Source organism: Bacillus sp. FSL K6-3312, assembly GCF_038007485.1.
GTDB lineage: Bacteria > Bacillota > Bacilli > Bacillales > Bacillaceae > Bacillus > Bacillus pumilus.
In genome coordinates this window covers 1,955,992-2,186,677 of the sequence record NZ_JBBOXI010000001.1, presented here as the reverse complement: position 1 = coordinate 2,186,677, position 230,686 = coordinate 1,955,992, and the positions used below count along the sequence as shown (strand labels likewise).

At 40.9% G+C, this 230,686-nt stretch carries 222 protein-coding genes and 3 pseudogenes (2 of these 225 running past the window's edge); 137 read left to right on the top strand and 88 right to left on the bottom strand.

Features of this window, described 5'->3' with window-relative positions:
- From infB to mutL, 45 genes are all read left to right on the top strand, one after another.
- On the top strand, window positions 1-2,068 hold the 3' portion of the coding sequence (gene infB, locus MHI11_RS11375) for a translation initiation factor IF-2 (protein ID WP_282060136.1). Its footprint begins 50 nt before the window's first position; 2,068 of the gene's 2,118 nt are visible here — the last part of the coding sequence; the start codon falls outside the window, past its left edge; the stop codon is at window positions 2,066-2,068.
- Entirely contained in the window at window positions 2,065-2,343 is a 279-nt protein-coding gene (locus MHI11_RS11370) for a DUF503 domain-containing protein (RefSeq protein WP_058013967.1), read from the top strand. The genes infB and MHI11_RS11370 overlap by 4 nt, the downstream gene beginning before the upstream one ends.
- A 17-nt stretch (window positions 2,344-2,360) precedes the next feature.
- Window positions 2,361-2,711 carry a 30S ribosome-binding factor RbfA gene (gene rbfA / locus MHI11_RS11365; RefSeq protein ID WP_003210803.1) on the top strand — a complete coding sequence of 117 codons (351 nt, stop codon included), beginning with the start codon at window positions 2,361-2,363 and terminating at the stop codon, window positions 2,709-2,711.
- Window positions 2,712-2,779: 68 nt separating this feature from the next.
- On the top strand, window positions 2,780-3,709 hold the full coding sequence (truB, locus tag MHI11_RS11360) for a tRNA pseudouridine(55) synthase TruB (protein ID WP_340961109.1): 930 nt from the start codon (window positions 2,780-2,782) through the stop codon (window positions 3,707-3,709).
- 18 nt (window positions 3,710-3,727) lie between these two features.
- The gene (ribF, locus tag MHI11_RS11355; RefSeq protein ID WP_340961108.1) at window positions 3,728-4,693 is read left to right on the top strand and encodes a bifunctional riboflavin kinase/FAD synthetase; all 966 of its coding nucleotides are present in this window, start codon (window positions 3,728-3,730) and stop codon (window positions 4,691-4,693) included.
- Between the two features lie 140 nt (window positions 4,694-4,833).
- A complete protein-coding gene (rpsO, locus tag MHI11_RS11350) occupies window positions 4,834-5,103 on the top strand; it encodes a 30S ribosomal protein S15 (protein WP_012009997.1) in 270 nt (89 codons plus the stop codon).
- A 181-nt stretch (window positions 5,104-5,284) separates the two neighbouring features.
- Window positions 5,285-7,402 (top strand): polyribonucleotide nucleotidyltransferase, encoded by a 2,118-nt coding sequence (pnp, locus tag MHI11_RS11345; RefSeq protein ID WP_340961107.1) that lies wholly within the window; start codon window positions 5,285-5,287, stop codon window positions 7,400-7,402.
- Window positions 7,403-7,576: 174 nt separating this feature from the next.
- Window positions 7,577-8,470: a polysaccharide deacetylase family protein gene (locus tag MHI11_RS11340; protein WP_223252865.1), complete on the top strand. Its 894-nt coding sequence runs from the start codon at window positions 7,577-7,579 to the stop codon at window positions 8,468-8,470.
- A 33-nt stretch (window positions 8,471-8,503) separates the two neighbouring features.
- The gene (locus MHI11_RS11335) at window positions 8,504-9,733 is read left to right on the top strand and encodes a M16 family metallopeptidase (protein ID WP_340961106.1); all 1,230 of its coding nucleotides are present in this window, start codon (window positions 8,504-8,506) and stop codon (window positions 9,731-9,733) included.
- 73 nt (window positions 9,734-9,806) lie between these two features.
- The gene (locus tag MHI11_RS11330; RefSeq protein WP_340961104.1) at window positions 9,807-10,730 is read left to right on the top strand and encodes an aminoglycoside phosphotransferase family protein; all 924 of its coding nucleotides are present in this window, start codon (window positions 9,807-9,809) and stop codon (window positions 10,728-10,730) included.
- 70 nt (window positions 10,731-10,800) lie between these two features.
- Entirely contained in the window at window positions 10,801-11,073 is a 273-nt protein-coding gene (locus MHI11_RS11325) for a YlmC/YmxH family sporulation protein (protein WP_012010001.1), read from the top strand.
- A gap of 123 nt (window positions 11,074-11,196) precedes the next feature.
- Entirely contained in the window at window positions 11,197-12,099 is a 903-nt protein-coding gene (gene dpaA / locus MHI11_RS11320) for a dipicolinic acid synthetase subunit A (protein WP_340961103.1), read from the top strand.
- Window positions 12,096-12,689, top strand: a complete 594-nt coding sequence (gene dpaB, locus MHI11_RS11315; protein ID WP_050945000.1) for a dipicolinate synthase subunit B — start codon at window positions 12,096-12,098, stop codon at window positions 12,687-12,689. The genes dpaA and dpaB overlap by 4 nt, the downstream gene beginning before the upstream one ends.
- A gap of 139 nt (window positions 12,690-12,828) precedes the next feature.
- Window positions 12,829-13,848: an aspartate-semialdehyde dehydrogenase gene (gene asd / locus MHI11_RS11310; RefSeq protein WP_340961102.1), complete on the top strand. Its 1,020-nt coding sequence runs from the start codon at window positions 12,829-12,831 to the stop codon at window positions 13,846-13,848.
- Window positions 13,849-13,940: 92 nt separating this feature from the next.
- Window positions 13,941-15,155, top strand: a complete 1,215-nt coding sequence (gene dapG / locus MHI11_RS11305) for an aspartate kinase (protein ID WP_340961100.1) — start codon at window positions 13,941-13,943, stop codon at window positions 15,153-15,155.
- 30 nt (window positions 15,156-15,185) lie between these two features.
- Window positions 15,186-16,052, top strand: coding sequence for a 4-hydroxy-tetrahydrodipicolinate synthase (gene dapA, locus MHI11_RS11300; RefSeq protein WP_340961098.1), 867 nt, complete (start codon window positions 15,186-15,188; stop codon window positions 16,050-16,052).
- Window positions 16,053-16,223: 171 nt separating this feature from the next.
- On the top strand, window positions 16,224-17,891 hold the full coding sequence (gene rnjB / locus MHI11_RS11295) for a ribonuclease J2 (protein ID WP_003212233.1): 1,668 nt from the start codon (window positions 16,224-16,226) through the stop codon (window positions 17,889-17,891).
- Between the two features lie 119 nt (window positions 17,892-18,010).
- A complete protein-coding gene (locus tag MHI11_RS11290) occupies window positions 18,011-18,739 on the top strand; it encodes a ClpP family protease (RefSeq protein WP_003212436.1) in 729 nt (242 codons plus the stop codon).
- A complete protein-coding gene (locus MHI11_RS11285; RefSeq protein WP_283924494.1) occupies window positions 18,736-18,972 on the top strand; it encodes a YlzJ-like family protein in 237 nt (78 codons plus the stop codon). The genes MHI11_RS11290 and MHI11_RS11285 overlap by 4 nt, the downstream gene beginning before the upstream one ends.
- Window positions 18,973-19,085: 113 nt before the next feature.
- Window positions 19,086-21,458 (top strand): FtsK/SpoIIIE family DNA translocase, encoded by a 2,373-nt coding sequence (locus MHI11_RS11280; RefSeq protein ID WP_121597750.1) that lies wholly within the window; start codon window positions 19,086-19,088, stop codon window positions 21,456-21,458.
- A 164-nt stretch (window positions 21,459-21,622) separates the two neighbouring features.
- The gene (locus MHI11_RS11275; protein ID WP_003211791.1) at window positions 21,623-22,348 is read left to right on the top strand and encodes a GntR family transcriptional regulator; all 726 of its coding nucleotides are present in this window, start codon (window positions 21,623-21,625) and stop codon (window positions 22,346-22,348) included.
- Between the two features lie 102 nt (window positions 22,349-22,450).
- The gene (locus MHI11_RS11270) at window positions 22,451-23,680 is read left to right on the top strand and encodes an MFS transporter (RefSeq protein ID WP_283924521.1); all 1,230 of its coding nucleotides are present in this window, start codon (window positions 22,451-22,453) and stop codon (window positions 23,678-23,680) included.
- A 317-nt stretch (window positions 23,681-23,997) separates the two neighbouring features.
- A complete protein-coding gene (locus MHI11_RS11265) occupies window positions 23,998-27,114 on the top strand; it encodes an MMPL family transporter (RefSeq protein WP_044141870.1) in 3,117 nt (1,038 codons plus the stop codon).
- A 145-nt stretch (window positions 27,115-27,259) separates the two neighbouring features.
- Window positions 27,260-28,540: an EF-P 5-aminopentanol modification-associated protein YfmF gene (gene yfmF, locus MHI11_RS11260; RefSeq protein ID WP_044141869.1), complete on the top strand. Its 1,281-nt coding sequence runs from the start codon at window positions 27,260-27,262 to the stop codon at window positions 28,538-28,540.
- Window positions 28,537-29,829, top strand: coding sequence for an EF-P 5-aminopentanol modification-associated protein YfmH (gene yfmH / locus MHI11_RS11255; protein ID WP_340961097.1), 1,293 nt, complete (start codon window positions 28,537-28,539; stop codon window positions 29,827-29,829). The genes yfmF and yfmH overlap by 4 nt, the downstream gene beginning before the upstream one ends.
- A gap of 152 nt (window positions 29,830-29,981) precedes the next feature.
- A complete protein-coding gene (locus MHI11_RS11250; RefSeq protein WP_044141867.1) occupies window positions 29,982-30,458 on the top strand; it encodes a MarR family winged helix-turn-helix transcriptional regulator in 477 nt (158 codons plus the stop codon).
- On the top strand, window positions 30,436-33,555 hold the full coding sequence (locus MHI11_RS11245) for an MMPL family transporter (RefSeq protein WP_340961096.1): 3,120 nt from the start codon (window positions 30,436-30,438) through the stop codon (window positions 33,553-33,555). Before MHI11_RS11250 ends, MHI11_RS11245 begins: the two co-directional genes overlap by 23 nt.
- Window positions 33,556-33,586: 31 nt before the next feature.
- Entirely contained in the window at window positions 33,587-34,315 is a 729-nt protein-coding gene (gene ymfI / locus MHI11_RS11240; protein ID WP_340961095.1) for an elongation factor P 5-aminopentanone reductase, read from the top strand.
- Between the two features lie 73 nt (window positions 34,316-34,388).
- Window positions 34,389-34,646: a DUF3243 domain-containing protein gene (locus tag MHI11_RS11235; protein WP_003211590.1), complete on the top strand. Its 258-nt coding sequence runs from the start codon at window positions 34,389-34,391 to the stop codon at window positions 34,644-34,646.
- A gap of 131 nt (window positions 34,647-34,777) precedes the next feature.
- A complete protein-coding gene (locus MHI11_RS11230) occupies window positions 34,778-35,569 on the top strand; it encodes a DUF3388 domain-containing protein (protein WP_003211480.1) in 792 nt (263 codons plus the stop codon).
- A gap of 23 nt (window positions 35,570-35,592) precedes the next feature.
- Complete coding sequence (locus MHI11_RS11225; protein ID WP_003212257.1) at window positions 35,593-36,504, top strand: helix-turn-helix domain-containing protein; 912 nt, start codon at window positions 35,593-35,595, stop codon at window positions 36,502-36,504.
- A gap of 75 nt (window positions 36,505-36,579) precedes the next feature.
- Window positions 36,580-37,161: a CDP-diacylglycerol--glycerol-3-phosphate 3-phosphatidyltransferase gene (gene pgsA, locus MHI11_RS11220; RefSeq protein ID WP_044141864.1), complete on the top strand. Its 582-nt coding sequence runs from the start codon at window positions 36,580-36,582 to the stop codon at window positions 37,159-37,161.
- A gap of 16 nt (window positions 37,162-37,177) precedes the next feature.
- Window positions 37,178-38,428 carry a competence/damage-inducible protein A gene (locus MHI11_RS11215; protein ID WP_044142093.1) on the top strand — a complete coding sequence of 417 codons (1,251 nt, stop codon included), beginning with the start codon at window positions 37,178-37,180 and terminating at the stop codon, window positions 38,426-38,428.
- 177 nt (window positions 38,429-38,605) lie between these two features.
- Entirely contained in the window at window positions 38,606-39,643 is a 1,038-nt protein-coding gene (gene recA, locus MHI11_RS11210) for a recombinase RecA (protein ID WP_044141863.1), read from the top strand.
- A 306-nt stretch (window positions 39,644-39,949) separates the two neighbouring features.
- Complete coding sequence (gene rny, locus MHI11_RS11205; RefSeq protein ID WP_003211958.1) at window positions 39,950-41,512, top strand: ribonuclease Y; 1,563 nt, start codon at window positions 39,950-39,952, stop codon at window positions 41,510-41,512.
- A gap of 88 nt (window positions 41,513-41,600) precedes the next feature.
- A complete protein-coding gene (locus MHI11_RS11200) occupies window positions 41,601-42,395 on the top strand; it encodes a TIGR00282 family metallophosphoesterase (RefSeq protein ID WP_003212177.1) in 795 nt (264 codons plus the stop codon).
- Between the two features lie 201 nt (window positions 42,396-42,596).
- The gene (spoVS, locus tag MHI11_RS11195) at window positions 42,597-42,857 is read left to right on the top strand and encodes a stage V sporulation protein SpoVS (RefSeq protein WP_029281188.1); all 261 of its coding nucleotides are present in this window, start codon (window positions 42,597-42,599) and stop codon (window positions 42,855-42,857) included.
- 202 nt (window positions 42,858-43,059) lie between these two features.
- The gene (locus MHI11_RS11190) at window positions 43,060-46,104 is read left to right on the top strand and encodes an efflux RND transporter permease subunit (RefSeq protein WP_340961094.1); all 3,045 of its coding nucleotides are present in this window, start codon (window positions 43,060-43,062) and stop codon (window positions 46,102-46,104) included.
- Window positions 46,105-46,279: 175 nt separating this feature from the next.
- Window positions 46,280-47,344, top strand: coding sequence for an L-threonine 3-dehydrogenase (gene tdh, locus MHI11_RS11185; RefSeq protein ID WP_340961091.1), 1,065 nt, complete (start codon window positions 46,280-46,282; stop codon window positions 47,342-47,344).
- Window positions 47,344-48,522 carry a glycine C-acetyltransferase gene (locus MHI11_RS11180; RefSeq protein WP_340961090.1) on the top strand — a complete coding sequence of 393 codons (1,179 nt, stop codon included), beginning with the start codon at window positions 47,344-47,346 and terminating at the stop codon, window positions 48,520-48,522. Before tdh ends, MHI11_RS11180 begins: the two co-directional genes overlap by 1 nt.
- A gap of 158 nt (window positions 48,523-48,680) precedes the next feature.
- Entirely contained in the window at window positions 48,681-50,207 is a 1,527-nt protein-coding gene (miaB, locus tag MHI11_RS11175) for a tRNA (N6-isopentenyl adenosine(37)-C2)-methylthiotransferase MiaB (RefSeq protein ID WP_044141857.1), read from the top strand.
- Between the two features lies 1 nt (window position 50,208).
- Entirely contained in the window at window positions 50,209-50,643 is a 435-nt protein-coding gene (locus MHI11_RS11170; protein ID WP_340961089.1) for a RicAFT regulatory complex protein RicA family protein, read from the top strand.
- A gap of 484 nt (window positions 50,644-51,127) precedes the next feature.
- A complete protein-coding gene (cotE, locus tag MHI11_RS11165; protein ID WP_003212450.1) occupies window positions 51,128-51,673 on the top strand; it encodes an outer spore coat protein CotE in 546 nt (181 codons plus the stop codon).
- Between the two features lie 124 nt (window positions 51,674-51,797).
- Entirely contained in the window at window positions 51,798-54,389 is a 2,592-nt protein-coding gene (gene mutS / locus MHI11_RS11160) for a DNA mismatch repair protein MutS (protein WP_340961088.1), read from the top strand.
- Between the two features lie 5 nt (window positions 54,390-54,394).
- Window positions 54,395-56,296 (top strand): DNA mismatch repair endonuclease MutL, encoded by a 1,902-nt coding sequence (mutL, locus tag MHI11_RS11155; RefSeq protein ID WP_106067495.1) that lies wholly within the window; start codon window positions 54,395-54,397, stop codon window positions 56,294-56,296.
- A gap of 177 nt (window positions 56,297-56,473) precedes the next feature.
- Here the strand turns inward: mutL and bslA are convergent, their stop codons facing one another.
- Window positions 56,474-57,007 carry a biofilm surface layer hydrophobin BslA gene (bslA, locus tag MHI11_RS11150; RefSeq protein ID WP_044141854.1) on the bottom strand — a complete coding sequence of 178 codons (534 nt, stop codon included), beginning with the start codon at window positions 57,005-57,007 and terminating at the stop codon, window positions 56,474-56,476.
- Window positions 57,008-57,132: 125 nt separating this feature from the next.
- Window positions 57,133-57,531, bottom strand: a complete 399-nt coding sequence (locus MHI11_RS11145) for a hypothetical protein (protein ID WP_340961087.1) — start codon at window positions 57,529-57,531, stop codon at window positions 57,133-57,135.
- 568 nt (window positions 57,532-58,099) lie between these two features.
- Here MHI11_RS11145 and MHI11_RS11140 point away from each other — a divergent pair.
- The 3 genes from MHI11_RS11140 to MHI11_RS11130 all read left to right on the top strand — a co-directional run bounded on the left by MHI11_RS11140 (window position 58,100) and on the right by MHI11_RS11130 (window position 60,949).
- Window positions 58,100-58,573: a CarD family transcriptional regulator gene (locus MHI11_RS11140; protein ID WP_044141851.1), complete on the top strand. Its 474-nt coding sequence runs from the start codon at window positions 58,100-58,102 to the stop codon at window positions 58,571-58,573.
- 312 nt (window positions 58,574-58,885) lie between these two features.
- Window positions 58,886-59,635, top strand: a complete 750-nt coding sequence (locus MHI11_RS11135) for a poly-gamma-glutamate hydrolase family protein (RefSeq protein ID WP_340961086.1) — start codon at window positions 58,886-58,888, stop codon at window positions 59,633-59,635.
- Between the two features lie 165 nt (window positions 59,636-59,800).
- The gene (locus MHI11_RS11130) at window positions 59,801-60,949 is read left to right on the top strand and encodes a Rap family tetratricopeptide repeat protein (RefSeq protein WP_044141849.1); all 1,149 of its coding nucleotides are present in this window, start codon (window positions 59,801-59,803) and stop codon (window positions 60,947-60,949) included.
- Between the two features lie 92 nt (window positions 60,950-61,041).
- Here the strand turns inward: MHI11_RS11130 and MHI11_RS11125 are convergent, their stop codons facing one another.
- On the bottom strand, window positions 61,042-62,367 hold the full coding sequence (locus MHI11_RS11125) for a S8 family peptidase (protein WP_340961085.1): 1,326 nt from the start codon (window positions 62,365-62,367) through the stop codon (window positions 61,042-61,044).
- A 585-nt stretch (window positions 62,368-62,952) separates the two neighbouring features.
- On the opposite strand from MHI11_RS11125, the gene MHI11_RS11120 reads away from it, so the two are divergent.
- Together MHI11_RS11120 and MHI11_RS11115 are read left to right on the top strand one after the other, a co-directional pair.
- Window positions 62,953-63,687: a poly-gamma-glutamate hydrolase family protein gene (locus tag MHI11_RS11120; protein ID WP_044141847.1), complete on the top strand. Its 735-nt coding sequence runs from the start codon at window positions 62,953-62,955 to the stop codon at window positions 63,685-63,687.
- Between the two features lie 77 nt (window positions 63,688-63,764).
- Window positions 63,765-64,214 carry an OsmC family protein gene (locus tag MHI11_RS11115; RefSeq protein WP_044141846.1) on the top strand — a complete coding sequence of 150 codons (450 nt, stop codon included), beginning with the start codon at window positions 63,765-63,767 and terminating at the stop codon, window positions 64,212-64,214.
- A 47-nt stretch (window positions 64,215-64,261) separates the two neighbouring features.
- Here the strand turns inward: MHI11_RS11115 and erbB are convergent, their stop codons facing one another.
- The 4 genes from erbB to MHI11_RS11095 form a co-directional block, all read right to left on the bottom strand.
- Window positions 64,262-64,630 carry an SMR family multidrug efflux transporter EbrB gene (gene erbB / locus MHI11_RS11110; RefSeq protein WP_340961084.1) on the bottom strand — a complete coding sequence of 123 codons (369 nt, stop codon included), beginning with the start codon at window positions 64,628-64,630 and terminating at the stop codon, window positions 64,262-64,264.
- Window positions 64,631-64,645: 15 nt separating this feature from the next.
- A complete protein-coding gene (gene erbA, locus MHI11_RS11105; RefSeq protein WP_044141844.1) occupies window positions 64,646-64,963 on the bottom strand; it encodes an SMR family multidrug efflux transporter EbrA in 318 nt (105 codons plus the stop codon).
- Window positions 64,963-65,508 carry a TetR/AcrR family transcriptional regulator gene (locus tag MHI11_RS11100; RefSeq protein ID WP_044141842.1) on the bottom strand — a complete coding sequence of 182 codons (546 nt, stop codon included), beginning with the start codon at window positions 65,506-65,508 and terminating at the stop codon, window positions 64,963-64,965. The genes erbA and MHI11_RS11100 overlap by 1 nt, the downstream gene beginning before the upstream one ends.
- A 112-nt stretch (window positions 65,509-65,620) precedes the next feature.
- Entirely contained in the window at window positions 65,621-65,881 is a 261-nt protein-coding gene (locus MHI11_RS11095; protein WP_003212477.1) for a hypothetical protein, read from the bottom strand.
- 104 nt (window positions 65,882-65,985) lie between these two features.
- Between MHI11_RS11095 and MHI11_RS11090 the strand changes: the two genes are divergently transcribed.
- The 9 genes from MHI11_RS11090 to MHI11_RS11050 all read left to right on the top strand — a co-directional run bounded on the left by MHI11_RS11090 (window position 65,986) and on the right by MHI11_RS11050 (window position 72,863).
- The gene (locus MHI11_RS11090) at window positions 65,986-66,387 is read left to right on the top strand and encodes a YmaF family protein (RefSeq protein WP_044141841.1); all 402 of its coding nucleotides are present in this window, start codon (window positions 65,986-65,988) and stop codon (window positions 66,385-66,387) included.
- A gap of 69 nt (window positions 66,388-66,456) precedes the next feature.
- The gene (gene miaA, locus MHI11_RS11085; protein WP_044141840.1) at window positions 66,457-67,413 is read left to right on the top strand and encodes a tRNA (adenosine(37)-N6)-dimethylallyltransferase MiaA; all 957 of its coding nucleotides are present in this window, start codon (window positions 66,457-66,459) and stop codon (window positions 67,411-67,413) included.
- Between the two features lie 25 nt (window positions 67,414-67,438).
- The gene (gene hfq, locus MHI11_RS11080; protein ID WP_003211269.1) at window positions 67,439-67,660 is read left to right on the top strand and encodes an RNA chaperone Hfq; all 222 of its coding nucleotides are present in this window, start codon (window positions 67,439-67,441) and stop codon (window positions 67,658-67,660) included.
- Window positions 67,661-67,821: 161 nt separating this feature from the next.
- The gene (locus MHI11_RS11075) at window positions 67,822-68,151 is read left to right on the top strand and encodes a YmzC family protein (RefSeq protein ID WP_113767695.1); all 330 of its coding nucleotides are present in this window, start codon (window positions 67,822-67,824) and stop codon (window positions 68,149-68,151) included.
- A 79-nt stretch (window positions 68,152-68,230) separates the two neighbouring features.
- Window positions 68,231-68,443 (top strand): hypothetical protein, encoded by a 213-nt coding sequence (locus MHI11_RS11070; protein WP_003212415.1) that lies wholly within the window; start codon window positions 68,231-68,233, stop codon window positions 68,441-68,443.
- A gap of 265 nt (window positions 68,444-68,708) precedes the next feature.
- Window positions 68,709-69,101 carry a class Ib ribonucleoside-diphosphate reductase assembly flavoprotein NrdI gene (gene nrdI, locus MHI11_RS11065; RefSeq protein WP_008360380.1) on the top strand — a complete coding sequence of 131 codons (393 nt, stop codon included), beginning with the start codon at window positions 68,709-68,711 and terminating at the stop codon, window positions 69,099-69,101.
- Complete coding sequence (gene nrdE / locus MHI11_RS11060) at window positions 69,061-71,163, top strand: class 1b ribonucleoside-diphosphate reductase subunit alpha (RefSeq protein ID WP_283924500.1); 2,103 nt, start codon at window positions 69,061-69,063, stop codon at window positions 71,161-71,163. The genes nrdI and nrdE overlap by 41 nt, the downstream gene beginning before the upstream one ends.
- Before the next feature lie 17 nt (window positions 71,164-71,180).
- The gene (gene nrdF / locus MHI11_RS11055; RefSeq protein ID WP_003212452.1) at window positions 71,181-72,161 is read left to right on the top strand and encodes a class 1b ribonucleoside-diphosphate reductase subunit beta; all 981 of its coding nucleotides are present in this window, start codon (window positions 71,181-71,183) and stop codon (window positions 72,159-72,161) included.
- A gap of 84 nt (window positions 72,162-72,245) precedes the next feature.
- On the top strand, window positions 72,246-72,863 hold the full coding sequence (locus MHI11_RS11050) for a hypothetical protein (RefSeq protein WP_340961081.1): 618 nt from the start codon (window positions 72,246-72,248) through the stop codon (window positions 72,861-72,863).
- 66 nt (window positions 72,864-72,929) lie between these two features.
- Here MHI11_RS11050 and MHI11_RS11045 read toward each other — a convergent pair whose 3' ends face one another.
- On the bottom strand, window positions 72,930-73,688 hold the full coding sequence (locus MHI11_RS11045) for an N-acetylmuramoyl-L-alanine amidase (RefSeq protein ID WP_044141836.1): 759 nt from the start codon (window positions 73,686-73,688) through the stop codon (window positions 72,930-72,932).
- Between the two features lie 320 nt (window positions 73,689-74,008).
- On the opposite strand from MHI11_RS11045, the gene spoVK reads away from it, so the two are divergent.
- The 14 genes and pseudogenes from spoVK to MHI11_RS10975 all read left to right on the top strand — a co-directional run bounded on the left by spoVK (window position 74,009) and on the right by MHI11_RS10975 (window position 87,396).
- Complete coding sequence (gene spoVK, locus MHI11_RS11040) at window positions 74,009-74,968, top strand: stage V sporulation protein K (RefSeq protein ID WP_340961080.1); 960 nt, start codon at window positions 74,009-74,011, stop codon at window positions 74,966-74,968.
- 121 nt (window positions 74,969-75,089) lie between these two features.
- Window positions 75,090-76,352 (top strand): GTPase HflX, encoded by a 1,263-nt coding sequence (gene hflX, locus MHI11_RS11035; RefSeq protein WP_050944939.1) that lies wholly within the window; start codon window positions 75,090-75,092, stop codon window positions 76,350-76,352.
- Window positions 76,353-76,370: 18 nt separating this feature from the next.
- On the top strand, window positions 76,371-77,651 hold the full coding sequence (locus MHI11_RS11030) for a methionine gamma-lyase family protein (protein ID WP_044141654.1): 1,281 nt from the start codon (window positions 76,371-76,373) through the stop codon (window positions 77,649-77,651).
- 91 nt (window positions 77,652-77,742) lie between these two features.
- Complete coding sequence (locus MHI11_RS11025) at window positions 77,743-78,153, top strand: MerR family transcriptional regulator (RefSeq protein ID WP_044141653.1); 411 nt, start codon at window positions 77,743-77,745, stop codon at window positions 78,151-78,153.
- Window positions 78,154-78,212: 59 nt separating this feature from the next.
- A complete protein-coding gene (gene glnA, locus MHI11_RS11020; RefSeq protein ID WP_003211015.1) occupies window positions 78,213-79,547 on the top strand; it encodes a type I glutamate--ammonia ligase in 1,335 nt (444 codons plus the stop codon).
- A gap of 143 nt (window positions 79,548-79,690) precedes the next feature.
- A pseudogene (locus MHI11_RS11015) lies at window positions 79,691-80,188 on the top strand (phage tail tape measure protein); the annotation flags it as partial.
- A gap of 98 nt (window positions 80,189-80,286) precedes the next feature.
- Complete coding sequence (locus tag MHI11_RS11010) at window positions 80,287-80,484, top strand: hypothetical protein (protein ID WP_034619884.1); 198 nt, start codon at window positions 80,287-80,289, stop codon at window positions 80,482-80,484.
- 452 nt (window positions 80,485-80,936) lie between these two features.
- Entirely contained in the window at window positions 80,937-81,560 is a 624-nt protein-coding gene (locus MHI11_RS11005; RefSeq protein WP_231953223.1) for a hypothetical protein, read from the top strand.
- A 228-nt stretch (window positions 81,561-81,788) separates the two neighbouring features.
- Entirely contained in the window at window positions 81,789-82,295 is a 507-nt protein-coding gene (locus MHI11_RS11000; RefSeq protein ID WP_003211709.1) for a hypothetical protein, read from the top strand.
- Window positions 82,296-82,344: 49 nt separating this feature from the next.
- Window positions 82,345-82,533: a hypothetical protein gene (locus MHI11_RS10995; RefSeq protein ID WP_003211444.1), complete on the top strand. Its 189-nt coding sequence runs from the start codon at window positions 82,345-82,347 to the stop codon at window positions 82,531-82,533.
- Window positions 82,534-83,631: 1,098 nt separating this feature from the next.
- Window positions 83,632-84,723 carry a Rap family tetratricopeptide repeat protein gene (locus MHI11_RS10990; RefSeq protein WP_340961078.1) on the top strand — a complete coding sequence of 364 codons (1,092 nt, stop codon included), beginning with the start codon at window positions 83,632-83,634 and terminating at the stop codon, window positions 84,721-84,723.
- Window positions 84,724-84,725: 2 nt separating this feature from the next.
- The gene (locus MHI11_RS10985; protein WP_257736826.1) at window positions 84,726-84,860 is read left to right on the top strand and encodes a hypothetical protein; all 135 of its coding nucleotides are present in this window, start codon (window positions 84,726-84,728) and stop codon (window positions 84,858-84,860) included.
- 127 nt (window positions 84,861-84,987) lie between these two features.
- Window positions 84,988-86,913: a T7SS effector LXG polymorphic toxin gene (locus MHI11_RS10980; RefSeq protein WP_340961076.1), complete on the top strand. Its 1,926-nt coding sequence runs from the start codon at window positions 84,988-84,990 to the stop codon at window positions 86,911-86,913.
- Between the two features lie 6 nt (window positions 86,914-86,919).
- Complete coding sequence (locus MHI11_RS10975) at window positions 86,920-87,396, top strand: immunity protein YezG family protein (RefSeq protein ID WP_340961075.1); 477 nt, start codon at window positions 86,920-86,922, stop codon at window positions 87,394-87,396.
- 80 nt (window positions 87,397-87,476) lie between these two features.
- Here MHI11_RS10975 and MHI11_RS10970 read toward each other — a convergent pair whose 3' ends face one another.
- Window positions 87,477-87,938, bottom strand: coding sequence for a macro domain-containing protein (locus MHI11_RS10970; protein ID WP_111911563.1), 462 nt, complete (start codon window positions 87,936-87,938; stop codon window positions 87,477-87,479).
- A gap of 200 nt (window positions 87,939-88,138) precedes the next feature.
- Here MHI11_RS10970 and MHI11_RS10965 point away from each other — a divergent pair, with 200 nt between their 5' ends.
- Together MHI11_RS10965 and MHI11_RS10960 are read left to right on the top strand one after the other, a co-directional pair.
- On the top strand, window positions 88,139-88,681 hold the full coding sequence (locus tag MHI11_RS10965; RefSeq protein WP_340961073.1) for a GNAT family N-acetyltransferase: 543 nt from the start codon (window positions 88,139-88,141) through the stop codon (window positions 88,679-88,681).
- 139 nt (window positions 88,682-88,820) lie between these two features.
- A complete protein-coding gene (locus tag MHI11_RS10960; protein WP_340961072.1) occupies window positions 88,821-89,402 on the top strand; it encodes an undecaprenyl-diphosphatase in 582 nt (193 codons plus the stop codon).
- Window positions 89,403-89,455: 53 nt separating this feature from the next.
- Here the strand turns inward: MHI11_RS10960 and MHI11_RS10955 are convergent, their stop codons facing one another.
- Window positions 89,456-89,827, bottom strand: a complete 372-nt coding sequence (locus MHI11_RS10955) for an iron chaperone (RefSeq protein WP_003212353.1) — start codon at window positions 89,825-89,827, stop codon at window positions 89,456-89,458.
- Between the two features lie 482 nt (window positions 89,828-90,309).
- Window positions 90,310-90,555, bottom strand: coding sequence for a hypothetical protein (locus MHI11_RS10950; RefSeq protein WP_034660753.1), 246 nt, complete (start codon window positions 90,553-90,555; stop codon window positions 90,310-90,312).
- Window positions 90,556-91,001: 446 nt separating this feature from the next.
- Between MHI11_RS10950 and MHI11_RS10945 the strand changes: the two genes are divergently transcribed.
- From MHI11_RS10945 to MHI11_RS10925, 5 genes are all read left to right on the top strand, one after another.
- Window positions 91,002-91,655: a CotZ-related putative spore coat protein gene (locus MHI11_RS10945; RefSeq protein WP_340961070.1), complete on the top strand. Its 654-nt coding sequence runs from the start codon at window positions 91,002-91,004 to the stop codon at window positions 91,653-91,655.
- A gap of 74 nt (window positions 91,656-91,729) precedes the next feature.
- Window positions 91,730-92,074, top strand: coding sequence for a DUF3992 domain-containing protein (locus MHI11_RS10940; protein WP_044141644.1), 345 nt, complete (start codon window positions 91,730-91,732; stop codon window positions 92,072-92,074).
- Window positions 92,075-92,118: 44 nt separating this feature from the next.
- Window positions 92,119-93,273, top strand: coding sequence for a BclA C-terminal domain-containing protein (locus tag MHI11_RS10935; protein WP_340961069.1), 1,155 nt, complete (start codon window positions 92,119-92,121; stop codon window positions 93,271-93,273).
- Window positions 93,274-93,529: 256 nt separating this feature from the next.
- Entirely contained in the window at window positions 93,530-94,642 is a 1,113-nt protein-coding gene (locus MHI11_RS10930) for a Rap family tetratricopeptide repeat protein (RefSeq protein WP_044141426.1), read from the top strand.
- 456 nt (window positions 94,643-95,098) lie between these two features.
- Window positions 95,099-95,317 carry a hypothetical protein gene (locus MHI11_RS10925; protein ID WP_044141425.1) on the top strand — a complete coding sequence of 73 codons (219 nt, stop codon included), beginning with the start codon at window positions 95,099-95,101 and terminating at the stop codon, window positions 95,315-95,317.
- A gap of 40 nt (window positions 95,318-95,357) precedes the next feature.
- On the opposite strand, the gene MHI11_RS10920 is transcribed toward MHI11_RS10925, so the two are convergent.
- Together MHI11_RS10920 and MHI11_RS10915 are read right to left on the bottom strand one after the other, a co-directional pair.
- A complete protein-coding gene (locus MHI11_RS10920; RefSeq protein ID WP_044141424.1) occupies window positions 95,358-96,053 on the bottom strand; it encodes a YoaK family protein in 696 nt (231 codons plus the stop codon).
- Window positions 96,054-96,087: 34 nt separating this feature from the next.
- Entirely contained in the window at window positions 96,088-97,953 is a 1,866-nt protein-coding gene (locus MHI11_RS10915; protein WP_340961068.1) for a DNA ligase D, read from the bottom strand.
- A gap of 116 nt (window positions 97,954-98,069) precedes the next feature.
- On the opposite strand from MHI11_RS10915, the gene ku reads away from it, so the two are divergent.
- Window positions 98,070-98,918: a non-homologous end joining protein Ku gene (gene ku, locus MHI11_RS10910; RefSeq protein ID WP_003211891.1), complete on the top strand. Its 849-nt coding sequence runs from the start codon at window positions 98,070-98,072 to the stop codon at window positions 98,916-98,918.
- 189 nt (window positions 98,919-99,107) lie between these two features.
- Here the strand turns inward: ku and MHI11_RS10905 are convergent, their stop codons facing one another.
- Window positions 99,108-99,521 carry a DUF2188 domain-containing protein gene (locus MHI11_RS10905; protein WP_340961067.1) on the bottom strand — a complete coding sequence of 138 codons (414 nt, stop codon included), beginning with the start codon at window positions 99,519-99,521 and terminating at the stop codon, window positions 99,108-99,110.
- Window positions 99,522-99,682: 161 nt separating this feature from the next.
- Here MHI11_RS10905 and MHI11_RS10900 point away from each other — a divergent pair, with 161 nt between their 5' ends.
- The 8 genes from MHI11_RS10900 (at window position 99,683) to MHI11_RS10865 (ending at window position 107,645) form a co-directional block, all read left to right on the top strand.
- A complete protein-coding gene (locus tag MHI11_RS10900; RefSeq protein ID WP_340961066.1) occupies window positions 99,683-100,156 on the top strand; it encodes a VOC family protein in 474 nt (157 codons plus the stop codon).
- 48 nt (window positions 100,157-100,204) lie between these two features.
- Window positions 100,205-100,618, top strand: coding sequence for an Rrf2 family transcriptional regulator (locus tag MHI11_RS10895; protein ID WP_065097348.1), 414 nt, complete (start codon window positions 100,205-100,207; stop codon window positions 100,616-100,618).
- 131 nt (window positions 100,619-100,749) lie between these two features.
- Complete coding sequence (locus tag MHI11_RS10890) at window positions 100,750-101,601, top strand: SDR family oxidoreductase (protein ID WP_335351321.1); 852 nt, start codon at window positions 100,750-100,752, stop codon at window positions 101,599-101,601.
- Window positions 101,602-101,875: 274 nt separating this feature from the next.
- Complete coding sequence (locus tag MHI11_RS10885) at window positions 101,876-103,471, top strand: M48 family metallopeptidase (RefSeq protein WP_340961065.1); 1,596 nt, start codon at window positions 101,876-101,878, stop codon at window positions 103,469-103,471.
- A gap of 240 nt (window positions 103,472-103,711) precedes the next feature.
- Entirely contained in the window at window positions 103,712-104,428 is a 717-nt protein-coding gene (locus tag MHI11_RS10880; RefSeq protein ID WP_044141435.1) for a (Fe-S)-binding protein, read from the top strand.
- A gap of 20 nt (window positions 104,429-104,448) precedes the next feature.
- Window positions 104,449-105,870: a LutB/LldF family L-lactate oxidation iron-sulfur protein gene (locus MHI11_RS10875; RefSeq protein ID WP_340961063.1), complete on the top strand. Its 1,422-nt coding sequence runs from the start codon at window positions 104,449-104,451 to the stop codon at window positions 105,868-105,870.
- Window positions 105,870-106,592, top strand: a complete 723-nt coding sequence (locus MHI11_RS10870; protein WP_044141419.1) for a LutC/YkgG family protein — start codon at window positions 105,870-105,872, stop codon at window positions 106,590-106,592. Before MHI11_RS10875 ends, MHI11_RS10870 begins: the two co-directional genes overlap by 1 nt.
- Before the next feature lie 144 nt (window positions 106,593-106,736).
- Window positions 106,737-107,645 (top strand): DMT family transporter, encoded by a 909-nt coding sequence (locus MHI11_RS10865; RefSeq protein WP_044141418.1) that lies wholly within the window; start codon window positions 106,737-106,739, stop codon window positions 107,643-107,645.
- Between the two features lie 11 nt (window positions 107,646-107,656).
- Here MHI11_RS10865 and MHI11_RS10860 read toward each other — a convergent pair whose 3' ends face one another.
- Window positions 107,657-107,848, bottom strand: a complete 192-nt coding sequence (locus MHI11_RS10860; protein WP_044141417.1) for a hypothetical protein — start codon at window positions 107,846-107,848, stop codon at window positions 107,657-107,659.
- A 110-nt stretch (window positions 107,849-107,958) separates the two neighbouring features.
- On the opposite strand from MHI11_RS10860, the gene MHI11_RS10855 reads away from it, so the two are divergent.
- The 8 genes from MHI11_RS10855 to MHI11_RS10820 all read left to right on the top strand — a co-directional run bounded on the left by MHI11_RS10855 (window position 107,959) and on the right by MHI11_RS10820 (window position 117,656).
- Window positions 107,959-109,659 (top strand): RNA ligase, encoded by a 1,701-nt coding sequence (locus MHI11_RS10855; RefSeq protein WP_340961062.1) that lies wholly within the window; start codon window positions 107,959-107,961, stop codon window positions 109,657-109,659.
- Entirely contained in the window at window positions 109,640-110,173 is a 534-nt protein-coding gene (locus tag MHI11_RS10850; protein ID WP_340961061.1) for a T4 RnlA family RNA ligase, read from the top strand. Before MHI11_RS10855 ends, MHI11_RS10850 begins: the two co-directional genes overlap by 20 nt.
- A 64-nt stretch (window positions 110,174-110,237) precedes the next feature.
- Window positions 110,238-110,948 (top strand): DUF421 domain-containing protein, encoded by a 711-nt coding sequence (locus MHI11_RS10845; protein WP_003210832.1) that lies wholly within the window; start codon window positions 110,238-110,240, stop codon window positions 110,946-110,948.
- Between the two features lie 256 nt (window positions 110,949-111,204).
- Window positions 111,205-111,750: a TetR/AcrR family transcriptional regulator gene (locus MHI11_RS10840; RefSeq protein WP_221450804.1), complete on the top strand. Its 546-nt coding sequence runs from the start codon at window positions 111,205-111,207 to the stop codon at window positions 111,748-111,750.
- A gap of 21 nt (window positions 111,751-111,771) precedes the next feature.
- Complete coding sequence (locus MHI11_RS10835; RefSeq protein ID WP_340961059.1) at window positions 111,772-114,915, top strand: bifunctional cytochrome P450/NADPH--P450 reductase; 3,144 nt, start codon at window positions 111,772-111,774, stop codon at window positions 114,913-114,915.
- 195 nt (window positions 114,916-115,110) lie between these two features.
- Complete coding sequence (locus MHI11_RS10830) at window positions 115,111-116,019, top strand: trypsin-like serine peptidase (RefSeq protein WP_044141413.1); 909 nt, start codon at window positions 115,111-115,113, stop codon at window positions 116,017-116,019.
- Window positions 116,020-116,281: 262 nt separating this feature from the next.
- The gene (locus MHI11_RS10825) at window positions 116,282-116,662 is read left to right on the top strand and encodes a NucA/NucB deoxyribonuclease domain-containing protein (RefSeq protein WP_223251181.1); all 381 of its coding nucleotides are present in this window, start codon (window positions 116,282-116,284) and stop codon (window positions 116,660-116,662) included.
- A gap of 145 nt (window positions 116,663-116,807) precedes the next feature.
- The gene (locus MHI11_RS10820) at window positions 116,808-117,656 is read left to right on the top strand and encodes an STAS domain-containing protein (protein ID WP_044141412.1); all 849 of its coding nucleotides are present in this window, start codon (window positions 116,808-116,810) and stop codon (window positions 117,654-117,656) included.
- A 33-nt stretch (window positions 117,657-117,689) separates the two neighbouring features.
- On the opposite strand, the gene MHI11_RS10815 is transcribed toward MHI11_RS10820, so the two are convergent.
- Window positions 117,690-118,232 (bottom strand): IseA DL-endopeptidase inhibitor family protein, encoded by a 543-nt coding sequence (locus tag MHI11_RS10815; protein ID WP_044141411.1) that lies wholly within the window; start codon window positions 118,230-118,232, stop codon window positions 117,690-117,692.
- Window positions 118,233-118,526: 294 nt separating this feature from the next.
- Between MHI11_RS10815 and MHI11_RS10810 the strand changes: the two genes are divergently transcribed.
- Window positions 118,527-118,961: a hypothetical protein gene (locus tag MHI11_RS10810; RefSeq protein ID WP_044141410.1), complete on the top strand. Its 435-nt coding sequence runs from the start codon at window positions 118,527-118,529 to the stop codon at window positions 118,959-118,961.
- 45 nt (window positions 118,962-119,006) lie between these two features.
- Here MHI11_RS10810 and lexA read toward each other — a convergent pair whose 3' ends face one another.
- Complete coding sequence (gene lexA / locus MHI11_RS10805) at window positions 119,007-119,627, bottom strand: transcriptional repressor LexA (RefSeq protein WP_003212311.1); 621 nt, start codon at window positions 119,625-119,627, stop codon at window positions 119,007-119,009.
- A gap of 159 nt (window positions 119,628-119,786) precedes the next feature.
- Between lexA and yneA the strand changes: the two genes are divergently transcribed.
- From yneA to MHI11_RS10775, 6 genes are all read left to right on the top strand, one after another.
- Window positions 119,787-120,098 (top strand): cell division suppressor protein YneA, encoded by a 312-nt coding sequence (yneA, locus tag MHI11_RS10800; protein ID WP_044141409.1) that lies wholly within the window; start codon window positions 119,787-119,789, stop codon window positions 120,096-120,098.
- 17 nt (window positions 120,099-120,115) lie between these two features.
- Entirely contained in the window at window positions 120,116-120,763 is a 648-nt protein-coding gene (locus MHI11_RS10795; protein ID WP_003211322.1) for a YneB family resolvase-like protein, read from the top strand.
- Between the two features lie 69 nt (window positions 120,764-120,832).
- The gene (locus MHI11_RS10790) at window positions 120,833-121,063 is read left to right on the top strand and encodes a DUF896 domain-containing protein (protein WP_003211509.1); all 231 of its coding nucleotides are present in this window, start codon (window positions 120,833-120,835) and stop codon (window positions 121,061-121,063) included.
- A gap of 187 nt (window positions 121,064-121,250) precedes the next feature.
- The gene (tkt, locus tag MHI11_RS10785; protein WP_106065350.1) at window positions 121,251-123,254 is read left to right on the top strand and encodes a transketolase; all 2,004 of its coding nucleotides are present in this window, start codon (window positions 121,251-121,253) and stop codon (window positions 123,252-123,254) included.
- Between the two features lie 197 nt (window positions 123,255-123,451).
- On the top strand, window positions 123,452-123,898 hold the full coding sequence (sirA, locus tag MHI11_RS10780; protein WP_003212113.1) for a sporulation inhibitor of replication protein SirA: 447 nt from the start codon (window positions 123,452-123,454) through the stop codon (window positions 123,896-123,898).
- Between the two features lie 84 nt (window positions 123,899-123,982).
- Complete coding sequence (locus MHI11_RS10775; protein WP_003212379.1) at window positions 123,983-124,201, top strand: YneF family protein; 219 nt, start codon at window positions 123,983-123,985, stop codon at window positions 124,199-124,201.
- 262 nt (window positions 124,202-124,463) lie between these two features.
- Here MHI11_RS10775 and MHI11_RS10770 read toward each other — a convergent pair whose 3' ends face one another.
- Complete coding sequence (locus MHI11_RS10770; RefSeq protein WP_371475009.1) at window positions 124,464-124,637, bottom strand: aspartyl-phosphate phosphatase Spo0E family protein; 174 nt, start codon at window positions 124,635-124,637, stop codon at window positions 124,464-124,466.
- 208 nt (window positions 124,638-124,845) lie between these two features.
- Between MHI11_RS10770 and MHI11_RS10765 the strand changes: the two genes are divergently transcribed.
- Together MHI11_RS10765 and MHI11_RS10760 are read left to right on the top strand one after the other, a co-directional pair.
- Entirely contained in the window at window positions 124,846-125,553 is a 708-nt protein-coding gene (locus MHI11_RS10765) for a cytochrome c biogenesis CcdA family protein (RefSeq protein ID WP_340961057.1), read from the top strand.
- A gap of 94 nt (window positions 125,554-125,647) precedes the next feature.
- Window positions 125,648-126,130 (top strand): CcdC family protein, encoded by a 483-nt coding sequence (locus tag MHI11_RS10760; RefSeq protein ID WP_044141406.1) that lies wholly within the window; start codon window positions 125,648-125,650, stop codon window positions 126,128-126,130.
- A gap of 20 nt (window positions 126,131-126,150) precedes the next feature.
- Here MHI11_RS10760 and MHI11_RS10755 read toward each other — a convergent pair whose 3' ends face one another.
- The 4 genes from MHI11_RS10755 to sspO form a co-directional block, all read right to left on the bottom strand.
- Window positions 126,151-126,579: a DUF2621 domain-containing protein gene (locus MHI11_RS10755; RefSeq protein ID WP_044141405.1), complete on the bottom strand. Its 429-nt coding sequence runs from the start codon at window positions 126,577-126,579 to the stop codon at window positions 126,151-126,153.
- A gap of 259 nt (window positions 126,580-126,838) precedes the next feature.
- Complete coding sequence (locus MHI11_RS10750; protein ID WP_044141404.1) at window positions 126,839-127,240, bottom strand: Hsp20/alpha crystallin family protein; 402 nt, start codon at window positions 127,238-127,240, stop codon at window positions 126,839-126,841.
- A gap of 102 nt (window positions 127,241-127,342) precedes the next feature.
- Window positions 127,343-127,489: a small acid-soluble spore protein P gene (locus MHI11_RS10745; protein ID WP_044141403.1), complete on the bottom strand. Its 147-nt coding sequence runs from the start codon at window positions 127,487-127,489 to the stop codon at window positions 127,343-127,345.
- A 16-nt stretch (window positions 127,490-127,505) separates the two neighbouring features.
- Complete coding sequence (gene sspO, locus MHI11_RS10740) at window positions 127,506-127,652, bottom strand: small acid-soluble spore protein O (RefSeq protein WP_034660777.1); 147 nt, start codon at window positions 127,650-127,652, stop codon at window positions 127,506-127,508.
- Window positions 127,653-127,872: 220 nt separating this feature from the next.
- Between sspO and acnA the strand changes: the two genes are divergently transcribed.
- From acnA to MHI11_RS10705, 7 genes are all read left to right on the top strand, one after another.
- On the top strand, window positions 127,873-130,602 hold the full coding sequence (acnA, locus tag MHI11_RS10735; RefSeq protein WP_340961056.1) for an aconitate hydratase AcnA: 2,730 nt from the start codon (window positions 127,873-127,875) through the stop codon (window positions 130,600-130,602).
- A gap of 72 nt (window positions 130,603-130,674) precedes the next feature.
- Window positions 130,675-131,178 (top strand): TlpA family protein disulfide reductase, encoded by a 504-nt coding sequence (locus MHI11_RS10730; protein WP_340961055.1) that lies wholly within the window; start codon window positions 130,675-130,677, stop codon window positions 131,176-131,178.
- Window positions 131,179-131,249: 71 nt separating this feature from the next.
- Window positions 131,250-131,375 carry an FbpB family small basic protein gene (locus MHI11_RS10725; protein ID WP_003211002.1) on the top strand — a complete coding sequence of 42 codons (126 nt, stop codon included), beginning with the start codon at window positions 131,250-131,252 and terminating at the stop codon, window positions 131,373-131,375.
- Between the two features lie 51 nt (window positions 131,376-131,426).
- Window positions 131,427-131,570 (top strand): acid-soluble spore protein N, encoded by a 144-nt coding sequence (locus tag MHI11_RS10720; RefSeq protein ID WP_008357830.1) that lies wholly within the window; start codon window positions 131,427-131,429, stop codon window positions 131,568-131,570.
- A 13-nt stretch (window positions 131,571-131,583) separates the two neighbouring features.
- On the top strand, window positions 131,584-131,826 hold the full coding sequence (tlp, locus tag MHI11_RS10715) for a small acid-soluble spore protein Tlp (RefSeq protein ID WP_340961054.1): 243 nt from the start codon (window positions 131,584-131,586) through the stop codon (window positions 131,824-131,826).
- Window positions 131,827-131,929: 103 nt separating this feature from the next.
- Complete coding sequence (locus MHI11_RS10710; RefSeq protein WP_003211985.1) at window positions 131,930-132,352, top strand: acyl-CoA thioesterase; 423 nt, start codon at window positions 131,930-131,932, stop codon at window positions 132,350-132,352.
- A gap of 3 nt (window positions 132,353-132,355) precedes the next feature.
- A complete protein-coding gene (locus tag MHI11_RS10705) occupies window positions 132,356-132,667 on the top strand; it encodes a hypothetical protein (protein WP_044141400.1) in 312 nt (103 codons plus the stop codon).
- 39 nt (window positions 132,668-132,706) lie between these two features.
- Here MHI11_RS10705 and MHI11_RS10700 read toward each other — a convergent pair whose 3' ends face one another.
- Both MHI11_RS10700 and plsY read right to left on the bottom strand, forming a co-directional pair.
- The gene (locus tag MHI11_RS10700; protein ID WP_003210876.1) at window positions 132,707-132,994 is read right to left on the bottom strand and encodes a HesB/YadR/YfhF family protein; all 288 of its coding nucleotides are present in this window, start codon (window positions 132,992-132,994) and stop codon (window positions 132,707-132,709) included.
- Window positions 132,995-133,094: 100 nt separating this feature from the next.
- On the bottom strand, window positions 133,095-133,676 hold the full coding sequence (gene plsY / locus MHI11_RS10695; protein WP_044141399.1) for a glycerol-3-phosphate 1-O-acyltransferase PlsY: 582 nt from the start codon (window positions 133,674-133,676) through the stop codon (window positions 133,095-133,097).
- A 154-nt stretch (window positions 133,677-133,830) separates the two neighbouring features.
- On the opposite strand from plsY, the gene MHI11_RS10690 reads away from it, so the two are divergent.
- The 3 genes from MHI11_RS10690 (at window position 133,831) to parC (ending at window position 139,066) form a co-directional block, all read left to right on the top strand.
- On the top strand, window positions 133,831-134,244 hold the full coding sequence (locus tag MHI11_RS10690) for a CoA-binding protein (RefSeq protein ID WP_065097374.1): 414 nt from the start codon (window positions 133,831-133,833) through the stop codon (window positions 134,242-134,244).
- Window positions 134,245-134,657: 413 nt separating this feature from the next.
- Window positions 134,658-136,625: a DNA topoisomerase IV subunit B gene (gene parE, locus MHI11_RS10685; protein ID WP_340961052.1), complete on the top strand. Its 1,968-nt coding sequence runs from the start codon at window positions 134,658-134,660 to the stop codon at window positions 136,623-136,625.
- Between the two features lie 2 nt (window positions 136,626-136,627).
- The gene (parC, locus tag MHI11_RS10680) at window positions 136,628-139,066 is read left to right on the top strand and encodes a DNA topoisomerase IV subunit A (protein ID WP_340910979.1); all 2,439 of its coding nucleotides are present in this window, start codon (window positions 136,628-136,630) and stop codon (window positions 139,064-139,066) included.
- A 53-nt stretch (window positions 139,067-139,119) separates the two neighbouring features.
- Here parC and MHI11_RS10675 read toward each other — a convergent pair whose 3' ends face one another.
- From MHI11_RS10675 to MHI11_RS10665, 3 genes are all read right to left on the bottom strand, one after another.
- Window positions 139,120-139,245 carry a hypothetical protein gene (locus MHI11_RS10675; protein WP_003210976.1) on the bottom strand — a complete coding sequence of 42 codons (126 nt, stop codon included), beginning with the start codon at window positions 139,243-139,245 and terminating at the stop codon, window positions 139,120-139,122.
- Between the two features lie 43 nt (window positions 139,246-139,288).
- Window positions 139,289-139,624: a hypothetical protein gene (locus MHI11_RS10670; RefSeq protein ID WP_003210975.1), complete on the bottom strand. Its 336-nt coding sequence runs from the start codon at window positions 139,622-139,624 to the stop codon at window positions 139,289-139,291.
- 194 nt (window positions 139,625-139,818) lie between these two features.
- A complete protein-coding gene (locus MHI11_RS10665) occupies window positions 139,819-140,991 on the bottom strand; it encodes an MFS transporter (RefSeq protein ID WP_340961051.1) in 1,173 nt (390 codons plus the stop codon).
- Window positions 140,992-141,167: 176 nt separating this feature from the next.
- Here MHI11_RS10665 and MHI11_RS10660 point away from each other — a divergent pair, with 176 nt between their 5' ends.
- Window positions 141,168-142,247 carry an isocitrate/isopropylmalate dehydrogenase family protein gene (locus tag MHI11_RS10660; protein WP_185108822.1) on the top strand — a complete coding sequence of 360 codons (1,080 nt, stop codon included), beginning with the start codon at window positions 141,168-141,170 and terminating at the stop codon, window positions 142,245-142,247.
- Between the two features lie 806 nt (window positions 142,248-143,053).
- Here the strand turns inward: MHI11_RS10660 and MHI11_RS10655 are convergent.
- The 3 genes from MHI11_RS10655 to MHI11_RS10645 all read right to left on the bottom strand — a co-directional run bounded on the left by MHI11_RS10655 (window position 143,054) and on the right by MHI11_RS10645 (window position 145,741).
- Complete coding sequence (locus tag MHI11_RS10655) at window positions 143,054-143,572, bottom strand: hypothetical protein (protein ID WP_340961048.1); 519 nt, start codon at window positions 143,570-143,572, stop codon at window positions 143,054-143,056.
- A 370-nt stretch (window positions 143,573-143,942) separates the two neighbouring features.
- Entirely contained in the window at window positions 143,943-144,860 is a 918-nt protein-coding gene (locus tag MHI11_RS10650; protein WP_340961046.1) for a class I SAM-dependent methyltransferase, read from the bottom strand.
- Window positions 144,861-145,099: 239 nt separating this feature from the next.
- Window positions 145,100-145,741, bottom strand: a complete 642-nt coding sequence (locus tag MHI11_RS10645; protein ID WP_044141391.1) for a TetR/AcrR family transcriptional regulator — start codon at window positions 145,739-145,741, stop codon at window positions 145,100-145,102.
- A gap of 110 nt (window positions 145,742-145,851) precedes the next feature.
- Here MHI11_RS10645 and helD point away from each other — a divergent pair, with 110 nt between their 5' ends.
- The gene (helD, locus tag MHI11_RS10640; protein WP_340961044.1) at window positions 145,852-148,197 is read left to right on the top strand and encodes an RNA polymerase recycling motor HelD; all 2,346 of its coding nucleotides are present in this window, start codon (window positions 145,852-145,854) and stop codon (window positions 148,195-148,197) included.
- Between the two features lie 606 nt (window positions 148,198-148,803).
- Here the strand turns inward: helD and MHI11_RS10635 are convergent.
- The 5 genes from MHI11_RS10635 to MHI11_RS10615 all read right to left on the bottom strand — a co-directional run bounded on the left by MHI11_RS10635 (window position 148,804) and on the right by MHI11_RS10615 (window position 153,071).
- The gene (locus tag MHI11_RS10635; RefSeq protein ID WP_340961043.1) at window positions 148,804-149,865 is read right to left on the bottom strand and encodes a threonine synthase; all 1,062 of its coding nucleotides are present in this window, start codon (window positions 149,863-149,865) and stop codon (window positions 148,804-148,806) included.
- Window positions 149,866-149,979: 114 nt separating this feature from the next.
- On the bottom strand, window positions 149,980-150,354 hold the full coding sequence (locus MHI11_RS10630; protein ID WP_111911613.1) for a RidA family protein: 375 nt from the start codon (window positions 150,352-150,354) through the stop codon (window positions 149,980-149,982).
- A gap of 11 nt (window positions 150,355-150,365) precedes the next feature.
- The gene (locus tag MHI11_RS10625; protein WP_340961042.1) at window positions 150,366-151,016 is read right to left on the bottom strand and encodes a helix-turn-helix transcriptional regulator; all 651 of its coding nucleotides are present in this window, start codon (window positions 151,014-151,016) and stop codon (window positions 150,366-150,368) included.
- A 162-nt stretch (window positions 151,017-151,178) separates the two neighbouring features.
- Complete coding sequence (locus MHI11_RS10620; protein ID WP_207802138.1) at window positions 151,179-151,859, bottom strand: TetR/AcrR family transcriptional regulator; 681 nt, start codon at window positions 151,857-151,859, stop codon at window positions 151,179-151,181.
- 42 nt (window positions 151,860-151,901) lie between these two features.
- Window positions 151,902-153,071, bottom strand: a complete 1,170-nt coding sequence (locus MHI11_RS10615; protein WP_340961039.1) for an FAD-dependent oxidoreductase — start codon at window positions 153,069-153,071, stop codon at window positions 151,902-151,904.
- Between the two features lie 255 nt (window positions 153,072-153,326).
- Between MHI11_RS10615 and MHI11_RS10610 the strand changes: the two genes are divergently transcribed.
- Window positions 153,327-153,515, top strand: a complete 189-nt coding sequence (locus tag MHI11_RS10610) for a hypothetical protein (RefSeq protein WP_106065365.1) — start codon at window positions 153,327-153,329, stop codon at window positions 153,513-153,515.
- A gap of 239 nt (window positions 153,516-153,754) precedes the next feature.
- Here the strand turns inward: MHI11_RS10610 and MHI11_RS10605 are convergent, their stop codons facing one another.
- Window positions 153,755-154,900, bottom strand: coding sequence for an alpha/beta hydrolase (locus tag MHI11_RS10605; RefSeq protein WP_340961037.1), 1,146 nt, complete (start codon window positions 154,898-154,900; stop codon window positions 153,755-153,757).
- Between the two features lie 169 nt (window positions 154,901-155,069).
- Between MHI11_RS10605 and MHI11_RS10600 the strand changes: the two genes are divergently transcribed.
- On the top strand, window positions 155,070-155,837 hold the full coding sequence (locus tag MHI11_RS10600) for a pentapeptide repeat-containing protein (RefSeq protein WP_340961036.1): 768 nt from the start codon (window positions 155,070-155,072) through the stop codon (window positions 155,835-155,837).
- 45 nt (window positions 155,838-155,882) lie between these two features.
- On the opposite strand, the gene MHI11_RS10595 is transcribed toward MHI11_RS10600, so the two are convergent.
- The 4 genes from MHI11_RS10595 to MHI11_RS10580 all read right to left on the bottom strand — a co-directional run bounded on the left by MHI11_RS10595 (window position 155,883) and on the right by MHI11_RS10580 (window position 158,260).
- Window positions 155,883-156,305, bottom strand: a complete 423-nt coding sequence (locus MHI11_RS10595) for a cytidine deaminase (RefSeq protein WP_340961035.1) — start codon at window positions 156,303-156,305, stop codon at window positions 155,883-155,885.
- 92 nt (window positions 156,306-156,397) lie between these two features.
- A complete protein-coding gene (locus MHI11_RS10590) occupies window positions 156,398-156,670 on the bottom strand; it encodes a DUF2651 family protein (RefSeq protein ID WP_106065369.1) in 273 nt (90 codons plus the stop codon).
- 234 nt (window positions 156,671-156,904) lie between these two features.
- A complete protein-coding gene (locus MHI11_RS10585) occupies window positions 156,905-157,831 on the bottom strand; it encodes an alpha/beta hydrolase (protein ID WP_340961034.1) in 927 nt (308 codons plus the stop codon).
- A gap of 18 nt (window positions 157,832-157,849) precedes the next feature.
- Entirely contained in the window at window positions 157,850-158,260 is a 411-nt protein-coding gene (locus MHI11_RS10580) for a MerR family transcriptional regulator (RefSeq protein WP_340961033.1), read from the bottom strand.
- A gap of 319 nt (window positions 158,261-158,579) precedes the next feature.
- Between MHI11_RS10580 and MHI11_RS10575 the strand changes: the two genes are divergently transcribed.
- A complete protein-coding gene (locus tag MHI11_RS10575) occupies window positions 158,580-158,888 on the top strand; it encodes a DUF4870 domain-containing protein (protein WP_050944865.1) in 309 nt (102 codons plus the stop codon).
- Between the two features lie 53 nt (window positions 158,889-158,941).
- Here the strand turns inward: MHI11_RS10575 and MHI11_RS10570 are convergent, their stop codons facing one another.
- From MHI11_RS10570 to MHI11_RS10460, 24 genes and pseudogenes are all read right to left on the bottom strand, one after another.
- Window positions 158,942-160,345 (bottom strand): sensor histidine kinase, encoded by a 1,404-nt coding sequence (locus MHI11_RS10570; RefSeq protein ID WP_044141363.1) that lies wholly within the window; start codon window positions 160,343-160,345, stop codon window positions 158,942-158,944.
- 2 nt (window positions 160,346-160,347) lie between these two features.
- A complete protein-coding gene (locus MHI11_RS10565) occupies window positions 160,348-161,055 on the bottom strand; it encodes a response regulator transcription factor (RefSeq protein WP_340961032.1) in 708 nt (235 codons plus the stop codon).
- Between the two features lie 129 nt (window positions 161,056-161,184).
- Window positions 161,185-162,453, bottom strand: coding sequence for a glucuronoxylanase (locus MHI11_RS10560; protein WP_340961031.1), 1,269 nt, complete (start codon window positions 162,451-162,453; stop codon window positions 161,185-161,187).
- A 53-nt stretch (window positions 162,454-162,506) separates the two neighbouring features.
- Window positions 162,507-164,042 carry a glycoside hydrolase family 43 protein gene (locus MHI11_RS10555; protein ID WP_044141360.1) on the bottom strand — a complete coding sequence of 512 codons (1,536 nt, stop codon included), beginning with the start codon at window positions 164,040-164,042 and terminating at the stop codon, window positions 162,507-162,509.
- Between the two features lie 221 nt (window positions 164,043-164,263).
- Window positions 164,264-165,724, bottom strand: coding sequence for a CoA-acylating methylmalonate-semialdehyde dehydrogenase (locus MHI11_RS10550; protein ID WP_111911633.1), 1,461 nt, complete (start codon window positions 165,722-165,724; stop codon window positions 164,264-164,266).
- Window positions 165,725-166,060: 336 nt separating this feature from the next.
- Window positions 166,061-167,401 (bottom strand): alpha-glucosidase/alpha-galactosidase, encoded by a 1,341-nt coding sequence (locus tag MHI11_RS10545; RefSeq protein ID WP_340961030.1) that lies wholly within the window; start codon window positions 167,399-167,401, stop codon window positions 166,061-166,063.
- Window positions 167,402-167,432: 31 nt separating this feature from the next.
- Window positions 167,433-168,263 carry a carbohydrate ABC transporter permease gene (locus MHI11_RS10540; protein WP_003211851.1) on the bottom strand — a complete coding sequence of 277 codons (831 nt, stop codon included), beginning with the start codon at window positions 168,261-168,263 and terminating at the stop codon, window positions 167,433-167,435.
- Window positions 168,263-169,195, bottom strand: coding sequence for a carbohydrate ABC transporter permease (locus MHI11_RS10535; RefSeq protein WP_044141356.1), 933 nt, complete (start codon window positions 169,193-169,195; stop codon window positions 168,263-168,265). Before MHI11_RS10535 ends, MHI11_RS10540 begins: the two co-directional genes overlap by 1 nt.
- Before the next feature lie 30 nt (window positions 169,196-169,225).
- Window positions 169,226-170,482, bottom strand: coding sequence for an ABC transporter substrate-binding protein (locus MHI11_RS10530; protein WP_044141355.1), 1,257 nt, complete (start codon window positions 170,480-170,482; stop codon window positions 169,226-169,228).
- Window positions 170,483-170,699: 217 nt separating this feature from the next.
- Complete coding sequence (locus MHI11_RS10525; RefSeq protein WP_044141354.1) at window positions 170,700-171,740, bottom strand: LacI family DNA-binding transcriptional regulator; 1,041 nt, start codon at window positions 171,738-171,740, stop codon at window positions 170,700-170,702.
- Window positions 171,741-171,921: 181 nt separating this feature from the next.
- Window positions 171,922-172,614, bottom strand: coding sequence for a D-allulose 6-phosphate 3-epimerase (gene alsE / locus MHI11_RS10520; RefSeq protein ID WP_217012472.1), 693 nt, complete (start codon window positions 172,612-172,614; stop codon window positions 171,922-171,924).
- 17 nt (window positions 172,615-172,631) lie between these two features.
- Entirely contained in the window at window positions 172,632-173,894 is a 1,263-nt protein-coding gene (locus MHI11_RS10515) for a PTS ascorbate transporter subunit IIC (RefSeq protein ID WP_065097404.1), read from the bottom strand.
- Window positions 173,895-173,918: 24 nt separating this feature from the next.
- The gene (locus MHI11_RS10510; RefSeq protein ID WP_003212211.1) at window positions 173,919-174,185 is read right to left on the bottom strand and encodes a PTS sugar transporter subunit IIB; all 267 of its coding nucleotides are present in this window, start codon (window positions 174,183-174,185) and stop codon (window positions 173,919-173,921) included.
- 15 nt (window positions 174,186-174,200) lie between these two features.
- Window positions 174,201-176,273, bottom strand: coding sequence for a BglG family transcription antiterminator (locus tag MHI11_RS10505; RefSeq protein ID WP_340962316.1), 2,073 nt, complete (start codon window positions 176,271-176,273; stop codon window positions 174,201-174,203).
- A gap of 237 nt (window positions 176,274-176,510) precedes the next feature.
- A protein-coding gene (locus MHI11_RS10500; RefSeq protein WP_340961029.1) for an IS1182 family transposase occupies window positions 176,511-177,865 on the bottom strand; the annotation gives its coding sequence in 2 pieces (ribosomal slippage) (window positions 176,511-177,434 and window positions 177,437-177,865; 1,353 coding nt in all).
- A 309-nt stretch (window positions 177,866-178,174) separates the two neighbouring features.
- Window positions 178,175-178,267: pseudogene (locus MHI11_RS20950) on the bottom strand (hypothetical protein); the annotation flags it as partial.
- A gap of 385 nt (window positions 178,268-178,652) precedes the next feature.
- Window positions 178,653-178,940: an XkdF-like putative serine protease domain-containing protein gene (locus MHI11_RS20945; protein WP_445661776.1), complete on the bottom strand. Its 288-nt coding sequence runs from the start codon at window positions 178,938-178,940 to the stop codon at window positions 178,653-178,655.
- A gap of 97 nt (window positions 178,941-179,037) precedes the next feature.
- Entirely contained in the window at window positions 179,038-179,934 is an 897-nt protein-coding gene (locus MHI11_RS10490) for a hypothetical protein (protein WP_340911037.1), read from the bottom strand.
- 42 nt (window positions 179,935-179,976) lie between these two features.
- Window positions 179,977-180,785 (bottom strand): annotated as a pseudogene (locus MHI11_RS10485) (hypothetical protein).
- Window positions 180,786-180,822: 37 nt separating this feature from the next.
- A complete protein-coding gene (locus tag MHI11_RS10480; RefSeq protein WP_340913822.1) occupies window positions 180,823-181,122 on the bottom strand; it encodes a contact-dependent growth inhibition system immunity protein in 300 nt (99 codons plus the stop codon).
- A 164-nt stretch (window positions 181,123-181,286) separates the two neighbouring features.
- Complete coding sequence (locus MHI11_RS10475; RefSeq protein ID WP_340911043.1) at window positions 181,287-181,742, bottom strand: hypothetical protein; 456 nt, start codon at window positions 181,740-181,742, stop codon at window positions 181,287-181,289.
- Between the two features lie 15 nt (window positions 181,743-181,757).
- On the bottom strand, window positions 181,758-183,314 hold the full coding sequence (locus MHI11_RS10470) for a T7SS effector LXG polymorphic toxin (protein WP_340962314.1): 1,557 nt from the start codon (window positions 183,312-183,314) through the stop codon (window positions 181,758-181,760).
- Window positions 183,315-183,831: 517 nt separating this feature from the next.
- Window positions 183,832-184,305 carry a GNAT family N-acetyltransferase gene (locus tag MHI11_RS10465; RefSeq protein ID WP_044141350.1) on the bottom strand — a complete coding sequence of 158 codons (474 nt, stop codon included), beginning with the start codon at window positions 184,303-184,305 and terminating at the stop codon, window positions 183,832-183,834.
- A 279-nt stretch (window positions 184,306-184,584) separates the two neighbouring features.
- Window positions 184,585-185,004, bottom strand: coding sequence for a MarR family winged helix-turn-helix transcriptional regulator (locus MHI11_RS10460; protein ID WP_255290864.1), 420 nt, complete (start codon window positions 185,002-185,004; stop codon window positions 184,585-184,587).
- 169 nt (window positions 185,005-185,173) lie between these two features.
- Here MHI11_RS10460 and MHI11_RS10455 point away from each other — a divergent pair, with 169 nt between their 5' ends.
- On the top strand, window positions 185,174-186,694 hold the full coding sequence (locus MHI11_RS10455) for an MDR family MFS transporter (protein ID WP_340961027.1): 1,521 nt from the start codon (window positions 185,174-185,176) through the stop codon (window positions 186,692-186,694).
- 39 nt (window positions 186,695-186,733) lie between these two features.
- Here MHI11_RS10455 and MHI11_RS10450 read toward each other — a convergent pair whose 3' ends face one another.
- The 5 genes from MHI11_RS10450 to MHI11_RS10430 form a co-directional block, all read right to left on the bottom strand.
- Window positions 186,734-187,603 (bottom strand): class II fructose-bisphosphate aldolase, encoded by an 870-nt coding sequence (locus tag MHI11_RS10450; protein ID WP_044141348.1) that lies wholly within the window; start codon window positions 187,601-187,603, stop codon window positions 186,734-186,736.
- A 2-nt stretch (window positions 187,604-187,605) separates the two neighbouring features.
- Window positions 187,606-188,064 (bottom strand): PTS sugar transporter subunit IIA, encoded by a 459-nt coding sequence (locus MHI11_RS10445; protein WP_044141347.1) that lies wholly within the window; start codon window positions 188,062-188,064, stop codon window positions 187,606-187,608.
- Window positions 188,065-188,079: 15 nt separating this feature from the next.
- Entirely contained in the window at window positions 188,080-189,498 is a 1,419-nt protein-coding gene (locus MHI11_RS10440) for a PTS fructose transporter subunit IIC (protein ID WP_340961026.1), read from the bottom strand.
- Window positions 189,499-189,510: 12 nt separating this feature from the next.
- Window positions 189,511-190,425: a 1-phosphofructokinase gene (pfkB, locus tag MHI11_RS10435; protein WP_044141346.1), complete on the bottom strand. Its 915-nt coding sequence runs from the start codon at window positions 190,423-190,425 to the stop codon at window positions 189,511-189,513.
- A 130-nt stretch (window positions 190,426-190,555) separates the two neighbouring features.
- Complete coding sequence (locus MHI11_RS10430) at window positions 190,556-191,332, bottom strand: MurR/RpiR family transcriptional regulator (RefSeq protein ID WP_003211946.1); 777 nt, start codon at window positions 191,330-191,332, stop codon at window positions 190,556-190,558.
- A gap of 159 nt (window positions 191,333-191,491) precedes the next feature.
- On the opposite strand from MHI11_RS10430, the gene MHI11_RS10425 reads away from it, so the two are divergent.
- Complete coding sequence (locus tag MHI11_RS10425; RefSeq protein ID WP_340911056.1) at window positions 191,492-192,898, top strand: phospholipase D-like domain-containing protein; 1,407 nt, start codon at window positions 191,492-191,494, stop codon at window positions 192,896-192,898.
- A 10-nt stretch (window positions 192,899-192,908) separates the two neighbouring features.
- Here MHI11_RS10425 and MHI11_RS10420 read toward each other — a convergent pair whose 3' ends face one another.
- Genes MHI11_RS10420 through MHI11_RS10410 form a run of 3 tightly spaced genes read right to left on the bottom strand, consistent with a single transcriptional unit; the run spans window position 192,909 to window position 194,535 of the window.
- Window positions 192,909-193,394, bottom strand: a complete 486-nt coding sequence (locus tag MHI11_RS10420; protein ID WP_044141344.1) for a DMT family transporter — start codon at window positions 193,392-193,394, stop codon at window positions 192,909-192,911.
- Window positions 193,395-193,415: 21 nt separating this feature from the next.
- Entirely contained in the window at window positions 193,416-194,096 is a 681-nt protein-coding gene (locus MHI11_RS10415) for a Crp/Fnr family transcriptional regulator (protein WP_283923751.1), read from the bottom strand.
- A 13-nt stretch (window positions 194,097-194,109) separates the two neighbouring features.
- Window positions 194,110-194,535, bottom strand: a complete 426-nt coding sequence (locus MHI11_RS10410; RefSeq protein WP_012010174.1) for a DMT family transporter — start codon at window positions 194,533-194,535, stop codon at window positions 194,110-194,112.
- Window positions 194,536-194,746: 211 nt separating this feature from the next.
- Between MHI11_RS10410 and MHI11_RS10405 the strand changes: the two genes are divergently transcribed.
- Window positions 194,747-196,174, top strand: a complete 1,428-nt coding sequence (locus tag MHI11_RS10405; protein ID WP_283923752.1) for an aldehyde dehydrogenase family protein — start codon at window positions 194,747-194,749, stop codon at window positions 196,172-196,174.
- A gap of 78 nt (window positions 196,175-196,252) precedes the next feature.
- Here the strand turns inward: MHI11_RS10405 and MHI11_RS10400 are convergent, their stop codons facing one another.
- On the bottom strand, window positions 196,253-196,660 hold the full coding sequence (locus tag MHI11_RS10400) for a DUF3221 domain-containing protein (protein WP_223252893.1): 408 nt from the start codon (window positions 196,658-196,660) through the stop codon (window positions 196,253-196,255).
- A 274-nt stretch (window positions 196,661-196,934) separates the two neighbouring features.
- Here MHI11_RS10400 and MHI11_RS10395 point away from each other — a divergent pair, with 274 nt between their 5' ends.
- Together MHI11_RS10395 and cysI are read left to right on the top strand one after the other, a co-directional pair.
- Window positions 196,935-198,755: an assimilatory sulfite reductase (NADPH) flavoprotein subunit gene (locus tag MHI11_RS10395; RefSeq protein WP_340961025.1), complete on the top strand. Its 1,821-nt coding sequence runs from the start codon at window positions 196,935-196,937 to the stop codon at window positions 198,753-198,755.
- 37 nt (window positions 198,756-198,792) lie between these two features.
- Window positions 198,793-200,511 carry an assimilatory sulfite reductase (NADPH) hemoprotein subunit gene (cysI, locus tag MHI11_RS10390; protein WP_003211384.1) on the top strand — a complete coding sequence of 573 codons (1,719 nt, stop codon included), beginning with the start codon at window positions 198,793-198,795 and terminating at the stop codon, window positions 200,509-200,511.
- 109 nt (window positions 200,512-200,620) lie between these two features.
- Here the strand turns inward: cysI and MHI11_RS10385 are convergent, their stop codons facing one another.
- The 10 genes from MHI11_RS10385 to MHI11_RS10340 all read right to left on the bottom strand — a co-directional run bounded on the left by MHI11_RS10385 (window position 200,621) and on the right by MHI11_RS10340 (window position 212,735).
- Window positions 200,621-202,558, bottom strand: a complete 1,938-nt coding sequence (locus MHI11_RS10385) for an AMP-binding protein (RefSeq protein WP_340961024.1) — start codon at window positions 202,556-202,558, stop codon at window positions 200,621-200,623.
- A 13-nt stretch (window positions 202,559-202,571) separates the two neighbouring features.
- A complete protein-coding gene (locus tag MHI11_RS10380) occupies window positions 202,572-204,095 on the bottom strand; it encodes an acyl-CoA carboxylase subunit beta (RefSeq protein ID WP_340961023.1) in 1,524 nt (507 codons plus the stop codon).
- An 18-nt stretch (window positions 204,096-204,113) separates the two neighbouring features.
- Window positions 204,114-204,896, bottom strand: coding sequence for an enoyl-CoA hydratase (locus tag MHI11_RS10375; RefSeq protein WP_113387064.1), 783 nt, complete (start codon window positions 204,894-204,896; stop codon window positions 204,114-204,116).
- A gap of 14 nt (window positions 204,897-204,910) precedes the next feature.
- Window positions 204,911-205,819, bottom strand: coding sequence for a hydroxymethylglutaryl-CoA lyase (locus MHI11_RS10370; protein WP_340961022.1), 909 nt, complete (start codon window positions 205,817-205,819; stop codon window positions 204,911-204,913).
- 11 nt (window positions 205,820-205,830) lie between these two features.
- Window positions 205,831-206,046, bottom strand: a complete 216-nt coding sequence (locus MHI11_RS10365) for an acetyl-CoA carboxylase biotin carboxyl carrier protein subunit (RefSeq protein WP_340961021.1) — start codon at window positions 206,044-206,046, stop codon at window positions 205,831-205,833.
- Window positions 206,043-207,392 (bottom strand): acetyl-CoA carboxylase biotin carboxylase subunit, encoded by a 1,350-nt coding sequence (locus MHI11_RS10360; RefSeq protein WP_340961020.1) that lies wholly within the window; start codon window positions 207,390-207,392, stop codon window positions 206,043-206,045. Before MHI11_RS10360 ends, MHI11_RS10365 begins: the two co-directional genes overlap by 4 nt.
- Before the next feature lie 8 nt (window positions 207,393-207,400).
- Entirely contained in the window at window positions 207,401-209,038 is a 1,638-nt protein-coding gene (locus MHI11_RS10355; RefSeq protein WP_340961019.1) for an AMP-binding protein, read from the bottom strand.
- A gap of 42 nt (window positions 209,039-209,080) precedes the next feature.
- Window positions 209,081-210,223 carry an acyl-CoA dehydrogenase family protein gene (locus MHI11_RS10350; RefSeq protein WP_340961018.1) on the bottom strand — a complete coding sequence of 381 codons (1,143 nt, stop codon included), beginning with the start codon at window positions 210,221-210,223 and terminating at the stop codon, window positions 209,081-209,083.
- A 148-nt stretch (window positions 210,224-210,371) separates the two neighbouring features.
- A complete protein-coding gene (locus tag MHI11_RS10345) occupies window positions 210,372-211,904 on the bottom strand; it encodes a glycoside hydrolase family 10 protein (RefSeq protein ID WP_340961017.1) in 1,533 nt (510 codons plus the stop codon).
- Between the two features lie 24 nt (window positions 211,905-211,928).
- The gene (locus MHI11_RS10340; protein WP_340961016.1) at window positions 211,929-212,735 is read right to left on the bottom strand and encodes a tyrosine-protein phosphatase; all 807 of its coding nucleotides are present in this window, start codon (window positions 212,733-212,735) and stop codon (window positions 211,929-211,931) included.
- Window positions 212,736-212,857: 122 nt separating this feature from the next.
- Between MHI11_RS10340 and MHI11_RS10335 the strand changes: the two genes are divergently transcribed.
- The gene (locus MHI11_RS10335; RefSeq protein ID WP_340961014.1) at window positions 212,858-213,619 is read left to right on the top strand and encodes a DeoR/GlpR family DNA-binding transcription regulator; all 762 of its coding nucleotides are present in this window, start codon (window positions 212,858-212,860) and stop codon (window positions 213,617-213,619) included.
- Window positions 213,620-213,639: 20 nt separating this feature from the next.
- Here MHI11_RS10335 and MHI11_RS10330 read toward each other — a convergent pair whose 3' ends face one another.
- The gene (locus MHI11_RS10330) at window positions 213,640-214,218 is read right to left on the bottom strand and encodes a branched-chain amino acid aminotransferase (RefSeq protein ID WP_340961013.1); all 579 of its coding nucleotides are present in this window, start codon (window positions 214,216-214,218) and stop codon (window positions 213,640-213,642) included.
- Window positions 214,219-214,343: 125 nt separating this feature from the next.
- Between MHI11_RS10330 and MHI11_RS10325 the strand changes: the two genes are divergently transcribed.
- The 6 genes from MHI11_RS10325 (at window position 214,344) to MHI11_RS10300 (ending at window position 222,074) form a co-directional block, all read left to right on the top strand.
- Window positions 214,344-215,477, top strand: coding sequence for a CdaR family transcriptional regulator (locus tag MHI11_RS10325; protein WP_340961012.1), 1,134 nt, complete (start codon window positions 214,344-214,346; stop codon window positions 215,475-215,477).
- Window positions 215,478-215,554: 77 nt separating this feature from the next.
- Window positions 215,555-216,964, top strand: a complete 1,410-nt coding sequence (gene glcD / locus MHI11_RS10320) for a glycolate oxidase subunit GlcD (RefSeq protein WP_340961011.1) — start codon at window positions 215,555-215,557, stop codon at window positions 216,962-216,964.
- Entirely contained in the window at window positions 216,961-218,304 is a 1,344-nt protein-coding gene (locus MHI11_RS10315; RefSeq protein ID WP_044141326.1) for a (Fe-S)-binding protein, read from the top strand. The genes glcD and MHI11_RS10315 overlap by 4 nt, the downstream gene beginning before the upstream one ends.
- Window positions 218,305-218,376: 72 nt before the next feature.
- Complete coding sequence (locus MHI11_RS10310) at window positions 218,377-219,864, top strand: spore germination protein (RefSeq protein WP_437435408.1); 1,488 nt, start codon at window positions 218,377-218,379, stop codon at window positions 219,862-219,864.
- 12 nt (window positions 219,865-219,876) lie between these two features.
- On the top strand, window positions 219,877-220,977 hold the full coding sequence (locus tag MHI11_RS10305; protein ID WP_044141323.1) for a GerAB/ArcD/ProY family transporter: 1,101 nt from the start codon (window positions 219,877-219,879) through the stop codon (window positions 220,975-220,977).
- Window positions 220,974-222,074, top strand: coding sequence for a Ger(x)C family spore germination protein (locus MHI11_RS10300; RefSeq protein ID WP_340961009.1), 1,101 nt, complete (start codon window positions 220,974-220,976; stop codon window positions 222,072-222,074). Before MHI11_RS10305 ends, MHI11_RS10300 begins: the two co-directional genes overlap by 4 nt.
- 12 nt (window positions 222,075-222,086) lie before the next feature.
- Here the strand turns inward: MHI11_RS10300 and MHI11_RS10295 are convergent, their stop codons facing one another.
- Window positions 222,087-223,076, bottom strand: coding sequence for a hypothetical protein (locus MHI11_RS10295; protein ID WP_340961008.1), 990 nt, complete (start codon window positions 223,074-223,076; stop codon window positions 222,087-222,089).
- Window positions 223,077-223,096: 20 nt separating this feature from the next.
- Window positions 223,097-223,327 carry an excisionase family DNA-binding protein gene (locus tag MHI11_RS10290; protein ID WP_044141321.1) on the bottom strand — a complete coding sequence of 77 codons (231 nt, stop codon included), beginning with the start codon at window positions 223,325-223,327 and terminating at the stop codon, window positions 223,097-223,099.
- 290 nt (window positions 223,328-223,617) lie between these two features.
- Here MHI11_RS10290 and MHI11_RS10285 point away from each other — a divergent pair, with 290 nt between their 5' ends.
- The gene (locus MHI11_RS10285; protein ID WP_044141320.1) at window positions 223,618-224,220 is read left to right on the top strand and encodes a DedA family protein; all 603 of its coding nucleotides are present in this window, start codon (window positions 223,618-223,620) and stop codon (window positions 224,218-224,220) included.
- A 40-nt stretch (window positions 224,221-224,260) separates the two neighbouring features.
- Here MHI11_RS10285 and MHI11_RS10280 read toward each other — a convergent pair whose 3' ends face one another.
- Window positions 224,261-225,082 carry a uroporphyrinogen-III synthase gene (locus MHI11_RS10280; RefSeq protein WP_044141319.1) on the bottom strand — a complete coding sequence of 274 codons (822 nt, stop codon included), beginning with the start codon at window positions 225,080-225,082 and terminating at the stop codon, window positions 224,261-224,263.
- Between the two features lie 143 nt (window positions 225,083-225,225).
- On the opposite strand from MHI11_RS10280, the gene MHI11_RS10275 reads away from it, so the two are divergent.
- Both MHI11_RS10275 and MHI11_RS10270 read left to right on the top strand, forming a co-directional pair.
- Window positions 225,226-225,846, top strand: a complete 621-nt coding sequence (locus tag MHI11_RS10275; protein ID WP_044141318.1) for an acetate uptake transporter — start codon at window positions 225,226-225,228, stop codon at window positions 225,844-225,846.
- A 131-nt stretch (window positions 225,847-225,977) separates the two neighbouring features.
- Entirely contained in the window at window positions 225,978-227,330 is a 1,353-nt protein-coding gene (locus tag MHI11_RS10270) for an IS1182 family transposase (protein WP_340960248.1), read from the top strand.
- A 124-nt stretch (window positions 227,331-227,454) separates the two neighbouring features.
- Here the strand turns inward: MHI11_RS10270 and MHI11_RS10265 are convergent, their stop codons facing one another.
- Complete coding sequence (locus MHI11_RS10265) at window positions 227,455-228,474, bottom strand: LLM class flavin-dependent oxidoreductase (RefSeq protein WP_340961007.1); 1,020 nt, start codon at window positions 228,472-228,474, stop codon at window positions 227,455-227,457.
- Between the two features lie 183 nt (window positions 228,475-228,657).
- Between MHI11_RS10265 and MHI11_RS10260 the strand changes: the two genes are divergently transcribed.
- Window positions 228,658-230,686, top strand: partial view of a beta strand repeat-containing protein gene (locus MHI11_RS10260; RefSeq protein ID WP_445661861.1) — the 5' portion only. It continues 2,735 nt past the right edge of the window; the window shows 2,029 of its 4,764 coding nt (coding positions 1-2,029); the start codon lies at window positions 228,658-228,660; the stop codon falls past the right edge of the window.

The following is a 230,686-nucleotide window of genomic DNA, read 5'->3' as shown; positions in this document are numbered from 1 at the left end:
TAAAGATATTATAGCAGCGCTTAAGGATATGAACGTGGAAGTGAACAACCACATGGCGACGCTTGAAGACGACACTGTGAAAAAGCTAGACGCTAAATATAAAAAAGCCAAAGCAAAAGAGACAGCTAACGAGAAACCCGCAGAACAAAAAAACCAATCATCTAACAAAATCAATGATAGAAAGAAGAATGACGTGCAGAATAATCAATTTAATAAAAACAAAAAAAACAACAACCAAAACAAAAACAAAAACAAACGCGGTGGCAACAAGTCACAGCAACAGCAAGCTAGACCTGTGAAGCCTAAAAAAGAGCTTCCTGAAAAAATTGAATTTACAAATTCAATGACAGTTGGCCAGCTTGCCGAAGAGCTTGGAAAAGAATCAGCTGAAATCATTAAGAAGCTGATGATGCTTGGTGTTATGGCAACTATTAACCAAGAGCTTGATAAAGATACAGTTGAATTAATCGCTTCTGAATATGGCGTTCCAGTAGAGGAAGTTATCATTTTAGAAGAAACTGAACTTGAAAAGTATGAAGTTGCAGATAAAGAAGAAGATATGCAAGTACGCCCTCCAGTTGTGACGATCATGGGACACGTTGACCATGGGAAAACAACCCTTCTTGACAGCATTCGTAAAACGAAAGTCGTTGAAGGCGAAGCTGGTGGAATCACGCAGCATATCGGTGCATACCAAATTGAAGAAAACGGCAAGAAAATCACGTTCCTTGATACCCCTGGACACGCAGCATTTACAACGATGCGTGCACGTGGTGCCGAGGTAACGGATACAACCATCCTAGTCGTTGCAGCAGATGATGGCGTGATGCCGCAAACGATTGAAGCCATTAACCATGCGAAAGCGGCAGAGGTACCAATCGTTGTCGCTGTCAATAAAATTGACAAACCAACAGCTAACCCTGACCGTGTGATGCAGGAATTAACTGAACATGGCCTTGTACCAGAAGCTTGGGGCGGCGAAACGATCTTCGTTCCACTATCTGCAAAAACAGGTGAAGGCATCGATGAATTGATCGAGATGATCCTTCTTGTCAGCGAAGTAGCAGAACTGAAAGCCAACCCAAATCGTGCGGCTAAAGGAACTGTCATTGAGGCTGAGCTTGATAAAGGAAAAGGGTCTGTTGCAACCCTTCTTGTTCAAACTGGTACACTTCAAGTAGGTGACCCAATCGTTGTTGGAAATACATTTGGGCGCGTTCGTGCAATGGTCAATGACATCGGGCGCCGCGTGAAAACAGCGGGACCATCTACACCTGTTGAAATCACTGGTTTAAATGATGTACCAAATGCGGGCGATCAGTTCCTCGTATTCAAAGACGAAAAAACAGCTCGTCAAGTGGGCGAGGCGCGTGCTTCAAAACAGCTTGATGAAAAGCGTTCAGACAAAGCAAAATTATCTTTAGATGACCTATTTGAGCAAATCAAACAAGGCGAAGTGAAAGATATCAACCTGATCGTGAAAGCAGACGTACAAGGTTCTGCTGAAGCACTGACGGCAGCTCTTCAAAAAATTGAAGTAGAAGGCGTAAAAGTGAAAATTATCCATACGGGTGTTGGAGCGATTACAGAATCTGATATCATTTTAGCAAGTGCTTCTAATGCGATCGTGATCGGATTTAACGTACGTCCTGATGGAAATGCGAAGAGCACAGCTGAAACAGAAAACGTAGATATCCGCTTGCACCGCATTATCTATAAAGTCATCGATGAAATTGAAGCTGCGATGAAAGGGATGCTTGACCCTGAATATGAAGAAAAAGTCATTGGTCAAGTTGAAGTTCGTCAAACGTTCAAAGTATCTAAAATCGGTACAATTGCTGGTGGCTATGTCACTGAAGGAACCATCACAAGAGATAGTGGTATCCGCTTAATTCGTGACGGCGTCGTTATTTTTGAAGGCGAAGTCGACGTATTAAAACGATTCAAAGATGACGTGAAAGAAGTTTCACAAGGCTATGAATGTGGTATTACCATTAAGAAATACAATGATATCCGTGAAGGCGATGTTCTGGAATCATTCGTTATGCAAGAAATCGAAAGAAAATGATCGGTTATACCGAATGTGAGTGTATCATCTATGATGCATCCTCACTGAAGGAAAAACGTGCGGTTCTTCAGCGTATATTGACAAGAACGCGCCATAAATTCAATGTGACCATTGCTGAAATGGATTATCAGGATACATGGCAGCGTACATCAATTGGAATCGCCGTGATTTCTTCATCTCGGGTTCAAGTGGAAAAGGAACTTCAGCGTGTATTAAGCTTTATTGATTCTTTTCCTGAAATTGAACGAACGATCACGAAAACTGAGTGGTTTTAATTAGAGGTGATAAGATCATGAGTATGAGAGCAACCCGTGTGGGTGAGCAAATGAAAAAAGAATTAGGCGACATCCTTGGCAGAAAGCTGAAAGATCCAAGAATCGGCTTTTTGACTGTAACCGATGTCGAAGTGACCGGTGATTTGCAAATTGCCAAAGTCTACATTTCTGTTCTTGGCGACGAGAAGAAAAGAGAGGAAACCTTAAAAGGTCTAGCAAAGGCTAAAGGGTATATCCGCTCTGAAATTGGCAATCGAATTAGACTTCGCAAAACACCAGAACTACACTTTGAATTTGATGAATCCGTGGATTACGGAAACCGAATTGAAAGCCTGATTGCTGAACTAAACACAAAAGATCACGAATAAGACGTTGAAATAAGGATAGGCGATGATCGTCTGTCCTTTTTCATCGTTTACGAAAGGAGAGAGCGCAGATGGTAAATGGTGTTCTTTTATTACATAAAGAAAGAGGGATGACCTCTCACGACTGTGTGTTCAAAGTGAGAAAGATCTTGCATACAAAAAAAGTCGGACATACAGGTACCCTCGACCCCGAGGTATCAGGAGTTCTGCCCATTTGTATTGGAAGAGCGACGAAAATCGTTGAGTATTTAACAGATAAATCGAAAACGTATGATGCAGAAATCACGATTGGCTTTTCTACGACGACTGAAGACCAAACTGGTGAAGTGGTTGAAGAAAAAAAGGTACAAAAACAGATTTCAGAAGAAGAAATTGATGATGCGCTGAAACAGTTTGAAGGAACCATTGAACAAATTCCTCCTATGTTTTCGGCTGTGAAAATTGGCGGGAAAAAACTCTACGAATATGCAAGAGAAGGTATTGAAATTGAGCGGCCGAGCCGCGAGATTACGATTCATCGTATCGAGCGGACAACACCTGCTTTATTTGAAAATGGAAAAGTGTCATTTAGATTCACCGTTTTATGTTCAAAAGGAACGTATGTCAGAACCTTAGCAGTTGATATTGGAAAGAAACTAGGATTTCCAGCTCATATGTCACATCTCATTCGCACAGGATCAGGTGATTTTACACTAGATGAGTGCATCACCCTTGATGAGCTGCGAGATATAAGCGAAGAAGGCACAGTAGATGAGCACCTTGTCTCGATCGAGCGTGCGCTCAATCATTTGCCGAAATGGGAGATAAATGATACATTAGCAAGTAAAGTGGAAAACGGTGCAGTCCTGCCAATGCCTGATGAATTCGCTCATTTCGCAGAGGAAGATCGTGTCGCTGTCTTTGCTCCTTCAGGCCGGTGTATGGCGATATATATGAAGCACCCGACCAAACAGAATCTGATGAAGCCGGCGAAGATCTTATCTCAGGACAAGCAATCTTAAAGAAAAGGTGACCATCTCGTGAAGACTATACATATTTCACACCCACATACATTGAATCAAAAGGATCAAGACCCGTCTGTTATGGCTTTAGGGTATTTTGACGGTGTTCACCTCGGACATCAAAAAGTGATTGACGCAGCAAAAAGCATTGCGAGAAAAGAAGGATTGGCTTTAGCGGTCATGACCTTTCATCCGCACCCATCACATGTTTTGCAAAAAGCACGTGAACCCAAGGACTTAATTACACCGCTTGAGGATAAAATTGATTTTATCGAACAGCTGGGCGCTGACTATTTATACATTGTGCAGTTCAGCGAAAGCTTTGCAGCGCTATCTCCTCAAGAGTTTGTCGATCAATATTTAGATGAGCTGAATGTAAAGCACGCAGTAGCTGGTTTTGATTTTACATTTGGCCGTTTTGGTGCAGGCACAATGGAAACCTTCGATGAGTACGGAAAAGGGCGTATTACGGCCACCATCGTTCCTAAGTTGTCCAATCAAGACCGAAAAGTCAGCTCAACACTCATACGCTCTGCATTGAGAAATGGGGATGTTGAATATGTGAGTGAGCTTTTAGGAAAACCTTATCAGCTGCGCGGTATTGTCATTCATGGTGATAAACGAGGACGGACGATCGGCTTTCCGACTGCGAATGTCGGTTTATCTGCTGAGTATATCATTCCGCCAACAGGGGTTTATGCAGTAAGGGCAGAAGTGAAAGGCAAAGTGTATGACGGTGTTTGTAATGTTGGCTATAAACCAACCTTTTATGAAAAACGTCCTGATCAGCCTGCCATTGAAGTAAACCTCTTTGGTTTTAACGAAGAAATATATGGTGAACCGATTAAATTACAGTGGTTCAAGCGCATTCGCAGTGAGCAAAAATTCAACGGAATCCAGGAGTTAACGGCTCAAATCAGTCAAGATAAAGAAGAAGCGATTCAGTTTTTTCAACATCAGCGAAAGCAAACAAAAAATTCATAGAAAAACAGCTCTACCATTTGCAAATTCAGCATATTTTTAGTATGATTATTCCTGTAGCTTTAAAACCACTTACTTGGCAGGCCGACTTCACCGACGGTTGCGAGGTAGATGGGGCTAACATGATTTGGAGGTGAAACAGGATGGCTATTACTCAAGAGCGTAAAACTCAATTAATTAGTGAGTTCAAAACACACGAATCTGATACTGGATCTCCAGAAGTTCAGATCGCTGTCCTAACAGAATCAATTAACAACTTGAACGAGCATTTACGTACTCATAAGAAAGATCACCACTCACGTCGCGGTCTTTTGAAAATGGTAGGTAGACGTCGTAATCTTCTTACGTATCTACGTAATAAAGACGTAACTCGTTACCGTGAGTTAATTAACAAACTAGGCTTACGTCGATAATCGTAAAAAGCGGGAGGATTCCCGCTTTTTTATCGTATAATCACTAATATTTTATGGTTAAAATGTTGAAAGAATGGCAAAAACCCTTCTACATACACCTTTCACATTGATATGTGAAAATCATTTTGTTCATAATAAGAATTAACTAAAATTTCAAGATAAGAGAGGAGTTTTTCTCAGAATGGGACAAGAGAAACATGTCTTCACCATAGACTGGGCTGGACGTCAACTGACAGTTGAAACTGGCCAGCTTGCAAAGCAAGCAAACGGAGCGGTCCTCGTACGCTACGGAGATACAGCTGTGCTTAGCTCAGCAACAGCTTCTAAAGAACCAAAACCACTTGATTTCTTCCCGCTCACTGTGAACTACGAAGAAAGATTATACGCAGTAGGTAAAATTCCTGGTGGCTTCATTAAAAGAGAAGGCCGTCCAAGTGAAAAAGCGATCCTTGCGAGCCGCTTAATTGATAGACCAATCCGTCCATTATTTGCTGATGGATTTAGAAACGAAGTACAAGTTATTAGTATCGTCATGAGTGTGGATCAAGATTGTTCATCTGAAATGGCTGCAATGTTTGGCTCATCTTTAGCATTATGTGTGTCTGACATTCCATTTGAGGGACCAATCGCCGGCGTTACAGTAGGACGAGTTGATGGAAAGTTTATCATCAATCCAAATGTAGAACAGCTTGAACAAAGTGACATCAATCTTGTAGTCGCTGGAACAAAAGATGCGATCAACATGGTCGAAGCTGGTGCTGATGAAGTACCAGAAGAAACAATGCTTGAAGCTATCATGTATGGTCACCAAGAGATCAAACGTTTAATCGAATTCCAAGAGGAAATTGTCAAAGCAGTCGGTAAAGCAAAAATCGATATTCCTCTATATGAAGTAGATCAAACGTTAGCAGACGAAGTAAAAGCAATTGCTGAAACAGACCTGCTGAAAGCGATTCAAGTACATGAGAAGCATGCACGTGAAGATGCAATCAGTGCAGTGAAAAAAGCTGTAGTTGAGAAATTTGAAGAAGAAGATCGCGACGAAGCGACAATTAAACAAGCGAAAGACGTATTAAACAAGCTTGTCAAAAATGAAGTTCGTCGTCTGATCACTGAAGAGAAAGTACGTCCAGATGGACGTGGTGTAGATCAAATCCGTCCACTTTCTTCAGAAGTAGGACTTCTACCAAGAACGCACGGTTCAGGTCTATTTACAAGAGGACAAACACAGGCGCTCAGTATTTGTACATTAGGTGCACTTGGCGATGTGCAAATTCTTGACGGTCTAGGCGTTGAAGAATCAAAACGCTTCATGCACCATTACAACTTCCCTCAATTCAGTGTTGGTGAGACAGGTCCAATGCGTGGCCCAGGCCGCCGTGAAATCGGACATGGAGCGCTAGGTGAACGGGCATTAGAACCAGTGATCCCATCTGAAAAAGATTTCCCTTATACGGTTCGCCTTGTGTCTGAGGTACTAGAATCAAACGGGTCTACTTCACAAGCAAGTATTTGCGCAAGCACACTTGCGATGATGGATGCGGGTGTTCCAATTAAAGCACCAGTTGCAGGGATTGCAATGGGACTTGTGAAATCCGGTGAATACTACACAGTGCTGACAGACATTCAAGGAATGGAAGATGCACTTGGTGATATGGACTTTAAAGTTGCAGGTACATCAAAAGGTGTAACAGCACTTCAAATGGATATCAAAATCGATGGTCTATCAAAAGACATTTTGGAAGAAGCGCTCCAACAAGCGAAAAAAGGAAGAATGGAAATCTTAGATAGCATGCTGTCAACGATTCCTGCTTCTAGAGGAGAATTGTCTCGTTATGCACCAAAAATCTTAACGATGAAAATCAATCCTGATAAAATTCGCGATGTCATTGGACCAAGCGGTAAACAAATCAATAAAATCATTGAAGATACCGGTGTGAAAATCGATATTGAACAAGATGGTACAATCTTTATCTCTTCTACAGAAGAAGACATGAACCAAAAAGCGAAGAAAATCATTGAAGATCTTGTGAGAGAAGTTGAAGTAGGACAACTTTACTTAGGTAAAGTAAAACGAATTGAAAAATTCGGTGCTTTCCTTGAAATCTTCAGCGGCAAAGATGGACTTGTTCATATTTCTGAGCTTGCGCTTGATCGTGTAGGCAAAGTAGAAGATGTTGTGAAGATTGGCGATGAATTACTTGTCAAAGTCACTGAAATCGATAAACAAGGCCGTGTGAACCTTTCTCGCAAAGCTGTTTTACGTGAAGAAAAGGAAAAAGAAGAAAAACAGTCTTAATGAAATATGTTAGAAGCCAGGTATCCGTACCAGGCTTCTTTCTTTTCTTGCGCTAACAATAGTTCTAGCTTGATTCTCCCCATCATAATTTGTGGTAAAGGGGAGGGACAACCATTGAAAAAAACGTTACCATTCATTGTGTTTGTATTTTTACTGCTCGTGTCATATCAAACGATGAAGCAGCCGGCTGCTGTTACATATATTGAATCAATGAAAGAGCATGCTGAGGTTGCATCTGTTTCAAAAGATATTTTATATCAAGAGATTGAATCGAAGTCTTCTGACTATGAAGTGAAGGCGCAAAATGCTAAGATTGATAAAGTGTGGAAAAAGATGCCTGGTTTAAATGGACAGACGGTCAATATCGATGCCTCTTATGAAAAAATGAAAAAACAAGGGTCATTTGATGAAAAGCTGCTTGTTTTCAATGAAACAAAACCTTCTATTCATTTACATGAACTTGGTGCTGAACCCATTTACAAGGGACATCCAGATAAAAAAATGAATGCTTTCCTCATCAACGTGGCTTGGGGTGACGAGCATTTAATCAAGATGTTAAAGACACTGGAAAAGCATCAAGTCAAGGCGACCTTTTTCTTAGAAGGCAAATGGGTGAAAAAAAGCACGGATCTTGCTAAAAAAATCGTGGCAGATGGTCATGAAATTGGAAACCATTCATACAATCACCCGGATATGCGCACACTGACAAGAGAACGAGCATTAGAGCAGATTACCAAAACAAATCGTCAAATTGAAGAATCCCTTGGAAAAAAACCGAAGTGGTTCGCCCCTCCAAGCGGTAGCTTTAAAGAAGAAACAGTGAAGCTTGCCGCAGAAGAAGGAATGGAAACCATTATGTGGACGGTAGACACCATTGACTGGCAAAAACCGTCACCAAACATACTACAAAAACGGGTGCTTGGGAAAATTCACAATGGGGCGATGATATTAATGCATCCAACAGATTCGACGGCGAAAAGTCTTGACGCACTTATCACTCAAATCAAGGAAAGAGGATATGAATTAGGAACGGTTTCTGACCTCCTAAGTGAAAAAAGACATCCGTGATCCGATCTGTTTGTTGAATAGGAGGAGCAAAACTTGGTCAAAACGTATACATGCCAAAACGGAGTAAGAATTGTACTTGAAAACAATCCCACTGTCAGATCTGTCGCAATTGGCGTCTGGATTGGAACGGGTTCTAGACATGAGACACCAGAAATTAATGGGATCTCACACTTTCTAGAGCATATGTTTTTTAAAGGGACAAAGACGAGATCTGCACGTGATATCGCAGAATCCTTTGACCGCATTGGTGGTCAAGTGAATGCCTTTACGTCAAAAGAATACACTTGCTACTATGCAAAGGTGCTTGATTCACATGCTGGCTACGCCCTCGATGTATTAAGCGACATGTTCTTCCACTCCGCTTTTGATGAACAAGAGCTGAAAAAAGAAAAAAATGTAGTATATGAAGAAATCAAAATGTATGAGGATACACCTGATGATATCGTTCACGATCTGTTGAGCAAAGCGATTTATGGTGAACATTCTTTAGGGTTCCCGATTTTAGGAACAGAAGAAACACTCTCTACCTTTAACGGTGACTCTCTTAGAGCTTATATGGATGAATTCTACACGCCGGACCGCGTCGTCATCTCTGTTGCAGGGAATGTGGATGACACATTCATTAGTGAAGTTGAAAAGTTGTTCGGTTCGTATGAAACGAAAGGAAAAAAACAGCCTGTAGAAGCGCCGCAATTTCACTATGACAAGCTCACACGCAAAAAGGAAACAGAGCAAGCGCATCTATGCATGGGCTTTAATGGCCTCCCAGCTGGAGACAAAGGCATCTATGACTTAATCGTCTTAAATAATGTTCTTGGCGGAAGCATGAGCAGCCGCTTGTTCCAGGATGTAAGAGAGGACAAAGGACTCGCCTATTCTGTTTTCAGCTATCACAGTTCATTTGCAGATAACGGCATGCTGACGATTTATGGCGGGACTGGAGCGAAGCAGTTAAACCTGCTCTCTGAAACCATCTTACAAACGCTAGACGTCTTAAAGCGTGAGGGAATCACGCAAAAAGAGCTTGAAAACTCTAAGGAGCAAATGAAAGGAAACCTGATGCTCAGTCTTGAAAGCACAAACAGCAAGATGAGCCGAAACGGTAAAAACGAACTGCTCCTTGGCAAACATCGTACACTTGATGAAATTATTGACGAAATCAACAAAGTCACATTAGACGGTGTGAATAACTTATCAAAACGAATCTTTACAGAGGATTATGCGCTCTCGCTTATTAGTCCTACGGGTGATCAGCCATCATAATGTAAACAACACGGCAGGCTTCTTAAGAGGTCTGCCGTTTATTGTATATCAAATAGAAAGGGGCACTGCTTACATGGAATTTAAAAAACTGAAACTCCTCTCTCCGCTTCTGACACAAGCCATTTCCTTTCAGCCGATGACATCTGGCTTTTCTGGAAACCGTACTTATCTCGTCACAACATCCTCAAGTGAAAAGCTGGTGCTCAAGTTATCAAATCTCAAAACGTATGCTAATTTTAAAAGAAAAGCGTCAGTTCAGCAAAAGTTTAAAAATCGAGGGCTTCTATGTTCTGAAGTCATGGAGGTTGGAATGAATCCTGAACTTAACTGTACCTATCGTATTTTCTCTTTTATTGAAGGAGAGAACGCTAGAGCATCCATCCATCTGCTTACAAATGAAGAGCAGTATGAAATCGGAAGACGGGCAGGCAGAGAGCTGAATTTCATGCATACATGTCCCGCACCTTCTCATGTCGTGCCATGGGATGAGAGAGTCATGGCGAAATATGAGCGGTATGTACATGCCTATCAATCAAGTGGAGTGACCTTTACGAAAGAGCAATTCGTATTAGATTTTATCAAATCACATGCTGATGCGGTAAAGACGAGACCTAATCAATTCCAGCATGATGATTTTCATTTGGGGAATATCATCATACAAGAAGGTGAGTATGCCGGCGTCATTGATTTTGATCAATCTGACTGGGGTGATCCAGTTCATGATTTTTATAAATTGTCCTTATTTAGCCGAGAAAATAGTATTCCGTTTTCAGCAGGGCAACTGGATCACTATGTAAATACGCAGGCCACAGACGATTTTTGGCTTCTTTTTTCTATCTATACAGCAATGAGTTGCTTTTCTTCTATTGTTTGGACGCTTTCTTATGACACTGAACATGTACAAGATATGGTGAACCGAGTGGAGAGAATGCTGGCAGACCATGATCACTTTCATCAACTGAAACCAGCTTGGTATTCAAATTGGCATCATGCATAACTTGCAAAAGCGGGACGGTCTATTTCTTCTTGTGGCTGCATATATGATACGGAAGGGAAGTGATGCGATTTTGAGGCTAAGCGAGCTGTCAGGAAAAGAGATCGTCGATATCAAAAGAGCGGAGCGGCTTGGCGTGCTTGGACAAACCGACCTTGAAATCAATGAACAGGACGGTCAAATCACAGCACTCATCATACCTTCGGTGAAGTGGTTTGGCTTTCGAAAGCAAGGAAATGACATCCGCGTCCCGTGGAATCACATTCAAAAAATAGGATCAGATATGATCATTCTCGATGTGCCTGAAGCACTTCAGCCGCCCGGGGAAAAAGAGCATCCATCATAAATGGGTGCTCTTTTTCTTTTCTCTCTTCGATTTGTTCACAGGCTGAATCCTCTCCTCATATGCTAAAAGGGAGATTCAGAAAATATTACAGACTTTTTTAAATAAAGAAGGTGAACGGTCAGTATGTTGAGCGGTTTAACGGTTGCGGTGATCGGGGGAGATGCAAGGCAGCTTGAAATTATTCGCAAGCTGTCACAGCAGCATGCCAAAGTGTTTTTGGTTGGATTTGATCAGCTGGATCACGGATTTATTGGGGCTGAAAAGCTAAAAATGTCAGAACTACCATTCGAACAGGTAGACAGTATGATCCTGCCAGTATCAGGGGCAACGGATGAAGGTGTTGTCGCGACAGTTTTCTCAAATGAGCAGGTGTTACTAGAAGCAACATATTTAGAAAGAACCCCTGCCCATTGTACCTTGTACTCAGGTATTTCTAATACGTACTTAGACAATCTGGCAAAGCAGGTGAACCGAAAACTTGTGAAGCTGTTTGAGCGAGATGATATTGCCATATATAACTCTATTCCAACAGTTGAAGGGATTATCATGATGGCCATTCAGCAAACGGATTATACGATTCATGGATCACGTGTCGCTGTTCTTGGACTCGGAAGAACAGGACTCACCATTGCCCGCACATTTCGGACACTCGGTGCGGATGTAAAAGTAGGGGCAGCAGATACAGCGCATTTAGCGCGGGCCTTTGAAATGGGACTCGATCCATTTTCAATGGACCGGTTAAAAGAAGAAGTAACAGATGTAGATATCATCATCAATACCATTCCAAGCCTTGTATTAGATTCATCTGTCATCGTCAGCATGACACCAAAGACACTCATTTTGGATATCGCCTCCCGCCCAGGAGGAACAGACTTTGACTTTGCACAAAAACACGGAGTGAAGGCGCTTCTTGCACCTGGACTCCCGGGAATTGTTGCACCAAAGACAGCAGGGCAAATCATTGCAAAAGTGCTTTCTGGGCTCTTATGTGAACTTGCAGAGGAAAAAAGGGGGATGGAATCATGACAACATTAAAAGGGAAAAGAATCGGCTTTGGCTTAACTGGTTCCCACTGTACGTACGAAGCGGTTTATCCGCAAATCGAAGCACTTGTAAAAGAAGGAGCAGAAGTGCGTCCAGTGGTGTCATATACGGTCCAGAACACGAATACAAGATTCGGAGATGGGGCGGACTGGATTGAGCGGATCGAGAAGCTGACTGGCTTTAAGGCGATTGACTCAATCGTGAAAGCAGAGCCGCTCGGGCCTAAGCTACCACTTGATTGTATGGTCATTGCTCCATTAACAGGGAACTCGATGGCGAAATTCGCAAATGCCATGACAGACAGCCCTGTTTTAATGGCTGCAAAAGCAACCATTCGAAATCATCGTCCTGTCGTTTTAGGAATTTCAACAAATGATGCGCTAGGCTTAAATGGTACAAATCTGATGAGGCTGATGTCGACAAAAAATATTTTCTTTATTCCATTTGGCCAGGATGATCCATTTAAAAAACCGACCTCCATGGTCGCGAACATGGATTTGCTTTCTCAAACAGTAGAAGAGGCACTTCAGCATAGACAAATTCAGCCAATTTTAATTGGACCAAGCGAATAATAGATTCACTAGAAAATCATGAAAGATTCAAAAAAGATGCTTCAAGCCTTGCTTTTCTATGGTAAAATAAAATGTAAAAAGTCATAGGATGGCCATCCGAAAGAAAAGAATCATGGATGGGTCGGAAGGAGTTTTACTGATGGGAAGAGGATTGCATGTAGCTGTAGTTGGAGCGACTGGAGCTGTCGGTCAACAAATGTTAAAAACACTAGCTGACAGAGATTTTGAAATGGATACACTGACTCTACTATCCTCAAAACGTTCTGCTGGAACAAAAGTGACATTCAGAGGTCAAGAGTATACTGTACAGGAAGCAACACCTGAAAGCTTTGAAGGAGTAAGTATTGCATTATTCAGTGCTGGAGGAAATGTTTCCAAGGCGCTAGCTCCTGAAGCAGTCAAACGAGGTGCGATTGTTGTAGACAACACAAGTGCTTTCCGTATGGACGAAAACATCCCTCTTGTCGTACCAGAGGTAAACGAAAAAGACTTGCATGACCATAAAGGAATCATTGCAAACCCTAACTGTTCAACGATTCAAATGGTTGCGGCATTAGAACCGCTTCGTCAGGCGTATGGCTTGAAAAAAGTCATCGTGTCCACTTACCAAGCCGTATCAGGTGCAGGACATGAAGCCATTGACGAGCTATATAGCCAATCACAAGCCATTTTAAATAAAGAAGATGTGAAGCCAGAAGTCATGCCTTATCAAATTGCATTTAATGCGATTCCGCAAATTGATAAATTCCAAGACAATGGCTATACATTTGAAGAAATGAAAATGATCAACGAAACGAAAAAAATCATGCATATGCCAGAGCTGGAAGTAGCGGCAACATGTGTGAGACTTCCAATTGAAACAGGACATTCAGAATCTGTTTACGTCGAACTAGCATCAAACGACGCAAAAGTTGAAGACGTCAAGTCCATTCTAAAAGATGCACCAGGCATTACACTGCAAGATGATCCGTCTCAGCAAATTTATCCAATGCCTGCAGATGCTGTTGGGAAAAACGACGTATTTGTCGGCCGCATTCGGAAAGATTTGGACCGTCCAAACGGGTTCCATATGTGGATTGTATCTGATAACCTGCTAAAAGGCGCTGCATGGAACTCCGTTCAAATTGCAGAAAGCTTAAAAGCATTAAAATTAGTTTAACATTCAATGGATGATGAGGACGAACAGAAGAGAGTTAGGCATCTTTCGCCAGCTCTCTTCTGTTACGTCAGAATGAACTTGGAGTGAAAACAGTGAAAATAATTGTCCAAAAATTTGGCGGTACATCTGTCAAAGATGATCAAGGTAGAAAAAGGGCACTTGCACATATCTTATCGGCAAAAGAGAAAGGCTATAAATCTGTTGTCGTCGTTTCCGCAATGGGACGAAAAGGCGATCCTTATGCGACAGATACGCTGCTTGGTCTGCTTTACGGCAGCGCGCAGCATATGACAAATCGAGAAAAAGACTTGCTCGTTTCCTGCGGAGAGAATATTTCAGCTGTTGTGTTTTCAAGCATGCTGAATGAAAACGGGCTAAAAGCTGTAGCGATGACAGGCGCACAGGCTGGCTTTGTGACAGATAAGGAACATACGAGTGCGAAAATTATTGATATGAAGTGCGAACGTCTCGAGGCGGCACTATCTGAACATGATGTTGTCGTTGTTGCTGGGTTCCAAGGAGCCGGGAAAAATGGAGACGTGACCACAATTGGACGAGGCGGCAGTGATACGTCCGCAGCTGCTTTAGGTGCTGCATTACAGGCAGACTTTATTGATATTTTTACAGATGTAGAAGGCGTCATGACGGCAGATCCCCGCATTGTTGAAAATGCAAAGCCGCTCAGAGTCGTGACATATACAGAAATTTGCAACCTTGCATATCAAGGAGCAAAAGTCATTCACCCGAGAGCTGTCGAAATTGCGATGCAAGCAAAAGTACCAATGAGGGTCCGTTCAACATACTCTGATGAAGAGGGCACACTCGTCACGTCACACTACTCAGATAAAATGAGCCATGATGTGTACGACCGCCTCATTACGGGTATTGCACATGTCAATGATGTGACGCAAATCAAAGTCCCGGCAAAAGAAGGGCAGTACAGCGTCCAAACAGAGGTCTTTAAAGCAATGGCTAATGCACAAATCAGTGTCGATTTCTTCAACATTACACCGAGTGAGATTGTGTATACCGTGACAGGTGCAATGACTGAAAAGGCAACCTCGATCCTAAAAGAGCTTGGTTATACGCCAATTGTCACAACAAATTGTGCGAAAGTATCAGCTGTTGGCGCAGGCATCATGGGTGTACCAGGTGTCACATCAAAAATTGTATCGGCTCTATCCGAGCAAAACATTCCGATTTTACAATCGGCTGACAGCCATACGACCATTTGGGTGCTAGTGAACGAAGAAAACATGAGAGCGGCTGTCAATGCCCTGCACGAAGTGTTTGAACTTTCAAGATAAATGTGATTGAATCATGATGAGGTGAAAAAAATGAATTTCGGAAATATCGCAACAGCTATGATTACACCTTTTGATAAAAAAGGCAACATTGATTTCCAAAAGCTATCAATTCTCATTGATTACTTGTTAAAAAACGGCAGTGACTCATTAGTCGTTGCAGGGACAACAGGCGAATCGCCAACTTTATCGACTGAGGAAAAAGTCGCTCTTTTTCAGCAATCGGTAAAATTAGCAAATGGTCGTTGTAAAATCATTGCAGGAACAGGCAGTAATAATACAAATGCGTCTATCAAACTAACGAAAAAAGCAGAAGAAGCGGGCGTTGATGCAGTGATGCTTGTCGTACCTTACTACAACAAGCCATCACAGGAAGGCATGTATGCACACTTTAAAGCCATTGCCGAGTCTACATCTCTTCCTGTCATGCTTTACAATGTACCAGGGAGAACGGCTGCGTCATTAGCCCCAGAAACAACCATTAAGCTTGCGCAAATACCTAACATTGTCGCAATCAAAGAAGCAAGTGGTGATCTTGATGCCATGACAAAAATCATTGCAGAGACACCAGAGGATTTCGATGTCTATTCAGGTGACGACAGCTTAACACTTCCAGCTGTATCTGTTGGTGCAAAAGGAGTAGTCTCTGTGGCGTCTCATATCGTAGGGCTTGATATGCAGCAAATGCTGAAAAGCTATGCTTCAGGTCAAACGGCCAATGCCGCATTAATCCATCAAAAGCTGCTCCCAATCATGAAACAGCTTTTCACAGCGCCAAATCCAACGCCTGTCAAAACAGCTCTTCAGCTGAAAGGACTAGATGTCGGATCGGTTCGTCTTCCGCTTTTACCTTTGTCAGAAGAAGAGAGACTGAATTTAAGCAGCGTCTTAAACAGCTGATCAAAACAAAAGATTTCGTAAGCGGTCATTCTCAGATGTCCCTGAGTATGACCGTTTTTTATACATAAACACTTTCTTAAAATGTGACTTCATCTTGTTTTCTAAAATTAGATTCAGTTATAATAGCATTAAGCGATGATGGACGGGCTTGAGACTAGGAGGAAAAGAATTTTGAAAAAGAAAAATACAGAGAACGTAAGAATTATTGCACTGGGAGGCGTTGGAGAAATCGGGAAAAACTTATATGTCATTGAAATTGATTCGGACATATATGTGGTAGATGCAGGCTTGATGCATCCAGAAAACGAAATGCTAGGCATTGACGTCGTCATTCCTGATATCTCTTATTTAACAGAACGTGCTGATCGGGTGAAAGCAATCTTTCTTACCCACGGACATGATGAAGCAATCGGAGGCGTATTCCATTGCTTAAGCAAATTGTCTGTACCAGTTTACGGAACGAAGCTGACCCTTGCGTTACTTCGAGAAAAATTAAAACAGTATGGCTTCAATCAAAAAGCTGACTTGCGTGAGGTACATGCAAAATCAGTCATTACGTTTGAAACAACAAAGGTATCATTCTTTAGAACGAATCACAGCATCCCTGATTCAGTTGGGATCAGCTTCAAAACCTCTCTTGGTTCAATCGTATGCACAGGTGATTTTAAATTTGATCAAACCCCAGCGCTTAACCAAGCCTGTGACATCGGAGAGATTGCGAAAATTGGAAACAATGGCGTTTTAGCACTTCTTTCAGACAGTGCCAATGCTGAAAAACCAGGTTATACACCTTCTGAGGCGCTCGTCCAAGACGAAATCTCAAATGCGATGTACAATGCTGAAAATCGTGTCATTGTGGCTGTATCTTCATCTAACATTAACCGAGTGCAACAGATCATTAATGCAACAAATCAAAATGGCCGTAAGCTTGCCGTAGCAGGAAAGAATATGATGACGACTCTTCAGCTGGCGATCAAACTTGGTTATGTCACAGCAGACGAAGAATTATTTGTACCAGTTCAAGAAGTGAAGAAAATGGCGAAAAACGATGTGGTCGTTCTGACAGCTGGAAGCCACGGAGAGCCTCTTGCTGCGTTAACAAAAATGGCGAAACAAAATCACAAACAGCTTCATATTGAAAAAGATGACACGGTTGTGATTGCATCTACACCTCTTCCTGGACAAGAACTCACCTATTCAAAAACAGTGGATTTCCTTACAAGAAGCGGCGCACAAGTCATTTTTGCGCAAAAACGTGTGCATGTTTCTGGACATGGCTGCCAAGAAGAGTTAAAGCTCATGCTGAACTTACTAAAGCCGAAGTATTTAATTCCAGTGAATGGCGAATATCGTATGCAAAAAGCACATTCTCGTGTTGCTGAAGAAGTGGGAATGAAACGCAGTGACATTTTCTTGATTGATAAAGGGGATGTTGTGGAGTTTAGAGGACAGAACGTCAAGATTGGTGAAAAAGTTCATCAAGGCAATATTTTGATCGATGGTCTTGGCGTTGGCGATATCGGAAACATTGTGTTACGCGATAGACGCCTATTGTCTCAAGATGGTATCTTAATTGTCGTCATTACACTTGATAAACAAAAGAAACAATTAATTTCTGGACCTGAAATTATTACAAGAGGGTTTGTGTATGTCAGAGAATCTGAAGAGCTGATTGTGAAAGCGACAGAAATGGTCAAAGGGATTGTCAAAGAGCAAACGGAAAACTCAATTGTTGAATGGTCAACATTGAAACAATCCATGCGCGACGTACTCAATCAATTCCTATATGAAAAAACAAAACGTAAGCCGATGATCATTCCAATTATTATGGAAGTATGATGAGAAAGCCCAAGGAGCATAAGCTCTTTGGGCTTTTTTGATGTGGCGTGAGGAATGCGGATTGAATACGGCCTTCTTGTTCATAATAGGAGGAGAGTTTGAGGAAAGGATGGAGACAAATGGACGAAAAAAATGAACAGCAGCCTGAGCGAAAGCCAGAAGAAAAAGACAGCATTATGAGCAAAATACAGCAGCTTGGTGAAACAGCCATACCACAGCTGCCGCAAGATACAAATATCCATTGCCTTACCATTATTGGACAAATTGAAGGCCACATGCAGCTTCCACCACAAAATAAAACAACCAAATACGAGCATGTCATACCGCAAATCGTAGCAGTAGAGCAAAACCCAAAAATTGAAGGGCTTTTGATCATCTTAAATACAGTAGGCGGCGATGTTGAAGCGGGACTAGCGATTGCAGAAATGCTTGCATCTTTATCAAAACCGACTGTATCGATTGTACTTGGCGGCGGCCACTCTATTGGTGTCCCGATTGCTGTATCGTGTGACTATTCCTATATTGCGGAAACAGCCACGATGACCATTCATCCTGTGCGTTTAACCGGTCTTGTGATTGGTGTCCCGCAAACCTTTGAATACTTAGATAAAATGCAGGAAAGAGTCATTAACTTTGTGACAAGCCACTCCAATATTACAGAAGAGAAGTTCAAAGAGCTCATGTTCTCAAAAGGCAATTTGACAAGAGACATTGGAACAAATGTTGTTGGTCATGAGGCAGCAGAATACGGACTTATGAATGAAGTAGGCGGTGTAGGACAAGCGATTAAAAAGTTGAACGAGCTGATTGGAGAAAGGGCATCTCAAAACGAGGGGCTGATCCAATGATTTTATACACAACTATGCCATATGAAGCCATTTACGCGGAGGAACAAGGAGACCGCAAACTTCAGCAGGTAAACATCCAAGGCGTGCCAGTTATGGTTGAATTGAAAGAGGATGAAGCAGAAATCGTTCAAGTCATGAGTACCAATCCAATGGACTTTCTGAATCAATCGCTTGCACCAGGCAAGCGATTGAAGTTACAATTAGGCTCCAATCAAACCGACTCATATGAATGATTCTATGCTATAATAAAGGGAAAACTTACAACAAGATGCAGCAGCCAAAACCAGGCTGCTTTCTTTCTGATCTTTCGGTAGGTTATATTTTCTTTCGTAGTAAGGTGATGAGTATGGCTAAAAAGAGAAAACGGAAAACGAGAAAAAAACAAAATAAACAGCTAAAACTGAAATATGAATTAAATGGGTTAGTCTGTATTGCCATAGCGATCATCGCCATTTTACAGCTAGGCGTCGTTGGACAAACCTTCGTACATTTATTCCGATTTTTTGCAGGTGAATGGTTCATTCTCTGCCTTATCGGATTATTTCTTTTTGGCGTGACCATCTTCTGGAAAAAACAAATCCCAGATATGTTGACAAGGAGAAAGGCAGGGCTATACTGCATCATTGCGAGTATCTTGCTTTTGTCTCATGTGAAGCTTTTTCAGCACCTTTCATCTGCGGGTGCGATAGGCTCTCAAAGTGTGATCAGAAATACATTTGAGCTTTTCTTGATGGACATAAAAGGTGAGACGGGGTCGCCTGATTTAGGAGGCGGCATGATCGGTGCCGTATTATTTGCTGCTTCTTATTTCTTATTTGCACAAGCAGGCTCTCAAATCATGGCAATCGTTCTGATGCTGATTGGAATTGTTCTGATTACAAATCGATCTCTTCAAGAAATGGTGAAAAAAGTGACGCTGCCTGTCTCGCAATTTATGGTGAAGCAGTGGAAAGCGTTTGTTGAAGATATGAAAGGAATCAGGCAGGCGAAAAAGAGCGCGCCCTCTCAGAAAACGGTCGAAAAGAAAAAACGGTCTCGTATTCAAGAAGAGGACGAAGATGATCAGATCTTAATGGAAGAGGAAGCGCCAGTGCCTGACAATAGTCAGCCGATTATCTCAAGCTTTGCTGACAGAGATGACATTCTCACCCCGCTCGTTCAAAAAGAGCAGGCGGCAAAAGAGACTTCGCCTCTTCAAGAATCTGTACAAAGTACGCCGGTTCCATCAGATTCAGCTGATGAACCAAAAGAGGCGCCGCCGATGACGTTTACTGAACTTGAAAACAAAGATTACGAATTGCCGTCACTGGATATTTTGGCAGAGCCGCAGCACTCAGGGCAGCAAACAGACAAGAAAAATATATACGAAAATGCAAGAAAGCTTGAAAAAACGTTTCAAAGCTTTGGCGTCAAAGCAAAAGTCACACAGGTTCACTTAGGACCAGCCGTTACCAAATATGAGGTCTATCCAGATGTCGGCGTGAAGGTAAGTAAGATCGTCAATCTAAGTGATGACTTAGCCCTTGCTCTCGCAGCAAAAGATATTCGGATTGAGGCGCCGATTCCTGGTAAATCAGCCATCGGTATTGAGGTTCCGAATGCAGAAATTGCGATGGTTTCTTTAAAAGAGGTATTAGAATCGAAGCAAAATGACCGTCCAAATGCCAAGCTACTGATTGGACTCGGCCGCAATATTTCGGGTGAAGCCGTTCTGGCTGAAATGAACAAAATGCCGCATTTACTTGTAGCAGGTTCGACTGGAAGCGGAAAAAGTGTGTGTATCAATGGCATTATCACAAGTATTCTGATGAGAGCGAAACCTCATGAAGTGAAAATGATGATGATTGATCCGAAAATGGTTGAACTAAATGTGTATAATGGCATTCCGCATCTGCTCGCTCCCGTTGTAACGGACCCTAAGAAAGCCTCACAGGCACTGAAAAAAGTCGTCAGTGAAATGGAACGCCGCTATGAATTATTTTCTCATACGGGGACAAGAAATATTGAAGGGTACAATGATTACATTAAACGAATGAATCAATCAGAAGAGGCGAAACAGCCAGAACTTCCTTATATTGTTGTCATTGTAGACGAGCTTGCAGATTTAATGATGGTCGCTTCCTCTGATGTGGAAGATTCTATTACAAGACTTTCGCAAATGGCTCGTGCAGCCGGAATTCATTTAATTATTGCCACACAAAGACCTTCTGTCGATGTCATTACAGGTGTCATTAAAGCCAACATCCCATCTCGCATTGCCTTTAGCGTGTCCTCGCAAACCGATTCAAGGACGATCCTTGATATGGGGGGCGCAGAAAAACTGCTCGGCAGAGGGGATATGTTGTTTCTACCAGTTGGAGCAAACAAACCAGTTCGTGTGCAGGGCGCCTTTTTATCAGATGAAGAAGTAGAACATGTCGTTGATCATGTGATCACTCAGCAAAAAGCACAATATCAAGAAGAAATGATTCCAACTGAAGAAACGCAGGATCAGCTTACAGCTGTGGATGACGATTTATATGATGAAGCAGTGGAACTCATCATCGGCATGCAGACGGCTTCTGTCTCTATGCTTCAAAGAAGATTCCGTATCGGCTATACCCGGGCCGCCCGCCTGATTGACGCAATGGAAGAGCGAGGCGTTGTCGGTCCTTATGAAGGAAGTAAACCGAGAGAAGTCCTGCTTTCAAAAGAACAATATGACGAGCTCTCTTCATAAATCGAAGAGAGCTTTCTAAAAAATAAGTGAACAATAGTATGATTATGTTAACTGGAAGTCAGACTATTTATTTATTTGCAAAAACATGATATAGTTATGTTCAACTTATCTCGGAATAGAGATTTCTCATCTTATCATTTGCATTGATTAGACGGAGGGAAAACATGTCGACCAAAACAGACAATCGCCATTTATATTTGAAAGTGATTGACCGTATTAAAGAAGATATACAATCAGGCGTATATGCCGAAAAAGAGAAACTACCTTCTGAATTTGAGCTCTCAAAGCTTTTAGGCGTGAGCAGAGCGACACTGCGTGAAGCCCTTCGTATATTAGAAGAAGAGAAATATTTAATTAGAAGGCATGGTGTGGGTACGTTCGTCAACACAAGACCACTCTTTTCAACAGGCATAGAACAACTGGCAAGTGTCACGAAAATGATAGAGCAGGTCAATATGACGCCTGGTACCATCTTTTTATCCTCGCAAGAAGGGGAGCCAACAGAGAATGATGTGATTCGTTTTCAGTGTGATGAATCTGATGAGATTTTTTCAATGGAGCGCGTTCGAACGGCCGATGGACAGCCCGTGGTTTACTGTTTAGATAAAATTCCGGTCAAGCATCTTCCTGCATCTTTTACACATGAAGAAGAGTCTCTTTTTGAGCTGTTTGGAAGAGAACCACACAGCGGGATAAAATATGCAGTTGCTGACATTGAACCAATCGGCTACCACGATCAGGTTTCACCGATACTAGAATGTGACCCTGAAACAGCATTATTATTACTGAAACAAATACACTATGATCAGGATGATCAGCCGGTCTTATACTCGCTAAATTATTTTCGAGCGGATAAATTCAGCTTTCATGTGATACGTAAACGATTTTAACGAGCAGTCGCTTTCATAAGCGGTTGCTTTTTGTTTGCCCATACATAATACCCGTAAAACTTGCCACACTAATACGTAACAGTATATAGAATTGGGTGAATGATGTTGGGCGAGAAATCAGTCAGTAAAAAGAATATTATTGCATTATCATCAGTGCCTTTAATCATGACACTTGGGAACTCGATGCTCATTCCCGTATTGCCACAGATAGAAAAGACACTTTCCATTACTTCCTTTCAAGTCTCCCTCATTATTACGGTATACTCCGTTGTCGCGATCTTATGTATTCCGATCGCCGGCTATTTATCAGATCGAATCGGGCGAAAAAAGGTACTCCTGCCGTGTCTGTTAATCGCAGGACTTGGAGGGGCTGTGGCAGCAGTTGCCTCAACGATCATGAAAGAACCGTACATGTGGATTCTATTTGGCAGGGTCCTTCAAGGTGTTGGCTCAGCCGGGGCAGCACCTGTCGTGATGCCGTTTATTGGAGATTTGTTTCATGATGATGAAGAAGTCAGTGCGGGACTAGGCGCCATTGAAACCTCTAACACAGCTGGAAAGGTATTGAGCCCGATTATTGGGGCGCTTTTGGCTTCATGGTTTTGGTTTGTGCCGTTTTGGTTTATTCCGTTCTTCTCAATCATCAGCTTTCTCATGGTACTGTTCATGGTAGAATCCGCGAAAAAAGAGGAGGACCCGCCTTCATTTAAAGAATTTTTAAAATCAACAAAGACCATATTTAAGCATGAAGGACGCTGGCTGTATGCCATTTTTGCAATTGGCGGTTTTATTATGTTTCTTCTTTTTGGTGTGCTTTTTTACTTATCTGATAACCTAGAGGCAGCTTATCAAATTAAGGGTGTCAAAAAAGGGCTCCTGCTTAGCATTCCGCTCCTTTTTCTATCCATCAGCTCATACGTTGCTGGGAAAACGATTGGAAAAGAAAAAGGGAAAATGAGAATCTTTTTAATCGTAGGCATGGCCTTGTTATCACTTTCCTATATGTTTTTATGGTGGAATCACAGCTTTTACGTATTGTTTATCTGCTTAAGCATTGGTGGTGTTGGCATCGGTATTGTCCTGCCTGCACTTGATGCCCTGATCACAGAAGGAATTGAAAAAGAGCAGTGCGGAACCATTACGTCGTTTTACAGCAGTATGCGTTTTATCGGTGTCGCTTTAGGACCTCCGATTTACGCTTATCTCATGGATAAAGGGGACTCCATCGTTTTTATTCTCTCGACCATTTGCAGTCTTATTTCTCTATTTTTGGTCATCTTCTTCATCCAGCCAGATGAAGAAGATGAAAGTGAACAATTAAAAACGGTTTAATCTAGAAAAAAGACGGTATTTTGCCATCTTTTTTCTTTTTTATAAATTGACATGTAAAATTTTGATAGTTAAACTAATGTATAGTAATATCTTTTAAATTATTCCAAGCGGGAGGTGTTCAAAAACATTCATTTTCTGTCCTTCTTTAGGCAGAAATTGAGTTCGCGTGGTGATGATGAATGTGTGTTTCTTCAACACGAAAAGACAATTGAATAGGTCATCCTGCCATTAGCACGTTGAAGGAGACGCAGTCAGCACTTCAGACACGCTCAAATATAGCAAATTGATTGATGAACTAGAAGGAGCTTGAAGCAGCTATGTTGCAAATAATTAAAGCAAGATGGATTGTATTAGTGGTGTGGATGATAACAGCTGTGATTCTGTTTATTACTGCGCCCAATTTAGAGGAATTAACAAGAGAAAAAGGGCAATTAAAGGTTCCGGAGGGGACACCAACAGCTGAGGCACTTCACTTATTGGATAAGCTCACAGATCAAAACGGGAAAAAAGATACGGGTGTTATTGTATTCTCCGAACAACATCTGTTCCCTAAGAAAGAGCAGGAATTAAAAAAGGCTTTATCTGCACTCATGACACATGCTCCAGACCTCCACATTGACGGAATTACTTCGTATTTTCATGTAGATCCGGACATTCAAAAACAACTTTTATCAAAGGATAAAAGTACACTTCTTGTTCCATTCAAATTCGACCACTACGAAACAAAAGCTGTGAAGATTAAAGAACGAATTGAGGAAGTTTTAAAGCCCTATCATGTCTCATATGAAATGACGGGACAAAAATTTGTGGATTCAGATGTCATTCAAAGCTCTCAACAAGGTCTGAAGAAAACTGAACTTATAACGATCATTTTTATTTTCTTTATTTTAATCATTGTTTTCAGATCGATTTTGGCACCTGTTGTTCCGCTCATTACGATCGGCATTTCTTATGCTGTCAGCCGTTGTATTGTGGCTTTTCTAGTAGAATATATGCAATTTCCTCTATCTAATTTTACTCAGATTTTTATGGTAGCGATTATGTTCGGTATAGGAACAGATTATTGTATTTTGCTTTTAAGCCGTTTTAAAGAAGAAATCGGTCAAGGTCGTGATGTCAAAGAGTCAATTATCATCACATATAAATGTGCAGGGAAAACGGTTCTTTTCAGTGGCTTAGCCGTGTTAGTCGGCTTCTCAAGCATTGGGTTTGCCAAATTTCAATTGTATCAATCAGCTGTTAGTGTTGCTGTAGGAGTTGGCATCCTGCTGATCGCCCTTGTCACCATCGTTCCCTTTTTTATGTCTGTTTTTGGAAAATCCCTTTTCTGGCCATCTAAAAGAGAAAACATTCGCCACCCGCAAAGTAAAATGTGGGAATGGGCTGGGCGTTTTTCATTTAAAAGGCCGCTGATCAGCCTAGGTTTAGTTGCACTCATTACGGTGCCTCCTATTCTGATGTACGACGGGACTCTTTCTTATAACAGCTTAAATGAGATTGGGACAAAGTATGAATCAGTGTCTGCATTTAATACGATATCAGAGCAATTTGGCTTTGGGGAAGCGCTGCCCCTGAATGTACTTGTTGAAAGTGACAATAAGTTAGATAACCAAGAAAAGATTGTCATGATTGAAAAACTGACCCGTAAATTAAATGACATTGACGAAGTAAAAACGGTCCGTAGTGTCACTCGGCCTGTTGGAGACGGGTTAAGTCAGCTTTACGTCACCTCTCAAGCAAAAGAGCTGGGCGGAGAACTAGGAAAAGGCCATGAAGGAATCGGGAAAATTTCAGATGGTTTGACCGAAACAAATCTTGCCCTTCTTAAACAAAAACCAAAAATTCAAGAATCCGCTAAAGGCATTGATCAGCTGATTGATGGAACAAAAGCGATCAAAAGCGGCATTGGAGAAGTAAGGGTGTCCCTGATCTCTTTAGAAGATGGGGTGAGGCGCAGTAAAGATGGCGTCGGAACCATTCGAAGTAAAATCAAAGAAGCAAAAAAGGAATTAGAGCAAGAATATCGAAGCAGTGAAGCGATGATTCAAGAACTTAAACGAATGGTGAGTACGCTTGAACGTCATGCGAAATCAAATCAGCAGCTGATAACCACCATTAAAAAAGTAAAAAGTTCGTATGAAAATGTATCGTTTGAAGCACTTGAAAAACGGCTGCCAGAAGTAAAAGATATGGATGAATATAAAGAAATCAAGGAAGTATTCAAAAACACAAAAGGAATGCTTGATCAAGCAGGGGACCAAATGAATCTGTATGAAGAGGAAGCCTCTGTCTTTAAAGAAAAGATCAAGAAAGCAGATTCAGTGATTCAAAGCCTATCAATCAAGCAAAAAGAAGTAAAACGTCAAGTACAAGCGCTCATGGAAGGGCTCGATCAAGTTTATAACGGTCTTGAACAAACAAATGAGGGCCAAAAACAATTGATTAAAGAAATGCCTAAAATTGAAGATGGCGCAGACCAGCTGACAGACGGCCAAAAAGCCATCAAAAAAGGATTTAGTCAGCTTTCATCAAAACTCACATTGTTAACAGATGGTTTAGATGAAAGTATTGAAGGGCTTGAGCAGGTCAAAAGCGGCTTCACAGAGGCGGACGGCTATTTAAAGCAGCTTCAGAAAGCGCCAGATGAAGAAATAACAGGCTGGTTTATTCCAGAAGAAGTGCTGAAACGCCATGAATTTAAGCAAATCTTTCATACGTATATGTCTCCAGATCGTAAATTAACAACCTTTGAAGTTATTTTAAATGTGAATCCATACAGCAATGAAGCGATGAAAGGCGTTGCGAAAATTGAGGACACCCTTGATCAATATTTACCTGTCAGCGGGTTAAAGAATGCAAATTACGGTGTGTCTGGTATCTCAAGTTTAAATGTAGATTTAAAAGAAACATCTGACGGTGACTTTATTCGAACGGTCATTTTCATGTTAGTTGGCATCTTTATCATTTTAATTATATTATTACGGTCAATCGTCATGCCGATATACTTAACACTTTCACTCATTTTAACGTATTTTACATCCGTCGGTTTAACAGAATGGATCTTTAAAACATTTTTTGGCTACGACGGTCTCAGCTGGGCTGTCCCATTTTTCAGCTTTGTCATTCTTGTCACCCTTGGCATTGATTATTCGATCTTCTTAATGGATCGCTTTAATGAATGGAAGGGAGAGCATGTGCAAGCATCAATGATATCAGCGATGAGAAATATGGGTTCCGTCATTATTTCAGCAGTCGCGATATTAGCGGGGACCTTTGCCGCTATGCTGCCGTCCGGTGTATTATCACTTGTTGAAATTGCAACGGTCATACTCATTGGGCTTTTATTATATGCGCTTGTTGTATTACCGCTCTTCATCCCGGTCATGGTTCGTATTTTCGGTAAATGGAATTGGTGGCCTTTTAGAATGAAATAACGACCGGCGTCTCTGCTTATAGCAGAGGCGTTTTTATTTCCTATCCTTTCCTCTGATTGATATAATGTCTATTAAATGGCTGTTTTACGTATATATCAGCTATGTTCTAATACATAATAAATAGGATGAACAAAGGAGGTTTCTCATGACGTACTTACAAGAGAAGACACTAGACACACCTGGTCTTCATACTCATATTGTCAAAACAGAAAAATTTAAAACGGTCACAATCCTTTTTAAAATGCTCGCGCCTCTATCGAAAGATGACGTCACCATGCGTTCACTTTTCCCGCATGTGCTGTTAAGAGGAACAGAGAAAATGCCGAAAACAGGAGAATTGCGTGCTTATTTTGATGAGCTTTATGGTGCTACGGTTTCAGCAGACATGGCGAAAAAAGGGGAGAATCACATCATTACCTTCCGCCTGGAAATGGCGAATGAGAAATATTTAAAGGATCAAACCCCTTTACTAGAAAAAGGGATCGCCTTACTATCTGATCTACTATTCCATCCGTATGTTGAAAATGGAGCGTTTAGTCAATTATATGTAGATCAAGAAAAACGCACTTTAAAACAGCGAATTCAAGCAGTGTATGATGATAAAATGCGTTACTCGAACTTAAGGCTTGTGCAGGAAATGTGCAAAGGTGAACCGTATGCACTGCACGTCAATGGAGAAATGGAAGATATCGAAACGATCACAGCTCAATCGCTGTTTGAAGCATATAAGCATGCGCTTCAAACAAATCAGCTTGATCTTTATGTTGTGGGAGATGTAGAAGAACAAGACATCAGCCGAATGGTCTCTCAATACTTCAAAACAAGTGATAGAGAACCGGTTAAACAACACGCTGAATCAACAAGCACGCAAAGAGAAGCAAAAGAAGTCATCGACGAAGAAGACGTGAAGCAAGGCAAACTGAATATCGGCTTTCGCACGCATACGACGATTGCGGATGACGATTATCCGGCTTTGCATTTGTTTAATGGTATATTCGGCGGCTTCTCGCACTCGAAGCTATTCATCAATGTTCGGGAAAAAGCAAGTCTTGCGTACTACGCTGTGTCTAGACTTGAGAGCTTTAAAGGCTTGATGATGGTCATGTCAGGGATTGAAGTCGGCAACTATCAGCAGGCAGTAGACATCATTAAAGAACAATTTGAAGCAATGCAAAAAGGTGATTTTTCAGATGAAGCGATTGACCAAACAAAAGCTGTCGTCAAAAATCAGCTTCTTGAAACGATCGATACATCTTATGGGACAGCGGAATACCTGTATCAGCATGCCGTTGTGCCAACAGGGGAAACACTTGATTCCTTTTTAGAAGCACTTGACCGAGTGACAAAAGAGGATATCATCAAAGTGGGTCAGAAAATCGAATGGGATACGACCTATTTTCTTAAAGGAACGGAGGGTGCTTCATGACAGTGAAAACAATTCAATTCGACCAGCTGCAAGAAATGGTCTATCACGAAAAAATGGAGAGCGGACTTGACGTCTATGTGCTCCCAAAGCAAGGGTTTAACAAAACCTATGCGACTTTTACAACCAAATATGGCTCTGTCGATAACGAATTTGTGCCGCTTGGCAAAGCAGACATGATTCGAGTGCCTGACGGAATTGCCCATTTCTTAGAGCATAAACTGTTTGAAAAAGAAGACGGAGACGTATTTCATACATTTAGTAAACAAGGAGCATCCGCAAATGCTTTTACGACATTTACGAGAACAGCTTACTTATTCTCAAGCACCTCAAATGTCGAACAAAATCTTGAGACACTCATTGATTTTGTTCAAGAACCTTATTTTACTGAAAAAACGGTCGAAAAAGAAAAGGGCATCATTGGTCAAGAGATTAACATGTATGATGACAATCCGGACTGGCGTTTATTCTTCGGTCTGATTGAAAATCTATATCAAGAGCACCCTGTGAGAATTGATATAGCTGGAACTGTAGAAAGTATTGCTCCGATTACAAAAGATCATTTGTATGAATGCTATGAAACGTTCTATCACCCGAGTAATATGCTTCTATTTGTTGTCGGTCCCGTTGACCCGAAGCAAATATTAGACCAAGTTCGAGCGAATCAGGCGAAAAAGCCATTTACAGACCAGCCAGAGATCAAACGAAAAGACATCAATGAGCCTGAAGGTGTGTACCGAAAAGAATACGAACTTCCAATGAACGTACAAGGCTCGAAATGTATGTTCGGTTTGAAAACTAAGAATCCTCATAAAAAAGGAGATGAACTGCTAAAACATGAACTCGGAATGAATCTCATTTTAGAGACGCTGTTTGGTAAAAGCTCCTTACAATATGAACAAATGTATGAAAAAGGCTTAATTGATGAGACCTTCAGCTACGATTATACGGAAGAAGGCGGCTTTGGCTTCACGTCAGTTGGCGGAGACACAAATGATCCTGATCAACTGGCAAAAGTATTAAAAGAAACCCTTCTTCAAGCAAAGAACTTGATCTCAGAAGAGAAAATTGAGCTCGCGCGTAGGAAGAAAATCGGCAGCTTTTTAAAAGCCATGAACTCTCCTGAATACATTGCGAATCAATTCACTCGATATGCGTTCTTAGAAATGAGTTTATTTGATGTCGTGCCAGTGCTTGAGCAAATTCAATTAACAGATATTCAGCAGATATTAGAGGAAGAAATCGATGAAGAGCGGATGTCTGTTTTCAAAGTAGTCCCGAAAACAAAATAAATAAAAAAAGACAAACTCAAGTCAAAAGAGTTTGTCTTTTTTATGTTCAATTGAAGCGAGCGTTTGCTTTGTGAAGATAATGATTGACAATTGTTTTGGTTATTAGTTAAACTCTTTAATAGTTAAACACTTAAACTAAAAAGGAGCAGCGTATGGAACAAAAAAAAATTGCACAGCTCATTCAGAGGTATGCAGACGTCTATCTCATGTTGGAGAAAAAAGTATCGAGTATGATCACAGAAAAGCTTGATAAAGAGCTGACACTTGATCAGTATTACTCGCTTCGATACATCAATTTACATCCAGGGTGTACATCAACAGACCTAGCTAATGTATGTAATGTGAATAAAAGTGCTGTGACATCAATGACAAACCGTCTATTCACAAAGAACTACATTGTTCGTGAGCACGATCAAGCCGATAGAAGAAATGTGCATCTGTACGTAACTCCAGAGGGCAAAGATGTGGTCAGCCGAATGGAAAAACAGCTTCAGGGTCTTGTTCGATCTTATTTCGAAAAGCTGGAAGAAAAAGAAATGGAATCATTTATTCAAACATATGAAAAGATCTATCAAGTAATCATCGAAGAGGAGGCACAAAGTACTAATGAGAGCAATCATAAAGGGTAGATGGCTGATCACGATTTTATGGATCGTATTAGCGGCAGTGTTACTCATCACCGCTCCTAATATGGCGCAATTAACAAAAGAAAAAGGGCAAATTTCAGTACCAGACGGCTATCCGTCCTCATATGCAAATCAGTTATTAAAGAAAATGTCTGAAAACGGTGATACAGAAAAATCAATTGTCATTGTCTTTCAAGAAAAGAACATCGTCAAAGAAAGAGAAACATCTTTAAAAAAGGCAATGGAGATTTTAGAAAAGGACCAAGATCTACATGTAGAGGATATCACTTCTTATTTTGACGCCAATAAAGATATCAAAAAGCAGATGCTTTCTAAAGATCGCACGACGCTCCTTGTTCCAGTTACATATGACTCAAACAAAATCAAAGCTTCCGATTTTAAAGAAAGAGTCAATGAAAAGCTAAAGAGCTTAAATCTGACATATGAAATGACAGGACAGCCGTTAATTGATGATGACGTGATCACAAGCTCGCAAGAAGGTCTGAAGAAAACAGAGTTCATTACGATTGGGTTTATTCTCATCGTTCTTGTCCTTGTCTTTAGATCAGCTGTGGCGCCTTTCGTTCCATTAGTCGCAGTAGCTTTGTCTTACTTGGTGAGTCAATCCATCGTGGCTTATTTAGTTAAATATCTCGACTTCCCGCTCTCGACCTTTACCCAAATCTTCATGGTCGCGATCATGTTTGGAATAGGAACGGACTACTGCATTCTACTTCTCAGCCGCTTTAAAGAAGAAATCGCACACGGTAAAGATAAAATTGAGGCGATTCTCATTACGTATAAAACAGCAGGAAAGACTGTTTTATTCAGCGGAATTGCTGTGCTCATCGGTTTTACATGTATTGGGCTGGCGCAATTCCAGCTCTATAAATCAGCTGTTGCAGTAGCAGTTGGTGTCGCTGTGCTCATTGTGGCGCTTCTCACGATTGTGCCATTCTTTATGGCGGTTTTAGGAAAAGTGCTATTTTGGCCGATTAAAGGTGATATTGCTCATCCGCAGTCAAAAATGTGGGAAACAGCAGGTCGCTTTTCATTTAAAAAACCACTTTTTAGTTTATTAATCGTAGGAATCATTACGCTTCCGCCCATTCTCATGTATAAAGGAACGCTTTCTTATAACAGCTTAGATGAAATCGGTAATAAATATGAATCAGTCAATGCATTCAATACGATTTCTGACAAATTTGGACCAGGAGAAGCTCTACCTGCAACGATTGTTGTGAAATCAGCTGATCTGTTAGACAACAATAAAGGGCTGATTGCTGTTGAAAAACTCAGCCGTGCAATTGAACAAACAGATGGCGTAAGTAAAGTGAGAAGTGCGACACGTCCTGTCGGTAAAGGGCTAAGTGATTTATACGTGAAATCACAAGCCAAAGAACTGAATACCGGACTTGATAAAAGTAATGAAGGCTTAAAAAAAATCCAAGATGCACTGACGACAATGAGTCAATCCATTGAGGATCAAACGCCGCAAATCAAATCATCTGGAAAAGGCATTAACAAATTGATTTCTGGTACAGAATCAGTGCAAACAGGCATTCAAAACGTCGAAAAATCGTTAAGAGATTTACAAAGCGGAATCGATCAAAACAAAAACGGTGTTGCACAGATTAAAGAAAAAATTAAAGGTGCGAAAAAAGAATTAACGGCCCAAGTCGCACAAGTGAATCAGCAAGTGTCGCTGTATAAAAGCATTTCCAAAGAATTAAAGGCAGCATTGGCGCAGGTGGATACGTCATCCTCTGCCGCAGCGGATGTAAAAGCATTAATCACACAAGCAAATAAACAGTTTAGTACACTTGAAAAACAAATTCCGCAGGTGAAAGAAAATCAATCGTATCAAGCCATCAAAGCTTCATATAATGAACTTTCTACGACCTTGCAAGAAGGGGCGAAACAGGCAGACAGCTATGCCAAACAAGCGAAAGAAGCTAGAAAACAGCTTGAAGCAGCAGATGCCTTTATCGCAAAAGCTTCACAGCAGCAAAAAGTTTTGACGAGTCAAATCGATGAGCTCATTGCTGGCTTAGATGCAATTGAAACTGGATTGGATAAAACGTCTAAAGGTCAAGGGCAATTAGCTGATAATATGCCAAAGCTTGCAAATGGTGCCGGGCAAGTGATTGATGGTCAAAAACAAATGAAAGAAAAGATTGGCGGCTTCGGTGATGACCTGACCAAGCTGACAGACGGGCTGAACAAAAGCGTCGATGGCTTGGAGAAAATTTCAAGCGGACTAATGGGTGCAGGTGACTACTTAGACGAACTGAAAAATGCACCAGATCAAGACATGGCCGGCTGGTTTATCCCAAAAGACGTGCTGAAAAACAAAGCATTCAAGCAAGTATTTGATTCATACATGTCGGATGACCGCGAGATGACAAAGATTGATGTCATTTTAGAAAAAAATCCATATGGCAATGAAGCCCTGTCGACGATCAAACAAGTAGAAGCTTCTGTCGAGCGGGCACTTCCTGAAACAAATTTAAAAGATGCATCATTTGGTGTTTCAGGTGTATCAAGTATGAATGCTGATTTAAAACAGCTGTCAGACCAAGATTTCAATAAGACGGTTCTTTACATGATGATCGGTATTTTCCTCATCTTGGTGATCCTGTTCCGTTCGCTTGTGATGCCGCTGTACTTAGTAGGTTCACTTATTTTGACTTACTTTACAGCTATCGGAATGACAGAATTTATTTTCACTCATTTCTTCGGATATCCGGGCATTAACTGGGCGGTTCCATTCTTTGGATTTGTGATATTAATGGCGCTTGGAGTCGATTATTCGATTTTCTTAATGGAGAGGTTCAATGAATACAAAACAAAAGACATTCAGTTTGCGATGACCGAATCAATGAAGAATATGGGCTCTGTCATTATGTCTGCTGCTGTTATTTTGGCAGGAACATTTGCAGCCATGCTTCCTTCAGGAGTGCTGTCTCTCCTGCAGATTGCAACACTTGTTCTCACAGGACTTTTGCTGTACGCACTCGTTGTGCTACCATTGTTCGTACCTGTGATGGTGAAATTGTTCGGATCAGCGAACTGGTTCCCATTTAAACGAAAAGAATAGATATTTCAAATAGAAAGTAGGAATCCATGTGATGAGTCGATGGGCGCTGATAACAGGTGCCAGTGGCGGGATTGGGCAGGCTGCGGCAAAAAAGCTCGCCCAGGAAGGCTGCCATGTGATACTCCATTATCACAAAAATGAACAGACAGCCGTGCAGCTTGCCGCTGAGCTGGAAGAAACATGTCATATTCAGACGCATGTCGTTCAAGCGGATTTAGCCAAAATGGGCGGTGCAGATGAGCTCGTCAGCCGTCTGCCTGTATGTCCAGATATTCTTGTATTAAATAGCGGTAAGAGTCATGTCGGATTAGTGACAGATACAGAAAAAGACGTATTAGCCAGTATGGTGCAGCTTCATGTGACAAGTCCATATGAGCTCACCCAGCACCTATTGCCAGCCATGATTCAAAAAAAAATAGGTCATATCGTTGCGATAAGCTCGATATGGGGTGAAACAGGTGCATCGTGTGAAGTGCTGTACAGCATGGTGAAGGGGGCGCAAAATGCGTTTATTAAAGGTCTGGCGAAAGAGCTTGCCCCAAGTGGAATTAGAGCAAATGCTGTTTCACCAGGTGCTGTCCATACACACATGATGAAAAGCTTCACACAAGAAGATATTGAAATGCTGGAGGAAGAAATCCCGCTTGGCCGGCTTGCATCACCTGAGGAGATTGCTGATGTCATTTGGTTTCTCGCCTCAAAGCAGTCAAGTTATATGACAGGTCAAATTTTATCCGTTAATGGCGGCTGGTACTGTTAAAAAACGTGTATAATTCGTCTCTCCATGACAAAAGCTATGGCTGTAATTCATCTTTTCGAATGGAGGAATCGACATGTCAGTACTTGAGAACTGGGACCATTGGAAAAACTTTTTAGGTGACCGTTTAAATCATGCGCAGGATAAAGGCTTAAAAGATGATACCATCAATAACCTTGCGTATGAAATTGGCGGATATTTAGCTAACGAAGTTGAAGCAAAGAACGAGCAAGAAAGAGTACTTGCTGACCTTTGGAGCGTTGCATCAGAAGATGAGCAGCGTGCAATTGCCAATATGATGGTCAAACTGGTTGAAAATAATAGCTCGCACTAAACAAAAAGAGGGGTCGTTTGTGCCTCTCTTTTTATTTTAACTGTTTCACAACATTGTGCTTTCTAAAAATGTGAAAATGCTTTATGATATAGGAAGGTAAAAATTTGCCACAATGAAGGGGGTAATATCATTTGGCAAAGCTCGAATGGTATTTTGAATATGAGATACAGGTAAACCGTCCCGGACTTTTAGGAGACATTTCATCTCTAATGGGGATGCTTTCAATTAATATTGTGACAATTAATGGTGTTGATGTATCAAGACGCGGAATGCTTCTGCGCTGTGACCATACAGATCAAATTAAGCGCCTTGAATCAATTTTAAATACAATGGAAACGATAAAAGTAACGAAATTAAGACAGCCAAAACTTCGTGACCGCTTAGCGGTTCGTCACGGCAGATATATTCAGCGTGATGCAGATGACAAAAAGACGTTCCGATTTGAAAGGGACGAGCTTGGTCTTCTTGTTGATTTTATGGCTGAACTATTTAAAAAAGAAGGACATAAATTGATTGGGATTCGCGGGATGCCGCGTGTCGGAAAAACAGAATCAATTGTGGCTTCAAGTGTATGTGCCAGCAAGAGATGGCTTTTTGTATCGTCCACTCTTTTGAAACAGACGATCCGAAGCCAGCTGATTGCGGATGAATACAGCCCAGATAACGTCTTTATTATTGATGGAATTGTGTCGACGCGAAGAGGTTCTGAGAAGCACTTGCAGCTTTTAAGAGAAATTATGAGACTGCCGGCAACAAAAGTAGTTGAGCATCCAGACATCTTTATTCAAAATTCAGAATATACAATGGATGATTTCGACTATATCATTGAATTGCGTAATAGTGCAGACGAAGAGATTACATATGAGCACGCTGAAGAACCACAAGTGTTTGATCATTCTGGTTTTTCTGGCTTCGATTTTTAATATGGTAATGGTAGGTGTTTGTTTTGACTGAATTGGGAAAACGGCTCATTGAGGCCAGAGAGGAAAAAGGGATGTCGCTGGAGGATCTTCAGACGGTGACCAAAATCCAAAAGCGCTACTTGCTAGCAATCGAACAAGGAAACTATGATATTATTCCAGGAAAATTTTACGTCAGAGCGTTTATTAAACAATATGCCGAAGCCGTTGGACTAAATCCTGAACAATTGTTCGAAGAATTTCGTAAAGATGTGCCGAGCACGTATAACGATGAAGTATCTGATAAATTATCAAATATAAAGCCGCAAAGAGAGCTGCCTAAGCCTGCCTCGAAGGTGCTTGAGCTGCTGCCGACCATTTTGATTATTGGAGGCGTCCTTGTGGTCATCGCGATCATTTATGTCATCGTGCAGGCGGTCAATCATGATAGTGGACAGAAGAACAACCAGACGGCTCCTCAGCAGTCAGAATCTAAGTATGAAGTATCTGAGGATTCATCTCTTGCAAAGGATCAAAAGAAAAAAGAAAAAGCTTCGTCAGATGATCAAGAAAAATCATCTAAAAAAGATGACTCATCAAAGGATTCATCCAAAGACGATGAAACGGTCTCGTTGAAGGCAGCGAATACAGAAGGCTCAACGACAACGTATGAAGTGTCAGGCGCAGATGAGATGGAGTTAACCATTTCTGCTACAAAAGCTTCTTGGCTGCGCGTCAGAGACGAATCTGGAAAAGTGCTGAAAATGGGTGAACTAAAAGATGGTGAATCGTTTAAAACAGACCTGTCTGAGCTCTCTCAGGTCGATATCCGTCTAGGCAATGCGACTGGAATTGATATTAAGGTGAATGACGAGACACTTAAGTACGAATTAGACCCTAAGAACACCATGACACAAAACATTGTGATTGTGAATAAAGGAAAGGAAAAGTCATCTTAAGCAAGTAGATGACTTTTCTTTTGTTCCTACTATTATATATACATAAAAAAATGGCTTATTGGAGGATTGAAATTCATGTTTAACTTACCGAATAAAATAACTCTTTCTAGGATCGCCTTGATCCCTGTTTTTATGATTATTATGCTTGCACCTTTAGATTGGGGCGTTGCACGTTTTGGTCACGTCAGCATCGAAGTGACGCATCTTGTTGGAGCAATCCTGTTTATTGTTGCTTCGACAACGGACTGGATTGATGGGTACTATGCGCGTAAACTGAACTTAGTGACGAATTTTGGTAAATTTTTAGATCCGCTTGCAGATAAATTGCTTGTTTCAGCTGCTTTAATTATACTTGTTCAGTACAACCTCACGCCGGCATGGATGGCGATTGTGATCATTAGCCGTGAATTTGCTGTAACTGGTCTAAGACTTGTACTAGCCGGAGGCGGTGAAGTGGTAGCGGCTAATATGCTTGGAAAAGTGAAAACATGGGCGCAAATCATTGCGATTTCAGCTCTTCTATTGCATAACCTGCCGTTCGAACTTGTATCATTCCCGTTTGGTGACCTTGCGATGTGGGTAGCAGTGTTCTTCACTGTTGTGTCAGGCTGGGATTACTTTGTGAAAAACTGGGAATCTTTAAAGAATGCTAACTAAAAAGGACGTGTACGCTTTGAAGTCAGAGAGAAAAGCAGAAATTATTGCAGTCGGTTCCGAACTTTTGCTAGGGCAAATTACGAATACGAATGCACAATTCATCAGCAAACAGCTAGCTGAAATTGGTGTGAATGTGTATTACCATACAGCAGTTGGTGACAATCCAGAGCGTTTAAAAAGGGCCATTCAAGTGGCGCAGGAAAGATCGAATTTTATTATCTTCTCAGGTGGTCTTGGACCAACGAAAGATGATTTAACAAAAGAAACCATCGCGAGTACACTTGGAAAAGAGCTCGTGCTAAATGAAGAAGCATTTGAATCCATTCAAGAATACTTTCGAAAGACTGGACGAGACATGTCACCGAATAACCGGAAGCAGGCACTCGTTCTAGAAGGATCTGATGTGCTCGTGAACCGGTTTGGGATGGCCCCAGGTATGTTTATTCAAGAAGACGATACGTTTTATATGCTGCTTCCTGGACCACCAAGTGAACTGCATCCAATGTTTGAGAACGAGGCGAAGCCGCTGATATCTGAGAAACTGGACTTAAAGGAAAAAATCGTGTCTGTTGTTCTCCGCTTTTTCGGAATCGGTGAATCACAGCTTGAAACAGACCTAGAAGATTTAATTGATGCTCAAACCAACCCAACGATTGCACCTCTCGCATCTGACGGTGAAGTGACACTTAGGCTCACGGCTAAGCATGAGGATGAAAAAGAAACGGAGCGTCTGTTAAAAGAAACGGAAGCGAAAATTTTAGCGCGTGTAGGAGAGTACTTCTACGGGTATGGTGATACATCACTTGTCCGTGAAGCTTCCAAGGCCCTGCACGAACACGGGAAAACAGTGGCAGCGGCTGAGAGCCTGACAGGCGGAATGTTTTCTGAATGGCTGACAGACCTTGAAGGTGCATCGTCGATTTTAAGCGGCAGTATCGTTTGTTATACAAACCAAGTCAAACAGCAGGTGCTTGGCTGCCGGGAGGAAACATTGTCTTCTCATGGTGCTGTTAGCAAAGAGTGTGCTTTAGAGCTTGCTGAAGGTGCTAGAAAGCTTACGGGAAGTGATATTGGCATTAGCTTTACGGGTGTAGCGGGCCCTGATACCCATGAGGGACAGCCTGTCGGAAAAGTGTTTATCGGGCTATCTACGAAAGACCACACAGACGTGTTTGAATGGATGTTTACAGGAAGCCGGTCGGGTATTCGAAAGCGCGCTGTGAAATACGGACTGCATCACTTGCTCAATTTATTAAAAGAGAGTTAATTTTGTTTTTTGTTAGGTTTACTCCTTTATAAAAGAGTGTTTTTTCTAATAGAAATCACTCTTTTCTTAAAAATCTGCCAAGAAAAAAATCGAATATGTGTTCGTTTTTTTCTTGGCAAATGACGTGAAACAAGGTATAGTATAGATAGTGGAATTGATAAAGGAGGAAACAATAGAATGAGTGATCGTCAAGCAGCCTTAGATATGGCTCTTAAACAAATAGAAAAACAGTTTGGTAAAGGCTCTATTATGAAACTAGGAGAGCGAACAGATACACGTATTTCAACAGTACCGAGTGGTTCGTTAGCACTTGATACTGCACTAGGAATAGGTGGATATCCTCGCGGCCGTATTATTGAAGTATATGGTCCAGAGAGTTCTGGTAAAACGACAGTAGCACTTCATGCCATTGCTGAGGTTCAGCAGCAGGGAGGACAAGCTGCATTTATTGATGCAGAGCATGCGCTCGATCCAGTCTACGCTCAAAAACTAGGTGTCAATATTGATGAGCTGTTACTTTCTCAGCCTGATACAGGAGAACAAGCACTTGAAATTGCAGAAGCTCTTGTCCGCAGCGGGGCAGTTGATATTGTTGTTATTGACTCAGTAGCTGCTCTTGTACCAAAAGCAGAGATTGAAGGAGACATGGGTGATTCACACGTTGGTCTACAAGCACGCTTGATGTCCCAAGCACTTCGTAAACTATCTGGTGCCATTAATAAATCAAAAACCATTGCCATCTTTATTAACCAAATTCGTGAAAAAGTTGGGGTCATGTTCGGTAACCCTGAAACAACGCCAGGTGGACGTGCGCTGAAGTTCTATTCATCTGTTCGTTTAGAAGTGCGCCGTGCTGAACAGCTGAAGCAGGGCAATGACATTATGGGGAATAAAACGAGAATTAAAGTGGTGAAAAACAAAGTAGCACCGCCATTCCGTATTGCAGAAGTAGACATTATGTACGGTGAAGGAATCTCAAAAGAGGGCGAAATCATCGACCTTGGAAGCGAATTAGATATCGTACAAAAGAGCGGTGCTTGGTATTCTTACCAAGAGGAACGTCTTGGACAAGGCCGTGAAAATGCGAAACAGTTCCTTAAAGAAAACAAAGATATCCTTCTCATGATTCAAGAACAAATTAGAGAGCACTACGGTTTGGATACAAACGGAGTGAAAGCAGCTGAAGAAGAAGGTCAAGAGGAATTGGAAATTTAAAGACTAAAAGACGCTGAAAAGCGTCTTTTTTTTACATTTACATGACAGCTAGCAGGTCAAAAGTTCTGTCTTTGCTTGAAATAACGACTTACGCCTCAGTCTGACTAGCTTGACAAGTATTTCCGACACAATTACAATGGAAATGTATCACTTGTTTTTCTTAACATGATTGATAACTAATTTAAACTTGACAAGGGCAGTGAGGATCTCATTCCCTGTGAAGGCCCTGTATGTTGAGACACAAAACAATGTACATGCCGACACTTTATTTGTAAAACCAAGTTCATAGCAAGAGGAGGTGAAAATATGTCGCCTACGATGTTTACGATCATCTCCATTTTGCTGAGCCTAATCTGTTTAGTTGTTGGCTACTTTGTTCGTAAAACCATTGCAGAAGCAAAAATATCCGGCGCAAGAAACATGGCCGAACAAATTGTTGAGGATGCAAAGCGTGATGCGGAAGCATTGAAGAAAGAAGCGCTCTTGGAAGCGAAAGATGAAATTCATTCGTTTCGTGTAGAGGCAGAGCAAGAAGTTCGTGAAAGACGTAATGAGCTTCAAAGACAAGAAAACCGTTTACTTCAAAAAGAGGAAAATCTTGATCGCAAAGACGAATCTTTAGATAAACGGGAGTCCCTGTTGGAGAAGAGAGATCATTCTCTGAATGAACGACAACAACATATTGAAGAGATGGAAAGCAAAGTGGATGATATGATTCGTTTGCAGAAAGCCGAGTTGGAACGTATTTCAAGTTTAACTCGAGATGAAGCGAAACAAATCATTCTGGATCAAGTTGAAAATGAGCTTTCCCACGACATTGCAGTCATGACGAAAGAATCTGAAAACCGAGCGAAAGAAGAGGCTGATAAAAAGGCGAAAAACATTCTTTCACTTGCGTTACAGCGTTGTGCAGCTGATCATGTAGCTGAAACGACGGTATCTGTAGTCAATCTTCCAAATGATGAGATGAAAGGTCGTATTATCGGACGTGAAGGACGAAATATCCGTACGTTAGAAACGTTAACAGGTATTGACTTGATCATAGATGATACACCTGAAGCTGTTATCCTATCGGGCTTTGATCCGATTAGACGTGAAACAGCGAGGATAGCTCTGGACAAGCTAGTCCAGGATGGCCGCATTCATCCTGCACGAATTGAAGAAATGGTGGAAAAATCACGCCGTGAAGTCGATGATTATATCCGTGAGATGGGTGAGCAAACGACATTCGAAGTCGGAGTTCACGGTCTGCATCCGGATCTCATCAAAATTCTCGGTCGCTTAAAATTCCGTACAAGTTATGGACAAAATGTCCTGAAGCATTCAATTGAGGTTGCACATCTTGCAGGTCTCATGGCTTCAGAGCTTGGAGAAGATGCAAAGCTTGCAAAACGAGCAGGTCTTCTGCATGACATTGGAAAAGCCATTGATCATGAAGTAGAAGGAAGCCACGTAGAAATTGGCGTTGAGCTTGCGACGAAATATAAAGAGCATCCTGTTGTCATCAACAGTATTGCCTCTCACCACGGTGACCAAGAACCGACATCTATTATCGCTGTTCTTGTTGCGGCAGCAGATGCATTATCTGCAGCACGCCCTGGTGCAAGAAGTGAGACGCTTGAAAATTACATTCGGAGACTTGAGAAATTAGAAGATATCTCTGAATCTTATGAAGGTGTTGAAAAATCGTTTGCGATACAGGCTGGACGTGAAGTCCGTATTATGGTGAAGCCAGATTCAATTAATGATCTTGAAGCTCACCGTCTAGCAAGGGATATTCGTAAGCGGATTGAGGACGAGCTCGATTACCCTGGTCACATTAAAGTGACGGTCATTCGAGAAACTCGCGCAGTAGAGTATGCAAAATAGAGCGGTGCGCTTAGCGCCGCTTTATTTTTTTGTGTAAATATGCAACACTGATAAGAAGTCAATTTATAAGAGAAAGGGTTCAAAGCGCATGAAAATATTATTTGTTGGAGATATTGTCGGTTCACCTGGACGAGACACACTGAAAGAATACTTACCAAAGCTAAAGAAGAAATATCAGCCCCACTTTACCATTGTCAACGGAGAAAATGCTGCTCATGGAAAAGGGATAACTGAAAAAATCTATCATGAACTGCTGCAAGCAGGAGCTGACGTGCTCACAATGGGTAACCATACTTGGGATAAAAGAGACATTTTTGATTTCATCGATGACGCAGCCAACATGGTTCGTCCGGCGAACTTCCCAGAAGGCACACCTGGTAAAGGTTTGACGTTTATAAAAAAACAAGGGAAAGAATTAGCCGTCATCAACCTGCAAGGACGTACTTTTTTACCACCACTTGACTGCCCATTTCAAAAAGTAGACGAGTTAATTGCGGAAGCATCCAAACGTACACCGTTTATTTTTATTGATTTTCATGGTGAAGCCACAAGTGAAAAGCTAGCGATGGGCTGGTATACAGACGGTCGTGCATCATGTGTCGTTGGAACGCATACACATGTTCAAACAGCAGATAACCGCGTTTTGCCAAAAGGAACTGCGTATATTTCAGATGTGGGAATGACAGGACCTTATGATGGCATTTTAGGTGTTGATCGGGAGACGATTATTAAACGATTCAAAACAAGTCTTCCAGTCCGTTTTGAAATTGCAGAAGGCCGCACGACATTAAGTGCAGTGATCGTAGAAATTGACGAACAGTCGAAAAAAGCTGTCAAAATTGATCGAATTTTGATAAATGATGACCATATTTTCTTTGAATAAATGTTCACATATTTATTTCAGAAAAATATTAATCAGAAAGAAGGAATATGCGCCCTCTATCGTGAATATAGTAAAAATGGTAGGTAGCCTGCTATTTTTGAAAAACATTTTGGGGATGGATTTTCAAAAAATAGCATCATCTAACAAAGATTGTTCTAATGAACACTCACTTATCCATTGTAAATTTAAGGGGGAGCAGAAATGGAAATTTTAAAAGTTTCAGCAAAGTCAAATCCGAATTCAGTAGCAGGAGCATTAGCAGGCGTTTTACGTGAACGCGGTGCAGCGGAAATACAAGCAATCGGCGCTGGAGCGCTGAATCAGGCGGTCAAGGCTGTAGCCATAGCAAGGGGATTTGTTGCACCAAGCGGAGTGGATTTGATATGCATTCCAGCCTTTACTGACATTCTTATCGATGGAGAAGAAAGAACAGCCATCAAATTGATTATTGAGCCACGATAATTCTAATTTTATTATTTTCAACCTGCTTACATCATGTAAGCAGGTTGTTTTTGTTTACCACTATACATTTCTTATATAACATATTCAGTTCATGAAATAGATAAAAATGACATATTAGAGCTTGCATTTTTTCACCATGATGATAAATTAAGATTAAGTTAAAAATACTTCATCAAAAATAAATATTTAAGTAGGTGAAATAATGGTTGAAGCTTTTTTGAAAAGAGGAAAGCTTGTTTTTATTTTATTTTTTATTGTTCTCATTGCTGGCGGCTATTTATTTACGCAGCTTCCTAAGCGAGAACTGCCAGAATTCCAAGCGAATATTGTCACAATTTCCACCGTGTTTCCGGGTGCGGATGCAAAACAGGTGGAAAGTGATGTAACCAATAAGCTCGAATCAGCCATATCTGATATCAATGGTGTAGAGAAAACGAGCTCTGTTTCTGCCATTGGGTTTTCAAATATTGTGCTTGAAATTGATGATCAAGCCGATTTTCAAAAGGTGGCAAGTCAAATTAAGAACGAAACCACAAGTGCTGCGTCGTCCTTTCCTGACGGAGTGATGGAGCCTGATGTAAAGGATGAGTTTGGCAACGTGCCGGTTGGTTCTTATATGGTTGTGGCAAGTCAATCAGCAGGCTTAGCAAAAAGTCAGGAATCGCTGCGTGCGTTGAAGGAAAAGGTTGAGGACATCAAAGGGGTAGACAGTGTCGTCATCAAAGGATTCAATGATAAGCAAGCGGTATTAAACTTAGATTCAAGCAAACTGGAGGATGAAGGGTTAAATGTAACGGATGTCACAAATGCCATCAATCAGGAATTTGATACATCTCCACTAGGCGACATTCGGACAGGCGGCGAGAAGGTCAAGCTGTCCATCAATACCTACGACCGTTTGGATCAAGTGAAAAAGCTTGAGCTTTTCTCCAAAACGAACCGTGAACCGGTCACAATCAGTCAGCTTGGCATTTTAAAAGAAGTAGAAAAAGAGAAAAGTGACATTGTGTCGTATAACGGAAAGCCCGCCTATTCATTTACAGTCAATATCAAACCAGGGCTTGATATCCCTAAAATGTATGACAAAGTCAGTGATGTTATTGAGAAAGAGAAGCAGCTTCCAAGTGGTGTCGAGTGGGTAAACTACTATTCACAAAAAAGTGAAGTGGATGCCATTTTTAATGATTTGATAAAAGAAGCCATTGTTGCGGTCATCGCTGTTATTGTTGTCACCACACTTGGTCTTACCATTGGCGGTGCGTTTATCGTTTCACTTGCCATCCCATTATCAATCACAATCGGAACGATTCCGCTGCCATTTTTACAAGTGGACCTCAATCAGATTTCGATTATCGGCTTTATCATTGCCCTAGGAATACTTGTCGATGATGCCATTGTCGTCAACGATAATATATTAAGACAGATGAAAAAATATGAAAGTCCGCTGAAAGGAACGATTGCAGGGGTCAAAGAAGTTGCAGGGTCTATTTTGACATCAACACTAGCGGTTGTGTTTGCTTTCTTGCCACTTGTTTTCCTATCAGGTGCAAACGGTTCATTTATACGAGCATTACCGTCTGTTCTCGTAACGACTGTACTTGCGTCTATGGTGATTTCTCTGACACTAGTGCCAGTCTATCAATATACCGTGAACCGAAAAAGACAGAACAAGAAAATTCAAAAAGAGCCAGGATTCCTAGGCAAACCGTTAAAAAAATTAGCTGATTTTTATGCAGACCGTGTGCTGACGAACATTGTGAAGCGTCCGCTGCTTATTGGCTTAAGTGGTTTGCTTGTTGCAACGCTTGCCTTTTTACTGATTTTCGTCACACCATTTGAATTTTTCCCTGCAGCGAATAAGAAAGAAGTGGTTGTCACTGTCACACTTCCAAGTGAAACAACATTAGACAAAACAAATGAAACATTAGAGAAAATAGAACAAGAGATGAAACAGCAGAAAGGCATTGAAGAAACGGCGATCTTTGCAGGCGGCGGTGTACCGAACCTGTTTAATGAAAGTATTTCAAATGCAAGTGATCATACTGGTCAGGTTGTCGTGAGAGTAGACAATGATCAGATGACGAGTAAACAATTAATAGATCGTATGACAGAGCCATTGCGTAAGAAATTTAAAGATGCTGATATCTTTATGAAAACCATTGTTCAAGGACCGCCAACTGGTGCGCCTGTGACAGTAACCATTGCGGGTGACTCTTTTGCAAAGCTCATTGATGTCAAAGAAACGCTCACAAGTGAAATGAAAGAAAAAGGAGCAAGCTTGATCACTGACGATGTCAATCAGCCAGTAAAAACGATCTCCTTCGAACTAAACCGTGACCGAATGGCAGAAGATGGTCTCAGCGCTCAGTTTGTCAGCAGACAGCTCGGTCTTGTGACTGAAGGCATGCCATTAGGTAGCTTTAAACAAGGAACAAAAGATATCGACTTAGTGGTCAGACAGGATGTAGGTACACATCAAAATGGATTAAAGCTAAAAGAAATAAAAGTGCCTGTCAATTCAAATGAAGGCGGTATGCCTTCACTCGAGCCACTTAGCCGATATGTAAAAGAAAAAGAAACAGAGCAGTACGAAAGCATTCCACATGATAATGGAATTCCGACCATTACGCTGAAGGCGTACCCTGGCACGTCAGAGTCGTTTAAAGACGACATGAAAGAAGTCGTCGATCAAGTAGGAAAAACGAATGAAGCGAGGGATTTAGCCATTTCTCAAGGCGGAGAAAATGAAGATCAATCCCAGTTCTTTATTGAAATTAGTCTCTTATTTGGAGTTGTCTTGCTGCTCATTTATGTGACCATCGCTTTCCAGTTCAATTCATTGATGCTTCCACTATTAGTTCTAGGAACGGTTTACTTAGCGATATCTGGAGCTGTTATCGGACTGTTTGTCACCCAAACGCCGTTCAGCTTTATGGCAACAATGGGAATTGTCTCATTAGCTGGTATCGTGGTCCGAAATGCGGTTGTCTTGTTCGAATTTATTGAGCAGCGGCGTAAGCAGGGATTCGATCAACAGACAGCTGTCATTGAAGCGGGAAGAGCAAGGATTAGACCTATTTTGCTGACAGCATTTACAGCACTTGTCGCCCTTATGCCTGTAGCACTAAGTAATGATCCGCTTTTTAAGCCGCTGGCCATCTGCATTGTATCGGGTGTCTTTTTCTCAACAATTTTGACACTATTAATCGTACCTGCCTTATATATTGCCGTTTCAAAAAGACGGTGACGCAAAAAGCAAATCTCCTTTTCTACGGGGATTTGCTTTTTTTTTTAGAAAAATATCCAAAAAAATATGTGGAGTGTTCATTTGTATTTTTGTGGAGGACAGTGGTATTTACGACGAAAAAAAGACGTGTTAAAATCTCATTGGGAGAAGTTTTTTAACAAAGGGGTTGTACGTCATGTGTGGAACGATGAAAGCGATTGTTAAAAAAGAAAGCGCTTACGGAGCGGTGCTGATGGAGATGCCGATTCCAGAAATCAATGATCATGAAGTATTGATTCAGGTAAAAGCCACATCGATATGCGGAACAGACGTGCATATTTATAATTGGGATGACTGGGCAAAGGGAAGAGTGAAAGCGCCCTACATTTTTGGACATGAATTTACAGGGGAAGTTGTCAAAACGGGGAACCAAGTCTCACGAGCAAAAGTAGGGGATTTTGTATCGGCAGAGACACATGTTGTATGTAATCAGTGCTCTATGTGTTTAACTGGGCAGCAGCATTTGTGCAGTGAAACGAAAATTTTAGGGGTAGACATTGACGGCTGTTTTGCTGAATATGTCAAAGTACCTGAACAAAATGTGTGGCACAATCCAGCTCATATGCCAGTAGAGCTTGCGTCTATCCAAGAGCCGCTTGGAAATGCGGTTCATACAGTGCTGCACACACCTGTTTCAGGTAAGTCAGTGGCGATTTTTGGCTGCGGACCAATCGGTTTAATGGCGATCGCCGTCTCGAAAGCTTCCGGTGCTGTCCAAGTGTTTGCTGTCGATCAAAACGAATACAGGCTGGATATTGCCCAGAAAATGGGGGCAGACCATATCGTGGATATTGGAAAAGATGATCCTGTTGAGGTGATTAAGCAGTTCACACGGATGGAAGGGGCAGATGTGGTATGCGAGATGTCAGGACATCCAGTTGCCATTAATCAAGCTCTCGAAGCGTGTGCAAATGGAGGTAAAGTCAATATACTAAGCTTGCCAGAACGACCAGTGACCATTGACATTACGAATCAAATTGTTTTTAGGGGATTAACCGTGCAAGGAATCACGGGGAGAAAAATGTTTGAGACGTGGCGTCAAGTATCTGAGCTATTAAGAACGAATACCATCGATGTCCAGCCAGTTATCACCCATACGCTGCCATTTGAACAGTTCGAAAAGGGATTTGAACTCATGAGAAATGGTACGTGCGGAAAAGTCGTACTGATAATGCCATCAAACCAAAGGGGGAAGAAATGATGAAAGAATTCACGTATTTACAAAATGAACTGGAAACAATGAAGCAGCAAGGCATCCACCAAACATTGAAAGAGATTGACTCAAAACAATCATCCACTGTGACATTAAATGAACAATCGGTCATACAGCTCTCCTCAAATAACTACTTAGGCCTCACCTCACATCCAAGGCTGATGAAAGTGGCAAAAGAGGCCATTGATGAATTCGGTGCTGGTACGGGGTCTGTTCGAACCATCGCTGGCACAATGACGATGCACGAACGTCTTGAAAAAAAGCTCGCTGCATTTAAAAAGACCGAGGCAACCCTTGTGTTCCAATCAGGCTTTACGACCAATCAAGGGGTCTTATCAAGTATCCTGACAAAAGATGATATTGTGATTTCAGATGAACTGAATCATGCCTCAATCATTGACGGCATCCGGTTAACAAAAGCAGATAAAAAAGTATACGGTCATTCCAATATGGAAGAGCTTGAGAAAATTTTAAAGAAATCTATGAATTACCGCGTGCGTCTCATCGTCACAGACGGTGTGTTCTCAATGGATGGAGATATTGCGCCACTTCCTGAGATTGTCAGGCTCGCAGAAGCATATGATGCATTTGTGATGGTAGACGATGCGCATGCCTCGGGCGTGCTTGGTAAAAATGGCCGCGGGACAGTCAACCATTTTAAACTCGACGGCAGAGTGCACATTCAGGTTGGGACACTTAGTAAGGCTGTCGGAGTCCTTGGCGGCTATGTAGCGGGTTCAGCCGTTTTAATTGATTATTTAAAGCATAAAGCAAGACCGTTTTTATTCAGCACCTCACATCCGCCAGCTGTGACTAGAGCGTGTGAAGAAGCGATTGAAGTGCTGTTAGATGAACCGGAGCGAATCGATACACTTTGGGAAAACGCCGCCTATTTCAAAGAAAAGGTCGTCAGTCTTGGGTTTCAAGTTGCACCGACAGAGACACCAATTATCCCCATCATGATTGGAGACGAAGCCCTTACTTTTCGCTTTTCAAAGGTTTTAATAGAACGAGGCGTGTTTGCTCAAGGCATCGCCTTCCCAACTGTGGCAAAAGGAAAAGCGAGAATTAGAGCCATCATCACAGCCGAGCACACAAAAGAAGAACTAGACCGTGCACTGACGATCATCGAAGAAGAAGCAAAAAAACTAAACATACTTGATTGAGAGAGCGCGGGCTCTCTTTTTTTAATAAAGAGATTGGCTGTGACCTTCTTGATGAATAGCCATTTTTTATAGAAAGACTGTATATGAATTTATTTTCAATTCACGACAAAATAGTCTATACTGTAGGGTGGAGCTTGGTTTGAAAGGAGTACAAATTCATGAATGAAGAGCAGAGAAAAGCGAGCGGACAAGTAAGTTCATCGGACAAAAAATCCGAGAAGGACTACAGCCAGTATTTTGAAGCTGTGTACATTCCGCCTTCTTTAAAAGATGCAAAAAAACGGGGTAAAGAAGAAGTCGAATACAATCAATTTCAAATTGACGAGCGTTTTCAAGGGTTAGGAAACGGGCGCAAGTTTTATATTCGCACATATGGCTGTCAAATGAATGAGCATGACACAGAAGTGATGGCTGGTATTTTTATGGCGCTTGGTTATGAACCGACAAACTCAACGGAAGATGCAAATGTCATCTTATTAAACACTTGTGCAATTCGTGAGAATGCCGAAAACAAAGTGTTCGGAGAGCTTGGTCATTTAAAAGCATTAAAGCGTGAAAAGCCAGATTTAATTTTAGGTGTCTGCGGATGTATGTCGCAAGAGGAATCTGTCGTCAACCGTATTTTGAAGAAACATCCATTTGTTGATTTGATTTTCGGTACACACAACATTCACCGCTTGCCAGAGCTGTTATCTGAATGCTATCTTTCAAAAGAAATGGTCATTGAGGTTTGGTCAAAAGAAGGCGATGTCATTGAAAACCTTCCGAGAGCCCGCCAAGGAAAAATTAAGGGCTGGGTGAATATTATGTACGGTTGTGATAAATTCTGTACATACTGTATCGTCCCTTACACGCGCGGTAAAGAAAGAAGCCGCCGCCCTGATGAAATTATTCAAGAGGTCAGACGTTTAGCGGCAGAAGGATATAAGGAAATTACCCTTCTTGGTCAAAACGTGAATGCGTATGGAAAAGATTTTGAAGACATGGAATATGGTCTTGGACACTTGATGGATGAGCTGCGTAAAATCGATATTCCGCGTATCCGTTTTACAACAAGCCACCCACGTGACTTTGACGATCACTTAATTGAAGTGCTTGCTAAGGGTGGGAACCTTCTCGATCATATTCATTTGCCAGTTCAATCCGGCAGTTCTTCTGTCTTGAAGCTTATGGCGAGAAAATATGACCGTGAACGTTACCTTGAACTTGTACGCAAAATCAAAGAAGCGATGCCAAATGCTTCATTAACAACGGATATTATTGTTGGGTTCCCAAATGAGACAGATGAGCAATTTGAAGAAACACTTTCCCTCTATCGCGAGGTTGAGTTTGATGCTGCTTATACGTTCATTTACTCTCCAAGAGAAGGAACACCAGCAGCGAAAATGCAAGACAACGTGCCAATGCATGTGAAAAAAGAACGTCTGCAGCGCCTGAATGCCCTCGTGAATGAAATTTCTGCGAAAAAAATGAAGGAATATGAAGGGCAGACTGTCGAAGTATTAGTAGAGGGTGAAAGTAAAAACAACCCTGAAATCCTAGCCGGATATACAAGTAAAAGCAAGCTTGTGAATTTTAAAGCACCAAAAGAAGCGATTGGCAACATCGTCAAAGTGAAAATCACACAAGCCAAAACTTGGTCTCTTGACGGAGAAATGGTTGGAGAAGCTATCGAGGTGAATTAAAATGACACTTTATTCAAAAAAAGAGATTGTCGAGCGCGCAAGAGAGCTCGCTAAAATGATTTCTGAAACAGAAGAAGTTGATTTCTTCAAGAAAGCAGAAGCGCAAATCAATGAAAATACAAAAATTTCAACGATTGTTAACCAAATTAAGGCGCTTCAAAAACAAGCTGTGAATTTAAAGCATTACGGCAAACATGAAGCCTTAAAGCAAGTGGAAGAAAAAATCGATGCCCTGCAAGAAGAACTGGATGAAATCCCAGTGATTCAAGAATTCAAAGAATCACAAGTGGTAGTCAATTCCCTGCTTCAGCTCGTAGCGCATACGATTTCTAATCAAGTAACAGATGAAATTATTCTTTCAACCGGCGGTGACCTCTTATTAGGAGAAACCGGTTCAAAAGTGAAAAACTCATCACCAAGTTGCTCCATTAAATGAGAAAACCCCGCAAATGCGGGGTTTTTATTATATAGAATATATGTAATTTGTATTTTGCTACTGCATCAACAACAAAATGTTGATGCAGTAGCCCTGTATTTCGTAAAAAATGTATTGATTTATTTATTCAAAATATTATAGTGATACGTTATAAACTAAAAATTAATTGATTTTACAGATTAAAAGATTTGAATTGAAGCTCAATGCTTAATCCAAAAATGTTTATTATAATATTAAATTGTTTCATAAGATCTCCTCCTTATATAAAGAAGGGCTACTATCTTTATTACATCAAATGACACCATTACAGTCAACCCCAATCTCTCACTCTCCAACTTTTCCAATTTTCAAGGCAAGTTTATGGGCGACCATGCATACACTGAAACAGAAATGAATTTAATTGAACATGAAGTTCAAAATCGTGACACACTAGACGAATGCCCAGCATAAGATAAAACGATCAAGAACAAGGAGGCATGCCGGAATGTCTGAATACAGAGAAATTATTACAAAAGCGGTGGTTGCAAAAGGGAGGAAATTCACCCAAAGCACACACACCATTTCTCCATCGCAAAAACCAACCAGCATCCTAGGTGGTTGGATCATTAATCATAAGTATGATGCTGAAAAGGTCGGTAAAACTGTTGAGATTGAAGGAACCTTTGATATTAACGTATGGTATTCTTACGCTGATAACACAAAAACAGAAGTCGTCACAGAACGGGTGAAATATGTAGACATCATCAAACTGAGATATAAAGATAAAAATTTCCTTGATGATGAGCACGAAGTGATTGCAAAAGTGCTGCAGCAGCCGAATTGCTTAGAAGTGACCATTTCTCCAAACGGCAATAAAATTATCGTTCAAGCAGAGCGGGAGTTCATTGCTGAAGTGGTAGGAGAAACAAAAATTGTTGTAGAGGTCAATTCAAGCTGGAAAGAAAAAGATGATCATGAGTGGGAAGAAGAGGTGGATGAGGAGTTAGAGGATATTCATCCAGAATTCCTAGCGGGTGATCCAGAAGAGTAATTGATGACTAGGGCGCATATCCCCCTAGTTTTTTTGTGTCCTATCTAGGAGAAAAAAGGTGATTTTTTATGCTATAATGAAAGATAGTATGAATTCGAATGTAATATAGTGAGGGATTAGAAATATGGCAAGTTATACGCCCATGATACAGCAATATTTAAAAATCAAGGCAGAGTATCAAGATGCCTTTTTATTTTTTCGCTTAGGCGATTTTTATGAAATGTTTTTTGATGACGCAAAAGAAGCGTCACAAGAATTAGAAATCACGCTAACAAGCAGAGATGGCGGGACCATACCAATGTGCGGTGTTCCTTATCATTCTGCTTCTGCATACATAGAACAATTGATTTCAAAAGGCTACAAGGTCGCGATTTGTGAGCAGGTGGAAGATCCTAAAACGGCAAAAGGTGTGGTCAAAAGAGAAGTCGTTCAACTTATTACACCAGGTACGGTGATGGATGGTAAAGGCTTAAGTGAAAATGAAAACAACTTCATTGCCTCTGTGACAAAATTTGAAAGTGGATATGGACTTGCACTTTCCGATTTATCTACTGGTGAAAACATGGCGGCTTTCATTGATCGATTAGATGAAGTCGTGTCTGAAATTTATTCTGTCGGTGCAAAAGAAATTGTGGTGTCAAAGCAGCTGGATGAGGAAACAGTCAAGACCTTAAAGGATCGGTGCCAAGCGACCATTTCATACGAAGATAGTGATGAATTGATCGATGAAGCTGAGCGGCTCGTGTCCCGCTTGAGCGAGCAACTAAGATCGGCCTTTTTGACATTATATGCTTATTTAAGAAGAACGCAAAAAAGAAGTCTCGATCACCTTCAGCAAGTTCAAGTGTTTGAGCTCGAACAAACAATGAAAATTGATCTTTACTCAAAACGAAATCTTGAATTAACAGAGACGATCCGCTCAAAAAGCAAGAAGGGCTCTTTGTTATGGCTGTTAGATGAAACAAAAACAGCGATGGGTGGAAGGCTGCTCAAGCAATGGATCGACCGGCCGTTAATTCGGCTTTCGCACATTAAAGAACGCCAGGAAATGGTGCAAATTCTCATGGACCATCTCTTTGAACGAGAGGATCTGCGTGAACGGTTAAAGCAAGTATATGATCTCGAACGTTTAGCGGGCCGCGTCGCATTTGGCAACGTAAATGCCCGTGATCTCATTCAGTTAAAGGAATCCTTAAAACAAGTACCAGCCATTAAAGAGCTTGTGCACTCACTGCCAGAGGAAATGGCAAAATCAAGAGCGAATGAGATTGATCCTTGTGGCGACTTGCTTAATTTATTAGAAGATGCACTTTATGAAAATCCGCCGATGACGATAAAAGAAGGCAATTTGATTAAAGATGGCTACAATGCAAAATTAGATGAATACCGTGATGCCAGCCGAAACGGAAAGGACTGGATTGCACGTCTTGAACAGCAGGAAAGAGAATATACCGGCATTCGCTCCTTAAAAGTCGGGTTTAATAAAGTGTTTGGTTATTATATCGAAGTGACACGCGCAAATACACATCTGCTGGAGGAAGGCCGTTATGAAAGAAAACAAACGCTTGCCAATGCAGAGCGGTATATCACACCTGAATTAAAAGAAAAAGAAGCACTGATACTTGAAGCAGAATCAAATATTAACGAATTGGAATATGAACTATTTACAGCTCTCAGGGAGCAAGTGAAAGGTTATATTCCGAGATTACAGCTGCTTGCAAAACAAATGAGTGAGCTGGATGCGCTTCAATGCTTTGCGACTGTCAGTGAAAAACGCCGTTATATCCGTCCTGAATTCTCAGAGGATGAGGTGGATGTCATAGATGGTCGTCACCCAGTCGTTGAAAAAGTGATGGATCACCAGGAGTATGTACCGAATGACTGCCATATGGGAAATGGCCGGCAAACCTTACTCATTACTGGACCAAATATGTCAGGGAAAAGTACGTATATGAGACAAATGGCGCTTATCTCCATTCTTGCGCAAATTGGCTGCTTTGTGCCGGCATCGAAGGCAACTCTTCCGATCTTTGACCAAATCTTTACACGCATTGGGGCGGCAGATGATTTGATTTCTGGTCAGAGTACTTTTATGGTAGAGATGCTCGAAGCAAAAAATGCAATGGTGCATGCAACGAAAAACAGCTTGATTTTATTTGATGAAATTGGACGCGGGACAAGCACCTATGATGGAATGGCTCTTGCGCAGGCGATCATTGAATTTGTTCACGATCATATTGGTGCCAAAACGCTTTTTTCCACACATTATCACGAGCTGACAGTTCTTGAATCTCAATTAAGCGAGCTGAAAAATGTTCATGTACGTGCTGAAGAGCATGAAGGCACGGTCGTTTTCTTACATCAAATCAAAGAGGGTGCAGCTGATAAAAGCTATGGTATTCATGTAGCGCAGCTTGCTGAATTGCCTGATGCGATCATCGATAGGGCCCAGACCATTTTGACGGAGCTTGAGAGCGGATCACATGAAGTGACCCCGCACGTATCTGCAACTCCAAAAACAGAAAAGGCCGAGGAAAAACAGCAGCTTTCTTTCTTTGAAGTAGAAGAAAAACCGCAAACCAAACCAGTTCTAAAACAGAAAGATCAAGCGGTGATCGAGGAATTAAAGTCATTCAATCTAATGGATATGACTCCGCTCGAAGCGATGACTAAGCTATATGAATTGCAAAAGAAATTATCATGTAAGGTGAGGTGAGCAAAATGGCAAAGATTATTCAGTTATCCGATGACCTATCCAATAAAATTGCTGCAGGTGAAGTAGTCGAGCGTCCAGCTTCTGTCGTAAAAGAGCTTATGGAAAATGCAATCGATGCAAGTAGTACAGTGATTGAAATCGATGTAGAAGAAGCAGGTCTTTCCTCTATTAGAATGATTGATAATGGTGTTGGAATCGATGCTGAAGATTGTAAGCTCGCCTTTCAGCGCCATGCAACGAGTAAAATCAAAGATGAAAATGATCTATTCCGTGTCAGAACGCTCGGATTCAGGGGAGAGGCACTGCCAAGTATCGCATCTGTCTCTCATCTAGAAATGAAAACAAGTACTGGTGAAGGAGCTGGAACGCACCTGGTGCTGCAAGGCGGAAAGATCATTTCAGAAAAAAAAACCTCTAGTCGCCGCGGTACCGAGATCGTCGTTACCAACTTATTTTACAATACACCGGCCCGCCTAAAATACATGAAAACCGTTCATACGGAGCTTGGCAATATATCAGATGTCGTCAATCGAATTGCGCTGGCTCACCCAGAAGTATCGATTCGCTTGCGTCACCAAGGAAAAGTCCTGCTTCAGACGAATGGAAACGGGGATGTGCGGCATGTGCTTGCGGCCATTTACGGGACAGCTGTTGCGAAAAAAATGGTGCCACTTCATGTGCAATCACTTGATTTTGAAGTGAAAGGATATATCTCCTTGCCAGAAGTGACAAGGGCATCACGGAATTATATGTCTTCTGTTGTAAACGGCAGATATGTCAAACATTTTCCTCTCGTGAAAGCGGTCCATGAAGGGTATCACACGCTGCTACCGATTGGCCGCCACCCGATTACATTTATTGAGATGAAGATGGACCCCATTTTAGTGGATGTGAACGTTCATCCTTCGAAGCTTGAAGTGAGACTTAGTAAAGAGCAGGAACTTCATGAGCTAATCAAACAAGGAATTAAGGAAGTATTTCAAAAGCAGCAGCTCATTCCAAGTGCTTCGGTGCCAAAGAAAGCACCAATGCCAGCGATCAAAAATGAGCAGCAATCCTTAACCTTTGATGCGAAAAAAGGAAACACAAACGAGGCGAAAACATCGCTATCCTATCAGCCGGAGCCTTTCGAATCGGTTGTATACGAGACGAATCAGATGAGCACATACGGGACGCCTACGCAGGAAATGACAGGTGCATCATCACCCGTATTTAATGAAGATGCTCCATCTGAGCGTGTTCATGTAGAGGAATCCGCCGCTTCTCTTGAATATGAAGAGTCAGAACTTAGAGAAGATGCTGCAGAAACCATTTCAGAAAACGAACGTGTTCCAGTCATGTATCCCATCGGGCAAATGCACGGCACATATATTTTGGCTCAAAATGAACGTGGACTTTATATTATCGATCAGCATGCGGCCCAGGAGCGAATCAAGTATGAGTATTATCGTGAGAAAGTAGGAGAGATCAAACAGGAAGTGCAAGAAATGCTCGTTCCATTAACATTCCACTACTCGAAAAACGATATGCTGATTATTGAGGAGCATAAAGAAATACTAACGAAAGTGGGTGTCTTCTTAGAGCCTTTCGGTTCAGGGAGCTACATTGTTCGGTCGCATCCGCAGTGGTTTCCAAAAGGGGAAGAGGCTGAACTGATCGAAGAGATTATAGAGCAAGTGCTGGATGAGAAACGTGTAGATATCAAAAAATTAAGAGAAGAAGCGGCAATCATGATGAGCTGCAAAGGCTCTATCAAAGCAAATCGTCATTTGCGAAATGATGAAATCAAAGCACTATTAGATGAACTCAGGCAGACAAAGGACCCTTTCACTTGTCCGCACGGCCGGCCGATTATCATTCATCACTCGACATATGAAATGGAGAAAATGTTTAAACGGGTCATGTGATCAAATAAAAAGAAGACAAAGGGCTAAAATAAAAATCATTTTAGCCCTTTGTCTTCTTTTCAGCGTGATAGAAAGCCTTTGCAGCCCTAGGAAGGACGAGTACCGGAGCGCAGACCTGACACCGAATGCGAGGGTTTGTCTACACGCTGAAGCGCTCTTATTAGAGCGCTTTTTTATTTAGCATCCACACGGATCTGGCGGTGTGACCACAACTGGTCGTGTTTGAATATCAAGGGTGTCCTCTGCATAAAATTTAGAACCAATGCTAAGCGCACGGTTTTCTGCGCGGAACGTGTATGTACCTGCAGCAGGAAGTACTTTATGTGAAAGTTGTAATTTATATTGTGAGATTCCTAATAAATCGATTCTAGCTGGAATGCGGACAGTTTTTCCACTGTTCAAAATGTAGCTGTCTTTTAATGCTTTTCCGTTGAAGATGTCTTTTGTTGTCGCTTGAAAGCCTGCAGGTAATGTGAACTCAATGGCACCGATACTTAACACAGAATTTGGGCGGTATGTTAGCTCAATGTCAGAAAAAGACCATTCCTGCTTACTTGTACCTGTAATTTTCGCATAAAGTTCTGCTGGTCTGGCATTTGTTGATGCTTTGCCTTCCTCTGTGGCTCCTTCAGCGGATGCGGCAATCGGTACCGATAGTGCCATGACCAGTGTCAGCATCCCCATCATGATCATTGTCCATGTTTTTTTCATTTCTTCATTCCCCCTTGTTGATTATAGGTAAATAATAGACGATTAAATCCATTATTTACCTATAATGTTACCATATCCCTACATGGTATTAAATGGTATATTGTACCCTTATTTTGTCATTTTTCTTAATAATAACGGGGGAAATGTGCATTTGGTTGGTTCATTCCGTAACCAAAGCCTGGCATTTGTTGATTCGGCATCATCATTTGCATATCTTGATATCCGTATGGATGATATGGCATCATTCCATATCCACCATAGTGGCCATGATGATGGTGATCTTTCATTGGAACATGTGATGAAAAGGGGTCATGCTGATTTGGAAAAGACGGATAGGCTGAATGATGATGCGGATAATGTCCGCTGTACTTATCTTTTTTACCATGATAATGGTTTGGCATATTCATATGATCATGCATGTTTGGAGCGACCACATGCTCATGATTGGCTGTATACACATTCTCAAACGAATGGTACGGATTTCCTTCGTGATGATGATTCATTTGGCTATTCATATTGTTCATTTGATATCTCATCCTTTATGTCAGGTTGCCATATCCTATGAGCATGATCCGTTTCATGAGCCTATCCATATGAAAAAAACCGGCTTTTCAGCCGGGAAAACAAAAAGCAGGTGAAAGCGTCAGGTGCTAAAATGAGATGCTGTGTCTTCTTCTGCGACGCTTCTTACAGCTGCTACAGACACTTTTAGGATAGTAATAGGGATCGTAGCTTCTAGAAGTATCCCAGAAATCGCTCTCAAACCAATCATCTTTTTTATGATAAGACTTCTTTTCTTTACATGGATCAACATGGCGATGATCGTCATGCTCTTTATAACAGTTTGAGTGGGAATGTTTGCACTTGCATTTGCACATTGTCATCCCTCCTAAATGTGACTCAATGCTAGTATATGCACGAATAAGACAAGGGGACTGGATGGTGGCGCATCTTTTGTAAAAAAAGGCTTTTTCTGAAAAATTCAAATGAAAAGAATTGACTAGTGCTAAAATAACATGATAGAATATAAATTTTTATCCGCCGATAAAATGTGTTATAATCAAATTGTGAATACTTTCGGAGGTGGCGGATTTGTTTCAAATAGGTGATAAAATTGTTTATCCTATGCATGGTGCCGGTGTGATTGAAGGAATGGAAGAAAAAGAGATTTTAGGTAAGACGGAAGAATATTTTCTGATTCAAATGCCGAATATGCAGATGATGATCCCAAGAGGCAGAATCAATCAACTAGGTATACGTCAGGTAGCAGATCAAGCAACGCTGAAAGTTGTGATGAACAATTTTGCAGAAGAAACAAACGACGACACGCTTACTTGGAAGCAAAGATATGATGAAAATATGAAAAAGCTAAAAACAGGTGCGATCGAAGATGGTGCAGACGTTGTCAAAGATCTGATGAGACGAAATCAGAAGAAAGCATTAAATTCAAGTGAAAAGAAGATGCTTGAAGATGCTCGAGGCATGTTAGTGAGTGAAATTTCTCTTGCACAAGGGCTTTCACAAGATGAAGTCCTTTCAGCTTTAGAGAATGAACTAAGAGTTTAATGATGGATATACAGTAATTGGCTGTAAACAGAAGGGTATCCCTTTTGTTTACGGCTTTTTTTGTTTGAAATCAGAAGAATATGTCCATTTTTGTAGGTGATTTTAACTAAATCTAAAATAAGGTCATACGATGCAGTTTTTATTCAAGCAGCGAATGATTCAAAGAAGTCAGAAATACCTAGAGAGGCATAAAAAACAGGTAAGTTCTCCTGATTCGTTTAAATGAGCCGGACAACCTTTGAATTCTGTTAGCCATTAATAGTAAAATAATGCGATAAGATGACACCTTAGAGAATGAAAAGGAGCGGTGAAATGAAAAGGCTACTGATATGTGGATTCATCTTTCTGATCCTATGTGCTCTTTTAATGGTGAAATGCGGCCATTCTGTTCAAGAAAAAAAAGAGCAAAAGCAACATCAAGAAGAGGTAGAAAAGTATCAAAAAGAGCGAAAAAAAGGGGATCAATATGAAAGCTTTAAACAGTTTATCAGGCATGAAAAAGAAGGCTATGAAATAGAATTTCACGAAAAGGGTGGAAGTGATTTACTCGTCTTTTCTCCTCATGGAGGGGAAATTGAACCAGGAACAAGTGAAATTGTAGAAGCATTTCAAGAAAGGTACTCGACGTATTTGTTTGAAGGAACGAAACAAGAGAATAATCGTGATTTGCATATTACAAGCACCAAGTTTGATGAACCGATATTGGTTCAAATGATTAAAACGTACCCCTTCTCCATTTCCATCCACGGCTACAAAAGTGATAAAAGGCACACGTTAGTTGGCGGTACAAATGAAAAAATGCAAAGAGCAGTTGTACGAGAATTAAAAGATCGAGGATTTTCTGCAGAAATGGTGCAAGAAGGCGAACGGCTTTCAGGAACAGACCCTAAAAACATTAATAATCGAAATGCAAGTGGTGAAAGCGTTCAGCTAGAAATTAGTACGGCACAGAGAGAGGCCTTTTTCGACCATTTTGATACGAGAAAAGGAAAGAAAAAAGCATTCAGACGTTATATCCGTGCTTTAAAAGAAGTATTAAGAGAATTTGACCCATCTTCATAGAAAAATCGTTTTGATGGGCAAAAGTACTCTGTTTAAACTTGGTAAAAAAGATAGAAATATGCGAAATGAACATAAATTATGCAATAAATTACAATTTGCCTTAAAAACATAAATTATGTAAAATAATAGTTATCAGTTTGATATGATAGAATGGGGCTGAAGTGGATGGCACATAAAATACCATCTTCCGAAGTAGGTGTAAAGATCAATCAATGGTACACGCATATTTGCAAATTTGAAGTCGAACAAGCAAACGATATGAAGCGCCTTGTTGAAGAAGAAATTCATGAGATGGAAGAAGATCAAGATTTACTTCTATATTATTCTCTAATGGATTTTCGCCATCAACTGATGCTTCAGCATTTAACGCCAGTTCATGCAGCGAGTGAAACACTTCAAGCCGTGTCTTTTCCGAAAGAAATGGAAGATGGAGAAGATGAGATGACAGGCTTACTTGGCTATTACTTTCATTTTTTTCATGGAATGTATGCGTTTATCCAGCGCCGATACATCGAGGCCATTTCCTATTACAAGCATGCGGAACATCAACTGATCTTAGTGACAGATGAGATTGAAAAAGCGGAATTTTACTATAAAATCGCTGAAGTATACTATCATATGAAACAAACTTATTTCTCCATGCACTATGCTAAAAAGGCGAGAGACATTTATAAGAAACATCAGCTTTATGGAAAAAGAAGCATTCAATGTGATTTTGTCATGGCAGGTAATTGGATTGATGTGAGTCAGCACCAAAAAGCGCTTCCTTACTTAGAAAAAACGTTAAAGGTCTGTGAAGCGATGGAGCGGAAAAAGTGCACATCTTATTTTAAAGCGATGGCTCTTAATAACTTAGGAGCTTGTCATTATAGTATGGGAACGTACCATACAGCGACAGTCTTTTTTGAACAAGCCATTTCCCTTTATCAAAAAGATCAAGCATCCACGATGATCAAATCATTATTTTCACTTGCTCTTACCTGGTTTAAACTCGGAGATATCGAGCGAGCGGGTGAGGCTATACGTAAAGGAATGAACGAGGCTTGTTTATTGGAAGATGAAATTTATCAGTTGAAATTCCAATTTTTGCAGGCGCTTTATATAGAAAAAGACAGCTGTGAGCAATTAAGATCGGCACTATTTGGACTGCGAAGCAAAAAAATGTTTGCTGATTTAGAGGAATTAGCACTTGATGCGGCTAATTATTATAAGGAACGCGACATGTACAAGGAATCCTCCACTTTTTTTGAGATTGTGATCGAAGCGCGTACGCACATTCAAAAAGGAGATGAGATGTATGAGAACGAAGCATAACATGTCAGCTGATCAAGTAGATGAAAGACTTCACACGTAATAACAGACAAAAACAACACCCTTTACGAATCAACGTAAAGGGCTTTTTTTATTTATTCTTTGATGGCTTTTTCTGCGTCAATGGCACCTGCTCCGTAAATCATCGGGTCATCCCCAGGCCACTTGCTTGTATTTTCTTTTAACAGGGTTTTGACCTCATCGGGCGTTAAAGCTGGTGAATGCTCTAATAGAAGAGCACAAATACCAGCGCAAATCGGTGTTGCCATAGATGTGCCAGATAACGTCGTGTAATCATCATCGACTCTGCTTGATTTGTCGAGTTTATCTAGAAAGGATCTTGGTGATCTGAGAGAGACGATGTTTACTCCTGGTGCAAGGATATCAGGCTTTGTCTCACCATAAACAGTAGGACCTCTGCTTGAAAATGGTGCCACGATATCATCGTTTGATTCTGGTGTATTCCGGTCATCAAAAGCGCCAACCGTAATCACTTTTTGACTGACGGCAGGGCTCGCAATCGTTTGGCTGTTAGGACCAGAGTTTCCGGCTGCGACGCATACTACAATGCCTTGATCCCAAGCAGCATTGACAGCACGCACCATCGGATCGTCCTGTTCGTCATCATAACGCTGAGCATCTCCGCCTAGTGACATACTCATAATATGAATCGGATCATCAGGGTGATCTTCATTGAACTGAATGCACCATTCAACCCCTTCTATAATAGTAGAAAGCGATCCAGCTCCTTGTTTATTTAACACTTTTACGCCAATTAAATGAGCTTTTGGAGCAGGTCCTTTGTACAAGCCATCTGAGGCCGCTCCGTCTCCAGCTACATCTCCAGCGCAGTGAGTGCCATGCCCGTTATCATCATAAGGCTTTGTTTTTTGCTTGACTAAGTCCACAAAATCGCGAATCCTTCCTTCTAAATCTTCATGTGGATAAATTCCTGTGTCAATGACAGCGACCGTAATGCCTTCCCCAGTTAAGGCTGTACCGTTTCGGATGACTTCATCCGCGTGACTTGCTTGTGTAGCAACATCCAGAAGTGCATGAACTTTCCGGTCTAAATAAATTTTACGAATATGCTCACCATTTGCTAACAGCTCCTCTAAAGCAGCCGGTGTTAGGTCTGCAGCGCAGCAGTCGATATGTGAAAAGTGCCGTTTGATATTTGTTTTTCTACTTTTTTTCATGAGCTGTTTTGTGCTTTGAATTCCTGCTTCGACCGCGTCTTCCTTAAATTCAATAATTACACGAAGCTTCTTTCTCTTTTTTAATCTTCCTTCAAAGAAACGATGAAGAAAGCATGGCGTCCATTTAAAAGGTTTATAAAGGTGAAGGACGGTCTCTCTTAAAGGCTGATCCAGTTTACTAGCATGTGTTCTGACCATTTGCACCATCGAAAATCCAAACATGTGATGCCCTCCATTCTAGCTATCCATTCTTGTACACTCTTACGTTATGAGAATGAGAGCTGCTTTGTTCGGATTCTTGTCCCTTCTTTTCTTCATATTGGCGGCTTACTCATTTCTGATGAAAAAGAAAAGCGCTTACATTTTGTAAAATAATAGAAAAAGGTGGAAAACATGTAGAATCAGCCGATGATAGGTGGGAGAGTTCTTCTTAGAGAACCGGTGAAACAAACGATTTTGCAGAAAAAAAGGAGGGGTTAGACAGGGTCAATGCTCATACAAATGTGACTTGTCACAGAGGGGAAAAATCAAATTCATATAAAAAGTAGCCGAATTAAAGAAAACAGACTGGATAGAACTAGGTCATTTTAAACATAACTTCATTTGTCTGTCATACTATTCTAACTCTGTTTTCAAAGACGAGAGGCGTTTCTGTGTATATAAATGCAATTATCTTATTTTTGAGGAATCTCATGATCCAGAGTGTTATGATCAAATTTGAAGAGAAAAAGTGGAAAAAATGAAAAGAAATGAAGATTCAATATAAATCATAGAAACGGCTTAGAAATCTGTTAAAGGAGAACGGGAATGAAGAAGTTTTTTGCTTTGCTTCTCCTGCTTGCGATCGGATGGGGCGTTTATTATACAATGCAAGCACAGGAACCTGATGAGCCATTGTCATCAGGTGGGGAAGACGAAAGCGGTTCAAATGATATTTATAGCAATTTTAAAGAACTGGAAGAAAACGAATCAACAAGCAGCTATCAAATTACAGCCAACCCAGTGCCTGGAAGCCGTCTTCTTGTGATGTCACCCCATGGCGGGAGAATTGAAGGCGGCGTGAGTGAGATCGTCCATTTTTTCGATAATGATTTCTCTACGTATTTGTTTGAAGGTTTAAGAGAGAATGCGTCAGAACTTCATGTGACAAGTACAAACTTTGATGAGCCAGTCGGCGTCGCGCAGGCAAAAGCACACGATTATATCTTAGCAGTGCATGGATACAAAGGTGAGGAAGGCATTGACCATACGCTCGTTGGCGGAACAGATTACGACCGTGCAGAAAAAATAGTGAACTCATTAGAGCGGAACGGATTTTCTGCTGAACTGGCTGTCGCACACGCAACCCTGAGCGGAACAAGCAATCATAATATTAATAATCTTACTAAAACAGGGCAAAGTGTACAGCTAGAGATTAGTAGAAGTCAGCGTGAAGCTTTATTTGACAGTTTTGACTTTCGGCGGCGGTCGAGTACAAAAAACGAGACGTTCTACCGGTATGTCAGGGCGATTCGGACAGTGCTGGATGAGGAATATACATAAAGATGGTGCACATGTTAAGACAAGCAGCGTGAATTCTTGTTACACTATAAAAAGTGATAACAAAAGGAGAGACAAATATGGCGCGTCATCATTTTCATCTTCAGGCGAGCTGGCCTGGTCTGCGCAACGATGTGGGTACAATCTCATGCGAACAGTTAAAAACGAAGATTTCAATTCCAAAAGAAATGGACGGTCCCGGCATCGGAACAAATCCAGATGAGATGCTCTTAGGTGCAGCGGCTACGTGTTATATTATTACACTGGCCGCTATGATGGAGCGGAGCCAATTAGAAAAAGAGGATCTCACAATGAGTTCTGAGGCTGTCGTAGATGTGACAAATGGTGTGTTTACATATGAAAAAATCATTCACCGGCCTGTCATCATCCTCAAAGCCTCTGCTTCTCCGCAAGATATTGAGCTTGCCCGTAAGCTCGCGCACAAAGCCGAAAGCTCATGTATGGTCTCAAGAGCTGTTCAAGGAAATGTGGACATTTCCTTAGAAGAAACCATTCAAGTCGGCGGGTAAAAACAAAAAGTCATTTTCTCTTAATGAAATGGAGAAAATGACTTTTTTTATGACGTCCATTCGGTTTGATCGATTTGTTCTTTGTTTTCTTCCTTTTGTTTTTTTGACAGGTTCAAGACAATCACGCCGCATATCACTAGTGCAAGACCAATGAAGCCTTTTATGTGAATGGTTTCGTTAAACAGCACGAGTCCGATAAGAGCAGTAAGTGCTGTTCCAACGCCAGACCATGTTGCATAAGCAGACGAAAGGTCAGTCGTTTTAAGTGCCAGACTGAGGAAGGTAAAGGCACACCCAAATCCGATCAGGACCCCAATACTCGGCAGCAGTTGCGAAAAACCTTGGGAAAGCTTCAGCATCGTACTGCCAAAAACCTCTGTCAAAATAGCCCCTGTTAAATAGAGCATTCCTTTCATGATCTCTCACATCCTTTATGACATATTTAAAAGTACAACCCCTGAGACGAGCATCGCCATCCCAATGATTGCTCTTTGGTTCAAGGTTTCTTTGAAAAAAAGCACGCCAAAAATAGCCGTGAGGACTGTACCAACCCCAGACCATGTTGCATAAGACGTGCTAAGCGGAATGATATTCAGTGTCAATGACAGCATATAAAAGGCAAGTGTATATCCAGCAACAACGACAGCGCTAGGCTTAAAGCGAGTAAAGCCATTTGAGAATTTTAACATCACGGCGCCAACGGCTTCTGAAAAAATGGCCACAGCTAGAAAAAGATATCCGAGGATCATCATGTTCCCTCCTCTAAAAGGTGTAAAATCCGATGAAGTAAAAGGGTTTTTTCCTCTCGGTTCAGCGGTTCAAGCTGAAACATCTCTGAAAACCATACCCCATCACATGCAAGTCGGATCAGTTGGCTCAGCGCAGGATCATTTATTTCCTCTGCTGCTTTCTCTTTAAACTCCGCATAAAAATCACGCCAAGGGTTCAATAACGCTTCATCAAATGACATGGTGGCCAGCATGCTTGTACATAACTGGGTCGTGTTTTGCATATCAAGATCATTTAATGTCGCCAAAATATATGCACGTACATAAGGAGCCTTTTCGTTTTTGTATGTTTTCTGATACGACTCAAGCTGCTGACGAAAGCAGACAATCGCGTGCTCATTCATTTTTTGAATGAGCTCTTCCTTGCTTGAAAAATGATAAAGCAGGCCGGCCTTGGTCATATGTGCATGCTCTGCTACCTTCTGAAGGGTAAGCTGACTTAATCCTTCTTTTAAAATCGTACGAGCAGCTGCCTCAAAAATTTGCTCTTTTTTGGTTTTAGACATAAAAAAAACACCTACTTTACTGAACGGTCGGTAAAGTAAATGTTAAACCATGAAAAACTAATGTGTCAATCGATTCATTTTATGAAAGGTTGTTTTCACTAAAAAGTCATATTTAATAATAAGGGTATGGTCCATATGGCGGATATGGTGGTGGATAAGGATAGCCATAGCCATATCCTGGAGCAAGCAGGGACCCTGCAAGTAGTCCTCCAGCAAAACCACCTAAAAATGGAGGTCCAAAAAATCCAGGTCTCCCAAACCCAAATCCAGGTCTTCCAAACCCAGGGCCTCCAAATCCAAATCCAGGTCTTCCAAATCCAAAAGGTCTTCTCATGTCTTCTTGCATAAATGGCGGTGCATCAAAATAATTCATAAAAAAAGGCTCCTCTCACATAAAATCACTGTAACTGACATCAGTGTATTCGATTGGCCTATATGTGTTTGGATGAAAGCCTATTATAAGGAGGAATGTTAAAAATGGGCCTGTATCCATCTGATTGGGCAAAATGCCCGCCGCATGCTCATGCCTATAAAGCACGAACGGATGTAACGGAAGAGCATTATCATTTAATTGAAGGTATTTCTCAGCCTGTCAATGGGAGCAATACCGATCAGCATACTCATTATTATCGCGGGGTCACCTCTTTTGAGAGAGGGCATTTCCACAGATACTACGGCGTCACAGGGCCTGCGATACCGAGATTGGATGGTACTCACTATCACGAGATTGAGGAAGTCACGTTTTCAGCCTATAACGATTCTGTCCCCATTCCGTACGGAGGAGTCGTCTATAGTCCGGACGAAGAGCGGCCGACGCATACGCACCGATTAAAAGGAAAGACATATGAAGTGGTCGGAAATGAACCAATCGGCTGGTGATAGACCCTATATAGGAGAGAAAGAGAAGTTATGCTATACTGTAGGCAGTTTGTAAAAGAGAGTGATGTTATGAAAAAAACGAAACAACCAGTGATTGTATTAGTAGGACCGACGGCTGTCGGCAAAACAAAACTGAGCATTCATATAGCCAAAGCATTTAATGGAGAAATTATCAGCGGTGATTCTATGCAGATTTATAAAAGAATGGACATTGGAACAGCTAAAATCACCCCTGAAGAAATGGATGGTGTCCCGCACCACCTAATTGATATGAAAGAGCCAGATGAATCTTTTTCTACAGCTGAATTTCAGCAGCTGGTCCGTATGAAAATCAAAGAGATTGCCGCTAGAGGGAAAACACCCATAATTGTCGGCGGAACAGGTTTGTATATCCAATCTGTTTTATATGATTACACATTTACCGATGAGAAAAGTGACCCTTCTTTTAGAGAAGAAATGGCGCTGTTTGAACAGCAGCATGGCTCCCTTCAGCTACACGAAAAGCTAAAGGCAGTAGACCCTGATGCTGCAAAAACCATTCATCCGAATAATGTCCGCCGCGTGATCCGGGCGCTGGAAGTGATCCATACAACAGGTCAGAAAATGTCGGAGATGCAAAATGGTCATCAAGAAGTTCCTCTTTATGATACAGCCTTCATTGGGCTGAAAATGGATCGAGAGCTTTTGTACGAGCGCATTCACCAAAGAATTGATATGATGATAGATGAAGGCTTAATTGAGGAAGTGAGCGCACTTTATCAATCTGGCTTGAAGGATTGTCAATCGGTTCAAGCGATTGGTTATAAAGAGCTGTATGCGTATTTTCAAGGTGACTGCTCACTTGATGAAGCTATCCTGCAATTAAAGCAAAATTCCCGTAGATATGCGAAACGTCAGTTCACGTGGTTCCGTAATAAAATGGATGTCACTTGGTTCGACATGACACCGCCTTGCCACTTTTCAGACAAAAAAGAGGAAATTTTCGCATATGTAGCAGGAAAGCTTGGACTTAAAGCGAAACTGTAGTTATCAGAATCAAGGAGGACGAAACATGAAACCGATTAATATTCAGGACCAATTTTTGAATCAAATTCGTAAAGACAATACATTTGTCACAGTATTCTTACTGAATGGCTTTCAGCTTCGCGGTCAAGTGAAAGGCTTTGACAATTTTACGGTGCTGCTTGAAACAGAAGGGAAGCAGCAGCTTATTTATAAACACGCCATTTCTACATTTGCACCTCAAAAGAATGTAAATCTAGAATTAGAATAGGATATGTTCGACCTAATAGCCCCATGCATCTGCGAATAAACCGGCCGGAACCCGCTACGTTTTTTGTCAGTGCAGAGGGGCTATTTTGCATGCCGTGAAACTTTTCTGCCTATTCTGCGTATAATCCCTTATTGGATATGAAGAAAGGTGAGGGAAGCGATATGGAAAATGCAGAGCTTGAATTAAGAAGGATTAGAGTGATCCTTCTACTAGTTGGGATTGTTGTCTTATTTGGATCATGCGCCATTTCAAACATTGAATCGAGACAGGAAAGCTGGCATAACTATTCTAATCAAGATGATCATGGACATATAGATGGCCTATTACAATCAGCTGTTGCACTAAAAAATAATCACTTTGCTGTTGTGAAAGATGATGAAGTACATGTGTACCGGTTTGATGAAAAAGAGGGAGAACTGACCCTTATTAAAACAAAATACATAGATGAGTGGGACGAAGATGATGATGATGACGATTCTGTGGAAGAGTAAGCACGTAAATTTACAAATGAATGTGAAGTCGCTACACTATAATCATGCATCAGACATCTAGACAGAAAAGGATGAGTTCATGACACACAAAATTAAAATTAATCATTGGGAACAAACTTGTGAAGACGACTCCTGTTTTGAATATGGAACAAGCGTTTCTGTAAATGGGAAAGAATTAGTCAGAGAAGCTTCAATCGTCTCTGCGCTTGAAGCGGTGCTAAAAGAATTAGGTGTTGAAGTGGAAATTACAGAAGTATCAGAAGATTTACAGTGCGATGCCTACAAAAAATAAAACAAAAAGTCTAGTCTACTAAGCGATTTTTTTTCGTGTTATGATAGATTTCGGTTTCAGTTGAATAGAGAGTAGAGCAGTCTATTTTTAGATCCTGTTCTGCTCTATTTATTTGAACGTACGAGTTCGGCTATGAATGTTCGGCCGGGTTGGTTGATTTTTTTCGTTTCGAACATCTATATATTGTGTTTTGAAAAAACATAGTATACTATATATAGTGAATAACGAAATGATCAACAATACTAAAAACTAGGTCGTGATGGAATTGATTCAAATCGTATTTGATTCAAAAACAGGAAATGTTCAACGCTTTTTGGACAAGACCCCTTTTACAGACAAACGAAAATTGACTGGAGAAGAGTTTTTGGATACGCCGTTTATTCTCGTCACCTTTACGACAGGATTTGGACAAGTCCCAAGTACCACTCAATCCTTTTTAGAGAAAAATGCTCACCTTTTACTAGGTGTAGCGGTGAGTGGAAACAAAGTGTGGGGAGATAATTTTGCCAAAAGCGCCGATACGATTTCTAAACAATATCAAGTTCCTATTTTGCACACCTTTGAACTAAGCGGAACAAAAAGGGATGTTGAATTGTTTACACAGGAGGTAGAAAGAATTGTCACAAAATCAGGTTCCAAAGTGGATACAATTAAATAACGAGATTATGATTCAACAAGAAGGAAAGTTTCAGTTCGATAAGGACAAAGAAGCTGTACATAGTTATTTCGTAGATTATATTAATCAAAACACAGTCTTCTTTCACAACTTAGAAGAGAAGATTGATTACTTAATAGAAAACGACTACTATGAGGAAGAATTTTTAAGACAATACAGCATGGCAGATATTAAAGAAGTATTCGAAGCTGCATATGCGAAGAAATTTAGATTCCCATCATTCATGAGTGCGTTTAAGTTTTACAACGACTATGCACTGAAAACAAATGATAAAAAGAAAATCCTTGAACGCTATGAAGACCGCATTTCAATTGTAGCGCTTTTCTTTGCGGGCGGAGATAAAGAAAAAGCCCTTGAGTTTGTAGAACTGATGATCAATCAGGAATACCAGCCAAGTACACCAACATTCTTAAACGCTGGACGTAAAAGACGCGGTGAGCTTGTGAGCTGCTTCTTGCTTGAAGTGAATGACTCATTAAACGATATTTCAAGAGCGATTGATATTTCTATGCAGCTTTCAAAATTAGGCGGCGGCGTCAGCTTGAACCTGTCAAAACTTCGTGCAAAAGGCGAAGCAATCAAAGATGTTGAAAACGCGACAAAAGGTGTCGTCGGTGTGATGAAGCTTCTTGATAATGCATTCAGATATGCAGATCAAATGGGACAGAGACAAGGATCAGGCAGTGCGTACCTCAATATTTTCCACAGAGATATTAATGATTTCTTAGATACAAAAAAAATCTCTGCAGATGAAGATGTTCGTGTGAAAACATTGTCCATCGGTGTTGTCATCCCGGATAAATTTATCGAGCTTGCAAGAGAAGATAAAACAGCTTATACCTTCTATCCGCACACAGTCTATAAAGAATATGGACAGCATCTTGATGAGATGGACATGGAAGAAATGTATGATGAGCTTGTAGAAAACCCGAAAATCAAAAAAGAAAAAGTCAATCCGAGAAAGCTTCTTGAAAAATTGGCTGTTCTTCGCTCGGAATCTGGCTATCCATATATCATGTTCCAAGATAATGTGAATAGAGAGCATGCATTAAACCATATTTCACGAGTGAAATTCTCAAACCTTTGCTCAGAAGTGCTTCAAGCTTCAGAGGTCTCTTCTTACGCTGACTACGATCAAGAAGATGAAATTGGTCTTGATATTTCTTGTAACCTAGGTTCATTAAATATCATGAATGTCATGAAAAACAAATCGATCGAAAAAACGGTCAAACTTGCAACAGACTCACTAACGCTTGTATCTGAAACAACAGACATTCGAAATGCACCAGCTGTTCGAAAAGCGAACAAAGCGATGAAGTCAATCGGACTTGGCGCGATGAACCTTCACGGGTATTTGGCTCAAAACCAAATGGCCTATGAAAGTGAAGAAGCAAGAGATTTCGCGAATACGTTCTTTATGATGGTAAACTATTATTCAATTAAACGTTCAAGTGAGCTTGCAAAAGAAAAAGGAGAAACATTCCATCGTTATGAAGGCTCTGGCTACGCAACGGGCGAGTACTTCAATAAATACGTGGAGAATGATTTCACACCAAAAACAGAAAAAGCAGCAGCATTATTTGAAGGCATGCACATTCCAACAAAAGAAGACTGGGCAGCACTCAAAGACTTTGTAGCGGAAAATGGCATGTACCATAGCTACCGCTTATGTATTGCACCAACAGGTTCCATTTCTTATGTGCAATCGGCAACAGCCTCTGTTATGCCAATTATGGAACGTATCGAAGAAAGAACATACGGCAACAGCAAAACGTATTACCCAATGCCAGGTCTTTCAGCGCAAAACTGGTTCTTCTATAAAGAAGCGTACGATATGGATATGTTTAAAGTGGTCGATATGATCGCAACGATTCAGCAGCACGTCGATCAAGGAATTAGCTTTACATTATTCCTGAAAGATACGATGACAACGCGTGACTTAAACCGCATCGATCTGTATGCACACCATAAAGGCATTAAGACACTTTATTATGCAAGAACGAAGGATACAGGGCAGGAAGGCTGTCTTTCTTGTGTTGTTTGATTAAAGGAGAGTTTAACGTGACAAAAATTTATGATGCAGCCAACTGGTCAAAACACGAAGACGATTTTACACAAATGTTTTACAACCAAAATGTGAAGCAGTTCTGGCTTCCTGAAGAGATTTCCTTAAACGGGGATCTCTTGACATGGAAATATTTAGGTGAAAAAGAGCGAGATACGTACATGAAGGTACTTGCTGGATTGACTTTACTTGATACAGAACAAGGAAATACAGGGATGCCGATAGTGGCTGAACATGTAGAAGGCCATCAGCGTAAAGCGGTATTAAACTTTATGGCGATGATGGAAAATGCGGTACATGCGAAATCATACTCAAATATCTTCATGACACTCGCACCAACTGAAACGATCAGTGAAGTGTTTGAATGGGTCAAAAAGAATAAATTCTTGCAAAAGAAAGCAGATATGATTGTCAGTTTATACCGTTCGATTCAAAAGGACGATCCGATTTCCCTCTTTAAAGCAATGGTTGCTTCTGTTTATTTAGAAAGCTTCCTATTTTACAGTGGTTTTTACTACCCACTTTATTTCTATGGACAAGGAAAGCTCATGCAAAGCGGTGAAATCATCAACTTGATTTTGCGTGATGAAGCGATTCATGGTGTGTACGTTGGATTATTAGCACAAGAAATTTACAACAAACAAACACCTGACGTGCAAAAAGAGCTATACGATTTCTCGATTGACCTCTTGAACGAGCTTTATGAAAATGAACTTCATTACACGGAAGATATATATGACCAAGTCAATTTATCGCATGATGTGAAAAAGTTCATTCGTTACAATGCCAATAAAGCGTTAATGAACCTTGGATTTGCCCCTTACTTTGAAGAAGAAGAGATCAATCCAATTGTATTGAACGGACTCAATACAAAAACAAAGTCGCATGACTTCTTCTCAATGAAAGGGAATGGCTACAAAAAAGCGACGGTTGAGCCGTTAAAAGATGACGACTTCTTCTTTGGAGATGAATCATAAGTAAGGCGTAAAAGTCAAAACGCATCACTCGTTTTGGCTTTTTGCCATTTCATACAATGCGTTACATACTGGAGGTTAAAGAACATGGGAAAAATGGATGAAATCATACTAGTTGCACCGCGAACACGCGTATTCCAAAACGAAACGCATGCGTTTAATGGTGTGAATAGTGAAGAGAAAACAATCAACACCATTATGAAAGAAATCGAAGAGCACTTCAAGCAGATGCGCAGAGGCGATGCGGAAGAAAATCCTGACTTCAAGCAGCCGATTCCTTATGTCGTGATTAAGCGTGAGGACGAAGTGTATGTATATGAAAGGCTTCAAGGTGGGGGAGAGACTCGATTGCATCATAAGTTATCTCTTGGCTTTGGTGGTCACATGAATTTCATCGAAGGCAAAAACTTTGCTGAAATTTTAAAAGAAAATACGGATCGTGAACTAGACGAGGAACTTTCTATTCAAGAAGAAGACAAACTTGAGATGAAAACCCTTGGTTTAATTAATGATGATGACAACAGTGTCGGCCGTGTGCACATTGGACTGTTATCAGCGCTTGAATTATCTCCAAGTGCTCATGTAGAAGTGAAAGAAACAGATCAAATATCAGGAAAATGGATGAAAGCATCTGATTTGAAAAAGCCTGAATACTTTGATCGACTTGAAACGTGGTCTCAATTTGTCGTGAACATTTTAGCATAAAGGAATCAATCATAAACCGGCTCAGCAGCAGACTTGAGCCGGTTTATTTCGTTATAACAGCTTCAGTTATTGGAAAACAAATGCGTCATGACCGGCCTGTTTCAATCTTGCGACGAGGTCATCCGCATTTTGCTTTGTACGAAAAGCTCCGGCTTGTACTCGGAACATACCTCCCTCTAATACAACAAAGGCGTCAAAGCCTTTTGATTTCAGCGTGGCTGCTAATTCATCTGCATTGGCTTTCACCTTGAAAGCTCCAGCCTGTACTTTATAAAGATTACTTGCTTTTTTTTTCAGCTGAAAGGCTTTCTCTAATCCAGTGGCATGAGCGCGAGCGATGCCTTGAAGGAAGGTCGCGTTGCGGAGCTTATTTGCATCAGCTGTCGTATCGATGAAACCATTCTCTGTTAAAATAGCGGGCATAGAAGTTTCTCGAAGAACGTGGAAGTTCGCTGTTTTCTTGCCGCGGTTGGCAAAATCCACTGAGCGAACAATTTCATCATGAAGGGCATTGCGATACGTGGTGGTCGGTGCTGAAACGCCAGGATACACATAGCTTTCAAAACCTGTGCCCCCGCCTGCATTAACATGAATAGACACGAAATAGTCAGCTCCCCAGCTGTTTGCCGCATTTGTACGCTGGGCCAAAGTAACGGATTGATCAATTGAACGACTTAAGCGGACGGAAACGTCATCATAATCACTAATCAACATATCTCTCAATAAAATCGCGATTTGCAGTGTGATATTTTTCTCCAAAAGTCCATTAACAGCAGCTCCAGAATCTGTTCCTCCATGGCCAGGATCAATAAAAATTTTCACCATCTATTCATCACCTCGTCTTTATTTTATGAGAAAATAGAAAAATTGCCTGTACAAAATGCGGAAATCATTGAGACTCTTTTCTGCACAATTTGTGATGAGAAAGCTACATTTTTCTAAGAAAAAACAAATTGTTGGTTTGTCCGCCTAAATGGGATGAATACAATGGAAATAGCACATCATTTCCTGGGAAACCGCAGAAATCCCTACAATATTCTGTATCTCGGGTCATTTTGACAGCAAACTTGGGCTTAAGCGGGCGATTGTCACGATTACAGCTCCACCCGAATAGAATAAAGAGAGAAGAGCGAGAGGTGAATACGTTGGAGCGAGCTGTCACATATAAAAACAACGGCCAAATCAATATTATACTTAACGGACAAAAGCAAGTATTGGTTGATGCAGATTCAGAGGCAGAATACCTAGAAGCCTTGCAGAAAAATGAGACAAAACACAGCATCTTACGGGAAATAGAGCGTGAAATGAACAGCCTAGTCGGTATGGATGAAATGAAACGAAACATAAAAGAGATTTATGCTTGGATCTTTGTCAATCAAAAAAGGCAGGAACAAGGGTTAAAGGTAGGTAAACAAGCGCTTCATATGATGTTCAAAGGGAATCCAGGCACAGGGAAAACGACGGTTGCAAGACTTGTTGGGAAGCTTTTCTTTGAAATGAATGTCCTTTCAAAGGGTCACTTAATTGAAGCGGAACGCGGAGATCTAGTTGGGGAGTACATCGGTCATACTGCTCAAAAAACAAGAGACTTAATTAAAAAATCACTAGGCGGCATTTTGTTCATCGACGAAGCCTATTCTCTTGCCCGCGGAGGCGAAAAGGATTTTGGGAAAGAAGCGATTGATACCCTAGTAAAACATATGGAGGACAAACAGCACGAATTCATTCTCATTCTTGCTGGCTACTCCAAGGAAATGGATCATTTTCTATCATTAAACCCGGGGCTGCAATCCAGATTTCCAATCAATATCAGCTTTCCTGATTATACCGTCGATCAGCTCATGGACATTGCCAAACGGATGATGGCTGACAGAGAATATATATTTACTCAAGAAGCTGAATGGAAGCTGCGAGATTACTTAATGCACATTAAAAGCACCACGAGTCCTGCAAAATTCAGCAACGGCCGTTTTGTGCGAAACACGATTGAAAAGGCCATTCGAACCCAAGCGATGAGACTCCTGCTTGTGGATCATTATGATAAAAAAGATTTGCTCACGATTAAAAGTCACGATCTCCAAATGAAAGAGGATACGCCTACTTAAAATGGCGTATCCTTTTTATAAAGAGATACTAAAATAAACCATCCGAATAGTGGTATACGTGTGATGTGTTTGGTATGATGGTACTACTGAAAACTTAAGTACAGAAAGGAAACAACTGACGTTGAATGAACATGAAATGACAGAAAAAGCGATCCTTGTCGGCTGTCAATTGCCGCATGTCACGGATGAACGCTTTCAATACTCAATGGAAGAATTAGCTTCCTTAACCAAAACGGCTGGCGGTGAAGCTGTCAGCGTAATGACGCAGAAGAGAAATAGACAAGACAGCGCAACATATATCGGTAAAGGGAAAGTAGAAGAGCTTGAAGTGCTTTGCGAGGAATTCGAATGTGATGTCATTATTTTTAACGACGAACTGTCTCCAAGTCAGCTAAAAGCTTTGGCAACTGCCTTAGATGTGAAAATTATCGATCGGACACAATTGATATTAGACATCTTTGCAAAAAGAGCCCGGACAAGAGAAGGGAAGCTGCAAATAGAGCTTGCCCAGCTTCAGTATGCCTTGCCGAGACTAAGCGGACAAGGGATCAGCCTCTCAAGACAAGGCGGCGGAATTGGCGCAAGAGGTCCAGGTGAAACAAAACTTGAAACAGATAGACGTCATATTCGAAACCGTATTCACGAAATTAACGGGCAATTATCTACAGTCAAAGAACACCGTACAAGATACCGGGAACGCCGGAAGAAAAATGGTGTGTTTCAAATTGCCATTGTTGGGTATACGAATGCCGGAAAATCTACTTTGTTTAACCAATTAACAGATGCAGATAGTCATGAAGAAGATCTGCTATTTGCGACACTTGATCCAATGACACGTAAGATGACATTAGCATCTGGCTACAGTGTGCTGATTTCAGACACCGTTGGTTTTATCCAAGACCTCCCAACAACACTCATTGCGGCATTTCGTTCCACTCTTGAAGAAGTGAAGGAAGCTGATTATTTGCTTCATGTCATTGATTCTTCTAATGAGGATTACGAAGGTCACGAACGGACGGTTCATGAGCTTTTAGAGGAATTAGAAGCAGATCGTATTCCAATGCTGACGGTTTATAACAAAGAAGATCAAATCAGACCGGATTTCATCCCATCTTCAAAGCATCGTCATCTGTTAATCAGTGCGAGACGCGAAGAAGATGTGAAGCGGTTAAAAGCGGATATTATGGCAGAACTGAAACAAAACTTTTTAAAGCCATATCATGTGAAGATTCCTGCGTATGAAGGAAAGCTCATCTCCGCATTAAAATCAGAAACGCTCGTTGAATCACTAGAATTTCAAAAAGAAGCAGAACTTTATGACATCACCGGGTTTAGCGGTGAGGAGCAGACCATATTAGGTCAAATCAAGAAGTATATGTTGTAAGAAAGGAATTAAATCAAGATGTTTCATACATTAAAACACGGCAGTATTTTAGAAAAAGTAGCAGCAGAAACAGAACAAGACATTTTACACATGCATCAGCAAATTGATCAAAAGAGCGAACAAAATGAGTGGCGGGTGCTTGAAAGCTACCGAAAGCATAGAGTCAGTGACTCTCACTTTAATCCAACAACTGGATATGGCTACGATGATATGGGAAGAGACACGTTAGAAAAAATTTATGCGGACGTCTTCGGGGGAGAAAGCGGCCTTGTGCGTCCGCAGATCATTTCCGGCACGCATGCGATTTCCATTGCGTTATTTGGTGTGCTAAGACCTGGTGATGAATTGATCTATATGACGGGAAAACCATACGATACGCTAGAAGAAATTGTAGGGATTCGCGGCAAAGAAGGGACAGGCTCATTAAAAGACTTCCAGATTGATTACAAGGCCATTGATTTAAGGCAAGATGGATCCGTCGATTATGACAAAGTAAAAGAGTCGATCTCCTCTAAAACAAAAATGATCGGCATTCAGCGTTCGAAAGGTTATGCGTCAAGACCTTCCTTTACAATAGAAGAAATCGAGCAAATGATTTCATTTGTAAAAGAGATCAATGAAGAAATCATTGTGTTTGTGGACAACTGTTATGGTGAATTTACTGAATTACAAGAGCCATGTCATGTGGGAGCGGATCTTATGGCGGGTTCACTTATTAAAAACCCGGGCGGCGGGCTTGCCAAAACAGGCGGCTACATCGTTGGAAAAGAAAAATGGGTCGAAGCTTGCTCTTATCGAATGACATCTCCGGGCATCGGCAGTGAAGCGGGTGCCTCGCTGTATGCGCTCCAAGAAATGTATCAAGGATTTTTCTTAGCACCGCATGTTGTGGCACAAAGCTTAAAGGGTGCGGTGTTCACGGCTCGTTTTCTTGAGAAGCTCGGGTTCCAAACGAACCCAGCGTGGAATGCGAAAAGAACGGATTTAATTCAATCCGTCGAATTTGGCGATCCTAACAAAATGATTGCATTCTGTCAGGCGATTCAATATGCATCTCCGATCAACAGTCACGTCACACCGCATGCAAGCTATATGCCGGGATACGAGGATGATGTCATTATGGCAGCGGGCACCTTCGTCCAAGGAGCTAGTATCGAGTTATCAGCCGATGGACCGATCAGACCTCCTTATACAGCCTACGTTCAAGGCGGACTCACGTATGCCCATGTGAAAAATGCGATTTGCAGTGCTGTAGATGCCTTATTGGAACAAGGTTTTATCGACATACCTGCTCGATAAAAAAATCCATGTTAATATTCCTAACATTTCGTTGACACATAATATAACATGACATATAATAAATTTAAGCAAAGAGGAGGAGACAGTTGAGATGAGTGATAACATTCGCCGCTCAATGCCTTTATTCCCAATTGGGATTGTCATGCAGCTAACAGAATTATCTGCAAGGCAAATTCGCTATTATGAGGAAAATGGTTTAGTATTTCCAGCAAGAAGTGATGGGAATCGCCGATTATTTTCTTTCCATGATGTTGATAAATTACTAGAAATTAAAAACCTCATCGAACAAGGTGTAAACATGGCAGGAATCAAAAAACTTTTTGCCAAAGCTGAGGCAGAACATCCAGCGTCTGATGCAAAGACCGAGAAGAAAACCACAGCCAAGCACAACTTGACAGATGATGAACTCAGGAAGCTACTGAAGAAGGAACTCATTCAGGCTGGACGTTTCCAACAAGGAACGACCTTTAGGCAGGGGGATATGTCAAGGTTCTTCCGTTAACCAATTAGCAAAAGCATTGCTATACAATTTTACCTTTTGTAGGGGAGGAGTTTTACGAAATGGCAAAATACACAAGAGAAGATATCGTAAAATTAGTAAATGAGGAAAACGTAAAGTACATCCGTCTGCAATTTACAGACATTCTCGGAACGATTAAAAATGTTGAAATTCCTGTGAGCCAGTTAGAAAAAGCTCTCGATAACAAATGTATGTTTGACGGTTCATCTATTGAAGGCTTCGTACGTATTGAAGAATCAGATATGTATCTATACCCAGATCTCAACACATTTGTTATATTCCCTTGGACAGCAGAAAAAGGTAAAGTTGCACGCTTTATTTGTGACATTTACAAGCCAGACGGGACGCCATTTGATGGAGACCCGCGTAATAACTTAAAGCGTGTCTTAAAGGAAATGGAAGACCTAGGATTTAGTGATTTCAACCTTGGACCTGAGCCAGAATTCTTCTTATTTAAATTAGATGAAAAAGGCGAGCCAACGCTTGAATTAAACGATAAAGGTGGATACTTTGACCTTGCACCAACAGATCTAGGCGAAAACTGCCGCCGTGATATCGTGCTTGAGCTTGAAGAAATGGGCTTTGAAATTGAAGCGTCTCACCACGAAGTAGCACCTGGACAGCATGAAATTGACTTCAAATATGCAGGCGCCATCCGTTCTTGTGATGACATTCAAACATTCAAACTCGTTGTCAAAACGATTGCGAGAAAGCATGGTCTTCATGCGACATTCATGCCAAAACCATTGTTTGGTGTAAACGGATCTGGTATGCACTGTAACCTATCATTATTCAAAAATGGCAAAAACGCATTCTTTGATGAAAAAGCAGACTTACAATTAAGCGAGACGGCTAGACACTTTATCGCAGGTATCGTCAAGCATGCAACTAGCTTTACAGCGGTCACAAACCCAACGGTGAACTCTTACAAGCGTCTTGTACCTGGTTATGAAGCACCTTGCTATGTGGCATGGAGTGCACAAAACCGCAGCCCACTGATCCGTATCCCTGCATCACGCGGCATCAGCACACGTGTAGAAGTGCGCAGCGTAGACCCATCTGCAAACCCATACCTTGCATTAAGCGTATTACTTGCAGCAGGTCTTGACGGAATCAAAAACAAACTAGACGCACCAGCACCAATTGACAGAAACATCTATGTCATGGACAAAGAAGAGCGCCTTGAAAACGGCATCGCTGACCTACCTGCAACACTTGCAGAAGCTCTTGAGCTGCTGAAATCAAACGAAGTCATGGTCAACGCACTAGGCGATCACTTATTCGAACACTTCATCGAATCAAAAGAAATCGAATGGGATATGTTCCGCACCCAAGTACACCCATGGGAACGCGATCAGTATATGTCTCAGTATTAATAATAAAAACCCCTTGGAGCCATTGGCTTCAAGGGGTTTTTAAAAAGGATTTGGTGGTCAAATTTATAGTGACCAGAATCAAAATGAAGATTGGCCACTTTTTGACCACCAAATTCAACAGAAAATTTCAAAAGCAAACATAACTTTTAGATCAAATAAATCGATATTCACTCCATGACTCTGAGTTCGGTAAATCAAAAGTTAAATAACTTAGTGAACAGATGCAAAATGAACAGCTTGTTTTAGATAAATTCCTAAAAGATCGTGAAAACTCTAAGCGTAAAGAAGCGCTGCAATATCAGCTTGAAAAAGTCGAAAAATCAATTAACGCAAAGTATGATGATCTTATTAATGCTGAGCATGGGTTCAAGGATTTAGAAGGAAAATTGATGAACAATAAGATTATCGATATCAATAAACAGCTTTCTGAATTCACTAAGTTTATCAATTCAAATATGGAGTCAATCGGCAAGTCTATCTCTAACAATTTTATTGATAAGCTTAAAGAGGCTTTAAATGCTCTCGGTGTTGTCGTTAAGGGTAATACTACCCCTCGTTTCAAGACTGGTGGATCAGTTGGTAAAGTCCCAGCTCAAGGAGCATTAGCTGTAGTAGATGATGGAGAAATTGTCCTTAATAAACAAGGCTCAGTTAACATGCTTAAAGCTGTTGAGTTTACTTAGAGAAACAAAGATAGAAGATCGAAGCAATAGCAAAGAGCTACGAGTCAATACGAAGTATGTTTAACAATGTAGCTTCTTCAGTTGCTATCGCTAAACTTTCAGTTCCAGGATTTGAAGTGTCAGAGTCCAAGAATGTTACTAGCAATTATTCAGTGAATATGCACATCGATAAAATGGTCGCTGATGAAAAAAGGGCTAATAATGCTTTAGAAACTATTAGAAAAGGATTAAAGCAAATGAAAGGAAAGGTTTGAAAACCGAATCTATAAATTTTCAAGTGTAAATTTAAGGTGCGTAATTAAACTTATAAAACTAATTAAAGGCTTATGAGTTAATTACTATAACATTTAAATAATTTTGATGAATTTGCAATGATACCAGCCCATTCTAACTTATTTTTAATCTATATTCAATAGTTCACAACTGAATAGAATCAGTCTATGCTCATGGATCAAGGTGTTGTCTTTAGTGATGCCTAATTTAAGGGTGAGGCTGTCGTGGAATGCGCTAACAACGTTAAACTTGAAAGAGTAGTGACTCAGCCGATGCGATAAATGAGGATAGGATATCTCTGTGCTTCCCTATTTGCACATGTATCTGAAATTAACAGACGCAACTCAGTATCAAGAAATTGTAAACAAAATGGGAATTATGCCGATAATATAATAACTATTTAAAAGAAGAACATTATTTGGAGGGTGAGTAAGTGAGTTTATGGAATACTATTAAGAATATGATTTTTAAACAAGAAGCAAAAAGTACTGTGAACACTTTAGAAGAAATAGCTGATCCGCCCCTGAAAATTGATGAATATCCAAAGTATGTGAGTGAAACTTCATACTCAGTAAAGTATGAAGAGGAAGATGCATTTTTTGAATATATCACATTCAATGTTGCTGGAGTAAGCTATTATCAAAAAGAAATAAAAAAGGCCATTGCCCAAGAAAAAGACAATTATAATTTTGAAGAAAAATATAATGGAATGACCAATACTGAAATATTAGAATACACTTATGACGAGCCTATTTTCCTTCATCAGGATGAATTTTTTTCTGATTGTTATTTGCAACTTGAGGAGGACAACGAACATGATCCTCAAGCTATTGCAGTCTATGTTAATGATTTGAAAGTAGGGCATGTTCCACTTAAAGATTATAAAAAAGGCAAGGAATTTATATTCAGATATCTTAAAGATGGTATTTCCCATCCTGTTTCATCGAGATTGTATGGTGGGAAATATAAAATTAACCGTGATGATATAAAAGTTGATACTGGTGAATCCACTTACAAAATCGAGTGTCAAATAGTTATTAAGACGAATAAGCAGTAAGACAGATGGTTTTCAAATAAGATGATGTTTTTATGGATTATCAATAATATGTATATTGAACCATTAAAGGTATGCAACCAAAACCCTATTTACTTCATTTATTTACAAATGATAGCATAAAACCGAGGAGGGTTATTCTTAACAGCTGAAACAAAATATTGAATTACAAAAATATGCTTAATATTTGTTAGAAGTATAGCCACTAAATATTTAAAATTAGGAGTTATTATGAAAAATTTAAGCACTTCAAAAGGATTATTACTCTCAATGGTTGCTGGAGTTTCTTTTTTAACAGTCACACCTTTTGCAGAAGCAAATGCTGCTAAAGCTCTCGAAAAAGAACAGTCCTATTCTTATTCATCTGTAAAATCTTCTTTTGATCAATCAAAAGAGCCTACAATAGATGAGATTGCACAGTATTGGAATCTAAATGAAGAAGAAACAGTAAAATTCAAAAAAACTATACAAGAATTTCAAGAAAAGGAAAATGGGGAAGCCTCTGTACATGGTAAATTCACATCGGCTATAAAAGCAATAAAAGGTGCTTATGACCAATTACCGAAAAAACTTAAGGTAATGATAGGCGGTGTTACTGGGTTAGAAACGATTCTAATGACTCTAGAACATTATACAGGCGCTCTAGAACATGGTATCTATTTAGGCGCTCTTAAAGTTACTGGAAATGAAAATGCTGCGTGGTGGGTCGCTAAAACCATAATGCTGTTTGTTTTTTAAACTTAGCTAAAACATCCTAATGGTAAAATTCAAGGAGGTGCTTAATTAGATGACACAGGAAAATAAGGCATCTAAAAGTGTGTTAATTACTTTACCTATCGCTATTATAGCTGTTGTGTTGGTTTTAAGTAAAATTGATACACCTGTCACTAATGTTTTATTTTATATTGTAGCTTTTGGTGTTATGGGTTTAACTGTTTCAAGTTTAATAAAAGATCACAAAAAAAAGAAAAATTAATCACTTATGAGGGGGCTACGTTTATAGCTCCCTGTTTTTGATTTTTAATCTATTTCGGATATCTGTTTCTTGTAATAAACAGAAAGGGTAGATATGTTGATAACAAAAACACTTTCCTCGCCGACATTTAAATTTCAGGTATTGATGGGTATCGTATTAGTTACACTAATAGAATTATTAAACAATATCATTCTTTTATATTATCCGAAGGGGATTAAATAACGAGCACTCACAATAAAATTTTTGAGAAGGTTAAATTAGACTTAACTGCAAAACATATTGACGTAACAAAACCTGGATTTTATGATGATCCAAATTTTATAGAGAATGAGAAAGTAGACTCGAAATTTTTAGAGAATTATGCAAAGTTTGTTCTGTACAAAGAATACAAGGATGATTATAAAAATCATGCACAAAAGTTCTTTCACTTGTTGCAGAACTATTGTATGAAGAACTAAAAACTGACGGAAGGCAAAACGCTTGTGTAGATATGGCAGGAGTGCTATCGAAGCAGAAGGAGTATGGAACTATATAGTATTTGGAGCCTTGACAATAGATTTCCCTAAAAATAGCGGTTTATCTCAACTCCATTATTGGCCTGTTAGTTCTGGCTCCTTGCAAAAAACTGCAGCACATGCTTGGTGCGTAGTGCTTCCTTTTGGTGTAGTTGATTTAACCATAAAAAACAAGGTTTATCTAATAAACACAAAACATTAATCCCAGACTATGATCTATATTTAAAAAGAGAATGAGTGTTTCGGAAGAAAATGTTTTAAAGTTGTTTCTACGCCACCAACTTCAATACCACTTCTAAGCAATTCTTCATGTTTTAAGCATCAACTTGCTCTTCTTTTTTGTACTAAATCCACCTTTAGAAAGCTCTGTTACTTCCTGTGTTACAGGATCCATATTTATAATTCTGTACTGCCAGGCTGTTCCTCTTTTTATGCACTCTACATAAAACATAGCTTTTATAGAAACGTATTTTTGCATTTTGCGGGATACCGAAAACTTTTAAAATGACCACCTCGACTTTACATATGTTGTAAATAACGTGTTAAAATTATACAAAGAAAATAATAGCAAGGGGGTAATGTGATGTCGAATTTGATTTCTTCAGTAGATGTAGCAAACACTCTCAACAAATGGTATTTACATATTAAAAAGAGGGAAGTTTCACAAGCAGAAGAGTTGAGGGATGAGATTCAAGAGATGTTAGGTGAAATGGAAGAAAATCAAGATGTTTTACTCTATTTCAATATTCTTGATTATAGATTTAAGGTACTTATGGAAGATTTAGTGGGGCAGCCAACAATAACAGAAAGCGAAAGAGTCAAAACAGATGACATGCTAAGGTTTTACTTTTATCTTTTCAAAGGTATGTACGAGAGTGCAAGGAATAATTATTCAGAAGCTCTAGTCCTATTTAGAGTAGCTGAGAGACAATTGGACAAGGTACATGATGAAATTGAAAAGGCTGAGTTCCATTATAAAATTGGCACACTCTACTATTTCAATAAGGTCACGCTCCTTTCTCACCATCATCTACAAACAGCAAAGGACATCTACAAAGGTCATGAAGGTTACAGCATACAGACCATAAACTGTAATATGTTGTTGGCACTGAATTTGATTGATGATGGTAGACTACACAAAGCTGAAAAAATGCTTTTGGAGTGTGTTGATAGACTGATTGAGAAGAATGATAAGAGATTGTTAGCGTTGGCTTATTATGATTTAGGATTTCTCAAAATTCAGGATGACCACCATATAGAAGCAATTGAATATTTCAACAAAGCAATTTCCGCAGATGATCTAAAACAGTCAGCCCCTGTTTCATACTTACAATGTGCGTATGAATTTGCAAGATCAAGCTATAAATCAAATCAATTGGATCAGGCAATAAGTTGGGTTGCTGAGGGGAAATCCTTTTCTAAAGAACAGCAAAACACAAACTTTATTTTGAAATTCAATATCCTTGAGAAATGTTATATAGCTCCACGAGAAAGCTATGAGGATATCAAGAAAGGGCTATGTTTTTTGGAAGAAAGAAAAGCATATGTTGATATAGAGGCTTTAGCTCCTGATGTTGCATCCATTTATAAGAAGTTAAATCTTTATGAAGAAAGTAACTACTTCTTGGAATTGGCTTTAAAATCTTGTACGCTTATAGGAAAGGAGGTCATATGATCATGAAAAAAATAATGATGATGATTACTACTGCTTTGCTATTAGGTACAATTCTTGGAATGCCTGTTGGACAACAAACTCAAGCAGATGCTAAAAATGAGGTAGTGTTACTTTTCTCTAGAGGTGCAGGATCATAAAGCGCGATAGGGTTTTAATCCACCACTACGGAGGATAATTGGTTAAAAAAAGATAAAGTGGATTAAAGTGTCAGACTCCTTATGGTATTCTAGTAAAAGAATATTCCATAAAAGGAGTCTTTTTTATATGAAAATATTAGATGCTCCATCTTTACTATCAGCTGTCGAACAGAGGTCAAAGGCCTATCATGAGCTTCAAGAAGAGATGAAACTTGTGAAAAAAGCATTAAAAGGTGTATCGGGATTAGGTGATGAGTTTACTGGAAAAGGTGCAGATAATATCAAAGCTTTTTATAATGATCTTGCACTATACACAGACACTTATCTTGATTTTATCGATATGCAAAAGGCTTTTTTAGATGGAGTGAAAGGAAAGCTGGATGATGAATCATTAGGCGGGAGTACATTTATTGATGAGCACTTCCTAGATGCTCAATTGAAGCAAGGCATTCAGAATAATAAAGATATGGTAAAAGAACAAAAAGAAGCTCTTTCCACTATTTTTGACGATATCAGTGATTTAATTGAATTACACACATTTTCAAGTAAAGAAGTCAATGAACATTTAGACGATGCGAACAAAAAAAGAAAAGAGACAATTGATGCTTTACATAAAATAGATCATGAGCTAAAAACAGAATACGCAAAATCAGAAGCGATTGAGAATCACCTCAAAACTTTTTATTCAAAAATGATGGCTGCTACAGGAAAAGGTAAGAACGCTCAGCCCATGTATTATGATGCAAAAGCATTTCACGAGACAGATGTGTACAAGAATCATGATAAAATCGATGCACAGGTGAAAGCATATTTGAAGGTGAAAAAAGAAGAAAAAGAGAAACGAAGAATCAAAGAATTGAAAGAAAAGCTCAATGATCCTTCGTGTATATCAGAAGCGAAATACTTTGAGATTGTAGATGAAATTGGATATGAAAATCTTTCTTACGATCAAAAAATGTATTACAGCCAGCTGCTCCAAATCAAAGCGCAGGAAGAAGCATCAGAGGTATTCGTTGATAGTGTAAAAGGTGCTGCTGTTGGTCTATATGATGTGGCCAAAGATACAGTACTTGGCATCTACGATCTTGTAACAGACCCTGGGGGTGCCGTTGAATCGGTCGTAACGGCTGTTTCTCACCCAATTGAAACATCGAAAGCTATTGGAAAATCGATTTCAGATTCATTCCAAAAAGAAGTCGTAGATGGTGATGCGTATTCTCGTTCACACTGGTTCGCCTATGCGACTGGTTCACTAGCCGAAATCGTCTTTGGTTCCAAAGGGGCAGGAGCCATCACAAAAACAGGAACAACAGCGGCGAAAACAACAGTGAAGAAAGGGCTTGAACAAGGAGCAAAATCATTAGACAGAGTCTCTATTCCGAATCTATTGCCGTACTCACCAAAGTTTCAAATGGCTGGTGGACCGAAGCTACCGTATAACGTTTTTAACGGCGAAAATCTCAAAAATAAACTCCTCTCCATGGCAAAGCGTCTCGACAACAATTCAGGCTACGGAATCTCTCAGACAGGTAGACGATTACCAGCACCCAAATCACCGCCAACCGTTGTCAGTTACGGAGATCACTATGTAAGGTGGAAACGTAAAAAAGTATTAAAACCAAATGTCGTTTATTCAACAAAGCAAGGGTACACCTACACAACCGATCACTACGGACGTATTGTCAAAGTCGAAGCAAGTGATTTAAAATACGGAGAGGTCAAAAGAAACCAGTACGCTCAATCTAATTCAGGTAAGCCAGATCGATTACTGGATGATGATGGTGGGCATTTAATTGCGTCAATTTTTAAAGGTTCAGGTGATATTGATAACCTGCTTCCGATGAATTCACAGATTAATCGTAGTGGTGGGAAATGGTACACTATGGAGCAACGGTGGTTGAAAGCTTTAAATTCAAACCCACCTAAACAAGTAGCAGTGAGCATTGAAGCTATCTATAAAGGAGATTCATTACGACCTGTTAGTTTCTCTGTGGAGTATAAAATTGGAGAACGTTATTCTCAAGCATTTATTAAGAATCAACCTGGAGGTTAAAACTCAATGGAAGAATTAGAAATAAACTATAAAAAAATAGCAGAATCAATTAATGAATTAATACCATGTGATTGGGATAAAGTTTGGATGTATGCAGAAATACTTGATGATTCGGCTGAGATAGTGTTTTATTTTAATGAGCAAAATGAAAAAGAATATGTATATGGACATCAAATTCCTCATAAATATAATGTAAGTAAGTCAACATACATCCACTTATTATACGAACTTAGTGAAATTTTTGAAGAGTTGAAAAAGACATATATACAAAATGGTTTAGGTGCTTGGACAACAGCTACTCTCCAATTAGATGTTTCAAGGAAATTCACTATTGATTTTGGATACGAAGATGTTTATTCTTTAGGAATTGACAATGTACAAAGAATAGCAGTTTGGGAATATGAAAATTTCGGATTTTTACCCGACGATGAGGAAGATAAAGAAGCTGTATTAAATTATTTAAAAAATAAAGAGAACAACTAACACGCATTACCCTCCTAATCAAGGAGGGTTTTTGTATGCCTGAATTTTATATATTTCATAATATAAATACCTCAATTCACTTATCTAAACCGATAAACCGTCACTTCACAATCACCCAGTACTTCTTCCATCATCTCTTCAACAATCGTCCAATCGCCGCCAGCCAATCCGCAGCCAATCCCGTATGGAATGGCGATGGACGTTTGGTTTTTCAGTTCAGGTGATTGTGTCACTGTATCCTTTAGGTGTTGAAAGCAGCTGCGTAAAGCATCGTAGTCGGTTTGCTTTCTTGTTCTTCCATACCCAGTTTGAGCAAATAAGTTGGCAATTGTTTTTCCGTCATTAGTTGTGATGAGTTGAACGGAGCTTAACAAGTCATCTCCATGTTCTGTACATAATTGTTTATACTCTTTGTGCACATTGGGATATTTGCTTTTAATTTGTTTGGCTAATCCAGCACCCATGACCCCTTTACAGTTCACCTGGTGACAGATGATGTCTTCACTTGCCTCTAAAATGTTGCCATCCACTGTTTTGATCATATCGTGTAACCCCTTTTTAATAAAATAGAAACTTATGTTCTATTTTATCAGTTTTGATCAAATGATTTAATAGCAAAATGCTTTTTATGAGTTTCATTTATTGAAGACAGTTTACAACAACTTGATTGTCAAAGCTTGCTCATGTCATCTAAAATATGGAGAGACTAGAAAATACGAAATGATGCAAAGAGGAGTTATTTATGAATCAATTAGAAACGAATCGTTTAATTCTTAGACCGTTTTGCAATGAAGATGCGGCAGGGATGCTTGAGTACTTGTCTAATCCAAGAGTAAATTGTTTTCTCACTGATCGAATTTCTTCATTAGAAGAAGCTTTGGCTATAGTGCAAAAGAGAAGAAAAGACCATTCATATGTAGCGGTTTGTTTGAAAGAAAGTGGGCAGATTATCGGTGAGTTGTTTCATTTAAAAGAGGAGCCTGATACGTATTCAATCGGCTGGAATTTCAATGCGGCATATGAAGGGAAGGGGTATGCACGAGAGAGTGCTGAAGCATTTTTGTCCTATTTATTTGTAGAAAAGGGAGCAAGGCGGCTTTATGCCTATGTAGAAGATGATAATGTCCGTTCGCAGGCATTATGTGAGCGATTAGGCATGCGGAGAGAAGGCCTTTTTCTTGAGTTTATTTCATTTACTACATATGAGGATGGCACCCCTAAATATGAAAACACGTACCAATATGCTTTACTAAAAAAGGAATGGGAGCAGCGTCACTCTCTATAGAGCAGTAAGTAAATGATGTCAGTGACAGCAAAGTGACAAACATGTCATATGGTTCCATGGTTTGTTCGTTCAATCGATGGAAGAGTCATCTTATTTCAATTATCCTTGTCATAAATCGAGGAAAAAGGAATGAAATGAGATGCAGGGATATAATGAAGATTTATTTAGGTGGGTGAATCAGCTCAGTATCGATCATGGTTATTTGAATCCGATATTCATTGGACTAGCTGAATATACTGTGCTGTTAGCAGCGGTCACGTGTCTGTTCATATGGTTTCAAAATCGAAGTAGAACCAATAGGGGGATGGTTGTATCTGCCGGACTTACTTTCATATTGGCAGAGTTAATGGGGAAAATCGCAGGAATTTTTTATTACAACCAGCAGCCCTTTGCCGAAATGAGTCATGTCAATCTTTTGATTCAAAAGGAAGTGAATAACTCTTTTCCGAGTGATCATACCATCTTTATTTTTTCTGTATGTCTGATCTTTTGGCTTTTTCACAAACGCCATGTTTATTGGCTGATCATAGCGTGCGCTGTTGGTTTTTCAAGGATTTGGGTAGGTGTCCATTATCCATTTGATGTCTTAGCAGGTGCTGTCATAGCGAGTTTAACAGCGGTCGCTGTTGTCTATTTGCCGATATGCCAAAGGAGCGTGAATGCCATTTTGTCATGTTATGAGTGGCTTGAGCAGAAAATTGTAAGGAAGAGAACAAAATAACATGTTGCACCAAAATCCCCCCGATCTGTTTATTGATCAGATCGGGGGGATTTTTATTTTCGCCAAAACGTTGAACAATCCGCCTTGTCTTCGATATTAAATTCGATGATTTTCTTTAGGAGAGGATAATCAACTGGCAAGCTTTCCTTCATGCGAAACATCTTTTTTCCATGATCGTAACCCGCTTGTACAATGTCAGCTGAAAAGTGATCAATTCCTTTACCTTCTGGTGCGACAGAAATGTGATGTTTTGCCACGCTAAACCCAATAATAAATGTGCCATGGTCCGTGAACATGGGCTGATTCCAAGCAATTTTTGGCTCTAATTGAGGGAATGTGTCTAATATCCATTGTAAAATGTCTTGCGTGCGCTGCTTCAGCTCTGGATTACCGATATTGCCAACATATTCTTCAAACACATGCATGATGTTTTATCCTCCAATTTCATCGACCTCATAAGCCTCAGACGGGATTCGAACCCGCACTCCTTTCGTAAGCATAGGCTAGGGGCAACACGCTTCCCTACGGAATTTCACCAACAGGAATTTCGCCTGTCTCAGCTAGTGTGCTTTTCGGTGCTTCTGAAACCCTTGCCTTGCGACCCGTCAGCTACAATTTGTTTTACGGCGCTCTTCCCTTCTAGAGCTACTGAGGCGCGGAAGTTAATTGATCATATGATATATAGTAAAATGCTAATAGGGGTATTGTAAAGAAAAATCAAAAGGAAGAGATGATCTTCAAACTAACCATTAAAAGATAAAAAATGAAATCAGTATGTGTGAAAGATTGTATACATGTTTAAAAAAGCCTTACCTAAACCTATCTTACGCTCTCAATGAGGTTTTATATAAAGCTCCCGTTTATAGTAAAAAACGACCCCGAAATTGGAAGTCGTTTTGTGAAAGTTTTATTTTGAAACAAAGCATTTTCCGTTAGATAATACTTCGCATTTCACAAGGAAATAACTGTTGCTACTTGTCCAAACTTGAGTGTAACTGACCCCATTTTGTTTAATTAATACGTAGTCCCACTGATCAGGATAAGCATCTCTGACCCACTCTAACGGAGCAGCACTTGCAGTATTCATAGAAAATAACATGGTTGCTGAAAAGGCGATAGATAATACAGCTTTTTTTAATGTTGATTTTTTCAAACAAAACAACTCCTTAATAGTAATTTACCTATTATTTATAAATAGGTTGATTCAATAGTATCAAAGAGAAAGAGTATTTTGTGTCGAAATTTGTAAAAATACCTTAAATTTACCTATTTTTATAAGGTGATCATTTTCACAATTTATGAATAACCTTTTAACTCCTTTATAGGCGTATTAATTTGGCTTTTTATTTAGGAATAGCTGGCATCGTTTTTGGCGGAGCATGACAGAAAACCGGCGTAATATCCCAAGATTCAATAGGAAAATGACAACTTCTAAGTAACTTTTCGTTCAGTACATTTTGCGGTTAGTTCCCTGGTGACCTTTTCAGTCCCTAATTTTTAGGCGAATCGCACAAAATAGTCAAAGACACATATGATAAATGACCATATGGATTTGTATACAGCATTGAATTGGGCTGATGGAAAGTGACAAACCTGTTGATGAGTAAACTGAAAGAGATCAATATTCAAACAAAAAATGAAGGCTTTACTCACAAACGTCCAATAAGTTCTCCTTTTTTGCTCATCATGGAAGATGGGGAACCTTTCTACTCATGGGTGTTCTTTGAAAGAAGTGTGTTTAAGACTTGCTATTTTTCCTTGATTTCCATCAATGAAGAACAGAATTGTGTGGTGTTAGAGCTTCTTGTTCCATGCTGCATGCGATCGATGTGTTGTCACAAAGTTTTATATCGATCCAGTTCAAAGATCCTTGTTGATCTTTCTTTTTTATGCGGAATGATTGAAGCAGATCTGCCAGTCTATGATGCGCTCATTTTAAAGAACATAGAGCCTCACCACCTCCTTCTTGATTTTTCAACATCGCCCAGTTCGATTGAAATCTGGCGGAATGGAACAAAATCACCAAATGCAGCAACAGTGGTTTTGCATCATCGTGATGATCAAGATGTGCCAGTTTCTATCACGATTCAAACGAAAAAAGCATGTCACGATATATGTGTTCAAAAAGGAGAAAGTCGATCAATTACTGTAAAAGATATGATGTTGATTTTCAATCATCAAACCACTGAAAAGGTGCAAGCACGCTTAGACATTCAATTGAACATGGTACAAAGGAAAAAAATAAGGCTTTGAGTCTGGGATAATCGCACAATCTTCGTAGATCACTAGATCATAGTCTATCAAGAATAGGTTGAAGGAGGGTTTAAATGGCTATTTTAGGCGGGTGTAGTAATGAACAAACAGGCTTTGTGAATGATGCGGTATGCTTTACAGTCGACTTAGCAGCAGCAGCGGATCCAGTAATCGTCTGGACGGATGGAACACCATTTGTCATAAACGGGACCATTATGGTGGAAAACAACGGAATCGTGGCTGTAGCTCCAACTGTGACATTAGAGGTCAACGGTGCGGCAGTTCCAGATTTCACTGTACCTCCAGGAGAGAGTCGATCCATTACGCTAAGTGATCTTAACTCCATTGGGATTGTAGCAACTGGTGGGACCTCGACTGGAAGTATTGTCGTTTCTTTTTCTCTCAATTATCAGTATTAGTGTGAATGTCTTGAAGATTCCACAGTTTGAAAGAAGTGAGAGGCATGTGTGCCCAACTTAATATGTGTGGAGGAATAACGGGTCCAACCGGATCAACTGGTTTAACGGGTCCAACCGGATCAACGGGAGTAACAGGCCCGACCGGAGCAACAGGCCCGACCGGAGCAACTGGTTCAACGGGAGTAACAGGTCCAACGGGAGCAACTGGTTTAACGGGTCCAACCGGATCAACGGGAGTAACAGGTCCAACGGGAGCAACTGGTTTAACGGGAGCAACCGGATCAACGGGAGTAACAGGCCCGACCGGATCAACGGGAGTAACAGGCCCGACCGGAGCAACAGGCCCAACGGGAGTAACAGGCCCGACCGGATCAACAGGTCCAACGGGAGCAACTGGTTCAACGGGAGTAACAGGCCCAACCGGATCAACAGGTCCAACGGGAGCAACTGGATCAACGGGAGTAACAGGCCCAACCGGATCAACAGGTCCAACGGGAGCAACTGGTTCAACGGGAGTAACAGGCCCAACGGGAGCAACAGGTCCAACGGGAGCAACTGGTTTAACGGGTCCAACCGGATCAACGGGAGTAACAGGCCCAACGGGAGCAACTGGTTTAACGGGTTCAACCGGATCAACGGGAGTAACAGGCCCAACGGGAGTAACAGGCCCAACGGGAGCAACTGGTTTAACGGGTCCAACGGGTCCAACCGGATCAACGGGAGTAACAGGCCCGACCGGAGCAACTGGTTCAACGGGAGTAACAGGCCCAACAGGAATAACCGGTACAATTGTAACCGCTAACTCAATGTACGCGTCAAATACGTCGGGAAGTACAGTGCTTGTTGTCGTAGGTGGAACAGCTGTTTCTTTGCCCAATCACCAGAGTTTAGATGGTTTTACAGCTAGTGGTGGAAATACGGTATTTACAGTGCCTGTCTCAGGTCGCTATTTTATCACGTATCAAGTGAACACAAGTGTGGCGCTGCTTGCTGGAACAAGGCTGGTTAACAGTGGATCTGCCATTCCTGGTTCTATATTAACACCCGCTTTATCGGCATCTACCTACAACGTATCACTCATTACAACACTTGCAGCAGGTAACCAAATTTCTCTCCAAATTTTCGGTTTAATCGCAACAGTGGTGTTACTTGGGGGAGGTTCTGTTGGAGCGGCACTTACCATCATACGATTGGAATAAGGAAAAAAAGCCCCCAAAAAGGGCTTTTTTCATTTTATCACGAGATGACTGGTTACTTTAAAATCGAAAAAAGGCGGAATTTTTACGCAAACTTCATTGACTAGAAGAAAGAAACGCATTTTTAAAGGAAACGGTTATTGAAGATTCAAGTGATTCATATTAAAATGATCTCAAATGGACTAATTAGCAATTGCTAATAGAAGTTCCATATTTAGTGAAATCATGTGTTGCAGTTGTAGGTGATTGGGGGTGTAGAATGAGCAAGATTCCTGTTGCGGAATTGGCATCATTATTAAATGACTGGAACATGGAAATTAAAAAAGATCATGCAGATGAGGCAGAACGGCTATTTGCTAAAGCGAAACAAGCAGTAGAGGAAATTGATGATGCGGACATCCTTATGTATTATTCTCTTCTTGAGAAGAGGCATCACATTCTCATGTACAATTTAAGAGGTCAAAAGGGCAGTGTTTCAACGAAAAGTATAGAAGGTCTTCACGGGAAAAAAGAGGATGACTTATCTAACCGCCTTGCCTACTATTTTGATTTTTATGAAGGTGTGTATGAACAGCATCAAGGGAATTACGAGGTTGCATTGCAAATGTATCAAAGTGCTGAAAAGCTCTTAGATAAAATCCCAAGTGAGATCGAACGTGCTGATTTCGATTTTAAGGTGGCCTGGCTTTACTACCGGCTTAGTCATATCATGCTCTCATTAAGCTATATCCGCAGAGCCCTTCACGTCTATAAACGTCACAAACAGTATGAAAGAAGAACGGCACTTTCATACTCTCTCGTTGCAGCGAATCTAACAGAGATCGGCCGGTACGAAGAGGCACTTGAGAATTATCGTCTGGCGGAAGAGGTTTTGACAAGCGAGCAGGATGACTTTATGCTGGCTCAGCATCACCACAATGTGGCTATTTTATATTCATTTTGGAACAAACCGAAAGAATCAATACGTCATCTTGAAAAAGCGCTGTCCCATCAAGAGTATTATGATTCAGATTTCTTTTTCCATTCTACGTATCTGATCAGCCGGGAACTCTGTGTGATTGGTGAAACGCAGCGTGCAAGCCAATATATAGAGGCTGCATATGCCAAAATAAAAGATGCTTCTCATGAAGTGTTTCAGCTCAAAATAGGCATCGTCCATGATCTTTACTTAACGAATGCGCCACAAAGATTTCAGAAAATTGATGAGAAATTAAGAAAGTTAGAAGAGAAGAATGAATATCATGAAGTAAAAGAGCTTTCACATTTTGCGGCAAAATATTGTGAAAAGCAAGCACTTTTTGAGAAGTCTGTTTTTTACTTGAACAAAAGTTTAGAAGCGGATTTACATATGAAAAGAATGGGGTTGATTTAAGATGAAAACAGGATTGAAAGTATTATTCGTTGTAGGTTTAGCTATCGCTGCGTCTGTTCTAACTCAAAACGTTGCGGGTTCATTCGAAGTAGCAGAAAAAATCATTGGTGGTTAATCACTAATCCATATCTCGCCCTTGTTGATGATCGTCAGCAAGGGTTTTTTGTTTAAATAGGCTCTTCTTATTAAACGCTACAAGAGCGTTTAATAAGAAGAATTCGCAACAAAGGGGGTGTGCAAATTTGTTACCTGCCCCATTATTCTAAATAAACATAGGGCAGAGCAACAAGTTAAAAAGGTCACCTTTCTTTGCTTAATTTAATTTTTTGCAGGACTTTTCATTCAAATTTTATCAGATTGGTCTATTGTACATAGAATTGAAAGAAAAAGTGTGAACACCGCTCCGTTTGTCATGCATATGATGAGATGAAGTGTATCTAGAGGGTAGGTGATTGTATGGATCCACGGGTGTATGGAGGCTTTCACGGAGGCGGTTTTAGTGGAGGAGCAGTGGGCCCTCATATCGGCTTTGGCGGGTATTATGTGAGCCCTGGTGTGTTCTCTGGTTTAGGCGGTTTCCCTGGATACGGTGGATTCGGGACATTTTCTGGATATCCGTATGGCTCCACGTTCATTATGGGGCGTCCTCCTGGTTTTTATGTAAGAAGTTATTAGTGTTTCATTACAGTGATTGAAATAGCCATCTAACGATTGGCTATTTCAATTGATGAAAGTGCTTAAATGCAGCAGTTATCACAATGACTCCCAGGATAGAGATAGGAAGCCAAATGATGATAAACGGATCGTATGCATCAGTGTATGCCGCTAAAGCAGCACCTAGGCAGTAAAAGACAATAGAGCCTATTCGCATGAAACTGACATGCTGAATGGGAGCTGTTCTTTTTTTTCGATGTGAAATGCGCTGAGCCAAATCCTCAAATAGGTTGGCGAGTGTATTCGTTAGAACCGTTGTGGAAATGCCAGCCACATTTAATTTGCGGGCGGCCGCTGTCTGTAGGCCCATGGCCATACTTAAAAGGATAATCAGCATAAAATAAGCACCTTGTGTATAAGGGAAAATGGTCATGAGAGCAAATAGAAGCAGTATCAGGACTTCTATGATAAAGATACGTGTAACGGCTTTTGGCCAAAACGTTTTCTCATGCTTTCCGCCTATCACAACAGCCAGTAAAACCCCTAAAACAAATCCACTCAGTGCGGTGATGGAATGAAGGGCAGTAAGCTGCAAGGAGCTTCCTGCTGCAATGCCAAGCAGCACAATATTACCTGTCATATTGGCTGTAAATACATGCCCTAAGCTCAAATAGCCAATCACATCCACAATACCTGCTGCAAGGCACAAGAAAATAAGTGCTATATTTCGAAATGAATGTGCGGTCAAAATGGTCATCCCTTTCTTACTCTCTAATGAATAAGTGTAACGCTTAATGACCGCGTATGTCCATCTTATGTGCCGGTATAATGTCCTCAAGCCGGTGCAAAACTTGTCTGAAAGTGTCATCATTTACAAGGTGCCTCATGCGGCGGAATGGATCGCCTTTTTCCTTTAGGCGCTCTATCACAGTTGGCATGGTAAACAAAGAAGGATGAAGTCCATCTTGATGGAGTTCGTCCCATTCAAGCGGTGTCGCTACAAGTCCAAGCTCATTTCCTCTTGGTGAATAGGGCGCAATGATTGTTTTTCCAGCATCGTGCTGAATATAGTCTAAATACAAGCGCTTGCCGCGTTTTTTCTTAAGACGTTCCAGAGTAAATAGCTCAGGGGCTTGTTCACATAAAAATTGGCATATAAACGCGGTAAATGTTCTCGTTTCTTCGTATGTGAAGGCATTTTTCTTTAATGGAATATACACTTGTAGTCCTTTACCACCGCTTGTTTTAATAAAGGCTGTGAGAAAGAGGCCGTCTAAAAGCGTTTTGATTCGCTTGGCAGCTTCTATGGCTAGATGAAACTCGTTAACAGACGGCGGGTCTAAATCAAAGACGATTTCGACCGGCCGGTTCGTATCCCTTGTTTCAAAAGGAATATGAAATACCATTGCAAGCTGGTTGCCAAGCCAAAGAAGCGTCTGAGGGTCATTACAGACCGTGTAAGCAATATCATCAGCTTGATCGGTCAACACATAATCTGGCGCATAATCAGGTGTCGACTTTTGATAAAAGAATTCATCCCCGGCGCCATGAGGAAACCGAATTAAAGTCAGCCGTCTTTCACGTAAAAAGGGCAAGAGATAGGGAGCTGCTTGTCTCAAATAAAGTAAGTAATCTGCCTTGTTCAGATGAAGAGCTGGCACAATCGGTTTTTCAGGATGAGTGATGTCAATCACAGCAGGGAGCGGATACAGCTGTTTGAGCATTTGCTGAAACGTACACGTCGCTGGATCAGTATCTAGTAAAAAGGAAGAAAAACGCGGCTCTCTTAAGGCGGATCCATCAAAGGAGATACAAGCAATGCTCGCGACGATAGAAGGTGGGATTTCATATCTTGATGCCCCTGTTTGATTGCCTTTTGTTTGAAAGAGCGTACGCAGCATTTGTTCTTCTTCTTTAGAAAATCCATGCTTGAATTGGACAACCTCGGTGAGATGATGACCTTGATAAATACAGCCTTGGAAGTAGCCATTTTCTTTATCAAAACGAGTAACAATGACAGAGATATATCGCCAGTTTTTGACTTTCAGCCATTCTTTTGACCGGGTATTGTCGTGCCATTTACTCGTCCTTTTTTTCGCAACGAGTCCTTCTGCTAAATACGTCGTCATCAGCTTTTTCATATGTTCAGGATTTGTGTCTGTATGAATGAGTTGAAGAAGGGAAGGGTGCTCAAGCTGAACAGATGGCGGAAGTTTTGCTGCTTTGAAAACTTGCTGTAACTGTTTTTTCCTTTCCATCAACGGCAAATCAATTAGAGATTGCCCTTTGCATCTTAATAGATCAAATGCGATCAAATGACATGGAAACCGCTCAGCCTGCAGCTTTATAGCCTCTTTGTTTTTCAGCCTGCCTCTTTGCTGAACCCTCGCAAAATCGCTTTGCTGTTCATCCAGTAAAAAGACCAATTCCGCGTCAAACGTCAGAGGTAAAAAAAGAGCAAACTGATCCCTTAATTGTTCGCACTGTTCAATCACCTCAGGAAACTGTTCGTTTAATCGTTTTCCGGCTCTGCTTTCTAAATGAATTTTGTTTTGATCCCACGTCAGAATGACTCGAAAGCCGTCATATTTTAATTCATACACCCAGTCTGCACCGGTAGGAACCTCATGTGCAGCCGTTAATCGCATAGGTTTCATTTGTGCATGTCACTTCCTCATATGATGTGTTCTTAGAGTGGGATGAAATTTTCATTCACATACATAAGTCTAACGAAAACATTGCATAGTAAGGAGAAAAGAATGGAGGCGACGCGATGCATACAGTTTGGAAAGGCGGCATTAGCTTTGGACTAGTCAATATTCCAGTGAAGCTGTTTACCGCTACAGAGAACAAAGATATTAAGTTAAGACAGCTGCATAAAGAGTGTCATACGCCCATTAACTATAAAAAGGTTTGTGCCAACTGCGGGGAAGAGGTGGCACCAGAACAAATTGTAAAAGCGTACGAGTATGCAAAAAATAAATTCATTGAATTAGACGAGGAAGAGCTTGAAAAACTGCGAAAAGAAAATGAAGAAAAAGCCGTGGAAATCATTGATTTTGTAAAAATAGAAGAGATTGATCCAATCTATTATGAAAGAAGTTACTTTTTATCACCAGATACCGGCGGAGCGAAGGCTTATTCATTATTAAGAAAAGCTTTAGAGGAATCGGGGAAAATTGGTGTGGCAAAGATTATGATCCGCTCAAAGGAGCAATTAGCAATTGTTAGGTGCTATGAACATATTTTGCTGATGGAAACCATTCATTTCCCTGATGAAATTAGACAGGTATCAGATGTACCGAATATCCCCCAAGAGGAAAACATTGTGAAAAAGGAGTTAGATACAGCGCTTCTTTTAATCGAGCAATTAACCACAACTTTTGATCCAGCTGCCTATCAGGATGAATACAGAGAACAGCTGATGAATTTAATTGGAGATAAAATATCTGGAGAACATACAGTTCAGCCAGAAACGACAGGTAAAAAAGATCCTGCATCCAATGTGACCGATTTAATGGCAGCTCTACAGGCTTCAATCGACCGATCAAAACCAGCCAAAGCGAAAAAAGCAGCACCTAAAAAAAGAAAAGCACCAGCGAAAAAAGAAAAGAATGCATAAAATAAGACCGCTTTCGAGCGGTCTTCACTTTCTTCTTTTTAGCGTGATAGAAAACCTTTGAAGTCTAGGAAGGACGAGCACCGGAGCAGAGCGAATTTGACATTCGTGAGCACCGTAGCGCAGACCTGACAACGTATACGAGGGTTTGCCTACACGTTGAGATCGCTTACGGGCAGTCTTATTGCGGTTTTAACTCGTCCTGAATGTAACAACAGAAGTCCCTTTATTAGATGCAATCTCCTTTGCCCGGTCAATTGTTTCTTGTTTCGTTTCTTTGATCTCACTTACTCGTTTTGCTATCTCTGTTTGAACCGCCCAGCTTTCTTCATGTTTGACGACATGCTGCGCATGATCCATGAGCTCTGGTCTTGCGGAGCTGCTGTCTTTAGATGGCGTGACAGAACCATGAGCTGAGACATTCTCGATCTCTTTCTCCGTTGCGTTCTTTTTCCATTCTTTCGCTTGACTGATTGCAATTGGGATGGCTCTACTTTCGTCATAGCCTTCCTGCATCATTTTGTTCGCAATCTCAAGCGCTTTTTTTCGAATGACGTTGTCTAATGATTTAAATGAAGCAGGATAATCATTCATCGTCCAAGGCATATAAAGCGCTCCTTTCTTTTATTTGAACAACTTCCCCCCATATGTAATCGATCAAACATATCATTCTTCTCAAACCAATGAAGGGGATAAAATACATCGTTTTGCTGAGGCAGAATCTCATCAATTCCCGCACAATAGAAAGTAGAAAAGGAGTGATTTTGATGATGATAAAAGGTTTGTATGAAGCCCATTTACCTGTGAGTGACTTAAAGACATCTATTGCGTTTTATGAAAAATTGGAATTGACACTTGCTCACGAAAATGAACGAGTTGCTTTTTTATGGATTGAGAAAGGTAAGAGCTGGCTTGGCTTGTGGAAAGTAGATATCAATGACTTCCCATACCATCCTTCGACTCGGCACGTTGCTTTTCAAATTACAACGTCTAGTATCGAACAAATCAAGGATTGGCTGGTTGAAAAAGGCATCGGCATTCACCCAATGTTTGGCTTTTCAGAAGAGAAGCAGCCTTTAGTTCTGGATAATCCGCCGCAATTTCATGCAGCGATCTATTTTCTTGACCCAGATGGAAATCTACTTGAATGCATTGCCCCGCTAGAGCTTGATACAGAAGAAGACTACGATATCATGGCATATGAGGACTGGGATCAAAAGAAAAATCCGTTTATTGATTGACAAAATCACTCATTGTAACTATATTGATTACAACGGTGGTGAAAGATTGTGAAACAAATTAGCAGCAGGTATCCGATTGCTGTTCATATTTTGTCATTTATTGCAGGTGTTCAAAAAGAGTGTACAGGGGATTTTATTGCAGAAAGTGTGAATTCAAATCCAGCCATTGTTCGAAAAATGATGGCAATGCTCAAACGGGCGGGTCTCATTGAGATACGCCGCGGAGTAGGCGGTGCTTATTTAAAAATACCGGCAGAGGACATCACGCTGTTAGATGTGTACCGCGCTGTCGATGTAAGCGAGGATGAAGAATTGTTTAACTTCCATCAGCCAGTCATCGCATGTCCGATTGGTCAAGCGATGGATACAAGACTGAGAAGTGAACTAAAAGAAGCTCAAGCGGCGCTTGAAAATCACCTCAAACAAGTGACCATCCAGCAATTGTTGACAGAGTCAGAATAAAAGAAGCTCAGGCTGAACTTGGGCTTTTTTTACACCAATTGTTGTAATCGAAATGGTTATAACGAATAAACGGATACGTAAAGGTGTACCAAAACATCACCGTGAATCACAAAATGAGGAGGTCAAACATTATGAAGTTATTAGTAACAGGCGCAACAGGACAGCTTGGATCGCTCATCGTCCAGCATTTACTTAAAAAGGTACCAGCTGAACAAATTGCGGTGAGTGTTCGAAATCCGCAAAAGGCAGCACATTTGAAGGAAGCTGGGGTGGATGTACGCCACGGAGACTTTACTCAGCCAGACACCCTTAAGGCAGCCTTTCAAGGCATTGACCGCCTTTTGATCATTTCAACTGCGGATGGTGACCGCGTGCAGCAACATACGGCTGCCATTCAAGCGGCGAAAGCAGCTGGTGTATCTTTTATTGCTTATACTAGCGTTGTGAATGCAAGAGAGAGTCAGCTTGTCCTTGCACATGACCACGCAAAAACTGAAGAAGCCATTGTGGCCTCTGGCATTCCTCATGTGTTTCTAAGAAACAATTGGTATGTAGAAAATGAAAAAGATACGATACTAGCAGCCGTTAGCGGCGCACCATATTTAAGTCCAATTGGTGATGGCAAGGTTGGCTGGGCAACAAGAAATGACTACGCAGAAGCGGCCGCAAATGCGTTAACATTATCTAAACATGACAAGGAGAAATATGAACTGTCAGGACCTCTTCGGACGCATACTGAACTTGCTCGCATTGTCAGTGAAGTGAGCGGAAAAGAGATCAAAGTGGAGCAAATTGATGTCGACACATTTGGGGAATTTTTAGCTTCTAATGGTGTACCAAAAGAAGCTGTGCCATTTGTCAAAGCCATTCAAAGCGGAATTCGCGATGGTGCCTTAGCCATTGAAAGCGATGATTTCAAAACCTTATTAGGCCGCCCCTTAACACCTATCGATGAAAGAATTCGTGAATTGATTTCAAAATAAATTTTCTCAAACGTCCTATCAAAAGGGCGTTTTTTCATTCAAGCTACACGAGCACTTCATTGAAATTTCAGGAAGTTGGGACTAAAATGGAATTTAGGCTTATTATTTGTTTATTCTTCCTGTTTAATTGAGAAAGTGTACCCTAGCATAGGGAAGCTAATAATAAGGGTTAGATTTTCAATAAGTTCTTATGGAAAATGGACGTATATAATGGCTATCACTCTTTCTTAACATATGCAACCTTATTAAACCTACATAAGCAGGAGGTGATGAAATGTTACGAAAAGCCTCATTTTCTTATTTTATTGCAAGCATTATTACAATAATAGTCATTTTGATTGAAGTTGGTATCCGTTCAGCAGTTGTTTCTCCATTTGTTCTACTTGATTCGAACAAAGATAATAATCCAAAAGTATTAATCTCCCATTCTCTTTATCAGGGTGATTTTTTATTAACCTATCAAGATGATGACTCCAAAGATCGTTCAGAAGCAGCCTTTCAATTGGGGGGAAAGCAAATAAATTTCACGGAGATTCCCTCTAGGAATGGAATTAGCACAATTGAAACTGACAAATTAATGAAAGATCAGGCAACGGTTTTTCTAAGAAGAGGTTTTGTACTTATTCATGATGATAAAATTAAGATGGAACAGGTATCGCAAAATCCTTTTTTCTCTAAATACAATCTAACGAATCTAACAGAAACTACTAAGGTCAAAACAGGTTTTAAGCATAATACCACATATATTATATTCATTACCTTAATGGGAATCCTTTTTCCAGCTATGTTATTTTTATTTTTTAATCTTCATGAATCTATGAAAAACCTGTTCACATTATTTATTCCCTTTGTTTTAGCCATTTTTCTTCCCTTGGGATTAAATTATTATTTCTTAATGGGATATGTGCTATCAATAACAGGCTCTTATGTATTAAGCATTATTCTCTCTATACTTGTACCTAGTTTCCTGTCAATTTTATTGACAGCTTATTCATTTGAGTATACTACAAAAGATACGCCTGAAGATTTAGAAGAGAATGAAGGCGCGTCAGGAAATTCGTTCTTAATGAATGTTAGGGAGCAAGTCGTTTTGTTTGGTGCTACCACATTATCCTTGTTATATTTCGGATCTTATTTATTACTTCCTTTGTCATTTCAAGCGGAGATCATGGGTAACCTTTTTCTATTTTGTGGCTGGTACTTCGCTCTAATCATATTATTTATTATTGGTTACTCAATCATTCAAAAAATAATAAACAAATATGAAGTTTTAAATACGGAAGCATTCATGTATATTCGCAAGGATATTGAGTATAAGACAAACAAAAAAGTGAATATTTGGGTGAAAAAAGACTCTAAACAGGATGTGAATGCATGGATATATTCTTTTAAACTTCCTTTTAGAAGAAGAGTCGATGTGTATGTAACAGAAGGGTTGCTAGATAACTTTGATAAAGAGGAAATTCGTGCTATCTTATACCATGAAATGGGACATGCGAAGTTAAAACACGCACATTATACCTTGTACCTAACTTTGATCGTAACATTCCTTATGGGCATCAGTATGTATTACGCTAGACAGGTTATGCTTGCTAACGGATGGTGGCAATATGTTCTTATTTTCCCAATAGGAATAATTCTCATGGTTTTCATAACGGAATGGCTGCCAAAGAAAATCAACCGGTTGTTTGAAATTCAAGCTGATAACTTTGCTGTTTCCCATCTTGAGAATAAAACATTGTATCTCAATACTTTGATTAAATTAAGCAATCTTATTGAAGAAGAAGATGGAGATTATGGAAGAAAGTCTGAATGGCGTGAAAGTCACCCCTCTTTCGAAAAAAGAATTGAGAACATAAAGAAAAATTAGGCCACCTCACACCTATCAAAGAAAGAATTCATGAAATGATTTCAAAATAAACATATGAAAAACGTCCTATCAAAAGGGCGTTTTTTTCATTCATCCACACGAGCCATATGTCCAAATTTAGACAAATCACTTCGTTGAAATTTCAGAAATTTGGGATTAAAATGAAAATAAGGTCTGTTATTTCGTCATCAGATGACCAAATTGATGAATCAAATTGCAGCAAAGAAGGGAAGTTCGCCGATGAAAGTCCATTTATTCGTTACCTGTTTAATTGACACCATCCAGCCAAATGTAGGAAAGGCCACAGTGGAAGTATTAGAAAGGCTCGGTGTAGAAGTGGAATTTCCGGAGGCACAAGTGTGCTGCGGGCAGCCAGCCTTTAACAGCGGCTATACAAAAGAAACCATTAAAGTAGCAAAAAACATGATCAAAGCCTTTGAATCAGCTGAATATGTCGTGACACCGTCAGGTTCTTGTAAGGCGATGTTTTTAGAATATCCTCAACTTTTAAAAGAAGATCCAGTGTGGTCAGCAAAAGCTGAGGCACTTGCTGAGAAAACATATGAATTAACAGAGTTTATTGTTGATATATTACACGTCACAGATGTAGGGGCGAGCCTGAAAGGAAACGCAACCTATCACACATCCTGTCATATGACGAGACTGCTGCGAATTAAGGAAGCCCCTTTCACACTGTTGTCAAATGTCAAAGATTTGACGATGACACCATTGCCGCGCGCAGAAAATTGCTGCGGATTTGGAGGGACGTTTTCAATAAAAATGACACCTATTTCTGAGCAAATGGTCGATGAGAAAGTCCAAAGCATAGAGGAGACAGACGCTGAATACATCATTGGTGCTGACTGCGGCTGCCTGCTCAATATTGGGGGGAGACTGAATCGTCTTGATAAGCCCATTCAAGTGATGCATATCGCAGAGGTATTAAATAGCCGCTGACTTTAAGAGGGGGACGGCACATGAGTATGAAAATTGGAGAGAAGGCCTTTAAAGAACGAATCGGGGAAGGGTTAGAAGATACGGTCATGAGAGGTGCTGTTTCCTCAGCGCAGGAACGCCTGTATGAAAGGCGGCTATCTGCGAGCGAAGAGCTTGGCAACTGGGAAAAGTGGCGAGAACTTGGCGAGGAAATCAGGCAGCATACGCTGAAGCATCTCGATGACTACTTATACCAACTAAGTGAAAGCGTTAGTGCACGCGGGGGACATGTCTTTTTTGCAAAAACAAAGGAAGAAGCATCGGCGTATATTCAACATGTGGCACAGAAAAAGGCGGCCAAAAAGATCGTTAAATCAAAATCAATGGTCACAGAAGAAATTGAAATGAATCAAGCCCTTGAAGAGATCGGCTGTGAGGTGGTAGAAAGTGACCTTGGTGAGTATATTCTGCAAGTAGATGATCATGAACCCCCTTCACATATTGTGGCACCTGCTCTTCATATGACGAAAGAACAAATACGAGAAGTCTTTCACGAAAAGCTCGGATATGAGATGTCAGAGACACCTGAAGATATGACGAGTTTTGTGAGAGCCATTTTACGTGAAAAGTTCCTCGAAGCAGATATTGGTGTCACCGGCTGTAATTTTGCTGTCGCCAATACAGGTTCCATTTGCCTTGTGACAAATGAAGGGAATGCGGATCTTGTTACGGCTATCCCAAAGACACATATCGCCGTTATGGGCATGGAGCGGATTGTTCCAACGATGGAGGAACTAGATGTCCTCGTTGGTCTTTTGTGCAGAAGTGCAGTCGGTCAGAAATTAACGAGTTACATTTCTGTCGTCGGACCAAAAGGAGAAGAAGAAGTGGATGGGCCAGAAGAATTTCACTTGGTCATTGTGGACAATGGGCGGTCCAATATATTAGGTACAACCTTTCAGCCTGTTCTCCAATGTATCCGGTGCGCAGCCTGCATCAATGTGTGCCCAGTTTACCGGCATGTGGGCGGACATTCATACGGATCGATTTACCCGGGGCCAATTGGTGCTGTTTTATCGCCGCTTCTTGGCGGCTATAATGACTACCAAGAGCTCCCCTTTGCATCTAGTCTTTGCGCGGCTTGCACAGATGCTTGTCCAGTAAAGATCCCGCTTCACGAGTTATTAATAAAACATCGACAAGTCATCGTTGAAAAAGAGGGGAGAGCGCCTAAAGCTGAAATGATGGCGATGAAAATGTTCGGAATGGGCGCATCGACTCCCGGGATGTATCAATTCGGAACAAAAGCAGCTCCTGTATTGATGAATCGTATGGCTTCAAACGGACAGATTTCAAAAGGAATAGGTCCTTTAAAGAATTGGACAGATATTCGTGACCTGCCAGCTCCAAGTAAAGAAAGATTCAGGGATTGGTTTAAAAAGAGACAGAAGGAGGAGCAGTGATGAAGGGAACTATTTCTCACCGAGAGTCGTTTTTAGCTCATATCCGTAAGCAATTAGGGAAGGATTCCTCCCCGTCTGCATCCATTCAGCGTCCAGCTTGGAAGCATCAAGTTCAGTGGGAAACAAACGGACCTTTGTCTAAAGAAGAACTAGTCGAGCAACTGAAGAAGCAATGTCAACGAATTCACACAAGAGTGGTCGAAACAACACCAGAGGAAGCACCCTCTGTATTACGATCATTGATGACAGAGTATGGAGAGGGTTCTGTGATGACATCGGGCGATCATCGTTTTGAACAATATGGATTTTATCCGATGTTTGACAGCTTGCAGCACGAAGGATTCGCCGTCACCAGCTGGAATGCTGAGGCATCAAGGGAAGAAAATATCAGGCTGGCAGAACAAGCGGCGTATTCGGTTGTATTCAGTGATTACACTTTAGCAGAATCAGGGACGGTCGTCCTTTCATCCCATCAAGGGCAAGGAAGAGCGCTCCATTTTTTACCGATGATGTATATCGTGTGTATCGAAAAAAGCACGGTGGTTCCGCGGATGATTCAAGCTGTTTCGGCTCTTAATCGCTCGGTAGAAGAGGGAGAGCAGGCGAAAGGTGCGATTCATTTCATATCAGGTCCGAGTAACTCTGCGGATATTGAGATGAATTTAGTGGTAGGTGTTCATGGTCCAGTTCGGGCCGTTTATCTATTGATAGATGATGAGTAGGGCTTTCGAGATGAAAGCCTTTTTTTCATGCAAAAAAGCTCACACAAGTTTTAAAATCATCTTGCCTCTAGCGGATTGGACATAGTAAGATGACGACATACAAGATGATCTTCTCATCTACTGCTGATGTAAAGGAAGCTGCTTATGGACATGAAGTCAACTGCTCAAAAGAAATCAATTGCACTACCTCTTGTGATTTCAATTATTGCCATTTCGTTTTCTGCTATTATTGTGAAATGGTCAAATGCACCTGCTGCTATTTTAAGCATGTATCGAATGATCTTTGCCGCGGTTTTTATGCTGCCGTTTATTCTGCCACGAAAAAAAGAATTTCTCTCGATTCAGCGAAGAGACTGGTTTTTCTTATGTATGTCAGGCTTCTTTTTAGGACTCCATTTTGTGTTGTGGTTTGGCTCACTAAAGCTGACGACTGTGGCAAGCTCTACTATTATCATCGCTCTTCAGCCGATGGTCTCCTTGTTAGGCGGCTTTCTCATTTTCCGTGAACGAACGACGCTGCCTGCACTTTTGACGATGTGTGCCGCAATTGTTGGTGCACTGATGATTGGGTGGGGAGACGTAGGTCATAGCCAGGAAGCCATCCTAGGAGATATTTTATCCTTTTTAAGTGTGATCGCGGTTGTTTGTTATTTATTAATAGGTCAACAGGCTGTCAGAAAGATATCTCATTGGATTTATAGTTTTTGTGTGTTTGGTTTTGCCGGTCTTTTTTTAATTTTATTCAATTGGATTCAGCAAACTCCTTTTACAGGCTATCCAGGTAAAGAGTGGGGAATCTTTTTATTGCTTGCGATCATCCCCACCATGTCTCATGTCATTAATAATTGGCTTTTAACATATGTCAATGCCACAACCATTTCAATGAGTATCCTTGGCGAACCTGTTGGAGCCACGATTCTTGCTGTATGGCTGCTTGGAGAAAAAGTCACGCTGCTCCAAATGTGTGGCGGTTTTCTTGTCCTTTTAGGCGTCTTTTTCTTTTTGATGCAGCAGCGTCAAAGAATTGTGATGAAACAAAAAAAATCCGGTTAAATTCCGGATTTTTACTCTTTTAAATCGTTTTTTTCTATCACTTTGTTCAATCTTTCCTTAACCTTCTTCAATTCCATTCGTTTTCTTCTGATCATTCGAAAAGCAATGACAATAATCGTCACGATAGCAGCAATGAATAGAAGAGAGAACACTTGAAATAGAAGATCACCCATGTTAAATGCCATATTCTCCCCATTAGACATACGTAAAACCTCCCTTTCTATCTATATATTACCATAATCGATAAAAGATTGAGATTTATCCATCATTTATCTATAATAGGTAAAATATCACTTATTAAAGGAGAACCAATATGAGAACTTTAGTCCTTTTACGAGGTCTCCCAGGGGTAGGGAAATCAACTTGGATCAAAGCCCAAGGCTTAGAGCCTTACACGTTATCAGCGGATCAGATTCGTCTTTTGACCCAGCCTCCGCAGTTATCTGTCAATGGGAAACCAGAAATTTCAAGCAAACATGACCATAAAGTCTGGTCATTATTATTTGAATTGCTTACAGCACGTATGGAACGCGGAGACTTTACTGTGATTGATGCGACACATATTTCAAGCAAATCGATATCTCAATATAAATCGCTGGCCACATCGTATCGTTACAGGGTGTATGTCGTCGATTTCACGCAGGTGCCGCTTGAAACAGCTCTATTGCAAAATCGCTCACGGGAAGCTCACAAAGTTGTGTGGGAGTCTGTTTTATATCAAATGAATGAGCGGTTAAAAACAGAAAAGGTCCCATCCTGGGTGACTGTCTTGCAGCCTGAGGAATATCCGCAAGTGATGACCTATCAGCCTCGATCCTTCGATCAATATGAGGTCATTCATGTTTTTGGAGATATTCACGGCTGTCATACCGCTCTGACCACCTATTTGCAAGGAGATATTAAAGAAAATGAACTTTATATCTTTGCAGGTGATTTGCTTGATAGAGGTATAGAAAACAAGAAAGTATTAGAATGGATGCTCGCACATAGAGAATGCCGGAATGTCATCGTGATTGAGGGTAATCATGATCAGCATTTATACCGGTTTGCACATGGTGAAAAAGTAAGAAGCAATATGTTTAACCGGCATACTGCACCTGAAATCGAAGCAGACTTTGATTTAAAAGAAGTACGGAAGTTTGTCAGAACATTTCATCAGCTTACTTATTTTACGTACCATGACAAGACATTTCTTGTTACCCACGGGGGGCTTGCTCATTTGCCAGAAGAGCTTCTGCATGTCTCAACACAGCAGCTCATTCACGGTGTAGGTGAATATTCAGATGACATTGATCACTTGTTTGTTCAAAATACTGCTGGATTAGATGTCATTCAAATTCACGGGCATCGCAATTTATACAGGCTGCCTACTCAAGCAGCGGAAAGATCTTATAATCTAGAAGGCCAGGTTGAATTCGGGGGACAGCTGAGGGTGTTGAAAATCACAGCTGACGGGATTGAGACTCATGAAATTGACAACCCAGTCTATAGAGCTTCTGAGAAAAAACCATCAGCCGCTATTCAACCAGATATCTCACTAGATGACTTTTTAGCTCACTTAGATCAACATGAATATGTACAGGAATTAAAGCTTCCGCACCACATTTCATCTTTTAATTTTACGAAAAAAGCGTTTAGTGAACGGCAGTGGGATGATGTGAATGTGAAGGCAAGAGGCTTGTTTGTCAATATGGTGTCAAAGCAGATTGTTTCAAGAAGCTACAACAAATTTTTTAACATTGATGAGCGTCCGGAGACAAAAATGCATCATTTAGTGAATCATCTTCAATTCCCTATTACCGTCTATGATAAAGCAAATGGATATTTAGGGACGGTTGGGTATAACGAAATGGAAGATGAATTGGTGTTTACGTCCAAATCGTATACATCTCATGTGAAGCAAAATCAGCATGCTTCCTGGGTCGAAGAGTTATTCTATCAGACCTTCGGAGACGTGCAGGTCGACTACATCAAATCATACGTACGTGACCACAATGCCATCTCTTGTGTTTGAAGTCATTTTGCCAAAGAAAGACCCGCATATTATCACATATGATCATGATCAACTCATTTTGCTTGATATAGTGAAGCGTCAGCTAAGCTATGAAAAGACACCATTTACTGAAGTGAAAAGAGTAAGCGAACAGCTTGGAATATCCAGCAAGCAGGAAGAGGCTGTGTTCCACGATTGGACGTCTTTTTATAAATGGTATCAGGCCGTTTCTCATGACGACTCGATCAAAGAAGAGGGATATGTCATTGAGGATCATCGCGGCTTTATGACTAAGCTCAAGCTTCCTTATTATCAATTCTGGAAGCAGATGCGCGCGATCAAACAGCGCGTTGCAGAGAAGCGTTCCACGCAAAAATATATGCAGGCATTGCAAACAGCGGAGCAAGCTAGATTTTATACGTGGCTTCTTGAGCAAGATGCCAATGCTGTCAGAAATAGCTCCATTATTGAGCTGCGCTCACAATTTGAGCAAAGCGATGCTGCCGAGTTGAATAATGATGGAATAAATACATAGTCTAAAAAGGAGTCTTTTCTAAAGAAAAGGCTTTTTTTGATGCAATTGAAAGGTGGACCCTTACATGCCTGACCATATTGAAGTCATTTTACGGACGATGTTTGCTTTTGCGATTTTATTTGGCGGAGCACGTCTTCTTGGAAAGCAAACCATAGCGCAAATGAATATTTTTGATTTTATAGCAGCCATTAGCTTAGGTTCAATTGCGGCGAGTCTCGCGTTTAATACAACGCTTCCGTTTCATCACACGACGATTTCCTTTGTCACGCTTGTCATGATCATTTATGTGATTTCGCTGATAGCTTTAAGGAGCCGAAAATTGAGAGGATTTATGGCCGGTAAACCAACCCTTGTCATACAAAATGGAAAAATTCTTGAAGAGAATATGAAGGGAATGAGGTATACACTTGATTATTTAAATCAGCAGCTGAGAGAAAAAGACATTTTTGATATTAGCGAAGTTGAATTTGCCATGATTGAAACAGATGGACATATGTCAGTGAAAAAATATCCTTCGTTTGAAAATGTCACTCGGAAGGATCTTCAATTGTATATGAAGGCAGAGGGCTACATGCCTATCGAAGTGATCATGGACGGAAAGCTCATTTTGAAAAACATTCAAGAAAATCAATTAACTGTGGAGTGGATAGATGAAGAGCTTAAGAAAAGGCAGCTCTCCTTAAAGGACATTGTATACGCAGTCCGTTCAAGTAATGGCAGTTTATATATTGATACATATGACGACCACATTCACTCTCCGATTGATCAAGAATGAAGGTGTAGTGCTGATGTCACCCTCCTGACACATATCTGACAATATTTATAAGTCCTTTGGCTGCTGTCTGACTAGGCATGATTTCTCAATTATTATTATTTTCAGAAAATGTGATGACGGAAAAAAATAAATGTGTTTAAGTGTATATAGAAGAAATTAAAATATTAAGATAATATACCGTTTTCGGAATGAACGTTCATTCCTATGGTGAGGAGGGGATGAAGTGCCAGCAGTGACTGATAAACAAGAACAGATTATGAAGGCTTCGTTGGACTTATTTATTGAACGGGGCTTTGATGGGACCACGATGCCGATGATTTCAAAAAGAGCAAACGTCGGAGCGGGAACCATTTACCGTTATTTCGACAGTAAAGAGGCACTCGTCAATATTTTGTACCAGCGCAGCCTTTCTTCATTTATCGAAAAAATGAACACAAACAGTCCAGATCCAAAGGCGAGTATTCGGGCGTACTTTAAGCATGTATTTTATTGCTTGGTTTTATTTACAAAGGAGAATCCAAGCGGGCTATATTTTTTAGAAATTGATAAGCGATCCCATTACTTAGACGAGACGAGCAAAGAGAAAATGCAGCATTTGTTACATGAACTATTCCTTATCTTTGAAGAAGGGAAAAAGGATGGGATTCATCCAAATCTTTCAGGTAGAACCATTCTATCGATTGTATTTGGTGCCTTTGTACAGCTGCATAAACAAATTCTTGCAGAAGAAATAGAGCCAACGATTGAATTTCTAGAGGACATTGAGCAATGTTTATGGCGCGCCATTAGCGTTGCTTCTTAATGATATAAAGGGAGTGGGCACATGCAACAAACATCAATCATTCCAAAACCAAAAACATACGGACCTTTTAAAAATATTCCCCATATCAAAAAGGGTGAGCTTTCTCAAACCTTTTGGAGGCTAGCAGATGAATTAGGACCGATCTTTCAGTTTGAATTTTCAAAAGCAACAAGTATTTTTGTTTCTAATCATGAACTTGTCCAAGAAATATGTGATGAGAGCCGTTTTGATAAATACATTGGGACTAGTCTCAATAAAGTAAGAGCATTTGCAGGGGATGGGTTATTTACGAGCTGGACAGAAGAACCGAACTGGAGAAAGGCTCACCACATCTTGATGCCGGCGTTTAGTCAGCAGGCCATGAAGGGCTATCATGAGATGATGCTCGATATTGCCACACAGCTTGTACAAAAATGGCAAAGAACAGGCCGTGATGAAGAAATTGAAGTAGCAGAGGATATGACAAAGCTTACTTTAGATACGATCGGACTTTGTGGTTTTGATTTCAGGTTTAACAGTTTTTATAAAGAAAATCAGCATCCATTCATCGAAAGTATGCTGAATGGTTTAAACGAAGCGATGGATCAGGCGAGCCGGTTGCCGGTTGCAGATAAGCTAATGATCAAAAGAAGAAAAAAATTTGAAGAAAATGTCGATTTTATGAACCAATTAGTAGATGACATTATTCAAGAACGGAAAAAACAAGATAAAACGGGCAATGATTTACTGTCCCTCATGCTGCATGCAAAGGACCCTGAAACAGGAGAGCGCCTGTCAGATGAAAATATTCGCTATCAAATCATTACCTTCTTGATAGCTGGGCACGAAACAACAAGCGGGCTGCTATCCTTTGCGATTTATTTCTTATTAAAGAATCCAGAAAAATTAAAGAAAGCCGTCCAAGAAGCAGATGATGTGCTGCAAGGCGGACTGCCAACATTTAAGCAGGTACAAAAACTAAATTACACTCGTATGGTTTTAAATGAATCTCTTCGCCTCTGGCCAACAGCGCCTACGTTCTCTCTTTATGCGAAAGAGGACACCGTCATCGGAGGGAAATATTCGATTGAAAAGAACCAAAGTGTCTCCGTGCTGCTACCTAAGTTACATCGTGATCAAGCGGTATGGGGAGAGGATGCGGAAGAATTTAAACCAGAGCGGTTTCTACACCCTGAAAAGATCCCGCAGCATGCCTACAAGCCTTTTGGGAATGGACAGCGTGCATGTATTGGTATGCAATTTGCTCTTCATGAAGCCACAATGGTGCTAGCAATGGTCTTGCACAACCTGGAATTGATTGATCACACATCATACGAACTTGATTTAAAAGAATCTTTAACGATTAAGCCAAACGATTTTAAAATCAAAGTGCGGCCAAGGAAGCAGCAACTCTTTATGGTACCACCGAAAGAAGAGACGAAAAAAAGCACCACAACTGATGAGTCTAAAGTGAAGAGTCATGGTACACCACTGCTTGTTTTATATGGATCAAATCTTGGCACGGCGCAGCAAATCGCAAACGAATTGGCTGAAGAAGGAAAAGCAAAAGGGTTTGATGTGACCACTGCTCCGCTTGATGACTATACACGCCAATTACCAGATAAGGGTGCAGTCTTCATCGTGACCGCTTCATATAATGGACATCCGCCTGACCATGCGAAAAAATTTGTGGATTGGGTCACGCAGGAGAAAGAGCAGTATTTAACAAACGTGACATTTGCTGTGTTTGGATGCGGAGATCGAAATTGGGCGAGTACGTACCAGCGTATTCCTCGTCTCATTGATGAAGCACTTGAAAGAAAAGGTGCGAAGCGTGTAGCTGATTTAGGAGAAGGTGATGCAGGCGGAGATATGGATGAGGATAAAGAAACATTCCAGAAAACGGTCTTCAAGCAGCTCGCAAAAGAATTTAAGCTCACCTTCCAAGAAAAAGGTAAGGAAAACTCAAAACTATCAGTTGCTTATACAAATGAGCTAGTAGAACGTCCTGTGGCGAAAACATATGGTGCCTTTTCAGCTGTTGTACTGAAAAATGAGGAATTACAATCTGAGAAAAGTGAGCGGCAAACAAGACATATTGAACTGCAATTGCCTGAAGGGAAAAAATACAAAGAAGGGGATCATATCGGAATTGTTCCGAAAAATTGTGATGCACTCGTGCAGCGGGTGATCAATCGCTTCAATCTAGATCCTAAGCAGCACATCAAGCTTTCTTCTGAGAAAGAAGCAAATCATTTACCTTTAGATCAGCCGATTCAAATGAGAGAATTACTTGCGTCACATGTTGAGCTTCAAGAGCCTGCAACACGTACGCAGCTAAGAGAGCTCGCCGCATATACAGTTTGTCCGCCTCACCGCGTGGAGCTTGAGCAAATGGCTGGTGAAGCGTATCAAGAAGCTATTTTAAAGAAACGAGTAACCATGCTTGACTTACTAGATCAATATGAAGCATGTGAGCTGCCATTTGTGCACTTTTTAGCACTTTTACCAGGTTTGAAGCCGCGCTATTATTCTATTTCTAGCTCATCAAAGGTCGATGAAAAAAGAGTCAGTATCACAGTGGCGGTTGTGAAAGGGAAAGCGTGGAGCGGCCGCGGAGAATATGCCGGAGTCGCATCAAACTATTTATGCGGTCTGAAGGAAGGTGAAGAAGTCGCCTGCTTCCTCCATGAAGCGCAGGCAGGATTCCAGCTGCCACCTTCATCTGAATTACCGATGATCATGATCGGACCGGGTACAGGAATCGCTCCATTTAGAGGATTTGTTCAAGCAAGAGAAGTGTGGCAGAAGGAAGGCAAACCACTAGGGGAAGCTCACCTGTATTTTGGCTGCCGTCACCCTCATGAAGATGATCTGTATTTTGAAGAAATGCAGCTTGCGGCGCAAAAAGGAGTTGTCCACATCCACCGGGCTTATTCTCGTCACAAAGACCAAAAAATATATGTCCAGCATTTGTTAAAAGAAGACGGCGGTATGCTAATCAAATTACTCGATGGAGGTGCGTATCTTTACGTGTGCGGGGACGGAAAAGTCATGGCACCGGATGTAGAGGCTACACTGATCGACCTCTATCAACACGAGAAACAATGCACGAAGGAAGCAGCTGAAAATTGGCTAACCACTCTTGCAAATGACAATAGATATGTAAAAGATGTGTGGAGCTAACAAAAGGAAAGACCGCCAATTAGGCGGTTTTTTCTGTTTCATCAAGAGAGGTGAGATCGATAGAATGAAAGTTGGAAAGATACAAAACACCTAATTTAAAAATGAAATATTTTGAAAAAATAAGAATATTCTCTCATTTACTCCAATATGAAACAATCGTATCATTTTTGATATAGGACATAAAGGAGGAATATGATGAAAAAGGTGAAAATGTTACTCCCTTCTCTACTCGTTTTTGGTGCTTTAAGTGTGCCTAGTTTTGCCCACGCCGCATCGGATTCAGTACTAACGTCTGATTATGATATGGTGACTTCTGATGGAAAGGTGATCTCTTCAAGTGATTTCCACAATGATACGAAATCCCCCTCATCCTTTGACAAAGTGGATGATCTATCTTCAACTGTTGGCGAAAAAGTAAAACCACTATCAAAATATTTAAAAGACTTTCAAACTAAAGTCGTCATTGGAGACGATGGTAGAACAAAAGTAGCAAACACAAGAGTAGCACCATATAATTCAATTGCTTATATTACATTTGGCGGCTCAAGCTGTACGGGGACACTCATTGCCCCTAACAAAATTTTGACAAACGGACACTGCGTGTACAATACAGCATCAAGAAGTTATAGTGCAAAAGGATCGGTGTATCCAGGGATGAATGATAGCACTGCGGTAAATGGGTCAGCAAATATGACAGAGTTCTATGTACCAAGCGGATATATCAATACAGGTGCGAGCCAATATGATTTTGCCGTGATCAAAACAGATACGAACATTGGCAATACAGTCGGTTACCGTTCCATCCGTCAGGTGACAAACTTAACTGGAACAACGATTAAAATTTCTGGATATCCAGGTGATAAAATGAGATCGACTGGCAAGGTGTCGCAGTGGGAGATGTCAGGTCCTGTGACAAGAGAAGATACGAATCTCGCATACTATACGATTGATACATTTAGCGGAAATTCAGGCTCAGCGATGCTAGATCAAAATCAGCAAATCGTTGGGGTTCATAACGCAGGGTATTCAAACGGAACGATTAATGGCGGTCCAAAAGCGACAGCTGCCTTTGTTGAATTTATCAACTATGCAAAAGCGCAATAAAAGCTAGATCATAAAGCTTGTTTCCTTCATAGGGGACAAGCTTTTTTATGTGGATACAAGTGTCTAACTGTCTATGCTTGAAAGATTCATTGAGTTTTCAGCCTCTTCATTTTTTTCACATGTCATTCGTGAACGACTCATACATTAAAATGACACATTTCCTTTAAGTCAAGATTCTACTTGAGAAAAATGAGGAGGTCTCACACTTTTGAAGATGAGAAGAGGCTGGATTACTGCTGTCGCCTTATGCTTTGTGATATGGATGGGCACGCTGTTAGGTGGATTTGGGGAGGAACATGCGGCAAAAGGTGCGGATCGATATGATCATGTTATTCAATTTCCAAAGGAACGGTACCCTGAAACAGGCAGTCATATTCAAGAAGCCATTCGAAAAGGGCATTCAGATGTGTGTACGATAGACCGAAATGGAGCAGATGCCCGCAGGCAAGAATCATTAAAAGGCATTCCGACTAAACCCGGATTCGACCGAGATGAGTGGCCGATGGCAGTTTGTCTTGAAGGAGGAAAAGGGGCGAGTGTTCAATATGTCAGCCCGTCTGATAATAGGGGAGCGGGCTCATGGGTCGGGCACCAGATGAGCGGGTATCCTGATGGGAAAAGAATTTTATTTATTGTGAAATAAAACTAAAAGAGAGGCGCCTGTGAGTAGGTGCCTTTTTTGTTCGATCAGAGCGTATTGGAGCTAGCAGGGACAAAAGATTCAGTGGTACAATTGATCTATAAGATACAAAGACAGACAAGAAGAAAATGTGAAGGGACATATGCTTATGGATAAGAACCGTGCATTATACGATTATTTCATGCAACATGCAGAGAAACTGACTGAAACTTGGTATGATTCAATTGAAGATGATGATCCAGAATCAATATATCGTTCAACAGATTCCAGCATCATATCAGAGCTAAAACGGCAAAATCAGGATTATTACCAGCATTTTATACGTGCTCTTATTGAAGACAAGACGTATTTACATACTGAGTTTAAAAAGTGGTCTGAAGACTTAGCCAGTGACCCAAAGCATTTAAACACACCATTAGATTACGTTGTGAGAGAATACATGTCCAATCAAAGAGTAGTCCTTCATTACTTAAAAGAATTTATTAAGCAGCGTCAAGATGAAATTGATATTGACCGCATCTTTTATTGGTATGATTTAATTTCAGAGGCGTTTAATATTTCAATTCATATGTTCATCCAACAATATGTGAAAAATACAACGAGGAAGCTCGTGGCACAAAGAGACATGATTTACGAGCTGAGCTCACCTGTCATTGTTTTAAAAAGTCATATTGCGTTATTGCCGTTAGTAGGTGATATTGATACAGCGAGAGCGAAGATTATTTTAGAAAATACGTTGAAACAGTGCTCACAAAAAGGTGTACAGCATTTATGTATTGATTTATCGGGCGTTGTCATTATTGATACAATGGTGGCTCATCAAATCTTTGATCTTGTCACATCACTTCGGTTAATTGGAGTAGAGACGACCATTTCAGGGATCAGACCAGAAATTGCCCAAACCGCTGTGCAGCTCGGGCTTCCTTTTAATGAATTTCGCACGGCATCATCACTTGCTCACGCCCTAGACCGCATGACTGAATTTACTTCAATATAAAAACCAGGCCGATTGAATGGCCTGGTTTTTTATTTAGATAACAGCGTCAATTTTTGTGATTTTCCAATCTTTTTGTCCTTTTTCGAACGTAACCGTTCTTTGTACTTTGCGTCCATCAAGTGTTGGGACAGTGAATTCATAAGTGCGGACTGTTTGTTTTTTAGAGACAAGTTTAGGTGTCGCTTTATCCCAATTAAGCATATTGTCTCCGTCGCCCACTGGAACAGCCATTTTGCCTTTATGAACAATGAACTGGTAGTCTTTTAAACCTTGATTGATGGCTTCTTTTGTGAAAACTTGAGATAGGTAGCTGTTTAGTTTTTTCTTTGTATCAAATGTTTTAGAAAGATAGTTGTAAGTCATGTCTTTATAGCTAAATGATTTTAATTTGTAATCAGAATGTTCATTAATTTTGTAGCCTGACATCGCACTCCAAAAGTGTTCCCGTGCATCAAGGGCAATATGTAACGCTTCTTTATTTGTCAAAGTGGCTGGTTTTTTAGAAGCGGCCAATGTTGTAGATTGTAATGAGATCATAAGCATAATAGCAGTTAATAAAACGAATAATTTTTTCAAGGCGATTGCCTCCTTTTCTCAATGAAAACTTCTTATGTTACAAATGTTACAATAATTACAGCGATATTACAAGTGTTAAATCTAAATGTTTTTTATTTCTTTTCTTTCTATATATATAACGTTTGAGGGTGGCAAAAAGTTTTCATTTTTTTATTTTTTCTTTATATCTACTATTTAACCGTTCTAAAGAAGAACAAAACGTTTTTTGGAAAAGTTTCTGTTTGGACGTTCAACACGCTTTTTCATTTATGACATATACTATCGTGATGAATGTCTAAGAAAGTGGTGTTGAATATGTATTATCCGTATGAAGGTATGTGGAATGGGTACTCATATGATAGGCAGATGCAAGGTTGGCCGTCTCTCCCTTCTCAAGGTGGAGGATTTCCAGGGTTTCCAATCGGAGGAGGAGGCACTGGGCCCGGATCTAGTGGATCAGCCCCGCCAGCCCCACCACAGCATATCATTTCGCAATATCAGCAAGCATTATCACAGCCTCAAAGCATGCAGTCACTTATTTCAGGGCAAACAGGTGGAGGTCAGCAATCGGTTCAATTTGCCGCGGGATGTAATAGAAGGTGGACGATTGTGTTTATGAGAAACGGTCAAGTATTTTTAATGTATGTCCTATCCTCACAGCCTTTCGGGAGAACAACTGGCTTTATTTGGCCGAACTTTACCTTTGGTTCCTTCCCAAGCTCGAGTATTCTTGCCTATTCTTGTTCATAAAAAAAAGCCGGTTCTCATCATTAACTGATGAAATACCGGCTTTTTTTAGTGAATATTTCTAAATACGCCAATCACTTTACCTAGTATACTTACATTCTGTAAAATAATCGGTTCCATAGATGGGTTTTCTGGCTGTAATCTAAAGTGTGTATCTTCTTTATAGAAACGTTTCACTGTCGCTTCATCTTCCTCTGTCATGGCGACGACAATATCTCCATTGTTAGCAGTGCTTTGCTGACGCACAATGACATAGTCCTTGTCCAAAATTCCTGCGTCAATCATACTTTCTCCCATAATTTCAAGCATAAATACTTGTTCATCTGGTGCTGCAAAAGTCTCTGGAAGAGGGAAGTATTCTTCAACATTCTCAACAGCCGTAATAGGCAGGCCTGCTGTTACTTTTCCGATGACAGGTACGTTCATTACAGCACTCTTTGGAATATTCATTTCCTCTTCATCTAATACTTCGATCGCTCTAGGTTTTGTCGGGTCTCTTCTAATTAAGCCCTTCGTTTCTAGTCTAGCTAAATGTCCATGAACCGTTGAACTGGATGCTAGACCGACAGCTTCTCCAATTTCACGAACGGATGGGGGGTAGCCCTTGCTTTTTACTTCTTCTTTGATGAATGTCAGGATATCGAGTTGTCTTTTTGATAGCTTCGTCATCTTTTGCACCTCAAAACGTCAATTTTAAAGAAATTATAGCATGTTTTTCCTAACAGTACAAACATAGGTTCGAAAAAAACGTTTGACAGAAACGTTTGTTCGTATTTATAATAAGTGTCAGAAAGAACGAACACACATTCTATTAGGAGAGATGACATTATGAGGTTAAAAGAATCTATTATTTTTATTGGGGTATTCTCATTCATCGTTGGCATATTTCTCTCACTTATTGCATTCACAAGCCATAATGATCCAAATCAGTATGTTAAAATAGAAGTTCAATCAGGTGATACTCTTTGGGGGTTAGCTGATCAAGTAAACGACAGCAAATCAATCGATAAAAATGCGTTTATTGACTGGGTCACTCAGCACAATGATCTTGCTTCAACAGAAATTCAGCCTGGTGACATCCTTGTCATACCAGTCAAAAAAGAGCATCCAGTCGTATATCAACTTGCAACAGTACAGTAGAAAGGTCGATTGAAGACATGAATGCAATCATCTATGCGAGAGTAAGCACTGTCAAAGAAGAGCAGGAAACCTCGCTGAAGAGACAAGAAGAAGAATTGCTAGCTTTAGCTGCTATGCACAAGATGAATGTGGTTAAAGTCATTAAAGAAAAAGCAAGCGGGTATGATCTAGATCGCGATGGTGTGTTTGATATGCTAGCTACACTAAAAGAAGAGTCAATTGATGCTGTTCTTATCCAGGATGAAACACGTCTCGGAAGAGGACAAGCAAAAATTGCGCTTCTTCATTGTCTTTTTAAAGAGAATGTGAAGGTGTACAGTACGTTTCATAGAGGCGAGCTTGAGCTTTCAGAAGCAGATGAAATGGTGATTGAAATCGTAGGAGTCGTTGAAGAGTATCAACGAAAAATTCATAACCTGAAAATTAAGCGGGGAATGAGAAGAGCTGTTGAACGCGGGTATCAGCCCGAACTGAATTTAAAACAGCAGGATCATGCGCCTGGCCGTGAGCGTATTGAAGTGCCGATTTCAGAAATTGTTCGATTAAGAAAAAATAACATGACCTTCGCAGAAATCGCAGCAACTCTTCAGGCACTAGGTTTTGACATTTCAAAAGCAACGGTCCATAGAAGATATCAAGAATATGAAAAAGGTCTGACCACCTAAAGCTTGATTTGTTGTCAAAATGATTGATATTTAGTAGTATGTAGAGAAAATGTTTTAAAGGAGTTAGTCATGATTTCTAAAAATCAGCTTGCAAGAATCAATGAGCTTTCAAAAAAGTCAAAAGAGACCGGTTTGTCAGACGCTGAAAAAACAGAACAAAAGCAATTAAGAGAAGAGTATTTAAAAGCTTTTCGTTCTTCTATGAAAAATACACTTAAAACCGTGAAAATCGTTGACCCTGAAGGAAACGATGTCACACCAGAAAAATTAAAAAGAGAAAGAGATCAAAACCTTCATTAAGCTTATGATTTCTTGAATTTTGAAAAGATGGGAAGAATATTCTCATCTTTTTTCATATTTGCATAACTTTTTAGGTGATCGATAAACTAAATGTGACAAAATCCTTCTTTTTCAGCGTGAAATAGTTGTGAAAAAAGGACAGTAGATTTATGATAATGGTGTACACAAGATACGGAAGGGGATTTATATGGAAACGATTGAATTGAAATCTATTGCAACAATACGTACTCTCTCCATAGACGCAATTGAAAAAGCGAATTCCGGTCACCCTGGAATGCCGATGGGTGCTGCACCAATGGCATACGCTTTATGGACGAATCACTTAAACGTAAGTCCGCAAAACCCAAATTGGTTTAACAGAGACCGTTTTGTATTATCTGCGGGACATGGTTCTATGCTTCTATATAGCATGCTTCATTTAAGCGGATACAACCTGAGCATCGATGATCTAAAACAATTCCGCCAATGGGGTAGCAAAACACCTGGACATCCTGAATTTGGACATACAGAGGGTGTAGATGCTACAACAGGTCCTTTAGGGCAGGGGATTGCCATGGCAGTTGGTATGGCACTTGCAGAAAGACATCTTGCGGAAACGTATAACAAAGACAACTTTAATGTTGTAGATCACTATACATACAGCATTTGCGGAGATGGAGACTTAATGGAGGGAATTTCCTCTGAAGCTGCTTCCCTTGCTGGTCATTTAGGCTTAGGCCGTTTAATTGTTCTTTATGATTCAAATGATATTTCTTTAGATGGCGACCTAGATCGTTCATTCTCTGAAAATGTGAAGAATCGTTTTGAAGCGATGAACTGGGAAGTTCTTTATGTGAAAGACGGCAATAACATTGATGAAGTGACGGCTGCTATCGAAAAGGCAAAACAAAGCACAGACAGACCTACACTGATTGAAGTGAAAACAACAATCGGTTTCGGATCGCCAAACCGTGCAGGAACGTCTGGTGTGCATGGTGCACCACTTGGCAGCGATGAAGCCAAGCTGACGAAGGAAGCTTACTCTTGGACGTTTGAAGAAGATTTCCATGTACCTTCTGAAGTGTACGATCATTTCAAAGAAGCTGTAAAAGACGCTGGTCAGAAAAAAGAAGCAGCTTGGAATGAACGATTTGCGCAATATGAAAAAGAATACCCTGAGCTTGCAGCTCAATTGCAGCTTGCGATTGAAGGAAAGCTTCCTGAGAATTGGGATCAAGAGGTTCCTGTTTATGAAGCAGGTTCAAGTCTTGCCTCCCGCGCTTCTTCAGGCGAAGTATTAAATGGCATTGCGAAGCAAGTACCTTTCTTCATTGGCGGGTCTGCTGACCTTGCAGGTTCAAACAAAACAACGATTAAAAACACAGACGATTTTGGTAAAGATCATTATGCCGGCAAGAACATTTGGTTCGGCGTCAGAGAATTTGCAATGGGTGCCGCGTTAAACGGTATGGCGCTTCACGGCGGCCTTCGTGTATTCGGCGGAACGTTCTTTGTTTTCTCAGATTACTTAAGACCAGCGATTCGTCTTGCTGCCTTAATGGGACTTCCAGTCACTTATGTCTTTACTCATGACAGTATCGCTGTTGGTGAAGATGGTCCGACGCATGAGCCGGTTGAACAGCTTGCTTCATTACGTGCGATGCCGAACCTTTCTGTCATTCGCCCTGCGGATGGAAACGAAACAGCTGCAGCGTGGAAACTTGCTGTATCTTCAACGGATAAACCGACAGCACTAGTTCTGACTCGTCAAAACCTTCCAACGATTGACCAAGCACCTGAGAAGGCATATGAGGGAGTAGAAAAGGGTGGATACGTCGTCGTTGAAGCTGCTGATGCACAGCCAGAAGCACTTCTACTCGCATCTGGATCTGAAGTCGGTTTAGCGATTGAAGCGCAAAAAGCACTTGAGAAAGAAGGGATTCGCGCGTCTGTTGTCAGTCTTCCTGCATGGGATCGTTTCGATCAGCAGTCAGACGAATACAAAGAATCAGTCCTTCCTACAGCAGTGCGGGCTCGTATTGCGATTGAAATGGGGGCTTCACTTGGCTGGGAGCGTTACACTGGTCTTGATGGTGATGTAATTGCCATTGATAAATTTGGCGCTTCTGCACCTGGTGAAACCATTATTGAGAAATACGGCTTTACGGTCAGCAATGTCGTCAGCCGCGTGAAAGCGAAGCTGAACAAATAACCAGTCTCCAAGCATCATGCTTTTTTTCATCTGTTTGCAGAGCATTTTCATCCGCTCTGCAAACTTTTTTCTTTTTTCTCGTTTTTTTGACAAAACTAGTTTCTTCTTGCTTCATATATAGACAATTCTTTCTTTCACATTTTTGTATAATACAAGCAATATACGAGATTGACGAAATGTGAAAGGAAGGGATAGACATGGAACGCCATTATTATATTTATTGGATTGAGGATGAATTTGCGCATCATTATTTTGGCAGAGAATCAATTTTGTTTCATTTGTTTGAGTCGTTACACTGGACGAACCGCACGGAAGATGAATTGGTGATGCTTGTGAAACAAGTGGATTACGTGACGAAACGAATCCCTGCTTTTCATATGCATCAGCGATTAATGAACAACTTAACGAACGTTCACTATACACAAATTGGCTCGATATACAGCGCTTCCTTACCTGATGGAAAAGGAACGGCTGCATTTATCATAAAAGATCGTTATATCCAAATGTCTGCTACCGGCAGTTATGAAGCAGAAGCAGTGTTTTTTGAAGTGCTGAGAAAAATTAGTCCTTGCTTCCTTGCAATGGACTTCGGTTCAAAGAAGCACGGGTGGCTCAATCCGGTAAAAGTGAGGAATTTTGTTTAAAAAAATAAAATTGAACGTGAAATGTTGTATAATAGCCTTTTGTTTAGTACACTTTATACGAGACAACATGAAGGAGGAAGAATTATGGATTTATGGGTTGTCATCCTTGTAGGCGTTGTTGCACTGCTTGCAGGAGTTGCACTCGGATTCTTTATTGCTCGTAAGTATATGATGAGCTACTTGAAAAAGAATCCACCAATTAATGAACAAATGCTTCGAATGATGATGATGCAAATGGGCATGAAACCGTCCCAGAAGAAAATCAATCAAATGATGAAAGCCATGAACAACCAAGCGAAATAATACGTACGATATTATGATCATAGATGGAACATGGTTATAAAGAGTGGACAAGCGTTGTCCTTTCTTTATGAATTCACCTTCATCAGACGCTTTAAAACCACTGTACTTGCCTAAATGAAGCAGGGAAGGTGGTTTTTATTTTGGCTTCAGCTTCCTGCTAAAAAACAAAAACCCCTGTTATCAGAGGTTTTTGTTTCGTTTATGGTCACACATATCAACTGTTCTAAAAATCGTGCAGCATGATAAATATCATGAGATATGATTAGTTGGCTGAGTTTGAGTGTAAGTGTCGTTGATATTGTAAGAGGAGATGATCTAGCTGCTGGCTATGTTCAATGGTTACTGTTGATGTCATCCCATTGTGCATCACAACTTTCATCAGCTCTTCTCTTTTTTCTTCGATTTGAGTTAATAATGATGTTTTTACCAAAGTCATGTTCCTTTCATGCAAATCTTGATAAAAAGAATCGATTCTATTATATCCATTTTCAGGTTTATTTTCAAATTTAAAGGATTCGTTATCTCGATGTCAAATTAAATTATATAAGGTTTTAAGAGAATAGACCATCTTTATTGAGAGGATGTAAAAAAAATGAAATGATTTTGTCATCTCTTATTGTATATTGTAAGAAGGGGGTGTTCTTTTGACAGATTTGAATTACTTTTTAGCTTTCGGAGCAGGAATCCTTTCTTTTATCTCACCGTGCTGTCTGCCGCTTTATCCAGCGTTTTTATCTTATATTACGGGCGTTAGTATGGATGAAGTGAAATCTGAGAAGGTGATGCTGAGAAGAAGAAGTCTGCTTCATACCTTATTCTTTTTAATTGGTTTCTCTATTATCTTTATTGCGATAGGCTTTGGGACATCGTTTGTTGGGAAGTTTTTTGATGATTACCATCAAGCGATTCGCCAGGTTGGAGCTATCCTCATTATTTTCTTTGGTTTTATGACTCTTGGTGTATTTCAGCCTTCTTTCCTCATGGGCGAAAAGAGAATGCAGTTTAAAAATCGTCCTGCTGGTTTTTTTGGATCGATTCTCATTGGAATGGGCTTTGCCGCTGGTTGGACACCTTGTACAGGACCTATTTTATCTGCCGTTATCGCACTTGCTAGTAACAATCCAGAGTCGGCTGTGCCTTATATGATTGCGTATGTATTTGGATTTGGCGTTCCATTTTTTGTTCTCTCCTTTTTCATTACGAAAATGGCGTGGATCAGAAAGCGTCAGCAGCTTATCATGAAAATTGGCGGGATCATTATGATTGTGGTAGGGCTATTGCTGTTCTTTGATCTTCTCACATGGATTATCATCATGTTCTCATCATTGTTTGGCGGATTTACAGGCTTTTGAAATCGTTTTCTACAGTCGCGGCGAATGGTTTTTTTTCGTCAATTGGAGTATATTATACATAGGCTGACCTTAAAGAATAAAGGAATGATTTGATATGATGGTCTTAATCTCTTCTATAATTGCAATATGTATGGCGGTAGCCGTCATGTTTATTCGCATTAAGTCATCTGCGAAACCGGCAACCGCAAAAAAAATTATATTACCTCCTATTTTTATGAGCACTGGTGCACTGATGTTTTTTGTTCCAATGTTTCAGGTAACTGGAGCTGAATTTCTTGAAGCGATCACAGTGGGGATGTTTTTCTCCATCTTTTTAATCAAAACATCAAAGTTTGAAATTAGAGGGAACGAGATTTACTTAAAGCGGTCAAAAGCATTTGTGTTTATTCTCATTGGACTTCTTGTTCTTCGTATCGGGATGAAGACGATCCTGAGTTCTTCTATTGATTATGGCTCTCTAAGCGGAATGTTTTGGATACTTGCTTTTGGCATGATTGTACCTTGGCGCGTTGCTATGTATTTGTCGTTTAGAAAGATATCTAAGCAATTAGATCCGCAACAGGTTCAAATGAATTAAACCTCCTTTTTATAAGGAGGTTATTTTAATAATGCTTCATATGGCGTATGATCGATGTTTTTTTCTTGAAGGCGCTTCAATAAAAACTTATGATCACGCTTTGGTGTAGCGATAATATAGCCGCGAATGATTAAGTCTAAATTAATGCTGGCAGCTTGTTCTTTTAAAGCCAGCTCGCCAATTTTTCCTGCAATTTTTTCTTTGGCGACATCTCTAAACAGCTCTGGAACAGGTAATACAAGTTCATTTAAAAGCTGTTTGTCTTCTTCCCGCCATAGGTGGAGGCTCTTTTGAATATATTCATCCTGCCAATCAAGCTCTGATTTCCCATCTTCCTTCGGCAATCGTTTTAAAAATTTGCGAAACATAAAAAAGCCACCGATTGCGAGTAATCCGATCATCACCGTGCCCCAAAATAAAATGAACCACAAAAACCAGCCGCTTAACATGTTCTCACCCCTTATACCTCTCGTCTCTCATCTTATTTTACATGAAGACATGATAGAAGAAAATAACAAAAATGTATGTCTCTCATCTCTATGAACGCCTTTTTTCATTCATAACTGCCCATTTACTAGAAAGACCCAAACCATCTAGTAAAAAAAGAATACCTTATCATATAGCGACTCTACTATTTGGCCATGGTGGTTCGCAAAAGGTATTGACTTGACATGAACGGAAGAGAGCCCACCAAATGAAGGTGGGCTCTTAATGTTTGAAGTGCGGGATTTGAAAGGAAAAAGCCCCGCTTGAATGGTCAGAACTTTTTTTAATTCTTATCGAAATGATTCGGTTTTCGTATTCTGTTTCAATCTCTTTGTCGTTCAAGTAAAAAGGGAGCATGACACTTTTTTCAATTGGCTGTTCGCCTTTATCATTTGGCTTTTGTACTGTGTAAGCGAGAGTGAGCTCATGCCCAGCGAAGGTCAGCTTTACATCAGCGATCGACAGGGTGGAGACATCAATCTCAATAATATAATCACGGCTTGTTTCATAAAGGTCAATTGGGAGGTGTTCATCATACCAGGCAAATGGATCATCCATTAAAACATTAAGCCAATCATCTATTTCTAGAAAACCAGAGGAATTCGATTGCTTTTCATTCTCCATAAACACTCCTCCATCACATCTCATAATAAATGATATGTTGAGAACTGAAATGTGTGAAAGACCTAAAACATCCCGCTTTGCCACGGGATGAGAGGAGAATGTTTACATATCGTGATGAGAATTGTGCTTTTGTCTTGTGTGGTTGCGGTTTTTCACTTTTTTACTGCCTGATAATGGCTCAGGCTGTCCGCCTTGATGCTCCTTAGGCGAGTTTTGACGGATGTCTTTCCCTGAGTTTTTATTCGTCATGATGCTTGCTCCTTTCTTATTGGTTTTTTTTACGTTTTTTATTGTTTTGTCTTTGTTCTTCTGTTAAAACGAGTTGGTCATCTTCAATGTAGCCTGCACCATTCCCTTGGCTTTTGGCTGCGTTCATGCCGTCAATCACATGATTTGCTTTACGTTTTGTCATGTTCTATCACCTCAATTGTAGTATGAACCTGCCCTGCTTGGATTATGAAGAGTAATCATTTCCTAGTGATAAGATAAACTTATTGAATTTAATAAAAGCATTGTTATTTACTTATGTATGAATTTGTTTTAAGATGAAATTGTGAGAAAATTGTGGTGAAATACGACGATTTTTCTGAGAATTGAAATTGATCTTGATCATCAAAAGGGGGATTTTGGATATGTCGAAACAGCAGCAAGTCGCTAAACAAGACGCTTTTCAATCTAGAAAAACGTTTTCGACAAATGGGAAAACGTATCACTATTATTCGTTAGAAGCACTAGAGAAACAAGGAATCGGAAATGTTTCTAAGCTGCCTTATTCCATTAAGGTACTTTTAGAATCAGTGCTTCGCCAAGTAGACGGTAGAGTGATCAAAAAGGAACACGTTGAAAACTTGGCAAAATGGGGAACTGCCGAGGTCAAAGAAATTGATGTTCCATTTAAACCTTCTCGTGTTATTTTACAAGACTTCACGGGTGTACCAGCCGTCGTTGACCTTGCTTCTTTAAGAAAAGCAATGGCAGATGTAGGCGGGGATCCGGATAAAATCAACCCTGAAATTCCAGTTGACCTTGTCATTGACCACTCAGTACAAGTTGATAAAGCTGGAACTGAAGATGCATTAAACATTAACATGGATTTAGAATTCGAACGTAACGCAGAGCGTTATAACTTCCTTAGCTGGGCAAAGAAAGCGTTTAATAACTATCAAGCTGTTCCGCCTGCAACAGGAATTGTTCACCAAGTAAACTTAGAGTATCTTGCAAGTGTTGTTCATGCGATTGAAGAAGATGGCGAGATCATCACTTACCCAGATACATTGGTTGGTACTGACTCTCATACAACCATGATCAACGGGATCGGCGTACTTGGATGGGGCGTTGGCGGTATTGAAGCGGAAGCTGGTATGCTCGGTCAGCCTTCATACTTCCCAGTACCAGAAGTCATTGGTGCTAAATTAGTTGGAGAGCTTCCAAACGGAACGACTGCAACTGACCTTGCATTAAAAGTGACACAAGTTCTGCGTGAAAAAGGCGTAGTGAACAAATTCGTTGAATTCTTCGGACCTGGAGTTGCACAGCTGCCGTTAGCAGATCGTGCAACGATTGCGAACATGGCGCCTGAATACGGGGCTACTTGCGGATTCTTCCCAGTAGATGAGGAAGCTCTTGCTTACCTTCGCCTTACTGGACGTGATGAAGAGCAAATTAATATCGTTGAAGAATATTCTCGCGCAAATGGCTTATTCTATACGCCAGATGTAGAGGACCCAATTTTTACGGATGTTGTGGAAATTGATCTTTCTAAAATTGAATCAAACTTATCTGGTCCAAAGCGTCCACAAGATTTGATTCCACTTTCAGATATGAAAGAGACGTTCCATCAGCACATTGAAAGCCCAGCTGGTAACCAAGGGTTTGGATTAGAAAAAGCAGAGCTGGATAAACAAATTGAATTTGATCTAGCAAATGGTGAAAAAGCTGTGATGAAGACAGGTGCGATTGCGATTGCAGCGATTACGAGCTGTACGAATACATCGAACCCATATGTCTTAATTGGAGCAGGTCTTGTTGCGAAGAAAGCAAGTGAGCTTGGTATGAAGGTGCCAAACTACGTGAAAACGTCACTAGCGCCAGGTTCTAAGGTTGTTACAGGATACCTCGTGAACTCAGGACTTCTTCCATACTTAAGAGACCTTGGATTTAACATTGTTGGGTATGGCTGTACAACATGTATCGGTAACTCAGGACCGCTTGCGCAAGAAATTGAGGATGCTGTCTCTGAAAATGATCTGCTGATCACTTCTGTTTTATCAGGTAACCGTAACTTTGAAGGACGTATCCATCCGCTTGTGAAAGGAAACTACCTTGCATCTCCACCATTAGTTGTGGCGTATGCACTTGCTGGTACGGTGAATATTGATTTAACAAAAGACCCTATCGGTGTGGATAAAAACGGTGAGAACGTTTATTTCAATGACATTTGGCCATCAATGGACGAAATCAACAGCGTCGTGAAAAGAACAGTGACACCTGAACTCTTCCGCTCAGAGTATGAAACAGTATTTGACAGCAATGACCGCTGGAATGAAATTAAAACGACGGACGATGCATTGTACAAATGGGATGAAAATTCCACATACATTGATAACCCACCATTCTTTGAAAACCTATCAGTTGAACCTGGTAAAGTTGAACCGCTTAAAGGCTTGCGCGTAGTGGCGAAGTTCGGTGATTCTGTCACAACGGACCATATTTCACCTGCTGGAGCGATTGGTAAGGACACACCTGCGGGTAAATACTTGCAAGAAAGAGGCGTATCGCCTAGAGACTTTAACTCATACGGATCTCGCCGTGGTAACCACCATGTCATGATGAGAGGAACTTTTGCAAACATCCGTATTAAGAACCAAATCGCACCAGGAACAGAAGGCGGATATACAACGTACTGGCCAACTGGTGAAGTAACATCCATTTATGATGCATGCATGCGTTATAAAGAAGATGGAACAGGTCTTGCGATCTTAGCAGGTAAAGACTACGGTATGGGTTCTTCACGTGACTGGGCTGCAAAAGGAACAAACCTTCTTGGAATTAAATTCGTTCTAGCTGAAAGCTTTGAGCGTATCCACAGAAGTAACCTTGTCTTCATGGGTGTACTTCCGTTACAGTTTAAAGACGGAGAAAGTGCAGAAACTTATGGACTAACAGGAACAGAAACATTTGAAGTTGAAGTTGATGAAACAGTTCGTCCACGTGATCTTGTCACTGTGAAAGCAATTGATACAGATGGCAATGAGAAAACATTTGAAGTGGTTGTTCGCTTTGACAGTGAAGTCGAAATTGACTACTATCGTCATGGTGGTATCCTTCAAATGGTACTTCGTGAAAAATTGGCAAGCAACTAATACTCATACAGCAAAGAAGAGAAGGCGCCTAGACAGCTTTCTCTTCTTTTTTAAAATAGTGGAGGATCAATCATGTGGAAAAAAGGAATGGCAAGCGCTGTTTTACTTGTGTTGATTGGTTTACTTGTGTGGAATTTACTTGAACCAAAAGAGCCCGCAATCGGTCTTGAAAAAGGGGATCAGGCCCCTGATTTTGAGCTTAAGACCCTAGACGGTCAAACGGCCTCGTTATCTGATTACCAAGGCAAAAAGGTGCTCGTCAATTTTTGGGCGACATGGTGTAAGCCATGTAGGACAGAAATGCCAGATCTAGCTGCGATTAGAAGTGAATATGATCAGGTCGAAGTACTTGCTGTGAATTTGACGACCACAGAAAAAAGTGTAGATCATGTTGCAGCATTTGCAGATGAATTAAAGCTGAGCTTTCCTATTTTATTGGATCAAAAAGGCATTCAAGCACGATATCAGGTGCTTTCATACCCCACGACATACATATTAGATGAAAAAGGACGCATTATGTCTGTGAAGCATCAAATGCTGACAAAAAAAGAAATTGAGCAAGAGCTGGATCTATAATGATTCAGCTTTTTTGCTTATTTTCTAAATGTTTTGGCGAAAATGAAATACAAACACTGGAGGTGAGTACAATGAGAAGAAGAAAACGACGTACATTTGAAGAGCTTGTACTTGAAAATAAAAAAGAATTATTAAGCAATGAGGAATTTTTAAACCAACTTGAAGAAAAGTTGGAAGAGCGATTTAGACAGAAATAAGTTATGAATTATCCTTTTTCGTTCATCCTAAAAAAGAGGGAGGGATGAATGATGGGTAGAGAGCATGATAAACAAGCGCAGTTTACACCAGACCATTTAGGGACAAAACCTGTAGCATACAAACGCAATAAAGGTAAAAAGATGCATAATAAATCAAATGAACAGCCTGATGTGATCCAGACGAAGGGCGAATAAGGAGGGTATTAAGATGAATGAAAAGTCATATCAATCCAATCCAGATGATCGTTCTGATAATGTTGAAAAGCTACAAGATATGATCGAAAACACCCTTGACAATATCGATGAATCTGAAGCAGCGATGGCCCTTTCGACAGATCAAGAAAAACAGATGATCAAGCAAAAAAATGAAAATCGAAAAATGAGCATTGATGCCATGCATTCTGAGATTAAGGACGAAGAAGCAGCAAGAAAAAATGGCTATACTGAATAAACCAGGGATCCCTGGTTTATTTTATTGCCTCCTTTTAGAAGAACCATTTCGATTGTGGTAAAATGGCAGAGATCTTAGGTTTTGATAGGAGAGCGATGAAAACGTGTATGTATCTAAAAAAGAAATAGAAGTCCGTTATGCAGAAACAGACCAAATGGGCATTGTGTATCATGCCAATTATTTAATCTGGATGGAAGTCGGCAGAACTGCACTGATTAAAGAATTAGGATTTTCCTATGCACAGCTAGAAGCAGACGGTGCTCTTGCACCCGTTATAGATTTGCAGGTGAAATATAAAAAACCACTCTTGTACGGTGAAACAGCGACAGTTCATACTTGGATTGAAGAATACAATGGACTCAAAACGGTGTATGGCTACGAAATTCAAAAGCCTGATGGACAAACAGCGATTACAGGGACAACCTCGCATATTTGTGTAGACAAAGACACATTTAGACCGATTCAATTTAGAAAAGCATTTCCTGCCTGGCACAAAGTATATGAACAGTCGAAGAAGCAGGTTTAACTCATGGCGTTTGGTCTTAAAAGAAGCGATCTAAATGGGTGGAAAACAGCTGTTCAGCAGGGAAAAATGGCCTTTTTAACCCATTATTGGCTTGATGACCGTTTCCCGCATGCCAATACCGTCACTAAAGCAGCCTGTCAGGATATGAAGCAGTTAATTGAGTGGGGAGAAAAGCATGGACTCAAAAAAGAATGGATTCATGACCGCGCAGGGTTTCCTCACTTTGACTTGATCGGTGAAACGCAAAAAAGAATCCTGCAAAAGGAGCGGTCTTTAGGAAACATTCAGGAATATGGGCTATATATTGAAGGATAAAACAAAAAAGATACCCGAGGGAGGAGGTATCTTTTTTGTTTATTCATAATGAAATTCTGGTTCTTTTACAGACTCGTTATAATCAATATGCAGATCATGGTTGTCAAAATACCAAATATCACTTTCTTCCACGAAGAAAGTAATACCTTCTATTTCAGCGGTTGCGCCGGCATTTTGAGGTTCATCTTTTGCGACGCCGAGAGAAAAGCCTTTTTGTACATTACTGCACCCGCCATATCTCACAAAAAAGCGAACTTGATCACCTTTTTCTAAATCTAATTCATCCTTGTACCAATTGAGTGCATCTTCTTTAATCGTTAATTTCAATGTGATCGCCCCTTTTTTGAAGTCATGCTGTTTTTTAAAATGCAGGATGCAAAAAACAGCTTTTCTTTACTTTTACCACAGAATGAAACTTATGAAACGGCTAGAGCCATTTGATTTTCGGTTCAGTTTTGTTGAGGATTCGTTTGAGGTTGGCGATGTGTCTGTAGATCACAAAACCAGCAAGAACGGCAACAACAATGATTAAGAATACGTCTTTGGTGAATATGCTGTAAATGAATGTATAGATGCCGGTCAGCATAGATGATAATGAAACATATTTACTAATGTATAAAAATAAGAAAAAAGCAGCGATCATCGTGATAAATAAGAATGGGGCATAAAATAATAACACGCCGCCAGATGTAGCGACTGCTTTTCCCCCTTTAAATTTTGCAAAGATAGGAAAGCTGTGACCGATAACAGCAGCAACCCCTGCTAATAAGGGATGAATGTCCAGTTGCATGAAAAACGGTAAAGCAGAAGCGAGAGTCCCCTTTAAAATATCAGCAGAAATAACAATAGACCCTGCTTTCACGCCAAGCGTACGAAATGCATTCGTCGCACCTAGGTTTCCGCTGCCATGTTCACGGATATCAATACCCTTTGAAGCTTTCCCGACAATGAGACCGGATGGAATACTGCCGAGAAGATAAGCCAAAATAAACATCAAAGCAATTAACATCTGCATAACTCCTTTATATTCTCCCTCTTGTCTTACATTTTAACATGATCTTATGAAAAACATGGGGATCTTTTTTTGAAAAAATCAAATGCAGATGGATTCAGCTTTGTTTTTAAGCAGAAGTTCGCTAAAATAGAGAAAAAGGGGTGTTTGGATGAATCATCCTTCGAAACAAGAAATTGGCCGTATATTAAAAAGCAGTAAACGAATTGCTGTTGTTGGATTATCAGATCAGCCGCACCGAACGTCTTATATGGTGTCTAAAGCGATGCAGGATGCCGGTTATGAGATCATTCCGGTGAATCCAACGATCGATGAAGCACTTGGTGTGAAAGCAGTCGCTTCACTAAAAGAGATCAAAGAGCATGTTGATATCGTCAATGTATTTAGACGTTCAGAGTTTTTGCCCGAGGTGGCTGAAGAATTTCTTGAAATAGACGCACCTGTTTTTTGGGCGCAGCAAGGTATCTATCATGAAGAAGCGAAAAGGCTGATTGAGGAAAATGGCAAGGTCGCCATCATGGATTTATGTATCAAGGTGGCTCATGCAATGACAAAAACTCATTAAATCGTCAAAAATCCTTGGTTTTCAAGGATTTTTGCTTTTTTGTTACAGAAATATATTTGCGATTCTAGAAGAAAGCGATAAAATAAGGCGACAGGGACATATCGGTGATCTTGCATATCAAGAAAAAGAGCGATAAGATAAAGTTAGAACATTTGTTCTGTTTTGTAAAAATCATCATATGATTGCATTTGGCTTATCAAACAGTCTTGTTTATAATGGACTTCTAGTTCTCATTGCAGAATGTAGAACATTCTCATAGCCATGCAAAGGAGCATGTTTTGTTGAAACGCATGCATGGTGATGATGCAGCTTATTAAAGTGGACAGTAATGAGCAGCATGATCATCATTAAATTCTAGAGAGATCATTTGATGGTTTGCCGGTTATGTTTGTTAGTGAAAGGGGATTAAGCATTTGGTTAAAAAGCAGCAAGTAGATTATAACGATGATTCTATTCAGGTGCTAGAGGGACTTGAAGCGGTCCGTAAACGTCCAGGAATGTATATTGGGTCAACGGATTCACGCGGTCTCCATCACCTTGTCTATGAGATTGTAGACAACTCTGTCGATGAAGTACTCGCTGGCCATGGAGATCATATCGTTGTCAAAATACATAAAGATAACAGCATTTCCGTCCAGGATAAAGGACGCGGGATGCCTACTGGTATGCATAAGCTTGGAAAACCGACACCTGAGATCATTTTAACGGTCCTTCACGCAGGCGGAAAATTTGGTCAAGGCGGATATAAAACAAGTGGTGGGCTTCACGGAGTTGGGGCATCTGTTGTAAACGCGCTGTCAGAGTGGCTCACTGTCACAATTGAACGTGATGGCTATATATATCATCAGCGGTTTGAAAACGGCGGAAAACCTGTGACGTCACTTGAAAAAGTCGGAAAAACGAAAAAAACTGGAACACTGATTCATTTTAAACCAGATCGATCCATGTTCAGCGTTACAACCTATAATTTCGATACGTTATCAGAACGTTTAAGAGAATCTGCCTTTTTATTAAAAGGATTAAAAATAGAGCTGATTGATGAACGACATGATGTACAAGAAACCTTTTATTATGAGACAGGCATTGAAGCCTTCGTTGCTTATTTAAATGAAGAAAAAGATGTTCTGAGTGAAGTGGTCTCATTTGAAGGAGAGCATCAATCCATCGAAGTAGACTTTGCATTTCAATTCAATGACGGCTACTCGGAAAATATTCTTTCTTTCGTCAATAACGTTAGAACAAAAGATGGCGGTACGCATGAGTCTGGTGCCAAAACGGCGATGACAAGAGCCTTTAATGAATATGCGCGCAAAGTAGCCTTTTTAAAAGAAAAAGACAAAAATTTAGAAGGTACTGATATTCGCGAAGGGCTGTCTGCTATTATTTCTGTTAGAATTCCTGAAGAACTGCTTCAATTTGAAGGCCAGACAAAAGGAAAGCTTGGGACAAGTGAGGCTCGCTCAGCTGTTGATGCTGTTATTTCTGAAAAACTGGCTTATTTCCTTGAAGAAAACCGTGAAACAGCGACTCTTCTTGTGAGAAAAGCGATTAAAGCGCAGCAGGCAAGAGAAGCTGCTAGAAGAGCACGTGAAGAAGCAAGGAGCGGCAAGAAACGGAAAAAGTCCGAAGCAACACTGAGCGGTAAATTAACACCTGCTCAATCTAGAAACCCAGCAAGAAACGAATTGTACCTAGTAGAGGGCGACTCAGCGGGCGGGTCAGCAAAACAAGGACGTGACCGTAAATTCCAAGCAGTGCTGCCGCTTCGTGGAAAGGTCATTAACACAGAAAAAGCGAAACTTGCTGATATTTTCAAAAATGAAGAAATCAACACCATTATTCATGCGATCGGTGGAGGCGTCGGTGTCGATTTTAATGTAGAAGACATCAATTATGACAAAATCGTGATCATGACAGATGCTGACACAGATGGAGCCCATATTCAAGTGCTTCTGCTCACGTTCTTCTACCGCTATATGAAGCCGCTGATTGAGCATGGCAAAGTGTTTATTGCACTACCGCCTTTATATAAGGTCAGCAAAGGCTCAGGGAAAAAAGAAGTTATTGAGTACGCATGGTCTGATGAAGAAATGGATGACGTACTGAAGAAAGTTGGAAAAGGGTACACGATTCAGCGCTATAAAGGTTTAGGTGAAATGAACGCCGACCAGCTATGGGAAACGACAATGAATCCAGAATCGAGAACACTTGTCAGAGTCAAAATCGACGATGCTGCACGTGTGGAACGCCGCGTCACGACATTAATGGGTGACAAAGTAGAACCACGACGTAAATGGATTGAAAAGAATGTCGCCTTTGGACTTGATGAGGAAAGTAACATTCTTGAAAATGAAAACTTGTCGCTAGCTGAGGAGGTTTAAACATGGCACAACAAGAACGATTTCATGATTTACCATTAGAAGAAGTAATCGGAGACCGGTTTGGTCGCTATAGTAAATATATTATCCAAGACCGTGCGCTTCCAGATGCGCGAGATGGACTAAAGCCTGTACAACGAAGAATTTTATATGCGATGTACGCAGAAGGAAACACGCAAGATAAAAACTTCCGTAAAGCCGCGAAAACAGTCGGTAACGTGATTGGTAACTATCATCCGCACGGTGACTCATCTGTTTATGAAGCGATGGTGAGAATGAGTCAGGATTGGAAAGTACGGAATGTGCTCATTGAGATGCATGGAAATAACGGGAGTATCGATGGTGATCCGCCTGCTGCCATGCGTTATACGGAAGCAAGGCTTTCTGCGATTGCTTCAGAGCTATTAAAGGACTTAGACAAGGAAACGGTCGAGTTGGTCGCAAACTTTGATGATACAAGTAAGGAGCCCGTTGTTTTACCAGCGATGTTTCCAAACCTTCTCGTGAATGGATCAACAGGGATTTCCGCTGGTTATGCCACTGATATCCCGCCGCATCATCTAGGAGAAGTGATTGATGGTGTCATTAAACGAATCGAACAACCGGATTGTACGGTTGAGGATTTAATGACGGTCATCAAAGGTCCAGATTTCCCAACAGGCGGTATCATTCAAGGGGTAGACGGCATTAAGAAGGCTTATGAAACAGGCAAAGGAAAGATCATGATTCGCGGAAAAGCGGAGATTGAAACCATCCGCGGCGGGCGCCAGCAAATTGTGATCACAGAGATTCCTTATGAAGTGAATAAAGCCAACCTTGTCAAAAAGATGGACGAGTTCCGAATTGAAAGAAAAGTGGAAGGAATTTCTGAGGTTCGAGACGAGACTGACCGGACTGGGCTTCGAATCGTAGTAGAGCTGAAAAAAGAAGCAGATGCAAATGGTGTTTTGAATTTCTTATATAAAAACTCAGATCTGCAAATCCCATATAACTTTAATATGGTAGCGATACATAATCGTAGACCAACCTTAATGACGCTGACAACTATACTTGATGCATATATTGCCCATCAAAAAGAAGTGGTGACGAATCGCTCAGCATATGAGCTTCGAAAAGCGAAGGAACGCCACCATATTGTAGACGGATTAATTAAGGCGCTATCCATCTTAGATGAAGTCATTGCCACAATCCGCTCTTCTAATGATAAGCGAGATGCGAAAAATAACTTGATGGATAAATATGACTTTACAGAAGCACAATCAGAAGCGATTGTTTCCCTCCAGTTATATCGTTTAACGAATACAGATATTACGCAATTAAGAGACGAAGCAAGTGAGCTTGATGTGCGTATAGCAGAACTTGAAGACATTTTAGGTAACGAGAAAAAGCTGCTAAAGGTCATTACAAACAGTTTGAAAAAGCTCAAAAAGACATATGCTGATGAGAGACGATCTCTCATTGAGGAAAAAATCGAAGAAATTAAGATTAACCTTGAAGTGATGATCGCCTCAGAGGATGTTTACGTCACGGTGACGAAGGATGGGTACATCAAACGGACAAGCCAGCGCTCCTATGCTGCTTCTAACGGTAAGGACTTTGGCATGAAGGATACAGACCGCCTGATTCATCAGTTTGAAATGAACACAACAGATGTCCTTCTATTGTTTACGAATAAAGGGAGCTACATTTATTGTCCTGTGCATCAACTGCCAGACATACGCTGGAAAGACATGGGGCAGCATATCACGAATATCATTTCAATTGATCGTGATGAATCGATCCAAAAAGCCATTCCAATTAAAGAATTTGATGAAACGTCGTATCTTCTATTCTTTACAAAAGGCGGAATGGTGAAGAAAACAGAGCTTCTGCAATATAAAGCGCAGCGCTATTCGAAACCGCTTGTCGCCTTGAACCTAAAAGGGAACGATGAACTCGTGGATGTCCATGTGACATCAGGACAGCAGGAATTGTTTATTGCGACGAAAAATGGTTATGGATTGTGGTTTGATGAAGAAGAAGTAAGTGTTGTTGGTCCGAGAGCGGCTGGTGTCAAAGGGATCAACTTGAAGGATGGGGACGAAGTAGTCTCTGGCCAGATCATTGATCCGAAAAACAATGTCCTCGTGCTGACAACGCAAAGAGGGGCTGTGAAGCGAATGAACCTCTCTGAATTTGATAAAACATCTAGAGCCAAACGCGGAGTTCTGATGTTAAGAGAATTAAAGAAAAACCCGCACCGTATTGTGGCTGTCATTGCTGCATCACTGCACGATACACTTGAAATTGATACGGATAAGGGTTCAACGATTCCGCTTGATATCTCTACTTTAAGGGCGAATGACCGCTATAGCAATGGATCATTTATTGTAGATGAGGAAGAGCAGGGAGAAGTAACGCATGTCCTTGTCACACCTCAACCTGCACCAGATGACAATAAATAAGCAAACGAAAACCCCCTGCGATAAACAGGGGGTTTCTTTTATATACGGGTCATTTAGCTCTCGTGGCTGCCAAACATGTTTGTAATGGCGTGCACTACTTCAATTCCTTGGTAGACGAAAAGAGAAAGTGAAGTGACAGAGAATAGACCTAGAATGAATACTCTTAAGAAAAATAACATCGTGTAAAACCTCCCAATTTTTGTTTTGATTTAGATGGTTGGGTTAAACACGAGATAGTCGGAAATAAGAAGATTGATAGAACACTGCAAGTAAATGCTTCTTTTTCCGGTCATATTGATCAGTATGAGTGATGCGTGCAAATCCAGCTGTCATACTGCCAATCATCAGCAGTACTGTAAATGCGGCAAATACTGCGCTCACATGTTTTTGTTTCTTTTCATCGCCCATGGTCTGAGCGATTTTCATCTCATGTGATTCTTGATCGGCAACCACCTTTGCATGATGGTATACTTGAACGGAATGAGGCATTGAGAACAAATGAAAACTTGCGAGTGCTATGAATAAGACAGCTAATTTTAGCAGCATATTTTTTTTCATTTATCTCACCCCTTCCTGTTTATTTTCATGATCTTACCACGTTTTCTGTTATTTGAAAAGTCTTATTTTTTTACTTTCCCTCTTTAAAAAAGCGATAAACATCAGGACATCTATAGGACTGTTTCACTTAATGAAAGGTTTCAATTTTATTTTTTAATTTAAAAAAAGTGCCATGATCGAGGATCAGACACTTTTTAGTGAGAATGTAATGAATGTGGTTTTGCTACAGCTTTTGTAAAGATTCCCGCCATACATATAGCGAATAGAACAAATATAAAGGCATGAAGCAATCCCACCTCATTGGCGAGCAGTCCTAAAATAGGAGGACCAGAAAGAGAGGCTGTGTAACCAGATAAGGTCACAATGCTGACGCGTTTGACGGCGTAGCGGCTATCATCACCAGCTGCCGAAATGGTTAGCGGGAAGCCTAAAGAAGCGCCAAGTCCCCATAAAAAGATGGATATCATACACACTACGAGTGAAATCTTTAAAATGACTAACAAGAGTCCGGCAGCTGCTGAAAAAATAGCGACTCTTAGCAATAACACCCTGCCAAATCGATCAATTAAACGTCCGCTGATCAGTCGTCCACTAATCATCCCGCACAAAAATAAAGCATAGATGACGGTACTCATGGAATGTGAAACCTGGTACCCATCTACCATCGCAAGGGGAATCCAATCATTTGCAGAGCCTTCTACAAATGCAAGACATAAGGCGATCATCGCAAGAGATATCGTCCGTTTGTTCAGCCATGCCGAATGAGAACGATCAGTTGTATCTGTTTGCTTCTCAAGCTGATCCTTTCCTGTCCCGTGCGGAATAAACCGTGTACAAATCAAAATACTGAGAAAGAAAAGAATGGCAATGATCAGAAGGTGAATCAACACAGATACCCCTAGATGGATAAAGAGAATGCCAGCACCTGCACCGATTAACGTGCCAATGCTGAAGGAAGCGTGCAAAATAGGCAGGATGGTTTTCCTGATGCTGTACTCAATTTCTGTCCCTTCTAAGTTCATGGCCACATTGCACATGCCTGAGCCCGCTCCAAAAAGAAAAAGACCGGCTGTGACAACAAGGGTAGAAGAGAGTGTTGAACCAATAGCGAGAGTCGTGAATCCAGTGAACATCAAAAAAGCGCTGATCACAATGGCCACTCGTCCGCCTTTTTTTCGAACGAATATATTGGAAAGGACAAGTCCAACAATAGAACCAACAGATAAGCCAAGTAAAATAAGTCCCATTGTCCCTGTATTCGCTTGTAATAAATCTCTAACTTCTGGTGTCCGTGAAAACCATGTAGAGATGGAAATACCAGACATCGTGAAAATGATGATGATTGCTTTATACCATTTTAATTCCATCTAATCCCTCACATTTAATGATATATATTACAGAACAAATCTACTCGATTATAAATGAGACTTCCTGATTCGTAAATAACATGAGAAAAGGTCATGCTGAAATTTTAGTAACAAGAAATGGCGCCTTCACAATTCTTCTGGTGAGAAGTAAAATAAAGACAAAGGAGGCGGATTTTGTGCAGTCATATCGAATCGGTGTATTGAAAGGTGATGGAATTGGACCAGAAATTGTACAAGCAAGTATGTGCATCTTAGAGGCAGCGCTGTCACAGTTTCATGAGTCATTTGTGGAATTTGTAGAATGTCCAATCGGTTTTGAAGCCATCCATTCTCTTCACCAAGATCCTGTGCCGACATCTACTAAAGACGAATTGAAAAAATGCCATGGATGGATTTTAGGGCCTCATGATTCTGCTTCATACCCAGACATATTTAAAGAGAGGAGAAATCCAAGCGGAGAGCTCCGTCATACGTTTGATCTATTTGCGAACATTCGTCCATCTCAATCGTTACCAGGGGTACAAAGCCTTGTACGAGACGTCGATCTCGTTATTTTTCGAGAAAATACAGAAGGCTTCTATCCAGATCGGAACATGTATCATGGGGTAGGAGAGTGGATGATTACACCAGATGTCGCTATATCTACAGGTGTATTTACAAAAAAAGCGATAACACGTATTGCTCATACAGCCTTTCAAAGTGCGATGAAGCGCAGGCAAAAGGTTACTATTGTTCATAAGGCAAATGTTATCAAATTAGGGTCTGGCTTGTTTTTGCGAACATGCCAAGAGGTAGCAAAAGCGTATCCGCAAGTGGCGGTAGAGGATGTACATATCGATGCAATGGCGGCTCACTTAGTGAGGCGTGCAAGTGATTTTGATGTCATTGTGACAGAGAATATGTTTGGTGATATTTTATCTGATTTAACAGGTGAGCTAGTCGGAAGTTTAGGAATAGCGCCTTCATTAAATTGTAACGAAGACCAAGCCATGGCACAGGCGGCACATGGATCAGCACCGGATATCGCTGGGCAGAATATCGCCAACCCAATTGGCATGATTCTTTCTACAGTGATGCTTTGTGACTGGTTACATGCGAAATATCATGATGAAAGGTTAAAAAAGACGGCAGCTCTTATCGAACGTACACTTCATAAGATCATGAAAATGAACATTAAAACGAAAGATTTAGGAGGAAACGAGACGACGACCCAATTCACAGAGGCATTCCTTCAAACCATGAATCTATATAAATAGAAGGGAGGGTCAACAAGAAAAGATGATCCACGGAGAATCTTTTCTATCTTAATGATCAAACGCTGATGACAGAGCTGATGACAGATCGGAAAAAAGCGAGACAATTGACAGCAAACAGGTCATCCACAAAAAAGACAATCCATTTTAAAGAAATTGTTGGGCGCTTGCAGTGACAATGTAGTTTTTGAAGGTAGTTGGTAAACGAAAAATCATAAAGCATTTACATGAATCAAAATCTGAAGATTAAATGTTGGATTTTGATTTTTTCTTTTTTGTCTCAATAAGATAAGTATACTTAGTATTGAGACATCGAAAATTCATTCATGCTCTAACTTCCTAGAATATATATTATGTAAACTAATAAATAAAAATATAAAGGTGAATGTGGATCCATTGTTGTGCACTCCCTCTTACATTGTTGTGCACTCCCTCTTACATTGTTGTGCACTCCCTCTTTTCCATCTCCAACTACCTTTTTGTATGTAATATCAAAAATCAAAAACCTCTATGTCCAATATATTAAATCAGTCATAAATTTAATTATTGCCTAAATGAGTTACATATTAGGACGTGAACAAGGCTCCATTCTGTTGAAATGTAATATTTAAAAACCTCTAAGTCCTTATTAAAATGGTCGTAAAGGTTCTCAGGAGGATCTTTAACTTTCCCTACGGTTTATTTAATATGATGTTTTTACTGTTAGCCAGTGATACTTGTTACCATGATTCCTACAAAAATTAAGAGCAAAACACAAATATATTAAATGTCCTGTTCACTAACTGGTTGTTCTGACTCTAAATAAAATTCTACAAAATCACGTCCAAACTTGGAAATCCTATCCTAAGTAGATTTCTACGAACTGCTTTATATTGCTCATAGCTTATACCATGTCTGTCCATAATTTCCTGAAACGTTTCTTTTGATTCTTGATCAAATGCAAAACGAGAAACATACATAAGTCTAAGGACAGATATATCCACCATTCTAAGTTCTTTTAAGACGTCGTAATAGGTTAGGATAAAGTCATTCGAAACATGGTGATGTTCAGTAATATTCACGAATCCATTTACCATATATCGAATTTTTTCTTCCTGTTGTTCGTCTATAACGTAATCCAGCACATATTGAAATAACTGATCAATCTGTTCTTTTTGTTCAAGTGTTTTTAATTCTAGATTTAAACGGATTTCCTCTATTTTAGATTGCAATTCTTCTGTGAATGTTTTGATGTTTCTTTCAAAACGGGCACGTTTATAACTTTGAACTGCACCTGAGATCCCAGGAATGAGTGAACTTGTTGCATCAACAAGAATATCACCTGTCATGCTTGTTATAGATTCCTTTGCAATATCAGCAGCTGTGCAAGAGCTAACTCACGCCCTGTTTGTTGGATATCTTTCCTTCTACTGTCATTCAAAAATAACCTCTCCTTTTGACTTAGATAGAACAATGTGCTTTACTAGACATTCTATTTTTTCAGCCGTGAATGTAATTCTAGTCAGATGTACAAGAAGGTAAATGTAGATCCATTGTTGTGCACTCCTCTTTTCCATCTCCAACTACCCTTTTGTATGTAATATCAAAAATCAAAAACCTCTATGTCCAATATATTAAATCAGTCATAAAAGTTTTTGAATTTAATTATTGCCTAAAATATATTTAATGGAGCAGTGTATTAAGTATCTTTAATATGTTTTATTTTTTTATCGCATGAATGTAATGAATCGTTTCAAAAGCAGATAAGTAATCGTTACGATTCTTAAAATAAAGTTCATGAATTTGAGCCGGTGATAGGTGTTCGTAAATTAATAAACCGGATTTCTCTAACATCTTCTCAATTTCAAAGTAAGAAAAACAAGATTTCATTGGTTCCCCGCCCATTGAAGCCATTTTCAACATATTTTCAACTCTATTAGAGGTTCCTTTTTCTTCGAATAGTTTCTCGTTTGCATAATCAAAAACGATCGAACTTCCTGATGGAACCTTGGTGAATAAATAATCTATTAAGCTTGAAACTTCCTCTTTAGTTAAATAGTATGAAACACCTAAAAGACTAAAGAACGTCTTTTTGTTATCAAATCCTTTACCTATTAGGTTTTGATAGGACAACTTTTTTGTGAAGTCCATTGAAACAAAATGAAGATTACTTGGGATTTTTAATTTAGCCTCGTCCAATCTTTGCTTTTTAAATTCCTGTGTAGTGGGATGATCAATTTCGAATATTTCTAAGCTGTTTTCCAATTCTGGATGTCGTAAACTAAAAGTATCTAATCCAGCGCCAAGTATGACATATTGTCTTAATCCTAACGCTACCTCATTAAGCAATACTTTTTCGCAATACGCAGCACGTGATAAGGTTATTGGAGAAAGTTGTACTTGTGTAATCCATTTTAATATTTCTTCTGTATTTCCCTCGAATTTTTGTGCGATATCTTTGTTGAAGAAATGTATGCCTTGAACCATATTCTCTTTGATGTCATTAAATTCTTTTACAGAAATTAAGTCTTTAGCTAAATAATCATTAAAGATTTTAGGGGTATCATCAAATTGACTATGATAGGATCTGCCAAAAGCTGATATTAACGAAGTTACACTTGACTCATTTTTCTTCATACAAACACACTCCTTTATTTTAGAACAAAAAAATAGGGTTCCCCCTGGCCAGGAGAACCCTATTATATAACTGAAAAAAATAAAATTAAATTATAGCACAAATAAAAAATTTTGTCAATTATAAAGGCGGAAAAATATTTTAATTGCTATGTGTTCATAAATTGATGATTTAATGAACAGTGCACATATTTATCGAATTCTTTCTGTTTTATTTCGTAACCTTAAATGCTTTAACAAACTCAATACAACTTTTCGAAATATTGTTTTATTGAAGGAAAGCTACCTTTTGGAGCACCTAATAGTTTTTCATAAATCTCGTCAATCGCATCTAGTTTGGCAATGAGCTGTTCGTGAGTCAATGAGAAAAGGCTGGGATCAAGCATAAAATGGAGTCCGACTAATAAGAATTCCGTAATTTCATCTGGAAAATCCGTGTGAAATACACCTTCTTCTACTCCTTGCTTCAAAACAGATGAAATAATTGGAACATATTCTTTTATCATGCAAACTTTCATTTTCTGATGTAGAAGAACGTTATCTTTGTGATGTAAATGAGTCATTAATCCATCACTGAAATGATTTGATGTTTCCTGTGAAAAAAACTGAATAATATTTATAAACTTCTCTATTGCTTTTAAATCGGAGTTACTATTAATTTGTTTAAACAATTGAACACTTGAATCAATAGAGTCTTGAATTACTGCGTCCGCAATTTCATCTTTTGACTTGAAATAATGATAAAAAGTGCCTTTTGCAACTCCGATTTTTTTAATAATATCGCTAATCGTAGTATTCTCGTACCCATTAGATGAGAACAAATCTTTTGCGACGGAAATAATCTCGGTTCTTCTTTCTTCGGGTTTTTTGACAATTCTTTTCATGGAACTTCCCCCTTGAGACTTATAATTGTCTTTTAAAGATACATCATTGACCGTCGGTCGGTCAATGATGTATTATTTATTTACTTAACATCTTTAGGGAGTGTGAAGAGATGACGAATGAAAACCAAGTGCGAAAGTATGAAGAGGAGCGCATTCGTACTGTTTTAAGAGAAATTGAAAAAAAAGTGGTTAAATTGGATCATGATTCTGGTGGATTAAAGAAAGATGTCATTCATCTAAAGAAAACCTTTTGGGATGATGTGAAAATAAATCTAGATAATCCTGAAGATGCTAGTGAAACCTTATCAAGCATTAGACAGCAGGCGGAGATGCTGTCCGAGAGGGAAAGAACGCACCGTCAACTAGATAAGCAGAGGAAGACCTTATCTCGATTAAAAGATTCTCCATATTTCGCCCGTGTTGATTTTCTCGAAAATGGTAAGGAGACAACAAATAACGTGTACCTTGGAGTTTCGAGTTTAATGGATGAAAATGAAGAAACATTTCTTATTTATGATTGGAGAGCCCCTATTTCCAGTATTTATTATGATTACTCTCCAGGATCAGCCCAATACGAAACAGTAGAAGGGATAATTCAAGGAGAAATAGAGTTAAAGCGTCAGTTTATCACGAGAGATGGGCAAATCAAAACGATGTTTGATACGGATGTTACCATTGGCGATGAACTTTTGAAAGAAGTACTTGGCAATAATGCGAGTACCAATATGAAAAGTATTGTTGCTACCATTCAGAAAGAGCAAAATCAGATTATTCGTAACGTGAAAAGCAAGTATTTAGTTGTACAAGGGGTTGCTGGAAGTGGGAAAACCTCTGCAGCTCTTCAAAGAGTTGCTTATTTGCTATATCACTACCAGAATGAGATCACGGCTGAAAATATTATGCTTTTTTCACCTAATTCTTTATTTAATCGCTACATTGCTTCTGTCCTCCCTGATTTAGGGGAGGACAATATGCAGCAGCTCACATTCCAAGAATATGTGGAGAAGCGTCTTGGAAAACAATTTGATGTTGAACATCCGTTTACGCAAATGGAATATATGCTTACATGTCAGGACCATAAAAAGTATCCTGCAAGAAGAAAAGGAATACGGTATAAAGCGAGTAGCGATTTTAAAGCTTTGATTGATTCCTATGTTGTTATTCTCTCGAGTGAAGAGCTTATCTTTAAAAATATTTCTTTCCGAGGAGAAATGTTGATTAGAGCTGAACAAATTAAAAACTATTTTTATTCACTAGATGCATCTATCTCCATTCCAAATCGTATGCAGTTAGTAAAGGAATGGCTTCTAAAAGAGTTAGGAAAGAAAGAAAAATTGGAAAGAACCAAAGATTGGGTAATAGAAGAAAGTGATCTGTTAGAACTTGAAGAGTATACAAAAGTTTATAGTGAGCTACTGAAGGAAGGAAGATTTTCTGAGAATACGTTCGACGATTTTGAACAGGAGCAAAAGAAAATAGCTAAAATGATTGTCAAAAAACACTTTAAACCAATACGAACAGCTGTAAAGAAACTAAAGTTTATTAATGTAGCGGCGATTTACTGTCAACTGTTTAAACAGAAAGACAACATCCTTCAAAAGCTTAAAGATACACTTCCTGAAAGTTGGGAAGAAATTTGTTCGTATACATTAAAAAAGCTACAAAGAAAAGAAATGACGTATGAAGATGCAGCGCCTTATTTGTATCTCCAAGATAAACTTGAGGGAAAAAGAATAAACACAAGAATACGCCATTTATTAATTGATGAAGCACAGGATTATTCACCCTTTCAGTTTTTTGTTCTTAAGCAGCTTTTTCCTTATTGCCGAATGACGATTCTAGGTGATTTTAATCAGGCGATTTATGCCCATACACTAAATGCACCAACCTTACTATCAAGCGAATTATATGTAAAAGAAAATTTTGAGAGAATAGAGTTAACGAAAAGCTACCGTTCAACTCGTCAAATCGTTGAATTCACAAAGGGAATTATAGAAGAAGGAGAAACTATTGAAGCTTTTAACAGAGATGGTCAGAAGCCTACTTTTACGAAGGTTGAGGATCTTGACACCCTTCAATCTCGAATAACAAAGAAGATTCGTCAACTGCAGTCAGCAAACCATGAAACAATCGCTGTGATATGTAAAACGGGAAAAGAATGCAAGGAATCCTATGAGCAATTGAGTAAGCAAATGGATCTCAAGATGATTGAACAAAGTGCGATTTCCTATCAAAAAGGTATCTTAATTCTCCCTGCTTATTTAGCAAAGGGAATCGAATTTGATGCTGTGATCATATACGATGCTTCTAATATAAAATATGGAAGAGAATTTGAAAGGGAACTCTTTTACACTGCATGTACGAGGGCTATGCACGAGCTTCATCTTTTCTCCGTAGGGGAAATGAGCACGTTTATGAATAAGATTCCTGAAAATTCGTATGAGATTACAGTTTGAGTATAATTTCAATGAGGAATTGCTAAGCGTTTAAAAGCCGCCCTACCACTTCAACTCCAGCCAGATTTGCGTTTTCTGTGACATTAAATATGAAAGCCGATGAATCCTTTTTTAACTTCTATTTCCATGGTGTTTACACTTGGTTTACTAGGAGAAGAAACCTTTGCTGCTTCTTATCTTTATTTTGATTAAATAGTCGTTCATTATGAATCCACTTTTGCCTTCCAAAATAATAATGGATCCACTTTTAACTTCTGTGAAAAGTGGATCCATTAAATTATAGAATCCTTATTTCACTGGTGTTAATCAAGCATTCAATGGATCTATATTTACCTTCTTGCACATCTACTACCTCTTCAATAAATCAAATCGGTCATAAAGGTTTTTGAATCAAAGTGCATTTAATGAGCTGTCATATGACAACATTTCTTACTCTTATATAAATCCCAATGGCTCATTTTGTTGATGTGCTAGTTCCATCCCTTCTGCCAGATAGAGAGCGTTTATTTTTATCTATATACTCATCAGGCCAATTTCGGATCAGTTGACGTAATCTAACAGTAACGGTCTTACAAACATCTGGCATTAAGTAACTATCAGAAAGGGTTATTTTGATTTAATCCCTGCACCACAAAGAGGTATGACAATGGTTTCTTCTGGTTCCTTTTGATATTTCATGTAACCAGCCAAATTGACTGCAGATGTCACTTCGACATAAAATCCTTTTTCACTCAGTTTAGATCGTGCATTTAAGATCTCATCTTCTTCAATATCAATAAACGTACCATTCGTATCTAGTACAGCTTCTAAAATTTGTTTGGATCGTGCTGGAGCAGCAATGGCGATCCCTTCTGCTAAGGTCCCTTTATTCGTCACAGGTGATGCTGATTTCTCTTCATTTTGATAAGCTTTCACAAGGGGTGCACAGTTTTTCGCTTGTATGGCCACGATTTTCGGTATGTTATGAATGAGACCATTTTCAAATAACTCTTTAAAGCCATAATATGCACCTAGGAGGAGAGTACCGTTTCCAACCGGAATGATTAAAGCATCAGGTGCTCCTTTTAATTGCTCATAGATTTCATAGGCGTATGTTTTTGTTCCTTCAAAAAAATAAGGGTTATAAACATGACTTGCATAAAAAACGCTTTCATTGTCTACTGCCTTTTGTGCCGCAGCTGCAATGTCCTCTCGGGTCCCGTGAATTTCTTTAATCATTGCTCCATGTGCTTTTATTTGAGCGACCTTTTTAGGAGAAGTGTCATCGCTTAGATAGATGTCACAGGCAATCTCGCAGCGCGCTGCATAAGCTGCAATCGCCGTTCCTGCATTCCCACTACTATCAGCAATCACTTTTGATACCCCGAGTTCCTTAGCCTTTGTCATTAGAACTGCGGCTCCTCGGTCTTTAAAGGATAATGTCGGCATCATATAATCAACTTTGACATAAGTGTTTGGCTCATTAGGATCTAGAACGATTAAAGGGGATTGACCCTCCCCCATTGTGACAGTTTCCCAAGTCTTAGAACCTTTTGAAAATGGCATGGTTTCAACATAACGCCATAATGAATTTGGATAGTGATCCCAAGCTGCGACGTCTATTTTTGGGGTATCTTTCACTAGATTTAATACTCCACCACAATCACATTTCCATAGAGTTGGTGTCATCTCATATTTTTTCCCGCAATGGTTACAAATCAATTAATTCATCAATCATCAACTCCTTCAAATATTTTTTTATACGAAATATAATTTTTTATATAGAGTAGGCAAAAAAAGATCTTAAATATATGAAATGGCATCCACTTCAATTTTGAAACCAAAATGTAATTCATTCGTTGGTACAATAGTACGTGCTGGTTTATGTTCACCGAAAAATTCAGTATAAACAGCATCGACTTTGTCCCATAAATGAATATCCGAAATGTATAATGTCATGCGCAAAATCTTTTCTTTTTTACTTCCAGCAGCCTCTACAATCATCTCTACATTCTTAAGCGCTTGTAATGTCTCTTCTTCAATGGGGCCGAACTCTTTTTCTCTCGTTTCGGGGTTGATGGCAAATTGTCCTGAAACATAGACCGTGTTTTGATGAATGGTTGCGAATGCATAGTGTCCGTTTGATTTTAGATTTCCTACCTCGAGTATGCTTTCCATTTTGACACTCCTTATCTCGATTTATTTTTGATTTCATCCAAATAGCTATAGACGGTTACTTTGGAAATGCCTAACATAGAAGCGACCTTCTCAACAGATCCTTTCATTAAAAAAATGCCCTTTTCATCCATGAATTTAATTAGCTCAATTTTTTCATGACGTTTCATGACTGGATGAACACTGTTTTGAATGATTTGTTGAATCAATTGATCTACTATTTCTTCCACATTTTCAAGATCATCATTTGATGTTGTTTCTTTCTCTTGAGCTTCCACTTGTGTAGAAAGAAAAGTATCCATAAAATGTTGCATTTGATTTAGGGCTTCAACATCAAAATTGATACAGAAAGCACCGATCACTTTTTGCTTTGAATCACGTATTAATGAAGTCGAAGAACGAATCGTACGCTTATCTTCTGTTACAAATGTATAACCAGCCAGATAATCTTCTTTAAAATCTTCTGATTGTAATACAGTCTTTACTAGATGATCAAATGATTGGCCGATTTCTCTTCCTGTCACATGGTTATTTACTGTAAACATGACAGATGCTTGAGGGTTCGTTAAATCATGAATCACCACTTCACAATTTGGTCCAAACATTTTTGCAGTAGATATTGCTAAAGGAATATAACTCTCTAATAAATTTTTAATATGTTCCATGCCTAAGCACCTCATTTTTTTATTCCACTAGATTATATAATTTTTTATATATAAATACAATATATAGATTTATTTATATATCATGATGCTCAAAAGATCATAAATGTGAAAATAACCATATAAAAAAAGCAGCCATTGACTGCTTTTTGCTTGTGCTCCTTTCTAATTGATTTCTTTCTGGATTCCATACAAAATGACGTCAATTCCCCATCGGAACCGTTCCATTGATACGGGATCACCTGAAAACATTTCTTCTTTTACACTATGAATGAAAGGAAAACGCGTTTTGTCTGCATTATGAAATGTTTTTTTTGTGTCTGAAATCTGCGAAGAGTCATGTTTCTTCCAAGAGACCTTTTCGTAAGCTACCGAAGATACGTATAACAGTAATAGGTCTACTCCCCATGCAGCGGATGTAGATTTGATTCCGCCTTTGTGCAATGCAGCGAGAATATGTTCGGTCAACTGAAGAAAGTTCGTTCCTTGTGGAATAGTAGAAAGAGAAATTTCAGCAAGACCAGGTTTTTCGAATAGCAGTAGGAAATAAGTCTGCAATATGTCAAATAACTGTTCTTTCCATGTGCCATTCTCTGAATCTGGGTAAACCATTTGGCCGAGACCATAATCCAATACGTAAGCACTGAGTTCTTGAAAATTGTTCACGTAGACATACAAGGATGCAGGTCCCGTATCCAATGCTTTAGCCACCTTACGCATACTCATGCCCTCTATTCCTTGCTCCTTAAGAAGCTCATAGGCCGTTTTCACAATGAGCTCACGGCTTAAGGGCTCTTTAGCCGGCCGAGACCGGCGACTTATAATACGACGATTAGAATTGTTCATACTCTCTTTATAACATGTCAAAGTAAAATAGTAAATTGAGCATCAATCACCGTTTTCTTGAAAAGAATTCAACATATCTGCAAGCTTGACCGCAGCGTCTTTTGAAAAACACAGTTTTAAACTGTTCTCCGATTCATGAGCCTTTTCCGATGAATATTCGTACATCATGTCTTCGTATTCCTCAATGGCCTTTTCAATATCATGAGGATGTCGGACAATAGCAAGTGCAAGCTCCCTTGCATCAAACATCGCCATGTTTACACCCTCACCTGCGAATGGCGACATGACATGAGCTGCATCACCGATAAGCGTTACCCCTTTATGACGATTCCATTTAAAACCGACAGGAAGCGTATAAATCCGTCTTGGGATGATGGCATCTTCTGCATAACGAATATAATTTTTCAACTGATCATCCCAATCACTAAATAACTCTAATAATTGTTCTTTTGCTTCTTTCGCTTGATGAAACGGTATACCACAAGTCTCGATCCAGTTGCGGTCTACCATAAGGCTTGCATACACTTTGATTCGTCCATCTCCGTTTAATTGACCAATCAGTCCTTTATGGTCTGCTAAAGCAAACATCTTACCACGTTTATTAAATTCAGCTAAATCAGGGTGGTTCCCCTCTACGCTTAGGATATTCAATTCCAGCATCGTGAGCCCAGAGTATTCAATATCCATATCTGTTAACAGAGGACGCACACGAGAAAAAGCACCATCAGCCCCAATCAAAAGGTCAACTGTCTCGACAACCCCGTTTTCAAAATGAAGCTCCGTCATGCCGCTTTCTAATGAAACACATCTTTCTAGTTTATATCCATATTTGATGTTTGCAGCATCAATTTGATCTAACAGCAGTTCGCACAACACACCACGATCAATTTCTGGACGAGTGCCTTTTTGATCTGATTCCGTTTCTTCATCTAAATAAATTCTTCCTGATTTATCAAGTAATCGGAAATCTTCTCCTTCATAACGGGCATTCCTTTGAAATTTCTCATAAACTCCTGCTTCTTTTAATGCTTTTTGACCTGTTTCTTCATGAATATCCAGTGAACCCCCTCGTTCAAGGCTCTTGTCATGCATCTCCCGTTCGTAGATGGTTGTTTGTATACCGTAATTCTGCAGAATTAAGGCGAGTGTTAGCCCCCCAGGTCCTCCACCAATAATAGCGATTTGCTTTTGGTTCTTAGATAATGCCGTCATCTTATGCATCTCCTCTTCCTTCATGGAAATCGTTTAAAACTACATCTCATTTATATTATAACGAACATTGTTCGTAAAGAACAGTGTTCGTTTGAAATTGTTTGTTTCATGATTGTGATTTAGTGATAAGAAACCAATCGCCCGCCATCATATGATACACTCCATCTAGGAAGGCTAAAGGTTGTCTAATCATAACAATGATTCTTGGATCAGTAGGTTTCCCTTGTTCTAATTCAGAGTGTAAGAGGTGTTTCTATGAATAAATTATTGGCAATGTTGATATTAGGATTGGGCTTTAGTGGTGCCGCTCTCATTCTTTCTGTCCCTTTGTTATTCAAATCCAAACTAGAACAATCTGGGCTGATGTTTGCTACTGGGTCAGCGGGCGCTTTCACAGTTTTTGCTGTCTCATGCCTAGTTCTTCGAAAACGATTTAATCGCTAAAAAACACATTCCACCATTAGAACAATGGAAATGTGTTTAGGTTATTGTGACTCACCTTAATATGAACTTGAAAAATGTGGTATAAGCTGACTCATATCACAAAAGGTCCATTAAAAAACATGAAGATTAACACACGAAAAAAGAGCGGTTGTTGGCTGCTCTTTTTGCTTATGAATTAAATAAGATATTCAACTTTAAACTGACTCTTTAAAAGGCTGCTATCAGCAGCTTCCCCTATCTCACTTGTTGCTGGTTTTCTTGATTAAGTCTACACCTTCATATGACAGGCTTTCAACACGTACAGCCTTTTGCAGGATGTAATGATCAAAAAAGGTCTTCGTATAGTCTGTCACAAGATTTCGCATCTCTAATGCATCTCTTGTGCCTCTAAGTTCCTCATCTACTCCGGTAAACACGATGTCACAGTAATCTAAATGTGCAGCACGATCAACGGAGAAATAATAGGTTTCCATGCTGTTGTTAGCGCCAATGATCGCATTCATATAATAATTCGGTTCAGAAAACAGCAGCAAAAAGGGTTTATTGAGGTCGCTGTCGAGAAGGCCGAATGCACCACTATCTAAGCCAACCCCGCAGGCAAACCGGTCGTCATCCCGGCAAACAATAGCCGCTGTAGGCCCGCCATAAGAATGCCCGGCGATGCCCATGCCGATGTCGAGTAGCAGTCTGTCATGAAAGATGGACTTCCATTCTCCAGAGTCTAGTTTGTGAAGATGATCGGCTACGTACCTTACATCTTCTGCCTGTCGCTCACTATATCTTGTTAACTCGTTAATGATTGGCAAGGTAAGGATGTTACGGCACATCTCGATAGCCGTTTCATCGTCAGGCCGCAATTTCATCTTACTAGCCAGCACCATCATCTCTGGATCTTCAGAAAACGCCATAATGACATCCGAAAAACCCTTTGAGACATTCACCAGCTTCCCATCTTTCCGTTTATACATGGTGCTATCCTGATGGCCGATACAGACGACAACATACCCCTGGCTTGCCAGGTCTGTACAGATGGCTGTCCCCCATTCTGGTGAACCACCCCCGCCGCAAACATAGAATACCACTGGATAGCGCTCTTCCTTCCGAGAAAGAGCCAGGTCGTCGTAACAATGCGTTTTGATATCGATAGAGAAGAAGTTTATTTCCTTCAAAAACTCAGTGACAAGCGGCTGGTCATGAAGCATTTCGTAGACTTCAGGAAACATGTATGTGGATGGAGTCTTTCCTTCACTGCTATCAGATGGATAATACATAAATGCGGTCAGTTCTCTTTTGGAGTGATCTGATGCCGTATACTCAAAATCCATCTGGGTTCGGCCGGCTATATAGCTACCGATTGGTTCTGGAAATGTGTCATACCTTTTCATTCTTTTATGGCCCCTTTCATCATGAAAATGGATATCTGTTCTTTGCTGGGTGAGTATCGTTTTGTGATATAATTTTGAGTCAAAGACAAGCGCTAAGAAAAATGAAATGAACTTGCTGAATGGACATCATGATGGTGAAAAATTCTGAAGAAATGATAGGGTGATAGCGATGAGAAGACTTGGGTCTGGTATATCAATAGACAACGAATCATTTTCTGATATTGCCAGGTATGAAAACGAAACAATCAGCAGAACGACGATCATCAACTCAAATGTTCGTTCTCTTATATTTTGGAGCTGTCACCTGGATCATCTTGTATTTGATACGTGTGATCTGACGAATGCAAGATTTTTTGCCGGTAGTACGATTGATCATTGTACTTTTAGTCGTTCAGACTTGCGCTCTGTGGGCATTGCCAAAAACGAAGCCGTCTTCACCAATTGCGTATTTTCTTCCTGCGATATGAGAGGAATGACATTGGAGAATGCTACGTTTATCGATTGTACTTTCTCTAAATGTAGATTCAATGACCGCGTTTTACAGGTAGCGAACATCGTCAATTGTACCTTTGCTGGTAAGCTAATAGATATAACGTTTGAGGGAAATGGCAAGCAAAAGCTGATCGCCGATTTTGAAAACTGTACCCTTGACGGTGTTCGTTTTATAGGCTGTGACCTGTCGGCATGTATTCCGCCAGCATCCAAAAACCATCTGTATGTTGAAAATGTATCTGCACGTGTGAAAAAGGCCTTAGAGAAAATAGGTGATGATCCTACTCTGTCTGACCATGATCGGAAAATACTAGTGCGCAGTCTGCGCAAGCTTGAACAAATGGAACAGTATATTTTTAACACGAAACATATGGAGAAAATATATGGGGCTACTTTTGTTGAGCGGTTTTTCAGTTATCTTGGATGTAGCAAGAATCACATTTAACGTTTGCGCTGCATCCCTTTTTCTACTTTATCTTTATGTGGTACATCAGCTTCGAGTATATTTGAGCGGAATGAGTTCTTCGATTTTCACCTTGACCATCTCCTCATCGATCTCAATGATGACAAAACATGCTGGTCCAAAGTCTGAAATGAGCTCTCGGCAGATGCCGCAAGGGCTTACTACCCTAATGCTTCTATCTTCTTTATCTGAATAAGGGTGTCTCACTGCAACAATGGTATCAAAATTCTTATATCCATTCGATAAAGCGCTACCAATCGCAATGGCTTCTGCGCAGATCGTTACCCGTCCGATATAGGCTTCGATATGAACAGCTGATATGATTTCTCCTGTTTTCATACGGACCGCTGCCCCTACATGGTGTTTATCATCTTCATATAGACTGATAATCTTCTTTTTTGCTTCGTCTATTAATTTTACATCTTCTTGTGATAGATCAAAAGTTTTCATCGTGTTCCCCTTCCACTTCACTGCTCGTATTTATTATACCAAACATGAGGTGATGAACTGTTGTAAAGCTTATGTTTGCACATATCATCTTCTTATCCTTTTTTATAGCGATAAATCATATAGTGGATGATTTTTGTGATGACAGAGGTACACATGCATAGAAAGGTCATAGCGATGACCCAATACATATTCGACATGTCAAACCCCGTATAGGCAAAAATAAAAACGGTTGAAGCTGCAAATGTGATCATTAGAACAATGTAGACCCGCTTAAAGATGATATAGCCTACAATCCCCCATATTAAAAATAACAAAGGCAATGTAAATAAGATCAGAGCCATAGGTTGAAGAAAAGAAACACTCATCATTCACTCTCCTTTACTAGCCGTCATTTATTTAAATCCATTGAAGAAGCGAACAATCATTATATTAATAGGAAATGCGCACACTGTAAACAAAAATTGGAATTTGAGGAAAGTTTAATCTGTAGTGAATGGACATTGTGGATGTATTTCATGTTGAATTGAAAAAGGCTGCTTTCATAAAAGCAGCCCATTCACTAAACTTTCGACTATTTCAATCAAATCATTCTACATTTCTTAACGATTGATCACCTGAATGATTTTCTCCTCGGCATTTTTTGCCTCGGGAATTGGCATGACAACAAACACATGCAGCATTTCAGGATAAACAAAGGTTTGGATGTCCATTCCTTGTTCTGTTAGTTTTTCATCGAGCTTTATGGCATCTGGATATAACATATCATGTGTTCCAATGAAATGAGTAATCTTCGCAAGTCCTTTGAAGTCACCGTAAATGGGACTGATCATTGGGTCAGTTACATGTTGATCAGCTGTCCAAATCTTTGCAATGGCTTCCATTCCTTCATAACCTAGAATCGGGTCCTTTTTTGCATATTCAAACATGAGAGGATTGCTAAAGCTCATGTCAACACATGCAGATAATAAAATAATATCCTTCGGCTGCGGCAGATCCTCCTTCTTTAAAAGGTGCGCCAGACCAAGTGAGATATTTCCGCCAGCTGAATCTCCCATGATCGTCAATTGATTGGCACTTCCGGCAGTTTTCAGAAGGTCTTTATATAGGTTAAGAATTTTCGGATACGTATCCTGGTAGCTATAATGAGGCACTTTTGGGTAAATAGGAGCGACCACTTTCGCATCGAGTGATTGCGCCATTTTATCCATGAACCACCAATGGACATTCAACGGCTGATTTGTCCATGCGCCACCATGTAGATAGAGAATGACTTTTTGGTTTTGTGATGCTTGTTCGTTCAATGTGAAAACTTGCATGCCTTCGAATGTCTGCTCTTGTACCTCACTCATTAACTTCACATCATCCCCAATGGCATAAGGCTGCGTATTTTCAATTCCTTTTTGCTTAAGAAATTTTTTTGTTTGTTCGATACTAGAAAAACTCTCTTTATTACTTTGCGAAGCGAATAATGTTTCAAATTGAATACTTTCTTCAGAACGTTCACCATGATATATTTCTACACTCATTTTTTTCTCTCCTTTCACTCAATATGATGATTGATCATCCTCATTTGGTACACGAAATGATTCCAGGTAGACTTGTACTTTTTTTTCGGGGGTCTTTAATAAGTTAGATAAAAGGTCTTGAATGAGACGAAGGCTTTTGATTTTTCTTTCAATTTCTTCATGTTTAAGATGGACAATTTTTCTTAGCGTATCAAGGTCTATGTCTTGACTTAGCATTTCCATAATCTCAGCTATTTCCTTTAATGAATAACCCAGCGTTTTCGCATCTTTGATCAATTGAATCTTCACAATATAGTCTTCTGTATAGAATCTGTAACCGTTTGAACGTCGTCTTGGAGCAGGTAATATGTTGTGCTCTTCATAGTAACGAATTGCGGCAGGACTTATTCCTGTTTTTTTGGCAAGTTCTCCTCTAGTCATCAACTCCATCGGTACTCCTTTTTTATTATTTTGTCTTACTATATGTACATTATAAAGGTGAAACATTCATTTTATGTTAGGGGAAAAATGACGAAGCCACAGGATCAGAGAGATGAACAAAGTCAACGTTTTTTTCTAATAGATTAAATTGAAATACCTAGTTTGTATTTTATTTTTCATTGATCATTCTACTGTTTAACATTTTTAAGGTTGCTGTAAGGTTCGGATTAATACAAGTTAAGGTTGAGGTTGTACAATGGGGTTGTAAGGAAGTGAGGGATGAGTCAAATGGTCCCCTCTTCTAAATCAATCATAGAGGTGAAAAGGTTTGAGAGAAAATAAAATTTTGTCTTCATTATGTTACTTCAGTATCTTTTTTGCACCGTTTCTGTTTCCAATTATCGTCTATTTCTTAGGAAAGGACGAAGTGAAATATCATGCGAAAAAATCGCTTTGGACGCATTTAATTCCTTATTTGATTTTTGGCATCGGTATTGCCGGTTCAGGGTTACTTGGCATGAACGATATCAGTCATGCTGGTCCGTTCTTAATTGCAACGTATGCTGTGACATTCCTTGTCGCGATCTACTTCTTCATTTGGAACATTGTGAAAGGCATTAAAGTGTTTTCAGAATAATAGATGAAAAAAACGGTTCTGCTCAATCACAGAACCGTTTTTTGTATGTCCGTTCAAGCGGGTAATTGGATATCAATCGTTGTTCCTTCCCCTATCATACTTTGTATCGTAATATCTCCGCCGTGTTTTTGGATGATATCTTTTGCAATCGCCATTCCAAGACCAGAGCCTGCATGTGTCCCTCCTGTATTCGTCCCTCTATAGTAGCGGTCAAACACTTTTTCTAGCTCTGCCTCTTCAATTCCTTTGCCGTTGTCTTGAATTTTGATGTGGGTATGTTCTTTTTGTTCAAGCTTTACAATGATGTTCACATCAGCATCATTGTGAACAAGGGCATTTAAAATGAGATTGGTGACCGCTCTTCGTATGAGGATCGTATCAATATTCAGCATAAGCTTGTCTACATTCGTTTGCAGCTCAATGCTTTGATCTGCATATCTCGAATTGTTGAGGATATCAATTAACGTTTCTCGCAGCAACGGCACAATGTTCACCAGCTCTTTATGCAGCATCACATCGTTATTTTTCAGTCTTGTTGTTAAATTGAGATCCTCCATGACATCTTTAATGTAAAGTGATTTATTCTCTATGATGCTGGCATAATGTTTGATGTCTTGATCTGAAAGAGGATAATTTGGATCTTTCATGATTTCTGCATAGCCTTGGATTGAGGATAATGGTGTTTTAATATCATGAGAAATATGACTGATCCACTCTTCCCGCATTTGCTCTAATTTGTCTTTTTCCTTTTGGCTTGAAGCGAGCTGCTCTGATAAGTGATTGACATTATAGAAAACATCTTTATATATCCCCTTAGTTGGCAGCTTCGTCGTGTAATCTCCGTTTGCGAGCCGTTGGATGCCATATATGGCACGGCCGAGCGGTTTGATGAGCTGCCGGCTGAATAAGTACCCAATGAGTAAGGCAATGATGGCATCTATTGATAATAAAATCATCGTCCCGATATTGAATTGCGATATTAAGTCTTTCGTATCAAAAGAAAATAAATATTTTCCGATGGAAGGGTCCTTAAATCCGATAAAGTAGCTGTATTCCATGCCCTTTCCATTTTTCCCCCCAGCATAAATAGTCGACATCAAATGCTTATCTTTATATTTATGTAAGTTCACGACTTCTATAGGTGTGTATTTGCTCTTTAAACCTTTAGGTGCTTGTGCATGGTAGACATCTTGTCCATTTTCATCTAATATTTGAATCCATGCATTTTGTTGTTTTAAGGCTTGCTGTCCTTCTTTACTCACAGTGATATCTTGATCGGATAAGGTGATGTATTGTTCAAATGTTCTTGTGAAGGTTTCCGGCGTATTTTCTTCGTTTTGCTGGCTGCTTGCTTGTAGTACAAGCCAAATCATGAATCCAAATAAGTTAATAAAGACCGTGATAATGGTCACGATAATGACAGAGACCATATATCTGCCTGTTAATCGCCATTTCATCTTTACGCATCCTTTACAACAAATTTATAGCCAAGCCCTTTAACCGTCACGAGAAATTCTGGTGTAGATGGGGAATCTTCTATTTTCTCCCGAAGTCTTCGTATATGAACCATCACTGTATTATCAGAACCGAAGAAATCCTCTCCCCAAACCGTTTGATAAAGCGTTTCTTTACTGATCACGCGATTCGGATGCTGCAAGAAATAGGTCATCAACATAAGTTCTTTCGGAGTGAGCTCAATCGCCGCTCCGTTTTTTGTCAGTTCGGCTTGCTGCTCGTTTAACTCAAATGGCCCTTTTTTGATGACGGGATCAGCTTGAGAAGGCTGCAAGTATGATGACCGTCTTAGCTGAGCTTTTACCCGGTAGGCGACTTCTTTTGGACTGAACGGTTTTGTAATGTAATCATCGCCGCCAATGGCAAGTCCTACAATTTTGTCTGATTCCTCTCCCTTTGCTGATAAGAAGATAATCGGAACATGTGAGACGTCTCTGATTTGTTTGCAAATATCGTAGCCTTCACCGTCTGGCAGCATAATATCCAGTATGACGAGATCGGGTTGTTCTTGATGAAATTGCATGAGCCCATCACGGGCAGTTGAAGCTGTTATCACCCGATCAATGCCTTCCCTTGTTAATACTGTATGGATTAATTCCAAGATTTCTTTTTCGTCATCTATAATCAATACTTTGTTTTGTAGCTTGGGCATTATGATCACTCTCCTGAAGTCATTGCTATTATTATACCCAAAGTGTAGACGTCGTGAAAAAACAACTTTCTATTTGCATAGAAAAAAGCCAATTTTCTTTTTTAATGAGAAAATTGGCTTTTGTGTTTTTTAGCGTTTGACCACAAATGTTGTCACACTTTGAGCAGGGAGATGAGCCCAAAATTGATTTCCTGATATATTTAAATCAGTTCCAGGCTGAAGGTTACTGTTGCTGCTCGTGATCCATCTTGACGCTTGCGAAGCAGTTCCATTTTGCATGACAAAGTGTTGATTGACTCCTGTATTGTTTTTGTTAATCGCGACAATGACGACCTGATTGTTTCCTTTATAGGCTGAGACGAAAACATTCGGTTCAGGGCTTTTCGTTGCATCAATTCTGACGTACCCTGGACGCACAAACTTGGAGAAATGCGCCATGTTGTATCCACGCTTGCTAATCATTCCATCTTCTTTCATAGGACCGTATGATCTCCGGATGTACCACCACACATACGCCTGAAAGTCCCCTTCCACCATTGAATGGTGAATATGCTCTGATACCCCTAATGCCTCAGGCCAGCGGTCCGCTGAATTGTTATCACTATTCGGGTAGTAGACCTCTGTCATCCACAGCTCTTTTCCCCCTCCTTTTTGTTTGAAAAGAGGATACGGAAGCTGGCTGATTTGGGTTCCGTACAGATGGGCACCGAGAATGTCCATATTTCTAAGCGCCTGCGGATCGTTTAAGATAGGATCTGAGATATTCTTAAGGTATTGAAAGGATTCTGGTGCAATCACACGTGCATTAATGGAGCCGGCATTTTCTCTCATGAATCGCAGGATTTCCTGAGGTGTCCACCATGTCCATTCATGTGCATAATCAGGCTCGTTTTGTACAGAAATGGCATAGAGGTTGACGCCATTATTTTTCATGTATGTCACGAAATCATTCAAATGCTGAGCATATGCGGCGTATTGATTGTATCTCAACCGCTTTGCAGACGCACCATTACGATTGAAAGTCTCTACCATATGGCTTGGAGGATTCCAAGGCGAAGCAATCACGAAAGCACCGTACTCTATCGCTCTTTTAGCGGTGGCGACTTCTCTGTGCCAATTATTTCTGTTCTCGTCTACATAAATCCGTAGAATGGAGAATCCTAACTGATTCTGCCCATTGCCAAAGGCGGTTTCCCTTTGAGGGCCGGTCAAATCACCAATCCAAGCCGGGTGGTTCATCCCGCCAAAGCCGCGGATCACTTGTCTTTCCGCGTTGACATTAATATTCGCATCACTTGCCGCTGACACCTCAGTTACGCCGGGTCCTATGAACATGACAGACAACATAGTGAAGCAGACCAATAAAGTGCAAATTGGTTTTTTGATTATGGACATCAAATTTCCCCACTCTCCCATCAACCATTAATCGATGCCGTAGCATCAGATTTTGTTTACCTTTGAGTAAACTGCCAGGAATCAAATTGGAATAGATTGGAACCATTTCCTTTGAAGACAAAAAATACGTTGTGTACTCCCGTTGCCCCGTTTACAGCTGTTTCTATTTCTCGCCAGTTTCCGCCTGTGGAAGGGACATTGAGTGTTCCGGCAATTCTGCCGTCTGGACTGCCAAGACGTACTTCAATTTGTCCGCCTGAAGCGGCTGCTACATTGGCTTTAAAGGTTCTGGCACCTCTCGATCCGAAATCGACATTACTGACAGCCACCCAATCGCCGTTTTGAATGTTTGTGACATGCTGGTTATTGACTGGCCCACCAGGTGCTGAGGAGGCCTCTGTTAAAATGCGTCCATTCCAAGCGAATGTTTCAGCTTCTACCCGTTGATAAGGATTTAGATTGGAAAGCTGTTTAACGCCTTCAAAATTGGCTGCGACCTCTCGAAGGGAGCCGTCAGCATTATGCACAAGCTTATTAATGTGGGGAGATCTGTAGCCTTTCCCTGCTCCGTATAAGGCAGAGCTCACCGTTTGCGTGTGATACACGACATACCACTCGTTTTTAAAATTGAACACAGCATGATGGTTGTTACCGCCGCCACCGAAAAATGCACCTGGATTTTTCAAGAAGTGTCCTTTATACGTAAAGGGACCCATAGGACTTGAGCTCGTCATATAACCGATCTCGCCTGGTGGTTTATCTGCTGGGTGGGAGCCGCCAAAATTGATGCAATAGGAATAGTAATAGGTACCGTTATACTTATGCATCCCTGAATCTTCGAACATAAAAGGAGCATCAATGGTTGATGCACTGCCGACCACACTTGTCATGTCAGGCCCTAGCTTCAGAACTCTTGCTGTTTTAGGGTTGGCCCATTGTCCCTGCGTTGGATTTGAACCGCCTGGAACGCCTCCGCCGGCATATAGATAACCGGTCCCGTCATCATCTACAAATACGGCTGGATCAAACAGCCATACAACACCGGACATCCCTGGTGTATTTGGCGTGACGAGCGCTTTTCCGATAGGATCTTTCCAAGGACCAATCGGGCTGTCCGCTGTCAAGACGCCAATCCCTCCGCCGCTATTAGCAAAATAAAGGAAAAATTTATCCTTCCCATTGATCTTTTTCACCGCAGCGGCTGGAGCCCAAGAAGCGCCTGCCCATTTTGCAATCCCTTTTCCGCCATTGGCCCCATTTGCGCCAGCTACTGGAATCGCTCCGTGATCTGTCCAGTTCACCATATCCGCCGAAGAGATGACAAAAACCCTATTCAAATTTGCAAAAGAATTGTCCTTAATCGTTCCATTGCTGTGATATTCATAGTCATCACTCGACATATAAATGTACACTCTGCCGTTATAGGTGAGCGCAAACGGATCTGCCCCCAGGTGATGGTCTATGAGCGGATTTGCATTTCCTACTCGTTTTGCAATGGGGGTACTTGCTGCACTCGCATCATATACTGGTATACAGCTTAGTACCAAAGCTAGAATCAAAAAACCTACACCGCACTTCATCCTCTTTCTCATCGTGTCATTTTCCTCCTGTTTTCATCTTCCTAATCTTGGGGTTTACGCCCAATTTCAAATTATGTTGATAGACGCTGATGAAGAATGAATACAAAGGATGATTTCTTGAGGGATCGCTGCAAACACAACCATGTAAACCCTTACTTTTTGACTAGGAGACAACAAAAAAACGCAGTTCCCCTTTTGGAACTGCATTTTCTTAGCTTATTCATGACTGTTGATCACATATAACGAGCGGTTACCATTTTCTTTCTTGTGTAAAACTCCACTCCGTCTGTTCCATTGGCGTGCAAATCCCCGTAGAAAGAATCCTTCCAGCCGGAAAACGGGAAAAATGCCATTGGTGCGGGAACACCGATATTGACGCCGAGCATCCCTGCGTCGATGTTTTCGCGAAATTCTCTGATGCTTGATGCACTGTCTGTGTACAGGCAGGCACCGTTCGCAAATTTTGATTGATTGGACAGGTCGATTGCTTCTGTTAGTGAAGAGACACGAACAATTGATAAGACTGGGGCGAAAATCTCGTCCTGCCAAATTTTCATTTGATTTGTCACATGGTCAAAGATCGTTGGTCCAACGAAATACCCATTTCCATTTGTTTCATGATCTTTCCTACCATCTCGAATGAGACTTGCGCCTTCTTCAATCCCTGACTGAATGTATTGAAGCGTTCGCTCCTTATGTTCCTTTCGAATGACTGGACCAAGAAAGACCTCTTCATTTATTCCATTTCCAATGACGAGCTCGTTCGATTCATCAACTAATTTTTGAATGAGTTCATCTGCCACTTCTTCTTCCACTGCGACAACGGCCGCGGCCATGCAGCGCTCTCCTGCTGATCCAAAGGCAGCACCAATGATTTGTTTCGTTGCCGCATCTAAATCTGCATCTTTGAGGACAATGGAGTGATTTTTTGCTCCTGCAAGTGCTTGGACACGTTTGCCATGCTCTGTGCCTTTTTTATAGACGTATTCTGCGACTGGCTGAGAGCCGACAAATGAAATGGCTTTGACCTTTTGGTGTTCAAGCAGACCGTTGACGACATCGTGAGCCCCATTGACAATGTTGAGAACACCTTTTGGAAGACCTGCTTCTTCAAATAGCTCGGCTAAACGTGCGGCAAGAATCGGCGTGCGCTCTGAAGGTTTTAAAACAAACGTATTTCCACAGGCAATGGCAAGCGGAAACATCCAGCAAGGGACCATCATCGGAAAGTTAAATGGAGTAATCCCGCCGATGACGCCAATTGGATAGCGATACATGCCAGATTCGAGTCCAGATGCGATATCTGGTAATTGTTTTCCCATCATTAAGGTTGGTGCACCAGCGGCAAATTCGACACATTCAATCCCGCGCTGCACTTCTCCTTTTGCTTCTGTGATGCTTTTTCCGTTTTCAATCGTGACGAGTTCAGCCAGCTCATCCCATTTTTCAACGAGTAACTGCTGGTATTTAAATAAAATGCGTGCACGGCGGGGAACGGGTGTTTTCGACCAAGTGGTAAATGCTTGTTGTGCTGCCTGTACCGCACGTTCGACATCTTTTTTTGTTGAAAGCGGCACTTCTGCGATGATCTCGCCAGTAGCTGGGTTATATACTGCCTCTGTTTGACTAGTTTCTGCCTCAATCCATTGTCCGCCAATATAATTTTTCAACATTTGTACATCTGTTTTGGTCATGTTCCCTCTCTCCTTTTTATGAAAAAATGTCATGATTATAGGATGTGTATGGTTGTCATTGTCTCATCTAATGGGCGCCCATCTGTATACACTCTTTGTCAAATATTATTGTCGTTTTGGTTTACGTTGTGATAAAAGCTTGCTCTAACGTGTGAAAGGTTGCCAATCGTCCATTTGTTTGTGAGAAATGATTCCGGAATGTGATTCATTCATGGTGTATTTTTGATTAACTGTTGGTTAACTTTAGAAAAATCATAATATTAAAAACGCTTTCAGTCAATCCTCTTTTTGCAGCATAAAAAAACCTGATGCGCGTGGCATCAGGTAGAGGCTGGTTTATTTCTGTAAGTTGGTTGATGCGGCATATTGATTCGGTTCTGCAAAATGCGGGAGCATCTCACCATGTGCTTCAATGAGTTCATCGCATAATTTGATGATGTCATCAATCGATAGTTCAGCGCTTGTGTGTGGATCAAGTAATGCCGCTTGATAAATGTGCTCTTTTTTGCCGCTGATTGCTGCTTCGATTGTCATGAGCTGTGAGCTGATATTGGTCCGGTTCAGTCCAGCCAATTGTTCAGGGATCTCTCCGACATAGCAAGGCATGATACCGCTCCGATCTGCAACACACGGCACTTCGACACACGCTTTTTCAGGCAGGTTGTGAATGAGGCCTCCTGTATTCAGCACATTCCCGGCAAATTTAAAGGGAACGTTCGTTTCGATCGCTTCAATGATACGAGAACCATATTCTTTTGAGCGAGTATGTGTGATCTGTGTATTGCCCACAAGGTCATGCTTCATGGTATTCCAGTTGTTGATTTGTTCCTCGCAGCGTCTCGGATATTCATCGAGCGGAATGTTAAATTGACCGATCAGTTCTGGATAGCGTGATTTAATGAAATAAGGATGATATTCGGCATTATGTTCTGAGGATTCTGTGACATAGTAGCCGAATTTATCCATCATCTCAAAACGTACCATATCATGATGCCGTGATTTCTGCTTTTCTTTCGCTCTTCTTTTGATGTCAGGGTACAAATCTTTTCCGTCTCGTTTCACTTCTAATAACCACGCCATGTGATTGATGCCAGCAATTTTTTCTTCAATTCCTTCATGATCCATTTCAAGTGATTCAAATAGATCCTTTGTACACACCTGCACGCTATGACAAAGACCCACCGTTTGAACCGGTGTATAGCGCAGCATCGCACCTGTCAGTGTGGCCATTGGATTTGTGTAATTTAACAATAAAGCATTTGGGCAAACCTCTTCCATCTCCTTTGCAAAATCAAGCATCACAGGAAATGTTCGAAGGAAGCGGAAGATCCCGCCGATGCCAACTGTATCCGCAATCGTTTGTCTTAACCCATATTTTTTCGGAATCTCAAAATCAATCACCGTGCTTGGCCGGTAGCCTCCAACCTGGATGGCATTGATCACATATTTTGCATCCTTTAAGGCTTCTTTTTGGTTGTGATAGGACGTAATGGTCACATGTGCAGCGTAGTTCTCTTTTAAATGGCGGAGCATCGTTTCTGATTCTTTCAGCCGGTTGTGGTCGATATCATATAAAGCGAATTCAAAACCGCTTAGTGCAGGGACGAACAAACAATCTCCTAATATATTTTTAGCAAACACGGTACTCCCTGCACCGATAAATGTAATTTTAGACATAGACGACTCTCCTTTTCGCATCCATATTGAACTATCCTTTGACAGAGCCTTGTGAAAGCCCTGCGATAAAATATTTTTGCAACAGTAAAAACATCGTCACCATCGGCAGCATTGCAATGAGCGCAGCAGCACCAACGAGCTGAAGCTGATGTTGATTTTGACCAAAAAAATGGGATAGGGCGACTGTGAGTGTATGCATCTCTTTATCTTGTAAAAAGAAGATGGCAAATTGATAGTCATTCCAAATATACACACAGGCAATGATTAAAACAGAAGCGGTAATGGGTTTCAGAAGCGGAAAAACGACGGTGAAAAAAACTCTAAGTGTCCCAGCTCCATCAATACGGGCTGCTTCTTCAAGCTCCTTTGGAATGGTTGACCGGATAAAGCCTGCGTATAAGAAAATCGTTAGCGGCAAAAAAGCAGCGACATTATTTAAAATAGCGATTTGATAGGTGTTCATCATCCCAATTTGAACGACCAATTTATAGAGCGGGACAAGGGCTGTGAGTGGTGGAATGACCATAATGGCGATGAATAAAACATAAACTGCTTTATTTAGCTTTGTGCTTCTTCTTGCGAGCGGATAGGCTGCAAGAGAGCCAAGAAAGATGAGGCATACAGCAGAGCTGAACGTAATGATCACGGTATTCAAGAAGGATTGGCCAAGCTGAGCCTCTGTCCATGCCGTGCGAAAGTTTTCAAGATGAAGCGCTTTTGGAAATAGCCATTTTGAACTGAAATCTCCTATCCCCTTTAATGATGTCGTTACCAAGATATAAAATGGAATGAGATGAAGCAATGTCACCAAAAGGGCGAGGAAGGTGTACCATCTCTTCTTACGTTTAAAGGCATTTTCCATCACACCTCGGTCTCCTTTCGTTTGAAATACATCAACGCTGCGACACTAATGACAAGGATGATGACCGCCATGAAGACCCCTTGAGTTGCTGCATAGCCTGCATCCTGACGTTTGAAATACAGATCATACATAAAGGTCGACATCGATTGTGAGGAATCTCCCGGTCCGCCGCCAGTAAGCGCCACAATGACATCAAAGAGCTTGAGCCCGCCAATGACATTCAGCACAACATTAATGGTGATAGACGGTATAAGGAGCGGCAATGTGATTCGCCTGAATTGCTGGAGGCTGGATGCACCGTCTAATTGTGCCGCTTCATAATAATCCTTAGGAATACTTTGCAGTCCTGCTAAATAAATGATCATCGCAATCCCAACGAATTGATAGGTGTTGACGAGCACAATGATCCATGTGTTTAATTGGGGATTGCCAAGCGCATTCATTTGATCAAATCCAAAAAGCGTCACCACATCGTTTAAGGCACCGCCTTGGTAAGCAAACACGAAATACCAAATATAGCCCATCGCAATCGGACTAATCATGACAGGTAAATAGATGACTGTTCTTGTAATGGCTCTCATCTTTAAGCTTTGATTTAATAAAAGAGCATATCCAAGTCCGATGATATTTTGTAAGATTGTGCTACCGATTCCGTATAGAAGCGTATTTTTAACAACAAGCCATGTGGTTGGGTCCTGAAGCAGACGCCTATATTGATCAAGCCCAATCCATTCATAAGTTTGTGAGAACCCATTCCAATTCGTAAAAGATAGCTGAATTCCGTTCAAAAAAGGATAAATGATAAAGGTACTGACAATGAGAACAGCTGGTAAGTACATCCACCAAAGGGATGAATTCTGGCTTTTTTTCATTTTCTGCTTTGGTAAAGAGGTGAATGCGGCTGGCTGCTGTGCTTTTGTGATGTCATTCATTGGATTCACTCCTGTTTCAGCATGAGCCTGCTATTGTTTTTTCAGACGCTTATATTCCTCTTCCATCTTCTTCGATAATTGTTCTGGTGTGATGGAGCCTGCTAATAATTCTTGACCCGTTGTTGCCATGACAGCCCACATGCCGCTTGGTAAGTATTTTCGATCGAAATACGGTTCAATCTTCACCTCTTCGTATTGATCGTAAAACATAGAGTAATAGTTTTTCGCTTTAACTTGCTTTAAGGCTGCTTCAGATGAGGTGCCTTCTGCGATTTTTTTCGCATTTTCAGGCTTTGCGAGAAAATCGATGAATTGTTTTGCTTCTTTTAGATGTTTGGAGTCCTTCCATGCAGCGACCGTAAACCGTTCTCCTCCAATCCAGCTTTGCTTATCTCCTTCATGAATGGAAGGAACTGGCATCGCGCCTACTTTGATCGATGGATTGAGTTCTGTCGCCTCAGGTCCTAAAGACCCTCCGACAAAGGTGAAAGCTATTTTGTTTTGTGCCATCAGTTCAGGTGCTTGAGATAGTTTTGCTGTTAGGACATCTTTGTTTAAAAGATCTTGATCCTTCAGATCCTTCATGAACTGTGCAAGCGGTGTATAGAGAGACCAATCAAATGATCCGTTTTCAAGGTCTTTTCCGTATCGATGGTTTGGACTGGTGATCAATAAAGGTGTGGCGAGTTCATCAAAAACTTGGGCGATATTTGAGTTGTCTCCTCCTGGTATCCAGAGCGGCACAACCTCTCCTTTGCTCTTTTCCTTAACGGTCAGCAAAGCCGATTTGAATTCATCAAGTGTTCTAGGAACCTCAATGTCATAGTCCTTTAATAGATTGGCATTAAAGCTAAGCCCGTCTTTTGCTTGATTCAGCGGATACGCGTATACTTTTCCATCTTGGTCCTTTAAAATTTGATCGAGTGAAGGATCAAGCTGTTTCACCCAATCCATTTCTTTTAGATCAGCGACATACTCGCTGTAGCGCAGTTTGGCCCAGCCGTGTGTGTCAAACAGATCCGGCATATCATTTGCCCCCATTTTGACACGGATCGTATCTTCATAGCTGTTGCCTGGGAAGTTGGCATCGATTCGAAGATGTGGATGCTCTTTTTCAAACTTACGAATCACTTCTTCAAACGCTTTTCTTTCCCCGCTGTTGCTCATCGTCGAAAAGAGAGTTAGGGTGACCTTTCCGTTTGCTTCGGACGTTCCGCTATTGCTACAAGCAGACAAAAGAATGGTCAAGATAAAGGCCGCAGTGAGTAGCATGATTTTTTTATTCATGGTTTCCTCCTTTTAATCACTGAAAATTCAGACGATAATCAGTAGAATTCATGCAGTTGCGGAAACAAAAGAAGTCCATTATACTGGAATTCTATTCTTTTCAAAGAGATAAGAGAGCATACCGGTAGGCTGCCTTGTTCTTCGCATGATCTGGCCATCATGCGAAGCAGCTTGCTTTCTGCTTTTTTGTCTCTTTTTTGTTTGCTGAAAACGCGGTTCACCCCCTTTCATGGATGAGGCATGTGCTGCCTCTTTCGATGAGTTTTGTTGGCATGACAACTTTTAGAGGAAGCTTTCTGCCGTTTATTCTCTCAAGCAAAAGCTTCAAACCGACTTCCCCCATTTCTTCTGTATATACTTTGACGGTTGTAAGCGGCGGGCTTGAAAATGAAGCAGCTTCAATGTCATTAAACCCAACAATAGATACATCTGAAGGAACACTTAGACCGGCTTCGTTGAGCGCGCGCATTGCACCGATCGCCATTGAATCACTTCCGATAAAAAAGGCTTGTGGCAGGTTTCCTTTTTTAATGGCCTTCTGCATGAGCGTATAGCCTTCTTGCATGGAGTATTCTCCAATATGGATGTCATCCAGATGAAGACCACCTGCCTCTTGCATTCTTTTCATAAACGTCGTTTGTCTTTCGTCCTCAATCACAGCATTACCTTCGAAATAATGCTCTCGCTCCTTTCCGCCAAGATAGCCTAGATGTGTATAGCCAAGCGATTGCAGATGGCGAATCGCTCGATCTGCCGCTCTGACAAAATCGACATGTACACAATCATATAAATCCTCATCCGCATAATGATTGATAAAAACAATGTGTTCCATTCGATTTGTCATTTTTTCCACCGTATCAGGGCTAATTCGTCCAATGACGATCAAACCGTCAATATCCTTTAGCATCGCCCCTTTATCCATGCTTCTCAGGCGGAAGGTATGGAGGGTGGAGAGCCCTTGTTTGGCATATTCTTTTTCAATTCCTTTTCGAATCGATGAAAAAAAGGGGTCATTTAATTCTTCGTCAATGGATTGAGCGACAACGATACCGATGACTGGGGATTCAGATGGGCTTTTTTCCTCTGCTTGATCGGCTTTTCTTGCTCTCACTGGGGTATAGTTTAACTTCTTTGCAATGTCGAGGATGTTTTGTCTTGTTGCGTGCGAAACGGCAAGGGTTTGATCGCCATTTAACACACGGGATACAGTAGAAACGGACACTTTTGCATCATGAGCAATATCTTTGAGTGTGGTCATAGGCAAACTCCTCTTGGTTTTTGACTAAATATTTACTAAAGATATTTGAAGGATAACATGTTGATAAAGCGCTTTCAAGTGTGAATTCGTGATTTTTTATCTTGTTTTTGAGTATGTTTTGGTTAGATGTGAGGTTTTAGTAAAGTTGCGTAAAAAAGAGGATGGGTTTCATCCTCTTTTACTAACGTGATTCAATTGAGGCTGTTTCTTTTGAAAACAATTGCTTCATTGTCTCCCAAGCTGTATCAAGTTGATGGTGAAGTCCAAATAAACCTGAGTTGCCGATAATATAGATCTCGTTTCCAGCCTCAGCAAGCAGCCGGAACGTGCTCTCATTACAAGAGCCGTCTACTTCAATTGAAAACGAGTAGCCTCCCTTCTCTTTAACATCTTTCACCTGTTTCATTTTCTGAAGCATTTCTTTAATAAAAGGCTGACCTGCAAAGCCTGGATCAATCGTCATGATCGTCACTCGGTCTATTAAATGTAGATAGGAATCTAACGCTGCAATTGGTGTGGCGGGGTTTAAGACAAAGCCGACCTCGCAGTTTCTTTGATGGATATGCCGAATGATTCTAAAAACGTCTCTTTGCACGACCTCTGGGTGTAAGCAGATCATGCTTGCGCCTGCATCAATGCAGGCATCGATTAAAAATTCTTGGGGGTATTCTGCCATAAGATGCACATCAATTGGTCTATCTGTCAGTTTTCGAAGCTGTTCTATGAAAAAGGGTGATAAGGTGATATTTTTCACGTAATGACCATCCATGACGTCGACATGATATCGATCTGCTCTCGTGTTGAGAATATGAATATGTTCGCGGAAATGCGTTAAATCCATGCACATCAGTGAAGGTGAAAAAATGGCTGTCATTCCCAGGTTCCTCCTTTTTACAGTTGAAATAAAAGCTTGATCAATCCAATCAAGATTCCGATGATACCAAAGTCTGTATCTCCAAAAGTTGTTCCTTCAAAACCAAGGGTTCCTAACACAGGTAATAAACAAGCAGGTAAAAAAGAAAGAAGCAACCCATTTGCAAATGCCCCAGCGACAGCCCCTCTCACGCCTCCTGTTGCATTGCCATACACTCCTGCTGTAGCGCCGCAAAAAAAATGAGGGACAAGACCAGGAACAATGACAGTTAAACCAAACAAAGGTAAAAGAAAAATGGATACGATGCCTCCTGCAAAGCTGCATAAAAAACCGATAATGACTGCATTTGGAGCAAATGGAAAAACGGTTGGTGCGTCAAGTGCCGGTTTTGCCCCTTTCACAAAACGATCGGCAATCCCTTTGAAAGCAGGCACGATTTCACCGATTGCCATCCGCACCCCGGCTAAAATAATGTACACACCAGCAGCAAAGGTTATAGCCTGAATAAGAATGAAGACAGCGAAGTTCGTGCCTCCGCTCATTTGTTCTATAAAGGGAATCCCAGCAAATGGTGCAATCGCAAAGAACAGCAAAGCCATCGTGATTGAAATGGCCACAGATGTATCTCGTAGAAAGCCGAGTGATTTAGGTACTTGAATGGTTTCTGTTGATCTCTCCGGACGACCGATCCATTTTCCGATCATTCCCGCTGTAAAATAACCGAAGGTACTGAAGTGTCCAAGCGCGAGATCATCGCTTCCAGTGACTTTCCTTGTGAATGGCTGAAGAATAGCGGGTGCAATGACCATAGCTGTCCCTAATATAATCGAACCGGTGGTGACAAGAAACGCTCCTTGCATTCCAGCTGTCGAGAGAACGACTGCGAGCATTGCAGCCATATACAAGGTATGGTGTCCTGTTAAAAAGACGTATTTAAAGGGCGTGAATTTTGCCAATAATAAATTGACCAGCATGCCAAAAATCATAATGAGAGCCGTCTGTGTCCCGAATTCCTTTTGAGCAATGGCCGCCATGGCATCTGTATTTGGGACAACCCCTTGAATGTGAAATGCTGCTTCAAACATTTTTCGAAAAACTCCAAGTGAATCAGATACGACTGTGGCGCCCGCTCCTAATATTAAAAAACCCATCGTTGTTTTTAAGGTGCCTGACACGGTATCTGCGGCTGATTTTTTCTGCAAAAGTAAACCGGCCAGTGCAAACAACCCGATGAGAATGGCCGGTGTGCCCAATATATCGTTCATGATCAGTTCTATCATGATGTGAATCCCCCTTTTCGTGGCTTAAATATGTTTGCGAAGAACGTCTTTAATGGCTTCCTGGTCTAACAAGTTATTTAACCCAGCGATCTTTCTTGTGCCGTCATCCAGCTGATCGATAATATCTGTTGCTCCGATATATAGATCAGCCAGTTCATTTTTACTTGTGCTGAGATCGGTATGATCCACTTCAGCTACAAGTCCTAACTCTTCTAATGCTTTTTTGACATTCATTTCTACGATAAAGCTGCTTCCTAATCCGTTTCCGCACACAACAAGAATTTTTTTCATTCTCTTTTTCCTCCTTTATCGTTGTGAAAATTGATCAATTAGTTTTTGCACCGTTACTAATTCCTTTGCTTCAACCAGTTGTTTCATCCGTTTTTCATCACTTAACAGCATGGTCAGCTGTTTGAGTGCTTTCAGGTGGGTCATACTGTCAATGGCTGCTAGCACGATGATGAGACGAACCTGTTTTTTTTCATCCTTAGAGAAAAAGACGGGCCGTTCGAATGACATGAGTGACATGCTTAATTCGTTCACGCCGTCCTCTGGTCTGGCATGTGGAATGGCTACTTGTGGTGCAATCACAATATAAGGTCCATTTTGATCAACGGACTGAATCATGGCCTCCACATAACCTTTCTGAATGGCGTTTTGTTCGAGTAAAGGCTGTGCTGCTTTTGTGATGGCCTCTTGCCACGTTTCTGCTGTTTGCTGGAGTTGAATGGTTTTTTCTGTTAATAAATCGTTTAACACTGGTTTCCACCCTTTCTGATGGGATACATATGCGGGATGAAGTAGCTCTTTAAGATCACGAAGCAGTGCTTTTTCATTTTGTACGATGCTGTGCTGTTGAATGATCCTGAATAAAACGTTCACATTTTTCTCATCAAACAAGGTTTCTGCACCTTCTCCATATTGAAGTAAGGTTTTTTTCTCATAGGCAGTAAGGATGGGATGAACGAGATGAACGGGCTTTCCTTTAAACGAAATAGGTGTTGTTGACACAACAAAGTCGACATCAATGGATGACATTTCTTCATATGATCGCTTTGATAATAGATCACGAACTTCGATATAACCGATTAATTCGATAAGCTGTGTTTTTAGCATATGACTTGTGCCAATTCCTTCGCCGCAAACAATGTATACAGAACGCCGCACAATTGGCGAAATTCCTTCTCTTCTCATCCAACCACCAAAATGCATCGCCACGCAAGCAATTTCATGATCACTTATCTTTGAGCAGGTCGCCTTTTCTATATGGCATACGACCTTTTGAGTGATGTCAAACACCTCTGGCTGTGTTTTTTTAATAGATTCTGTTAATTCATTGCTGATATCAATGTGATAGATGAGTCTGTAATAGGCTGGGATGAGATGCATGGTTAAGTTTTGCTCCAAGGCTTCGTACTCTTGAAAGGAGATACAAGCATACCGCTGAAAATCAAAAATCATTTGTCTGGCAATGGTGCGAATGAGATGCTCTTCTGGCTTTTGACTTGATGGAAGCTTTTGTTTCTTGGCGCTGAGCCATAGAGTGCTAAGAAAATAGATTTCATCATCATGAACTTGAAGGCCGGTTTCTCTTTGAATTCGTGCCATGAAACGAATAGCCGCCAAGCATTCATCTGTTTCCTGCAATGTACGCTTTTCTTCGTTTGAAAGGTGTACAGCACGCCCTAGCTTCATCCGCTTAAAGTAGAAAAAGAGATCCAAAGACAGCTGATCCAGCATTTCATCTGCAAACTCGAGCTTAAGCTCTTGTTCTGACTGCTCGAGGAGATGTTTTAACCTTTTATATGAAATGGGCCCCTTTAACCAAAAAGATGAAAACGCTTTTTCATTTTTTATCATGGTGCGAATGGAATGAATATAAGGTTTCAGCGCCAATCGAATCGCTCTTTCTTCTCCTGAAATCAAATAGCCGCAGGCTGCCTGATAGTGAAGCGTGAGCAGCTGCTTTGAAAGTGCTTCTTTTAGCTGTTTCATATCTTCAAGCAATGTATTTCTGCTCACTTTGGTGAGCTTCATCAAATCATCTATTTTTAGATATTTCTCATTGCATGCAATGGATAAGAGCAGGATCGCCCTTCTTTCCTTTACACATGGTTCATAATCGTGACCGACAAGAATGGTGTCAGCTTTTTGAATAATGACTTCTTTTTCATGTGGATTTAAGTAGTAGCCAAGTTGATCTTTTCGCTGAACGCCACTAAGCTCATGAGTTTTCAGCCAGCTATTCATTCGTTTGATTTCAGAGTAGACGGTTCGAGTAGAGACATTCAGTCGATTCTGTAAATCTTCAATTGATAGATAAGAGGTTGTGTGAAGCAGCATCGATAATAAAGTCGTGCCCCTTTTGGTTAAGTGCAGTTCGAATTCCTCCCTTCTTCCCTTTGGTTATAAGTCTAATCAACTCACATGCATCAAAGAAGCCCAAATGTCTTCAGCAAATGCTGTGCAGCTTTTTGGGTGTTCTTTTGTTATAAGAAAAAGCACACTCGCTTGAGTGTGCTCAGATTGTAGAGAAACTCATGTTTTTCTACAATCTTTTTTATTTTCATCGTAATGATGATGGATGAGATTTAATGAAAAAGGCCTCCCACACACCTAGCCTAGCTTCGCTAGGTGTGTGGCAATCTTCTTCATGTTCTGACAGGCAGCTGTGAGAAGCACTTGCTCACTCACATTTTGTTTTCCCCTCAACCGGCAGTAGCGAAGCCCATGCAGTTGTTTTGAATCTGCAAAGCTTCGCTCTATTTTTTCTTTTCTTTTTTTATATAGCTCTTTTCCAGAAGCAGACAGACGATTTTGTCTGATCTTTTCTTTATGTTCTTCCCATACATGTCTTGAGATCACTTTTTGATGATTTTTCGACCTTGTACAGCTCTCTAGGAAAGGACACGATACGCATTTTTTAGGGTCTGATTTGTAGAATCGATAACCTTTTCGATCAGTTGTTGTATATAATAGCTTCTCGCCATTTGGGCATATGTAGTGATCATGTTCAGAATCATACTGAAATTTCCATTTCTCAAATAATCCTCTTGTTGGATGAAAGCGTCTATGTGCGATGACACCAAAAATACGGCGATCGGATAAACCTTTACAGATTGGGGTTGTCAAATAACCAGAATCAAGGGCAACAGCTTCTACTTGAAAACCAAATCGGGCGATTTGGTGATCCAATCGATCAAGATACGGAACAGAGTCATGGATATTGCCGGGCGTGACATTGGCGTCCGTGATGATATTGTACTTCATATCCGTTGTACGGTGGTCTAGGTAGAAAAAGCCTTCTGGTTTATTTTCACGATAAATATAGCCACTTTCAGGGTCAGTCGTACTTTGACGAATGTCTTTTTCCGTTTTCACCTCCTCTTTTACCTTTAAGGGCTTTTTTCCGTGTGCCACCCGATCTTCTTGGATCGCTTCTTCTAAATCATTTATATAGTTCTGGGTATCTTGTTCAATCGTTTTTCTCGTATATTTATGTTTATTGGCATTGGCTTTAAGATGAGTCGAATCAGTAAAAAAAGAACGCGGCCTCCTACCATATCATGATTGATGGCTTGAAGCACAATTTCATCAAAAATGTCTTGAAAAATCGTTGTATCTTTGAATTGAGTACGACGATTCCAGCTAATGGTCGAGTGGTGGGGAACGGGGTCATTGATGTTCAAACCTAAAAACAATCTATACGCCATGTTATAGTAAATTTCTTTTTCAAGTTGTCTTTCAGAACGGATACCGTACAGGTATCCGATAAACATCATTTTGAATAAAATAAGTGGATCAAGAGAAGGACGACCTTTATTCTCGCTATAATACGGTTTTACTTTATCTACGATAAATGAAAAGTCAATGTACTGATCAATTTTACGAAGCAGGTGATCCTCTTCGACCAGTTGATCTAGCAATACAAATTCGGCTTCGTGCTGAGAAGAATTTCTAGTGTGGAACATGAGAAAAACAAATTCCTTTAGTATGCTTTTCTCTATTATAAAACGGGGGAATGGAAAAAATTTAAGGAAAAAAATAAAGCTGTCGAGATTTTCTCGACAGCCTGAGCACACTCGTTTGAGTGTGCTTTGAGACTTGTACAAAAAGAACCCTTTTTCTGCTTTTATATGATAGAAAACGATTGTAATGAGGTCATGGATGTACTGGGAATTTTGAATGACCTTTTTAAGATTTAAGAATAAGAAATACCCAATATTGCCTTGCTATGTGATCAGCTTCCGAATGCCTCATTGAGCAATTTCAACCGCCTCTTGACTCAATAGATTGTCGATAGCGGCTCTGGCATTTTTCAATTCAGTTAAGTTAGCAGCTGAAAACTTCCGGCCAGCTTTTGCAACTTCTTCAAGTGGTTCAGTTTGGATCCCCGCTAAGTCATCAGTAAGCAAAATCTCTTGTGTGATTTCCACAAAATCTTGCAGTGCTGACCTAACCTTGTCAGGATCAGTCTCCAAGTCTTCATCGTCGTAAGAATCCCATTTAAATAAAACAGAATTCAAGGCATCTTGTGCCGCCCAAAACTCCCGACGCATGCGGCCTTCGTCGTATCGGTTCTTTACTTCTCCTTTAAGAAAGAAGTTTTTGAGCAAAGAAAAAAGCCCCTTCTCTTCAGAAGCTGGCTCTCGCTCTTGTTTTCCTATATCCGCTGTTCCGGCCATTGAATATCCGGTGATCTCGCCCTTTTGAATCTGGCTCCAAATATCTTAGGAAGCCTTCGTCAACAAGGACCCACTATCCTTTCTTGATAATCTCATCGCCCATTTCAAAGTCAGAGGGAGCAATGTAAGATTCAACGACTTCTCCGACACCGCCTTGAAAATCATGTTGCTTATCGATCTCACGTGCATCCTTTAGGAAGCCGTGAGCGGCTTTCTCAATTTCTTCCGGCGTCATGTAATCACCATGTGCATTAGCTACGTTGGGTTCGTATACAATACCGTACACAAGACGCTGTGCATCATCAGCCTTCGCAATGACCTTGATCTCTTTTTGAAAGTCTGGCTGTTTTTCTGATTTCATAAAAAAGAACTGCTTTTGATTAGCAGCCTTGTCTACGTATGAAACGTGCGTGATTTTTGCGTTTTTTAATTCTCTTTTTGCATCTGTTCACCCCCTTTCAAGAATATCTCTGATCGTTTTTAAAGAAAGGTATTATATATACAATGAACTTCTTGAGTAATTTAAAAATGTATTTTAACACTTTCCAGATTAATACTACGGGGAAACAAGAGGTCCTGATTATTTTGCTTTGAAAGGAAAAATAGTTTTCCCTTATAATGTCCCCAGTAGTCTTTTTCTGCTTTGTATCTTCTGCAGCTGTAGTATAAACACTTAAGAATAAATACAAGAAAGTTGACCCTAAGAAAATTGCTAATAAAATCCTAAACAATATGCCATTAAACGAGGCTGTACCAATTGAATAAATTATAAAGGTAATCATAAGAACATAGGATATAAATATAACTCCATAAAAAGTATTCTCCAAAAAGAATCCGACTCTTAATATGAACCTTAATATATAATTCATATCGGCTGTTTGTTTATACCAATTGTAGTCTTTATAAATCACCTCAAACAATTTCCAATAATCTTTATCGACAACCTCTTTCAATTGATTAATATTCAATAGCAGCTCTTGATATAAAGATTCATTATTGTCTATAAAAAGTTCTTTAAAAGCGAATTCAGCCTTTAAAAAGTTATCAATAAGCTTTCGATTTCCTAGCCTAGAAATATTAATTTTATTGTAATTATAAGCAGCAAAAAATTCCTTAAGAAGTTCAATTTTGTGTTCCTTATCTACAACTGGTTCAATCTCTTTCAACTTAAAATACATAGGCTCAATTAATGTTTCCATAGTTTCCTGAGCATTTTTATAAAACCTATCTAAATCTTTGTGTTTAATGTTGTAAAAATAAGCAATAGTGGCTGATAAAACAGCAGTAATTAAAGATAATCCAGCTGCTATTACTGCTATATTTTCTTTAACTAACTCCCACAATTCTGAGTTCATCAAATAACCCCATTCTTTAAATAATGAGGATATTATACTATTTCATTCCATGTTTTGTAAGGTATTTCTTCTAATCTCTTCTTTTTCCTCAGCTGATAACCCAAGAATAACAGGTTCAACCACAGGACCAACCGCACAATGACAATTTACTCGCTCTTTTGGCGTGAGCTGTGTATCTCTCGGAAACATACACCGCTCTCCGCTGCATGGTATCTCAAATTCATCATCGAGAGGAATAATTGTGCCATACAGCTGCACATGACTATCCCTCGACTGATTCTTTTTCCCTCCGCTGTGCTTCCACTTCTTCCCCGTTCCAGCTGTTACACGTGCACGCTTCCGGCTGAATTCAGGAAAGTCCTTCAGCTCCAGTTCAATCTCCTGGATAGAACGGCCTTCTTTTATACCTTTTTTCAGCGTTTGCTCAATGGCTGTATGAGTATTCAGCTGCATCAGCTGCGCCAACTCCTGTGACCATGATTCAATCCACTCAGCAGTTCTTTCCGATAAAACCTTGAATGGAATATCTGCATCGATGGAATTCATGATTTTCTCGGCCAGCTGGGTGACGGTGAGTGTTAGAAAGACAGCCGTTTCTTTTCCGAATAGCTCTGCAAACTCATCTGAAGTGAATAAATCATTATTAAAAAACGCTAGAATTGATTCTAACATCTCCGAATCATACTTGGATATAAAACCATTCAGAGCATTTAAAGCGGTGGTTTTCTCATACTCTTCCACCAAGAGGGAACATCCTTCAGTACAGGAAAATCAGCCACCGCCGCTTTGAGTTCATCGACTTCATCCGATTCCCCTTTTTGCAAAAATACTATGAAGCAAAATAAACACAAAAACCTTGAAAGGCATTAGTCAATCAAGGTTTTTGTGTTACTTTATTTTCACTGCTTCTTTCATTTCCTCTATTATTTTATTAAACCACTGTATAGGTTTTAATGAGATCGCCGGAAAGTATATTTCTGCATTATTTTCGATAAAGCTTTCTTTTTCTTGAAATGTTAAAGTACTATTCAAAAAATCCTGACAATCCTTTATCGTAGAGAGCAGACATACTTTAGTAGCTTCATGAATAAACTCCTGTAACGCTTCTTCAGGTGAATCGATACCCTGATGAAATGTCACACCTGAAAAATCTTCTAACTCCTCTAAATAACTGTGGCTCTCATTTATTGAATCACCTCTACAATGTATTATAATTAAAATCATCAATTATATTAGACAAGTGAAACCTTGATTCCATTAAAATCAAAGTAGTGGTGATGGTTATTCAAATCATTGTTAAATGCGGGTTTTCAGATTGTGGCTGCTACTTAATCAATTAACCTGGATTATAATTAAATCGCGCAGTTTCCAATATGCAGTTCAAAATGTTTTTCTTCTGAAAATATCTGAGCGATTTTACCAGTTGCTTTATCTGCTACAATGATGTTGTGATTCTCTGAGGATAGCCAAATCTCTTCAATTGCCTTATCGAAATCTAGAGCTTTTACATTTGCCCAAACAGGAAAAGGGTCATTTACAACTAAAATAAACCATTCTCTTTTCTCTTTCAGAAAATCTAGTGAATTTTTTAACCAAGCCATAACAGATACATTGTCTGTAATTGTTAAAATATCAGACGGTGTAGAGTCTATTTGACGAAATTGTTTTAATACTGCTTCACATAATTTTAGCCATTGAGAAGCATCACTTTCAAAATCAATTACCTCAATATAAGCTAATTGTTGTATTTTCTTTTTAGCATTCATAAAAGCTATTTTCTTTTGTATTTTTTCATTTTGATATACCATATTTTTCATTCCTCATTATTCATTGTAATAGATATGGTGATCACCATTTGGTCCATAAATATTTGAATACCTTTCTTTTTTAAAATCATAATTAAATGGGTCGGCACCCTCTTTCGGTTTCCCTGCGTGAGTGTGTAATTTTCCGTCATTAGTATGTTGTACTATAACTCTTTTTCCTTTTGGGGTATCAAATTCATAGTACCGCCCATGATGAGTTTGGTTAGAACTGTACTCATAATTACGATGTTCTTGTCCCTTCTTAAAAACATTATCTCCTACTTGCCATTGACGAGTAGGCTGTTGTGATCTAGGTATTCCCCCTAAATCCTTAGCGTGCCGCAAAGCCCTTTTTCGATTAAGTCCTTCTTGACTTTGAGCGTTTAACCCCATCTTCCCTTGAAACCCTTTCGCCCCAAACGGCAAAAGCATTCCAAGTGCCGCATTCATACTCGCTTCCTGCTGTTCTTTCGAGATCTTATTCCCAAACATGTCTCGGCCTGAAATCGCTTCGCTGAAGCCGTTGGTGGCGGTAAGGCCATATAAGCCTTTTTGAGATGTTTTTAAGGCGTCAAAGGATTTTTGCGATGTCTTGTAAATGTCGACTGCTCTCACTGCGGCTGATGTGGCTTGGGTGGTTTTGTAGACGGCTTTTCCACCTTTGAAAATGCGTCCTGCCCATCCGACAATTGGGATATAACCCGCTGCTGCCATGCCGCCTGCCGCGACTCGCTGGCCTGCGGTGAGTTCCTCACCCGTGATTGGATCAACACCTGTTGCGGCACGTTTTGCATCGTTCACACCAGTCAGTTCATTGACGATATTTCCACCGTAATCGAGCGCTTTTTCATACCAAGGACGGTTGGCGAGGGCTTCTTGTTCCTTCGCAATCTTTCGGGCTTCTTCTTGTTCTTTTTTGATTTTCAGATATTCAGAAGTTTGCTTTTCAATATCGCTTTTTGCCTTGTAGATTTCGCTATTTTGATACGCTTTCTTGTCAAAATTCATAGGCGAAATCGCTTTTCCGTCATTTGTCGCATTCATCATTTCAGCGTACAATGCCATTGTAGCTTGCTGCTCCGTCTCTGACAAAGCATATTCATCTTTTAAATTTTGATCAAGCTCTCTCAGTTCTTTGACCGTCTTTTTTCGTTCATCTTCCGCTTCTTCTATTTTTTCGTTAAAGTTTTGGCTATCAAATACCTCTAGGGAAATGAGGTCATCAATGTCTTGAAAAATCGTTTTGAGTGCCTTTTTTTGATCCTTTACAATGCTTTTGGCGTTTTTGATGCCCATATGTACTGCGTTGTCTAAAAAGTGTTCTTCTACAAAGGTATCGCCGCCAAAGCTCGTATCATCAAGTGTCCCAGAAACACCTTCATGAAAGGCTTTTTGCTTATCAATGAAATTGATAAACATGTCAACATTACCCGCTAGTTCTTTATAAAAGCTTTTTATGTTATCGGCACCTTTCCCAGTAAAATCATCACCGAGGTTGGCAACACCTTGTAATGCCTTTTTTAAATCTACCATTTGTTCACGGAGTTCCTGATAGTGTTTTGCCCTTGTGTCCATTGCACTTGTTAGTACTTTTGCATCAAGTATCTTGCCCAGCAGAATTCTCTCCTTCCTATTCATTGACAAGGTCAATTTTACCAACACAAAATTTGTCATTAAATAGGAATAAAGATACAAAAACAGCTTCTATTTGATCAGAGAAAGGTGCGTTTCTTTTTTTAAAAAAACGGACACCAATCAAGGCATTTAAAATACTCAATGATCAGCGTCCGCAGGTTCTTCTTTCTGGAAAAAATATTCGGTTCGTTTTTCTTGTCTATTATACGATGATCCACATAAAAAAGAAGTTCTTATTCAGGATGTATTTATTTACGCAGTAATGGCTGAGTCGTGCAACGGAAAGCGCCACCTAAGCTTCTTGTTATTTTAAAATCAACATATTCCAACTAAAAATTATCAAGACCTAAATTGAAAAAAGTTAAATAAATTAGAAGATATAACATATTTTATATGACTAATATGTTATACCCTTTCTTCTTAAACTAACGCACCTGTTAGCATAACAAGAAAATGATTATTTTATTTTTTTTAGCATCTTAAAATTAGCCAACGTAACCCCCTTTTTTTCCACAGTTTGTGAACAAACAATTTTGTAACCTAGATGTTCAAAAAATGGCTTAGCTGTAATACTTGCTTCGGTATCAATTTCTAGAAGATTTAGTTTCTTTGCCTCAGATTCGAGCATATCAACTAAAGCTGTGGCTATACCTTGTCCTTGATAATCTTTATGAACGAATAGTCTATCTAAGTACCCGGTATGCGTTAAATCGCTAAAACCAACAACTTGATCATTCACTTTAGCAACAAATGTTATATTTTGACCCAATGATTCCTTCCAAGAATTAATTTTAGATTCTTTTTCATCTCTTGGTGCCCAAGCATCCAATTGTACTTGGGAATAATCTTTTGAATTTACGGAATGAACTGTTTCATAAAACAATGAAATAATCTCTTTTGTATCAGTTTCCTTAAACTTTATAATCTCCACTTTCTGTTATACCTCCCCTTATTAGGATAAGCATCCTATATTGTCATAACACATCTATCCTAAAAGATATTAACGCTCGGTCTAAAGACCTCACTACGCCTCCTGCTGTGGGCTACGTCCTCCCCAAATACAAACTTTTGTTCCAATGTGTTGTATACATATTATACAATCTTTCAACATCTAATGAACGAATATCATATGCATAAGAAAAGAGGATATATGCTCATATATTGAACATAGTATCCTCTTATTAGTTTAGTAACGCATCAGTGTGTTTTCTTACGATTTAGACTTAAGCAATTGCAGTTCTTGCTCCATTATTTCAGCTGCTTCTGAAATGAATTGGATGATTAAATCTAATTCTTCTCGTTTGTATTCGTTTGTGAGCTGCTTTGTTGATGCCGATAAGGATTGGAAGAGTTCTTTTACTTGTGATTTCCCTGCCGTTAATGGAACGATGATGACTCTTCGTTTGTCCTTTGGGTCCTTTTCTCTTTTGACGTAGCCTGCTTTTTCAAGGCGGTCAATCAGAGCTGTGACTGCACCTGAGCTAAGACCTGTTTTTTCACTTAATTCTCCTGCTGTGAGCGGCCCGAGTTCGTTTAATAAATCGGCTGATTTGAGGTCTGTTGGGAAAAGACCAAGCGATTGTGCGGCCGCTTGGTGGAATAAAACCGTTCGTGTGGCGAGGCGCCTCATTGTATGGATGATCAGGTCTGCTCTGTCTTCTGCGTCGTTCTTTATTGACAACTTGTTCTCCTCCCTTTAAAATCAATTTATCTTGATCATCAAGATAAATGTTCTCTTCCTTTATATTTAAGTTGATTCTAGCAAAAATAAGGAGAGAACGTAAGCAGGAGGTAAATGAATGAATCATGTGGATAAAGGCAAGGCATCCACTCGCTTAGTTGTCATCGGTTTGCTGTTAGGAATTTTTATGGCGGCGATGGACAATACCATTGTTGCAACAGCAATGGGAAGCATCGTAGCAGATTTGGGCAGTTTTGATAAATTTGCTTGGGTGACGGCTTCTTATATGGTGGCAGTAATGGCTGGAATGCCGATTTACGGAAAGCTTTCTGATATGTATGGTCGAAAGCGTTTTTTTCTGTTTGGACTTATTTTCTTTTTAATTGGATCTGCGCTGTGCGGTATCGCACAAACGATGGATCAGCTCATTATTTACCGAGCCATTCAAGGGCTTGGAGGCGGTGCCCTTCTTCCAATCGCGTTTACGATCATCTTTGATATCTTCCCACCTGAAAAACGCGGAAAAATGTCCGGTATGTTTGGTGCAGTGTTTGGTTTATCGAGTGTACTAGGACCACTATTAGGAGCTATTATCACAGATTCAATCGGCTGGCATTGGGTTTTCTATATTAACGTGCCAATTGGTATTGTTAGTGTGGTCTTGATTGCCAGATACTACCGGGAATCGCTAGAACATCGCAAGCAGAAAATTGACTGGTCAGGTGCTATCACACTTGTCGTGGCGGTTGTGAGCTTGATGTTCGCTCTTGAGCTTGGTGGTAAATCTTATGCGTGGGATTCAGTGCAAATCCTCACACTTTTTGCCGTGTTTCTTGTGTTTAGTACCATCTTCTTTATTGTTGAGCGTAAAGCGGAGGAACCGATTATTTCATTTTGGATGTTTAAAAATCGTTTATTTGCGACATCTCAAATTTTGGCGTTTTTATATGGTGCAACATTTATTATTCTTGCCGTCTTCATTCCTATTTTCGTTCAAGCGGTGTACGGTGAATCTGCCACTAGTGCAGGATTCATTTTAACACCGATGATGATTGGGTCTGTCATTGGCAGTATGATTGGCGGAACGATGCAGACGAAAGTGCCTTTTAGACGTCTTATGGCGATCTCTGTTATTTCATTTTTCGCGGGAATGCTGCTCCTTGCCAATATGTCACCAGATACAGCTAGACTGTGGCTCACAATCTTTATGATGATATCAGGATTTGGTGTCGGCTTCAGTTTCTCCCTTCTGCCGTCAGCTTCAATGAATGATCTGTCTCCTCGTTACCGAGGCAGTGCAAACTCGACCAATTCATTTATGAGATCGCTTGGGATGACACTTGGTGTCACGATTTTTGGGACGATTCAAACCAATGTCCTATCGAATCGCTTAGCAGATGCCTTTAGCGGAATGAAAGGCGCCCCTTCTCAAATTGGCGATCCACAAGCCATTTTTCAAGAAGGTGCTCGCTCACAAATTCCGCCTGATATTTTAAATAAAGTCATCGATGCGATGTCACAAAGTATTACGTACGTATTTTTGATTGCATTGTTTCCTATTGCCCTTGCAGCGATTACGGTCCTGTTTATGGGAAATGCACGGGTACACACATCAAATGAAATGAAAGAAAACGAATAATGTGAAAAAGCAGAGCTTAAGCGGCTCTGCTTTTTTGTTTCACTGATATAGAGGAAGGGCTTTGCCCTCACTGCCAACGATCCGTATTTTCGATGTGACCATATCTTTTGCTGCTTGTTTTGCTTTTTGTAAATACATACGTGGATCTAAGCTTTCCGGTTCGTTTGAAAAATGATCGCGGATGGCTTCAGAGTACGCATTTTTTAATTCAGTTGAGACATTGACCTTTGCCATACCAAGTGCCACACATCGTCTGACGTCTTCATCCGGTACAGCGGAACCGCCGTGCAGCACAAGGGGAACATTGACCAGTGATGCAATTTGTTCAATGCGGTCAAAGTCAATATCCGGAACCCCTTTATAAATGCCATGTGCGGTACCAATTGCAGGCGCTAAAGTTGGTACCCCAGTTTCTTCTACAAATTGACGGCATTCTGATGGAATGGCTTTTTCAGCATCCTTTTCATCGACGACGATATCGTCCTCTACGCCGCCTACCTTGCCTAATTCTGCTTCAACGTTCACCCCTATTTTTAATGCGAGGTCCACAACTTCTTTTGTGCGGCGAACATTTTCTTCATATGAATGCATCGATGCATCGATCATGACGGATGTATATCCCGCGCGAATACAGGTGAGAATCACATCAAAGTCCGTACAGTGATCGAGGTGCAGACCGATTGGGATTTGATATTGATCAGCCGCCGCTTTGACTGTATCTGCAATCGCTTTTGCTCCAAGAGATTGAACTGTTCCAACCGTTGTTTGCAAAATGACAGGTGATTTTAATTCTGCGGCCGTTTCGAGCACCCAATAAATACTGTCAAAGGAATGTACATTGAATGCAACTATTCCGTATTTTTCTTTTTTCGCAGTCTCAAGCATCGGTGTTGTTGATAGTAAAGGCATGATCAAACATCCTCTCTCGTTAAAATATCTGTTTCTAAAACAGTCAGCATGTCTTCATTTGTTCTTGTTTCAAGCAGCTTTTGTCGTTTCGCTTCATCCATTAATCCTCGTGAAAGGGCAGAAAGGGCCTTTAGATGAGTGGTCCCTGCTTCATTTTTGGGGATCAGTAAGGATAAGAAGAAAAAGCAAGGCTTCTCATCAAAAGCGTCCCATTCAATGCCTGTTTCAGTGCGGACGATCACGAGTGCTGGTTTCGTGATGGCGTCTGTTTGTGTATGCGGAATAGCAAATCCATCTTGAAATCCAGTTGTGCTCAGTGCTTCTCTTTCAGCTAAGCCTTTTTTAACATCTTCTGGTGATGTGCAAATACCTGCTTTGTAGGCAATGTCAGCAATGGCTGCGAAAACGCCAGCTTGTGACGACGCGGTTTCATGAAGATTCATATAAATATGTTCCATCATTTCTCTTCCTCCCTATTAAACTGCGGGTTTGTCTATTTTTTTACGATAAAGTCCGTATAGAATGGCACCTACAAGTGATCCGATCAGTATGGATAGTACCCACTGGAATGCACCTGTGACGACTGGAAGGACAAGGAACCCGCCATGCGGAGCTGGAACCTGTACGCCAAAGAGATACGTCAATATAGCAGAGATGGCGGAACCAAACATGATAATTGGCAGGACAACGATCGGGTTCTTTGCCGCAAATGGGATGGCCCCTTCTGTTATATGTGTCGCTCCTAGAATATAGTTGATTGCTCCTGCATTTCGTTCCTGCGGTGTGAAATGTTTTCGGAAAATCGTTGTGGCAATCGCAATGATAAGCGGTGGTGTGATACATGCTGCTGACACACCTGCCATGAAGTAAAGGTTACCTTCTGCAAGTAAAGCCGTTCCTGTGACATAGGCTGCTTTGTTAAAAGGTCCTCCCATGTCAAATCCACACATCGCTCCAACAATTAAACCTAAGAGCAGCGGATTCGTGGATTGAACAGCTGAGAGAAAATCCATTAATGAATTATTTAGCCCCGTGATTGGAACTAATAGAGGTGTCATCACAGCCCCAATTAAGAAAATACCGAAGACAGGATAGATGAAGATTGATTTTAATCCGTCAAGTGATGCAGGTAATTTTTGAAGCAGGAATTGAAGGAGTACGATGATATACCCTGCTGCGAAACCTGCGATAATACCACCTAAGAATCCAGCGCCTCCATCGTTTGCAAGCAGGCCGCCGATAAATCCGACAACCATCCCTGGGCGTCTGGCGATTGAATCAGCGATAAATGCTGCTAAAATAGGCACCATTAAGCTAAAGCCGAGTCCACCAATGCTTTTCAAATAGGCAGCAAACGGATGATACGTTTCATGCTGAGGATCAGCTGAGTAAATACCGAACAGAAAAGATAAAGCAATTAAGACCCCGCCTCCAACAACAAATGGAAGCATGTGTGATACACCGTTCATTAAATGTTTGTAGATGGTGTGTATCCACTTATTCGCCGACTTTTGTTGAGCTGGTGAAGAAGAAGCAGATGTTTTTTCTTTTCCAGTAGCTCTTCCTTTCACTTGATGAACGGGAGCTTCTCCATTGATAATGCCTTGGATCAGTTCATTTGGCGTGCGGATACCTTTCGCTACAGGCACTTCAATCAGTGGTTTGCCGTGAAAACGATCTGTATTTACATCTTTGTCAGCTGCGACAATGACCCCATCGGCCTCCAGAATGTCTTGATCGGTTAAAGCGTTTTCAATCCCTACTTGACCATGCGTTTCGACTTTGATGTCGACCCCTAGTTGCTCAGCAGCTATTTTTAATGCCTCAGCTGCCATAAATGTGTGTGCAATGCCTGTTGGACAGCCAGTTGCAGCGACAATTTTTTTGCGGCTCATGTCTATTCCCCCTTATATCTTGTCAATGTGTACTTGATCAATTAATGAATGAATATCATGTAAATCACTTAAGCCTTTAGAAAATGCAGTAGATGCGCCAGTTGCAATGCCGTAACGTAAGCACTCTTCAGATGAATGACCTTCAAGCTGTTTACTAAGAAAGGCTGCGAGCATCGCATCTCCAGAGCAAGCTGTATTTACTACAATGCCTGTCGGTGCGTTTCCTTTTAAGACGGCGTCTTTCGTAATGAACAAAGCCCCTTCTCCCCCGCGGGAAATAAGCACTTGCTCTGCACCCATCTCAATGAGCTTTTTTCCTGATTCAATGAGTTCTTTTTCTGACATAGGCTGTGTTTTGCCGAAAAAAGCAGCGATTTCTTCTTCATTCGGTTTTAATAAATACGGCTTGTATTGAAGCGTCTCAAGAACTGCTGCGGAGCTTGTGTCTAAAATAAACTTGACGTTGTTCTGATGACAAATAGCTGCTACTTCTGAAAAAATGCTGGCTGGTACGCCTTTTGGCAGGCTGCCTGACATGATCAGGATGTCCCCCTGCGGGATGGCCGCTATTTTTTCACGAAAGGCGTGAAGTGCTTTTTCTTCAATCGCAGGTCCTTGGTTCACGAGCTTGTATTCTTCTGTCGTATTAATAAAAACATTAATGCGTGTAATTCCTTCAACTGAGATAAAATCGGTTTGAATGGAAAGGTCCTTTAAGGATTGTTCAATATAAGAGCCTGAAAACCCAGCAATAAATCCTAATGCAGTGCTGGTGAATCCATATTTCTTTAGCATAATGGAGACATTGACTCCCTTGCCATTCGGCTGATAATCTTCATCTTCGGTGCGGTTGACTGCATTTGCCTTCATTTCTTTTAATGCAATATATAGGTCAATAGCAGGATTTAAGGTGCAGGTATAAATCAATTGGTTTCACCTTCTTTCTTTTCTCTAAAGAAAGTATCTCATACGCTGGAGTGAAAATGTTTTCAGATTGTGTAAAGGTTTTCATGACAAAAAGCCTTCTAGATCAAAGTCTCGAAGGCTTCTTTATTGATTATTTCATTCGAATCACGTAGGCATCTAGTAAAATGCGGGCAATGACATGAAGAGACAAACGCGATCTGACCTCATAATCTGGGAAGAAAGATTGTTCGCCTTTATATCCGACTAGAGTCATATCTGATATTTTGCTTAATGTAGAATCTATTCTCGTTGTGACGGTAATGGTCGTGACTTGCTTCATGCTAAGATTTTGACACGCTTCAACGAGCTCTGCTGTTTCGCCATTTAATGAAACAAAGATCGCAAGTTCGTTTTTACTGATGTCTCTCGATTTCAGCCGAATGATATTCGGATCGTCATGTACTTCGCATGTTTTTCCGATGAGCTGTAATTTAATGGTCATTTCTTTGGCAATCATTTCTGAGAAACCTCTACCGAAAATATAAATTTTGTCGGCATTATGTATTTTTTGAACGGCATCTTCAATTTGCCCAATACTTTGCAGCTGGATCGTCTTTAAAACCTCTTCTTCATTTTTCCGAATCGCTAGTTTAATGTCTTCATCAATGTTTTTAAGCTGATCGCTTGCATCAGTCATTTTCTTTTCTTGTTTCAATCGATATTTAAAGGATGTATAGCCGTTGTAGCCAATTTTTTTCATCAGTCTGACAATTGTGGCTGTCGACACATTGGCTCTTTCACTCAATGTGACGATGGATAAGGTGGAGATATCCTCTAAATGCTGGTGAATATAATGGAGTAAATAACGTTCTGTTTCACTTAGCGTTTGATACACTTCGCTTGGAATGTTAAATAGTGGTTCATTCAATTTGATTCCCCCTTACTCATTTCATACTATAATTAAATGCCCAATAAAAACAAGATGATTCTTTTGTCATGTATTTTGTTGGTAAGCCAAAATGACTGAAATTTCATTTTTGACATACACTAAGGAAAAGTTGTGTCTGTGTGAAAGGAGCTGATCATGATGCTTCATCTTTTGTTTTATTTCATCCTTCTTTATGTCGTCTATGTATTTTTGACCGCATTTGTCTTGTTTTATTTACCGGTTCGAAAAACATGCAAAGAACATTGCATTTATAAAGCCTCTTCTATCTCAGGAGGCGATCAGGGGACAAATCAAGTGATGCTTCTTGACGACGGGTTTGAATCTGGTCAGGTGAGGCTCCAAATGATTCGTGAGGCAAAGAAGATGATCCGCCTCAGTTACTACTCCATTCAAAAGGGAAAAACAGCCGAATGGATACTAGGTGCTTTAATTGAAGCAGCTGATCGAGGTGTGAAAGTGCAGCTGTTGTTAGATGGCATCTGCCACAGTTTGCGCGGGCCGCTGAAGCATTTGCGGTATGCGGTAGCAAATCATCCGAACATGTCGATTCGTTTTTATGAGCCCTTTCGTTTGTTTAAGCCATGGACGTGGCATAATCGGCTACACGATAAGCTGCTACTAGCAGATGGCCGAGTGGCTGTAATGGGCGGAAGAAATATCGGTGATAAATACTTTGCAGACCAGCCGCCCAAAGACTTTGCTTTTGACCGTGATGTGCTGCTATATAACGCGAAAAAGGGAAAAGTGTTAGATGAAATGGAGCAATATTTCGTTTATTTATGGAATCATGATTTTACGAAAAGAACAAAAGCTGTGTTTTCCAAGGCAAAAGCGAAAAAAGGGTTAAAGCTAAGAAAACAGCTGCTCAGATCCTATCAAGAAGCCATGCGCACGAAAGAACCTTTTGTGATGTCATCCTTTAACTGGGCAGCAGATACCATTTCTGTGAAACAGATTGCCTTTTTCACAAATCCTGTGGAACGCTTTAATAAGCGGCCGCTTGTGTTGAAAAAGCTGAACGATCTTGCGCACCGGGCAAAGCGTTCTGTGCTCATACAGACGCCATATGTCATCCCAACACGCCCAATGAAAGCCGGACTCACTCCCTTACCTAGTGAGATCCAGACGACAGTTGTTACGAATTCTCTTACAGCGACGCCAAATCCGTTGGCCTTTGCAGGGTATTTAAGCACAAAAAAGGAACTGATGAAAACAGGCGTTCACTTGTATGAATATGAAGGCCCGTATTCCATTCATGCGAAATCAATGGTGATTGATGATTACTTGAGTATTATTGGGACATATAACTTAGATGCGAGGTCTAGTTTTTTAAACACAGAGTCAATTTTGGTTATTGACAGTGCCCCGTTTGCGTTATCACTTACACAGGCAATTGAACGAAAAATCGCCTACAGTTATCTCGTAGCTAAAGATCGAACAGTCCTTCATGCGAGCGCTTATGGACAGAAAAAAAAGCCTTTGATGAAAAGGCTCCTTTTAAATGGATTATCCGCGATAACGGTTTTATGGCGGCGATTGATATAAAGTAGGGCAGCTACTCTTGTGGCAGCCCTTTTTCTTGCGATTGATCTGTTTCTGCCGACTCCAATTTGGTCAATTTAAACACCAAGATCCCAGCTACAATCACAATAACACCTAATAGTTTTGTCAAAGAGAATTCTACTTTTTCTAACCCAAGCCAGCCAAGCGAATCAAACAAAAGCGCGCAGCCCAGCTGTGACGTGAGGACAATCGAGATGCCATAAGTCGGTCCAAGACGTTTGATACTCTGAACAAGACAAATGACCACTCCTACCCCAATGGCCCCGCTGATCCAGTACCAGGCTTCCATATGTCTTAATCGAAACATGCCAGTCCCCTCTAGTAAGAGCCCCATCAGGAGAGAAGCAATAAAGCCCATTCCAAGAACGAGGGTTGTCGTTGACCAAGAGCCTGTCTGCTCATTGACCTTACTGTTAAAAATGGTTTGTAAGCTGACGAGTGCGCCAGCCGTGATGGCTAATACTATTCCTATGATCATATATAAATCCCTTCATTTCTTCTATTCATAAATGTTGTGCTCTGCTATTTCTAGGAGCCCTTTGCGGTCACAAATCGTAATCTTTCCTCTCTGCCTTTCTATCAATCCTTTTTCACTGAATTGCTGAATGACTCGGTTAATATGACGGTAGCTCGTACCGATTAAGCTTGCCGCATCAGTGAGACGAAGGGCGCTCGCGCTGTCGTCATCTGTGATAACAGACAATAGGTAGCTTGCAAGCCTGACCTCCACAGGATATAACAGGTGGAAACTCAAATCGTTTGATTTTGTATAAAATTTGTTTGTGATGCCTTTTAGCAGAAAGGTTAACACGTGTGGGTCATCCTTCGCATGGCGTATGAGCGCTTGATGAGAAACTCTTAACATATGTACTTCTGTGACAGCTTCGACTGTATTGACCATGTCAGTCTGCTGAACGTATTCAATATCTCCAATCGCTTCAAGGGGATGTTTAAAGCTAAGAATAAAGGTTTTCCCTTCTTTTGTTGTCGTGAAAATCTTTAATTTTCCTTTCACTAACAAGTACAGGTACTCCCTCTTATCCCCTTTTGAACAAACGAGCTCCCCTTGCTCATAGCGCCACAAACTTACGTGTGATATGAGCTTTTGATGAAAGACACTTTCTAATTGATGTGCTTTCATATATGAGGCAAAAAGAGATTCATCTTGAAGCTCCTCCATCTGACGCCCTCCTTTATAGTTTTAAAATGATCACACCTGTGACCATCAATAAAATTCCTGCGTAATGTGGCCATTTCATTTTCTTCTTCTGTACACCAAACCATCCTTTTGCATCAATTGCAAAGGTAAAAGCAAGCTGTGCAATGAGTAACGCTGCGATAGTGAGTGTCACACCGATGATTTGAATCGCGGTGACTTCATTAAAAATAATAATCGCTGCAAATGCGCCGCCTATTAAATAAAGTGGCTGCACCTTTCGATATTCCCTGAAGTGTCCGTCTCGTACGATGAGTAAAATGACGAGCGAGATGATAAAGCCGGTCAGCTGCGTGATGGTGGCTGCCTGCCATGTACCGATATCCTGGCTAATTCTTGCGTTGGCTACGCCTTGTAGTGTAATACAAGCGCCTCCTAATAAAGCGAAAATAACACCTTTCATTCGTTCAAAAGCTCCTTCTTTTTTCAGTCTAGTTCCATTAAATGATACATGCCTGCCGGTTGAAAAGGACATATGTCCCGCTTTGCGTATTATATCAGAATCTTTTTCTTTTGCAGTTTGTTCGTTTTAGATTTTTCACAGTGGGTACAGTTTTATATCAGCTGAAAACAGAATATTGAATGAATCACATACAAAAAGGAGACATGTCAGAATGAGAAATCAAGAGAAACATTTTATTAACGGTGAATGGGTTGCATCAACAGGAAACGAAACGACGGAGGTCATCAACCCTGCGACAGAGGAAGTCATTGGCACCATTAGCTTAGGAACAAAAGAAGATTTAGATAAGGCAGTGAAAGCAGCTCGTGCCGCCTTCCCTTCTTTCTCAAAAACATCTCGAAATGAACGAGTGAAGATGCTGGAAAACATTGTGCGCGGCTACGAAAAACGCAAGGATGAACTTGTAGAAGTGATGACACAAGAGCTCGGTGCACCGCTAAAAGTATCAGAAGAAGTTCATTACAAAATGGGCTATGAACATTTTTCTAAAGCAGCGGAAGCACTTAAATCTTATACATTTACCGAGGACCGCGGCGGACATACCATTATAAAAGAAGCGATAGGTGTCAGTGGATTGATTACACCGTGGAACTTCCCGACGAATCAAACATCTCTTAAAATCGCAGGTGCTATTGCGGCAGGCTCACCAGTTGTCTTAAAGCCAGCGGAAATTACACCTTTTGCTGCGATGATTCTTGCAGAAATTATTGATGAAGCTGGTGTACCAAAAGGAGTCTTCAACTTAGTAAACGGAACGGGTGACGTGATTGGTGACGGCATTAGCTCACATCCTGATATTGACTTTGTTTCATTTACTGGATCAGGTGCTGTTGGCTCTAAAATTATGGAAAACGCAGCGGACAATGTGAAGAAAGTGGCTCTTGAGCTTGGCGGGAAATCCCCTCTTATCGTCTTAGATGATGCAGATGTGGATGTGGCTGCTGAAACTGCCATTCAGCATATTGCGATGAATACAGGGCAAGTGTGTTCTGCAGCTACGCGTGTGCTTGTTCCAGAATCAATGAAAGACAAGTTTGAAAAAGCGCTGCTGAATGCCCTGCCGAAGTTTACAGTTGGTGATCCAAGAGAAGATCATGCTACAGGCCCGCTTGTATCTAAAAAACAATGGGATACCGTGCAATCTTATATTGAAAAAGGAATCGAAGAAGGTGCTACCCTTCTTGCTGGGGGAACTGGAAAGCCAGACGGAATCGATAAAGGATATTTCGCCAAGCATACCATTTTCACCAATGTGAAAAATGACATGACCATTGCACAAGAAGAAATCTTTGGACCAGTCATGAGTGTCATCACGTATCAGAATCTCGATCATGCCCTTGAGATCGCCAATGATACAGTGTATGGTCTTGCCGGGTATGTTGTTGGAAAAGATGAAAAAACATTAAAATATGTCGCTGAACATATTCGCGCTGGCCAAATCACCATTAACAATGCCGAAACAGATTACTTTGCCCCATTTGGCGGTTTTAAGCAATCAGGTATCGGAAGAGAATGGGGAGACTTCGGCATCGAGGAATATTTAGAAGTGAAAGCTGTGATGGGACTTCCAACGGCATAAATTGAGAAGGGAGAAAAACTCCTTTTTATTTAATTAATAAGAACCCATTTCGAATTTTAAGAACTGCTTACTACTCCCTTATTTATTCTTATCCATAAGGATGTTGTATTTTTCGACTGTTGCTTTTGGAGGAAACGATTCTTGTAACTCATCAAACCAAATCTCAATCGTTTGCCCCTGTGACAGCTCTTTAGTATCAACTTTCGTTAAATCCATTATGATGAGATCGTGTTTATATTTATCGACAAGAAGAGGAGTATCTAATGAATAATCGCGTTTTATAGGAGTTTTATTGTTAATAAGAAGTAAACCAGTCTCCCCTTTATATAGCACTATGCCTTTTTTTGAAAAAGGCGTTGCTATTTTATTTTGATTGTGTGGATTCTTTATATTGTCCTTTGTTGTAGAGTGGCACCCTCCTAATAAAATGAAAAAAATCACGATGACAAATCGAACACTTATTATTTTTTTAAATTTAAATTGCATCAACTTTATACGCCCCTTCAATGCTTCTTCAAGTCTAGCATTCTTAGATCAAAGCGGCTTATATTACAGCGCATTTTCTTAAGATACTTTATACATTTAAGATAATTTACCCTCAAGCTCATTCATCTTGTAAAGGTATTAGAAATCTTAATCATGACAATCAATATTATATATTTTACTTAATGGCAAACTTTCGGTAAAGTTCAAATTGAACCTATATATATAATTCCTATCGAATTAATCTATGTTTATATTCCTTGTGAGGTGGATATCGTTGCAACTTCATGTATTAAACAGTCCGTTTAGTCAGCAGCAGGCAGACTTGCTCAATCAGCTGCTTCCGACTTTAACAGATCAACAAAAAATTTGGCTTACCGGTTATTTATCAGCACAAGCAGCTCTAGCCGGATCAGAAACAGCTACTCTAGCCCCTTCTCCTTCTGCCGCAGCACCTGCGCAGCCTGTCAGTAAAGATGTGACCGTCCTTTATGGCTCACAAACAGGCAATTCTGAAGGATTAGCGAAAAAGACAGCGCAGCATCTTGAGGAGAAAGGTTTTCAAGTGACGCTCTCTTCTATGTCAGATTTTAAACCAAATAATCTGAAAAAAATACACAATTTACTGATGATCGTCAGCACACATGGCGAGGGAGATCCGCCTGATAATGCCCTTTCTTTCCATGAATATGTCCATGGTAGACGTGCGCCAAAGCTTGATCATTTAAACTTTTCTGTTCTTTCGCTAGGCGACAGCTCCTACGAATTCTTCTGTCAGACTGGAAAAGAATTTGATGAGCGCTTCAAAGAACTTGGCGGAACGCGCCTGACAGATCGAGTGGATTGTGACCTTGATTATGATGAGCCGTTTTCTGAATGGCTTCAAGGGGTGGCATCGTCACTTAGCGAAGGAGAAGCCGCAGCATTCCCGCAAGATTCAGCAGGAGCATACAGCCAAACAGCAGCTTCTGAATACTCAAGAACGAATCCTTTTTATGCGGAAGTTCTTGAAAATATCAATCTAAATGGCCGCGGCTCTAACAAAGAGACCCGCCATTTGGAGCTTTCACTAGAAGGATCAGGACTTGTTTATGAACCAGGTGACAGCCTTGGAATTTATCCAACAAATGATCCTGCGCTTGTTGATGAACTGATCACGACATGTGGATGGAGCGTGGAAGAAGCCGTAACTGTTCATAAAAACGGTGACACTCTTCCTTTAAAAGAAGCACTTACCTCACTTTTTGAGATTACAGTATTAACAAAACCCCTTCTTCAAAAGTTGGCGGACTTGACGAAAAATGAAGCACTCCATGCCCTTTTTGAAGAAGGAAATGAAGAAAAGTTAAAAGCGTATTTAGCAGGAAGAGATTTAGTCGATGCTGCACGCGACTTCGGTCCTTTTGAAGGAACAGCCGCAGACTTTACTGCGATTTTAAGAAAAATTCCTGCCCGCCTTTATTCGATTGCAAGCAGTCTGAAAGCGAATGAAGAAGAAGTTCACTTGACGATCGGTGCTGTGAGATATGATGCGCACGGGAGAGAACGTCAAGGTGTCTGCTCCATTCTATGCGCAGAGCGCTTAGAACCAGGTGATACGCTGCCTGTTTATATTCAGCACAATCAAAACTTTAAGCTTCCTGAAAACCCTGATGCACCGATCATTATGGTGGGACCAGGTACAGGTATCGCCCCTTTCCGTTCGTTTATGCAGGAACGAGAAGAAATCGGTGCAAGCGGAAAATCGTGGTTATTCTTCGGCGATCAGCACTTTGTGACGGACTTCTTATATCAAACCGAATGGCAAAAGTGGTTAAAAGATGGCGTCTTAACGAAAATGGATGTGGCCTTTTCAAGAGATTCAGAGGAAAAAGTATATGTTCAGCATCAAATGAAGAAGCAAAGTAAAGAATTATTCGAATGGCTGGAGCAAGGTGCCTATGTATATGTTTGCGGAGATGAAAAGCATATGGCGCATGATGTTCATCATACCCTTCTATCGATTATCCAAGAAGAAGGAGCGATGAGCAAAGAGAAAGCAGAAAGCTATCTAGCTAACTTGCAGCAGCAAAAACGCTATCAGCGCGACGTATATTAATGGACTTGATGCTTGAAAGAAAGGAGCTTTTACTTACATGGTGAAGACAGCATTAACAGCGCCGGATGGACCTCCGAGCGACGTAGAAGAAATCAAAGAAAAAAGTGATTATTTACGGGGTACGTTAAAAGAAGTAATGCTTGATCCGATTTCAGCGGGAATTCCTGATGATGACAATCGCCTGATGAAGCATCACGGCAGCTATTTACAGGATGATCGAGACCTCAGAAATGAACGGCAGAAACAAAAACTTGAGCCAGCCTATCAATTTATGCTGCGCGTACGCCTGCCTGGCGGAATCGCCACATCTAAGCAGTGGCTTGTGATGGATGAGCTTGCTCACACATACGGAAACGGTACGTTAAAGCTGACTACTCGTGAAACTTTTCAGCTTCACGGTATTTTAAAATGGAACATGAAAAAAACCATACAAGACATTCATTCTACTATGCTTGATACAATTGCTGCTTGCGGCGACGTGAACCGGAATGTCATGTGTACATCAAACCCCTATCAATCAGAAGTGCACCATGATGTCTACGAGCTGGCGAAAAAATTAAGTGATGACCTGCTCCCGCAAACAAGGGCGTATCACGAAATTTGGCTTGATGAGGAAAAGGTTGCGGCAACGCCAGATACGGAAGTTGAACCGATGTATGGCCCGCTTTATTTACCAAGGAAATTCAAAATTGGTGTGGCGGTCCCTCCTGCTAATGATATTGATGTCTTTTCGCAGGATTTAGGCTTTATTGCGATCATCGAAAATGAGCAATTGATCGGCTTTAATGTCGCAATTGGCGGCGGAATGGGCATGACTCATGGGGATACAGCGACCTATCCTCAGCTTGCAAAGGTGATTGGCTTTTGTACACCTGAACAAGTTGTAGAGATTGCGAAACAAGTGATTACCATTCAGCGTGACTATGGAAACCGTTCGGTGCGAAAAAATGCCCGTTTTAAATATACAGTGGACCGCCTTGGTCTTGAGAATGTAAAAGAAGAGCTGGAGCGCCGCCTCGGGTTTGCCCTTTTAGACGCAAGAGGTTATCACTTTGATCATAATGGGGACCGCTATGGCTGGGTAAAAGGCATCAATGGCAGATGGCATTATACGATGTTTGTAGAAGGCGGACGCATCATAGATTATGATGATTATCCGCTGATGACAGGTATTCGTGAAATCGCAAAGATTCATTCAGGTGACTTCCGCTTAACAGCGAATCAAAATTTGATCATTGGAAATGTCACTTCTCATAAAAAGAAACAAATCGAGCAGCTCATTCAGGAGTTCGGCTTATCAGATGGTCAGCAGCACTCTGCACTCCGCCGCAGTTCAATGGCCTGTGTTTCTCTTCCAACATGCGGCTTAGCGATGGCAGAAGCAGAACGCTACCTCCCGCGCTTGATTGATAAAATAGAAGAGATTGTTGAAGAAAACGGCTTGAGTGATAAAGAAATCACGATTCGTATGACTGGTTGTCCAAATGGATGTGCCCGTCATGCGCTAGGTGAAATTGGCTTTATCGGCAAATCACCTGGCAAATACAACATGTATCTTGGCGCTGCATTTGATGGCAGCAGATTAAGTAAGCTGTACCGTGAAAATGTTGGTGAGGAAGAGATTTTAAACGAGCTTGGCTCTCTTCTCCCCCGCTATGCAAAAGAACGAGAAGATCAAGAACATTTCGGTGATTTTGTCGTTCGTGCAGGGATTGTCAAAGAAACAACAGATGGCACGAATTTTCATGTGCAATAGAAAAAGACAGGACACTCTCCTGTCTTTTTTCAGTGTGATAGAAAATCTTTGCAGCCCTAGGAAGAACGAGTACCGGCACGCAGACCTGAACACCGATGCAAGGGCTTGTTTACATGCTGTTCTGTTTCCGTTTCAAGTACTCGCAAATGCTTTTGTACACATGAGGATTGTCTAAAGAAGAAAGATCTGGTGAAGGCTGCTGTTCATAAGCTCCTTTTAATAAACGCCGGACAATTTTTCCGTTTCTTGTTTTCGGTAAAGCTGAAATAAGATGAATTTCCTTTGGCGTGAGCGCTTTTCCTGCATGTGAACCAACATGTGATTTGAGCTCTTGAATCAGTTTTGTTTCGTCACAAGACTGCGGGCTGGTCACGATGAAGCATACGAGTGCCTCCCCCTTCACCTCATCCTTTACCCCAATCACTGCTGCCTCGTGTACAGCTGGGTGTCCGACAAGAATGGATTCAATTTCTGCTGGACCGACTCGTTTTCCTGCTGTATTAATGACATCATCTGATCTGCCAGTGATATGAAACGTGCCATCCTCTGATTGCACCACCCAATCCCCATGTGTCCATACCCCATCAAATCGTTTGAAATACGTATCTTCATAACGCTTAGGATCTTTCCAAAACCCACATGTCATGCCAACCCATGGCTTTTTCACAACGAGCTCTCCTACTTCATTTATGACGCTCTGACCTGCTTCATTATATACATCAGCTGCCATTCCTAAAATCGCCGCATTAAAAAGGACTGGTTTAATTGGGCGAAGCAGCGTACTTCCTACAATTCCGCCAGAGACTTCTGTTCCTCCTGAATAGTTTAGGATCGGAATGTGCTTTTGACCGATTTTTTCAAAAAGCCATTGCCATGGTGCTTCATTCCACGGCTCACCTGTAGAAATGATGGCTTTGACATGCGGCAACTTTATACCTGCAAGATTTTGTTGCATCGCAGATCGAACAAACGTAGGAGAAAGCCCAAAGTGGGTGACCTTTTGCTCGTGAATGAATGACCAGAGGTGCTGTTCATCTGGATAATCGGGTGCGCCGTCATATAAAACAATCGCAGCTCCATTGATCAAGCCCCCAAAGACGAGAAATGGCCCCATCATCCAGCCCATGTCTGTGAGCCAAAACAAGCGGTCTCCTTTTGCAACGTCCATACAAAGACCGGCATCAAAAGCTGCTTTTACAGGGAATCCTGCGTGTGTATGGACTGCTCCTTTTGGCGTACCAGTCGTTCCAGAAGTGTATAAGATCATGAGAGGCTCTTCATTTGAGAGATAGGTCGTTTCACTTATCGGATCTTCTTTTAACAAATCATTTAGCCTGATATCTCCTTCATATTCAGTATCAGAGGAGGTGTTTACAATGACGGTTTTGACGGTCGTGGTTTTGCCTATGGCTTCTGCTGCACATTCCCGCATATTGATCTTCTTCCCGCGGCGCGTCATGCCTGAGCCTGTGACGACAATGGCTGCACTTGACGCACGAATACGTACGGCAAGTGGCTCGCTTCCATACCCGGAGAAGACGGGGCTAAAGATAACGCCAATTTTCGCAAAGGCTAGCATGACAGCGACCGTTTCAGGAAGCATCGGCATATAAATGACTGCCACATCTCCTTTTTGAAGCCCATTCTTCAAAAAGCCAGCAGCGAGGCGATTCACCTTTTCCTGAAGATCGAGATACGTCCATTTCCTCTCTTCGCCCATCTCGTTTTTCCAAATCACGGCTGGCTGATGCTGCGCATCTTCGTTCTCTGCCCATTTGTCCACGGCCGTTTCGGTTATGTTGAGTTGACCGCCTTTATACCAGTTCGGCCACATGAGTGAATCTTGACCTAATGCGGCTTCGTACGGCATCTTCCACTTGATACCGACCGCCTTTTCGGCTTCTCTCCAAAACCAATTGGTACGCTCGATACTAGCTTTATAGAATGCATCATAAGTAGAAAAACCAAGTGAGTGCATCCATTTGTAAAGACGTGTCTGTTTGATCATTTGCTCTTCCGGTATCCATGCTGGTTTCAGGTTCATCATGAGGATGCCCCCTTTAGACCGGATAGACCGGATGTTTTCGTCTTGTAAATGTCATCTCTTTTGAGGAATAGGCTTGGAAGCGATGACAAAGCTCATCTCGCAAGTGGTCGAACGGGATGACGCCGTCGACAATCATTTCAGAAGCAAGCTCATATATATTCATATCTTCTTGATATTCCTTGCGTTTCTCATGGATAAATGCAGCTCTCTCTTCAGCAGGCAATTCAGCAATCTTATTTGCATAGACAGCATTTACAGCCGCTTCTGGCCCCATCACAGCAATTTGTGCCGATGGAAGAGCGAGACAGCAGTCTGGTTCAAACGCTGGTCCTGCCATTGCATATAAACCTGCACCGTATGCTTTACGCACAATGACTGATATTTTCGGAACGGTTGCCTCTGACATAGCGGAGATCATTTTCGCCCCGTGTCTGATAATACCAGCTTGTTCCACTTTTGTTCCGATCATAAATCCCGGTATATCCGCAAGGAAAAGGAGCGGGATATGAAAGGCGTCACATAGCTGAATAAACTTAGCGGCTTTATCAGCTGAGTCATGGAACAGCACCCCGCCTTTTACCCTCGGCTGGTTAGCAATAAGACCGACAGGCTGCCCGTTCATTCGGCCAAAGCCTGTGATCAGCTCTGCAGCAAACAGTTTTTTGATTTCAAGAAATGATCCTTCATCAATGAGTAAATCAATGAGCTGATACATATCAAAAGGGGTATTTTGCCCTTTAGGAATAAGGCCTTGGATGGTCATCTCAGATGCTTTAGGTGCTTTTGCGGCTGCCGGTTTTGGCTTTTCTGTATAGTTGGCAGGCATGTAGGTTAAATAGTCGCGAGCGATTTGAATCGCTTCTTCCTCGGTTTTGGCTAAAATATCACCACATCCTGAAATGCTGCAGTGCATGTTTGCTCCACCCATTTCTTCAAGTGTTACTTTTTCTCCAATCACCATTTCGGCCATTCTCGGAGAGCCTAAATACATCGAGGCATTCCCTTCGACCATCACAACGATGTCACAAAAAGCAGGAATGTAAGCACCTCCTGCCGCAGAAGGACCAAATAGTAAACAAACTTGCGGGATACGTCCAGACAGCTTCACCTGGTTATAAAAAATGCGTCCCGCTCCCCTTCTGCCTGGAAACATTGCTATTTGATCGGTGATTCTTGCACCCGCAGAGTCGACTAAATACAGCATCGGGCAGTTGAGCTTTTCCGCTGTTTCTTGGATTCTAATGATTTTTTCTACCGTTTTGACGCCCCATGATCCAGCTTTGACAGTAGAATCATTTGCCATAACGCATACGGTTTGCCCATTCATCCGCCCTGTCCCTGTGACAACACCATCTGCTGGTAAATGCTCATCTTTACACTCGGCAAACATCGCATCCTCAATGAACGAATCCTGATCTAATAGCAACTGGAGCCGGTCACGGACGAACAATTTTCCTTGTTCTTTGTTTTTTTGATGGTATCGTTCGGCTCCTCCTTTGACAATCCGCTGTTTTTTCAGTTCATATTCTTCAATCATGCCCATTCCCCTTTCTTGCTAGTTGCCTCTGTATTGAGGCGTTCGTTTTTCTTGGAAAGCTTGAAGACCCTCCATTCGATCTTCTGTATCAATGAGCCGTACATAGGCTTCGTATTCCTTCATCAAACCTGTACGCAGATCGTGATCAAGACTCATTTGAATCGCTCGTTTCGCTTCTTTTAAAGCAATTGGGCCGTTTTTGGCGATTTGTTTTGCGAGAGAAATGGCGTCATTCATAAGGGAATCTGCTAAAGAGAGGTGCTCAATTAGTCCAATTTGAATGGCTTCTTCAGCTTGTAATGAAGCACCTGTGAAAATCAGTTCTTTTGCTTTACCGAGTCCGACGACACGCGGAAGCCGCTGCGTCCCTCCTGCCCCTGGTATGATAGCTAGTCCTGTTTCTGGCAGACCGAGTCTTGCTCCGGCTCGTGCGATGCGAATATCACAAGCTAGCGCGAGCTCAAGTCCTCCGCCAAGTGCGTGTCCGTTCATGACGGCAATGACAGGTACAGGAAGGGATTCAATTTCTGTAAAGGTTTGCTGAATTGACAGAACTGCCGCTTTTGCTTCTTCTTCTGTCATCAATCGTCGCTCTTTTAAATCAGCACCTGCGCAAAAAACGTTAGAACCAGCTCCTGTCATGAGCAGGCAGCGGATGCTTTCATCATGTTTGATTTCTTGAATGAGTTGATTGATCTCCTCAAGCATCGCAGCAGATAGGGAATTTGCTTGTGCTGGTCTGTTTAAGGTCATGATCCCAATCTGTTCATCTTGTATCGTAAAATTGACCAATGATGTCATGTCACATTCATCCTTTATGAAGTAGTATGAGAGTGAAAAGCACGTAAACAATGACTAGGCAGGGTTCGATTTACTTTTGTTTCGATCCATTCTGCCGCTTTTATCAATGCTGGAAAATCGATATTGGTTTCGATTCCTAGTTTTTGAAGCATATGCACGACATCTTCTGTCGCGACATTTCCGCTAGAGCCAGGCGCATATGGACAGCCGCCTAGCCCGCCGCTAGAGGCGTCAAATGTGGTGATTCCCGCTTTTAATGCCGTATAAATATTGGCAAGACCCATCCCTTTCGTATCATGAAAATGAAGAGCGATTTTATCAGCAGGAAAACGTTCAAGTAAAATGTCTAAGCGCCTTTCTACTTGAAGCGGATGGGCTTCTCCAATGGTGTCTCCGAGTGATATTTCATCAATGCCATAAGAGAGCAGTATATCCATTAACCGCAATACTTGATCCATTGGCACTTGATGTTCATAAGGGCAGCCAAACACGGTGGAAATATATGCGCGTGTGTGTTTTCCGGCTGCTTTTAAATCAGCTGTCATTTGTTTGATGACAGGAAGTGTTTCGTGGATGGATTGATTCATATTCTTTTTGTTATGTGTTTCACTCGAGGAGATAAACATAGCGCCTGTGTCAAGATTTGCTTCAAAAAAGTGAGCTAAGCCTTTTTCGTTAGGAATGAGTGCTGCATAGGTGATGTCGCCTTTTTTGTGTAAGGATTGGGCTAATTCTTTGGCATCTTTTAAGGCTGGGACCCATTTAGGATGAACAAATGAGGTGACTTCAATATAAGGGAGCCGGGCTGCTGTGAGCAGTTCAATCCATCTTTGCTTCTCACTTGTGTCCAGCCAAGTGGATTCATTTTGCAATCCGTCCCGCGGGCCGACCTCCCTAATAAGTACACGTTTTGGTAATGCCATCTCGCTCCCTCCTATTCTGTCAGCTCTAAAAGAACCTCCCCTTCATCGACAAATTCTCCCTCTGCTTTATACACTTTGCTGATGACTCCTGCCTCTTCTGCCACTATTGGAATCTCCATTTTCATTGATTCCAAGATAGCGATCTCCTGCCCTTTTTGCACTTCATCGCCTTGTTTCACAAGAAGCTTCCATAAGTTTCCCGCCATTTGTATCGTGACCGTTTTCATGAACGGTTCCCCTCCCTTTTTTTCATGAGAAAATCGGTTGTGATGCTGCCATGTAAGAAAGCAGATGATCCAGCCATTTCCCTCAAAAGCGGTAAGTTGGTTTTGATCCCTTCTATTTCATATGCTTGTAACGCAGCGTTTAATCGTTCTATTGCAAGTTTTCGTGTATCACCGTAAACGACCATCTTCGCAATCATTGGATCGTAATATGGGGTAATGACGCTCCCGCTTGTCACACTTGATTCATGGCGTATATAGGGAGCTTCTGGTATAGATAGCCGAGTGATTGTTCCTGGTGACGGATAAAAGGTGACGGAATCCTCCGCATAGATTCTGACCTCGATGGCATGCCCGATTTGATGAATGTCCTCCTGATTGAAGGAAAGCGGCTCTGATGCAGCGATTTTCAGTTGCTCCTCGACAAGATCAATACCTGTAATTTCTTCTGTGACAGGGTGCTCTACTTGTAATCTCGTGTTCATCTCTAGAAAGTAAAATTGTTGATTTTGATCGACTAAACATTCAATTGTCCCTGCATTTTCATAGCCGATGGCTTTGGCTGCTTTCACCGCCACCCGTCCCATCTCTTGTCTTACGGATTCATCGAGACAGGCAGCTGGTGCTTCTTCGATGATTTTCTGGTGTCTTCTCTGGAGTGAACAGTCGCGCTCAAATAAGTGAACCCCGTGGCCGAATGAATCAAAAAGGACTTGAATTTCAATGTGCCGCGCGTCTTCAATGACCTTTTCCATATAAAGCGTCCCGTCGTTAAAAAAACTTTGCGCTCTTTTTTGATTTCCCTCGAAAGCTTTACGCAGCTCCTCATCATTTCGGACAAGCTGCATTCCGATACCTCCGCCTCCGCTTGATGCCTTGAGCATGATCGGATAACCGAGTGACTGCGCTTTACTGACTCCTTCTTCTGCGTCATGGAGAGGTGCTGAAACGCCAGGTACAATGGGGATTCCCGTATGATCCATCGTTTTTCTCGCTTCAATTTTATTCCCCATGCGCTGAATGACCTGTGCAGATGGACCAATAAAAGCGATTCCTTCGCTGCGGCACCGTTCAGCAAAGGCGGCATTTTCTGATAAAAGGCCATACCCAGGGTGGATGGCGTCTGTATTTGTCTGCTTGGCTACCTCAATGATCACTTCCATGTTTAAATAGCTTTCAGATACTTTCGCACCTCCAATCAGATAGGCGCTGTCTGCTTCTTGCACATGAAGCGCATGCTGATCTGCCTCTGAATAAACAGCCACGGTGTTGATCCCGAGCCTTTTACAAGTCCGAATAATTCGACGAGCAATTTCGCCTCGATTGGCGATCAATACTTTTTTGAACATCGCTGCCCTCACTCCTTTATTAGATCAAGCGCCTGTTTTTTCAGACGAAATTTTTGAATCTTCCCTGAGGCGGTCATCGGATACTCGTCTGTGATGAAAAAATATTTCGGAATTTTGTAGCGTGCCATTTGTGAATGACAGTAGCTGGTTAATGTCTCAATCGTCACCGCGTGACCTTGTTTGAGCCGAATGAATGCGGCGGCTTCTTCTCCGTAAGTCTCGTCAGGAATACCGACGACCTGTGCATCAAGAATGGCAGGATGCGTGTAAAGAACGTCTTCAATCTCTTTTGGATAAACATTTTCTCCGCCTCTAATGATCATATCTTTCAGCCGTCCTGTGATTTTCACATAGCCATCCTCATCCATCTCCGCTAAATCTCCTGTATGAAGCCACCCGTCCTCATCAATGACTTCATTTGTGGCTTCTTCATTTTTATAGTAGCCTTTCATCACGTGATAGCCTCTCGTGCACAGCTCGCCTTGTTCTCCTCTTGGTACTTCATATGAGGTACCTGGGGCGGTGATTTTCACTTCGATGTGAGGAAGCGCCCGGCCGACTGTTTGAACCCGCCTTTCAAATGAATCATCCGTTCTTGTTTGGGTAATGACAGGTGAGCTTTCAGTCTGGCCGTAGGCAATCGTGAGCTCCTTCAGACCCATTTGTTCAATGACGGCTTTCATCACATGGGATGGGCAGAGAGATCCTGCCATAATGCCGGTGCGTAATGTAGACAGATTGTACTTGTGGAAATTCGGATGATCAAGCTCTGCAATGAACATTGTCGGGACGCCGTGAAGAACCGTGCATTTCTCTTTTTCCACTGTTTGAAGGACTCGCTCTGGGTGGAAAGATTCAATTGGAATGATCGTGCCACCTTTTGTGAGACAAGCAAGTACGCCAAGAACAGACCCGAAGCAATGAAAAAACGGAACGGGGATACACATGCGGTCTTCACGGGTGAGCTTCATGCAATCTGCGATTTGACTGGCATTGCAGACGATGTTTGTATGGCTGAGCATGACGCCTTTTGGGTAGCCGGTAGTCCCTGACGTATATTGCATATTAATGACGTCATCAGGCGTCAGCTCCTCCATTCGTTTCTCCCATTCATCATCCTCCGTTCTTTTGGCAGCAGCTTGAATACTGTCCCAGCTGCGCATGCCCTTTGGCGTGCGCTCGCCAATATAGACGACACTTTTTAAATATGGAAATGCTGTTGAAGTGATGTCGCCCTGATGAGCTGTTTGAAGCTCTGGGACGAGGTCTTCAAGCATCCTGACATATGATGTCTCTTTAAACCCATCAACGATAAACAGCATGCTGCTATCAGAGTGCTTTAGTAAGTAAGCGAGTTCTTGTGATTGAAAGTTCGTATTCACGGTGACAAGAACGGCTCCAATGGAGGCGCAGGCGAATTGCAGCATGAGCCATTCAGGTACATTGGGTGCCATGATGGCGATATGATCTCCTTTTTGAACGCCTAATGCCATAAGACCTTTTCCTGTTTCTTTGACCTCGCTAAAAAACGCTTCGTATGAATAACGTAATGAACGTTCTGGATACACAATGGCTTCATGTGCTGGGTGCTGCTCCTTTTTCTCTTTTAATAGGGAGCCAATCGTTTGCGGATGAATCGACATCATGATTTTCCTCCTTCATCATTAGTAAGCGTTTTCATAACAGGATTAAGCTAACAATTGTCTTGCGATGACTAAACGCTGAATTTCAGAGGTGCCTTCTCCGATTTCCATGAGCTTGGCATCTCTCACAAGCCGTTCTACCCCGCACTCTTTCATATAGCCTGTTCCTCCGTGAATTTGGACAGCATCAAGACTTGCTTTTGTCGCCATTTCTGAAGCGAAAAGTTTGGCGTAGGCAGCTTCTTTTGTAAATGGCTTGCCATGATCTTTCAGCCAGGCTGCTTTCCACACCATTTGTCTAGCGAGTTCTATTTGCATCGCCATATCTGCCAGCTTAAACTGAATGGCTTGAAAGGAAGAAAGAGTCTGCCCAAATTGCTTCCTTTCCTTAGCATAGGATAGTGAGGCATCAAGTGCAGCCTGCGCGATGCCAACTGATAAGGCAGCAATGGATATGCGTCCCCCGTCTAATGTATATAAAAATTGCTTGAAGCCTTTGGCTGGGTCTCCTAATATATGATGCGCTGGTACACGTACGTTGTCTAAAATGATTTCAGCTGTATCTGAACCGCGCACCCCCATTTTGTCGTATGGATTTGTAATGGTCAGCCCTTTTTGCCCTTTTTCTACAATGAAGGCGGAGATGATCGGCTGGCCGTGCTCATCATGATCCGTGACCGCTGTGACGATAATGGTTCTGGCAAAATTGGCATTTGTGATCCAGCATTTCTCCCCGCTAATCACATATTCTTGTCCGTCTTTGACCGCTTTTGTTTTCGTCCCTTTTGCATCTGATCCTGCATTTGGCTCCGTTAATCCGAAGGAACCGAGTGCTGTTCCAGATGCCAGCGGGACAAGGTGATCCATTTTTTGTTTCTCTGTACCGAAGTAATAAAGCGGGCTTGCGCCTAAGGAAACGGCCGCGGCATAGCTAAGACCTGTACTGGCACACTGTTTTCCGATTTCTTCTACAGCGAGCGCATATGAGATTGTATCTCCTCCTGAGCCTCCGTATTTCTCTGGAAAAGGAATGCCCATCAAGCCGAGCTCCCCCATTTTTTGAAAAGTTTGGGCTGGGAATACAGCTTGTTGATCAATGGTTTGAGCGAGTGGTGCAATTTCTTCCTTGGCGAATTCTTTGACCATTTGCCGGATCATTTGCTGTTCTTTCGTTAATTCAAAATCCATCATATTTCCCCCTTTGGCTATTTTCTATCATATTTATTAATCAAGTGGCTGCTTCATGCCAAGCTTGGCTGAATTCAGAAAATTAAAACAAAAATAATAGAAAAAAAGCATGAACGAAGAAAATCCTCATTCATGCTTTTTCGTTATCTCACTCTTTTGTAGAAGGCTTGCTTTCGTGATGTAGTCGATTGAGAGCCGTTACTTTGTAAGTATCACTCTTATTCTGATGAACTGAAAGATCTTTGACAGATGTCAGCGTGCCGGTTTCTTTTCTAACAGTTTGAAGCAATTCATATGTTCCTTTCGTCGTCAATCGATAGACCGCATAATAGGATGCGGTAGAGTGCGGATCATTTTTGATCTGTAAAGCCGCACCATCTGCTGTTTTTTTAATAGATTGAATGATTGGTTTTTTTGGCGCTTTTTGATGAAGCCAAGGCATTTCTGGAATGAGAGCCGGTTTACGGTAGGCGTCTTCTATCAATCGATTTTTGACATTCAAAGGGTTACGGTTGATATCTTTTAGGCTAAAGTGCATGCTTCCCTGTACGAGAGGCGACTGCCTGTTCAGCTGGATCTGCCGAAAGTATTCTTCAGGATCAGACCAAGTAGGATCACTGTTTTGATTGATTTTATACGTCGCCTGACCAATGTAAAGATGAACAGGCTCTCCCTTCACTTCATTTGACCACCATTTCGTGAGCACGTCATAGGCGGCCGCCTGAAAACCGATGCTCCAGTAAATTTGCGGGGTGACATAATCGATATCGTGCTGCTGAATCCACTCTCTTGTATCAGCATACAAATCATCGTAGTTTGTCATCCCTGCTGTGGTGTTTGAACCAGTCGGATCATCCTTTATATTGCGCCAGACTCCAAATGGGCTAATACCAAATTTCACATACGGCTTTACTTTCTTCACGGTGTCGTTGATTTGCTTGACCAATTGGTTCACATTATCTCTTCGCCAATCCTCTATATGCGTAAATGCCTTTTTTCCATATGTTTCATACGTTTCTTGATCTGGGAACGGCACACCGGCTATTTTATTCGGGTAAAAATAATCATCCATATGCACTGCATCAATATCGTAGTTTTTCACGACTTCTTCTATACCGCCGACAATGAACTCCTGAGCTTTAGGAATGCCTGGATTGTAATAAAGCTGATTTCCGTATGCAATGGTCCAATCAGGATGCTTTTTTGCTGGGTGATCGGCTGATAAACGGCTGAGGTCTGTATGATTCATTGTGATGCGATACGGGTTAAACCAAGCGTGAAATTCGAGGCCGCGTTTATGAGCTTCTTCGATCATGAACTCAAGCGGGTCATACCCAGGATCTTTCCCTTGCGTGCCGGTTAAATATTCGGACCACGGACCGTATGCCGAAGGATAAAAGGCATCTGCTGTCGGTTTAATTTGCATGATCACGGCATTCATATTCATCGCTTTGATCTCATCTAACAAATGAATAAACTCTTCTTTCTGCTCTTTGACAGGCAGTCCTTTCTTTGAAGGCCAATCTAAATTATAAACCGATGCGATCCATACCGCGCGCATCTCTCTTGTGCTTTCAAGCTTCCCTTTTGGGATTGGACGAGCTAGACTGCTAGAAGGAATCAATAAGAATACAAACATCAAAATTATTGTTAGACACGTCATACTGATCTTTTTCACCATTTTTTGCATCACCTCATCATCAGTTTATTCCGCTTTTTGAGATCGAATGCCAGCAGATGGTGTCAGCAGGATATTTTTCATTTCCTTGAGCTGGGCTTCAGGTATGTCGCAAGCCTCGATTAAATACTGCTGTGCACTCCCGTATGTCTCCATCATTTCGTTTAGCACATCTTCCAGATAATCTTGCTGCACACCGAGAAGCGGCTGAATTTGCTCTTTTGATACCCGATATAAACTCATCATCCGGACAAATCGCTGCTGCCTTCTGACAAGCATTTTCACCCCTTCGTTAGAGCGCATGTATTCACTTAAAACGGCAGATACCGGTACACCTGCTGCTAATTGAATAAGGGCAGATAAAAAGCCTGTCCGGTCCTTACCGCTTGTGCAGTGAAGCATCAGCGGGTAATTGCTTTTATCTGAAAGCAGTGTGAACAGCTGCTGAATTTCTTCTTTACGCTCTGTGAGCATGCTTTGATATAAATCCTTCATAATCGGTGTGAAAGTGAAAGATTTCCCTTCTGCTATCAGCATACGGAACATGGCCCATTTACTTGGCATCTTACTGTCAGGATGCATGGGGATATGGACGATTTTGTTATGTTCCTTGATTTTTGGCGGATGTGATTTGCGTTCTGAGGCTGTACGAAGATCACAAACGGTTTGAATCCCAAGGGTCGAAAACGTCTCGATATCTTGTTTCGTCAGACGGGACAAATCTGCGGATCGATAAATCATCCCCTCCCTGATCACCATTTCATCTGTTGTGTGAAGTCCCCCTACTTCTCTAAAATTCGCAAGCTTTGAAAATGGGTTGTTTGATTGATTCATAGAAGTGAAAGTCCTTTCCGTTACGTTCTTTTCTCTATCATACGCTTTTATCGAGATGGGGAAAAGAAAAGCCATTTGGTATAATGGAAAAAGGACATACGGTTGGATTGGAGATATGTAGCATGATCAAAACAAAACGGATTCAGCAAATCAAAGAGTATGTGTTTGACCGGGAATCTGCCTCACTGGATGAGCTTGTGGCGCATTTTGGCGTTTCAAAAAACACGATACGCCGAGATGTACAAGCATTGGTCGAGTCCGGCGTGCTCAAAAAAGTATATGGCGGAGTGGCTGTGAATCATTCAACATTAGTAGTATATCAGGAGCGAAAGACCCATCAGCTGAGTAAAAAGCAATTGATTGGTCAAACGGCTGCTGCTTTTGTGGAGAATGGGGATATAATTTTTGTTGATTCTGGTACAACAACACTTGAGATGCTTCCCTATTTGACTGAGAAACAGGTGACTGTTGTGACCAATAATGTAGATTTTATTACACAGGCGATGCCTTATGAGAATCTCACTATCTTTTCCACCGGCGGGATGCTTGAGAGAAAAACGAATTCTTTCGTTGGCTATCAAAGTGTAGAGCGTTTGAAAGCCTACAATGTCAATAAAGCCTTTATCGCATCAACTGGTTTATCCATTGATCACGGCGTCACGAATTCGTCCCCGCTTGAAACGGATATTAAAAAGACGGTTGTTGAAAAAAGTGCCAAAACGTTTTTATTAGTGGATGATAGTAAATTTAATCATTACGCTTTGACCACGTTTTGTCATTTACAAGATCTTGATGTCGTCGTAACGAATAAACAGCCAAGTGAAGACTATCTTCAATATGGAAAAGAGCATGATGTACAGTTTGTCGCGCCTTCATCAAAATAGATGGATCACAAAAAAACGGCTCAGGAATTTGAGCCGTTTTTTGATTCATTCATTTCAAGCTGCATGATCAAGCGGAATAAAAAGCGGTACACGGCTAAGACAACTTCAATGAAAGGCATATCTTCATAGATGTCCTCAAGCTCAAGAAGCTGTAAATTCACATCGAATAAGCCGTCTTGCCCATTAAATTGAAGCTGCGCACCATTTAATGAAGCCAGCATGTCCTTTAGAATGCCTGTGTCTTTTTTAGGACGTTTGAAGCCGAATAACACGGTATACGTTTGAAATACTTCGTCCCATTCAATGGCTAATCCATCGACTCTCACCACATCAAACCACTTTGATTCGATATAAATGAATTCTTTTTGATGTTGTTTTACATATGTAAGCGGTGTGTTTAGAAATGAGGCGCCCTCTGATTGAATCATGTCCTCGGATTCTTTGTCTACACGCTCTATATATACATCGCTAAAGCGTGCCTCTTCCTTTATTCTTGCACCCTCTAAAGGCCAATTGTAGCGCGCCGTTTCGTCATATTCAAAGTCTGTCAGCGCTTGTCCTTCTTTCAATAAATCTTGTAAGCGATTTTGTAGCGACATGGCTATGTCTCCTTTCTTCTCCTTCACGTGCGTGTATTATTTTAGCATAACTCATGAAAAGAAAGATATGACTCAGCATATGATGGTATGATAGTGTCAAAAGATACATCTCGGAGGGGTACGTTTTGCTCACAATGACATTGGCAGAAAAAATCGTAGACGAGGTCAAAAAGGTGCTGACTGAGGAAATCATCATTACACAAACAAACGGCACCATCATAGCGGCAACAGATCCAGCGCGCATTGGTCAATTTCATGAAGGGGCATATTTGACATCCTTTGAAGGACAAAAACGAATCCTCACAAAGGATGATGAGCAACGAATGAAAGGGGTCAAAGCTGGCATCAATCTGCCTATTTATTTTAAGCAAGAGGTCATTGGTGTGATTGGGATGACAGGAAATCCCGTCCATGTCTCTCCATTTGGCGAAATATTACGAAAAATGACCGAATTGCTCATTCAAGAACATGAATTTTTTCTAGAAACGGAAACCGATGAACGGCAGCTTGAAGCGTTTGTGTTCGACTGGCTTCACCTGCCAGAGACAGCCATCGATCTCACTGAAAAAGCAGCGCGGCTTCAGCTTGATATCAATAAGCAGCGTGTGGTCGTCCTCATTGATTGTCACAATGAATCGTTTATGAAGCAGGATCAATATAAAAAAGTGAAGGAAATGCTGCATCTCACCAATCAGGAAATGATCGTCCGCTGGGGACATGCCCGCTTTTTGCTCATGCTGCAAACCTCGGCAAATGATCGTGATACTTTGCGGCAGCGTCTTTTTCACATCCATGCTGCGCTCACCGCACGTCCTAAGTCAAAGGTTTTGATAGGTGCGGGAAAACCTGCAGCTGGACAGATGATGAAGCAATCATTTCATCAAGCCTTTCGTGCCTTAAAAATGGCGAATACAGATACACCGATTGTGTTTGATGAAGATTTAACACTTGAACTTTTTATAGAAGAAGTGAGTCAGGAAACAAAAGAAGTGTTCCTTGATCGAACGATTGTCCCGCTTCTCCCCTACCCTGAGCTAGTGAAAACATTGCGTGTACTCATGACGTCAGATTGCTCATTGAAATATACTGCGGAAGCGATGCACGTACATATCAATACACTGCATTACAGGCTAAAACGTATCCAAGATTTAACGACACTTGATCCGAAACGCATGCAAGATGCGATGCTCTTTTATTTAGCCTTGATGCTATTAGATCATCATCCAAATAAACGAGGCGAGAAGCCCAATATTTTGTAGAATCGTCCATAGGCATGAGGCGATTCTTTTTTTATACTGAAAGAAACGGTATGTCTAATCAGTAGGAGTGAATGCGTATGTTAAATTCTGAATTTTTTAGTCAATTAAAAAAGATTGTCGGTGCGTCTCATGTACAGGGCAGTAAAGCCGATCGGCTTGCCTACTCTTATGATGCAACGCCTAATTTTCAGCATATGCCAGATGTTATCGTAAGCCCGCGGACGGCTGAGGAGATCCAGCAAATTGTTCGGCTCTGCGCCTCATATAAGGTGCCAATTGTGCCAAGAGGATCCGGAACGAACCTTTGTGCAGGAACCTGTCCTACACAAGGGGGACTTGTGATGTTGTTTACAAGAATGAACCAATTCATCGAAATAGACGAAGAAAACCTGACCGCAACGGTCCAGCCTGGTTTGATCACACAGGAACTCATTCACCAAGTAGAGGCAAGAGGCCTTTTCTATCCACCAGATCCAAGCTCGATGAAAATTTCGACGTTAGGCGGCAATATTAATGAAAATTCAGGTGGGCTCCGGGGGTTAAAATATGGTGTGACGAGAGATTATGTACTTGGACTTGAAGTGGTTCTTCCAAACGGTGACATCATCAAAACGGGCGGTAAGCTCGCAAAGGACGTGGCCGGGTATGATATGACCCGCTTATTCGTTGGATCAGAAGGAACACTCGGCATTGTTACAGAAGCGACGCTGAAGCTTTTACCGCTTCCAGAAACCAAACAAACGATTCTTTGCTTATATGAAAGCCTTGAGGAAGCAGCTGCATCAGTTTCGGCGATTATTGCAGAGCGGATCATCCCCGCCACATTAGAATTTATGGATCAGCCGACACTAGAAGTCGTCGAAGACTTTGCCAAAATCGGCCTGCCGACTGACGTTCAAGCGGTGCTATTAATTGAACAGGACGGCAATCCTGAGGCTGTTTCCCGTGATATGCAAAGCATTGCAAAGGTTTGTCAGCAGCACGGTGCAAAAGAAGTGAATATCGCACACTCTGAAGAAGAAGCAAGTGCCCTTTTAACAGCGAGGCGAGCCGCTTTATCTGCCCTCGCCCGTTTAAGCCCTACGACGATTTTAGAAGATGCCACAGTTCCCCGATCTGAAATTGCGAACATGGTGCGCGCGATCGAAGACATTGCGAGAGAGTACGACGTGAAAATCTGTACATTTGGTCATGCAGGTGACGGAAATCTGCATCCTACTTGTGCAACTGATGCAAGAAATGAAGAAGAAATGAAGCGGGTTGAAGAAGCCTTTCAGGCCATTTTTGAAAAAGCAGTCTCCCTCGGCGGCACCATTACGGGTGAGCATGGTGTGGGTCTAATGAAAGCCCCCTATTTGGAGCTAAAGGTCAAAAAAGAAGGAATCGCTGCAATGAAAGCGATCAAACAAGCGCTAGATCCGGCAAATATCATGAATCCTGATAAGGTGTTTGGAAAAGCAGCAAGGAAGCGAGTGGTGATCTCATGAATTCCTCTAAACAAACAAAGATTCAGCAAACATTTCAACAGCAAATGGATGAAAAGGAGCTGCTCAATTGCATGCGCTGCGGCTTTTGCCTTCCTTCCTGCCCTACTTATATTGAATCGGGTCAACAAGAAACACACTCGCCCCGCGGCCGAATTGCTTTAATGAAGGCTGTAAGAGACGGCGTGATTGAGCCTGATGAAGATGTCGAACATTCATTGAACCTTTGTCTTGGCTGCCGTGCATGTGAACCGGTCTGCCCCTCAGGCGTCAAATATGGACGTTTACTTGAGGATGCAAGAGACATCATTCAGCAGCACAAAAAACAATCCCTTCCTGTCAAATTTGTGAGACGTGTTGTGTTTAAAGGACTCTTTCCTTCCCAAAGCCGGATGCGTCAAGCGGCTGGACTACTGCGATTTTATCAAACCTCTGGTCTGCAAACGGCCGCCCGCAAGTCTGGCATGCTAAAGGTACTTCCGCCGCATTTACAGCTGATGGAAGAGGCTCTTCCAAAGGTGCCGCGTCAACAAAAAAGCCGTGCGTTAGAATACAAAGCCATTGGCACAGCAAGAAAACGTGTCGCCTTTTTTACTGGCTGTTTAATGGATACCGTTTTTTCCAGCACAAACGAAGCGACCATCCAGCTTTTGCAACTGGCCGGCTGTGACGTTGTCGTCCCTCCTGTTCAGACGTGCTGCGGTGCACTTCATGGTCATAGTGGAGAAAAAGAGCAAGCGAAAGAGTTAGCAAGGCGGAATATTGAAGCATTTGAGGAGATTGAGGCAGATGCCATTGTCATGAATGCGGGCGGATGTGGTGCCTTTTTAAGTGATTATGATCATTTACTAAAGAATGATCCGTCTTTTCAAAAGCGAGGTGAAGCCTTCTCACAGAAAATCACGGATATATCAGACATTCTCGTGGAGCTGGAATTTCACGGCCGTACGCCGCTTGCTTTGCCAGAGCAAGTCATCACCTATCAAGATTCCTGTCATTTGCGGAACGGAATGGGTGTACAGCAAGCGCCAAGGGTGCTCATGAAGGCAATTCAAGGGGTATCATTTAAAGAAATGAAGGATGCCGACCGCTGCTGCGGATCCGCCGGAATTTATAATATCTTGCAGCCACAAATGTCGATGCAAATTTTAGATCATAAAATGACAGAAGCTAGTCAAACAGCTGCGGCTGCTATTGTCACGTCCAATCCAGGCTGCCAGCTGCAAATGGCAGCAGGTATCAAACGTTCAGGACAATCGAACAGCATGCGTGCTGTTCATCTCGTAGATTTATTATTAGAAGCGGTTCAATATGGAAAAGAAGCGTCCAGCACATCAAGCTGAACGCTTTTTTCATGCATATCTTCCGTCAATTGGTTGGATAATAGAGGCAAATTGCGGAAGGAGATGGTTCAAGTGCTGAAGAAAAACAACCAACATCAAAAGGACCCAAATTCAGTATTTGAGGCATTGTCACTTTCCTCTGATTTTACAAACGAGTTGTCACGAAGTGAAGGTTTTCTTTATCGAATTTCTTTTTTTCGTTCTTTAATTAATGGGCATCTACTCCATGAACAAATTTTGCCCTGCATGAAAGAATTACATCTCACCCCCACTCTTGAGGAGCTGAAAGAACGAATTCCCATTGAACAGTCCGTCATCACGACCGATCTTCAGGAAGTGGAAAAAGCGCTTCATCGAGGGAATATGGCCATTCGTCTTGAAACGGACTGGGGTAAAGCGCTTCTGATCCCGATTGAAGAAAAGAAAGGCAGACAAGTAGGTCCGCCTGAGATAGAATTTGGCATTATTAGTGCACAGGAAGCATTTGTGGAGGTTTTGGATACCAATTTAAATTTGGTTAGACGGCGGCTGCCGACACCGAACCTGAAAGTGTCAGAAAAGACGGTTGGCACGCTTTCTCAAACAAAAGTAGCGGTGCTATATATTGAAGAGATTGCTAATCCGGCAAACATTGAAACCGTTCTCCAGCGTATTGAAGACATTGATTTTGATCAAATTTTAGATGCAAATTACCTTGCACAAATGCTTTATGATGTGTCCAATACGATCTTTCCGTTGTTTTTAAATACAGAAAGACCCGACCGCGTCTCTTCAGGTTTATCAGAAGGGAAAATTGCCATATTAGTGGATGGCTCGCCTCATGTCTTGCTTGCCCCGACGATTTTACTTGAGTATTTTTCCACTATGGAAGACTACAATATGTCGTGGATTGCGGCTTCTTGCTTTAGGCTGTTACGCATATTTGCTGTGATATTTTCCATTTTTGCGACACCTTTATATGTAGCCGTTTTAACGTTTCATTATGAGCTAATTCCAAAAGACTTATTAGAAACCATTGTGTCCTCCCGCTATCTTGTTCCATTTCCTCCAATCATTGAGGCGCTATTTTTAGAGATTTCGATTGAATTACTAAGAGAAGCAGGTTCAAGGCTTCCAGCTAAAGTCGGTCAGACGCTCGGGATTGTTGGAGGGATTGTCATTGGACAGGCTGCTGTGGCAGCAGGATTAACAAGTAATATTTTACTCATTATTGTTGCCCTTTCTGCTCTTGCCTCATTTGTCACCCCTATTTACAAAATGGGCAGTGCCATTCGGCTGCTGCGATTTCCCTTTCTACTTGCGGCACAGGTGTGGGGCGCATTAGGTATTGCAGTGATGGGATCATTCCTTCTCACCCATTTAATGAAATTAACGTCTATTGGACGTCCGTATTTAGAGCCTATTTTTCCGCTGCGCCTGACAGATCTAAAGGGCAGTTTGATTCGTCCTCAGCTCCGTTTTTTGAATAAAAGACCGGAAAATTTACGCCCGCAAAATGAAACCATCCATCGGCAAAAGCCTAAGCAAGGCCGTAAGGGGAAAAATGATTTTTATGAATAAGGAAGTGAAAGCATGAGTTCTTCTTCTGTAAAAGAGAAATTTCAAGTTTCCCCTTTTTTTGTGTTTTTTCTCGTTAATGCCAATCAAGTTGGTGTTGGCATTTTAAACTTTCAAACAAACCTTGTTCGTTCTATGAATAATGATGGATGGATCGCCATTCTGATTTCTGGCTTCAGTGTCAATGTCATGATCTTTCTTATGTACATGATGTTTAAAAAGGCCCCTTCGGATGAATTTGGTGATATCACGCAATATGTATTTGGCAAGTGGGTTGGGCAATTATTCAACATTCTCTATATCTTATATTTTGCTTCTTTGTCGTTGACCGTTCTCGTCCATTATATGGATGTGATCCATGTATGGCTGTTTAAAGAAATTCCTGGTCTATTGTTTGCGTCTGTACTTCTGCTGCTCGTGTATTACATTCATACCGGCGGGTTTAGAACGATTGCTGGATGGGCATTTTTTAGTATTGTACTGACGTATTGGATGACATTTATTTGTTTTTATGCCATGAAATATAGTCACATTCGTTTCATGTTCCCGATGTTTGATCATACATTTTCGCAGCTGCTAGTGGGAGTCAAAGATGCTTCATTATCCATGTTTGGTTTTGGCACACTGCTTGTCTATTATCCCTTTATTAAACATGCGCAGACGTCTCAAAAATTTGCTCACATGGGGGCATTATTTACGACATGCTTAAATTTACTCGTCTTTCTCGTCTCCATTGCGTATTACTCAAGTGCTCAGCTTAAATTAACAAAATGGCCGACGTTAACGTTAACAAGTATTGTGAAGCTCCCGTTTATCCAGCGCTTTGAATTTATCGAAGTGTCTCTTTGGCTGCTTTTAATCATTCCGAATATCGCGATTCCACTATGGGCCGCGAGCCGAATGGCAAAACAAGTGCTTCATACAAGCCAGCGCGTCACGTTCATCGCGCTCAGCATCCTCATTCTGGTCATGTTTTCATTTTTTACGGGGGCGACTTCTTTTGAAACCTTTAACCAATGGGTGGAATATAGCGGATACTTTCTTGTATATGGCTTGATTGTCTGTATGGTTATTGGACTGATGCTGAAAAAAAGGTGGGTGAAAAAAAGAGCATGAAACGTTATATACTCACGGGTCTCATGTTGTTTAGTCTATTCTTAACTAGCTGTGCACAGCCTCGCCTTTTAGATGAATTAAATATCTCTCAGGCGGCAGGATTTGATTTAATCGAAGATGGAGAAATGAAGGGCTTCTTTGTCTTCCCTGTCTTTAAAAGTGAGGAGCAAGGAAGTTATCAAATATTAAGCGCAAGGTCAAATACCATTAGTAATATTCAGTTTCTCGTATCAGAAAAATCACCTTTTCCAGTCGTCATGGGTCAGGTGCTCGTTATTTTAGTCAGTGAAAAATTAGCAAAGGAAGTCGGCATGATCGATTTAATGAATTACATTTATCGTGATCCTATCATTGGTTCACGCCAAGTGTTTGCGATTGTAGGCGGAGAAGTTGAAGATTTATTATATACAAAAATGAATCAAACGAACTTAAATATAGGTGTGTATCTCTCTGATCTGTTGTCCCAAAATATGCGAAATGGCAATCAACCTGTCACTAATCAGCATATTTTCATGAATCAGATGCTGGCAAAAGGAGTCGATGCTTACCTGCCTTACATCAAGAAAACGAGCAATGCCATTAAAGTCACAGGAGTTGCTCTGTTTGATCAGGAAAAAATGGTCGATCATATCCCAGGAGAAGACACGTTCACATTTAAAGCGATGATTGAAAATCATAAAAATGGTATCTACGAGTTTCAATTGGCTGATCAAGAAAAGACCCATGTCGTCATTGAAAATATCAAATCACATGTGTCCTACCAGGTCAAACCAACGAATAACCTAACAAAAAAGCCTCATATCACGATTGATATCAAGCTGAAGGGCGAATTAAAAGAATTCATGAAGTCCAAGAAAATTGATAAACCGAATATATTGGACCAAGTCGAAAAAGAAGTAGAAAAACGTGTCGCCCAGCAAGGACAAGACCTTGTTCAGTCCTTTAAAAAGCAACATATTGATCCGCTTGGGCTAGGCTTAAGGTATCGATCAAAAGACAAAGCCATGACACCAGAAAAATGGCAGGAAATCTATCCTGATGCGGATGTACAAGTTAAATGCCATATGAAAATTGTGCAAACTGGTGTCAGTCAATAAAGGAGTTGAAAATTATTCAAAAATATCTTCTTTATTGTTCAATATGGTAGACACGTTCGTTTTGACTCTTGGAACGCCATCTTTTTGAAGATAGTCATTTAAAGTGTTCTCTACTTCACTTTTATCTGTGTGAAGGATCTTAGGTGAACATTGTTCCACAAGGACCGGTCTATTCCCTTTAGCACAGTGTGTCATTGTTTCAAGGGCAATTAAACTGAAAGGTCTTCCTTTGTCTAGCCATGTTTTCATTCTATCCCAGGTTGGACAGCTTAAGGCTGCCAGCCTTCCCCAATGAACGTGAAAATGAGTGCAAGTGACCTCCATCCAATTTAATACTTTGTTAGAGTGGAAACGGTACAGACAGATAAAAGCAGCTGTCGGTAATTCTTTTTCACTGATCGATTTCAATTTTTCTATTACATGTTGTAAACCTTCATCTTCTGGCAAACTGCTGGCCGCTGCCCATGAAAGTGGATAAAGAAATTCTTCGTCAGCCTGATTCACCAGTTCCCTTACCCACCCAGCGGCAGATGTACCTAAAACATCAGCCACAATTTCTAACATGCGTGATTTCACTTCGATATGCTGAGTCTCATCAAACCGGCTTTGGACAGAGTCTAAGGTCCTTTGCTGATCATGCTGTTTCAGCGCATCAATGACATCATCCTCAAGAAACCACCTAGTAATTGAGAAGTTTATTAAAGACGCCAAATCTTGCCGCACGTCTTGTAATGTGGGGGCTTTATCTTCTTTGGTGACGATGACATCATCCTCTGATTGGAAAGCCTGTCCATCCTCTCCATAAAAATCATCATGCAGTAAAAATTGTTTAGGAGAATGGACAACGGCTAAGTTATACCATTCAATCGGTCGTAAAGAATTGTTGAGTAGTCTCTTGTGACACGGCTGACATAATTGATAAGGTTGTTTCGGTTCAGCAGTATCTTCTACCACATCCATTGCGTTTTTTTGACAGGCTTCACATAAGACGACTTTTTCCACTCCATTCACTTCCTTTGAATCTAATCTTCGTCCTTTACATCTATATCTTCAGGAATCGGTTCATTTAAAATCTCTTGGACGAGCTCTTTGTATTGTTCAAGCTGCTTCATATGCGTTTGAAACTGTCCTTGATAAATGAGATATGATTCTCCGTCAAATACAAAGCGGATCTTTTTTTGCTGAATTAATTTCTCAACATACGCCTCTGATACTTCTAAGTATTCAGCTGTTTCTTCGATTGTTAAATACATGTTTATGCACCACCCGTTCGTTTCATCTAACAAATTATATCATGATCTGTTGAAAAAAACGGAAGCCGCCTGTTCATATTTTCTTTCCTGATATCATGATAACAAGTGTTCAGCAAGTAGATCGTCTAGGTGCGAGCAAATATGGTATGATAAAGTTTGCTAGATGGGCGTTTTTCGGTTTGACCTTCAGAGAGGTAAGCGGAAAGCAGACTCATGAGAAAAACAAAACAAGCATAGGCTTTTATATGGATGCTTGAAGAAAATTCGTATTTAAAGGCAGAGTGAAATGAATGGGAACCTTGTTTAATGAAATTTTAACTTGGCTGACAAGCCTTGGTTATGTAGGTGTAGCACTAGGTCTGATGATTGAAATCATTCCGAGCGAAATTGTTCTTGCTTATGGCGGATATATGGTGTCAACAGGAACAATCGGTTTTGTTGGAGCTGTTATCGCCGGCGTCATCGGAGGTACGCTCGCACAGTGTTTTATATACTGGATCGGTCTTTATGGCGGAAGACCTTTTTTAACAAAGTACGGAAAATACTTATTCATCCATGAACATCATATCGCCACTGCAGAGCGCTGGTTTGATCGATATGGAACCGGTGTGGTGTTTACAGCGCGCTTTATTCCTATTGTCCGCCATGCCATCTCCATTCCAGCCGGTATTGCCAAAATGCCTTTCTTGAAATTTATCCTCTTGACAGGATTAGCAGCCATCCCTTGGTCGATCTTATTTATCTATCTCGGTATGCAGCTTGGGACAAAGTGGGACCACATTCAAAGTGTTGCTCACGCTTATACCACTCCTATTATGGCCATTGCGATTGTCCTGATCGTTCTCTATTTCGTCTTAAAAAAAATTCGTACGAACCGAAAACGGACAATCTAATGAAAAGCGCCTTCCACTGATCTAGTGAAAGGCGTTTTTTCTATGAGTGTAAGGATTGTTTTTTCATATATTGGGATAATTCCATAATCATTGCACCCATTCTCTCAAGTGACGGGGCAAGAATCCGGTCAATTCCCTCTTCTTTTAAAGCTTCAGCTGTGACTTTTCCAACAGCTACTGCCAGTACGTGCTGCTCAAATAGCGCTTGGAGTTCTTCTTTTCTTCCCCATTTTGCCGCTAGTGTGAAAAAGGCGTGCACCTGAACAGCGGTTGTAAAACAGACGGCTTGGACTTTTCCATCTTTCATTTCTTGAAGCAATGTTTCTGCGGCTTCTGGTTCAGGTGGTGTGTGCTGATAAGGTAAAAGCGGCAATACATCTGCCCCTTTGTCATGTAAAAACTTCATGAGAGCTGGAGCGTTTTCTCCGTGAAGCTGCACCATGACACGTTTGCCTTGAAACTCTTTGCCATCAAGCTTTAAGATCAGATCACGAACTGTTCCATCTTCATCAGATACGTCTGGCTGAATTCCGCGTTTTTTGAGTGCAGTATAGGTTTTGTATCCTCTTGAAGCAATCTGTGCATTTGATAGAATGTGCATAAATTCTTCCCCTAAATGAAGCTCTTCTGCACTCTCAATTAATGTATCCGTCCCGATACCCGTTGTTAAAATCACCCAATCGACGCCTTTTTTCACAAAGGTTTCAATGCCTGGCTTTAACTCCTCTTTGGCTAAAAATACGGTTCCTTGAAGAGAACGAATAACGGCTTGTCCCCCTTGTTTTTCGACAAGTGTACGCATTTCTTCTGTTTTTCTCGTTCCACAAATGGCAATCGTTTTTCCAGCTAAGCCTTTACTCAATTTTATCCCTCTTTTTCTATCACATAGTATATGTATTAAATATAGATTTATTTGGAAGAGGTTGCAAGTGTCTACTAAAAAAGAGCTTGACGTTTCTGTGGAATTCGAGTATCTTTTGTAAGTGCAAATTGTAGGAGGTCATTATGGAAAAACAGAATGTTCAAGCTTATCGATTATCAATTGCAGACCCAACACCACTTGGTTTGTTTGGTTTAGCAATGGTGACGCTCGTTGCGTCCTCACAAAAACTAGGAATTACAGATGGCACTTCCCTTATTTTACCTTGGGCTATCTTCCTTGGAGGCATCGCGCAGCTGATCGCGTCCATACAAGATTCAAAGCACCACAATATTTTTGGAGCCACTGCCTTTGGCGCATTCGGTCTTTTTTGGATGGGCGTTGGAACGACTTGGCTCATTCAAGCGGGCGTTTTTGGGAAAACGCTTGCGGGAGCAGCAGATCCAAAACAACTAGGTTTTGCGTTTATCGGGTATTTAATTTTCAGCTTGTTTATGACGATTGGTGCAATGGAAACACATAAAGTATTATTTTTGATTTTCGTCTTTATTGATTTCTTATTCCTTGGTCTTTCCCTAAGCTCATTTGGTGTGATGTACGACGTGACTCATACCATTGCCGGCATTGCAGAATTGATCATTTCCCTGCTTTCATTTTATGGTTCAGCAGCAGTTGTGCTCAATACTCATTTTGGCCGTACTGTACTGCCAATTGGACAACCATTTCGTATTTTTACAAAAGCGTAAGTAAAAAAAGAACTGCTTTGTGCAGTTCTCAGGCTGTCGAGTAAATCTCGACAGCTTTATTTTTTCCCTTAAAGTTTCCATTCCCCCGTTTTATAATAGAGAAAAGCATACTAAAGGAAGGTGTTTTTCTCATGTTCCACACTAGAAATTCTTCTCAGCACGAAGCCGAATTTGTATTGCTAGATCAACTGGTCGAAGAGGATCACCTGCTTCGTAAAATTGATCAGTACATTGATTTTTCATTTATCGTAGATAAAGTCAAACCCTATTATAGTGAGAATAAAGGTCGTCCTTCTCTTGATCCACTTATTTTGTTCAAAATGATGTTTATCGGATACCTGTACGGTATCCGTTCTGAAAGACAACTTGAAAAAGAAATTTACTATAACATGGCGTATAGATGGTTTTTAGGTTTGAACATCAATGACCCCGTTCCCCACCACTCGACCATTAGCTGGAATCGTCGTACTCGATTCAAAGATACAACGATTTTTCAAGACATTTTTGATGAAATTGTGCTTCAAGCCATCAATCATGATATGGTAGGAGGCCGCGTTCTTTTTACTGATTCGACTCATCTTAAAGCCAATGCCAATAAACATAAATATACGAGAAAAACGATTGAACAAGATACTCAGAACTATATAAATGATTTAGAAGAAGCGATCCAAGAAGATCGAGAGGTACACGGAAAAAAGCCCTTAAAGGTAAAAGAGGAGGTGAAAACGGAAAAAGACATTCGTCAAAGTACGACTGACCCTGAAAGTGGCTATCTTTATCGTGAAAACAAGCCAGAAGGCTTTTTCTACCTAGACCACCGTACAACGGATATGAAGTACAATATCATCACGGATGCCCATGTCACGCCCGGCAATATCCATGACTCTGTTCCGTATCTTGATCGATTGGATCACCAAATCGCCCGATTTGGTTTTCAAGTAGAAGCTGTTGCCCTTGATTCTGGTTATTTGACAACCCCAATCTGTAAAGGTTTATCCGATCGCCGTATTTTTGGTGTCATCGCACATAGACGCTTTCATCCAACAAGAGGATTATTTGAGAAATGGAAATTTCAGTATGATTCTGAACATGATCACTACATATGCCCAAATGGCGAGAAGCTATTATATACAACAACTGATCGAAAAGGTTATCGATTCTACAAATCAGACCCTAAAAAATGCGTATCGTGTCCTTTCCTAGAGAGCTGTACAAGGTCGAAAAATCATCAAAAAGTGATCTCAAGACATGTATGGGAAGAACATAAAGAAAAGATCAGACAAAATCGTCTGTCTGCTTCTGGAAAAGAGCTATATAAAAAAAGAAAAGAAAAAATAGAGCGAAGCTTTGCAGATTCAAAACAACTGCATGGGCTTCGCTACTGCCGGTTGAGGGGAAAACAAAATGTGAGTGAGCAAGTGCTTCTCACAGCTGCCTGTCAGAACATGAAGAAGATTGCCACACACCTAGCGAAGCTAGGCTAGGTGTGTGGGAGGCCTTTTTCATTAAATCTCATCCATCATCATTACGATGAAAATAAAAAAGATTGTAGAAAAACATGAGTTTCTCTACAATCTGAGAACTGCTTTGTGCAGTTCTTTTTTATGTTTATTTTTCTTGTGCTTCTTGGAAGATCTCACCGATGATTTCATATGAACGCATTCTTTCTTGATGGTCAAACATATCCGAATTAATCATCACTTCGTCTGCTTGAGTGGCTTCAACAAAGGCTTCCAATTCTTTTTTCACCTTTTCTTTATCCCCGATCATTGTCGAACTTAATTGTTCATCCACCATCGCTTTTTCATATGGACTCCAAAGGCCGTCCATACTGTCGACAGGCGCTTTGAGTTTTCCTGGAGTATTTCGAATGAGACTCAAAAACCGCTGATAATGAGAGGTTGCCAAATATTCAGCTCGCTCTGTTTGATCTGCAGCAAAAACTGTCACACCCACCATGGCATAAGGCTCTTTTAACACATCAGAAGGTCTAAATGACTGTCTATACAACTCTAAAGCAGGAATTGTATTTTTAGGTGAAAAATGTGCCGCAAAGGCAAATGGCAATCCAAGCTCTCCTGCAAGTCTTGCGCTAAAACCGCTTGAACCAAGGAGCCAAATCGGAATGTCTAGACCCTCTCCCGGAACGGCTCTTACATGCTTTTTGACCTGTCCGGTTGGCTTAAAATATTGCCTGAGTTCTTCTAGCTGCTCAGGGAAATCTTCTCCATTATGAAGATTACGTCTAAGCGCCCTTGCCGTTAACTGATCTGTCCCTGGTGCTCTGCCAAGACCTAAATCAATTCTCCCCGGATATAATGTCTCAAGTGTTCCAAACTGTTCAGCAATGACAAGTGAAGAGTGGTTTGGCAGCATAATTCCGCCAGATCCTACTCGAATTTTTTCGGTTCCGCCAGCAATGTACCCAATTAAAACGGACGTTGCAGAGCTCGCAACACCTTCCATATTATGGTGTTCTGCCAGCCAGTATCTATGATAACCCCACTTCTCCGCCTTTTTTGCTAAATCCATACTATGTTCAAAAGATTCCTTAATGGAGCCGCCTTCTGTCACAGAGGATAAATTTAAAACGGAATAAGCTGTGCGCTTTAAAACTGATTGACTCATAAATGATGTCCCCATTTCTGTCAAAAATCATACTAGTTCCATACTTTCAACACCATAACATAAAATCATCAAACATTTAAATGATTTGATTCGATGATTTTCGAATTGATGATTTTCTAGGTTTTACTTCCAATTTAAAAATTTGCACATAGAATGAAATATCAATTTTAGGAGATGGGCAATTTGTACAATCAATTCGATCACAAATGTCCCTTTTGCGGTAAATATCATGAACTGCCTCATTACAAAAGATCACGTCATGACCGTTCTCAAAGAAGAGACTGTTCATTTATCAAACAAGAACTTTCGAAACAAAATAGACCTCAAGGAAATCCTCTCTGTCACAGTGCAAAAGGAGAAAAACAATCAAAACCAATTCAAAGGGTTGGACGAAGAGGCCCCCCAGGTCCCGCTGGGCCTACTGGACCCACCGGACCTGCTGGCGCCGGTGATACCGGTCCTACGGGAGCAACAGGTGCGACCGGAGTTACTGGTCCTACGGGAGCCACTGGGGCAGGGTTAACAGGTATTGAAGCGTTTGACCCGGTAATCAGCCCTACTTACCAAGTAGGGCAAGTAGTGACCTTTAATGGCAGTACGTATGTAGTAAATACTGCACCACCGACAGGTACACCAGATACTTCCCCAGACTACACATTACTGGCTGCAGCAGGATCAACTGGCGCTACCGGCGATACTGGTCCTACTGGACCAACTGGCGCTACCGGAGTTACTGGTCCTACTGGAGCTACTGGGGCAACCGGAGTTACTGGCCCTACTGGAGCCACTGGTGCGACCGGAGATACCGGCCCTACGGGAGTTACTGGAGTTACTGGTGATACTGGTGATACCGGTCCAACGGGACCTACTGGTGCGACCGGAGATACCGGTCCTACTGGAGCCACTGGTCCAACAGGAGATACTGGTCCTACTGGAGCCACTGGCGCTACCGGTGATACTGGCCCTACTGGAGCCACAGGTGTAACCGGAGATACCGGGCCTACTGGAGCCACTGGTGATACTGGTGATACCGGCCCTACGGGAGCCACTGGAGATACCGGAGTTACCGGGCCTACTGGAGCCACTGGTCCTACTGGAGCCACTGGCGATACCGGTGATACTGGCCCTACTGGAGCCACAGGTGTAACCGGAGATACCGGGCCTACTGGAGCCACTGGCGATACCGGAGTTACTGGTCCTACTGGACCTACTGGTGTAACCGGCGATACTGGTCCTACTGGACCAACTGGCGCTACCGGAGTTACTGGTCCTACTGGACCTACTGGGGCAACCGGAGTTACTGGTCCTACTGGACCTACTGGGGCAACCGGAGTTACTGGCCCTACGGGAGCCACTGGTGATACTGGTGATACCGGCCCTACGGGAGCCACTGGAGATACCGGAGTTACCGGGCCTACTGGAGCCACTGGCGCTACCGGCGATACTGGTCCTACTGGACCAACTGGCGCTACCGGCGATACTGGTCCTACTGGACCAACTGGTGCGACCGGAGTTACTGGTCCTACGGGATCTACTGGTGTAACCGGAGATACCGGCCCTACGGGAGCCACTGGCGCTACCGGAGTTACTGGTCCTACTGGACCAACTGGTGTAACCGGAGATACCGGCCCTACGGGAGTTACTGGTCCTACTGGACCTACTGGTGTAACCGGAGATACCGGGCCTACTGGAGCCACTGGCGCTACCGGCGATACTGGTCCTACTGGACCAACTGGCGCTACCGGAGTTACCGGGCCTACTGGAGCAACAGGTGTAACCGGAGATACCGGGCCTACTGGAGCCACTGGCGCTACCGGCGATACTGGTCCTACTGGACCAACTGGCGCTACCGGAGTTACCGGGCCTACTGGAGATACTGGCCCTACGGGAGCCACTGGCGCTACCGGAGTTACTGGTCCTACTGGACCTACTGGTGTAACCGGAGATACCGGGCCTACTGGAGCCACTGGCGCTACCGGCGATACTGGTCCTACTGGACCAACTGGCGCTACCGGCGATACTGGTCCTACTGGACCAACTGGTGCGACCGGAGTTACTGGTCCTACGGGATCTACTGGTGTAACCGGAGATACCGGCCCAACGGGAGCCACTGGTGCCACTGGAGATACCGGCCCTACTGGAGCCACTGGCGCTACCGGAGTTACTGGTCCTACTGGACCAACTGGTGTAACCGGAGATACCGGCCCAACGG

Excerpts from the sequence above, each read along its gene's own strand:
- MHI11_RS11370 (WP_058013967.1), top strand. The coding sequence starts at position 2,065 with ATGATCGGTTATACCGAATGTGAGTGTATCATCTATGATGCATCCTCA.
- rbfA (WP_003210803.1), top strand. The coding sequence starts at position 2,361 with ATGAGTATGAGAGCAACCCGTGTGGGTGAGCAAATGAAAAAAGAATTA.
- truB (WP_340961109.1), top strand. The coding sequence starts at position 2,780 with ATGGTAAATGGTGTTCTTTTATTACATAAAGAAAGAGGGATGACCTCT.
- rpsO (WP_012009997.1), top strand. The coding sequence starts at position 4,834 with ATGGCTATTACTCAAGAGCGTAAAACTCAATTAATTAGTGAGTTCAAA.
- pnp (WP_340961107.1), top strand. The coding sequence starts at position 5,285 with ATGGGACAAGAGAAACATGTCTTCACCATAGACTGGGCTGGACGTCAA.
- MHI11_RS11340 (WP_223252865.1), top strand. The coding sequence starts at position 7,577 with ATGAAGCAGCCGGCTGCTGTTACATATATTGAATCAATGAAAGAGCAT.
- MHI11_RS11330 (WP_340961104.1), top strand. The coding sequence starts at position 9,807 with ATGGAATTTAAAAAACTGAAACTCCTCTCTCCGCTTCTGACACAAGCC.
- dpaA (WP_340961103.1), top strand. The coding sequence starts at position 11,197 with ATGTTGAGCGGTTTAACGGTTGCGGTGATCGGGGGAGATGCAAGGCAG.
- dpaB (WP_050945000.1), top strand. The coding sequence starts at position 12,096 with ATGACAACATTAAAAGGGAAAAGAATCGGCTTTGGCTTAACTGGTTCC.
- asd (WP_340961102.1), top strand. The coding sequence starts at position 12,829 with ATGGGAAGAGGATTGCATGTAGCTGTAGTTGGAGCGACTGGAGCTGTC.
- dapA (WP_340961098.1), top strand. The coding sequence starts at position 15,186 with ATGAATTTCGGAAATATCGCAACAGCTATGATTACACCTTTTGATAAA.
- MHI11_RS11290 (WP_003212436.1), top strand. The coding sequence starts at position 18,011 with ATGGACGAAAAAAATGAACAGCAGCCTGAGCGAAAGCCAGAAGAAAAA.
- MHI11_RS11285 (WP_283924494.1), top strand. The coding sequence starts at position 18,736 with ATGATTTTATACACAACTATGCCATATGAAGCCATTTACGCGGAGGAA.
- MHI11_RS11280 (WP_121597750.1), top strand. The coding sequence starts at position 19,086 with ATGGCTAAAAAGAGAAAACGGAAAACGAGAAAAAAACAAAATAAACAG.
- MHI11_RS11275 (WP_003211791.1), top strand. The coding sequence starts at position 21,623 with ATGTCGACCAAAACAGACAATCGCCATTTATATTTGAAAGTGATTGAC.
- MHI11_RS11270 (WP_283924521.1), top strand. The coding sequence starts at position 22,451 with ATGTTGGGCGAGAAATCAGTCAGTAAAAAGAATATTATTGCATTATCA.
- MHI11_RS11265 (WP_044141870.1), top strand. The coding sequence starts at position 23,998 with ATGTTGCAAATAATTAAAGCAAGATGGATTGTATTAGTGGTGTGGATG.
- yfmF (WP_044141869.1), top strand. The coding sequence starts at position 27,260 with ATGACGTACTTACAAGAGAAGACACTAGACACACCTGGTCTTCATACT.
- yfmH (WP_340961097.1), top strand. The coding sequence starts at position 28,537 with ATGACAGTGAAAACAATTCAATTCGACCAGCTGCAAGAAATGGTCTAT.
- MHI11_RS11250 (WP_044141867.1), top strand. The coding sequence starts at position 29,982 with ATGGAACAAAAAAAAATTGCACAGCTCATTCAGAGGTATGCAGACGTC.
- MHI11_RS11245 (WP_340961096.1), top strand. The coding sequence starts at position 30,436 with ATGAGAGCAATCATAAAGGGTAGATGGCTGATCACGATTTTATGGATC.
- ymfI (WP_340961095.1), top strand. The coding sequence starts at position 33,587 with ATGAGTCGATGGGCGCTGATAACAGGTGCCAGTGGCGGGATTGGGCAG.
- MHI11_RS11235 (WP_003211590.1), top strand. The coding sequence starts at position 34,389 with ATGTCAGTACTTGAGAACTGGGACCATTGGAAAAACTTTTTAGGTGAC.
- pgsA (WP_044141864.1), top strand. The coding sequence starts at position 36,580 with ATGTTTAACTTACCGAATAAAATAACTCTTTCTAGGATCGCCTTGATC.
- recA (WP_044141863.1), top strand. The coding sequence starts at position 38,606 with ATGAGTGATCGTCAAGCAGCCTTAGATATGGCTCTTAAACAAATAGAA.
- rny (WP_003211958.1), top strand. The coding sequence starts at position 39,950 with ATGTCGCCTACGATGTTTACGATCATCTCCATTTTGCTGAGCCTAATC.
- MHI11_RS11200 (WP_003212177.1), top strand. The coding sequence starts at position 41,601 with ATGAAAATATTATTTGTTGGAGATATTGTCGGTTCACCTGGACGAGAC.
- spoVS (WP_029281188.1), top strand. The coding sequence starts at position 42,597 with ATGGAAATTTTAAAAGTTTCAGCAAAGTCAAATCCGAATTCAGTAGCA.
- MHI11_RS11190 (WP_340961094.1), top strand. The coding sequence starts at position 43,060 with ATGGTTGAAGCTTTTTTGAAAAGAGGAAAGCTTGTTTTTATTTTATTT.
- tdh (WP_340961091.1), top strand. The coding sequence starts at position 46,280 with ATGTGTGGAACGATGAAAGCGATTGTTAAAAAAGAAAGCGCTTACGGA.
- MHI11_RS11180 (WP_340961090.1), top strand. The coding sequence starts at position 47,344 with ATGAAAGAATTCACGTATTTACAAAATGAACTGGAAACAATGAAGCAG.
- miaB (WP_044141857.1), top strand. The coding sequence starts at position 48,681 with ATGAATGAAGAGCAGAGAAAAGCGAGCGGACAAGTAAGTTCATCGGAC.
- MHI11_RS11170 (WP_340961089.1), top strand. The coding sequence starts at position 50,209 with ATGACACTTTATTCAAAAAAAGAGATTGTCGAGCGCGCAAGAGAGCTC.
- cotE (WP_003212450.1), top strand. The coding sequence starts at position 51,128 with ATGTCTGAATACAGAGAAATTATTACAAAAGCGGTGGTTGCAAAAGGG.
- mutS (WP_340961088.1), top strand. The coding sequence starts at position 51,798 with ATGGCAAGTTATACGCCCATGATACAGCAATATTTAAAAATCAAGGCA.
- mutL (WP_106067495.1), top strand. The coding sequence starts at position 54,395 with ATGGCAAAGATTATTCAGTTATCCGATGACCTATCCAATAAAATTGCT.
- bslA (WP_044141854.1), bottom strand. The coding sequence starts at position 57,007 with ATGAAAAAAACATGGACAATGATCATGATGGGGATGCTGACACTGGTC.
- MHI11_RS11145 (WP_340961087.1), bottom strand. The coding sequence starts at position 57,531 with ATGAACAATATGAATAGCCAAATGAATCATCATCACGAAGGAAATCCG.
- MHI11_RS11135 (WP_340961086.1), top strand. The coding sequence starts at position 58,886 with ATGAAAAGGCTACTGATATGTGGATTCATCTTTCTGATCCTATGTGCT.
- MHI11_RS11130 (WP_044141849.1), top strand. The coding sequence starts at position 59,801 with ATGGCACATAAAATACCATCTTCCGAAGTAGGTGTAAAGATCAATCAA.
- MHI11_RS11125 (WP_340961085.1), bottom strand. The coding sequence starts at position 62,367 with ATGTTTGGATTTTCGATGGTGCAAATGGTCAGAACACATGCTAGTAAA.
- MHI11_RS11120 (WP_044141847.1), top strand. The coding sequence starts at position 62,953 with ATGAAGAAGTTTTTTGCTTTGCTTCTCCTGCTTGCGATCGGATGGGGC.
- MHI11_RS11115 (WP_044141846.1), top strand. The coding sequence starts at position 63,765 with ATGGCGCGTCATCATTTTCATCTTCAGGCGAGCTGGCCTGGTCTGCGC.
- erbB (WP_340961084.1), bottom strand. The coding sequence starts at position 64,630 with ATGAAAGGAATGCTCTATTTAACAGGGGCTATTTTGACAGAGGTTTTT.
- erbA (WP_044141844.1), bottom strand. The coding sequence starts at position 64,963 with ATGATCCTCGGATATCTTTTTCTAGCTGTGGCCATTTTTTCAGAAGCC.
- MHI11_RS11100 (WP_044141842.1), bottom strand. The coding sequence starts at position 65,508 with ATGTCTAAAACCAAAAAAGAGCAAATTTTTGAGGCAGCTGCTCGTACG.
- MHI11_RS11095 (WP_003212477.1), bottom strand. The coding sequence starts at position 65,881 with ATGAATTATTTTGATGCACCGCCATTTATGCAAGAAGACATGAGAAGA.
- MHI11_RS11090 (WP_044141841.1), top strand. The coding sequence starts at position 65,986 with ATGGGCCTGTATCCATCTGATTGGGCAAAATGCCCGCCGCATGCTCAT.
- miaA (WP_044141840.1), top strand. The coding sequence starts at position 66,457 with ATGAAAAAAACGAAACAACCAGTGATTGTATTAGTAGGACCGACGGCT.
- hfq (WP_003211269.1), top strand. The coding sequence starts at position 67,439 with ATGAAACCGATTAATATTCAGGACCAATTTTTGAATCAAATTCGTAAA.
- MHI11_RS11075 (WP_113767695.1), top strand. The coding sequence starts at position 67,822 with ATGGAAAATGCAGAGCTTGAATTAAGAAGGATTAGAGTGATCCTTCTA.
- MHI11_RS11070 (WP_003212415.1), top strand. The coding sequence starts at position 68,231 with ATGACACACAAAATTAAAATTAATCATTGGGAACAAACTTGTGAAGAC.
- MHI11_RS11050 (WP_340961081.1), top strand. The coding sequence starts at position 72,246 with ATGGGAAAAATGGATGAAATCATACTAGTTGCACCGCGAACACGCGTA.
- MHI11_RS11045 (WP_044141836.1), bottom strand. The coding sequence starts at position 73,688 with ATGGTGAAAATTTTTATTGATCCTGGCCATGGAGGAACAGATTCTGGA.
- MHI11_RS11030 (WP_044141654.1), top strand. The coding sequence starts at position 76,371 with ATGTTTCATACATTAAAACACGGCAGTATTTTAGAAAAAGTAGCAGCA.
- MHI11_RS11025 (WP_044141653.1), top strand. The coding sequence starts at position 77,743 with ATGAGTGATAACATTCGCCGCTCAATGCCTTTATTCCCAATTGGGATT.
- glnA (WP_003211015.1), top strand. The coding sequence starts at position 78,213 with ATGGCAAAATACACAAGAGAAGATATCGTAAAATTAGTAAATGAGGAA.
- MHI11_RS11010 (WP_034619884.1), top strand. The coding sequence starts at position 80,287 with ATGTTTAACAATGTAGCTTCTTCAGTTGCTATCGCTAAACTTTCAGTT.
- MHI11_RS11000 (WP_003211709.1), top strand. The coding sequence starts at position 81,789 with ATGAAAAATTTAAGCACTTCAAAAGGATTATTACTCTCAATGGTTGCT.
- MHI11_RS10995 (WP_003211444.1), top strand. The coding sequence starts at position 82,345 with ATGACACAGGAAAATAAGGCATCTAAAAGTGTGTTAATTACTTTACCT.
- MHI11_RS10990 (WP_340961078.1), top strand. The coding sequence starts at position 83,632 with ATGTCGAATTTGATTTCTTCAGTAGATGTAGCAAACACTCTCAACAAA.
- MHI11_RS10985 (WP_257736826.1), top strand. The coding sequence starts at position 84,726 with ATGAAAAAAATAATGATGATGATTACTACTGCTTTGCTATTAGGTACA.
- MHI11_RS10980 (WP_340961076.1), top strand. The coding sequence starts at position 84,988 with ATGAAAATATTAGATGCTCCATCTTTACTATCAGCTGTCGAACAGAGG.
- MHI11_RS10975 (WP_340961075.1), top strand. The coding sequence starts at position 86,920 with ATGGAAGAATTAGAAATAAACTATAAAAAAATAGCAGAATCAATTAAT.
- MHI11_RS10970 (WP_111911563.1), bottom strand. The coding sequence starts at position 87,938 with ATGATCAAAACAGTGGATGGCAACATTTTAGAGGCAAGTGAAGACATC.
- MHI11_RS10965 (WP_340961073.1), top strand. The coding sequence starts at position 88,139 with ATGAATCAATTAGAAACGAATCGTTTAATTCTTAGACCGTTTTGCAAT.
- MHI11_RS10960 (WP_340961072.1), top strand. The coding sequence starts at position 88,821 with ATGCAGGGATATAATGAAGATTTATTTAGGTGGGTGAATCAGCTCAGT.
- MHI11_RS10955 (WP_003212353.1), bottom strand. The coding sequence starts at position 89,827 with ATGCATGTGTTTGAAGAATATGTTGGCAATATCGGTAATCCAGAGCTG.
- MHI11_RS10945 (WP_340961070.1), top strand. The coding sequence starts at position 91,002 with ATGAGTAAACTGAAAGAGATCAATATTCAAACAAAAAATGAAGGCTTT.
- MHI11_RS10940 (WP_044141644.1), top strand. The coding sequence starts at position 91,730 with ATGGCTATTTTAGGCGGGTGTAGTAATGAACAAACAGGCTTTGTGAAT.
- MHI11_RS10935 (WP_340961069.1), top strand. The coding sequence starts at position 92,119 with ATGTGTGCCCAACTTAATATGTGTGGAGGAATAACGGGTCCAACCGGA.
- MHI11_RS10930 (WP_044141426.1), top strand. The coding sequence starts at position 93,530 with ATGAGCAAGATTCCTGTTGCGGAATTGGCATCATTATTAAATGACTGG.
- MHI11_RS10925 (WP_044141425.1), top strand. The coding sequence starts at position 95,099 with ATGGATCCACGGGTGTATGGAGGCTTTCACGGAGGCGGTTTTAGTGGA.
- MHI11_RS10920 (WP_044141424.1), bottom strand. The coding sequence starts at position 96,053 with ATGACCATTTTGACCGCACATTCATTTCGAAATATAGCACTTATTTTC.
- MHI11_RS10915 (WP_340961068.1), bottom strand. The coding sequence starts at position 97,953 with ATGAAACCTATGCGATTAACGGCTGCACATGAGGTTCCTACCGGTGCA.
- ku (WP_003211891.1), top strand. The coding sequence starts at position 98,070 with ATGCATACAGTTTGGAAAGGCGGCATTAGCTTTGGACTAGTCAATATT.
- MHI11_RS10905 (WP_340961067.1), bottom strand. The coding sequence starts at position 99,521 with ATGCCTTGGACGATGAATGATTATCCTGCTTCATTTAAATCATTAGAC.
- MHI11_RS10900 (WP_340961066.1), top strand. The coding sequence starts at position 99,683 with ATGATGATAAAAGGTTTGTATGAAGCCCATTTACCTGTGAGTGACTTA.
- MHI11_RS10890 (WP_335351321.1), top strand. The coding sequence starts at position 100,750 with ATGAAGTTATTAGTAACAGGCGCAACAGGACAGCTTGGATCGCTCATC.
- MHI11_RS10885 (WP_340961065.1), top strand. The coding sequence starts at position 101,876 with ATGTTACGAAAAGCCTCATTTTCTTATTTTATTGCAAGCATTATTACA.
- MHI11_RS10880 (WP_044141435.1), top strand. The coding sequence starts at position 103,712 with ATGAAAGTCCATTTATTCGTTACCTGTTTAATTGACACCATCCAGCCA.
- MHI11_RS10875 (WP_340961063.1), top strand. The coding sequence starts at position 104,449 with ATGAGTATGAAAATTGGAGAGAAGGCCTTTAAAGAACGAATCGGGGAA.
- MHI11_RS10870 (WP_044141419.1), top strand. The coding sequence starts at position 105,870 with ATGAAGGGAACTATTTCTCACCGAGAGTCGTTTTTAGCTCATATCCGT.
- MHI11_RS10865 (WP_044141418.1), top strand. The coding sequence starts at position 106,737 with ATGGACATGAAGTCAACTGCTCAAAAGAAATCAATTGCACTACCTCTT.
- MHI11_RS10860 (WP_044141417.1), bottom strand. The coding sequence starts at position 107,848 with ATGTCTAATGGGGAGAATATGGCATTTAACATGGGTGATCTTCTATTT.
- MHI11_RS10855 (WP_340961062.1), top strand. The coding sequence starts at position 107,959 with ATGAGAACTTTAGTCCTTTTACGAGGTCTCCCAGGGGTAGGGAAATCA.
- MHI11_RS10850 (WP_340961061.1), top strand. The coding sequence starts at position 109,640 with ATGCCATCTCTTGTGTTTGAAGTCATTTTGCCAAAGAAAGACCCGCAT.
- MHI11_RS10845 (WP_003210832.1), top strand. The coding sequence starts at position 110,238 with ATGCCTGACCATATTGAAGTCATTTTACGGACGATGTTTGCTTTTGCG.
- MHI11_RS10840 (WP_221450804.1), top strand. The coding sequence starts at position 111,205 with ATGAAGGCTTCGTTGGACTTATTTATTGAACGGGGCTTTGATGGGACC.
- MHI11_RS10835 (WP_340961059.1), top strand. The coding sequence starts at position 111,772 with ATGCAACAAACATCAATCATTCCAAAACCAAAAACATACGGACCTTTT.
- MHI11_RS10830 (WP_044141413.1), top strand. The coding sequence starts at position 115,111 with ATGAAAAAGGTGAAAATGTTACTCCCTTCTCTACTCGTTTTTGGTGCT.
- MHI11_RS10825 (WP_223251181.1), top strand. The coding sequence starts at position 116,282 with ATGGGCACGCTGTTAGGTGGATTTGGGGAGGAACATGCGGCAAAAGGT.
- MHI11_RS10820 (WP_044141412.1), top strand. The coding sequence starts at position 116,808 with ATGGATAAGAACCGTGCATTATACGATTATTTCATGCAACATGCAGAG.
- MHI11_RS10810 (WP_044141410.1), top strand. The coding sequence starts at position 118,527 with ATGTATTATCCGTATGAAGGTATGTGGAATGGGTACTCATATGATAGG.
- lexA (WP_003212311.1), bottom strand. The coding sequence starts at position 119,627 with ATGACGAAGCTATCAAAAAGACAACTCGATATCCTGACATTCATCAAA.
- yneA (WP_044141409.1), top strand. The coding sequence starts at position 119,787 with ATGAGGTTAAAAGAATCTATTATTTTTATTGGGGTATTCTCATTCATC.
- MHI11_RS10795 (WP_003211322.1), top strand. The coding sequence starts at position 120,116 with ATGAATGCAATCATCTATGCGAGAGTAAGCACTGTCAAAGAAGAGCAG.
- MHI11_RS10790 (WP_003211509.1), top strand. The coding sequence starts at position 120,833 with ATGATTTCTAAAAATCAGCTTGCAAGAATCAATGAGCTTTCAAAAAAG.
- tkt (WP_106065350.1), top strand. The coding sequence starts at position 121,251 with ATGGAAACGATTGAATTGAAATCTATTGCAACAATACGTACTCTCTCC.
- sirA (WP_003212113.1), top strand. The coding sequence starts at position 123,452 with ATGGAACGCCATTATTATATTTATTGGATTGAGGATGAATTTGCGCAT.
- MHI11_RS10775 (WP_003212379.1), top strand. The coding sequence starts at position 123,983 with ATGGATTTATGGGTTGTCATCCTTGTAGGCGTTGTTGCACTGCTTGCA.
- MHI11_RS10770 (WP_371475009.1), bottom strand. The coding sequence starts at position 124,637 with ATGACTTTGGTAAAAACATCATTATTAACTCAAATCGAAGAAAAAAGA.
- MHI11_RS10760 (WP_044141406.1), top strand. The coding sequence starts at position 125,648 with ATGATGGTCTTAATCTCTTCTATAATTGCAATATGTATGGCGGTAGCC.
- MHI11_RS10755 (WP_044141405.1), bottom strand. The coding sequence starts at position 126,579 with ATGTTAAGCGGCTGGTTTTTGTGGTTCATTTTATTTTGGGGCACGGTG.
- MHI11_RS10750 (WP_044141404.1), bottom strand. The coding sequence starts at position 127,240 with ATGGAGAATGAAAAGCAATCGAATTCCTCTGGTTTTCTAGAAATAGAT.
- MHI11_RS10745 (WP_044141403.1), bottom strand. The coding sequence starts at position 127,489 with ATGACGAATAAAAACTCAGGGAAAGACATCCGTCAAAACTCGCCTAAG.
- sspO (WP_034660777.1), bottom strand. The coding sequence starts at position 127,652 with ATGACAAAACGTAAAGCAAATCATGTGATTGACGGCATGAACGCAGCC.
- acnA (WP_340961056.1), top strand. The coding sequence starts at position 127,873 with ATGTCGAAACAGCAGCAAGTCGCTAAACAAGACGCTTTTCAATCTAGA.
- MHI11_RS10730 (WP_340961055.1), top strand. The coding sequence starts at position 130,675 with ATGTGGAAAAAAGGAATGGCAAGCGCTGTTTTACTTGTGTTGATTGGT.
- MHI11_RS10725 (WP_003211002.1), top strand. The coding sequence starts at position 131,250 with ATGAGAAGAAGAAAACGACGTACATTTGAAGAGCTTGTACTTGAAAAT.
- MHI11_RS10720 (WP_008357830.1), top strand. The coding sequence starts at position 131,427 with ATGGGTAGAGAGCATGATAAACAAGCGCAGTTTACACCAGACCATTTA.
- tlp (WP_340961054.1), top strand. The coding sequence starts at position 131,584 with ATGAATGAAAAGTCATATCAATCCAATCCAGATGATCGTTCTGATAAT.
- MHI11_RS10705 (WP_044141400.1), top strand. The coding sequence starts at position 132,356 with ATGGCGTTTGGTCTTAAAAGAAGCGATCTAAATGGGTGGAAAACAGCT.
- plsY (WP_044141399.1), bottom strand. The coding sequence starts at position 133,676 with ATGTTAATTGCTTTGATGTTTATTTTGGCTTATCTTCTCGGCAGTATT.
- MHI11_RS10690 (WP_065097374.1), top strand. The coding sequence starts at position 133,831 with ATGAATCATCCTTCGAAACAAGAAATTGGCCGTATATTAAAAAGCAGT.
- parC (WP_340910979.1), top strand. The coding sequence starts at position 136,628 with ATGGCACAACAAGAACGATTTCATGATTTACCATTAGAAGAAGTAATC.
- MHI11_RS10675 (WP_003210976.1), bottom strand. The coding sequence starts at position 139,245 with ATGTTATTTTTCTTAAGAGTATTCATTCTAGGTCTATTCTCTGTCACT.
- MHI11_RS10670 (WP_003210975.1), bottom strand. The coding sequence starts at position 139,624 with ATGAAAAAAAATATGCTGCTAAAATTAGCTGTCTTATTCATAGCACTC.
- MHI11_RS10665 (WP_340961051.1), bottom strand. The coding sequence starts at position 140,991 with ATGGAATTAAAATGGTATAAAGCAATCATCATCATTTTCACGATGTCT.
- MHI11_RS10655 (WP_340961048.1), bottom strand. The coding sequence starts at position 143,572 with ATGACAGGTGATATTCTTGTTGATGCAACAAGTTCACTCATTCCTGGG.
- MHI11_RS10650 (WP_340961046.1), bottom strand. The coding sequence starts at position 144,860 with ATGAAGAAAAATGAGTCAAGTGTAACTTCGTTAATATCAGCTTTTGGC.
- MHI11_RS10645 (WP_044141391.1), bottom strand. The coding sequence starts at position 145,741 with ATGAAAAGAATTGTCAAAAAACCCGAAGAAAGAAGAACCGAGATTATT.
- helD (WP_340961044.1), top strand. The coding sequence starts at position 145,852 with ATGACGAATGAAAACCAAGTGCGAAAGTATGAAGAGGAGCGCATTCGT.
- MHI11_RS10635 (WP_340961043.1), bottom strand. The coding sequence starts at position 149,865 with ATGACACCAACTCTATGGAAATGTGATTGTGGTGGAGTATTAAATCTA.
- MHI11_RS10630 (WP_111911613.1), bottom strand. The coding sequence starts at position 150,354 with ATGGAAAGCATACTCGAGGTAGGAAATCTAAAATCAAACGGACACTAT.
- MHI11_RS10625 (WP_340961042.1), bottom strand. The coding sequence starts at position 151,016 with ATGGAACATATTAAAAATTTATTAGAGAGTTATATTCCTTTAGCAATA.
- MHI11_RS10620 (WP_207802138.1), bottom strand. The coding sequence starts at position 151,859 with ATGAACAATTCTAATCGTCGTATTATAAGTCGCCGGTCTCGGCCGGCT.
- MHI11_RS10615 (WP_340961039.1), bottom strand. The coding sequence starts at position 153,071 with ATGACGGCATTATCTAAGAACCAAAAGCAAATCGCTATTATTGGTGGA.
- MHI11_RS10610 (WP_106065365.1), top strand. The coding sequence starts at position 153,327 with ATGAATAAATTATTGGCAATGTTGATATTAGGATTGGGCTTTAGTGGT.
- MHI11_RS10605 (WP_340961037.1), bottom strand. The coding sequence starts at position 154,900 with ATGAAAAGGTATGACACATTTCCAGAACCAATCGGTAGCTATATAGCC.
- MHI11_RS10600 (WP_340961036.1), top strand. The coding sequence starts at position 155,070 with ATGAGAAGACTTGGGTCTGGTATATCAATAGACAACGAATCATTTTCT.
- MHI11_RS10595 (WP_340961035.1), bottom strand. The coding sequence starts at position 156,305 with ATGAAAACTTTTGATCTATCACAAGAAGATGTAAAATTAATAGACGAA.
- MHI11_RS10590 (WP_106065369.1), bottom strand. The coding sequence starts at position 156,670 with ATGAGTGTTTCTTTTCTTCAACCTATGGCTCTGATCTTATTTACATTG.
- MHI11_RS10585 (WP_340961034.1), bottom strand. The coding sequence starts at position 157,831 with ATGAGTGTAGAAATATATCATGGTGAACGTTCTGAAGAAAGTATTCAA.
- MHI11_RS10580 (WP_340961033.1), bottom strand. The coding sequence starts at position 158,260 with ATGGAGTTGATGACTAGAGGAGAACTTGCCAAAAAAACAGGAATAAGT.
- MHI11_RS10570 (WP_044141363.1), bottom strand. The coding sequence starts at position 160,345 with ATGAAATGGCGATTAACAGGCAGATATATGGTCTCTGTCATTATCGTG.
- MHI11_RS10565 (WP_340961032.1), bottom strand. The coding sequence starts at position 161,055 with ATGCCCAAGCTACAAAACAAAGTATTGATTATAGATGACGAAAAAGAA.
- MHI11_RS10555 (WP_044141360.1), bottom strand. The coding sequence starts at position 164,042 with ATGAGAAAGAGGATGAAGTGCGGTGTAGGTTTTTTGATTCTAGCTTTG.
- MHI11_RS10550 (WP_111911633.1), bottom strand. The coding sequence starts at position 165,724 with ATGACCAAAACAGATGTACAAATGTTGAAAAATTATATTGGCGGACAA.
- MHI11_RS10545 (WP_340961030.1), bottom strand. The coding sequence starts at position 167,401 with ATGTCTAAAATTACATTTATCGGTGCAGGGAGTACCGTGTTTGCTAAA.
- MHI11_RS10540 (WP_003211851.1), bottom strand. The coding sequence starts at position 168,263 with ATGGAAAATGCCTTTAAACGTAAGAAGAGATGGTACACCTTCCTCGCC.
- MHI11_RS10535 (WP_044141356.1), bottom strand. The coding sequence starts at position 169,195 with ATGAATGACATCACAAAAGCACAGCAGCCAGCCGCATTCACCTCTTTA.
- MHI11_RS10530 (WP_044141355.1), bottom strand. The coding sequence starts at position 170,482 with ATGAATAAAAAAATCATGCTACTCACTGCGGCCTTTATCTTGACCATT.
- MHI11_RS10525 (WP_044141354.1), bottom strand. The coding sequence starts at position 171,740 with ATGACCACACTCAAAGATATTGCTCATGATGCAAAAGTGTCCGTTTCT.
- alsE (WP_217012472.1), bottom strand. The coding sequence starts at position 172,614 with ATGACAGCCATTTTTTCACCTTCACTGATGTGCATGGATTTAACGCAT.
- MHI11_RS10515 (WP_065097404.1), bottom strand. The coding sequence starts at position 173,894 with ATGATAGAACTGATCATGAACGATATATTGGGCACACCGGCCATTCTC.
- MHI11_RS10510 (WP_003212211.1), bottom strand. The coding sequence starts at position 174,185 with ATGAAAAAAATTCTTGTTGTGTGCGGAAACGGATTAGGAAGCAGCTTT.
- MHI11_RS20945 (WP_445661776.1), bottom strand. The coding sequence starts at position 178,940 with ATGAAATCAGAAAAACAGCCAGACTTTCAAAAAGAGATCAAGGTCATT.
- MHI11_RS10490 (WP_340911037.1), bottom strand. The coding sequence starts at position 179,934 with ATGAACTCAGAATTGTGGGAGTTAGTTAAAGAAAATATAGCAGTAATA.
- MHI11_RS10475 (WP_340911043.1), bottom strand. The coding sequence starts at position 181,742 with ATGGTATATCAAAATGAAAAAATACAAAAGAAAATAGCTTTTATGAAT.
- MHI11_RS10470 (WP_340962314.1), bottom strand. The coding sequence starts at position 183,314 with ATGGACACAAGGGCAAAACACTATCAGGAACTCCGTGAACAAATGGTA.
- MHI11_RS10460 (WP_255290864.1), bottom strand. The coding sequence starts at position 185,004 with ATGAGGCGCCTCGCCACACGAACGGTTTTATTCCACCAAGCGGCCGCA.
- MHI11_RS10455 (WP_340961027.1), top strand. The coding sequence starts at position 185,174 with ATGAATCATGTGGATAAAGGCAAGGCATCCACTCGCTTAGTTGTCATC.
- MHI11_RS10450 (WP_044141348.1), bottom strand. The coding sequence starts at position 187,603 with ATGCCTTTACTATCAACAACACCGATGCTTGAGACTGCGAAAAAAGAA.
- MHI11_RS10445 (WP_044141347.1), bottom strand. The coding sequence starts at position 188,064 with ATGATGGAACATATTTATATGAATCTTCATGAAACCGCGTCGTCACAA.
- MHI11_RS10440 (WP_340961026.1), bottom strand. The coding sequence starts at position 189,498 with ATGAGCCGCAAAAAAATTGTCGCTGCAACTGGCTGTCCAACAGGCATT.
- MHI11_RS10425 (WP_340911056.1), top strand. The coding sequence starts at position 191,492 with ATGCTTCATCTTTTGTTTTATTTCATCCTTCTTTATGTCGTCTATGTA.
- MHI11_RS10420 (WP_044141344.1), bottom strand. The coding sequence starts at position 193,394 with ATGATCATAGGAATAGTATTAGCCATCACGGCTGGCGCACTCGTCAGC.
- MHI11_RS10415 (WP_283923751.1), bottom strand. The coding sequence starts at position 194,096 with ATGGAGGAGCTTCAAGATGAATCTCTTTTTGCCTCATATATGAAAGCA.
- MHI11_RS10410 (WP_012010174.1), bottom strand. The coding sequence starts at position 194,535 with ATGAAAGGTGTTATTTTCGCTTTATTAGGAGGCGCTTGTATTACACTA.
- MHI11_RS10405 (WP_283923752.1), top strand. The coding sequence starts at position 194,747 with ATGAGAAATCAAGAGAAACATTTTATTAACGGTGAATGGGTTGCATCA.
- MHI11_RS10400 (WP_223252893.1), bottom strand. The coding sequence starts at position 196,660 with ATGCAATTTAAATTTAAAAAAATAATAAGTGTTCGATTTGTCATCGTG.
- cysI (WP_003211384.1), top strand. The coding sequence starts at position 198,793 with ATGGTGAAGACAGCATTAACAGCGCCGGATGGACCTCCGAGCGACGTA.
- MHI11_RS10385 (WP_340961024.1), bottom strand. The coding sequence starts at position 202,558 with ATGATGAACCTGAAACCAGCATGGATACCGGAAGAGCAAATGATCAAA.
- MHI11_RS10380 (WP_340961023.1), bottom strand. The coding sequence starts at position 204,095 with ATGATTGAAGAATATGAACTGAAAAAACAGCGGATTGTCAAAGGAGGA.
- MHI11_RS10375 (WP_113387064.1), bottom strand. The coding sequence starts at position 204,896 with ATGACATCATTGGTCAATTTTACGATACAAGATGAACAGATTGGGATC.
- MHI11_RS10370 (WP_340961022.1), bottom strand. The coding sequence starts at position 205,819 with ATGGCATTACCAAAACGTGTACTTATTAGGGAGGTCGGCCCGCGGGAC.
- MHI11_RS10365 (WP_340961021.1), bottom strand. The coding sequence starts at position 206,046 with ATGAAAACGGTCACGATACAAATGGCGGGAAACTTATGGAAGCTTCTT.
- MHI11_RS10360 (WP_340961020.1), bottom strand. The coding sequence starts at position 207,392 with ATGTTCAAAAAAGTATTGATCGCCAATCGAGGCGAAATTGCTCGTCGA.
- MHI11_RS10355 (WP_340961019.1), bottom strand. The coding sequence starts at position 209,038 with ATGATGTCGATTCATCCGCAAACGATTGGCTCCCTATTAAAAGAGAAA.
- MHI11_RS10350 (WP_340961018.1), bottom strand. The coding sequence starts at position 210,223 with ATGGATTTTGAATTAACGAAAGAACAGCAAATGATCCGGCAAATGGTC.
- MHI11_RS10345 (WP_340961017.1), bottom strand. The coding sequence starts at position 211,904 with ATGGTGAAAAAGATCAGTATGACGTGTCTAACAATAATTTTGATGTTT.
- MHI11_RS10340 (WP_340961016.1), bottom strand. The coding sequence starts at position 212,735 with ATGAATCAATCAAACAACCCATTTTCAAAGCTTGCGAATTTTAGAGAA.
- MHI11_RS10335 (WP_340961014.1), top strand. The coding sequence starts at position 212,858 with ATGATCAAAACAAAACGGATTCAGCAAATCAAAGAGTATGTGTTTGAC.
- MHI11_RS10330 (WP_340961013.1), bottom strand. The coding sequence starts at position 214,218 with ATGTCGCTACAAAATCGCTTACAAGATTTATTGAAAGAAGGACAAGCG.
- glcD (WP_340961011.1), top strand. The coding sequence starts at position 215,555 with ATGTTAAATTCTGAATTTTTTAGTCAATTAAAAAAGATTGTCGGTGCG.
- MHI11_RS10315 (WP_044141326.1), top strand. The coding sequence starts at position 216,961 with ATGAATTCCTCTAAACAAACAAAGATTCAGCAAACATTTCAACAGCAA.
- MHI11_RS10305 (WP_044141323.1), top strand. The coding sequence starts at position 219,877 with ATGAGTTCTTCTTCTGTAAAAGAGAAATTTCAAGTTTCCCCTTTTTTT.
- MHI11_RS10300 (WP_340961009.1), top strand. The coding sequence starts at position 220,974 with ATGAAACGTTATATACTCACGGGTCTCATGTTGTTTAGTCTATTCTTA.
- MHI11_RS10290 (WP_044141321.1), bottom strand. The coding sequence starts at position 223,327 with ATGTATTTAACAATCGAAGAAACAGCTGAATACTTAGAAGTATCAGAG.
- MHI11_RS10285 (WP_044141320.1), top strand. The coding sequence starts at position 223,618 with ATGGGAACCTTGTTTAATGAAATTTTAACTTGGCTGACAAGCCTTGGT.
- MHI11_RS10275 (WP_044141318.1), top strand. The coding sequence starts at position 225,226 with ATGGAAAAACAGAATGTTCAAGCTTATCGATTATCAATTGCAGACCCA.
- MHI11_RS10270 (WP_340960248.1), top strand. The coding sequence starts at position 225,978 with ATGTTCCACACTAGAAATTCTTCTCAGCACGAAGCCGAATTTGTATTG.
- MHI11_RS10265 (WP_340961007.1), bottom strand. The coding sequence starts at position 228,474 with ATGAGTCAATCAGTTTTAAAGCGCACAGCTTATTCCGTTTTAAATTTA.